Here is a 225,352-nt window from a genome sequence, read left to right on the forward strand (position 1 = left end):
GCGGCCCCAGTGGGCGGCGGCGAACTTGGCCGGTTCGACGCTGACGCAGCGCTGGAGCGCCCGCGTCGCGGCCGACGGGACCGCCGGGCGGCCGTGGCCGCCCGGCGGGTCGATGGTCGTCATGGGTGTCGGTCAGCGGGCGCTGCCGTCGGCGCCACCGTCGTGCTGACCCGGGGTCGCGCCACCGTCGGCCGGACCCTCCGCGCTGCCGTCCGCACCACCGTCATGCTGACCCGGGGTCGCGCCACCGTCGGCCGGACCCTCCGCGCTGCCGTCCGCACCACCGTCGTGCTGACCCGGGGTCGCCCCGCCGTCGGCCGGACCCTCCGCGCTGCCGTCCGCACCACCGTCGTGCTGACCCGGGGTCGCGCCACCGTCGGCCGGACCCTCCAGGCCGCCGCCGCTGGTGGTCTGCATGTCGTCGTCGTTCAGTGCCATGGGTGCTCCCTCGGGTGTGCCGCCCCGCCGCAGGGCGGGGTCTGTCGTACGCGGGTGGTACCCCCCACACGATCTTCTCTAACCACACCGTAGACGGCCCGTCCGACGCGCGGGACCGATCGCCGGCCCCGGGCCGCGCGGGCTCGCCGGTCCGGGGCCGGTCGGGTCAGGGAATCAACCGTTGCAGGTCACGGGGCATGCCGGCCTTCACGTCCTGCCACTCGCCCTGGGTGACGTGCCGGCGCAGGGCGTCCAGCACCACCCGGGCCACCCGCTCCGGGCCGCCCTCGACGTCGTAGGGGAAGCCCTGCCGGACCTCGTAGAGGAAGTCGTCCCGGTTGAGTTTCACCGGCACGTCCTCCGGCCGCCACCCGTCGAAGTAGATGCCCCGGACGAGCACCGGGAGCTGGGCGGAGAACTCCGCGCACTCCTGGACGGTCATCCGGTCGCGCAGCAGGTGCAGCACCGTGCGCAACGCCGCGTACGACTGGTTGCGTCGCGTCCGGGGCCACCCGTACGCGTCCTCGATGTCCTTGAGGATCAGGTTGGTCTTGTCCACCGAGGACTCGAACGCCGACATCAACTGCTCGGCCATCGGGTCACCCCCCGACCTTCGGTTCGCCGCCCCAACGCCGGTCGTCGGCGCGTCGGGGCGGCCCCGACGGGCCCCGCCCCTGCCGGGCCGGGCTGCCGAACCGTCCGGGCCGCTCCGGTCGACGGGTGTCGTCGCCACCCGTGCCGACGACGTGCAGCACCGCACCACGTCGGGGATCCGCCACCACCCGCACCGTCATCTCGGTCACCTCCGTACCCGTGCTCGGCTACCCGTGCCCGGTCATCCGGGCCGTCGGCCCGACCGGGTCCACTCCGGCCGCGGGTGCGGCCGGTACCGTCGAGGTTGCCCGTCGGTCGGGTGAGTCGTCCTCACCCGACCGGGGTGAAGCGCGGTGGCGGGTGACCGGGCGTCGCGGCCGATCTGGCGGCATCTCCCCGTGGGGATGCCGCTCCTCGGCTCCGCGAAACGATCAGCGGTGCGGGGCAGGGGGCGTCGACCGGTCGACGCGGCGGCGGGACCGGTGGGCGGCGTGGGCCGGTGCCCGGTGGTGGCGGTGGGCCGCAGGCTCAGGCGGCCCGCCGCTCCCGGGTCTGCTTGCAGCCGACACAGGAGGTGGCGGACGGGAAGATCTCCAGCCGCTCCACGGGGATCGGCGCGGTGCAGCCCTCGCAGAAGCCGTAGGTGCCCTCGTCCAGCCGGGTCAGGGCGTGCTCGAACTGGGCCCGCCGGTCGAGGATGGTGCGCAGCAGAGACTGTGCGGTGTCCCGCTCGGCGGTCTTGGTGCCGCTGTCGGCCTGGTCGTCGCCGGCGGTGTCACCGACCTCCACCAGCCGCAGCACCTGGCTCTGCGCGACCGCCTGCTCGTACTCCGCGGACAGCTCGTCGTAGCGGGCCCGCAGGGAGGCCCGGATCTGGTCGGCCTCCGCCGCGGTGCGGGCGGTACCGACGGTGTCGTGGACGAGCATCGCTGCCTGCCTTTCCTGGGACCGGCGCGACCCGAGGGCACGCTCCGGGCTCGGTGGGCACGGTGAGATCATCCGTACCGTGTGAGTCCCGCGATTACCCACCGCCCCGTCGCGCCAAACCACCGGTTTCGCCGTCGTCTCGACGGGCGGATCGGGCCGTCTCACCGTCCCGACCAGCTGGCTCCACCCGTCACGGCAGGGCCTCAGTCGGCCCGCTGCACCCAGGCCGGGTGCCGGGGGTCGTCGACGCGCAGGACCACGTCGGCGAAGGACTGCGGGGCTACCTCGTCGGCGTACCGGGCGAAGGCGGGCAGGGTCCACCGCTGCGCCGGGTCGGTACGCCGGGCCAACGCGGCCGGCGAGAGCACCAGGTGCACGGCGACGTCGAACGGCAGTCCCCCGCCGAGCAGCAGCGCCCCGCTGACCAGCAGTACCGTGCCGGGCGACAGCTCCTGGTAGGCCGCCCGGCTGGCCCGGTCGGTCCGGGCGTCCCAGAGTGAGGGCAGCACCCGCCCGGTGCCGCCGGGGCCGGCCGGGTCGAGCACCTCCCGGCGCAGGCCGGCCTCGTCGATCCAGCCCTCGTAGTAGGCGTCGGGGTTGGTCCGGCCGAACTCGAAGCGGACGGAGGCGGGCCGCAGGAAGTCCCCGGCGCGCAGGTGCAGCGCCGGGCGTCCCCGGGCACGCAGCGGGTCGATCAGCGCGTCGGCGAGCCGGTCCGGGGCGGCGGCGGGGGGACCGTCCACCGCGACCCGGAGGTGGGCCGGCGGCGCGGACCCGTCGGCGGTCGGCCCGGGGGCGACCGTGAGGAGCCGTTCGGTCAGCTCGGTGACGAGTCGGTCGGGTGAGATCGGACGGACACGCATCCGACCATCGTGCCCCGTGGGCCGGTGACCGACCCGGCGGCCCGCGCACCGGGCAGTGCTGCCCCCCGGAGACACGACCGGCTCACCACGCCGGGCCTGCCGTCGATCCGGCTGCGGGGCCCGGCGGCACCCGACCGCCGGTCCGGTTGACGGGACTCGGGGCGCCGAAAATTTTCGCCGACGGTGACCCCGGCAGTGGGCGATTCAGACCGTTCGCCGGATTCGGCCGGCGGCACGCACCGTGGGGCGGCCCGGCGGGGCTGCACGCGACGGTGGGCGGTGCGGGCGGGCGGTGGGGCGGTGCGGGCGGCGACAGCGGCCCGGCCGGGGCGGCTCAGCCGGTGCGGTCGACGGTGACCCGGGCGTCGTCGGCGAGCCGGTAGCCCACCCCGTAGACCGTGGTGACCAGCGGGACGTCCACGCCGACCTTGCCGCGCAGCCGACGCACGTGCACGTCCACCGTGCGCACCCCGGCGTGTTCGTAGCCCCAGACGGCGTTGAGAAGTTGCAGCCGGGTGAACACCCGGCGGGGGTGGGCCACCAGGTGCAGCAGCAGGTCGAACTCCAGCCGGGTCAGCGGCAGCGGCTCGCCGTCGCGCAGCACCGAGCGGGAGGAGGCCAGGATGTGCAGCATCGGAATGGTGGCGGCGAGGGGACGCCCCGCCGACCGGCCGGCCGGGACCTGCTCGGGTCGCCGTTCGGCGGGAACGCCGGTGGTGGCGATGGTGCACTCGCCGCGTTCCAGCATCTCCCGGGCCGCCTCGAGCAACCGGCGGGCCGGCGGGGTGAGCGACTCCTCGTTGGCCAGCGGGATGGAGAGGGTCACGGTGAGCACCGGGGTGGCGGCGTTGGCTGGGCGGCGCTGACCACCGGGAGGCCGACCCGGAACCGAGGGCTGGGACGTATGCCATCCGGCGCGCGACGATGCGGGGCTGACCGACATGGTCCTCCTTGGGCTGGTCCGGGTATCTCCCCACGGCCCGGGACGCCGCTGCATCGATGCTTCCCGGCCCCTGGACGAGGGTCAAGGGGCGACCGCGTTGCATGAATGTGACAATTGACGAACAGTTCGCAGCCGATCCCTCGCTCTGCGTACGAGCCAGATGATTACAGCAGAAGCGTCGACGTGCCCGGGTACGGGGGTGCCCGCCGGTCGGATCACGGCCGACACGCGGCGACGCACCCGGCTCGCAGGGAGCCGGGTGCGTCGGGGAATGGTCGACAGGGTCAGCGGAACCGGTCGACCCGCACCCTCGCCTCGTCGGCGAGCCGGTAGCCCACCCCGTACACGGTGGTCACCAGGGGGGTGTCCGCGCCGAGCTTGGCGCGCAGCCGCCGGATGTGCACGTCCACGGTACGGGCGACGGCGTGTTCGTACCCCCAGACGTTGGCGAGCAGTTGCAGCCGGGTGAAAACCTGGTGCGGGTGCTCGGCCAGGAACAGCAGCAGGTCGAACTCGATGCGGGTGAGCGGGATCTCCCGGTCGCCCTGACGCACCACCCGGGTGCCGGCGAAGATCCGTAGGGTCTCCGGGGGGTCGTCGGTCGGCGCGGGCTCCCCGACCACCGGCCGCGGGCGCGGGGCCGGCAGCGACGACAGCAGGCGCGGCGCGGTCGGCTCGCTCAGCCGGACCGCCCCCTCCCCCGCCTCGACCAGCTCGCCGAGCAGGTCGACCAGGCGGGCCAGCCGGGGCGTCAGCGGCCCGGCGGCCAGGTCGAGGGTGATGGTCAGCGAGGGCGTGGAGCGGGGCCGGCCCGGAATCACCCGGTCGGGACGGCCCGGCGGGTGCGGACGCGCGGTGAGGGTGACGAGGGACATGGGAGCCTCCTGTGTGGCGGTGCGTCCGTCACGCCCGGTGGGGCGCGGCGGTCAGTGCGGCGTCCGGCCGGCGGTCACCGGCGGCGCGAAGGACGGGGTGCGGTGGGTCGGCGTCGGCGTCGGGCCCAGGGTCGGCAGGCCGGCGATCCGCCAGGCGACGAAGCCGCCCACCACGTCGGTGGCCCGGTGCAGGCCGATGTCCTGCAACGCGGCGGCGGCCAGCGACGAGGTGTAGCCCTCCTGGCAGATCACCAGCACCGGCAGGTCGTAGTCGACCGCCTCGGGCAGCCGGGCCGGGCAGCGCGGATCGAGCCGCCATTCCAGGACGTTGCGCTCGATCACCAGTGCGCCCGGCACGGTGCCGTGGGCGGCCCGCTGGGCCGCCGGCCGGATGTCGACCATGATGGCCCCGCCCCGGCAGGCCAGATGGGCCTGTTCGGGGTCGAGCCGGCGCAGTCGGGCGCGGGCCTCGGCGAGGATCTCGTCGATGCCGCGCGACCCCGGTGGTGGGGCCGGACAGCTCTCGGTGAGGGTGGCGTGTTGCGGCATCGTCGCGGTCCTTCCATGGGCGGGCCGACGGGTGGGGGAAACGGCGGGCAGCGTCACCAGGAGACGCCGGCGCGGGCGATCTCGGCGACCCGGAGCCGCCCGTCGACGAGGTGGTAGCGGGTCATGTGACGCAGCGCGGGGAGGTAGACGTGCACGCTGACCGCCGGCTGGTCGCCCCGGTTGGTCACCACGTGCACGTGTCGGGGACCGAACCGGCGACCGGTGCCGGCGGCGAGGCGGTGCGGACGCAACCGCCCTCCGGAGACCGTCTGCTCGGTCAGCTCGCCGCCGACGACCAGGAAGGCCCCCGAGGAACCACCGTGGTCGTGCAGGTCGGTGCCCTGGCCGGGCAGCCAGCTCAACGCCCAGACCTCGTGGTCGTCGGCCGAGGCGAGCCGGGCGTACCACCGCTCGGCGCGATCGAACCGTAGCGGCACCGCCCAGGTGGTCGGGTCGGCGTACCGGGCGGCGACGGTGAGCAGGTCGGTGGCGTGGATGCTGGTCATGGCTTCTCCCGTGTGGTGCGTCCCCCGACACTCTAGACTGTAAAGCCTATAGGTTTAGTAGGTAATACCGAATACTGGGACACGTCGGGCGGGCAGGCTCCCGTCACCGGTGGTCACCGGGCACCGGGCACCGGGCACCGGGCACCGGGACCTAGGCTGAGCGGATGACCGAGGAGATCGACGCCGAGACGCTGGCCTTCGCCCACCGGATGTTCGACCTGGCCCGGGCGGGCGAGGCCACAGAACTCGGTGGCCACGTCGACGCCGGGCTACCGGTGAACCTGACCAACGACAAGGGTGACACGCTGCTCATCCTGGCCGCCTACCACGCCCGTCCGGAAACCGTCGCCGCCCTGTTGGCCCGGGGTGCCGACCACTCGCGGGTCAACGACCGGGGGCAGACCTCGCTCGCCGCGGCGGTGTTCCGGCGCAACGCCGAGGCGGTACGCGCCCTGCTCGACGCCGGAGCCGACCCCGACCACGGAACCCCGTCGGCGGTGGAGACGGCCCGCTTCTTCGACCTGCCGGAGATGCTCGCCCTGCTCACCACCCGCGCGGCATGACCCCTGCGGCGGGACCGGTGCCGCACCGGTGAGCCGCACCACCGCGCATCACGATAGGTCCGTCAGGCGGGCCCGGCGGTCGGCTTGACGGCCTCGATCAGGAAGCGTCGGGAGTGGGCCACGAAGGCACCCTCGGCACGGATGTGCGCGTGCAGCCGTTCGAGCTGCGGCCGGTACCGGTCGACGTCGAAGTCCGGCACCGTCCACACCACCTTGCGCAGGAACCAGACCACCGCGCCGACGTCGTGGAACACCGCCCGCAGGGTGGCCTGTTCCAGCCGTGTCACGTGCAGGCCGGCGGCCCGGGCAGCGGCCACCGCCTGTGCGGTGTGCCGGGTGGCCGGCGGCGGCAACGGGCCCAGCACCGCCTCGCTCAACTCCCGCATCGTGCCGGCACCGATCTGCTGGGACAGGTAGCGCCCACCGGGGCGCAGCACCCGGGCGATCTCCGCCCACGGGGTGTCCACCGGATGCCGGCTGGTCACCAGGTCGAAGGCGGCCACCCGGAACGGCAGCCGGGACCCGGGAGCGACCTGCACCACCCGGGCGCCGACCCGTCGCAGCGTACGCCGGGCGACCGCGACGTTGGGTGGCCACGCCTCGGTGGCGACCAGCAGCGGCGGCGGTTGGGGCAGCTCGGCGAGCACCTCGCCCCCGCCGGTGTCGATGTCCAGCGCGGCCGTGACCGTCGCCATCCGCGCGGCCACCTGGCGGGCGTAGCCCCACGGTGGACGCTCCTCGGTGGCCCGCCCGTCCAGCCAGCCGAAGCCCCAGCCGTCGACGGGGGCGGCGGCGGCCTCGGCGATCAACTCCGCACAGCTCGGCCTGTCCATCCGCCCACCCTGCGGCAGGAGCCGTACGGCCGGCAACTGGATTTGGCTCAGGCGGCGCGACCCGCACGAACCGGCCGGGCCGGGTCAGGGGGCGGGACGGAGGATCTCCACGGTGGAGCCGGAGGGGACCCCGTCGAGGGTGTCGAAGCCGGTGGGCTCGCGGCGGCCGGACTCGAACTGCCTCATCAGCCGGGTGCCCAACCCGACGCCGACCGCGCCGACGAGCAGCGCGACCAACTCGGTCACCAGCAGCACCCCGCTCGCACCGCGCTGCGGGGCGTCCGCCCGGACCAGGCAGGACAGCAGGAAGAGCGCGGCCATCCCGGCGTTGACCATGTTGAAGGTGACCATGGTGCGGCGGTGCGGTCCCGGCCGTACGTCCCACAGGTCGATCATGCCGGCGACGGCGGCGAGCCCGGCGGCCACCAGCGCGGCGATCGCCGTCCAGTAGCCGACCTCGCCGAGGAACGCCGGGCCGCCCGCCACGTCGGCGAGATCGAACACGGTGGCACTGACGAAGAGCCCGAACGGGAACGTCACCAGCATCGGTTGGATGGGATGCCCCTGCACCCTCAGGCGGCTCTCCATCGTTTCCTCCCCGGGATCGGCTCAGCTCACCGGTCCAGGGTGCTACCCGCAGGCAGCTACGACGAAACGATCGGGCCGTGATTCGCGGGTCCGGGGAGAAACGACACCGTGGGCCGAGGTCGTACCGGGACCCGACCCGCCGACGCAGTGGCGTCGCCACCGGTGCCGTCACGTCGGCGTCGGTGAGCGGGGCGGACGAACCGGACGGTCGTCAGGACTCGCGGGGGCGGGAGACGGTGGTGACCAGCCGTTCAGCCACCTCCCGTAGCGGGATGTCCAGTGAGGACGCCGCGCTGCGCAGCACGTCGAGGGCCTCGGGCGCCGGGCAGCCCCGCTGGGTCATGATCACCCCGACGGCCTGCCCGACGACGTTCTCCCCGAGCAGCGCGCCGTCACGTTCGCTGTCCCGCTCGGCCCGGCGGGCCCGGTCCCGGACGGCGGCCAGCAGCAGGCCCGCGTGCTCGGCGAGCAGCATCGCGGTCAGCTGGTGCCGGGTGCCCAGCGTGCCGGGCCGGCCGGCGTACAGGTTGATCGAGCCGATGGCCCGCTCGTCGACGTCCACCGGGGCGGAGATCACCCCGCGCACGCCGAGCCGGTGGGCGCGGTCGGTCCAGGCCGCCCACCGGTCCTCGACGGTCAGGTCCGCCGCGATGATCATCTCGCGACGGCGGATAGCGTCCATCGCGGGTGACTCCGCGCCACGACCCAGGTCGTCCAGCTCGGCCAGCCGGGGGTCCGACGCGGCCGCCCCGGCGGGCTCGCCGGCCCGCAGCGCGGTGAAACCGCACCAGAGCACCCCCGGCACGGCGTCCGCGGCGATCCGGACCAGCTCGGTCAGTGCCTCGTCGAAGTTGTCGACCGCGATCAGTCCCGCGGTCAGCTCCCGCAGCAGGGCGGCCGTCTCCAGTACCCCGAGCGTGTCGATGGTCAGCTCCCGCATGTCCAGGTTCACCGGCCCGCGGGCTCCGTCGTACACCTGCCGCCCGGCACCGGCGTCGTTGCCTGTGTCATCGTGATGATCTCTCTCCCGAGTCGTGGGCCCCGGGCTACTACCCTGGTAAAACCGGATCGAAACCGCGCAAAGGAACCCCTCCCGCGCATTTCGCGCCGGAGGGGTTCCCGGGCCGCTCAGCGGGCGGCGGCGAGCCGGCGGCCGACGGAGGCGATCAGCCGGTCCAGTTCCGAACCGAACGGGTTGTCGTGCACCAGGTACGTCCAGGTGGCGCTGGGCCGCACCAGCTTGGCGGCGTCCGGCTCCCAGTCCTCGGCGAACTCGGTCTCCTCGAAGGTCGCCAGGGTCCGCGTCTCGATCTCGGGGATGAGGTTGGTGAACGCCGGCACCGCCGCCCGGTGGAACTCGTCGAGCGGGTCGAGCCGACCCAGCGCCCGCAGGTGCACGCCCTCGCGGACCTCGGACAACTCGGCCAGGTGCTCCGCCCAGAGCCGGTCGGTGTGGTAGAGCGCGATGGAGCGGGCCACCCGGGCCAGCAGGTCCTCGTCCATCTCGCCGGCCTTCTCCGGCATCCGGTCGAGCAGCATCAGCGCGGCCACGTCCGAGGTGAGCAGCCGCTCCCGACGCTCGGCCAGGGCGATCCGCTGCTGCTCGATGACCACGCTGTAGCGCCAGGTGTTGCGGTGGATCTCGTGGTTGACGCCTTCGGCGACCCGCTGGGCGTGCTCCACCGCGTAGTCGACCTGCTCGTCGGTGACCAGGCCGTCGGCGTTCATCCGGGGCGAGGCCGGAACGGTGTCACCGGCGTGCCGCACGACCAGGTCGTCCTCCAGGCTGACGAAGAAGACCGAACCACCCGGGTCGCCCTGCCGGCCGGCCCGACCACGCAGCTGGTCGTCGACCCGGCGGCTGTCGTGCCGGCCGCTGCCGATCACGTACAGGCCGCCGAGTTCGGCCACCCGCTCCCGGTCGACCTGCTCGCTGCCGCCGAGCCGGATGTCCACGCCCCGGCCGGCCATCTGGGTGGAGACGGTCACCGCGCCGTACGCGCCGGCCTCGGCGATGATCGCCGCCTCCTCGTCGTCGTTCTTGGCGTTGAGCACCACGCACGGCACCCCGGCGGCGCGCAGGCCGTCGGCGAGCCCCTCGGACTCCCGCACGTCGAGGGTGCCGACCAGCACCGGACGGCCCGCCTCGTGGCAGCGCCGGATCTCGTCGATCAGCGCCTCCTCCTTCTCGGCCCGGGTCGCGTAGATCCGGTCCGGCTCGTCCTCCCGGACGCAGGGGGTGTTCGGCGGGATCACCGCCACCTCGAGGCCGAAGAACTCGCGGAGCTGGTCGCCGACCAGCACGGCGGTCGCCGTCATGCCGCACAGCTTGGGATAGAGGGCGATGTACGCCTGCACGGCGATGGTGCCCAGCACCTCACCCTCGGCGGTGGCGTCCAGCCCCTCCTTCGCCTCCACGGCGGCCTGCAGGCCGTCGGGCCAGCGACGGCGCTGGGCGACCCGGCCGCGCATCTCGTCGATCAGCTCCACCGAGCCGTCGCGGACGATGTAGTCGACGTCGCGGTGCAGCAGGGCGTGCGCGTGCAGCGCCACGTTCACCGCGGAGAGCTGGCCGACGTGTTCGGTGTCGTACAGGTCGATGCCGCCCAGCTTGGCCTCGACGGCGGCCAGCCCTTCGCTGGTGAAGGCGACGCTGCGGCCGTCCTCGGCGACCGTGTAGTGCCGGCCCTTGCGCAGGCCGCGCACCAGCGCGGCGGCGGCGTGCACCGGGTCCTGCTCGCCGGTGGTCGAGCCGGCCAGCACCATCGGCACCCGGGCCTCGTCGATCAGGATCGAGTCGGCCTCGTCGACGATGGCGGTGGCCAGCGGCGGCTGGACCCGGTCGGCGATGTCCGTGACGAGCTGGTCGCGCAGGAAGTCGAAGCCGGCCTCGCTGACCGAGACGTAGGTGACGTCGCAGCCGTACGCGGCCCGCCGCTCGGCCGGGGTGGACGCCTCGTTGACCCAGCCCACGGTCAGCCCGAGCAGCCGGTAGACCGGCGTCATCCACTCGGCGTCCCGGCGGGCCAGGTAGTCGTTGACGGTGAGCACGTGCACCGGCCCGTTGCCCAGCCGGACGTGCCCGTAGGCGGCGACGGTGGCGGTGAGCGTCTTGCCCTCACCGGTGGCCATCTCGGCGACCTTGCCGGACAGCAGCGCCATCGCGCCGAGCAGCTGCACGTCGTACGGACGCTGGTCGAGGCCCCGGCGGGCGGCCTCGCGGCCGACGGCGCAGATGTCCACGTACTCCGTGGCGGCACCGGCGGCCTCGGTCAGCGCGTCGTCGTCGAGCGCCGACAGCTCTTCCTCACGCGCGGCGACCCGCGGCAGCAGCTTCTCCAGCGGAGCCAGGTCGACCGTCGTCCCCGGGCGCTGGAGGAACCGGCGGAACCTGCTCTTCAACCGTTGCGACACACCCATGAGCGGCAACGGTACGCGAATTCGGCCGGGAACGGCTGCCCGGTCTGTCCGACGCGGCCCCGGCGTCCGGTTGTCGGCACGTCCGGGCAGGTCAGCGAGGTGCGCCGGCGGCCCACCGGAAGGTGGCGGGCAGCTGGTCGACCGGGACGCAGGCTGACGGTCGTCGATGATCAGCTAGGCCAGCCCCGCGGGCGCGGGGAGGCGGGCGATCGCGCCGCCGGTCGGGCCCGGCGGGCCATCACCGCCGCGTGCGCGGAGATGCAGAATTACCGAGCTGGGGCGCTATAGATCAACTTCCTGGATGCACGTCACCGTGCCGCACGAGCCGACTCCCACCGACTCGCGAAGTCGACGAAGCCACGCCACGCCGCCGGGGTGAACGCGAGCACCCCGCCGTCCCGGTCCTTGGTGTCCCGCACCAGGACGACACCGGGCAGGTTGCCCGCGACCTCGACACAGTCGCCGCCGTTGCCGCCGCTCTTCGTGCTCTTGTGCCACCGCGCAGCGGTCAGGTCCATGATGCAGCCGCTTCTCTCAGGAGATCCAGGGTCCGTCCACGAGGGAGCGCCTCCCCACGGATACGCTCCCACCGCCGCTCAAGGTTAACAAGGTCAGAGGGCTTGTCCAGAATCTGCGCCTGCGCCGGACCATCGACATGCGCCACTCTCGCCCCCTCCGGCAGGTCGGCGATCACGAACGGCCCGTCGAGCCCCGGATAGCTCGGCGCGTCGGCCGGGACGACGTGCAACTGCACGTTCGGCAGCTCGGCACAGGCGAGAAGGTGCCCGAGCTGGGCTGCCATCAGCGCCCGACTGCCACCGACCCGTCGACGCAGGACGCCCTCGTCCAGGACGGCGACCAGCAGGGGGCTGCGCTCACGGTGCAGGATCGCCTGTCGACCGAGCCGCGCGTCGGTCAGCTCGTCCATCGCCTCGGCCGTCAGCGTTCCGCCGGTCAGCGTCGCCCGCGCGTACGCCTCGGTCTGGAGCAGGCCGGGCACCCAGGCAAGTTGAAAGGCCCGTAAGGTGGTGGCTTCCCGCTCGATGTCGACCCAGGGCCGGAACCAGACCGGCTCGCGCCGCTTGACGATGTCCGGCCAGAGGGTATCGACATCGCGCTCCAGCAGTTCTGCGACGGTGGCCCGGTGGCGACTCTGCGGAATGTGCCCAGGATTTGCCCAACGGGCGACGGTCTTCGGATGCAGACCGAGCTTGCCGGCGAGACTCTCGGCCGTGTAGCCCGCCTCGGTGATCGCCTTGACAAATGCATGATTCATGCCCATTTCCTCCCCGAACAAAGCAACCGCCCGAAAGACGTAACACAACGCTGTGTGATTGTCTAGCAACCCTCGGCAAGGTGGGCGACAGGACGACGCCGCCGCTCCGGTCCCGCACCAGCGGTCGCGCCCGTCGGGTGGGGCCGTTCGAGAAGGGCGGGCGGCCCCACCCTCCACACCGCCGAGGGACAGGAAGCCACCGTGCCGAAAAACGACCGACCGAAACCCGCGCCGAAACCGAGCAACCCGACGCCGACGCCTCCCCCACCGCCCGCGCCGCCGATCGTGCCCGGTCCGATCGGCCCGTTCATCCCGCCCTACCGGGGACCGGGCCGAATGTTCAACGCCGCTCCGCCGGCACAGTGGAGCACCGGCCGGAACCGGGGGCCGGCGCGATGAGACATCGCCCGATCCGGCCGGGCGACCTGCTGCACCTGACCCGCGCCGCCTCACCCCAGTTCACCAGGCCCATCACCGTACGAGCCATCCGCGAGCTGGTCGACCAGCACACGTACGACGGATGGGTGTGGATCACCGCGTACCAGCTGAACGCCGCCGGGGACGCGGTCCGACACCGCGAGTTGTACCTCCGACGCGACGGCCTGAGCTGGTTGACCGCGATGCCGGCGACTCGCCGCGCCGGCACCCCGTCGTCCCCGACCCGATGCCGGCCAGCACCGCCAGCACCGGCAGGACCAGCAGCACCGGCAGCGCCTCGGCCGCGTCGGCAGGGCGCGGGGAGGGCGACGCCACCCCCGTGCCGACCACCTGCGGAGTTCTCGTGACCAGCCCGCTGCCGGGCCGGCACACCCCCTTGCGGCCGACCTGGCTCTGCCGGATCGACGCCCACCCCTGGCCCTGCGGCCCGGCCAAACTCGCCCTGCTCAGCGAGTACGCCCACCACCGAGCCGAACTGCTCGCCCTCCTGGCGACCATGAAGGACGAGGCGGAACAGCACCTGACCTCACTCGACGGTGGCCGCCCCACCGACCTGACCCGCCGTTTCCTGGCCTGGCCGCCCCCACCTGCCGCCCCTTCACCGCAGTGATCAAGAGGTTTACGTCAAGAATCCCGTTCCACCATGACGTAAACCTCTTGATCACCGGGGCGAGGCGGGCGGGGCGAGGTCCGGGCGGGGGCGGGATGGTCAGGCGGTGAGGACGACCTGGAGTTCGTGGCGGCGTCGGTCGGCCAGGTCGGTGAAGAGCGCCGGGGCGTCCGCGAACGGGACCACGGCCGAGATCAGGTGCGCGCGGACCAGGTCGCCGTACCGGCGCAGCAGGTCGATCGTCTCGGCGGAGAGCCGTTCCCGGTCCCAGGTCGGGGCGAGCCCGCGCGGCACCCGGCCGATCTGGGCACAGCGCAGCGTCAGCCCGTTGTGGTGGAACTCCTCGCCGAGCCGCACGGCGTCCGCACCTCCCGGGTAGAAGGCCAGGTCGACCACCGTGCCCTGGGGGCGCAGCAGGCGCAGCGCCAGGTGCAGCGCGTGGTCGCGGCCCCGGCACTGGAACACCACGTCGGCGCCCCGGTCCCCGGCGGCGTGGTTCCACCGGGTCTTGAGCACCACCGCCGGGTCGTCGGCGGTCGGGTCGAGGGTCTGCAGCCCGAGGGCCTCGGCGACCTGCCGGCGCTGCGGCGTCGGGTCGACCACCACCACCGAGGCGGCGTCGTGCCGGCGGGCGAACAGGGCGGTGAGCAGGGCGACCACCCCGCCGCCGACGACCGCCACCCGTCGGCCGTGCACCCCGTCGCCGAGGGTGCGTACGTCGGCGCCGTACAGGTCGGCGGCGGCGTGCAGCAGCCCGTTGGCGCAGATCGGGCCCATGTGTGCGACGTAGACGCCGAGCATCGGGTCGAGGTCGTCGGGCAGCGGCACGAACCGTTCGGCGAGCGGGTCGGCGACGTACCCGGTGCGGTGGCCGTACGTCATCGCACCGACGGTGCCGACGGCGATCGCCGGGGTGCGGCTCTGCACCACCTCGGCGACCTGCATGTAGCCGAGCCGGGTGACCGGGTACGGGGTGCCGGCGGTGCCCGGCCTGAACAGGCCGAGCGCGGGGTCGAAGGTGACGGTGAGGTGGGGGTTGGTGCCCTTGACGAAGCTCAGCTCCGTACCGGCGGAGACCCCGCTGTAGCGGGTCCGCACCCGGATCATGCCCTCGCGCAGCTCACCGGCGTCCTGCTCGGCCAGTGCGACACGCCCCGGGCCGTCGACCACCACCACCGTGTCACGCATCGACGCCCGCCCCCATGGGCGCGCCGGGCCGGCCGTCGGTGGTCGGGGCGAGCGCGGCCGGGCCGGTGGGCAGGCTGACACCACGCCCGGTCCGGGCGCTCTGGGCCAGCGCGACCGCGAGGCGTTGGGTGCGCAGCGCCTCGGCGTACGGCACCCGGATGTCGTCGCCGACCCCGGTGACGGCGTCGACGAAGGCCCGGTCGACGGCGACCCGGGCGGCGTCGGGGTCGGCCGGGAGGTGGCGTTCCCCGTCGGCGTCCCGGACGGTCAGGCCGTCCTCGGTCAGCGACAGGGCCAGCCCGTCGGCGAGGATCTCCAGTCCGGCGCGGTGCTTCCAGCCGAGCACGCAGGCGGCGGCGAGGGTGCCCACCGCCCCGGAGGCGAAGCGCAGCGTGGCGGCGGTCACCGAGTCGATGTCGGCGCCGTCGACCGGGGGTGGGTTGCCGTCGCCGTAGGCGGTGACCTCGACGGCCTCGCCGACCAGCACCCGGGCCAGGTCCAGGACGTGGGCGGCCTGCTCGACCACCGGGCCGCCGGAGCGGTCCCGCACCGCCCACCAGGCCACCGGGGGCACCTTGTCCAGCCAGGCCCCGTTGACCATCCGCACCGGACGGTCAACGAGCAGTTCCCGGGCCCGCGCCACCACGTGCAGGTAGCGCCAGTGGTGCCCGACGGCGGTGAGCAGTCGCCGCTGCTCGACCAGGGCGGCGATCCGTTCGGCGGTGTCCAGGTCGACTGCGACCGGCTTCTCCACGAACATCGGCACCCCGGCGGTGACGACGGCCTCCTCCACCGGCCCGTGGGCGAACGGCGGCACGCAGACGTAGACCGCGTCGGGGCCGGCGGCCAGCAGATCGTCGACGTCGGCGAAGGCCCGGGTCGAGTGCGTGTCGGCCAGCCGGGCGGCGGCCGACCGGGTCACGTCGGTGACCCCGACCAGTTCGACGTCGGCGAAACTCCCCAGCACGCGGGCGTGGCGTTGCGCCACCCCGCCGGCTCCGACCAGCCCCACCCGGCACGTACGCATACCCTCGGCCCTTCCCGACGCGGTCACCACCACCGCGCACAGCACTGCCCCGACGCGGCGGGGCGAAACCCCGGCGGTCCCCGCAACACAGCGTTCATCTGCCGGGAACCGGCCGGTGGAGCCGCTGTGATCAAGCTGTTAGGGAATATCTAGTTAACGAATGTGCAGAGACGGGAAAACCAAGTCTGCGTTTTCCGCCATGGATCTGGGGGTTTGCCAGTGCGGGACACAGAACCGATCGTCTCCCCTGTCGTGGAGGCATGGGCCACCTACCGGACGACGTCGGCGCAGGACTGGCCCACGCGACGGCTGATCAGAGCCAAGGGGGAGAACCGGGTCAGCGTGGTGCTGCCCGCCCGCAACGAGGAAGCCACCGTCGGGGCGATCGTCTCGACGATCCGGGAACACCTGATGGACCGCGTCCCCCTGGTCGACGAGTTGATCGTGGTCGACTCGCGGTCGACCGACCGCACCGCGCAGGTGGCCCGCGCCGCCGGCGCGGAGGTGGTCGGCCAGGACGAGATGACCCGGGGGCTGCCCCGGCTGACCGGCAAGGGCGACGCGCTCTGGGCCGGTCTGGCCGCCGCCGAGGGTGACGTCGTCGCGTTCGTCGACGCCGACCTGCGGGAATTCCGTCCGCACTTCGTGACCGGGCTGATCGGGCCGCTGCTGGTCGACCCGTCGGTGGAGTTCGTGAAGGGCTTCTACCACCGGCCGCTGGTCGGCGCGGCCAGCGTGGAGACCGACGGCGGCGGGCGGGTGACGGAGCTGATGGCCCGGCCGCTGTTGAACCTGTTCTGGCCGGAGCTGGCCGGTTTCGTGCAGCCCCTCGCGGGCGAGTACGCCGGCCGGCGCGAGGTGCTGGAGCGGGTGCCGTTCGTCACCGGTTACGGGGTCGAGACGGCCATGCTGATCGACCTGCTGGAACTGGTCGGCCTGGACGCGCTCGCCCAGGTCGACCTGGGCGAGCGCAAGCACCGGCACCAGGACACCGCGGCCCTGGGCCGGATGTCCGCGCAGATCATGCACACCGCCTGGGCGCGGTTGCAGCGGCGCGGTTGGGCCGCCCCGGGTACCAGCCCGGGTGCCGTGCTCACCCAGTTCCGTCGGGGCGGCTCGGAGGCGCTGCCGAATCTCGACCGGGAGGTCGTCGTCAACGACGTCTCGGTGCAGGAACGCCCGCCCCTGGCCGAGTTGCGGCCCCGGTTGCCGCGCCGGCGGGTCGCCGCGTGACGGCCCGCCGCGCCCGCGGCTGCGCCACCCGACGCGCGGGGGCTACGCCCGCCCGGGACCCGATCCGTCCCGAGAGGAACCCCCGCTCATGAGCCTCACCGTGCTGATGAACGCCGGCCCGTGGCTGTCCGTGCCGCCACCCGGCTACGGCGGTATCGAGAACGTCGTCGCCACCCTGGTGCCGGAGCTGCGCCGGCTCGGGGTGAAGGTGGTGCTCGCCTCGGTGGGGTCGAGCACCCTGCCGGTGGACGAGCAGTTCTCGGTCTTCGCCGACGGGCAGTTCGCGGCGTTGCAACGGCCGTACAACCAGGTGTGCGGGGTGTCCCAGGCGCACCTGGCCGGGGTGGTCCGGCAGCTGCACGGCCGCGACGACGTCGACCTGGTGCACGACCACGTGGAGGCCGTCGGGCTGGCCACCCTGGCGGCGATGGGGCCGGACGCCCCGCCGGTGCTGCACACCCTGCACTGGGACCTGGCCAAGCATCCCGAGTTGTACGGCACCCTCGACGGCGGGGCGCGGGTACGGGTCAACGGCGTCTCCGCCGCCCAGTTGGCCCGCGCGCCCCGGGCGCTGCGGGAGCACTCGGTCGGGCACGTGCACCTGGCGACCCCGCTGGCGGTGCACGCCGACCGGGCGCCCCGGCCGGAGAAGGGCGACCACACGGTCATCCTGGGCCGGATCAACCCGGGCAAGGGGCAGGACGTCGGGGCCCGGTTGGCCCGGCGCACCGGGGTGCCGCTGGTGCTCGCCGGCCCGGTCGGGCCGTACCACCGGCCGGCGGACCTGGCGGCGGCGGGCGACGGGGCCCGGCAGAACCCGGACGTGCGGTTCTTCTACGAGGAGGTCGCCCCGCACGTCGACGGGGATCTGGTCCGCTGGGTCGGCACGGTGGCCGGTCGGGAACGCGACGACCTGCTGGCCGGGGCACGGGCGGCGCTGTTCCCGCTGCGCTGGGAGGAGCCCGGCGGGACGGCCGTGGTCGAGTCGTTGGCGCTGGGCACACCGGTGGTGGCGACCGCCCGGGGCTGCCTGCCCGAGCTGGTCGCGCACGGGCGCACCGGCCTGCTCACCGAGGACGAGGACGAGCTGGGTGAGCTGCTGCTGGCGGCGCGGCGGCTCGACCCCGACGAGTGCCGCCGGGAGGCCGCCGCCCGGTTCACCCCGGCGGTGATGGCGCAGCGGTACGTCGCCCTCTACGAGACGGTGTGCGCCGCCGCCCGGGTGCCCGAGCTGCGGGCCGCCTGAGCCGGCCGGGCCCGGGACGGCCCGGCACCGGGACCGTGGGCGACGCCGCCCACGGTCCCGGTTTCGTCCCGCCGGGCCCCGGGTACCTGGCGGTTCTCCCCAGCACCACGAACGGAATCGAGGGGCCGATGGTCAGCCGGATCACCTGCGAGGTCAGCGACGAGTCACCGGTGACCGTCGTACGCCTCGCCGGCGCGCTCGACCTGGGCACCATGCGCGCCGTGCACACCGTGCTGGACCGCTGCCTGACCACGCTGCCGGACGCGCTGGTGGTCGACCTGGGCGGAGTGACCGTCGCCGACCGGCTGGCGCTGTCGGTGTTCGCCGCGACCGCCCGGCAGGCCGCCGACTGGCCGGCCGTGCCGGTGGTGCTCTGCTCTCCCCCGCCGGACGCCGCGGCCTGGCTGGCCACCTCCACCACCTGCCGGGTGGTGCCGGTGCGGCAGGACTGCGCGGAGGCCACCCGGTGGGCCGGGGCGAGCGCCGCGCCCCGGCTGCGGGCCCGGTTGGAGCCGGTGGCGGGGGCCTGCCGGCGGGCCCGCGAGCTGGTCGGCGACGCGTGTTCCCGGTGGAACGTGCCGCACCTGGTGGAGCCGGCGTCGCTGGTGCTCAGCGAGTTGGTCGGCAACGTGGTCCGGCACGCCCGCACCCCGATGCGGGTCACGTTGACCCTGCACCAGCCGTACCTGCGGGTGGCCGTGGCCGACGGCAGCCGGACGGCGGCCCTGGCGGCCAGCCCGGACCTGTCCGCCGAGGGTGGCCGGGGGCTGCTGCTGATCCGGGAGATGGCGCAGCGTTGGGGCAGTTCCCCGCTGGCCGACGGCAAGGTGGTGTGGGCACTCCTGCCGGCGAATTGACCGAAATTACCCCTGTCGCCTGGTTACATGGGCGGAGGGCGGGTAGTCGCGCCCGTCCTTTCTGTCGTCACGACGGGGTGAGAGAGCCATGCCCAGACGGGTAACCACGGAGCCCGCACGAGACCGGGGACCGGCGATCCTCGCCCCGGCCCGCTTCGGCGGCTTTCCCGGTCCGGTCCGCCCGGCACTGCCCGGCAACAAGCTGCTACGGCTGCTCGGCACCACCGACGCCAAGCAGATCGGGCTGCTCTACCTGGCCACGTCGTTCGTGTTCTTCCTGATCGGCGGGGTGCTGGCCCTGCTCATCCGGGCCGAACTGGCCCGGCCGGGGATGCAGTTCCTCTCCCCCGAGCAGTACAACCAGGCGTTCACCATGCACGGCACGATCATGCTGCTGCTCTTCGCCACCCCGCTGGTGTTCGCCTTCGGCAACTACATCGTCCCGTTGCAGATCGGTGCCCCGGACGTGGCGTTCCCCCGGCTCAACGCGTTCGCGTACTGGCTGTACCTGTTCGGCGGGACCATGGTCGTCGGCGGGTACCTCACACCCGGCGGCGCCGCCGACTTCGGCTGGACGGCGTACAACCCGCTCAGCGACGCGACGAACTCCCCCGGCATCGGGGCGAACCTGTGGGTGGTCGGCCTGGTCGTCTCCGGTCTGGGCACCATCCTCGGCGCGGTCAACCTGATCACCACCACGCTGACCCTGCGCGCGCCCGGGATGACCATGTTCCGGATGCCGATCTTCACGTGGAACATGCTGCTCACCGCCGTCCTGGTGATCCTGGTCTTCCCGCTGCTGGCCGCCGCGCTGCTGGCGCTGGGGGCGGACCGGCTGCTCGACGCGCACGTCTACGACGCGGGCACCGGCGGGCCGATGCTGTGGCAGCACCTGTTCTGGTTCTTCGGCCATCCCGAGGTCTACATCGTCGCGCTGCCGTTCTTCGGCATCATCACCGAGATCATCCCGGTGTTCAGCCGCAAGCCGATCTTCGGCTACACCGGGCTGGTACTGGCCACGGTCGCGATCACCGTGCTGTCGATGACCGTGTGGGCGCACCACATGTTCGCCACCGGCCAGGTGCTGCTGCCGTTCTTCAGCTTCCTCAGCTACCTGATCGCGGTGCCCACGGGGGTCAAGTTCTTCAACTGGATCGGCACCATGTGGAAGGGGCAGCTCACCTTCGAGACACCGATGCTGTTCGCCATCGGGTTCCTGGTGACCTTCCTGCTCGGCGGCCTGACCGGGGTGCTGCTGGCCAGCCCGCCGGTGGACTTCCACGTCACCGACTCGTACTTCGTGGTGGCGCACTTCCACTACGTGCTGTTCGGCACGATCGTGTTCGCCGCGTTCGGCGGGGTCTACTTCTGGTTCCCCAAGATGACCGGCCGGCTGCTCGACGAACGGCTCGGCAAGCTGCACTTCTGGACCATGTTCGTCGGCTTCCACGCCACCTTCCTCGTGCAGCACTGGCTGGGCGACGAGGGCATGCCCCGCCGGTACGCCGACTACCAGCCCGGCGACGGCTTCACCACGCTGAACATGATCTCCACGGTCGGGTCGTTCGTGCTCGGCGCGTCCACCCTGTTCTTCCTCTACAACGTCTGGAAATCCTGGCGGTACGGCGCACTGGTGACCGTCGACGACCCGTGGGGGTTCGGCAACTCCCTGGAGTGGGCCACCACCTGCCCGCCGCCGCTGCGCAACTTCGACCGGATGCCCCGGATCCGCTCCGAACGCCCCGCCTTCGACGCCAAGTACGGCCCGCTCGTCGCCGACCTCGGCCGGGACCTGCCGCAACGCACCACCCGCCCGCCGCAGGAGCTGCACGACGAGCTGCACCACGAGCGGCACGTCCCCGAGTCACCGGCGGCCGAGGGCGCGCACGGGGCCCGGGAGGCGGTGGAGTACCAGCCCGCCCCGCAGTCGGGCGCCCGCCCGGTGGTGGTGCCCGAACCGGAGGACGTCCGCCGCCCCGGCTTCGCGCACTCCGACGCCCCCGAGGACGACGGCCCCGGCGGCGCGAACCCCGACACCCCGCAGCGGTGGCGGCACCCGCACGGCACGGACGACGACGACCCCGGACGGCGCTGACCCGCGACGGCCGTCGGGCCGGCACCCCCGCGTGGGTGCCGGCCCGACGTTCGTCCACCCGCCGGTGGGAGGCGGGGTCAGGCGTCCACGGTGGCGGGCAGGCCGGCGGCGGCCAACGACCGGCGTACCGCCGGCTGGACCCGGGTCAGCCGCAGCGGCACCCCGGTGCGCACGGCGGCGTCCCGGCCGGCCACCAGCGCGGCGATGCCACCGGCGTCCACCCCGCCCGCGCCGTCCAGGTCCACCACCAGCTCGCGGGGCTGCCCGGCGACCGCCTCCAGCACCATCCGGCGCAACTGCTCCGCGCCGTCGCGGTCGATCTCGCCACCGACCTCGACCACCGTCCGCTCCGGCGTGCGTCTGACCGCGATCCGGTTCCGGCCGGTGTCCGCCTCGGCGGTGCCGTTGCTCCACGGCGGCGGGGTGTCGGCGAGCATCGCCTGACGCAGCCAGGTCAACGCCCGCGACAGCAGCCGGGACACGTGCATCTGGGAGATGCCGAACCGGGCGGCGATCTCCGCCTGGGTCTGGTTGCCGTAGAAACGCATCGCCAGGATGCGCCGCTCCCGCCAGGGCAGCCGGTGCAGCAGCCCGCTGACCGTCACCCGGTCGTCCACCGACTCCAACGCGTTGTCCGACTCGCCGACCAGGTCACCGAACTCGGCGGAGCTCTCCCCGCCGACCGGCGCGTTGAGCGACGCGGGGCTGTAGCCGGCCGCCGACTCCAGGGCGGCGAGGATCTCCTCCTCGGGCGTCTCCAGCCGGGCCGCCAGCTCGGCCACGCTCGGCGCGCGGGACAGTTCGCTGGTCAACGCCGACGTGGCCTGCCCGACCTCCAGGATCAGGTCCCGCAGCCGGCGGGGCACGTGCACCCCCCAGGTGCGGTCGCGGAAGTGCCGCTTGATCTCCCCGACGATGGTGATCGCCGCGTACGCGGTGAACGAACCCCGCTCGGGGTCGTACCGGTCGACGGCGTTGACCAGGCCGAGCCGCGCCACCTGTTCCAGGTCCTCCAACGGTTCACCCCGCCCCCGGTAGCGGCGGGCCAGCCGGCCGGCGAACGGCAGGGCGAACCGGACCAGGTCCTCACGGGCCTCCCCCCGGCGCTCCGGTGGCAGGCCGGCGATCCGCGCGGCGTACGCCAGCGCGGCGGCGTCCAGGTCCTCCAGGCCCCGCTCGGTCGGAGGTGGTGTGGTCGTGGTGGTCTGTCCGAACATCCGCGCCTCCCTCAGGAAGGTCCCCCGCCCGGATCGGGCCGGTCGGGCGCGTGGTGGCACCACGCACCGGGTCGGAAGTGGGGTTTCACGTGCCGCGCCGGGATCACCGGACGCGGGCGGGCGACGACCGGTCGCCACGCGGCGGACCGTCGCGGCGGGCGGTCTTCCCGCTCCCCAGGTACTCAATCACGCGTCCCCGGGTTCGCGAGGATGTTTCGGCCTGCCGGGTCCGGCCGGGCGGCGCGGACACCCCCGGCGTCCCCTTTCCGGGCGACCGGCCGGCCGTCACCGGCCCGGCCGCGCGCGGGACCGGGGCCGCTCAGGACACGGTGAGCCCCAGTGGCGCGCCCGCCTCGCCGAGCCCGGCCAGCGCGTCACCGACGCTCAGCGGCGGTGGCGTCGGCAGGTCGTACGGCTGGCCGCGTAGCACCTCGGTGGCCCGCCGGGTGGCCACCGACGCCACCGGGTAACCCCGGGCGGCGGTCCGGTCCAGGGCCCGGCGGCGACGACCGAACGCCGCCACCGCCAGCCACTGCGGCAGCCCCGCCACGGCCGGCGACCGCAGCCCCGGCGACTCGGGCAGCACGTCCACCGAACTGAACGGCTCGCTGCCGGCGAGCCACCACTCCACCTCCTCGACGCTGCGCCGGGTCGCGTTCTCGCACCAGTACGGCACCAGCCCCGCCCGCACCACCTGCCACGGATCGAACACCCGACCGCACTCCACCACCAGCCGGTCGCCCGTCTTACCGGCCCGGCGCAGCCACCGCCGGTACAGGTCGGCGGTGGCCGCGCTGAGCGCCCCCGGGTGCGGCACCCGCACCTGACGCAGCTCGTGGCCCCGGCCGCCGGCCCAGTGCCCCAGCGCCCGGACGAACCCGGGTTCCACCCCGTGTTCGGCGGACTCCCCGACGGCGGTGACCGGCGGCGGTTCCCACCCGTCCCCGGTCGCCCCGGCGGCCCGCAACACCTGACGCAGGGCGGGCGAGTCCGGGTGGAAGTCCACCGGCCGCAGGCCGCTGGCCGGGCAGCCGAGCTGGAAGCTGTGCCCCTGCCCGGAGTCGGACACCGGCCAGCGGCGTACGTCGTCGACCACCAGCAGCGCCGCCCGGTGGGCCAGCCGGTCGGCCAGGAACCGGGCGTACGCCACCGGCAGCGCCCGCCAGCGGCCCACCAGGGTGATCGCCGTACCGGCCAACGCGCCCCGGCTCGCCGGGCAGTGCACCTGACGCACGTGCAGCCCCGGGTTGCCGGCGAGGATCCGGGCGGCGAACGCGGCCCCCTGGTCGAGCGCGGCGGCGGGACGGTCCACCGCGCCGTGCGTCCAGTGGGCGGTCATCTCGAAGCCGGTGGGCAGCCAGGGCACCCCGAGCGCCACGGCCAGGTGCACGGCGGCGGCGTGCGGCGCGCCCAGCACCACCGCCGGGTACCGCTCCCGGGGGTACTGGTCGACGATCCACCCAGCCACCCGTTCCCCGTCCACCTCGGCGGCCTGGGCGGCGGTGAGCGCCACCCGGCCGGCGTTGCGCGCCACGGTGAACGGCGACGACGAGGGCGCTCGCCCCAGGTCGGCGCAGTCCACCCCGCGCAGCGCCCGGGCGGCCGCGGCCACCAGCACCCGCGCGGTGCTGCCGGCCGTGACGACCCGGTCGCCGGCCAGTCCGGCACCCTGGGCCGTCGGCCCGGCCGGTGCCGCCCGCACCGGCTCCACCCCGCCTCGTTCGCTCACCACGCGGCCCGGCTTCCCGCCCCTTCGGGGTCTAAACGGGGCATCGCGTCCCGATGGGGGCGATCCCCGTGCCTTCCGCCGCTACGCCGCAGGCTAAACGAGATCCTCGGCCTCGACGATCTGCCGCTCGGCCGCCATCATCCGGTCCCGGATGCGTCGGGTGGCGTCCCCGTCGGCGAAGAGACTCCGCAGGTCGGCCAGGGCCGGCTCCGGCGCGGTCGGGGCCACCGCCGGGTCCACCACCGCCTCCAGCACGCACGGCCGGTCGGCGGCCAGCGCCTCGTCCCAGGCGGCGCCGACCAGCTCCGGCCGGTCCACCCGGACGCCGTGCAGGCCGAGCAGCCGGGCCCAGCCGGCGTACGGCACGTCGGCCCGGCGACCGGGCACCCCCGGCATCCAGCGGCCGTCACCGAGCCCGGAGTGGTCCCGGTTGTTGAGCACCAGCACCACCAGCCGGGGATCGGCCCAGTCCTGCCAACGGTGGGCCACGGTGATCAGTTCGGCGAGCCCGTTGAGCTGCATCGCGGCGTCGCCGAGCAGGGCGAGCACCGGGACGTCCGGGCGGGCGAGCTTCGCGGCGAGCGCGTACGGCAGGGCGCAGCCGAGTGAGCCGAGGGCACCGCAGAGCTGCGCGTCGACCCCGGGCGGCAGTTGCAGGTGGCGGGCGTACCAGGAGAGCACCGAACCGACGTCGACGGCGACCGACGCGGCGTGCGGCAGCCGGGCGGACAGTTCCCGCAGGACCAGTTGCGGGTTGACCGGTTCGCCCGGTGCGGCGGCGTGCGCGGCGGCCTCCGTGCGCCACCTGTCGACGGCGCCCTCGACGGTGGCCCGCCACTGCCGGTCGGGGCGGTCGGCGACCTGGCCCAGCAGCGCGCGCAGGGTCTCGGTGGCGTCACCGACCAGCGGCACGTCCACCGGGTACCGGGTGCCGATGCGTCGCCCGTCGATGTCGATCTGGATGGTGCGGGCCTGGCCGGGCATCGGGAGGTAGTCGGTCCACGGGTCGTTCGTGCCCACCATCAGCAGGGTGTCCGCGCCGCCCATGAGCTGCGCGGCGGCCGTGGAGCCGACCTCACCGAGCACCCCGGTGTGGAACGGCAGCCGCTCGTCGAGCACCGGCTTGCCCAGCAGCGAGGCGGCCACCCCGGCACCCAGCCGGTCGGCCAGCGCCACGATCTGCTCCGCCGCGCCCCTACCGCCCTGCCCGACCAGGATCGCCACCCGCTGGCCGACGGTGAGCAGCGCCGCGGCGGCGTCCAGGTCCGCCTGGTGCGGCAGCACCCGGGCCAGCGGTTCGCCGGGCGTCGCGGTGAGCACCCCGGCCGCGTGCGGTTGCAGCTGCGGCACGACGGCCTCCTGCAACGCCCGGGGCAGCACCACGCAGGTCGGGCTGCGGGTGGCCGCGGCGGTCCGGAACGCCTGGTCGAGCAGGGCCGGCACCTGCTCCGGGGTACGCCCGTAGCGGACGAACTGATGGCACACGTCGCCGAAGAGCCGGGTCAGCCCGATCTCCTCGTGCACTTCGCCGAGCGGACCGGTGACGTCCTCGCCGACGATCGCCACCACCGGTTTGCTGTCCAGCTTCGCGTCGTACAGGCCGTTGAGCAGGTGCACCGCGCTGGGGCCCTGGGTGGCCAGGCAGACCCCGATGCCGCCGGTGAACTTGGCGTGCCCGGTGGCCATGAAGGCGGCGCTCTCCTCGTGCCGGGCGGGGACGAACTCCGGGTCCCCGCCCGCCGCGTCCAGCGCCCCGACCACGGGGGCGATCGCCTCCCCCGGGCAGCCGAAGGCGCGGGGCACCCGCCAGGCCCGCAGCCGGTCCACCACCAGGTGCGCGACCGTGCGGTCAGCCATGGTCGCGTCCCGGGGTGGCCGGGTCGACGTAGCGCAGCACCGCGCCGACGCCGTCGGCCAGCCCGGGGGCCTCGTCGGGGCCGAGGACGGTCAGGTCGGCGTCGGTGCCGACGAGCGCCCGGACCAGGGCCGCGTCGGCCCGGACCCGTTGCGGGTCGGACACGGCGGCGAGTTGGTCGGGTGCGGTGGCGATGTCGGTGGCCCGGGGTCCGATCCACAGCTCGCCGACGGCCGACGGGTCGTCGACCAGCAGCATGGTGTCGACCTGGTTGCGTTGCAGGGCGGCCACCACGGCGTCCAGCCCGGCGCCCACGTCCTCCTGGGTGCCGAACCGGTCCAGCGTGGCGGTGACGTGCTGGTCGGCGACCTCGGCGATGGTCTGCACGGTGACGTCGTCCATCGCCGCCGGGTCGGCGCCGCCGGCCCGGGAGCCGGCGTCGGTGCGGACCACCACGTCCTGCCAGCGGGCGGGTAGCTGGGCGGCGATCATCCCGGTGGCCCGGACGTCCCCGGCGACCACGACGACGTCCGCGCCGACCCGGTCGGCCAGTTCGGCGGTGGCCGCGGCGGCGTCCCCGGCGTTGTGGTGCCAGGCCTCCATCGCGGCCCGCTGGTAGCGGGACTGGGACCAGCCGCCGGGCTGCACCCGGCGCAGCGGGTAGCTCTGCCGGCCGGTGACGTGGGCCCGTCGGGGCACCCCGCCGGCGCTGACCGCGACCGCGTCCGCGCCGGTCCGGTCGGCGAGCACCCGGACCCAGGCGACCTGTTCCCCGCGCTGGGCGAGCAACGGCATGACGTGCGGCAGCGGGGCGTACGCGGCCAGGTCCCGCAGGGGTGGCGCGGCGAGGTACTCGGAGAGCACCACCCGGCCCCGGTTGGCGAACGCGGCGAGTCCGTAGTCGCCCGGCAGCGGGTCGTGGCCGCGCACCACCCGGTCCAGCGCCGCGATGGTCGGCTCGTCCGCGCCGTCGGCGGCGAGTTGCCCGGCCAGGGCCCGCCAGCGCAGGTCCAGCGCCGGGCGCGCGTCCTGGGTGTCCCGGGAGGCGTCCAGGTAGACCGAGCACCACGGCCCGGGACGGTCGTAGAGCTGGTGCAGGAAGGACAGCTGCATGCTCGACCCCTTTCCGGCTCGGCCGCCCGCTTACCCGCGCCGCCCGGGATGTCACCTCGACCGGGCCGGGTCACGTGACCGCCGGTTCATTCATGTCATTCGACCCGGAAGACGGATACCATCAGTGAACGGAACGGGACTCTCGGTGGTGAACATGGACAGCGATCTCCGCAATCGGGTGATACGCCCCACGCAGCGGATATTCACCGGGCGGGTGGTCCGGTTCATGGACGGCTACACCCGCGAGGTCAGGATCGGCCAGCCGGTGCTGGTGGCGGTGCTGACCGCGGCGAGTGTGGCGGGGCTGCTGGTGATGCTGGTGCGCGCGGCGCTCTCGCAGGCCGGCGGCGGCACCCGCCGCACGTGGAAGGACCTGAAGAAGGGGCCGGAGTTCCTGGTCACCCCGGTCCGGCTGCGCGACGACAACGGCCTGCTCTACGAGGTGGAGCTGCACGGGCACCTGCCGCAGAGTGCCGTGCACCCGTCGGACTGGGTGCAGCTCACCCTGCGCCCGCAGGACGTCGACCTGCCGCCGCGCATCGAGCGGATCGTCAACCTGACCACCGCGCAGGTGCTCACCCCGCGTACCGCCACGGTGTGGAGCCACCTGGGCCCGCCGCTGCTGATCCAGGCGGTGCTGGGCGCGGTGCTGGTGCTGCTGGTCGCCGCCGCCGTGGTCCTCACCTGACGCCACCCGACCGGCCGCCGCCCGACCCGACGGTCCGGGGCCGGGCCGGCGGCGGGCGGCCGTGGGCCACCCGGGGCGCTCAGCCGACCGGGGTGAGCGGGCGCTGCGGGGCGGTGGTGCGCAGCAGGCCCCGGCGGGCCGCCCAGCGCTCGAAGAGCAGGGTGGCGAACGGCGGGACCGCGCAGACCAGGGCCACGAAGGTGACCCCGGGCGACCACCGGTGCAGCCGGGCCACGGCGAGCACCAGCAGGCCGTACGCGACGAAGAGCGCACCGTGGACCGGCCCGAAGACCTGCACGCCGATCTCGTTGCCCGGCGGGCCGTACTTGACCGCCATGCCGACCAGCAGGGCCAGCCAGGAGCAGGCCTCGGCGATCGCCGCCGCCACGAACAGCCGGGTCGTCTTCTCGCGCATCGCGCCATGCTATCCAGCCGCCGTCGCCGCACGGCCCGCGACGGGTGGCGGGCGACGGGGATCACCCGGGGCGCCGGTGGGTACGTAAGGGGTCCTTCGGGTCTTCCCGGTTCGCCGGGGACGTGCGAGGTTTGTCGGGGACCAACGGTGACAGGGCGGTGGCCATGGGCGAGGAAGTCGGAGCGCACACGTTCAGTCGGGAGGACCGGGCCCGCTACCGGGAGAAGGTCCGCCGGTGTCTGGACGTCTTCGCCGAGATGCTGCGGGAGTCCCGGTTCGACGTGGAGCGGCCGATGACCGGCCTGGAGATCGAGCTGAACCTGGTCGACGACGACTCCCGGCCGACGATGCGCAACGCCGACGTGCTCGCCGCCGTCGCCGATCCCAGTTTCCAGACCGAGCTGGGCCAGTTCAACGTGGAGATCAACGTCGCGCCCCGGCGGCTCGTGGGCACCGGCACGGCCGAGTTCGAGTCCCACGTACGGGCCAGCCTGAACGCCGCGGAGGAGAAGGCCCGCACGGTCGACGCCCACATGGTGATGATCGGCATCCTGCCCACCCTGGAGCCGGGGCACCTGACCGCCGGGGCGTTGTCGGCGAACCCGCGCTACGCGCTGCTCAACGAGCAGATCTTCGCCGCCCGGGGCGAGGACCTGCGGATCGCGATCAGCGGGGTGGAGCGGCTGGCGACCACGGCCGACACCATCACCCCGGAGGCGGCCTGCACCAGCACCCAGTTCCACCTCCAGGTCAGCCCGGCCGACTTCGCCGGCTACTGGAACGCCGCCCAGGCGGTCGCCGGAATCCAGGTGGCGCTGGGCGCGAACTCGCCGTTGTTCTTCGGCCGGGAGCTGTGGCGCGAGACCCGGGTGCCGCTGTTCCAGCAGGCCACCGACACCCGATCGGAGGAGATCAAGGCCCAGGGGGTACGCCCGCGGGTCTGGTTCGGGGAGCGCTGGATCACCAGCGTGTTCGACCTGTTCGAGGAGAACGTGCGGTACTTCCCGGCGCTGCTGCCGGTGTGCGACCCGGAGGACCCGGCGCAGACGCTGGCCGCCGGTGGCGTGCCGAGGCTGGCCGAGCTGCGGTTGCACAACGGCACCATCTACCGCTGGAACCGGCCGGTGTACGACGTGTGGAAGGGCCGCCCGCACCTGCGGGTGGAGAACCGGGTGCTGCCGGCCGGGCCGACGGTGGTGGACACGATCGCCAACGGCGCGTTCTATTTCGGGCTGGTCCGGGCGCTGGCCGAGTCGGACCGGCCACTGTGGTCGCAGATGTCGTTCAGCGCGGCGGAGGAGAACTTCACCAGCGGAGCCCGGCACGGCATCGACGCGCAGGTGTACTGGCCGGGGCTGGGCTACCTGCCGGCGACCGAGCTGGTGCTGCGCCGCCTGCTGCCGTTGGCCCACCAGGGGTTGGACCGGTGGGGGGTGGACCCGGCCGAACGGGACCGGCTGCTGGGCATCATCGAGCAGCGCTGCCTGACCGGGCGCAACGGTGCGAGCTGGCAGGTGGCGACGTTGCACCGGCTGGAGTCAGCCGACCATCTCGACCGGCCGGAGGCGTTGCGGGAGGTGGTCCGCCAGTACGTCGAGCTGATGCACAGCAACCTGCCGGTCCACGAGTGGCCGGTAACCGATTGACTTTCGATAGGTTGTGAGCGATAGTCGATACATGACGACGGCACGTTGGGCGGTCACCGCCCTCAGAGTCTTTCTCGTGGTCCTGTTCGCGGTGCTGGTGCTGTTCCAGACCATGTCGCTGCCCGGCCAGTTCGCCCACCTGGCCCGGGAGTCGCCCGAGCAGGCGTACCTGCGCTGGCCGGCCACCGCCGTGACGGTGTTCTGGGTGCTCTGCGTCCAGGTGGTGATCGTCGCCACCTGGCGGCTGCTCACCCTGGTCCGCGACGACCGGATCTTCAGCGAACCCGCGCTGGTCTGGGTGGACGCCATCGTCTGGGCGATCGCCGCCGGTTGGCTGACGCTGGTGGGCGTGTTCGGCTACGTCGGGTTCCACGCCGACGACCCCGGCCTGCCGATGCTGCTGTTCCTGCTGTCCGTCGGGGCCACCGTGCTCGGACTGCTGATGGTGGTGATGCGGGCGCTGCTGCGCCAGGCCACCACGCTGCGCTCCGACATGGAAGCGGTGATCTGATGCCCATCGTCGTACGCATCGACGTCGAGCTGGCCAAACGCAAGATGAGCGTCGGTGAGTTCGCCGAGCGGGTCGGGCTGACCCCGGCGAACGTGGCCGTGCTGAAGAACGGCCGGGCCAAGGCGGTGCGGTTCAGCACCCTGGAGGCGATCTGCCGGGTGCTCGGGTGCCAGCCGGGCGACCTGCTCGAATTCGTCGACGACGGGGAGCCGACGCCGTGAGGTATCTGCTCGCCCTCCCCGCCGCCGTGCTCCTGGCCGCCGGGGTGGCCGGCATCGTGCTCGGCGAGTCCGACGACTCCCCCGGGCTCCAGTTCCTGGGCGGCCTGCTGGTCATCGCCGCGATCGCCATCGGCGTCCGGGTCGCCCGCCGCCCACGCTGACGCCACCATGCCCGACCCGGGCGGGCGTGGTGGCGACGGCGGTCAGGGCGTCGGCCAGTGGCGCAGCAGGGCGTCGAGGGCGTCGAGCACCTTGGTCCAGCTCTGCCCGGTATCGGGGGCGCTGTGGTCGAAGCTGCCGCCCAGTTCGAGGTTGACGTAGCCGTTGAAGACGCTGCCGAGCAGCCGTACCGCATGGGTCTGGTCGGGTTCGCCCAGGTCGTAGCCGCGCAGGATGGCCCGGGTCAGCTCGGCGTGCCGACCGCCGGCGCTGGCGGCGGCGGTGGCCGGGTCGAGCCTGAGCTGGGCGGCGGCCCACCGGCCCGGATGCTCGCGGGCGTAGTCGCGGTAGACGCCGCCGAGGGCGGCCAGCGCGTCCCGGCCGGCCCGACCGGCGAGCGCGTCGGCGGCCCGGACGGCCAGTTCGTCGAGGGCGAGCAGGGCGATCCGGGTCCGCAGGTCGGCGGAGTTGCGCACGTGCGCGTAGAGGCTCGCGACCTGCACGTCGAAGCGCCGGGCGAGCGCCGAGAGGGTCACCCGGTCGAAGCCGACCTCGTCGGCCAGCTCCGCGCCGGCCCGGGTGAGACGGTCGGTGGTCAAGCCCGCACGTGCCATAACTCATTATGCGTTTGCCTAAAGCTTTTAGGCAAATTACCGTTGCCGTCATGGAACCACTCACCGAGCAGGAGATCCGTTCCGCGTTCGTCAACTGCACCAAGGGCGAGAGCAGGCGGCTGTACGTCCCCCGCGACCTGGCCGACCGCCCCTGGCCCGAGCTGGACTACCTCGGCTGGCGGGACCCCCGCGCCCCCGACCGCGCCTACCTGGTCACCGAGGTGGACGGCCGGCGGACCGCGCTGGTGCTGCGCTGCCCCACCCCGACCACCCGGCAGCCACCGCGCGGCCTGTGCGCGATCTGCCTGACCTCCCCCGCCGGTGGCGTCAGCCTGATGGTCGCGCCGAGGGCCGGCAAGGCGGGACAGCAGGGCAACTCGGTGGGCACCTACCTGTGCACCGACCTCGCCTGCCCGCTCTACGTGCGCGGACGCAAGGACCCCGGCCCCGGCGCCCGGATGCAGGAGTCGCTCACCACGGCGGAGAAGGTCCAGCGGCTGACGACGAACGTCGCCGCGTTCGTCGCCCGGGTGACCGGCTGACCCGACCGTCATCCGACCTCCCACCCGAGCCCTCCGTCGGGGACGGCGCGGTCAGCCGCCCCGGGCGAACAGCGCCAGGCGTACCCGGTTCGGGCTGTCCGTCTTGGTCATCAGGCTGGTGATGTGGGTCTTGACCGTGGTCACGCCGATGTGCAGCCGGTCGGCGATCTCGGTGTTCGACAGCCCCTCGGCCACCAGGGTGAGCACGTCCTGTTCGCGGGCGGTCAGCCCGGCCACCGGCCGGGGCGGCTCGGCGCGGGCGTGCACCGCCCGCCGGACCAGCCGCTGCAGTACCTCCTCGCTGAACGGGCTGCCCCCGGCGGCGGCCCGGCGCACCCCGTCGACCAGGTCGCCGGGCGGGGCGTCCTTGAGCAGGAACCCGCAGGCCCCGGCGGTGAGCGCGGGATAGAGGTGGTCGTCGTCACCGAACGTGGTCAGCACCAGCACCCGCGTCGCCGGCCGGTCGGCGAGGATGCGGCCGGTCGCGGTGATCCCGTCCACACCGGGCATCCGCAGGTCCATCACCACCACGTCGGGGACGAGCCGGGCGGCCAGGGTGACCGCGTCGCGGCCGTTGTCGGCCTCCCCGATCACCTCGATGTCCGGCTGCGCGTCACAGAGCATGCGCAGGCCCGCGCGGATGAGGTGCTGGTCGTCGACCAGCAGCACCCGGATCACGACAGCCGCGCCGCATACGGGCCGCCCGAACCGGGCGGCGGGGTGGTCGTACCGCCCGGGGGTGGGCCGGTGGTCGGGGGCGGGCCGGCGTCGGTCGGTGCCACGGCGGGCAGCACCGTGCGGACCCGCCACCCGGTACCGGCGGGGCCGGCGTCCAGCCGCCCGCCGAGCACCTCGACCCGTTCCCGCATGCCGGTGAGGCCGTGTCCCCCGCCGGGTGGCACCGCCGCCGGTGCCCAGCCCCGCCCGTCGTCGGCCACCTCCCAGTGCACGGCATCGTCGACCACCGCCACGGTCAGCCGCGCCCGCGCGGACGTTCCGGCGTGCTTCACCACGTTGGTCAGCGCCTCCTGGGTCAACCGCAGCACCGCCAGTCCACGTACCGCGTCGAGGGCGCCCACCGCCGGGGCGACGTCCGCCTCCACCGTCACCCCGGCCTGCCGGGCCCGGTCGACCGCCGCCCCGAGCGCGGCCGGCAGCGCCGACGGCTCGATCGCGGTCAACGTCGCGTCGCCGTGCGCCACCTCGGGATCCCGCAGCACCGCGACCAGCCCGCGCAGGTCCGCCAGCGCCGCCGTCCCGGTGGCGTGCACGTCGTCGAAGACGGCACCGACCCGGGGGTCGAGGTCGGTGAGGACGTGCCGGGCGACGCCCACGCGCAGCACCATCGAGGCCACGTGGTGGGCCACCACGTCGTGCAACTCCCGGGCGATGGCGCTGCGTTCGTCGGCCCGCGCCGCCCGCTGCTCCGACTCGCGGTGCAGGTGCTCGGCCCGGGCCCGTTCCTCGGCCTGCCGGCCGAGTTCCCGGTTGGTCCGCACCACGGTGCCGATCAGCAGGGGCAGGCCCACGTCCACCAGCAGCCCGAACACCGTGCCGACGACCCCCCGGCCGGTGTGCCCGGACGGGTCGAACGCCGCGACCACGGTCAACCCCACGGCAGCCCACCAGCCGGTGCGGGGACGCCGGGACCGCATGGTCACCTCGAGCAGCAGCCAGCTCGCCCCGACCTGGTTGATCGTGGTGTCGTCGAGGACGACGATCGCCGCCACCAGCAGCGCGGTCTGCGCCGTCAGGTTGAGCAGCGGCCGGCGGTGGGCCAGCAGCGCGACGGCGAAGGCGGCCACCGCGAGCGCCCACTGCCGGCCCGTCGGCGGCTGACCGGTCTTGGTGCCGAAGAGCAGGTAGCACAGGCCGCTGGCGTCGAGCAGGACCATCCGCACCAGCGTGTCCCGCGTGTCGAACAGCCGCCCCAGCCAGCCCACGCCGATCAGCCTACGGACCCGGGTGCCGGCGCAGGACCCGCCGGACGGGTGGAGGTCACGCGGCCAGCGCCAGTTCCGGGCGACGCCGCCGGGACACCACCACCGTCACGGCGAGCACGGTCGCGGCCACCAGGGCGGCCAGCGCGGCCAGCGTGGTCAGGTCCGGCCTCAGCAGCGGCTGCCCGCGCAGCGCCTGCCAGGTCAACAACAGCGTGAGTACGCCGTACCCGGTGCCCGCGACGGCCAGCAGGCGGACCCGGTCCCGCTCGTCGAGCCGACCGCCCAGGTAGCGGCGCAGCAGGAAGGCCAGGATCGGCAGCGCCTGCAGGGCGTGCAGCCCGACGAAGTGCCCGATCCGCAGGTCGCCCCCGGTGGTGCTCCAGCCGAGGACCGGCAGCCCCGGCCCGCCGTCGGGCACCCCGACGCTGTGCGCGCCGGTGATCCCGGCGGCGGCCGGCGCCTGGCCGGGCTGGGTCATCGGCACCGCCACCAGCATGCCCAGCGCGGACAGGCCGAGCCCGAACCCCATCGCCCACCGGGTGGCCCGGTCCCCGGCCCGCCGTACCAGCAGGGTGACGGCGACGACGACGTGCGCGACGAACAGCACCATGACGGCCGCTCCCATCACCTGCCACAGCGCGGCGTTGAGCGGGCTGGTCTCGTTGTAGTGGCTGGTCGTGCCGCGCAGCACCTGCCCGACGATCACCACCATCTCGATCAGGGACGTCGCCACCACCACGCCGGCCGCCCACTCCCCGACCCGGCTGCGGCGGGGCAGTTGGGCCAGCATCCAGGCGAGGGTGGCCCCGTAGAGCACGAAGGACACCGAGAACTTGAACGGCTTGAGCCAGATCGGCACCCCGGTGAGCACCCTGGGGTCGGCGGCCACGCCGACGGCCGCGACCACGGCGAGCACCGCCATCGCGGCGGTGAGCAGAACCAGGGGGCGGTGCCGTCGGGCCGCCCGGGACATCACATCGGTCATGCCTGTAGACGTTCGTCGGCCGGCGGCCCGACCGCGTCCGACCGGGAGCCCCGGTCGCGGCCCCCGGTCGGAGGTCGCCTCCTCCCCAGGGTGGAGGCGGACCGTCGCCCGATTGACGGCATCGAGAACGGTCAGTACCGTGGGACGGAAAGCGCTTACCTCTTCGAATCGACTGGTCAGCGCCTTGGGACGGCCCCGGTCGTCCCGACGGAAACACCTCGCGTCCGACGATCCGGGCTGGTCCGGCGCGAGTGGTCCCTCCCGTGACGGGCCTGAAGGGCGGGCCCGCCCGCCCCGCCCCCGCCGGGCACCGGTGCCGCCGATCCTGCGCGCGGGCTCCCTCACCACATCCACAGGAGAGAACCATGATCCTTCGCCAGCGCCGTACGGCGTGGTGGATCTCCGCGGTCGCCGCGACGGCGCTCGCCACGGCCGGCGCGGTGGTCACCGCGAACGCGGCCCAGGCCGCCGCCGGCTGCCGGGTCGACTACACGGTGGCCAGCCAGTGGTCCGGCGGCTTCACCGCGAGCGTCACCCTCACCAACCTCGGCGACCCGATCAGCTCCTGGGCGGCCACCTGGTCGTTCACCGCCGGGCAGCGCGTCGACCAGGGTTGGAACGCCACGTTCAGCCAGAGTGGCAGCACCGTCAGCGCGGCGAACGCCGACTACAACGGCGCCGTCGGCACCAACGGTACGGTCACGTTCGGCTTCAATGGCACCTGGACCGGCAGCAACCCGACCCCGACGGGCTTCGCGGTCAACGGGGTGGCCTGCGGCGGCCCCACCGCGCCTCCGACCACCGCGCCCCCGACCACGGCACCGCCCACCACCCCACCCCCGACCACCCCACCACCGACCACCCCGCCGCCCACCACGCCCCCGCCGACCACCCCGCCACCCACGACCCCGCCGCCGGGCGGCAGCACCCTGTACGTGGCGACCAACGGCAGCGCCGGCGCGGCCGGCACCCAGGCGAACCCGACCACCCTCGCCTCCGCCGTCACCCGCATCCCCGCCGGCGGGACGATCTACGTGCGGGCCGGAACCTACCAGCTCGCGCAGACCGTCACCATCGAGCCGGGCAACAACGGCACCGCCAACGCCCGCAAGAAGCTGTTCGCCTACCCGGGTGAGAGGCCGGTGCTGAACTTCTCGGCGATGAGCGAGGACCCGGCCAACCGGGGGCTCGCCCTCAACGGGTCGTACTGGCACGTCCAGGGCCTGATCGTGGAGCGGGCCGGCGACAACGGCATCTTCGTCGGCGGCAGCAACAACATCATCGAGCGCACGGTGACCCGGTTCAACCGCGACAGCGGGCTACAGCTCTCCCGGATCGCCTCCAGCACCCCCCGCGACCAGTGGCCGGCGAACAACCTGGTGCTCAGCGCCGAGTCACACGACAACGCCGACTCCGACGGTGAGGACGCCGACGGCTTCGCCGCGAAGCTCACCGTCGGCACCGGCAACGTCTTCCGGTACGCGGTGTCCCACAACAACATCGACGACGGGTGGGACCTCTACACCAAAACCGACACCGGCCCGATCGGCCCGGTGACCATCGAGGACTCCCTGGCCTACAACAACGGCACGCTCAGCAACGGCACCCAGAACGGCAACGGTGACCGCAACGGCTACAAGCTCGGCGGCGAGGACATCGGGGTCAACCACATCGTCCGGCGCAACATCGCCTTCCGCAACGGCAAGCACGGTTTCACCTACAACCGCAACCTCGGCACCATGACCGTCTCGAACAACCTCGGCATCGACAACACCGAGCGCAACTTCTCGTTCGACGGCGGCAGCTCGGTGTTCCGGAACAACACCTCGTGCCGTAGCGGCAGCGGGTCCAACGACAAGATCGTCGGCAACAGCGACAGCTCCAACCAGTTCTGGAACGGCAGCAACGGCTCCCGCTGCGCGTCGTACACCGGGGCCATCGGGTGGTCCTTCGCCGCCGACGGACGGCTCGTGGTGACCCTCGGCGGCCGGCAGGTCACCCTGTAACCGCCGGTATCCGTCGGGTGGCCCGGCCGGTCGGACCGGCCGGGCCACCCACAGGCAGCCCGGTCACCGGGTGGTGAGGCCGACCAGCGTGGCCAGTCGCGCGACGCCGGCCGTCGTCGGCCGCCCCCGGGCCAGCTCGGCGATCACCGTACGGCCCACCGGCCGGCACCGCACCTCGGCCGGCGCGATGCCGTCCGCGTCGATCAGCACCCGACCGGCCCCGAACAGGTCGCCGACCTGGAGGTACGCCCGCGCGGCGTCGACCAGGTAGGCGGCGCGGTACTCGGCCGGCAGGCGCCGCCAACCCTCCCGACGGACCACCTGTTCATGCCGGTGGACCGCCTCGTCGGCGATCGTCGCCGGCCCCGACCCGGACGGCGATACCGGCAGCCAGGTCAATCAACTCGTCGGCCCGACGGGGGTCACCGTGCTCGGCGGCGGCCAGTGCGGCCTCGATCAGCAACGTTCCGCAGAGGGCCTGCCGCACCGGCGGGGCGTCGCGTACCGGCCTCGGGGCGACCCGGCGCGCAGCCGCCACCGTCACCGCGAGCGCCAGCCGCCCACGGCCCAGCGCGCGCAGCGCCTGCCCCACCGCCACCGCCGCCGTCCCCGCCAGTGCCGGATCGTCACCGGCCACGGCGACCGCCCGGTCGGCGGCCAACCACCCGAGGTCGGCCTCACCGAGTTTCACCAGCACCGACGAGGAGAGCCGGTACGTCCGCACCAGCAGTTCCGCCGCCCCCTCGGGCACTGTCGCGTGCCGGCTGCGGGCGGCGTCGAGCAACCCCGGCAGTGCCCGCACCACCTGTGCGTAGTGGGCGTGCTGGTAGGTCAACCAGGCGTGCGCGACGTGCCGTTCCAGTTCCGCCGACGACACCGCCGCCGCAGTGGGGTCGTAGCGGGCGAGGGCGGCGCGCAGCCCGTCCACCCCATCCAGCGCGCCGGTGCGATCTGACGACGGCAGCTGGGTGCCGAGCAGGAGCGCCGGATCGATCCGCAGCACCTCGGCGATCTCCTGGATCACCGAGTACCGGTCCAGCGTGCGGACCCCCCGTTCGACCTTGTCCACCCAACTCTTCGACTTGCCGAGCCGGTCGGCGAAGACCTGTTGGCTCATCCGACGGCGCACCCGCCAGCGCGCCACCCGTCGCCCGACCGGAAGGTCGTCACCGCCCACGCCGCCACCGCCGATCCGACACGGCACGCGTCGTGTCCGCCACGGGTATCCGCTCCGCCTCGGCCTGCGCGAGCAGTCGACGCCGGGCCGCATCCCGCTCAGCCGCATCGATCTGCTCGCCGCGATCCGCCCGGCTGGCGTCTTCCCCACTCGAACCCGCCGAACGCTGATACCACTTCCACCGGGGCATACCACTCCCTCGCGCAGGTTTACGGAGACTCACCCAGGGTAATCCATCCTGTCCTACCTGTACAGCCTGTTCTATACGGGTTGCCCGTACTTGACGCTCATGATCGGGCTGGCTATCCATAAGGTCCGCGCATGGTTGACGAGATGTCTCCGGTGGCGTTCTACGTTCAGCTCGCAGACCTCCTCACCAAGGAGATCGACGCGGGCAGACTCAAGCCCCGCCAGCCGCTTCCCAGCGAAAGTCACCTTCAACAGGAGTACGGCGTCAGCAGGGGGACCGTACGGGCCGCCATCAGGCTGTTGCGCGACCGAGGACTGGTGGTGACCTTTACCGGTCGTGGCACCTACGTCGTCGATCGCTCGTGAACGGCTACGTCCCGACCTTCCGGGTGGTCATCAACGACATCCGGAAGTCGATCGCCTCGGGGCAGCTGAAGGAGGGAGACAAGCTCCCCTCACTGCCTGAACTCGCCCAGCAGTACGACTGCTCCATCGGCACGGTGCGCCGGGCGATCGAGCATCTCCAGATCACCGGGGAGCTTCAGGGGCGACAAGGCAAGGGCACATACGTGACCGGCAAGCTGTTCGAAGGGTCCTGAGCGGACCGTCTAGGTTGCGGTGCTCGTCGCCCAGCGTGGGTCGGGCCCGGGGAGTACATGTTTGCACTCGGGCTTATGACACACAGGCATAAATATGCCTGACAGGAATACCCCTCCCACCCGTATTACGGTCCGCCGCGCCCGTCACCCAGCGTGACGACCGGTCGCCGGACAGGCCCCGGCGCTCCCCGCCGCCGCAGCGGCAGCGGCCCGTCGCGAGGCCGGCCCGGACACCAGGCCGAACACCACGCGCGCCCGACACGGGACCGGGCCGCAAAACCGCCACTGCCTCAGAGCGCCACGATCGCCGCCGTCTCCGCCGGCAACTCCACCCGGTCGCGCATCACGGTGACGCCCTCCCCGGTGGTGAGCAACACCCGACGGGCCACCCCGGGCAGGGTGACCCGCTGCGGCCGGCCGGCGAGGTTCGCCACCACCAGGCACCCGCCCCGGCGGACCACCAGGAACTGGTCGCCGTGGCGCACCTCCATCCGGTGCAGACGGGGGTCGGACAGGTCGGCCCGGCTCTTGCGCAGCGCGATCAGCCGCCGGTAGAACTCGTACATCTCGCGGTGTTCGGGTTTGTCCAGCTCGGCCCAGTCGAGCCGGGACCGCAGGAAGGTCTGCGGATCCTGCGGGTCGGGCACCTCACCGGGCGGCCAACCGTGCGCGGCGAACTCCCGCCGCCGGCCGGTGGCCACCGCCGCCGCCAGCTCCGGCTCGGGGTGGCTGGTGAAGAACTGCCACGGGGTGCTCGCCGCCCACTCCTCCCCCATGAACAGCATCGGGGTGAACGGCGCGGTCAGCAGCAGCATCGCCCCGACCCGCAGCAGCGCGGGCGACAACCCGGCGGAGATCCGGTCGCCGGTGGCACGGTTGCCGACCTGGTCATGATTTTGCAGGTAGGCCACGAACCGGTGGCCGGGGACGGTGTGCCGGTCCACCGGGCGGCCGTGGGTGCGGTTGCGGAAGCTGGACCAGGTGCCGGCGTGGAAGAACGCCCCGGTCAGCACGTCGGTCAGGCACTCCAGCGAGCCGAAGTCGCCGTAGTAGCCCTGCCGTTCCCCGGTGAGCAGGGTGTGCAGGGCGTGGTGGGCGTCGTCGTTCCACTGCGCGTGCAGGCCGTACCCGCCGGCCTCCCGGGCGGTGATCAGCCGGGGGTCGTTGAGGTCGGACTCGGCGATCAGCGACAGTGGCCGGCCCAGGTGGGTGGCGAGCGACTCCACCTCGACCGCCATCTGTTCCAGCAGGTGGGTGGCCCGGGAGTCGGGCATCGCGTGCACGGCGTCGAGCCGCAGGCCGTCGACGTGGTAGTCGCGCAGCCACATCAGCACCGAGTCGATGATGTAGCGGCGTACCCCGTCGGAGTGCGGGCCGTCCAGGTTGACCGTGCGACCCCACGGGTTGCTCTGCTCGCTCAGGTAGGGCGCGAAGCTCGGCGCGTAGGCCCCGGAGGGCCCGAAATGGTTGTAGACGACGTCGAGGATCACCCCCAGGCCCTTGGCGTGGGCGGCGTCGACGAGCCGTTTCAGCCCGTCCGGCCCGCCGTAGGGTTCGTGCGGGGCGAACCAGCACACCCCGTCGTAGCCCCAGTTGTGCTCGCCGTTGAAGGCGTTGACCGGGAGCAGCTCGATCAGGTCGACGCCGAGGTCGACCAGGTGGTCGAGGCGGTCGATCGCCGCGTCGAAGGTGCCCTGGGGGGTGAACGTGCCGATGTGCAGCTCGTAGAGGATGCTGCCGGGCAGTTGCCGGCCGGTCCAGCCCTGGTCGGTCCAGTCGAAGGCGGCGTGGTCGTAGCGTCGGCTCGGCCCGTGCACCCCGGCCGGCTGCCACGCCGAGCGCGGGTCGGGCAGCGGGGTGTCCTCGTCGTCCAGCAGGAACGCGTAGTCGGTGCCGGGGCCGGCATCGGGCACCTCGACCCGCCACCACCCGTCCGGCCCGGCCCGCATGTCGTGGTCGGCGACGCCGGGCAGGCGCAGCCGGAGCCGGGCGACGTCGGGCGCCCAGACGGTGAACTCGGTCATGCGGCAGCCTCCACGGGGTCGGTGGGAGCCAGCAGGGCGGTGGGCGCGAGCAGAGCCACCGGATAGATGTTCAGCAGATCATGAAGGAGCAGCTCAGACCCACTGTAGACCTGTCCGGTGAACACGTCCGTAACACTGTTGCCGGGCAGCGACAGGCGGGTGTCGCGCCAGCCGCCGTCGCGGGCCAACCCCACCGGCAGCCGGGTGGCCACCGCGACCGCCCCACCCCGGTCGAAGGCGACCACGTGCGCGGCGGCCGGGCCGTGCGCGGCCACCGGCCGGTAGCCGGCGAACAGCTCCGGGTGGTCGCGGCGCAGCCGCAGCGTGCGGGAGACCACCAGCAGCTTGGCCGCGCCGTCGGCGGCCACCGCCGGCTGCCAGCCGGCGTCGAGCCGGGCCAGCAGCTCCCGGCGTACGGCGAAGTCGACCGGGCGGCGGTTGTCCGGGTCGACCAGGGAGTTCTCCCACAACTCGGTGCCCTGGTAGGTGTCGGGCACCCCGGGCATGGCGAGCTGCACCAGCTTCTGTCCGAGCGCGTTGGACCAGCCGGCCGGGGTGATCCGGTCGGCGAAGGCGGTGATCTCGGCGTGCAGTTGCGGGTCGTCGTACATCCGGTCGACCAGGGCGTGCAGGTCGCGTTCGAAGGCCGGGTCGGGGTCGGCCCAGCTCGTCGAGACCGACGCCTCCCGGGCCGCCTTCTCCACGTACGCGTGCAGCCGCTCCCGCTCGATCGGCCAGGCACCCACGGCGGTCTGCCACACCAGGTGGGCGAAGGCCGGATCGGCCAGCGGCGTCCGGGCCGTCCAGTCGCCCACCTGCTCCGCCCAGCGGGCCGGCAGTTCGGCGAGTACGGCGAGCCGGGCCCGGACGTCCTCACCGCGCTTGGTGTCGTGGGTCGACAGCGTGGTCATGCTCGCCGGCCAACGGACCTGCCGGGCGGCGGCGAACCGGTGGAACTCCGCCGGGGGCACCCCGAAGTGGGCCGGTGAGCCGCCGACCTCGTTCAGCGCGACGAACCGGCTCCACCGGTAGTAGGCGGTGTCCTCCACCCCCTTGGCCATCACCGCGCCGGTGAGCTGCGGAAACCGGGCGGCCAGCTCGTGCTCGGGACGCCGCAGCAGGGCGGTCACCGCGTCGAGGGTGGCGGTGAGGTCGGGTCGGCGGCGACCCGCCTCGGCGCGGGCGGCGGCCAGGTGCCGGGCCCCGTGCGGCGGGTAGCCCCGGTAGACCGGGAAGCAGGCGGCCAGCTCCGCCACGGCCGCCCGGGTGGCGTCGGGGTCGAGGTCCGGGGCGAGGGCGGCGAGCCGGCCCAACTCGGCGGCGAGCAGCCGGGTGGCGGCTTCCAGCTTGGTGGCGTGGGTGAGGTCCTGCCAGGAGGTGTGCCGGCCGGTGAGCCGGGCGTCGAGGGCGGTGAAGTCGCCCTCGGCGCGCCCGTCGACGAACAGCCCGCAGACCGCGGCCAGCGCGTCGTAGCCGGTGGTGCCGTCGACCGGCCAGTCCGGCAGCTCCTCGCCGTACTCCAGGATCTTCTCCACCACCAGCCAGGCGTGCGGGGCGGCGGCGCGCAACCGGGCCAGGTAGCCGGCCGGGTCGCGCAGGCCGTCGGGGTGGTCGACCCGGATGCCGTCGACCTCGCCGGCGGCCACCCAGCGCAGCACCTCGGCGTGGGTGGCGTCGAAGACCGCCGGGTCCTCCACCCGCAGCCCGGCCAGGTCGGACACGGCGAAGAACCGGCGGTACGTCAGCTCGGTGTCGCCGCGCCGCCAGGAGACCAGCTCGTAGTGCTGCCGGTCGTGCACCTCGCGGGGGCTGCCCTCGCCGGTGCCGTCGGCGACCGGGAACCGGTGCTCGTGGTAGCGCAGCTCCCCGTCGACCAGCTTGAGGTCGTCGACGGCGTCGGGGCTGTCGGCGAGCACCGGCAGCAGCAGCCGGCCCCGATCCCAGTCGATGTCGAACCAGTCGGCGTACGCCGACGCCCGGCCCCGGCGCAGCACGTCCCACCAGGCCGGGTTCGCCGCCGGCTGGGCGACCCCGGCGTGGTTGGGCACGATGTCGACGACCAGGCCCAGCCCGACCGCCCGCAACGCCCGGACCAGCCGCTGCCGGCCGGCCTCCCCGCCCAGCTCCGGGTTGGCGGCGCGGTGGTCGACCACGTCGTAGCCGTGCGCGGAGCCGGGGGCGGCGGTGAGCAGTGGCGCGGTGTAGAGGTGGGTGACGCCCAGGTCGGCGAGCCAGTCGGCCAACGCGGCGGTGGTGTCGAGGTCGAACCCGGGTCGGACCTGGACGCGGTAGGTCGACCCGACCGTCGCCGTCGAGTCGGGTCGGGGCTGTGCGGGCATGTCAGACCGTCCTCTCCAGGACCACCAGGGAACGGTCCGGCACGCAGACCGCGCCGCCCGCCTCGACCACCGTCGGCTTCTCCGGTTGCGGTTCCGCGGTGCTGATGACCAGCTCCCAGCGCTGGCCGAACTCCGCGCCGGGCAGGGTGAAGTCCAGCGGCGCGTCGTGGGCGTTGAAACAGAGCACGAACGAGGAGTCACGGTGCCGCTGACCGTACTGGCCGCGTTCGGGGATGCCGTCGCCGTTGACGAACAGGGCCACCGAACGGCCGAAGTCGTTGCCCCAGTCCTCGCCGGTCATCTCCCGGCCGTCGGGGGTGTACCAGGCCAGATCCGGCAGCCCCGCCTCGGCGTTGCGGCCCCCCACCGGCAGGCCGGTGAAGAACCGGCGGCGGCGGAACACCTGGTGCCGGTTGCGGAAGTCGGTGAGCCGCCGGACGAAGTCGAGCAGCTCGTCGTCGGCGTGCTCCCAGTCCACCCAGGCCAGCTCGCTGTCCTGGCAGTAGGCGTTGTTGTTGCCGCGTTGGGTGCGGCCCAGCTCGTCGCCGTGGCCGAGCATCGGCACGCCCTGGGAGAGCATCAGGGTGGCCAGGAAGTTGCGCCGTTGCCGGGCCCGTAGCGCGGTGACGCCGGGGTCGTCGGTCTCCCCCTCGACGCCGCAGTTCCAGGACCGGTTGTGGCCCTCGCCGTCGCGGTTCTCCTCGCCGTTGGCCTCGTTGTGCTTGTCGTTGTACGACACCAGGTCGTTGAGGGTGAACCCGTCGTGGCAGGTGACGAAGTTGATGCTGTGGAAGGGGCGGCGGCCGTCGTCCTGGTATAGGTCCGCCGAGCCGGAGATACGGGAGGCGAACTCGGCCAGGGTGGCCGGCTCGCCGCGCCAGAAGTCCCGCACCGTGTCGCGGTACTTGCCGTTCCACTCCGTCCACAGGGGAGGGAAGTTGCCGACCTGGTAGCCGCCGGGGCCGACGTCCCACGGCTCGGCAATCAGCTTCACCTGGCTGACCACCGGGTCCTGCTGCACCACCTCGAAGAAGGTGGACAGCCGGTCGACCTCGTAGAACTCGCGGGCCAGGGTGGCGGCGAGGTCGAAGCGGAACCCGTCGACGTGCATCTCGGTGACCCAGTACCGCAGCGAATCCATGATCAGTTGAAGGGAGTGCGGGCTGCGCACGTTGAGGCTGTTGCCGGTGCCGGTGTAGTCGACGAAGTAGCGTCGGTCCTCTTCGGACAGCCGGTAGTAGCTGGGGGCGTCGACACCCTTGAAGCTCAGCGTCGGGCCCAGGTGGTTGCCCTCGGCGGTGTGGTTGTAGACCACGTCGAGGATGACCTCGATGCCGGCGGCGTGCAGCGCCTTGACCATGCCCCGGAACTCCTGCACCTGCTGGCCGAGGCGGCCCAGCGCCGAGTAGCCGTGGTGCGGGGCGAAGAAGCCGATGCTGTTGTAGCCCCAGTAGTTGCGCAGGCCCAGGTCGGCCAGCCGGTGGTCGTGCACGAACTCGTGCACCGGCATCAGCTCGATCGCGGTCACCCCGAGCTGCCGGAAGTAGTCGATCATCACCGGGGAGGCGATCGCCGCGTAGGTGCCGCGCAGTTCCTCCGGGATGTCGGGGTGGCGCATGGTCAGCCCGCGCACGTGCGCCTCATAGATCACCGAATGGTGGTACGGGGTGCGCGGCGGCCGGTCGTTGCCCCAGTCGAAGTACGGGTTCACCACCACCGACTTGGGCATGAACGGGGCCGAGTCGGTCTGCGACATCCGGTCCGGATCGCCGCCCAGTTCGTAGTCGTAGACCGCCGGGTCCCAGGTGACCTCCCCGTCGACCGCCTTGGCGTACGGGTCGAGCAGCAGCTTGTGCGGGTTGCAGCGTCGCCCCTCGGCCGGGTTCCACGGCCCGTGCACCCGGAAGCCGTAGCGCTGGCCGGGTTCGACGCCGGGGATGTAGGCGTGCCAGACGTAGGCGTCGACCTCGCGCAACTCCACCCGGCGCTCGGTGCCGATGTCCCACTCGTCGAACAGGCAGAGCTCGATCTTCTCCGCCACCTCGGAGAAGATCGCGAAGTTGGTGCCCATCCCGTCGTAGGTGGCGCCGAGGGGGTATCTCTCACCCGGCCAGACCTGCATGTCGCTCCTTAGGCCCATGATCATGAGCACACCGGCCGGGTCGGGAGACCGCCGGTGCGCACGCCGCTAATGCCCCGCGGCCGGTCCGGCCAACCCACCCGTTCGGACGACGCCCGACATCCGCCCGTCCGAGGGGTCACGCACCGTCGGGTGTCGTCCGTCACGATAGGCCCTTTCGAGATGCGCCGGGCCGCGTGATGCCCTTTGCTTGACGCGGACGCGCCCGCGCGGGTGGGTCCACCCTCGGCCACGGCCATCCCACCACCATCCCTTCCGCCGTCATCGTTGCCGGCGCGACCCTGTGTGCACGGACGGAGATCGATGTGACCACCCTGCGGGTCGACGACCAGTTCGCGACCGCTGTGGACCGGAACTGCCGGCCCACCCCCACCTCCCGGCCGACGGTCCCCCAGCAGGGCGGCGGCTCCGGCGTGCCCCCGCGCACCCGGCGCATCCTGATGCTGTCCTGGGAGTACCCGCCGGTGCTGGTGGGCGGGCTCGGCCGGCACGTGCACGCCCTGTCGGTGGCGCTGGCCGCCGCCGGGCACGAGGTCACCGTGGTCACCCGGCACACCGACGGCGCGCCGCTGGAGGAGTACGCCGACGGGGTGCGGATCATCCGGGCGGCCGAGGACCCGGTGACCTTCCCGCTGGCCACCGACTCGTTGCTGGCCTGGACGATGGCGTTCAACCACACCCTGACCCGGGCCGCGCTGCGGGCCACCGAGTCCGGCACGTACGACGTGATCCACGCCCACGACTGGCTCGTCGCGCACACCGCCATGACGCTGCGCGCCCACCTGGACGTGCCGTTGGTCAGCACCATCCACGCCACCGAGGCCGGCCGGCACCAGGGCTGGCTGCCGGGCGAGATGAACCGCACCATCCACGGGGTGGAGCAGTGGCTGGCCGCCGAGTCCGGCCGGGTGATCGTCTGCTCCGGGTACATGCGCGACGAGGTCAACGCGCTGTTCGACGTGTCGATCGGCCGGGTCGACGTGGTGCCCAACGGGGTCGAGCCGCACCGGTGGAAGGTGCCGGCCTCGGCGGTCACCTCGGCCCGCGCCCGGTTCGCCGGGGACGGGCCGCTGGTCACCTTCGCCGGCCGGCTGGTCTACGAGAAGGGCGTCCAGCACCTGCTCGCCGGCCTGCCCCGGCTGCGCGAGCGGCACCCCGGCCTGCGCGCCGTGATCGTCGGTGACGGGCCGTACCGGGCAGAGCTGGAGGCCGAGGTGCACCGGCTCGGGCTGGGCGGCACGGTCGCCATGCCGGGCTTCCTCGGCGGCACCGACCTGCCGGCCGTGATGGCCGCCTCGGACTGCTTCGCGGTGCCCAGCATCTACGAGCCGTTCGGGATGGTCGCCCTGGAGGGGGCCGCGGCCGGCGCGCCGCTCGCGGTCGCCGAGACCGGTGGGCTGGCCGAGATCGTCGAGCCGGGGGTGACCGGGGTGACCTTCGCCCCGGAGGACCCGGCCGACCTCACCGAGGCCGTGCACGACCTGCTGTCCGACCGGGAACGCGCCCGGGTGCTCGCCCGCCGGGCCCGCGCCATGGTCCACGAGCAGTACGGCTGGTCGGCGATCGCCGCGCGCACCGCGACGGCGTACGCGTCGGCGATCGCCGGGGATGCCGCGTTCACGGCGCAGCGTGCCGAGCAGCGGATGGCCACCGGCCGGGTCACCGCCCCGATCCCGGCGGGCAACCTGCTCGTCGCCGCCGGCCTGCGCTGAGCCCGCAACGGCCACGACGAAGGCCGCCGACCCCCGTGCGGGGTCGGCGGCCTTCGCGTGAACGGGTCGGTCAGCGCTGCGCGATCGCGGTGAACTCCCGCTCCGGGGCTCCGGTGTAGACCTGCCGGGGCCGGCCGATCTTCGTCTCCGGGTCGCTGATCATCTCGCGCCACTGGGCGATCCAGCCGGGCAGCCGGCCGAGCGCGAACAGCACCGTGAACATCTTGGTGGGGAAGCCCATGGCCTTGTAGATCAGGCCGGTGTAGAAGTCCACGTTCGGGTAGAGCCGGCGGGACACGAAGAAGTCGTCGGCGAGCGCGATCTCCTCCAGCTGCATGGCCAGGTCCAGCAGCGGGTCCGGCTTGGCCATCCGGTTGAGCACGTCCTGGGCGGCCTGCTTGACGATGGCGGCCCGCGGGTCGTAGTTCTTGTAGACCCGGTGGCCGAAGCCCATCAGCTTGACGCCGTCCTGCTTGTCCTTGACCTTGCGGACGAAGGACGCGACGTCGCCGCCGTCGGCGTCGATCTTCTCCAGCATCTCCAGCACGGCCTGGTTCGCCCCGCCGTGCAGCGGACCGAACAGGGCGTTCACCCCGGCCGAGACCGAGGCGAAGAGGTTGGCGTTGCTGGAGCCGACCAGCCGGACGGTGGAGGTCGAGCAGTTCTGCTCGTGGTCGGCGTGCAGGACGAACAGCATGTCCAGCACCCGGGCCACCACCGGGTCGACCTCGTACGGCTCGGCGGGCACGCCGAAGGTCATCCGCAGGAAGTTGTCCACGTAGCCCAGCGAGTTGTCCGGGTACAGCAACGGCTGACCGATGGACTTCTTGTAGGCGTACGAGGCGATGGTGGGGACCTTCGCCATCAGCCGGACCGTCGACATCTCCACGTGCTCGGAGTCGAACGGGTCCAGGCTGTCCTGGTAGAAGGTGGAGATGGCGCTGACCGCCGAGGACAGCACGGCCATCGGATGGGCGTCCCGGGGGAAGCCGTCGAAGAACCGGCGCATCTCCTCGTGCAGCAGGGAGTGCCGCCGGATCCGCTCGCTGAACTCGCCCAGCTGCTGCTGGGTCGGCAGCTCACCGTAGATGAGCAGGTACGAGACCTCCAGGAAGGAGGACTTCTCGGCCAGCTGGTCGATCGGGTAACCGCGGTACCTCAGGATGCCCGCGTCACCGTCGATGTAGGTGATCGCGGAAGAGCAGGAGGCGGTGTTCACGAAACCGGGGTCGTATGTTGTCATTCCGGTTTCCTTGAGCAACTTGCTGACCCCGATGCCCGCAGGGCCCTCGACCGCGCCCTGCACCGGCATCGAAAGCTGCCCACCGGGGTGGTCGAGCTTGACTTCCGTCATGTGGTTCCTCGCTTCGCCGGCGAATCTTCGTTGAATTGCCTTCGCTTTTACCGTAATCGCGGTCGCGGGGATACCGCCCGCCGTGGTTCTGCGGTGAGGTATGCGTCACCCGTTTCCCGACCCGGCGGCGCGGAAACCCGTACCGGCGCGGGCCGGTCACCCGCGAGCGGACGCCGGGAACGGCACGGTGTAAAGCGGCGAAAGCCGACGAAGGCTCAGGAAAGGGTCAACCGGCGCAGTGTGTCGCCGGGGTCCACCCGGTAGATGTCCAACCGGTTCGCGCCGGCCCGGAACAGATGGTCGTCGGGGAGGAACGCCGCGAACCGGCGACCCCCCTTGTCCGGGGGCACCACGGGGACGACCGCGCCGATCCGGCCGTTGACCGCGACGGCGAGCAGCGTGCCGTCCGGCACCTCCCGGGGCACGGTGCCCCAGACCAGGGCCGGCAACTCCCCCGCCGCCGGGTCGACGTGGTCGAACGCGCCCAGGTGCGCCACCGAGGCGGTGCCACCCGACGACGGCCTCTCCCCCACCGTCGTACCGACCAGCGGGTGGGGGGCGGGCGGCACGGGTCGGGCGGGCACCCCGCCGGGAAGGACCACCCGCTCACCGGGCCGGTCGTAGAAGTACTTCTCGGTCCGCTCCCGGGGCGGCTGCTGCGCCGAGCGCCCGTCGAGCCGCCACGGGACCCGCACGTTCACCTCGTCGGCGATGGTGGGCAACAGGTCGACGTGCTCCCAGTTGCGGTCGTCGACCCGGCCGGCGCGCTGGCCGGGCTCCTTGACGAACAGCGGCACCCAGGCCACCTCGCCGGGGGCGTGCTCGATGGCACCCATCCCCCGCCCCTGCCAGTCCGGGGTGAAACTCACCCCGTGGTCGGCGGTGAGCACGACCAGTGACCTGTCGTACAGGCCGGAGGCGCGCAGGGTGCGCAGCGTCTCGCCGACCAGCCGGTCGGTGTACCGCAACTGGGCCAGGTGCCGGGTCCGGGCCAGTTCCGCCCAACCCGCGCCGTCGTTGGGCAGGTCGTCCGGTGCGTCGTAACGCGCCCCGGACGGCAGGAACACCCACGGCGCGTGCGGCATCAGCAGGTGCAGGAAGTGCAGGGTCGGCCGGTCGGCCGGGCGCAGCCCGGCCAGGAACGCGGTGAACCGGGCCGGCTGGTTGTCGTTCAGGCTGTCCCAACGGAACTTCGGGTCGGCCGGGACCGGTTCGGCGGCGTCCAGACCCACCTCGGCGGCGGTCTGCTCCCGGTACGACTCCTGCGGGTCGATGCGGCTGTCCACCGGGGCGGCGATCCGGCCCAGCAGCGCTCCGCTCTCCCGCACCAGCACGCCGAGCCCCTGCTCGGGGGCGACCGGCTGGTCACAGCGGCTGGGTGGGCAGAGCCGGGTGATGCTCTCCTGCGCGCGGATGTCGTACAGGCCGCCGAGCGCGGTGAAGAGGTTGTCCGGGTACTGCGAGTAGTGCGGGGCGGACGGGGCGGACGGGTACCGTCCGGTCAACATCGCCGGCAGCGCGTACGGCGTCCACCCGCTGACCCCGGTGGCGTTGCGGTACCAGGTCGACCCGCCGGCCAGCTCGGCGAAGTTCGGGTAGCGGGTCGCGTCGATCCGCCCGTCCGGGCCGAGCAGCGACACCAGCGGCAACTCGTCGAGGACGATCATGACGACCGGCGGGTGGGAGCCCGGCCCGGCCACCCCGTCGACGCCCGCGTGCGCGCGGGGCAGCACCACCGCCGAGGCCGGCGAGGCGAACAGGAACAACCCGACGAAGACCAGCGGCCCGAGGGCCGCCACCCGCAACACCCGGCCGAGCACCGACCAGCGCCGGTACGCCACCGCCCCACCGGCCCCGACCAGCGCCGCCACCACCAGCAGCGGTACGCCCCGCAGCGGCGTCGCCTGCCGGCCCACCTGCACCGCCAACGCGGCCAGCAGCAGCCCGAGGGCCACCGTGTGGGCACCCGCCCGGACCCGGACGCCGGCCAGCCGGGTCGCCGTCCCGAGCAGCACCACCACCGCACCGGGCACCAGCGCGACCACCGCCACCAGCGCGAGCACGTCCCCGCTGGTGGCCCGGTGGAACAGGAAGAAGTCGGGGCTGCGCCCGAGCACGTCGAGCAGGGGCTGGGTGACCACCAGTCCGACCAGGGCCAGCACCTCGTACGCCCGGCGCAGCTCCACCCGCCAGCCGGCCGGGGCGGGCGTGCCGTCCGGCACCGGCGGCGCGGTGGACGCCGGCCGGACCGCGGTGCCGGTCGGAGCAGGCTCAGCCATCCACCACCGCCTGGTAGAGCGTCCGGGTGCCGCAGGGCAGTTCCTGCTGTCGTTCGACGCGGCAGCGGGCGGCGAGCAGCCGGGCGAACTCGTCGCGGTGGTAGTCGGGGAAGAGACCGGCCGGCTTGTTCGCCAACAGCCGCCGCGCCATCGGATCCTGCGGGTGGACGAACTCCACCACCAGCCGTCCGCCGGGCCGGACGTAACCGGCCAGTTGCCCGACCACCTCGGCCAGCGGCACGTTACGGCCGATCGCCAGGTGGTGCACCACGGCGAGGGCGAGCACCACGTCGGCGTGGGCCCGGTCGGCGAACCCGGCCCGTTCGACGCCCCGCCAGCCGCCGCCGGGCGACGGGTCGGCGAGGTCCATCACCAACGGCAGGATGCGCCGGTCGCCCTCGGCCCGCAGCGCCCGGTAGAGGGCGTCCACCACGGCCGGGTCCTGCTCGACGGCGACCACCTGGGCGGCGTGCCGGGCGGCGATCCGCGCGTACCGGCCGTCGTTGGCGCCGAGGTCGAGCACCAGACCGGCGGCGACGTCCGCCACCGCCGCCTCGACGAAGCTCTCCTTGGCCGCCCGGTCCGCCGTGGTGTAGCCGCAGGTGCGCTGGTAGTCGACCCAGTGGCCGCCGTCGACCCGGCGGTCCAGCCGGCGCACCAACCGCGCCAACCGGCGTACGGTGGCCAGCGCCAGGTCACGGGAGTAGCCGGCGTCGCGCAGTTGGGCGGCGACGGCGCTGCTGCTGGCCCCGGCGTGCCGGGCCTGCATCGCGCCGTGCAGGTGAACATGGGTCGGCACCCCGGGCAGCAGTCGGCGGACGCCCCGGAACAGCGGGCGCATCTGGTCGGCCTCGATGCCGTCGACCCGGGCCCGCAGCCAGGGTTGGAAGTTCACGCCGAGGTGGGCCTGCAGCAGCAGCGGGTAGAGCAGGGTCTGGCAGAACTGCCGGTAGCCGGCCCACGGCTCGCCCTCGGTCAGCGGCGCGAACGAGCCGACGTCGATGAAGACCGGGGTGGCCCCGCGCCACTGGAGGTTGTAGGCCGAGCCGTCCTTGGTGGTGAACCCCGCTTCGAGGGCCCGGCGCAGGATCTCCAGGTGCAGCAGGGCGGCGTCGCGCAGCATGCCGAACGACCACTCGTAGGGGTGCGACACGAACGGGATGCGCTCGTGTCGCAGCACCGTCGTCCACCCGGTGTCCGGCAGCGTCGCCGGGTCGACCGGGGCGGTGCCGCAGACCTTGCCCTCGGCGAGCAGAGCGGCGAAGAACCCGCTGCCGGCGAGCGCCTGCCAGTCGGCGGCACCCTGCGGGCCGAGGCCACGCAGCACCTGGTCGCCCAGGTGGAAGACCCGGTTGGCGGGGTCGCGGAAGGAGCCGGGTTCCGGCCGGATGCGCAGGTCGGCGGCGGTCATCGGTACGCCCCCGGTCAGTTGCCGGCCGGCTGGCGCGGCTGCCGGTCGACCCGGGCCGCCTCGGCGGGTGCCGTGGCGGGCTGGCCGGCCGCGGTGGTTTCGGGCTGGCCGGACACGGGAGCCTCGGCGGGCTCGGCGGACCCGCGCCGGAACCGGGCCGCCACCCGCCGCCAGTAGAGCTTCGCGGCGACCGCTGCGCCCGCTGTTCCGCCGACCACCGCCTGCACGATCAGGCTGCCGGATCCCGCGTCCAGGTAGGCCAGGTGCATCATCGGCCCGCTCCCTTCCTTCGCCGTCATGGACCGCCGACGGGTACGCCAGTTGAGGCATTTACACCTTAAGGGCGGTTTACTCCCCTGACACGGTACGTCGTCCGGTCCCGCCACGAGGGGGACATGGTCTCCTCGGCCCGGTCCGTTCCGTTCAAGACCCCGCGGTGGCGTCGGACCTACCCTGGCCACATGACGCCCCGCTTCGACCTCATCGGCACCGCGGTCAACGACATGGCCCGCACCCTGGACTTCTACCGCCGGCTCGGGCTGGACATCCCCGCCGCGGCGGACCACGAGGACCACGTCGAGGTCACCCTGCCCGGTGGGTTGCGACTGGCCTGGGACACCGTGACGATGCTGCGCGGCTTCCACCCCGACTGGACGCCGCCCAGCGGCAGCCCGCGCGCCAGCCTCGCCTTCCTGTGCGCCGACCCGGCCGAGGTGGACCGGTACTGGACAGCGCTCACCGAGGCGGGCTTCCACGGCGAGGTCGCCCCGTGGGACGCGTTCTGGGGTCAGCGGTACGCCATCCTGCACGACCCTGACGGCAACGGAGTGGACCTCTTCGCCCCCCTCGACGCGGGCTGACCCACCGGCCGCCCTTCCCGGGTGGAGACCTGGCCGGGTGTGCCGCGCAGTGGACGCGTCAGGCGCGGAGGGTGACGGCCGACCGGGCCCGGGACGGGTGCGTCAGGATCAGGAGCCGGTGGTGGGTGCGAGTCCTTTCGATCTGATGACGCCAGCGATTCACCGCGACGTGGACCGGCTGATGACGCCAGCGATTCACCGCGACGTGGACCGGGCCGGTCCGGGCAGGCTCCCGGCCGCCCGGGTCGGCGGGTGATGCGTTGACGCCATCAGGTCGAAAGGGCCCGCACCGCACAACCACACCCCCTCGCCGCGCCCATCGTGACGGGCACCGGGTGGGGTGGACCGCTGGGCGCAGCACGCGGGCCCCCGCGCTCCCGGCACCCGGCCGCAGGAACCCGGCCGGGGTGGGGTGACGTGGGTGCTCAGCGGGCGAGCAGGGTGGTCGGTGGGACGCCGGCCAGGTCCCGGACATCGCGGGTGAGGTGCGCCTGGTCGGCGTAACCCGCGAGGGCGGCCACCTCGGCCAGTCCGACGCCGCGACGGGCCAGCGCCAGGGCGCGGTGCAGCCGCAGGATCCGGGCGAGGGTCTTGGGACCGTACCCGAAGAGGGACCGGCTGCGCCGGTGCAGGGCACGCGGGCCCAGGCCGATCTCGGCGGCGGTCGCGGTGACCGTGGCGCCGGCGGCGAGCAGCGCGGCCACCCGGGGGCCGAGCGGGTCGACGCCGCCGGACCGGGCGAGCCGGTCGGCCGCGACCACGGCCAGGGCGGCGGCGGTGGGCGCGGTGCCGAGCTGCTCGGCGAGCCGGACGGCGGCACGCCCCCAGAGGGCGTCGAGGGGGACCCGGAGGTCCCGCAGTTCGTCGGCGGGAACGCCGAAGACGGCCGGGCCCACCCCGGGCGGCAGCCGGACGCCGCGCCACCGCTCCCCCGGCACCGACACGCTGAGCTGCGCCGTGCGGTCCGGGCCGGCGACCAGCAGGCCCGCCCGGCTGGACCAGAGCAGGTCGAGACAGCCGTCGGGCAGCACCCGGGTCGGTGGGGCGTCCGGGCGGCTCTCGCTCGCCCAGAGCACCGCGCCGTCGATCACCCCGGCGGGCCGTTCCCGGTACACGACCCCAGCCTGCCACGCCGTCGGCCTATCACCGCGACCCGACGCCGGCGTCCCGGGGAACCGGACGGCGACGGACACCGCAACAGGCACGACATCAGCGCGTCATCGCCCCGGCCACCAATCCATAACTTCTACGGGTTCACGTTCTCGCAGCTCTTGTGCAGGACGAACGTTTGTGCAACCGTCATCACCTCGACTGAGCAATCGTTTGCGCAAGGGGGTGTGGCTGGTGCGGATCGCGGTTCTGGCAACCGGTGGGACGATCGCGTCGCGGTGGGACCCCGACGAGGGCCTGGCCGTGACCGACTCCGTCACGGACCTGCTGAAGAACGTCCCCGGCACGACCGACGCGGAGATCCACGGCTTCGACCTGTCCTGCCGGCCGAGCTTCACGCTCTCCCTGGACGACATGCTGACCACCGTCCGGGCGGTACGGGCCAAACTCGACGACGGATTCTCCGGCGTGGTCGTCACCCACGGCACCGACACGCTGGAGGAGGCCGCCTACCTGACCGGGCAGTTCACCGGCCCCGACGCCCGGGTCGTGCTGACCGGGGCCCAGCGCGGCGCCGACGAGCCCGACTCCGACGCCGGGCGCAACCTCGCCGACGCGATCCGGGTGGTCACCGCGCCCCAGCCGCTCGGTGCGGCGACGGTCATGGGCGGTGTCGCGTACGCCGCGGTGGAGAGCCGCAAGGTGCACACCTCGGCGGTGTCGGCGTTCTCCGGCGGCACCGCCGGCGTGCTGGCCCTGGTCGACCCGGACGGCGTGCTGCGGGTCTCCACCGCCGCCCGGGGCGGGCACTACGCGCACCTGCCGGTCCCCGCCCGACTGCCCCGGGTGGACCTGGTCAAGCTCGTCGCGGGCGCGGACGGCACCCACCTGCGCGCGTCGCTGCACGCCGGGGCCGCCGGCATCGTGGTCGAGGCGTTCGGCGCGGGCAACGCCCCACCCGCGGTCGCCGAGGCCATCGCGGAGGCCCGCCGGCGCGGCGTACCCGTGGTCATCACGAGCCGGACCGGGGCGGGCCGGGTCCGCCCGCTCTACGCCGGTGGCGGGGCGACCCTCGCCCGCGCCGGCGTGCTCTTCGCCGGTGACCTCACCGGCACCCAGGCCCGGGTCGCGTTGGCCCTCGCCCTGGCCGTCGAAGAACCCGGCGCCGTGCCGGAAGCCCTACGCACCATGGTGGAAGGACGTCGCGCGTGAAGACCCAAGCAGTGACCATGAACGGGTACGGCGGCCCCGAGACGCTCACCCTCACCGAGGTCGACCTGCCCGAACCCGGCCCCGACGAGGTCCTGCTGCGGGTGCTCGCGGTCGCCGTCAACCACCTCGACGCCGACCTGCGCAGCGGGGTGTCCCGGATGCCGCTGCGGCTGCCGCACGTGCTCGGCCGCGAGGTCGTCGGGGTAGTGGAACGCCTCGGCTCCCGGGTCACCGGACGGACCCCGGGCGACCGCGTGCTGGTGCTGCCCAACACGCCCTGCGAGAGCTGCCCCCGCTGCCTGACCGGACGGGCCAACCTCTGCCCGAACGCCGACATGCCCGGCATCACCAGGTGGGGCGGGTACGCCCGGCACGCGGTGGCCCCGGCGCGCGGCCTGCTGGACATCGGCGACCTCGACCCGGTGGTCGCCGCCGCCGCCCCGATCTCCTTCGGCACCGCCTGGCGCACCCTGTACTCCATCGGCCGGCTCGCCCCCGGCGAGTGGGTCCTCGCCCCGGGGGCCGCCGGTGGGCTCGGGCACGCGGTGGTCCAGCTCGCCAAGCTCGGCGGCGCCCGGGTGGTCGGCCTCATCGGCGACCCGGCGAAGGCCGACTTCGTCGCCTCGCTCGGCGCGGACGCGGTGCTGAGCACCCGCGACCCCGACTGGGCGGCCGAGGCCCGGAAGGTCACCGGCGGCGCGGGTTTCGACGTGATCGTCGAACACATCGGCGGCGACGTCTTCGAGGCCGCGCTGGGCACCCTCGCCCCCACCGGCCGGCTGATCGTCGGCGGCGGCCACGCCGGGGAGCACCCGCACCTCGACCTCATCGAGACCTTCCGCAACGAGTACGAACTGCGCGGTTCGCGCAGCCAGCGTCCCGACGAGATCGCCCGGGTGCTGGGCCTGGTCGCGGCGGGACAGCTCACCCCCCGGGTCGACGCGGTCCTGTCGCTCGCCGACGCCGGCCGGGCCCACCAGGCGCTCGCCGACCGGCGGGTGCTCGGCAAGCAGGTGATCACGCCGTGACCGGACACCGGCGGGGGGATGCCTGCGGTGACGTGCTGGCCACGCTCGTCGCCGGTGCCGTCGAGGCCGCCGACACGCTGCTGGCCACCGGCACCGGACAGGTGCTGGTGCGGCAGGTGGCGGCCCGGCTGACCGCCAACGCCGTCGCGGCCCGCGGGCACCTGCCCGCCGGGCTGGACACCGTCGGTGACCCGGACGGCCCGTGCACCCTGCTGGCCGCGCCGGGCGGGACGGACCAGCCGGCGCGGGCCGCCGCGGTGACGGCGGCGGCGATCACCGTCAGCCAGTGCGACGAGGGGCTGCGCGAATCCCGGGGACACCCGGGGCTGCACGCGTACGCCGCCGCCCTGGCCGCCGCCGAGGTCGACGACCGCAGCCTGCGGGTGTTCCTGCGGGCGCTGGCGGTCGGCTGGGAGGTGGGCGCCCGGCTCGGGCTGCTGCTGGGCGCGCCCCGCCCCGGGGTGCACCCGCACGGCGGGTGGGGCACCGGTGCCGCCGCAGCCGCCGCCGGGGTCGTCGCCGGTCAGGACGCCGCCGCGTTGACCGACACGGTGAACCTGGCGCTGACCGTGGCGCTGGCCGGGCCGGAGGCCGACACCCGGCGGGGCAACGCCGCCCACTACCTGCTGCCCGCCCTCGGCACCGCCAACGGGCTGACCGTCGCCCGGCTCGCCGACGCCGGGTTCCCGGCCACCGGCCCGGCACTGCCCCACCTCGGCCGGACCGTCCACCAGGGCGGCACCGACCGGCCGGTGGACGCCGCGCTGCTGCCCCGACCGCTGCTGCCCGACGTCTACTTCAAGCCGGTCGGGGTGTGCGCGCACACCCTGACCGCCTGGACGGTGGCCCGCGCGATGGCCCGGGACCTACCGGCCGACGAGGTGGCGGCGGTGACCGTGCACACCTACGCGGGGGCGGCCCTGCTCGCCGGGCGGCGTCCGGTCGGCCGGCTGGCCCGCCAGTTCAGCATCCCGTGGGTGGTGGCCTGTGCATTGCTCGGCACCGACCCGGGCGCCCCGGACGGGCCGGCGGACGACCGACGGGCCCGCGCCGCCCGGCTCGCCGAGCGGGTGAGCGTACGCCACGACCCGGGGCTCGACCCGGGGTATCCGGCGGGCCGGCCGGCGGTGGTGGAGGTGACGACCCACGGCGGGTCCCGGCTGACCGGGCGGGCCCGGTTCCACCACGGCGACCGGGAGGACCCGATGACGGCCGACGACCTGGCCGCCGTCGACGCCGCGCTGCTGCGTACCCCGGGGGTGCCGGGCGGGGCGGCCGAGCTGCTGCACGGGCTGGCCCGCGCGCCCGGGGCGACCCGACTGCGAGACCTCACCGCGCTGGTGCGCGGCGGGGCACCGAATCCGAACGGCGGTCCGCCGCCGGTTCCCGCTGGGGCCGGCCCCTCCGGCAGAAAGGACACGACGACATGGTGATCAGAGTCGAACCCGGCACCGAGCGGGACTTCATCGGCTACGGCGGGGACCTGCCCCGCGTCGAGTGGCCCGGTGGCGCCCGGGTGGCGGTGAGCCTGTGCCTCAACTACGAGGAGGGCGCCGAACACAGCCTCCTCGACGGCGACAGCGTCAACGAGTGGGTCGGCGAGATCTCGTACACGCCGACCAGCGCCGAGCACCGGGACCTGTCCCAGGAGTCGGTCTACGAGTACGGCAGCCGGGCCGGGGCGTGGCGGCTGCTGCGGCTGTTCGACCGGACGCAGACCCCGGTGACCGTGTACGGCTGCGCCGAGGCGCTGGCCCGCAACCGGCCGCTGACCAGGGCGTTCGTCGACGCCGGGCACGAGATCTGCTCGCACGGCCTGCGCTGGCGGGAGCCGTCGGGGATGACCGAGGACGAGGAACGCGCCGAGATCCGGCAGGCGGTGGCGACGATCACCGAGCTGTGCGGGGAGCGCCCGGTCGGCTGGTACTCCCGGTACGCCCCGTCGGACCGCACCCGGCGGCTGCTGGTCGAGGAGGGCGGCTTCCGGTACGACTCCAACGCCTACAACGACGACCTGCCGTACTGGGTGCAGGTGGCGGGGCAGCGGCACCTGGTGGTGCCGTACACGCACACGTACAACGACGGCCGGTTCGCCTTCAGCCCCGGCTACGGCAACCCGACCGACTTCTTCGAGAACTGCCGGCGGGGCATCGAGTACCTGTGGGAGGAGGGCGAGACCTCCCCCAAGATGATCTCGATCGGGCTGCACGCCCGGCTGATCGGCCAGGCCGGGCGGGCCTCCGCGCTGCGTGACCTCATCGCCTGGGCGCAGGACCTGCCCGGCGTCTGGTTCGCCCGGCGGCGCGACATCGCCGACTGGTGGCACCACAACTACTCCGACCTGCCGGCCCACGGAGGGCAGTGACCATGCGCATCGAGATCGACAACGTGGCCAAGGGGTATCCCCGGGCCGACGGGAGCCGACTGTCCGTGGTCGGCAGCCTCAGCACCACGATCGAGGCGCAGGAGTTCATCTGCGTCATCGGGCCGAGCGGGTGCGGCAAGTCGACGCTGCTCGGCCTGCTCGGCGGGCTGCGCCGGCCGGACGACGGGGAGATCCGGTTCGTCGGGGAGCGCACCGCCGCCGGCCCGCTCACCTCGATCGTCTGGCAGGACTACGCGCTGATCCCGTGGCGCTCCATCGCCGACAACGTGGCGTTCGGCCTGGAACTGCGCGGGGTGCCCGCCGCCCGGCGGCGGGAGGTGGCCCGGGAGCACCTGACGATGATGGGCATCGAGGCGTTCGCCGACAACAAGCCGCACGAGTTGTCCGGCGGGATGCGCCAGCGGGCCGGGATCGCCCGTGCGCTGGCCAGCGACCCCGAGGTCCTGCTGATGGACGAGCCGTTCGCGGCGGTGGACGCCCAGACCCGGACCCTGTTGCAGGACGAACTGCTCCAGGTCTGGTCGAGGCACCGCAAGACGGTCCTGTTCATCACGCACAGCATCGAGGAGGCGCTGCTGCTGGCGGACCGGATCATCGTGCTCGGTCCCCGGCCGACCCGGGTGGTCGAGGAGATCCGGGTGCCGTTCCCCCGGCCGCGTACCCGCGACGTCGAGTTGGACCCGCGGTTCACCGAGTTGAAGCGCCACCTGTGGGCGCAGTTGCGGGACGCCACCCTGGCGGCCGAGTGGGCGGAAGCGAAGGGGGACCGATGAGCGAGCAGAGCGTGCCGACCCGGGAGCGGGCGACCGACGAACCCGTGGTCCGCTACGCGGTGGACCCCCGCGCGGAACGACCGCCGGGTCGCGGGTTCAAGCTGCTCAGCAGCGGGCTGGGCAGCATGGTGCCGGTGGTCGTGGTGCTGGCGCTGTGGCAGGTCGGCAGCATGGCCGGGCTGATCGACAAGACCTTCTTCCCGGCCCCGTCTGAGTGCGTGCAGGCGCTTGTCGACCTGTTCTCCTCCGGGGAGCTGCTGCCGAACATCGGGATCACCGCCCAGCGCATCCTGCTCGGTTTCCTGCTCGGGGTGATCCCGGCGACGCTGCTGGGCATCGCGATGGGACGGTCCCGGTGGGTGCGGGTGCTGATCGATCCGCTGATCGCCATCACGTACCCGATCCCGGTGGTGGCGATCCTGCCGCTGCTGCTGGTCATCTTCGGCACCGGCGGACGGCCGATCGTGGTGCTCGCCGGCATCATCTCGTTCTTCCCGGCGGTGGTGAACGCGATGTCCGGGGTGCTCCAGGTCGACGAGCGGCTGATCCTGATGGCCCGCAACCTGGGCGCCGGCCGGCAGCAGATCCTCTGGAAGATCGTCCTGCCGGGCGCCCTGCCGTCCATCTTCGCCGGTATCCGGCTGGCCGCGGGGCTTGCCCTGCTGGGCACGATCGCCGGCGAGTTCCTCGCCGCCAGTGACGGCGTCGGGTCGATGACCTGGCGGTACTGGCAGATCTATCAGATCGACAACATGTACGCCACGCTCGCGGTGATCGCGGCGATGGGCTTTTTCCTCACCACGGTGACGCTGCGGGTGCAGCGGCGCTTCTTCAGCTGGACGGAGGGCCAATCATGACAATCAAGCGGATCACGACGATCAAGCAAAAGGGTGTCATCGCCGCGTTGTTGGGGGCGAGCCTGCTGCTCGGCACCGCGGCCTGCGGTGACGACGCGGAGTCGACGGGTGCCGGCGGCACCGACAAGGTGACTGTCAACTCGCTGGAGATCCTCTCGCTGGCCCCGATGATGGTGGCTGACGCGAAGGGCTTCTTCGGCAAGCACCAGGTCGAGGTGGAGTTCAGCAACGCCGACATCTACTCCCGGCTCGCGGTGCAGGGTCAGGGCAAGCTGGACGTGAACATCCCGGGCACCGGTGGCGCGCTGTTCAACGCGGTCAACCAGGGGCTGCGGGTGCGGGCGGTGGCCGACCGGCAGCAGTACCGGTGCGCGTCGGACAACCTCCTGCTGGCCCGGACCCAGGCCTTCGACGGCGGCCTGAAGAGCGTGGCCGACCTCAAGGGCAAGAAGGTCGCCATCCTGGCCAAGGGTTCGACCACCGAGTACTGGCTGGACCGGGCGCTGGGTGAGGTCGGGCTCAAGCAGTCCGACCTGGGGCAGATCGTCACCCTGAGCTACCCGGACACGGCCAACGCGCTCAAGAGCGGTGCGGTGGACGCCGGCTTCGTGGTCCAGCCGCTGGCGTACCAGCTCATCACCGACGGGCAGGCCAAGCGGGTGCTGGCGATGAACGAGGTGGCCCCGAACCAGGAGCAGGGCCTGATCACCATGTCGCAGGACTTCATCAGCAAGCGGCCCGAGGTCGCGGCGCGGTGGATGGCCGGCTGGCTGGAGGGTGTGCGCTACTACCAGGACCCGGCCAACAAGGACGACGTGATCAAGATCGTGGCCGAGCGGACCAAGGTGCCGGCGGAGACGATCACCAAGCTGTACGGCACCGACCAGTGGCCGTACATGGACCCGAACGGTCGGGTGGACACCGCCACGGTGGTCGCCGAGGACGGCAAGTGGCTGCTCGACAACAAGATCATCGAGAAGCTGCCCGAGGTCGGTGAGTGGCACGACGGTTCCGTCGTCGACGCCGCCCTGAAGATCGTCGGCGAGGTGCCGGCCAACCGCGACTGCGGCAGCGTCCAGAAGCTGGAGTCCTGATGTTTCCCCGTCCGAGCCGGCTGGCCGAGGTGCTGCGCGACGGTGGCGTCGCCCTCGGCAGCCTGACCCTGCTCCAGGAACCGGCGATCGGCGAGATCCTCGGCGTCCTCGGCTACGACTTCCTGGTCGTCGACACCGAGCACGCCGCGGCCGACGAGCAGAGCGTGCTGGCGATGGTCCGGGCGGCCGGCTCGGCGGGGACCACCCCGCTGGTCCGGCTGCGCCGGATCGAGGAGAAGGACCTGCTCTGGTCCCTGGACAGCGGCGCCGGCGGGGTGGTGCTGCCGCTGGTGGAGACCGGTGCGCAGGCCGTCGAGGCGGCCCGGTTGACCCACTACCCGCCGGTCGGTGACCGGACGCTGTGCTCGGCGGCGCGGGCCGCCGGGCACGGCACCGCCCGGGGCGACTTCGACCGCTACCTGACCTGGGCCGGGCGGAACACCACCGTCGTCGCCCTGGTCGAGACCCCCACCGGACTGGCCAACCTCGACGACATCCTCGCCGCCGACCTCGACGTGCTGATGCTCGGCCGGGCCGACCTGTCGGTCAAGCTGGGCCTGGGCTACCAGCCCACCCACCCGGAGGTGGAGAAGCACGCGGTCGACTTCGTCGAGCGGGTCGTCGCCGCCGGCCGGGTCGCCGGCATGCTGGCCTACTCTGCCGAGGAGGCCCGCCGCTGGATCGACCGGGGGGTCCGCTTCGTCGTCTACTCCCAGCCGGAGATGCTGCTCTCCGACGCCTACCGGCGGGCCCGCGACGAGATCCTCGGCGGTACGTCGTGAGCCTGCTGGTGACCGGCGGAGCCAGCGGCATCGGCGCGGCGGTGGTCGCCACCGCCCGCGCCCGGGGCGAGACGGTGCACGTGCTGGACGTCTCCACCGGCGTGGACGCCGCCGACCCGGTCGCGGTGGGCGAGTTCGTCGACGCGATCGGCACCCCGCGCCGGGTGGCCCACCTGGCCGGGGTGGTCAGCGCCGGTGGCATCGAACAGACCAGCCTCGCCGAGTGGGAACGCACCCTGCGCAACAACCTCACCGCCGCGTTCGTCGTCAGCCAGGCCGTGGTGCCCCGGATGGCGGCGGCCGGCGGCGGGTCGCTGGTGCTGATGAGCAGCCTCAACGCCCGCGACGGCGGCACCCGGCTGTCGGGCACGGCGTACGCGGCGGCGAAGGCGGGGGTGCTGGGCCTGATGCGGCACCTGGCCGTCGACTTCGGACCGCAGGGGGTACGGGTCAACGCCGTCGCGCCCGGACCGGTGGCCACCCCGATGCACGACCGGCTCACCGCCGAGCAGAAGGCGGGGCTGCGGGCCCGGATGCCGCTGGGCCGGGTCTCCTCGGCGCAGGAGATCGCCGACATCGTGCTGTTCCTGCTCTCCGATTCCTGCGCCACGGTCACCGGCATGACCTTCGATGTGAACGGGGGCAGTCATCTCAGCTAGGTTGCCGGGTACGGGTACCGGTCCGGCACGGGAGGCACAGTGAACAAGCGGGTGACCCTGCGCGATGTCGCCAGCCACACCGGTGTGCACGTCTCCACGGTGTCCCGGGTGCTGCGCGGCGACGACGTCCGGGTCGCCCCGGCGACCGCGGACCGGATCGTCGCCGCCGCCCGGGAGCTGGGTTTCCACCGGGACCGTTGGGCGGCCAGCCTGCGCAGCGGCAAGACCGGGGTGATCGGCGTACTGGTCCCCCGGATCACCGACATCGTGCTGGCCACCGTCTTCGAGGGCATCGACGCCGCCGCTGCCGCCGCCGGTTACCAGGCGGTGGTCAGCAGCAGCTGGGACGACGACGAGGCGCGGGCGCTGCGCATCCAACGGTTGATCGGGGAACGGGTGGACGGCCTGATCATCGGTGACGCCCGCCGCAACGATCCGATGCTGGCCCGGCTGGCCGCCGACGGGGTGCCGTTCGTGCTGGTCAGCCGGGCCTCCCGGGGTTTCCCGTCGGTGACCGGCCGGGACCGCCTCGGTGGTCGGCTCGCCGCCGAGCACCTGATCGACGTGGGCTGCCGGCGGCTGGCGGTGATCGCCGGTCCCGGGCACGCCAGCACCTCCGCCGACCGGGTCGCCGGCTTCCTCGCCGCGGCGAAGGCCCGGGGCGTGCCGGTCGACCCCCGGTGGGTCGCACCGTCCACCTTCGACGTCGCCGGTGGGGCCTCGGCGATGGCCGGGCTGCTGGGCACCGGTCGTCCCGACGGGGTCTTCGCGGTCAACGACTTCGCCGCGATCGGGGCGATGGGCACCCTGCGCGACCACGGCCTGCGGGTCGGCCGGGAGGTGGCGGTGGTCGGCTACAACGACATCGACGTGGACGCCCAGCTTCTGGTGCCGCTCACCTCGATCCGTACCCCGCTGCGCGACATGGGCTCGCAGGCCCTGCACGCCCTGCTCGCCCTGCTCGGCTCGGGCAGCACCACGTCGGTGCGGCTGGACCCGGAACTGGTCGTCCGGGCGACCACCGCCGACTTCTCCCCTCAGGCCACGGAGGCGGTGGCGCGTACCGTCGCGTTGCCGGAGGTGTCCCGGGTGGTCACACCGGTGAACTGACGCCGGGCTCTCCCACCGGCATCAGCCCTGCGCCCTGCGGGCCCCGCGCCGCCCGGTGCCGGGTGGTGCGGGGCCCGCAGGGCGACAACGCGCCGGCCCGGCCGGTCAGGTCCGGCGGTGGTGCATCGCCAGGCGCAGCAGCAGGAACCGCAGCGCCGTCGCGGCCAGGTTCGCGACCACCAGCACGGCCAGTTCGACCGGCCGGGACGGGGTGCTGACCGCGTGCAGGGCGGCGAGCGCACCGCTGGTCAACGCCAGGCCGAGGGCGAAGGCGAGCAACCCCTGCAGGTGGTGCCGGCCGGCGGCCCGCCGGCCGGTGATGCCGAAGGTGAGCCGGCGGTTCGCCGCCGTGTTGCCCACCGCCGTCACCAACAGCGCCAGCAGGTTCGCCGGTTGCGCGCCGAGCATCCCCCGGGTCGCCACGAACAGCACCAGGTACGCCACCGTGCTGACCACGCCGACCAGGGCGAACCGGGCCAGCTGGCCGGGCAGCCCGGCCGGCACCCGCGCCGGTGCGGCGGCCAGCGGCGCCCGGCCCCACTGCGCGCGCAGCGCGGCCAGCGGCAACGCCCCGGTGACCAGCGCCCGCCCCAGCCGGCCGATGCCACGCAGGTCGGCCAGGGCGGTGGCCACGATGTCGACCCGGCTGTCGGGGTCGTCAACCCAGTCCACCGGCACCTCGTGGATGCGCAGTCCGGCGCGCTGGGCGAGCACCAGCAGCTCGGTGTCGAAGAACCAGCCCGTGTCCTGCACCAGCGGCAGCAGCTCCCGGGCCACGTCGGCGCGGATCGCCTTGAAGCCGCACTGCGCGTCGGAGAACCGGGCGGCGAGGGCGCCCCGCAGCAGCAGGTTGTAGGCCCGGGAGATCACCTCCCGCTTGGCGCCCCGCACCACCCGGGAGGTCCGGGCCAGCCGGGTGCCGATGGCGAGGTCCGAGTGGCCGGAGATGAGCGGGGCGACCAGCGGCAGCAACGCGGCCAGGTCGGTCGACAGGTCCACGTCCATGTACGCCAGCACCGGGGCGTCCGACGCCGACCAGGCGACCCGCAGCGCCCGACCGCGTCCCTTGGCGTCCAGGTGCCGTACCTCGACGTGCGGGAGTTCGGCGGCGAGCGCCTCGGCCACGGCGAGGGTGCCGTCGACGCTGGCGTTGTCCGCCACGGTGATCCGGAACGGGTACGGGAAGTGCGCGCTGAGGTGCTGGTGCAGCCGGCGTACGCAGGGACCGAGGTCGGCCTCCTCGTTGTATACCGGCACCACCACGTCGAGTACGGCGGTCGGGGCGCCGGTCCGGGTCTCGACGGCGGGCCGGGGGCTGCCGATCGCGGTCATCACTGTGCCTCCTGTCCGGCGCTGGTGAGGTCGTAGACGGTGACTCCGTCGACGGTCTGCGCGGTGAAGTTCTCGGTGACCCAGGTGGTGATCTCCTGGGAGGCGGAGCTGCCGCCGTTGGCCCGGAAGCCACTCCCGCCGATGAAGTAGTGGATCTTCCCGGCCGCCACGTACTCCTGGAACCGGGCCAGGGTGGGCGACGGGTCACTGCCGTTGAAGCCGCCGACGGCCATCACCGGCCGACCGGTGGCGAGCTGGTAGCCGGAAGCGTTGTTGGAGCCGACGGTCGCCGCCATCCAGGTGTAGTCGTCGGCGTCGGCCGTCAACAGCGCCTTCAGCGCGGCGCTCGGCTCCCGGGAGTCGAGCAGGCCGCCCATCCCGCCGGCCATGCGTCCCTGGCCACCCCCGGTACGCCCACCGTCCTGACCGGTACCACTGTTCGGCCCGGTGCCCCCGTCCTGACTGGTGCCGCCGTCCTGGCCGGTGCCGCCGGGGAGGCCGGGGAACTGGCCGGTGCCGCCGTTGGCGGTACCGCCGGGGAAGCTGGGGGGCTGACCGTTCTGACCGGTGCCGCCGTCCCGGTTGCCGCCCGGGAAGCCACCGCCACCGGGGAACTCCATGCCGTCGCTCATCCGGCCGCCGGGCCCACCACGACCCGGACCGAAGCCGCCCTGCACGTTCGGGCCGGCGCTCGGGATGGACCCGGTGTGCGGGGTGCCGGCGGTCTGCGCCGCGTACGCCGCCGGGCCGGCCAGCGCGGCCGATGCGCCGAGCACCAGCACCACCGGCACCAGTCGCCGGGGCAGCCGCCGGGTGAGCAGGATCAGCACCGCCACGGCGAGCCCGGCGACCAGCACGGCCGGCCGTAGCCAGGGCTGGAAGTCGGGGCTGCGGCCCAGCAGCCGCCACGACCACCAGGCGGTCACCGCCAGGGTGACGGCCAGGGTGCCGGTGGCGAACCACCCCCGCCACCGCAGGGACCGGCGACCACCGGTCACCGGCGCGGCCGCGGAGGCCGTCCCGGCGTCGACACCCGGGGCGGTCGACCCGGCGGGCACCGCGGAACCGGTGACCGGGGTGACGGGTCCGGCGGCGGCCCGGCGTTCCCGCCAGAGCAGGACGGTGCCGATGCCGACCAGCGCGCCGACCGCCGGTGCCAGGGCCACCGTGTAGTAGGCGTGGAAGATGCCGGACATGAAGCTGAAGATCAGCCCGGTGACCAGCAGCCAGCCGCCCCACAGCAGCAGCCCGGCACGACGGCGGTCGGTGCGCGCCGCCCGGCCCGCCAGCACCAGGCCGGCGACGAGCAGGATCAGCGCGGCCGGCAGCAGCCAGGAGATCTGGCCGCCGACCTCGGTGTCGAACATCCGCAGCCAGCCGGTCTGTCCGGAGAACGGCCCACCGCCGCCGCCCATCCGGGCGCCACCGCCGACGCTGCCCTCCTCGTCACCGGTGATCCGGCCGAGACCGTTGTAGCCGAGGGTCAGCTCCAGGATGCTGTTGTTCTGCGAACCGCCGATGTACGGCCGGGCGCTGGCCGGGACCAGCTCCACGGTGGCCACCCACCAGCCGGCGGCGACGACCAGCCCCAGGCCGGCCAGCAGCAACTGCCGGATCCGTCGCCACAAGCCGGTAGGGGCGGCCAGCAGGTAGACCCCGGCGAAGACCGGGACCACCAGGAACGCCTGGAGCATCTTGGTGAGGAAGCCGAAGCCGACCAGCACCCCGACCAGCACGATCCACCGGGTACTGGCCGTCTCCACCGCCCGCACCGTGGCGTACGCGCCGAGCACGAGCAGCAGGACCAGCAGCGCGTCCGGGTTGTTGAACCGGAACATCAGGGTGGCGACCGGGGTGAGCGCCAGGACCGTCCCGGCGATCAACCCGGCGGCCGGGCCGTACCAGCGGCGGACGGTGGCGTACAGGACGCCGACCGAGGCGACGCCGAGCAGCGCCTGCGGCACCAGGATCGCCCAGCTGTTCAGCCCGAAGATCCGTACCGACAGGGCCATCAGCCACAGCGCGGCCGGCGTCTTGTCGACGGTGATCGAGTTGGCCGCGTCGGAGGATCCGTAGAAGAACGCCTTCCAGCTCTCGGAGCCGGCCTGCACCGCCGCCGAGTAGAACGAGTTCGCCCAGCCGGACTCCCCCAGGCCCCACAGGTAGAGCAGGCCGGTGCCGAGCAGCAGCACCACCAGCGCGGGTCTCACCCAGCGCGGGTCACGTCGTGGTGGGGCGTCGTCCGCGCCCGGGTGGACCGACGCCGACCGGGCCGGCGGTACGGTCGCGGCGTCGGGCTGGCCCGACGGCGGTACGGTCGCGGCGTGCGGCGCGCTGGCCGGCGTCGTCAGCAGGCTCTCGGTTCTGTCCATGCGGCCAGCCTGGCCGGGCTGGTTGGGTCGCTCCCGTGCCCTGGCTATGCGTGGGCTGTGGAATCCGGCGGCCCCGCTGCGCCGGCCTCCGGCAACGCGGGGGCGACGGAATGACGCGACGGGGGCGCGGCGGAATACGGCGGCGTGGGCGGGTCGGCGTCGCGCGGTGCGGGCCCGGTGGAGTCCGGCAACCGCACGGTGAAGACGGTGCGGCCCGGTCGGCTCTCCAGGGCGACGGTGCCGTGGTGGGCCTCCACCACGGCGGCCACGATGGCCAGGCCCAGGCCGGTGCTGCCGTGTTCCCGGGACCGCGAGCTGTCGCCCCGGGCGAACCGTTCGAAGACCTCGTCGCGCAGCTCCGCCGGCACCCCCGGGCCGTCGTCGGTGACGCTGATCTCCACCGCGCCGGGTACCGGGGCGAGCCGGGTGGTGACGGTGGTGCCGGGCGGGGTGTGCACCCGCGCGTTGGCGAGCAGGTTCGCCACCACCTGGTGCAGCCGGACGGCGTCGCCCGGTACCTCCACCGCCTCGTCGGGCAGGTCGAGCTGCCAGCGGTGTCCGTCGCCGGCCACGTGCGCGTCGCTGACCGCGTCGACCACCAGTGCGGTCAGGTCGACCGGTCCGGTGGCCAGCGGCCGTCCGGAGTCCAGCCGGGCCAGCAGCAGCAGGTCGTCGACGAGGCTGGTCATCCGGGTGCTGGCGGATTCGACCCGGCGCAGCGCGTGGGCCACGTCCGGGGGCACCCGGTCCCGGCCCCGCCGGGCCACCTCGGCATAGCCCCGGATCGCGGCCAGCGGGGTGCGCAGCTCGTGCGAGGCGTCGGCGACGAACTGGCGTACCCGGGTCTCGCTGGCCTGGCGGGCGGCGAGCGCGGCGGCGACATGACCCAGCATCCGGTTCAGCGCCGCGCCCACCTGCCCCACCTCGGTACGCGGGTCGGTGTCGGCGGCGGGCACCCGCACCGACAGCGCCACCTCACCCCGGTCCAGCGGCAGTTCGGCGACCCGCCCGGCGGTGGCCGCCACCCGGTTCAACGGGCGCAGCGTGACCCGGACGATCAACGCGCCCAGACTGCCGGCGATGAGCAGGCCGGCGGCGGCGACGCCCGACTGGGCGACGACCATCCACCACACCGTCTCCTGCACCGCGTCGAGCGGGATGGCGAAGACCAGGATGTCGCCGTCGGGGAGCTGGCGGGCCACCGCCCGGTAGTCGCCGCGCTCGCCGAGGTCGACGGTGTGCGGCCTGCTGTCGGCGGGCAGCGCGGTCAGCGGGGCCACGTCGGCGGCGGTGAGCGCCTCGGTGGTGCCGGAGGCGCTGCGGATGCGGGCCGAGGGCTGCTCCTGCGGGATGATCCGCATCCCGATCGAGCCGACCGGGTAGGTCGGTGGCGGGTCGGGTTGCCCCTGTCGGCCGGTGGCCTGGTCGAGGGGGCGGGGCTGGCCCGGGGTCCGGTCCCAGGGCAGCCGGGTGTCGAAGCGACGGTTGTCCCCGGCGAGCTGGGTGTCGACCTGGGTGATCAGGAAGTGTCGCAGCGCGACCGTGGTCAGCCCGCCGATGCCGACGCTGACCAGCGCGAGCAGCGCCACCACGGCGAGCACCAGCCGACGACGCAGCGACCAGCCGGCCCACCAGCGACGCAGCCGATCGGGCCGGTCACGGCGCGGGCTTGAGGACATAACCGGCGCCGCGCAGGGTGTGGATCATCGGCGCGCGTCCCACGTCGATCTTCTTGCGCAGGTACGAGATGTACAGCTCGACCACGTTGGCCTGCCCGCCGAAGTCGTAGTTCCACACCCGGTCGAGGATCTGCGCCTTGCTGAGCACCCGGCGCGGATTGCGCATCAGGTAGCGCAGCAGTTCGAACTCGGTGGCGGTCAGGGTGATCAGGTCGTCGCCCCGGCGTACCTCGTGGCTGTCCTCGTCGAGGGTGAGGTCGCCGACGGTGAGCACGGCCTCCTCCCGGGCGGTCACCGCGAAGCCGGTACGCCGCAGCAGGGCGCGCAGCCGGGCGATGACCTCCTCCAGGCTGAACGGCTTGGTGACGTAGTCGTCGCCGCCGACGGTGAGCCCGGCGATCCGTTCCTCGACCGCGTCGCGGGCGGTCAGGAAGAGCACCGGCACGGTCGGGGTCTGCTCGCGCAGCCGGCGCAGCACCTGGAAGCCGTCGAGGTCGGGGAGCATCACGTCGAGCACCACCGCGTCGGGCTGGAACTGCCGGGCCGCGCTCAGCGCCGCCATCCCGTTGCCCGCGCTGCGCACCTGCCAGCCCTCGTAGCGCAGCGCCATCGACAGCAGGTCGGTCAGGGTGGGTTCGTCGTCGACCACCAGCACCCGGACGGGTTCGCCGTCGGGGCGGCGCAACTCGATCCGGTGCGGTGCGGTCTGCCCCTCGGTCACCATGCCCCCATCGTGGGACCGGTTACTGGCGCTGACCTATGCGCATCCTGTGCGCCCGCTGTGCGCGCGGCCCCGCTCGACCGTACCGGGCCGGGCGGCGGCGGGGGGCGGTTCCCCGGATCGCGCCCGGCCACCGACGGGCCGGTACGGCGTGCGGCTACTGGCTCACGCCGGTCGGGTAGGTGTGCACGAAGGACATCGTCCAGTGGTCGTCGCCGGCCGGCCGGTCCCGCTGGTAGAGGTGGTCGGGGCCGCCCCCGCCGGGGGCCGGCGGGGCGTCCGGGTGGCGCAGCACCCAGCGGGCGGGTGGCGTCCCCGCCGGGTCGGCCGGCAGGGCACGGACCAGGTCGTGGGCCGGCCCGCCGACGAAGCGTACGGTCACCTCGCCCATCGCGGGCCTCCCTCCGGTGGCCGGCGGTCGCGCGGGCCACTGACGGCAAGCTACCGCACCCGGGGCCGGGCCGGGGTGGCTCGACCGGGTCCACCCGGCGGGACCGGGTCCGGGGGCGGGGCGGGTACGGTTTGCCCAGCGCAGCGGCCGGGTACCGGCTCGACAGCGCCATCGCCACCCCGGCGACGCGGTCGGCATGGACGGGAGCGGGTCGATGAGGACGCTGGCCGGGCGGTACCAGCTCGAACAGCGCATCGGCATGGGTGGGATGTCGGAGGTCTGGCGGGCCCACGACATCGTCCTGGACCGGCCGGTCGCGGTGAAGCTGATGTCCCCCGCCCACCGGGGCGAGCAGACCTCGGTCGAGCGGATCAGGGCCGAGGCCCGCTCCGCCGCCCGGCTGGTGCATCCCAACGTCGCCAGCGTGCACGACTTCGGCACCTCGACGTCCCTGCCCGGCCGGGAGCTGCCGTACATCGTGATGGAGCTGGTGGAGGGCGAGACCCTCGCCGCACACCTGCGGGCCGGGCCGTTGGACTGGCGGATCGCGGTCCGGGTCTGCGCCGAGGTGGTGGCCGCGCTCGCCGCGGCCCACGCCCACGGGATCGTGCACCGCGACGTCAAACCGGCCAACGTGATGCTCACCCCGTCGGGGGCGAAGGTGCTCGACTTCGGTATCGCGACCCCGGCCGGCGCACCCGACCACCGCCCGGACGGCATGCTGGTGGGGACTCCGGCGTACCTGGCCCCGGAGCAGTTCGACAGGCAGCCGGCCACCCCCGCCGCCGACATGTACGCCGTCGGTGTCCTGCTCTACTACTGCCTCACCGGACGACTGCCGTACGCGGCGGGGACCACCGCCACCCAGTTGGTCGGGTCCCGCCGGAAGATCACGCCGGAGCCGTTGCCGCCGGTCGCGGGCCTGCCGCCCGAGGTGGCCGAGCTGTGCCGGCGCTGCCTCGCCGACGACCCGCGCGAGCGGCCCAGCAGTCTGGTGGCGGCGCTGGAGCTGGCGGAGGTGGTCGACGCCCGCGTCTACGTGCCGATGCTGGCCCCGGTGCCCCGGCCCCGCACCGCGTCGGTGTCGCCGTGGACCGAACGGGCGGCCGCCGAGGCGACCGAGGCGGTGGCGGTGCCCGACTGGTCCCGGACCGGACCGGTCTGATCCCGGCCGTCGGCGCGCCGCACCGGGCGTTTCACCCGTTCGTGGCCGGGAACCCGGCCGACGGATGAGGGGGGAACGCGATGCCGGATCCGAGTTCCTGGCTGCACGAGGCCAGCGCGACCGCCACGGGCGGGCACGTACGCACCGACGACGGTGGGCTGTCCACCGCGCTGGCGTCACCGCTCGCGCCGCACTGCACCGGGTTGACCCCGGAGCAACTGCTCGCCGCCGCCTTCGCCTCCTGCCTGCACCACGCGGCGGTCGAGGCGGCCGGGGAGATCACCGACGAGGCGCACACGGTGCAGGTGACCGCCGAGGCGAAGCTCGGGCGCGACGACGACGGTCGGTACCGGGCCGACGTGCACGCCAGCATCTCGTCGGCCGGGTTGAGCCGGGAGCAGTTGGCCGAACTGGTCGCGTACGCCGACCGGCTGTGGCCGTTCTCCAGCGACGACAGCACCCGGCACCGGCTGACGGTGAGCGCGGCCGACAACGGCCGGCACTGAGCCGTCGACGCCCCACCGCGTCCGGGTGAGGCGACCCCACCGTCCCGACGGGGTCGCCTCACCCGTTCGGTCGAGTCCCGGCCGACGTCCCGCGAGCACCGTCGGCAGTCCGCTTCATCACTGTAAGAGCGTCATGGCGGACAAAGGTACCGTGCGAGGTTCACGGCTTTGAGAAGCCGATACGGGGAATATCCGGGCGGATTCGGGCCGATTGTGGCGTAGGCCACCCATACCACCGCGGGTTCCTGGCCGAAACCTCTCTAACCTCGTCGGGTGCACCCCGACGAGACCGCCGCGCAGCAGCCGACCCGGAACCGCCCGGCCACCCCTTCGGCCCCGGTGGCCTCGGACGAACGGAGGATCGGCCGGCACCGCGCGCCGGAACCACCCCGACGGGGCATCGGTGCGGCGCTCGCCTCGACCCCTGCCCGGATCGCCCTCGCCGGTGGTGTGACCTGCTGCCTGGGGCTCGTCGCACTGGCCGGGACGCACCGGGTCGACAGGCAACCCCGACCGGTGCAGGAGGTGCTGGCCGACCGGGCCGCCGACGAGCAGCGGGCCTCCCGGGCCCGGGAGCGGACCGTCCTGCCGGCCAGCCCCCTGCCGGCCAGCCCCCGCCCGTCGGCCACCCACGGCGCCACGCCGAAGCCGACGAAGAAGCCGGCCCGGCCCCGCCCGGTCGCCGGGCTCTCCCGGGTGCAGATGGACAACGCCCAGGTGATCGTCGAGGTCGGCGTCGAGCTGGGGGTGCCACGCCGGGGGCTGGTGGTCGCCGTCGCCACCGCCATGCAGGAGAGCGACCTGCACAACCTCGCCAGCGACGTGCTACCCGAGTCGTACGACCACCCGCACCAGGGCAGCGGTTCGGACCACGACTCGGTGGGCCTGTTCCAGCAGCGGCCCAGCAGCGGATGGGGCACGGTGGCCCAGCTGATGCGCCCCGCCTACGCGGCGCGGGCGTTCTACTCCGCGCTGGCCGAGGTCCCCGGCTGGCGGCAGCTCAGCATCACCGCCGCCGCGCAGGCCGTGCAGATCTCCGCCTACCCCGGCGCGTACGCACGGCACGAGGACCGGGCCTCCACCGTGGTCGACGCGCTGATCTGAACCGGCCCTGCGGCCACCGCGCGTCGGGCGGCGGCGGATCGGAGTCGGTGCCGGCCCTGCGGCCACCGCGCACCGGACGGCGGCGGGACCGGGTCCGGCCCGGCAGGGGCGTCCGGTCAGGCGACCCGGGTGCCCGGCTCGGGCTGGTCGACAGCAACCTCGTCGGTGCCGGTGGCGACCCGGGTCGCCGGGACACCCCCGGCGGCGGCGGTCGGGGTGTCGACCGGCACGGTCCCGACGGTCAGCCCGGTCAGGAGCTGGTCGACCCGGGCCGCCCGGTGCCGCCGTTCGTGCAACGACGCCTCGAACTCGCGACGGGCCTGCACCGCCTCGGCGTACACCCGCTCGCGCAACTGCCGGGCCTCCTCCCGGGCGGCGTCCAGCTCGGCGCGGGCCCGGGCCAGCAGGTCGTCGGCCGCACCCGGGGTCGCCGGCCGGACAGCGCCCCGGGCGGCGTCGGACCGCCGCCGGTCGACCATCGCCAGGAGCAGGGTGGTCTCCTGGCGGATCTGGTCCCAGTCCCGCCCCGCGCCGGTGACCACCTCCGCCCGCGCGGCGAGCCGGGTCAACCGGACTCCGAGCTCGTCCAGGCAGGAATCGACCTCTTGCCGGTCGTAGCCGGACTCAACGACGGAGAACCTCATACGTGTCGCCCCCCAGGAAGCTGGTACGTCTGTCCCAGCTCGATCCTCGCGGCAGCCGACGACCCCCGGGGCGGTTCGAGAAAAATGTTCAGCAATTGCGGGGTGGGTCCCGGGGGCGACGACCGGGGCGGACCCGACGCGTCGGGGCGCGCCGGGACACCCCGGGCGGTCAGGAACGCTTGGGCAGCACCACGACCCGGCCGAAGAACTCGTCGATGCGGCGCACCACGTCGTTGAAGTCGTCCAGGTCGATCGGCTTGGTGACGTAGGCGTTGGCCTGGAGGCTGTAGCTGCCCACGATGTCGGTGTCCGCGTTGGAGGTGGTCAGCACCACGATCGGGATGGTGCGCAGGTCGTCGTCCTGCTTCACCTCGCCGAGCACCTGCCGGCCGTCCATCCGCGGCATGTTCAGGTCGAGCAGGATCACGTCGGGGCGACGGGCGTCGACGTGCCGGCCCTCCTGCCGCAGGAACTCCATCGCCTCCTGACCGTCACCGACCACGTCGATGACCTTGGCGATGCCGGAGTCCGCCAGGGCCTCCTCGATCATCAGCACGTCACCCGGGTCGTCGTCGACCACCAGGATGCGGACGGGGTTCGTGGCGCCTCGGTCCATGGGTCCAACCTGTCTGTCTCGGCGAGCGGGGGACGACGGTCTCGGTACCCCGTTGGCGGCCTGACCGAACGCGGTCACCCGTGGAGCGGGAACTGCGCGGTCACCCGCTGGCGGGGAAATTTAGCCCATCACCGGGCGGACGGCGACCGCGGGTCGGCGGTGTCGGGCTGATAGAACAGCACGTCGGCCAGGCCGGTGATCTGCAGGACCCGGTCGACCCGGCCGGTCGCCCCGTACAGCCGCAGCCAGCCTCCCCGCGCGGCGGCGAGGTTGTCCCCACGGACGAAGGCCGCGATGCCGGTGGAGTCGCAGAAGGTCAGCCCGGTGAGGTCGAGCAGCAGGTGCCGCTCGCCACCCGCGGCGAGCCGGTCGATCTCGGTGTTGAGTACCCCGGCCGAGCTGAGGTCCAGCTCGCCGGCGAGCCGCAGACACACGCCACCACCGTCCCGCTCGGCGTGCGTCACGGTGAAGGTCAACATCGTCCCTCTCGCTCCCACCACAGGCAGACCCTTGCAGTGCAGCAAGTATACGCAGCGCTCCCCCGGGGGCCCGCAAGGCGCGTCAGTGCCGCACCCCGCCGGACGCGACGGTCGCCGCCGCGCCGAGCGCCAGGAACCGCCCCGCCCGGGGGAAGTCCCGCAGGACGTGCCCGTAGTGACCCAGGGTGGCGGCGACCGACCCGGCCGGCACCCCCCGGCTGGTCAGGATCGCCACCAGCCACGTCACGAAGTCGGTGAACAGCTCCCCGTCGTCGACGTAGACGGCGGCGGCCAGGAAGTCCACGATGTAGCCCAGGTCACTCGTGGTGGCGTCCCACTGCGCCGGGGTGTACTCCGCCACCGACGGCTCCCGGGCCCGCAGGTCCGCCACCGCCGAGTCGATCAGCTCGCCGCGCCGCTTCACCAGGCTGGCGTACTCGTCGTCGGCGAGGTGGGACAGGTCCGCCGGGGGCACCCGGCGCAGGACCCGCTCGTCGGCGACCAGGTCGGCGGCACCCGGGGCGTCCGGGGCCCAGGCGACCCCGAGCCGCCGGGCCCACCGGCCGTCCACGCCGAACCCACGCCCACCGACCACCACGGGTACGTCCGAACGCCGGCACGCCTCGATCATCCGGTGCGCCTGCGGCAGGCGCATCGGCAGGGCGCAGGCCAGCGCGACCGCGTACGCGTCGTGCCGGTGCAGGTACGACACCAGGTGGGCGGCCGGCACGCTGGCGCCCAGGAACGTCACCTGCCAGCCGCGCAGCCGCAGCACCTCGGCGACCAGCCGGGGTGGCAGGGCGTGCCACTCACCGTCCATGCAGGCCACCACGATCCGCCCCCGGCTCGGCCGTGGGTCGGCGCACCCGGCGATCGCCGCCACGGCCCGTTCGCTGATGTGCGTCGCGGCGTGCTCCTGCGCCACGCTCCACTCGTTGCGGGCCCACCGCTCACCCACCTCGGTCTGGGCCGGGGCGACCAGGTCGAGCAGCACCCGCTCCGCCGGGACGCCGGCGTCGAGCAGCCCGGTGACCACCTCGATCGCGCCGTACTCGTCCGCCTCCTCCAGGCATGCGAGGAACTCACCGAGGGCCCGGTACGGATCGGTCGGGGCGGTCACGGTCGGGACGTCCTCTCCTCGACCGGGTCCGGCACGGCCGGCACGGAGTGCAGGTGCCGCCGGGGACGGCCACCCGGTCCGGTGGCCCGCAGGGCGAGCACCGCGATGTCGTCGTGGTCGCCGTGCGCCAGCCAGTCGCAGGTGACCTGCTCGACCCGCTCGGCGAGCGCCGGGGCCGGCATCCGGTGGCAGCCGGTGACAACGTGGACCAGCCGGTCCTGCCCGAACTGCTCGTCGCCGCGCCGGCCGCCCCGGGCCTCGGTCACCCCGTCGCTGTAGAGCAGGCAGGTCTCCCCGACGGCCAACCGGACGGTGACCTCGCCGATGCGCGGGTCGGGCACCACACCGATCAGCATCCCGCTCAGCGGCACCGTCTCCACCTCGCCGCCGTGGCGCAGCACCAGCGGCGGCAGGTGCCCGCCACCGGCCAGGGTCAGCGACAGCCCACCGTCGCGGTGCGGGCGCACCACCCCGATCACCATCGTGGCGAACCGGCCCTGCCCGTGCGCCTGGGTGGTCTCCAGCAGGGCGTCGTTGAGCAGCTTCAGCAGCCGGCCGGGCTGCGACTCGACCCGGTAGAGCGCCTGCAGGCACTGGCGGAGCTGGCCGGTGAAGACCGCCGCCTCCACCCCCTTGCCGGAGACGTCGCCGAGGAAGAACACCGCGCCACCGTCGGCCAGCCGGTGCGCGCCGTGGAAGTCGCCGCCGATGCGCAGGCTCGCCTGGGCGGGCCGGTAGGCCGTGCCCCACTGCACCCCGGCCACCTCGGCCGGTTCCACCGGCACCAGGCTGGCCTGGAGGGTGTCGGCCACCTCGGCCTGGTTGCGGTAGAGGACCGCGGTGGTGAGCGCCGCGCCGGCCCGGGCGGCGAAGGCCCGGACCAGGTCCACGTCGGCGTCGTCGTACCACCGGGTACGCCGGGCCACCAGCAGCACACCCGCCGGGGCGTCCCGGCCGGGCAGCGGGACCACCCGGGCGGTCACCTCGCGGGCGCTCAACCCCGGCAGCCATCCGGCCTCGACCGCCTGGTCGACCAGCCAGTCCACCGTGTGCGGCTCCACCCCGGACAGCCCCTCGACGATGGCCGGGGGCAGCGCGGCGGCGGGCAGCATGCCGCTGTCCACCGTGGGCGACTCGTCGTCGGCCCGGGTCGCCCGCCACCACCGGGCCCGCCCGGAGCGGGGGGCCAGCACCAGCACCGCCACCTCGGCCAGGGTGGGCACGGTGAGCCGGACCACGGCGGCGGCGGCCCGGTCCGGGTGCAGCGGGTTGCCCAGCTTCTCGCCGACCACGGCGAGAAAGGCCGACCGGGCCCGCTCGGCGAGCAGGGCGTCGGCGCGGGAGACGCTGTCGGTGACGTCCTCGACGTACAGGCAGCTCCGGGAGCCGGACAGCGGCACCCGGCGGATGCGCAGTCGCCGGCCGTGGTGACCGAACCCGTCCGGCTCGACGGCCCCGGTCAGCACGGCGAGCCCGGCGGCGGCCAGGGGACGGCCGGGCGACACCTCGGGCAGCAGCCGCTCGGCCACCGGGCTGACGTGCCGGACCACCCCGTCGGCGTCGCAGACGACCAGGCCCTCCCGGAAGTGTTCGAGGACCTCGGACCAGGCCGGGTCGACCCGGTCCGGGTCGGGCCGGGCGGGATCGGGGCCGGCCCGGTCGGGGGCCAACGGCGGCAGGCCGGCGGGCGCGCCGACGGACCGCGCCGCGGCCCGACCGGCACTCGGCGTGGAGATCCGTCCGTCGCCCGGGTCGAAGCCCCTGACGTCGGCAGCACCCACCAGCTGAGCCCCACTCCCCTTGTCGCCATCCGGCACATCCCGGATGTAGGTCGTATGTTCCAATCTGTTCCGCTCAGCCTACGCCGGAACGCGGGCACCGCCACCGCACGGCGTCCCCGGCGCGGATGCGCACCCCTGCGGGCACACCAGCGGGTTGTTACGATCCGGCGTAGTCCGGCCCGACCGTCGGCCCTGTCGGAAAGGCGTGCTGTGGTGTCCCCTGGAAGGAAAACCGAGGCTGCCCCCCTGACCATGTCGGTGGACCGCTCCGACCCCGGGGCGCCGGTCCTGTCGGTCGGCGGTGAGCTGGCCTACGCCACCTCCCGCCCGGTGCGGGTGGAGGTCGACCGGGTGCTGGTGGAGCGCCCGGCGGTGATCGTCTTCGACTTCTCCGGGCTGACCTTCATCGACAGCACCGGTTTGTCGGTCATCGTGCACGCCTGGCGGGAGGGGCAACGGGTCGGGACGCTGGTCCGGTTGCGGGCCGTCCCCCGCTTCCTGACCACCATCCTCGACATGACCGGGGTCACCGGCCTACTGGCCCGTCAGGTACCGCAGCGGTCCACCCCCACGCCGCAGCGTCCGGCCACGTCCGCCTGAACCCGACCGCCTGAACCCGGTCACCGTCGAGCGAACCCCGACGTTTCCCGATCACCCGGGGCTGGGAACATGGGGACATGCGCCCGCAGCTGTTGACCATCGAGGTGACCCGGCTCGACGCCGGCACCGCCCGGCTGCGACTCACCGGCGACCTCGACTTCGACACCGCCCCGGAGCTGATCGAAGCGGCGGCCGGGGTCCGCGCGCACGGCCACCGCGCGCTGATCGTCGACCTGGGCGGGGTCGGCCTGTGCGACTCGTCGGGGCTGAGCGCGTTCGTGGTGCTCAGCCAGGGCGGGGCCGGGCCGGTCCGGTTGACCGGGGTCAACGCCCGGCTGCAGCAGCTGCTCGACCGCACCGGCCTGACCGAGTTGCTGGCGGTGGAGGAGCAGCCGGCGTCCGACGCAGGCGACGACGTCCGCGAGGTGGGCTGAGCCGCCCGGCCGGGGTGACCCCCGACCCTGGGACCAGGGGCCGGGGGCCGGGAGGAGGGTCCGGGCGGTCCGCCGTCAGGCGCTGACGACGGTCTCCTGCGCCTCGACGGCGGGTTGCCGGCGCGGCCCGGTCGACCGGGGCGCGGCGGACGACGGGGGCTCGGCGTCATCCGGAGGACCGGAATCAGGCATCCGGAACAGATAGCGGACGAAACCCCCGCCCGACTCGTTGTCCTCCGCGCCGGGCCACTGCCCGGCACAGTCCATGCCCACCACTTCCCGGCCCGATCCGTCGGCCTCCTCCACCAGGGCCCAGAGGCTCACCGGGTAGCACCGGGTCAGCTCGGGGCCGACCTGCCAGCGGGAGTACCAGCCGGGACGGGCCGGGACAATCTCCACGATCCTCTTCATGACGACCTACCCTTCCGCGTGCCTCGGAAGACCTCCGGTCGTCCCGATGGTCCGTCCCGCGCGGGTGAGCGCCCCTCACCCCGCGGGAGTGAAGCCGGGACGCGGGTCGTCGCCGACCACCCACCCGCGTCCCGCGGCCGCACGGTCGCCGCCGCTCAGCGGGTGCGCACCGGCATCTCGGGCGAGGAACTCTCCAACGGCACGGCGTGGGCCGGAACCAGACCGAGCTGCGTCGCCGGGCGGGGCAGCGCGGCGTCGAGCATCCAGTCGGCGCTCACCCGCGCCCGGTTGCCCGGCATCGCCATCAGGTGGTAGCCCCGGGTGACCGCCTTGGCGGCCAGCCCCGACAGCGACAGCTTCAGCGGGTTCGCCGCCGCGTCCCTGCCCCCCAGGTCGACCACCCAGCCCAGGTCATGGTGCTTGTACGGGCGACGCCTGCCGTGCCCGTAGGAGGCGGCGATGTTGTGCGCGGCGAGCTTGCCCTGCCGTTGCGCGTGCTGGGCGGTCATCGTGCAGAGCTGCCCGGGGCGGGTGAGGTCCGGCACGGCGGCGGCGTCGCCGCAGGCGTACACCTCGGGGAAGCCGGGGACGTTGAGGTACTCGTCGACCACCAGCCGGCCCTTCTCGGTACGCAGGCCCAACTCGGCCACGAACGGGTCGGGGCGTACCCCGACGCACCAGGCCAGCGTGCAGGTCGGGACGTACTCGCCGTCGGTGAGGTGCACCCCGTCGGCGGTGGCCTCGGCGACCGAGGTGCCCATCCGCACGTCGACCCCCCGGCGGCGCAGCACCCGGTCGGCGGTGGCCGACATCCGCTCGTCCAGCTCCGGCAGCACCCGGGGGGCGACGTCCAGCAGCATCCACCGGGGGCGGACGGTCAACCGGGGGCGTTGGGCGTGCAGCGCGTCGGTGAACAGTTGCCCGTGCGCGGCGACCTCGGTGCCGGTGTAGCCCGCGCCCACCACGACGAAGGTGGCCCGGGCCTGCTGCTCGGCCGGGTCCTGCGCCTGCTCGGCCAGCTCGATCTGGCGGACCACGTGGTCGTGCAGGTAGACCGCCTCGGGCAGGCCCCGGAAACCGTGGGCGTACTCGGTCACGCCGGGGATGGGCAGCAGCTTGTTGACGCTGCCGACGCAGAGCACCAGCCGGTCGTAGGCGAGCTGGCCCCGCTCCCCCTCCGGGTTGGTGAAGCCGACCCAGCGGTGGCGCAGGTCGACCCGGTCGGCCTCGCCGACGACCACCCGCACGCCGGGCAGGGTGCCGGTCAGCGGGACCGAGATCCGGGTGGGTTCGACCACCCCGGCGGCCACCTCGGGCAACAGCGGCAGGTAGAGGAAGTAGTCGGTCGAGTTCAGCAGCACGATCTCGGCCCGTCCGCCGGCCAGCCGACGCAACGTCTTCGCCGCGTGGTAACCGGCGAAACCGGCGCCCACGATCACCACCCGAGGTTTCGTCATGTCCGCTCCCTTCCCGGCGGTCGGCACGACAAACGTGTCGGGTCGCCCCGGCACCGCCGGACCGCAGCGGGGCGGCGGACGAGGGCGCAGCGGGCCGTTTGATACATCAGTGACGGGCTCCCGACTGTAGTCACACCGGGTGGACGACACCGTTGCTTTGGGCGCGCCCTCCGCTCACGCTGAGTTTCTGTTCGACCACCACCAATCGGAGGGACAGATGAGAGTTCGTCGTGTCGTCGCCGTCGCACTGGCCGCCCTGCTGGCGGCCGTGGGGCTCGCGCCGACCGCACCCGCCGCGGCGGCCACCGCGGACCGTTGGGGCTTCGCCTACGTCGACAACCCCACCGTCACCAGCTGGACCGTGCTGGACACCACCCGGCAGTGGGGGACCTGGAAGACCGCCTTCCCGGCCGCCTGGGCCACCGGCGTCAAACTCGCCCCGGGCCGGTTCCAGGTGCGCTTCCCGCAGATCGGGGCCGGTGCACGCGGGGTGCCGCACGTGACCCCGGTCGACCGGGCCGGGCACTACTGCACCGTGGTGCGCTGGTTCCAGTCGGGCACCGACGAGATCGTCGACGTGCAGTGCTTCGCCCCCGGCGGCACCCGCGACGACAGCCGGTTCACCGTGCTGTGGACCGCAAGCTCCGGGGTACTGCCGGCCGGCACCGCACACGCCTACGTCCAGGGCGGGGTCAGCGGCCTGGTCCAGTCGTACGTGTCCACCGGGGCCCCCGCCGCGCTGGCCCCGCTGGGGGTCGGGCAGTGGTCGGTGAAGCTGCCCGGGGTCGGGCTGGCCGGGGTGCTGGCCGGCAACGTGCAGGCCACCGCGATCCAGCCGAACGCCGGTCCGCGCCGGTGCACCGTCGCCCGCTGGGGCGCCTCCGGCACCGACGTCCTGGTCTACGTGTTCTGCTTCGACCAGGCCGGCGCGCCGGTGAACACCGACTTCACCCTCTCCTACCACCGGGGACGGTCGGTGATCGGGTCGCTGGCCCCGCCGAAGTTCTTCGGTCACCTGGCCAGCGCGGCCGGCGGCCCCACCAACGACAACTCCCAGCTCGGGGTGGGCGTCAACACCATCGCGCCGCTCGCGCCGGCCGGCCGCTACCTGGTCACCTTCAAGCAGCTCGGGCAGAAGGAGACGCACGCCCAGGTCACCGCGCAGGGCACCGGGCCGAACTACTGCAACCTGACCCAGCCGTGGTCGTACGCGGTGGACGCCCCGGTGGATGTGATCTGCTTCGACAACACCGGCACTCCCGCGCCGTACCAGGTGCTGGTCGCCTTCACCTCCCGGATCTGAGCCGGGCGGCGCCGCCCGCCGGTCGGCCCGGCGGGCGGCGCCGGGTGGACGGTCCGGACCACCGTCCGGCGACCTGTCGGCACCGCCGGGCGACCATCCCGTGCGCGGGACCGTTGGTGATCTCCACCGGTGGGTGCGGTCGGCTAGCGTTGTCGGACCGTCGTGCCCGACGGCCGAGACACGAGCGACACGAAGGTGAACCGATGGCACCGAAGGCGAGCATCCGGGACGTCGCCGCCGCCGCGGGTGTCTCGGTGACCACCGTGTCCCACGTGTTGAACAACAAGTCCGGTACCCGGGTCAGCGCGCAGACCCGGGAACGGGTCGAGACGGTGGCCCGTCAGCTCGGCTACGCCGCGAACGGGCTGGCCCGGGGGCTGCGGCTGCAACGGTCGTACGCCCTGGGGTTGCTCGGTGACGTCGTCGCCGCCACCGGACAGGCCGGGCGGCTCGTCCTGGGCGCGCAGGAGACCGCGTCGGCGCGCGGATGGGTGCTGCTGCTCACCACCGGCCGTGACCCCGAGGTCGAACGGCGGGAGATCCGGGCCCTGGCGCGGCACCGGGTCGACGGCGTGCTCTACGCGACCATGGACCACCGGGTGGTACGGGTCCCCGACGAGCTGCGCCCGATGCCGGTGGTGCTGCTCAACGCCCGCAGTGCCGACGCCACGCTCCCCTCGGTGGTGCCGGACGAGCGCGACGGCGCCGCCACGGCGGTGCGGGAGCTGCTCGCCCACGGGCACCGGCGGATCGGTTTCGTCACCACCGTCGACGACGTCCCCGCCGCCCGGGGTCGGCTGCTCGGCTACCGGGAGGCGCTGTGGGCGGCCGGGGTGCCGTACCGGCCGGAACTGGTGCGCGCCGACGTCGGCGACCCCGCCGGGGGGCACCGCGCGGCCCGCGCCCTGCTCGACGGAGCCGACCGGCCGACGGCGCTGTTCTGTTTCACCGACGCGATGGCGATGGGGGTCTACCGGGCGGCGGCCGAACTGGGCCTGCGGATCCCGCAGGAGCTCTCGGTGGTCGGCTGCGCCAACCAGGAGGTCATCGCCGACGGGTTGTTCCCCGCCCTGACCAGTGTGGCGTTGCCGCACCACCGGATGGGCGCGTGGGCGGTAGAGACCATGGTGGAGCTGCTCGACCGACCGAAGGGCGCCCGGCGTCGGGTGGCCCGGCACGTCGCCCTGCCGTGCCCGCTGGTGCGCCGGGCGTCGGTCGCCGCCGCGCCGCACTGATCAGCGCGGAAACGGCGGCCCGGTCGGCGGCATCGGCACCTGGAGGTAGGTGGCGCCGCGCAGGTCCAGCCACGCCCGGTCGGGGGCCCGGACCAGCCGGAGCATCACCTCGGCGCAGGCCGGGCAGCGACCCACCAGCCCGGGGGCGTGGGCGTAGACGCGCAGGCCGGCCATCGGGCCGACCATGCCGCACCACGCGCACCGCCCGGTCGCCGCGCTCAGGTCCACGGCCAGCAGCTCGCGCAGCGGCCCGTCGAGCATGTTGCCGTCCAGGTAGGACATCTCGGTCATCGGTTCTCCTCGCCGGTCAGCCGGTGGGCCCGAACCGTTCGGTGCGGACCCGTCGGGTCGGGTGGCCCAGCCCCACCAGCAGATCCGCGACGGTCTCCACGAAGCCGGTCGGGCCGCAGACGTAGCAGAGCGGTTCCAGGTCCGCCGGCCAGCCGTGGGTGTTCACGTCGGCCAGGCCGATCCGGTGCGGCTCGCCCCGCCAGTCGTCGGGGGCCTCGCGGGTGTAGACGTAGGTGACGTCCAGGCCGGGGTCGTCGCGGGCGCGGGTGCGCAGCTCGTCGGCGTAGATCACGTCCGCCGGGGTGCGGACCGAGTAGATCAGCCGGAACGGCGCGCGGTTGCCGGCGGCCCGGCGGGCCCGCACCATCGCCATCAGCGGCACCACCCCGGAGCCCCCGGCGACCAGCAGCACCGGCGCGGTCTGCCCGGGTCGCCAGACGAACCAGCCGCCGACCGGGCCGCGCACCTCCACCGGGTCGCCCTCGGCCCAGGTGTCGGTCAGGTACGGCGACACCTCGCCGTCGGGCACCCGCTGCACGGTCAACGCGATCCGGTCGCCGTCGGCCGGGCCGGCGAGCGAGTACGAGCGGGCCGCCTGGTAGCCGTCGGGGGCGGTGAGCCGGACGTCGACGTGCTGCCCCGGCAGGTGCCCCGGCCAGCCGGGCACCGACAGCTCGAGGGTCTGCGCGGTGGGCGTCTCGACGCGGCGCTGCGCCAGCCGGGCCACCCGCCAGTCCACCGGCCGTGCCAGCCGACCACCGGCCGCGGTCACCTCAGTCGCCCTGGTAGCGCTGCTCGCGCCACGGGTCGCCGTAGTCGTGGTAGCCGGCGGTCTCCCAGAACCCGGGTTCGTCCTCGACGGTCAGCCGCAGGCCGCGTACCCACTTGGCGGACTTCCAGAAGTAGAGGTGCGGCACCAGCAGCCGGGCCGGGCCGCCGTGTTCGGCGGGCAGCGGTTCGCCGTCGTAGCCGTGCACCACCCAGGCCTGCCCGTCGCGCAGGTCGTCCAGCGGCAGGTTGGTGGTGTAGCCGCCGTACGAGTGGGCCTGGGCGTAGTCGGCGGCGGTGTCCACGCCGTCGAGCAGCACGTCCAGCGAGACGCCCTGCCAGCTGGTGCCGAACTTCGACCACCGGGTGACGCAGTGGATGTCTACCGTGGGGGTCTCCTGGGGTAGCTCCATCAGCTCCGCCCAGGACCAGCGGACCTCCTCGCCGGTCTCGGTGGTGAGGACGAACTCCCACCGGTCCAGCGGAACCCGGGGGGTCGGCCCGGCGGACAGCACCGGGAAGTCCTCGGTCAGGTACTGCCCCGGCGGCAGGGCCGGGTCGCTCGTCCGACGGCGGCCCTGGAAGCCCGGTGACACGATTCCCACCCGTCAGTCGTACCACCCGGCGGGCGTAAGCGGGAGGGTTCCGGCGCACCGGCCCGCCTTCGGCGGCGGCCCCGTCGCGGGCCGCCGCCTGTCGCGTACGGTCAGTGCTTGTCGACGACGACCTCGGCGTCGCCGGGCTCCCGGTCGCGGGTGGCCCGCAGGCTGGTGAGGGTGACCACGATCAGCACGCCGATGATGACCCCGAGCGAGGCCAGCGTGGGGATCTCCGGCACGCCCGACCAGATGCCGTGCGCCCAGTGCAGGCCGAGCTTGACGCCGATGAAGGCCAGGATGATCGCCAGGCCGTAGCTGAGGTGCACCAGGCGGCTCAGCGCGGCGTGCAGCACGAAGTAGAGCGCCCGCAGCCCGAGCAGGGCGAAGGCGTTGGTGGCGAAGACGAGGTAGGGGTCCTCGGTGATGCCGTAGACGGCGGGCACCGAGTCGACCGCGAAGACGATGTCGGTGGCGAGCACCGCGACCACCACCAGGGCGAACGGGGTGAGCGCCCGCCGGCCGTGCTGCCGGACCGTCATCCGGGTGCCGTGGTACTCGTCGACCACCGGCATGAACCGGCGCAGCAGGCGCACCGACCGCATCTTGTTGATGTCGACCTCCTGCTCGTGCCCGGAGAGGGCGTCGCGCAGCAGCTTGACGGCGGTGGCGATGAGGATGACGGCGAAGATCAGGAACGCGAAGTCGAGGGTCTGCAACGCCGCCGCGCCGAGGGCGATGAAGACCGCCCGCAGCACCAGCGCCCCGGCGATGCCGTAGAGCAGCACCCGCTGGGCGAGCACGGCGGGCACCGCGAAGGCGGCCAGCAGCAGCATGAACACGAAGAGGTTGTCGACCGACAGCGACTTCTCGACCAGGTAACCGGTCAGGTATTCGACGCCCTGCTGGGAGCCGAAGCGGTACCAGATCCAGCCGCCGAAGGCCAGCGGCAGCGCGATGTAGAACGCCGACCAGCCCAGCGCCTCCCGGATCGACACCTCGTGCGGTCGCCGGGTGACCAGGAAGTCGAGGACCAGCAGGGCGAGCACGCCGACGATGGTCACCGCCCACAGGGTGGGGGTGCCGACCGACGACAACCCACCGGCGGCAAAATACGACAGATCGGTCATGGAGCCTCCTCGAACACCGTGCCATGTTCGAGGTCTCCTTCACCCACGTTCGTCGTGGGCAACCACCCGAGGCGCACCCGGAGCGCGCCGTACTGACCGGAATGGTTCGTGGGAAGTACTCCCCTCGTGCGGACCAGGTTAGGCCAGGTCCGGACGACTCGCCAAGCCAGTCCCACCGTGGTTGCCCTGGTCAACCGCTGTGTGCCGCCCACCGACCCGGGCCCGACCGTGGGTCAGGCCCGGCGCGGGGCGGCCATGCCGGGGGCGAGGGCCGGCTCCACCAGGTCGCGGTAGTCGCGGGGCAGCCGGGTCACCAGCCCGTCGAACTCGCCGCCGCTGACCGCCTCGTGGACGGTGCCGAAGACCACCCGCACCACGTCCCGGGCGGCCGGCTCGTCCAGTTCGGCCCGCCGCGCCACCCGGGCCACGAACTCGGCCGCGCCGAACTGCTCGGCCGCCTCCGTGCCGGGGCCGGGCCGCAGCGCCAGCCGCAACGGCGCGGGCAGCTGTGTCGCCAGGTCGAGCACCTCACCCCCGGTCAACCGTTCGGCGAGGCTCGACAGCGTCGCGTGGACCAGCACCACCGCCCGCTCCGGGTCGGTACCGACCCGTCGGGCCACCTGGTCGACGAAGGTGTCGTAGTTCATGTGGGGCTCCCTTCGACATGAGGCGGCCCGGTTACCCGCCGGGCCGCCCCGGAAACGAGGCCGCCCGTCCCGCTTTTCGCGCCGCCTGCGCGTGACCTGCTGCCGGACGGGTAACCGCCGCCGATCGTGACCGGATCGAGGCGGCGAGGAGGCCCACCGATGGCCAGTCGGACCGAAGTCCTGCGGTACCTGTCCAGCCTGGACTACCCGGCGGCGAAGGACGCCGTGGTGCGCCAGGCCGAACGGGAGGGCGCGCCGCCCGACGTGCTGCGGGCGTTGCGGGCGCTGCCGCCGGTGGACTACGCCGACGACGCGCAGGTGGCCCGCTCGGCCCGGATCGACCCCGCACCGGAGGTCGACCCCGCCCGGCGGGCACAGCAGGCGAGGGAGAAGCGGCACCAGCGGGTCGCACGGCACCTGCGGAGCATCTGACCCCGGACAGGCGGGCGCCCCGGGTCACGAACCGCGACCTGGGGCGCACGCGTGCCTGTTCACCGGCGAACCGCCGGGTGGCCACCCGAACCGGGTGGGCATCGCTGCCACGATCATCGTAGGCCACGCCATCATCCGTACGGCTGATTTTGCCGAGACTGTGGGCGAGCACACCACGGGCGGGTCAACCGTGCAGGTCACCCTGCCGGTCCCGGGCCTTCAACCGGACGGTCGGCAGTTGCGGGGCGGGCAGCGGCGGGGCCGGGTCGTCGGCGACCCGGCCGAACCGCCGCCCGGCCATCCAGTCCGCCCGGGCGGTGGCCACCTCCTCGTGCGAGCGGCCGACGAAGTTCCACCACATGACCAGCGGCTCGTCGAACGGCTCGCCACCGAGCAGCATCAGGCGGCTGCCCGGCTCGGCGGTCAGTTCCACCCCGTCCCGCCCGGCGCCGAGGTAGAGCAGCGCGCCGGGCTCCAGCGACACGCCGTCCACCCGGGCCCGACCGGACATCGCCAGCAGGGCGTACTCGAAGCGGGGTCGCAGGCGCGGCGTCGCCGGGCCCGGGCCGTGCGCCGCCAGTTGCACGCCGAGCAGCGGGGTGTGCACCAACGCCGGGGACACCTCGCCCGCCAGCTCACCGAGGAGCAGGGTGTGCTCCCAGTCGCCGGACCGCCAGCGCGGCAGGTCGGCGTGGTGGGCGAAGCCGGCGGCACCGGCGCGCGCCGGGTCGGGCAGCGCCACCCACAGCTGCACGCCGTGCATCAGCGGCGGACGGGTGGCCGGGGACCGCTCGGAGTGGGCGATGCCGTGCCCGGAGGTCATCACGTTGAGCTGGCCGGGGCGGATCGGCTGGACGTTACCGAGGCTGTCCCGGTGCACGATCTCGCCGTCGAGCAGCCAGGTCACCGTCTGCAGGCCGGTGTGCGGGTGCGGGGGCACCTCCATGCCGGGGCGCTGCGCCACGTCGTCCGGGCCGAAGTGGTCGACGAAGCACCACGCCCCGACCATCCGGCGGGCCCGCTGCGGCAGCAGCCGGCGCACGGTGGTGTAACGGCCCAGCGGCACGTCGTGGCCGGGCAGCAGCACGCTGCCCGGGTCCTCGCCGGCGACGCCGGGTGGCCGGGTCTGCGCCGGCAACGATTCGGTGCGGTCCACCACCCGACTCTATGCCGGCCGGCCCGCGCCGGGTCCGGCCCCGCACGGTTCAGTCCTCGACGACGGTGACGGTGTTCGCCCCGGCGACCAGGTCGAGGTAGAGCCGGTCGGGTGACCGGTCCCAGTTCGGCGAGCCGACCGTCGCGCCCCGGGCCAACCCGTCGCGCCGGTCGCCGTACCAGACGACGCTGCCCGCGCCGGAGGCGGCGCGGACCCGGACCGGGGGGCCGTCGGGCGCGTGCACGACGAACTGGTTGACGCCACCGGTCATCCGGACGGTGCGGGTGCCGGTGGTCGGCGGCAGCCGTAGGTCGATGCGGGCCGCGCCGCCGATCAGCTCCACCCCGGACAGCCGCGCGCCGGTGAGGTCGAGAACGTGGTCGCTGACCCCGCCGACCAGCCGCAGCCGCCAGGTGACCCGCGCGTTGAGCGTCACGTCGACGACACCCCGGCCGGGCCCGTCCCGGCGGGTCACCCGCAGCTGCACCCGGTCGCCTGCGACCTCGGGCCGGGGGGTGAGTCCGGCGTCGGCCGGGCTGCTGATCCGGTACAGGTCGGCTCCGAGGTCGTCGGTGCGCAGCCGGAACGAGGTCACCCCGTCCAGCAGCTCGAAGGTGGCCCGGCGCAGCCCGTCGACCGGCGCGGTCACGGTCCGCCCGCCGGCCTCGGCGGCACCCGCGCCACCGGGGTCGGCGGTCGCCGGTGCCGGCGGCGCGGCGCGGTCACCGGAGGGGACGATCCCCAGCCGGTCGGGGTTCGCCATGGTCACCACCACCGCGATCGCACCGAGCGCGACCACGAGCACCGCGGCGGCGGCCAGCAGCCGCGCGCCGCGGGGCCAGGGTGAGCGGTACGCCGGTTCCCCCGTCGCCCCGACCGGTTCCCCGGTCACCTCGATCACCGGCTCGAAGACCGGTCGCTGTTCCTCCGTTGTCGGACGGTGCTCCTGCCCCGGCTCCACCATCGCGCCTCCCCTGTCCCGGTCCCCGCACAGCAGTACGGCCCGGCCGCCGCAACGGATCATTCGGCCTGCCCGGAACCCGGCCGCCGCGACGGGTCAGTCGGTGTCGCGTCCCCAGAGTCCGCCCCGGTAGACGGTCCCCCGGTAGGGCGTGCCGTCGGCGACGTCCGGCCGGCCCGCAACGTCACCCCCGGGCGCGGCGTCGGTGGCCGGCACGTCGGCGGACCAGGCGTCGGTGGTCGGGGCGGCGGCGCGGGCGGCCCGCGACCGACGGACCCGGCTCACCACGAACCAGCCGGCGACGGCGACGCAGACCACGATGACGACCTTCTGGAACGACCCGACGTACTCCTCGACGACGTGCCAGTTGTCGCCGAGCAGGAACCCGGCCATCACGAAGGTGGTGTTCCAGATCAGGCTGCCCAGCGTGGTGTAGAGCAGGAACGTCATGATCGGCATCCGCTCCACCCCCGCCGGGATGGAGATCAGGCTGCGGAAGATCGGGATCATCCGGCCGAAGAACACCGCCTTGACCCCGTGCTTGAGGAACCACGCCTCGGTGCGGTCCACGTCGCTCAGCTTCACCAGCGGCAGTCGGGCCGCGATGGCCCGCATCCGGTCCCGTCCCAGCGCCGCGCCGATGCCGTAGAGCACCCACGCGCCGACCACGGACCCGAGGGTCGTCCAGAGGATCGCCGAGACCAGGCTGATCCGCCCCTGGGCGGCGGCGAAGCCGGCCAGCGGCAGGATCACCTCGCTGGGGATCGGCGGGAAGAGGTTCTCCAGCGCCACCGCCAGCCCCGCGCCGGGCCCGCCGAGCCGCTCCACCAGACCGGTGACGAACCCCACCGGCCCGTCCGAGGGGGGCTCGGTGGAGACGACCGTACGGGGGCTGAGCGCCAGGGAGCGTGGGATCATCCGACAAAGTTACGAGCCGGACGACGAATCGACCACGCGGACCGGCGACCCTGCACCGGTACGCTGGCCCGGTGCCGGGACAATTGACCGAACTGTGGCGGTATCCGGTCAAGTCGATGCTGGGGGAGGCGTTGCGCGACGCCACGGTGGACGGTCGGGGGGTGGCCGGGGACCGCCGGCTCGCCGTGCTCGACCACGACACCGGGCGGGTGGGCAGCGCGAAGCGGCCCCGGCGGTGGTCGGCCCTGCTCGGCGTCCGCGCGACCGGTGCCGTCCCCGACCGGGTACGCCTCACCCTCCCCGACGGCACCGTCCTCGACCATCCCGACGCCGGCCTGGACACCGCGCTGTCCCGGCTGCTCGGCCGGGAGGTCACGCTGACCGACGCGGTGCCCGCCGACCCCCCGCTGCGCGGTGCCCACCCTGGCCCACGGCCCGCTCCCCCGTGCCCCGCAGGCGCTGCGCCGGCCGGCGGAACGCAACCGGGTGGTCCCGCTGCCGGGCCTGGGGCCGCAGCCCTGCGTCGGGGCGTACGCGGTGGTGGTACGGGGCGGCCGGGTGGCCGTCGGGGACCGGGTCGAGCCGGCCTGACCGCACGCCCGGGTGACCGGCCGCGTACGGGCCGCCAGGGCTCCGGTCAGGGCTTGCGGGCGACCGCGCCGTACACGCTGACCTCGTCGACGGTGGGCCGGGGTTGCGGTTCGGCCTCGGCCCGCCACTGCGCCACCGAGACGACGCCGGGGTCGACGAGATCGAGGCCGTCGAAGAAGCGGGCGAACTCGTCCCGGCTGCGCAGGTTGATCATGCCGGGTGGGGTGCCGGCACGGTTGCCCGCCCGGGCCTCCTCGGCCACGGCGGGTGGCAGGTAGTCGTAGGTGGCATGCGACGCGGCCAGGTAGCTACCCGGCGGCAGCGCCGCGAGCAACCGGCCGACCACCCCGTACGGGTCATCGGTCTCGGTCACGAAGTGCAGGATGGCCACCAGCATCAGGGCGACCGGCTGGTCCAGGTCGAGGGTGCGGCGCAGTTCGGGGTGGTGCAGGATCTTCTCGGGTTCCCGCAGGTCGGCGTCGATGTAGGCGGTGGCGCCCTCGGCCGAGCTGGTCAGCAGCGCCCGGGCGTGGGCCAGCACGATCGGGTCGTTGTCGACGTAGACCACCCGGGCCTGCGGGGTGATCGCCTGGGCCACCTCGTGGGTGTTGTTGGCCGTGGGGATGCCGGTGCCGATGTCCAGGAACTGCCGCACGCCGGCCTCGCGGGCCAGGTGGGCGACCGCGCGTTGCAGGAACCGGCGGTTCTCCAGCGCGGCGGTACGCACGGTCGGGAAGGCTGCCGCCATCGCGTCGCCGGAGTCCCGGTCGGCCTGGAAGTTGTCCTTGCCACCCAGCCAGTAGTTGTAGCGGCGGGCCGGGTGGGCGACCGAGGTGTCGATCCGGTCGCTGGGGTGCGGGGCGGCGCCCGTCGGGGCATCGGCGGTCACAGGGTCCTCCATGACTCCGCGCCATCCGGTCGTCGATGGCGTCCGTCCACTGTCTCCGGTCGATCATCGTAGTGGCCGCCCCGGTGCCGCCGACGACCCGGTACGGCCGTCACTGCGGGTACAGCTCGTCACGCAGTCGGGTGAGCACCTCGGGGGTCCGCTCCGGCGGGGTGGCCTCGACGCAGAGCCGCTCCATCGCGGCGGCGTAGTAGTCCAGGTCCTCCCGCTTGTCGAGGTAGAGGGCGCTGGTCAGCTGCTCGATGTAGACGATGTCGGGCAGGTCGTCGTCGCCGAAACGCAGGATGGTGAAGGCCCCACCGGCGGCGGCGTGGCCACCGGCGTCGAACGGGATGATCTGCAGCCGGACGTGCGACGAGCGGGTCGCCTCGATCAGCGCGGTCAACTGCCCGTGCATCACCTGCGGGCCGCCGATCGGCCGGCGCAGCGCGGCCTCGTCGATCACCGCCCACAGCTGCGGCGGGTCGGCCCGGTGCAGCACCTGCTGGCGCTGCATACGCAGCTCCACCCGCCGGTCGACCTCGTCGACGGCGGCACCCCGGTGGCCGAGCAGGACCACCGACCGGGCGTACTCCGGGGTCTGGAGCAGGCCGGGCACGAACTGCACCTCGTAGCTGCGGATCAGTGCGGCGGCGGCCTCCAGGCCCAGGTAGGACTGGAACCAGCCGGGCAGGACGTCGCCGTAGCGGTGCCACCAGCCGGGGCTGTTGGCGTCGCGGGCCAGCTTGAGCAGCGCCTCACGTTCCTGCACTGCGGTCACCCCGTAGAGGGTGAGCAGGTCGGCGACGTCGCGTTCCTTGAAGCCGACCCGGCCGAGCTCCATCCGGCTGATCTTCGACTCCGAGGAACGGATCTCCCAGCCTGCGCCCTCCCGCGTGACACCCTTGGCCTCCCGCAGCCGGCGCAACTGCGCGCCGAGCAGCATCCGCAACACCGTGGGGCCGGTGGCCGGTCCCCCCCTCGGCGGCAACCATCGTCACGTGCCCCGCCCCTCCGCGCATGCCCCTGTACCCGATCACGGTCCCTGGCCCCCGCCCGACCGACGAGTAAGCATGCCATGAACCGACGGTGAGGTGAACATCCTCCGGACGGATACGGTCCCGTGGGCGGGACCGTCGGGCGTCAGCCGATCAGATGGTCGAAGTCACCGTCACGGGCGCCGAGGACGAACGCCGCTATCTCGTCCACCGTGTAGATCAGGGCGGGTCCCTCGGGGTGGCGCGAGTTGCGCACGGCGATGCCGGCACCGCCGGGCAGTTCGGCCAACTCGACGCAGTTGCCGCTGGGATTGCTGCGGCGGCTCTTCTCCCACCTCAGCGGGGGCAACTGGGTGGCGGGGACGCCGTTCTCAGGCTGCTGCATGGATGTCTTTCTGTCGGGGTGCGGAACCACTGTCGCGAGAGGACGTTGCGGTGTCGAAGGAGCGGTGCGACATCAGATCCGGCCGTGCTGCACGTGCATCTGCTATTGCATCTGCTTCGGACAGCGAGCATGATAACGCACGTGGACGGTACTTATCCGTTCACTTTGGGTTACCAGGCTCAGGGCTTCACCTGGGCAAACGACGACCCGGCGGGGCACGACGGCGCCGCCGCACGGGTCGTACGCCGACACTGCGAGGGAGGACCCGTGCCGGATCCGTTGACCGTCGCGTCCGGCGTTTCCGCGGCCGGAGCCCTGGTCTCGGTGTGGCAGCTACGCCGCCGGGCCCTGCAGGCCGAGGCGGAGCTGGAGCAGTTGCAGGCCGAACTGGCCGCGGAACGGCACGCCGCCAGCCACGACCCGCTCACCGGGCTGCCCAACCGACGGGCCTTCTACCGGCTGGCCGCCACGCTGCTCACCGACGCCGGCGGGCAGCCCCTCATCGCGGTGGTCCTCGACCTCAACGACTTCAAACAGGTCAACGACCGCTACGGGCACGCCGCCGGCGACCAGGTGCTGATCAGCGTCGCCCAGCGGCTGGCCGCCTTCGCCGGCGACAACCTGGTCGCCCGGCTCGGCGGCGACGAGTTCGCCGGCCTGCTGGCCAGCCCCTCGGTCGACCGGCGCTGGATCGACCACGCCACCCGGCGGCTCTGTGAGGCGATGGCCGCCCCCATCCCGCTGGGCCCGTGCAGCGTCCGGGTCACCGCCTCGGTCGGGCTCGCCCCGGTCACCGGCCCCACCCAGCTCGCCGACGCGCTCTGCCGGGCCGACGCCGCGATGTACCGGGCGAAGGGCGTCACCAGCCGGCAGTCACCCCGGCAACTGCTCGACGCCGCCCGCCTCGCCGAGTGCTGAACCGCACACCCCCGCCGGGGCGGCGTCACCCGACACCGACGATCAGCGCCAGCCGTAACCGGACCGCAGCGCCTGCCCGACCCGGTCGAAGCGCCCCCGGTCCAGCACCGCGCCCTCCCGGCGGATGCCGTCCTCGCGCATGGTGAGCACCCGGTCCAACCGGACCCAGCTCGGACGGGCCTCACGGTCCCACTCCCCCGGGCCCAGCGCCAGCCAGTGCCGCTGGCCGTCCCGCTCGCTCTGACTGGACAGCATCAGCCCGAACAGGGTGCGGCTGGACCGGCCCACCACCAGCACCGGACGGTCCTTGCCCTGCTTCGGGTCGTCCTCGTAGGGCACCCAGGTCCAGACGATCTCGCCCGGGTCGGCCTGACCGTCCGGCTCCGGGGCGTACGACAGCTCCCGCCGTTGCAGGGCGCTGACCTGACGCCGCCGGGCCACCTGCGCCGGGATCGGACCGGGGGTGGCGCGCTGCGCGCCGGTCACCCGGCCGAGCCGGGACGCCACGTTCCTCAACAGACCTGCCACGGCGGGCAGCCTACCGCCAGCCGGGCCGGCTCACCCGTCGAGGTTCTCGGCCCGGCGCAGCAGCACCGCCCGTTCCCGCACGTTGCGGCACAGCCGGGCGGCGAACTCCAACTCGGCGCGCGCCTCGGCGGTCCGGCCGAGCCGGGCGAGCAGCTCACCACGGACGCTCGGCAGCAGGTGCGACCCGGCGAGGCGGCCGGTGGCGGCGACCTCGTCCACCACGGCCAGCGCCGGCTGCGGACCGTCTGCCATCGCCACGGCCACGGCCCGGTTCAGCTCGACGACCGGCGACGGCGCCACCCGGCCGAGCGCCTCGTAGAGCAGCACCACCCGGGACCAGTCCGTGCGCTCCGCCGAGGGGGCGACGGCGTGGCAGGCGGCGATCGACGCCTGCAACCCGTACGGCCCGAGGCCGCGCCCCGCCGCCACGGCCCGGCGCAGCGCCGCCATCCCCCGGCGGATCGCCGACCGGTCCCACCGCCGCCGGTCCTGGTCGGCCAGCAGCACCGCCTCGCCGTCGGCGTCGACCCGGGCCGGGAACCGCGCGGCGGTCAGCTCACACAGGGCGAGCAGGCCGTGCACCTCCGGCTCGGCGGGCAGCAGCGCGGCAAGCGTCCGGGCCAGCCGGATCGCCTCGTACGCCAGGTCGGGGCGGAGCAGGTCGTCGCCGGCCGTCGCCGTCGACCCCTCGGTGAAGATCACATAGAGCACGCCCAGGACCGCGCCGAGGCGTTCCCGCCGCTGCGGCGGCTCCGGCAGGGTGAACGGCACCCGCGCGGCGGCGATGGTCTTCTTCGCCCGGGTGATCCGTGCCTGCACGGTGGGCACCGGCACCAGCAGCGCCCGCGCGATCTCCTCGCTGGACAGGCCGCCGACCACCCGCAGCGTCAACGCCAGCCGGGCCGGCGGTGCGAGCACCGGGTGACACGCCACGAACATCAGCGCCAGCACGTCGTCGTCGACCCGGTCCGGATCCCACGGCAGGTCCCCGTCCCCGGGGCCGCCGGTCGGCCCGGCGAGCCGACCGGCGAGCACCGCGTACCGGTCGTCGAGCGCCGCCCGACGGCGGAACGCGTCGACCGCCCGCCGCCGGGCGGTGGTGAGCAGCCAGCCCACCGGGTTCGCCGGCACCCCGTCGCGCGCCCAACCGACCAGGGCCTGCGCCACCGCCTCCTGGGCGACGTCCTCGGCGAGCGCGAAGTCGCCGGTGTACCGGGCCAGCGCGCCGACGATCCGGGCCGACTCGATGCGCCAGAGCGCCTCGACGGCCCGCCGGGCCGACTCGACGCCCGGCGGGCCGTCGGTGGGGACCACGCTCAGAGCTGGCCGGTCCGCTCGCGCCACTCCCGCTCCCTGACGATGAACTCGTTGTCCTGCGGGAACTCGTCGATGCCGGGGACCCGGCGCACCTCGCACCTGCTGCCGGTGACCGCCGGCATCCGCCGGGCCCACTCGACGGCCTCCTCCTTCGACGCCACGTCGAGCAGGTAGAAGCCGCCGAACAGTTCCTTCGTCTCGCCGTACGGGCCGTCGGTGACGACCGGGGTATCCCCGCTGTAGTCGACCACCACGCCCTGCGCCGGGTCCTCCAGGCCCTCGGCGGCCACCAGCACGCCCGCGCGGATCAACTCGTCGTTGAACCGCCCCATCGTCTCCAGCATCTCCTCGTAGGGGATCTTCATCATCGTCGCCAGGGACTCGTCCGTGTTCCGCATGATCAGCATGTACTTGGCCATCGTCGCTCCTCGTCGTCGGGTCGCCTGTCGACCCGCTCATCCTCTGGTCGAACGGGGACCGGGCCGGATCGACACGACCGTCCGGTGGGTTTTCGCTCAGGCCGGCCGCCGGGCCAGCACCAGCGTGGTCCGCAGGTCAAGGGTGACGGTGCCGCCGAAGCCGTCGACGGCGGCCTCGACCGCCGCGAGGACCCGCTCCCGCTGCCGCGGTGGGCGGCGCAGCTGCGGCGAGAAGGTGCCGACCAGTCGCTGGTACTGCGCCGTGGTCAGCGGCACCGGCCGGCGCAACGCCGACGACCGGACGTCGGTGAACAGCCCGCTGCCGAGGATGTCGGCGTGGAACCAGTCCTCCGGTCGGTCGTGGTGCGGCACCGGGTCGACCGACTCGAACGCCGCCCGGATCGCCGCCGACTGGGCCGGGTCGACGTAGTCGTACCGGTGGGCGAAGACGGCCAGGGTGCCGCCGGGGGTCAGCGCGTCGTGGGCCCGCCGGTTGCGGGTGGCCGGGTCGAGCCAGTGCCAGGCCAACGCGCAGGCCAGCAGGGGCACCCCGGCCGGCGGCGGCGACCACTGCTCGAACCGGGCGACCACCACCTCGACGTCGGGAAACCGGGCGGCCAGCACCGCCGCCATCCGCGCGTCCGGCTCGACGCAGGTCACCCGCGCCGGGACGGTCCCGGCCGCCGCCGGGGACGACGGCCCGGCGGGGTGGACGAGGTCACGCAGCAGCGCGGTGGCCAGGCCGGTGCCCGCGCCGACCTCGACCAGCCGGGCGGGGGGTCCACCGTGATAGGCGAGGATGGTGTCGGCGAGGGCGGTCGGATAGCCCGGCCGGATCCCGTCGTAGTCGTCCGCCACCTCACCGAAGAGCTCCACCATGATCGCCATCGTCGCACCGTCGCCGCCCCGACGGTGCCCCGTCGAGGGAGGCCCATGACCGAACTGCCCCGGGACCTGCCGGTGATCGAACGCACCGCCGTGCGGCTGGTGGTCCGCGACCGGGACGGACTGATCCTGCTGTTCCACACCCGCGACCCGGAACACCCCCGGCTGGGCACCTGGTGGGAGCTGCCCGGCGGGGGCGTCGACCCCGGTGAGACGTACCCGCAGACCGCCCTGCGGGAACTGCGCGAGGAGACCGGCTTCGTGGTCACCGCCGCGCAGCTCGGCCCGCCGACCTGGCGACGGCGGGCCAGCTTCATCCACCGCCGGTTGCGCCATGTCCAGGACGAGGTGGTGCTGACCGTACGCCTCGACGCCGCCGCGCCGGACGTCGACGGCGCGGACCGCCTCGACTACGAGGTGGAGGACTACTTCGGGTTCCGCTGGTGGCCGGTCGAGGAGATCGTGACCAGCACCGCCCGGTTCTACCCGGGTCGACTGCCCGCGCTGCTCACCGCCTTCCTGGCCGGCGAGCGGATCGACGAGCCGTTCGAACTCTGGTCCTGACCGGGGTGCCACCGGCCCGCGCGGTGGGCACAGTGGAGGGCATGACGACGATCCCGTACGACCCGCTGGCCCGGTACGCCGCCCGGCTGCACGCCGACCTCGGCGACCGGCACCATGTCGCCTCCCCGCTCGGGGCCTGGCTGCTGCTGGCGCTCGCCGCACCGGCCGCCACCGGCGCGGTCCGGGACGAACTGGCCGGGGTGCTCGGTGTCGACTCCGAGAGCGCGGCGGCGGCCGCCGCCGCGCTGCTGGACCGGCCGCACCCGCTGGTGCCGTCGGCCACCGCTGTCTGGCACCGGCCCGGCACCGATCCCGACCGGCTGGCCGGCTGGTGGGACGGGCTGCCCCGGAGCACCACCACCGGCCCGATGCCCGACCGGACGGGCCTGGACGCCTGGGCCCGTGAGCACACCCTCGGGCTGATCGACAGGTTCCCGCTGACCGTCTCCCCCCGGGTGCTGCTGGCGCTGGCGAGTGCCCTGGCCACCCGGATCTCCTGGGCCACCCCGTTCGACCTGGTGCCCGGCGCGGCGCTCGGCCCGGACGCCCCCCGCGACACGGCCCGACCGGACGGCGGACCCGCCCACCGGCCGGGCACAGGGCACGGGCCGGGCCAGGAGCACGGGCACGGGGCGGGCCAGGAGCACGGGCACGGGGCGGGCGGCGGCTGGGCGGGGCGGCTGGCCCGGGTGCTACGCAGCCCGGAACACGGGCACCGGGCCTGGATCGCGGCGACCGGGCCGGCCGGCGACGTCGCCGTGCACGCCGCCGCGGCGGTGGAGCGCGACGGGGCCGGGCTGGTGGTGCTCTCGGTGCTCGCCGACCCGGCGGTTCCGGCGGCCGACGTACTCGCCGCCGGCTACGCGCTGGCCGGCGCGGCGGTGGACGGCGAACCGGCCCGCCGGTCGCTGTTCGACCTGCCGCTGGGCCCGGGTCCCCTCGGCACGCTGCGCGAGGAGCCGGTACGCACCGCCGCCCGCGACGGCCGGGAGGAACGCCACCGGGCGGTGCTGCCCTGCTGGTCGGCCCGCGACGAGCACGACCTGACCGCCCCCGGGCTGGGGTTCGCGGCGGTGGGGCGGGCGCTGGGTGGGCTGCTCGGCGTCGACGCGGGCGTCGAGGCCCGGCAGACGACGGTGGCGCACTACGGCCGGTACGGCTTCGAGGCCGCCGCCGTGACCGGGGCGTTCGCCCTGACCAGCCTCCCGCCGGAGGGCGTACGCCGCAGCGCCGAGTTGCGGTTCGGGCACCCGTACGCGGTGCTGGCGGTGGCCACCGACCGCCGGGACGGTGAACCCGGACCGTGGCACGGGCTGCCGGTCTTCTCCGCCTGGGTGGCCGAGCCCCGGGAACCGGTGGACAGCGACCTCGTCGACCCGGTCGAGTCCTGGTGACCGGGGTCGACCGGGCCTGATCCGGCCGGCACCCGGAACTGCGACGACCAGGCCCGACCGCGACGTTCGCCCCGAGGCGGCACCGTCCCCGGGGGACCCGCCGCGGTCGGGGGTCCCGCGCCCGCGCGGGCACGACGGGTGTCGCCGTGCCCGCGCGGGCGTTCAGCCGGCCACCGACGCCGGCTCCGGGCGGGCCTTCGCCCGCTCGGCGAGCCGCCGCTGCCGCTCCTGCGCCCCGATCAGGTCGTCGGGGAGCGAGTCGGGCACCTCGATGTCGAACCGGCGCAGCATCCGGATCGCGAACCCGCCGAGCGTGATCAGCACCAGGGCCAGCCCGAAGCAGACGTACGCGAAGCCGATGCCCCGGCCCGGACCGGTGCCGATCACCGCGCCCACCGAACCGGCGAGCGCCCCGCCGTCGGCGAGCATCGGCTCGAACAGCGCGGTCGCGCCCGGGGCGAGCAGCGCGAACCCGATCGGCAGGGTCGACCAGGAGATCGTCTGGTTCAGGCTGAACACCCGGCCGTGGAACCGCTGCGGCACCTTCACCTGGACGATCGTGGCGTAGATCGACTGGGCGGTGGTCATCGCCATGGCCAGCCAGAACGCGCCGAAGGCGATCATGATGACGGAGGCGTCCAGGCCGATCAGGACACAGCCGACGGCGGTGCCCAGGTTGCCGATCAGCACCCCGATCATGCGCCGCTGCCGGGGCCCTCCCCACAGCGACATCAGTACCCCGCCGGTCACCGCGCCGACCGCCTCGGCGAGCGCCACCTGCGCCACCTGGGTGGCGTTGCCGAACGACAGCACCAGCGGGGTGGTGAGCACCAGCGCCGGGGCGAGGAAGACGTTGCCCAGCGCGAAGTAGCCGAGCATCAGCCGGAAGCCCTTGTGCCGCCACGAGTAGCGCAGGCCGTTGGCGATCGCCACCAGCAGCCGTTCCCGGGGTCGCCAGCCGAGCAGGTCGGGGAAGCGGACCACGGCCAGCGTCAGCACCGCCACCAGGTAGCTCGCCACGTCGATCAGCAGGATGCCCTTGAGGCCGATCGCGGCGAGCAGACCGGCCGCGAAGACCGGCATCAGGAGCATCGCGAAACCGCTGGAGAGCTGGGTGATGCCCATCGCGTGCCCCAGGTAGCGCTTGGGCACCAGCTGCGGCACCGCCGACTGGAAGGCGATCCGCTGGAACGACCCGGCCACCTGGCTCAGCGCCACCAGCCCGTAGATGTGCCACAGGGCGAGGTTGTCGGTCCAGAGCAGGGCGGCGAGGACGAGCTGGATGGAGCCCGACACGCAGCTCGCGATCATCATGATCCGTCGCCGGCTGACCCGGTCGGTGAGCGCGCCGGCCACCGGGAGCATCAGCACCCCGCAGATCAGCGCCAACGCCCACAGCAGACCCAGGTCGGCCACCGACCCGGTCCGGGTGAACAGCCAGATCGGCAGGGCGAACGCGGTCAACGCCGAGCCGGTGGTGGAGACGAGCTGCCCGGCGGTGACCGCGACGAACCGGGCCATGCTCGGCTTCACCGCCGCCGGGGCCGGCCGGTCGGCGGCACCGACGCGCAGGTGGTCGGCGACCACCCAGCCGGCGTCCTCACCCCGGGCCGCCGGGCCCAACGCCGTCACGTCCCCGGCCCGCACGGCCGGGTGCACCTGGGTGACGATCTCGGCCAGCTCCTCGGCCCGGTACTTGAGGAAGAAGTGCCCGGCCTGGTCGAGCACCACCAGGCCGAGGGTGTCGCTGAGGAACTGCCACTCCGCGTACCGCTCGGAGTGGTAGTCGGTCACCGGGTCCTCGGAGCCGACCACCGAGACGATCGGCGCACGCAGCTTCGCCGCGCCCCGGTCGAGCAGCCCGGTGAAGTACTCCTCCGACGCGCGGGAGTCGGCCCGCATGTTGCTGATGATCCGGTCGGCCTGCTCCGGCTCCAGCTCGTCGGTGTCCACCCCCATGCTCTTGAGCCAGCTCGCGTAGTGCCGGTTGCTGCTCAACTGCTCCAGCCGGTTGCGCAACGCCGCGAAGGCGCCCTTCGGGCGGGCGAACGGGAACATCGCCCCGATGTAGACGACCTCCAGCTCCCGCCCGGCGGCCTCCACCTTGCGGGCCACCTCGGCGATGATCGCGCTGCCCACCCCGCAGTGGCCGTAGAGGGCCAGCGGGCCCTCGATCCGCTCCACGATCTCGGCGGCCACCCGGCTGGTCAGCTCGTCGAACGGCAGGGCGTCCTCGGTCAGCCCGACGTCGTGGCCGGGGATGGCCAGCGACCACAACGCGTGCCCGGCGGGCAGCGCGTCGGCCAGTGGCTGGTAGACGATGGCGCTGCCGCCGCCGTACGGGACGCAGACGTAGCTGAGCACCCGCCTGCCGGCCGGGATCGGTTTGGTCAGCTCGTAGAGCAGCCGACGCGGGCCGGCCGCCTCGGCGTCCCCGGTCATGAACGCGGCCAGCTCGCGGATGGTGCGCTGCTGGAACAGGTCCATCACGCCGACCGCCCGGCCGCCGTGCCCGGCCCGGCGGATCTTCGCCACCACCTGGGTGGCGAGCATCGAGTGCCCACCCAGGTCGAAGAAGTCGTCGTCGATGCCGAGCGTCGGCACGCCCAGCACCTCCGACCAGATCCCGGCGAGCAGCCGCTCGGTGTCGTCGCGCGGCTCCACCAGGGCCACCGACGCCTCGCGGGTGACCACCGGCGCGGGCAGCGCCTTGCGGTCGAGCTTGCCGTTCGGAGTCAACGGCAACGCGTCCAGGGTGACGAACGCGGCCGGCACCATGTACTCCGGCAGGGTCTCCTTCAGCGCCGCCTTCAACGCGGCGTGCTCGGCGGGGCCCACCAGGTAGGCGGTGAGCCGCTTGTCGCCGGGGCTGTCCTCGCGGACGATCACCGCCGCCTCGGCCACCCCGGGCTGCTCGCGCAGGGCGCTCTCGATCTCGCCCAGCTCGATGCGCAGGCCGCGCAGCTTGACCTGGTGGTCGATCCGGCCCAGGAACTCGATCACCCCGGCCGGGTCGGCCCCGGTCGTCGGCCCCGCCGGGTCCGGCACCCAGCGGGCCAGGTCACCGGTGCGGTACAACCGGGCGCCCGGCTCACCGGAGAACGGGTCCGGCACGAAGCGTTCGGCGGTCAGCGCCGGCCGCAGGTGGTAGCCACGGGCCAACCCCACCCCGCCGATGTGCAGCTCACCGGCCACCCCGACCGGGCACTCCCGACCGGCCGGGTCGAGCACGTGCAGCCTCAGGTTGGCGATCGGCCCACCGATCGGTACGCCGGTCAGCCCGGCCAGCAGCGCCGGGTCGCAGTGCCAGGCGCTGACGTCGATCGCCGCCTCGGTCGGGCCGTACAGGTTGTGCAGTTCGCAGTGCGGCAGCCGGGCGGTGAAGTCGACGGCCGAGGCCAGCGGCAGCTCCTCGCCGGAGCAGATCACCCGCCGCAGCGCGGTGGCCGCCTCCACCCCCTCCTCGGCCAGGAACACCGTCAGCATCGACGGGACGAAGTGGGCGGTGGTGACCCGCTCGGCCACCAGCACGTCGCGCAGGTAGCCGGCGTCCTTGTGGCCGCCCGGTTTGGCCAGCACCAGCCGGGCCCCGGTGCGCAGTGGCCAGAAGAACTCCCACACCGACACGTCGAAGCTGGCCGGGGTCTTCTGCAACACCGCGTCGTCGGCGCCGAGCCGGTAGGTCTTCTGCATCCAGTCGAGCCGGTTGACGATGCCCCGGTGGGTGTTCGGCACCCCCTTCGGGCGACCCGTCGACCCCGACGTGTAGATCACGTACGCCAGGTGTTCCGGGCCGGCCAGCGGGGTCGGGTCGGTGTCCGGCTGGTCGGCCCAGAGGGTCGGGTCGTCCAGGGCCAGCACCGTCGCGTCGACGGTGGGCAGCACGTCACGCAGCTGCTCCTGCACCAGCACCACCGGGGCCGCGGCGTCGGTCAGCATGAAGGCCAACCGGTCGGCCGGGTACTCCGGGTCCAGCGGCAGGTACGCCCCGCCGGCCTTGAGCACCCCGAGCAGGCCGGCGACCAGCTCCACGGAGCGTTCCGCGCAGACCCCGACCAGGGTCTCCGGGCCGACGCCGGCCGCCCGCAGCCGGTGCGCCACCCGGTTCGCCGCGGCGTTGAGCTGCGCGTACGTCGTCGAGACACCCTCGATGGTGACCGCCACCGCGTCCGGGGTGGCGGCCGCCGCCGCCTCGATCGGGCCGTGCAGCGTCTCGGCCGCCGGGAAGTCGGCGGTGGTGTCGTTCCAGGACGCCAGCAACGCCCGCTCCCCGGCGGGGAGCAGGTCCAGCGCGGAGACCGCCACGTCCGGGGTGGCCACGACCGCCCGCAGCAGGGCGCACCAGCGGTCGGCCATCCGGGTCACCGTGTCCCGGTCGAAGAGGTCGGTGTTGAAGACCAGCTTGCCCCAGAGCCCGTCGACGGTCTCCACGGCGTGCAGCTCGAAGTCGAACCGGGTGGCCCGCAGCTCCATCGGGGTCCAGTCGAACGTCACGTCGGTGGCGTCGGAGACCCCGGTGAAGCGGCCCATCTCGTAGTTCTGCAACACGAACATCGCCTGGAACACCGGCGAGCGGCTGACGTCGCGGGGCAGGCCCAGCTCGTGGACCACCTTCGCGAACGGCACCTCGGCGTGCTCGAAGCCGTCCAGCACGCTGCGTCGGGTGCGTTCCAACAGCTCGGTGAAGGTCGGGTCACCGGTCAGCTCGGCCCGCAACGGCAGCATGTTGATGAACATGCCGACGACGTTCTCCAGCTCCGGGGCGGACCGGCCGGCCACCGACGCGCCGACCGCGAAGTCCTCCTGGCCGGCGTGCCGGGCCAGGAAGACCTGGTAGGCGGCGAGCAGCGTCATGAACAGGGTGCCGCCGGACTCCCGGGTCAGCGCCGTCAGCCGTCCCGTCTCCGCCGGGTCGAGCCGGAACTCGACGAAGTCGCCCCGGTAGGTCTGGGTGGCCGGGCGGGGCCGGTCCAGCGGCAGCTCCAGCGGGGTGATCCCGGCCAGCCGGGACTTCCACCAGTCCAGGTGCGACCGGGCCGCCGGGCCGCCCAGCTCCCGGGCCTCCCAGACGGCGAAGTCGCCGTACTGCACCGGCAGGGTGGGCAACTCGCCGCCCCGGTACGCGGTGATCAGGTCGCGCAGCAGCACGTCGACCGACCAGCCGTCACCGACGATGTGGTGCTTGCTGAGGAACAGCACGTGGTCGTCGGCGGCCAACCGGATCAGCAACGCCCGCAGCAGCGGCCCGGCCGCCAGGTCGAACGGCGCGAGCGAGGCCGCCTCCACCAGCTCCTGCGCGGCCCGCTCGTCCGGAGCGTCGACCACGGTCAACGGCACCTCGACCGCGTCGGCGACCACCACGGTCGGCTTGCCGTCGGCGTCGGCGGGGAACCGGCTGCGCAGCGACTCGTGCCGGGCGGTCAGCGCGGCCAGGGCGGCGCGCAGCGCCGTGACGTCGAGCGGGCCACGCACCCGCAACGGCACCGCGATGTGGTACGCCGCCTCGCCCGGGGCGAGCTGGTCCATGAACCAGACCCGCTCCTGGGCGTACGACAGCGGCACCTCGGCGTCCTCGGGCCGCGGCGTGATGCGGGCGGCGGGGGTGGCCTGCCGTCGGCGCAACCGTTGGGCGATCAACGCCGCCCGGGCGGCCTCCCGGGAATCCTTCAGGTCCGTCATGCGGGAGTGTCCTTCTCCGCCGCCAGCAACGCGGCGACCTCGGTCTCGGAAAGGTCGTCCAGTTCGGCGGCGATCTGCGCCTCGATCTGGGCGGCCAGGTCGGCCACCACGGGGCTGCCGAACAGCGCCCGCATCGGCAGGTCGACGTCCACCTCGGCCCGGATCCGGGCCATCGCCCGCATGCCGCGCAACGAGTTGCCACCGAGGGCGAAGAAGTCGTCGAGCGCGCCGACCTTCTCCACCTGAAGGATGTCGGCGTACACCTCGGCGACCAGGGTCTCGGCGTCGGTGCGCGGCGGGACGTAGCCGTCGCCGGCCACGGACTCCGGCGGGGCGGGCAGCGCGGCCCGGTCCAGCTTGCCGTTCGGGGTCAACGGCAACGCGTCGAGCCGGACGAACGCGGCCGGCACCAGGTGCGCCGGCAGCTCCCGGGCCAGCTCGGCGGCGAGATGCGCCTCCTCGGCGGTGCCGACGTGGTAGCCGACCAGGGTCGGCTCCCCCGAGTCGGTGCGCACGGCCACCGCCGCCTGGTGCACCTCCGGGTGCTCCCGCATCGCCGCCTCGATCTCGCCCAGCTCGATCCGCATCCCCCGCACCTTCACCTGGTCGTCGCGGCGACCCAGGTAGTCGAGGGTGCCGTCGGCCCGCCACCGGGCCAGGTCACCGGTGCGGTACATCCGCCGCCCCGGCGGGCCGTACGGGCAGGGCAGGAACCGCTCGGCGGTCAGGCCGGGCCGGCCCAGGTAGCCCCGGGCGAGCTGGTCACCGGCGACGTACAGCTCGCCGACCACCCCCGGCGGGACCGGTTGGAACGCGGCGTCGAGCAGGTACACCCGGCTGGTGGCGGTGGGCCGGCCGATCGACACCGGGCCGGCGGGCACCGGCTGCCCGGGGGCGAGCCGGGCGGCGACACAGCCGACGGTCGCCTCGGTCGGGCCGTACTCGTTGACCACCGCCACGTCCGGGTGCGCGGCCCGCCAGTCGGCGAGCTGTTCCCCGGTGAGCGCCTCGCCGCCGATCACCAGGTCGGTGGTGGGCGACAGCGCCTCCTCCAGCAGCGGCAGGTGGCTCGGGGTGACCTTGAGGAACGTCGGCCGGCCACCCACCCGGGCCGCCGGGGAGTCGATCCCGGCCAGCCGGACGGCGCCCCCGGCGGTGAGCGGGCCGAGCAGCCCGGTCACCGTCAGGTCGAACGAGACCGGCGAGTGCAGCAGGGCGGTGCCGGCCAGCCCCGGGTAGGTGTCCCGGGCCCAGGCCAGGTACGCGACGATCGCCCGGTGCTCCACCACGACGCCCTTGGGGCGGCCGGTCGAGCCGGAGGTGTAGAGCACGTAGCCGGGGTGCTCCGGGCGCAGCGGGGCGACCCGGTCGGCGTCGGTGAGATCCGTCCCGGCCGCGTCGGCGTCGCCTGTGGGCCGGGCGGCACCGTCGATCAGCAGCGCGTCGGCCGGCACCAGGGTGGCGGTCTCCGCCACGGCCAGCACCAGTGCCGGCGCGGCGTCGGCGAGCAGGTAGCCGATCCGGCCCGCCGGGTAGCCGGTGTCCACCGGCACGTACGCGGCCCCCGCCTTGAGCACGGCGAGGATCGCCACCAGCAGCTCCGGGCCGCGCGGCAGGGCCAGCGCCACCCGGGTCTCCGGACCGACGCCCCGGCCCACCAGCGTCCGGGCCAGCCGGTTCGCGGCGGCGTTGAGCTGCGCGTACGTCAGCGTGACGTCCCCGCAGACCAGGGCGGTGGCGTCCGGGGTGGCCGCCACCTGCCGCTGCACCTCGTCGACGACGGTGGCCGACGGTCCGGCCGCGGCCGTCCCCGCCCACCCGCCGAGGACCAGCTCCCGTTCGGCGTCGGCGAGCAGCGGCAGCGCGGAGACCGGCTGCCGCGGGTCCGCCACGGCCGCGTCGAGCAGCCGGACGTAGCGGGCCACGACCGCCTCGGCGGTGGTGCGGTCGAACAGGTCGGTCCGGTAGACCAGCCGACTCTCGCCGGTGGTGATGTCGAACGCCAGGTCGTCCTTGGTCGTGCCCAGTTCCACCGGGTCCAGCCCGGAGTCGGGGATGAAGTTCAGCGCGGTCTGGAAGATCGGCTGCACCGACGGGTCCCGCTCCGGGGCGACCGCCTCGACGATCGCCTGGAACGGGGTCTGCCCGTGCTCCAGGGCGTCGACCAGCCCGTCACGGACCCGGCCGAGCAGGTCGGTGAAGCGCGGGTCGCCGGCCACGTCGCAGCGCAGCGCCACCGGGTTGACGAACATGCCGATCAGCGGGGTCAGCTCGGCGCTCTCCCGGCCGGCGGTGGAGACCCCGACCACCACGTCGGTGTCGCCGGAGATCCGCGACAGCAGCGCCGCGAAACCGGCCAGCAGCACCATGTACGGCGTCGCCGCCGACGCGGCCGCCAGCCTGGCGATCCGGTCGAGCAGCCCGGCGGGCAGGTCGAAGCGCACCTCGTCACCGGCGAAGCCGAGCTGCGCGGGGCGGGGCCGGTCCAGCGGCAGGCCGGTGGCCTTCGGGGCGCCGGCCAGGTGAGAGGTCCAGAAGGCGAGCTGCCGGTCCCGTTCCGCGCCGGTGAGCTGGTCGCGCTGCCACACCGCGAAGTCGGCGTACTGGATGGGCAGCTCCGGCACGGCGGCCGGCGCGCCGGTCGACGCGGCCCGCGCGAACGCGGCGACCTCGGCGCCGAACAGCACCGCCGAGTGGCTGTCGAAGACGGCGTGGTGCACCACCAGCAGCAGCGTCCACCCGTCGTCGAAGCGGATCAGCCGGGCCCGCCACAGCGGCGGCGCGTCCAGCGGGATCGGGGTCCGGGCCAGTTCGGCGCGCAGCGCGTCGGACCGCCGCAGGCGCTCCGGGTCGGGCAGCCCCCGCAGGTCGTCGACGGGCAGCCGGGGCGGCTCGTGCTCCCGGACCACCTGCACCAGGGTGCCGTCGTCGACCCGCAGGTGGGTGCGCAGCGCCTCGTGCCGGGCGACGACCTGGCCGAACACCTCGGTCGCCGCATCGGCGTCCAGGTCGGCGGGCAGCCGGCACGGCACCGACACGTTGTAGACCGGGGAGGCCGGGTCCAGCTGGTTGGCGATCCAGACCCGTTCCTGGGCGAACGAGGCGGGGAAGGTCCACTCGCGGGTCATGCCGTCTGCTCCCGTACCGAACGCGGGCGCATGTCGGTCCAGACCTCGTCGACGTGGGCCAGGCACTCCTCGCGGCTGCCGGTGAAGCCCGCGTCGTGCCAGCCGGCGGGCAGGTCGCGGTCGGCCGCCCAGATCGAGTACTGCTCCTCGTCGTTGCGCACGACCAGGAATCGGGTGTCGGCCATCAGTTCGCTCCAGCGGTGTCGGGGGTGTGCGGTTCGGCCATCGCGACGGCGATCTTGCGGGGTCCGGTGAACGGCTCCCGCCCGTGCGCGGCGGTCATGTTGTCGACCACCAGCACGTCGTCGCGCCGGTAGTCGAAGCGGACGCTGGCGGCCCGGTACGCGGCCCGCAGGTGGTCCATCACGTCGGCGGGGATCTCCCCGCCGTCGCCGTAGTAGGTGTTCGCCGGCAGCCCCTCGGGGCCGAACATCGCCAGCAGCCCCTCCTGGTAGTCCTTCGGCAGGGTGCTCAGGTGGAAGAAGGTGGCGTGGTTGAACCACCGCGGGGTGTCCGAGCCGGGCCGGTGGTGCACCACGTCACGCACCGCCCGGGTCCGCAGCCCGTCCCTGCCCACCCACTCCAGCTCGATCCGGTTCGCCGCCGCGTACGCCTGCACCTGCGCCCGGTCGTCGGTGCCGAAGACGTCCTGCCAGCGGGTGCCGAAGTCGGCGTGGAAGTTGCGCACCAGCAGCCAGCGCCGCCTGACGAACTCCTCGCGCACCGCCGGGTCGATCTCGGCGTACACCCGGCGCACGTCGGCCAGCGGGGTCGCGCCGAGGGTCTGCGGCGCGGTCAGGCAGTAGAAGAACAGCGTCAGCGGCCAGCGCGCCTGGTACGAGTTCTCGTTGTGCAGGAAGATCTCCTCGTCCGGCGGGTAGTCGGTCGAGGTGTAGACCTTCCCCTTGATGGCGTGCCGGGGCGAGGACCGCTCGGTGTAGGTCAGCGGCTCGCCGGAGAACGCCCGCACCACCGCGTCGAAGCCGTCCACCCCGCCCACGTCGAAGCCGCGGAACAGCAGCCCGCCGTTCTCGACGAGGGTGGCGCGCAGTTCGGCCCGGCGTCGGTCGATCAGCTCGGTCAGGGCGGTGCCGTCACTCTCGACGACGACCGGCAGCGTGGCGATCGTGTCGCTCATTGCGTGGTCTCCTGTTTTCTCGACGTCAGGCGCGGGGTAGCCGCGGGATGGCGGGGATGGTGGCCGGCGCGGCCGGTTCGTCGTCGGTGGCCGCGGCGGCCCGCAGTTGGGTGATGCGCTCGGCCAGACCGGCCACGGTCGGGGTCTCGAAGAGGCTGCGCATCGGCAGCCGGACCCCGGTCGCCTTGCGCATCGCGGCGATCAACTGGACCGCAACCAGCGAGTTGCCGCCGAGGGCGAAGAAGTCGTCGTCCACCCCGACCTCGGCCACCCCCAGCCCTTCGCGCCACACCCCGGCGATGGTGATCTCCAGCTCGGTACGCGGGGGCGCCGAGCCGCCGCCGGTCGCCGCCGCGGCGGCGGTCGACGGCTCCGGGTCCTGCTCCAGGGCGTCGGTGGTGACCCGGGAGGCCCGCCGCCGGATGTCCGCCACCGTCCGGGTGGCGATCACCACCTGCGGGCCGAGGCCGGCGGTGAGGCTGCGCCGGAACGCCTCCGCGCCGTCGACCGGGCGGATGTCCTCGGTGACCGTCCCGGCCGCCGGTTCGGCCGGCGCCACGTCGGCGACGCCGGTCAACCCGCCGGTGACCGCGCCCTGGTCGACCCGGCGCAGCACGAAGTCGCCGATCGCGACGAGTTCCCGGCCCTCGGTGTCGGTCAGCGACAGGTCGGCGGCGACCACCTCGTCGGTGGCGCTGGCCCGGTGCCGCAGGTGGCTGTGGAACACCGCCGGCAGCGGCCCGCGCACCACGATCCGCCCGTACGACAGCGGCAGGTAGGTGCCGTCGCCCTGGCCCCGGCCGAACGCGGTGGCCACGTCCAGCAGCGCCGGGTGCAGCCCCCACGCGGGCAGGTCGGCCCGGACCGGTTCCGGGGCCTCGATCCGGGCCAGTTCCTCGCCGTCGCCGAGCCGGTGCTCGGCCAGCGACGCCCAGCGCGGGCCGAAGGTCAGCATGCTGGTGCGGCCCCGACCGAACGAGGCGTCGTCGTCGACCCGCCGGCCGTCGACCACCGGCACCCGGGCCGGCGGGGCGGCCTCCACGGTCCAGCCGGCCGAGCCGCGCACGTGGGTGCGGAGCTGGCCGGCGGCCAGGCTCCGGACGGCGAAGTCGACACCGTCCTCGGCGGCGGTCAGCTCGACCCGGTACTGGGCGGCGGTGCCCTGCGGCACCGCGAACGGCTCAAGGAACACCACGTCGCGCAGCTCCACCGCGGCCTGCGGCGCGGGGCACGGCAGGGCGGCGACCACCGCGGCCCGCACCGACTCCAGGTGGGCGGTGCCGGGCACCACCGGCACCCCACCGATGCGGTGCTCGTCGAGCAGCCAGTGGGTGTCGGCGGACACCAGGCCGTGCAGCACCGTCGACTCCGGGCCGACCACCTTCGTGGTGAGCACCGGGTGGTCCACCGGCGTGGTGACGGTGTCGCGGCCGGCGGCCCGGAACGCGGCCGGCGCGGCGGTCTCCACCGCCATGCCGACCTCCGCCCAGCCACCCCAGTTCTGCGACAGCACCGGGGCCCGGAAACCCGCGCCGGAACGGGCGAACGCGTCGAGGAAGGCGTTCGCCGCGCAGTAGTCGACCTGACCGAAGCCGCCGATCACCGACGTGATCGACGAGCACAGCGCCACGAAGTCCAACGGCAGGTCACCGAAGACCTCGGCCAGGGCGAGGGTGCCGGTGAGCTTCGGGGCGAGCACCCGCTCGGCCTCGGCCCGCTCCTTCACCTCGGCCATCCCGCCACCGGGCAGGCCGGCGGCGTGCACGATGCCGTCCAGCCCGCCGAACTCGGCCTCCACGGTGGCCCGGACCCGACGCAGGTCGGCCGGGTCGGTGACGTCGGCGGCGAGCACCAGCACCGTCGCACCGGCGGCCTCCATCCGACGGATCGCCGCGATGGCCCGACCGGCCCGGTCCGCGCCGCCGTGCACCGCCAGGTGGTCGTCCCACCGCTCACGCGGCGGCAACCCGGAGCGGGCCAGCAGCACCAGCTTCGCCCCCGCCCGCCGGGCGAAGTCCTCGGCGAGGGTGACGCCGATGCCGCCCAGGCCACCGGTGACCAGGTACCGGCCGCCGTCGCGCAGCGCCCCCGACCCGGTCTCGGCGGCGACGGTGACCTGCTCGTAGCCGGTCACCCAGCGGCGGGTGCCGCGCAGCGTCACCTCCGCCCGCTCCGGGTCGACCGGGCGGCGCAGTTCGGCGGCGAGCGCGTCGACCCCGTCGCCGGCCGGATCGGCGTCGACCAGCCGTACGGCCAGGCCGGGCAGTTCGGCCGGCAGCACCCGGGCCAGGCCGGCGAGGGTGGCATGCTCGGGGCGGACCAGGTCGACGCCGGTAACGTCGCCGACGCCCGCGGTGACCAGGTCGAGGGTGAGCGGCCGCTCCTCGGCGGTCGCCCCCGCCCCGGCGAGCGCCTGCACCAGGTGCAGGGCGTCGAAGAAACCGCGCTGCTGGGCGTCCCAGGCGGCAGCCGCGTCGAGGCCGGCCGGCGAGCCGTCCAGGGCGAAGGCGTGCACCAGCCGGGACGGCACGCCGCCTGCGGTCAACGCCGCGACCAGCGCGTCGTGGTCCTCCCGGTGCCCGGGGCGCAGCCGGTACCCGTCGTCGGTCGCCGCGAACGCCGTGCCGGGGCGTACCACGACCGGATCGTCACCGGCGGCCCGCAGCGCGTCGACAAGCGCGTCGGCGCGCGGGCCGGCGGCGAGGACCAGGCAGCGGCCGCCGGGCACCGTCGCCGGGTCGGCGGCGGCCTGCCGCCACACCGGCACCGCGAACCACCGTTGCAGCGGCTGCGGGCCGGCGTCGGCCGGGGCGTCGGGCACCGCCGCCACCGGGTCCGGGTCGGCCCAGTAACGCAGCCGCTCGAACGGGTACGTGGGCAGCGGCACCCGCCGGGCGGCCGGGTCGGCGTCGAACCGCACCCCGATCCCGGCACACCACAGGGCGGCGGCGCTGGTGAGCAGGGTGGCCAGGTCTCCGGTGGGCTCACCCGGCCCGGGCAGGCTGCCCAGCGGGGTCAGCGCCCGCTGCGCCGGGGAGCCCTTGGCGACCTGCATCCGGGCCAGGTTGGCCAGTTGCCGGCCCGGACCGCACTCCAGCAGCGCCCAGGTGCCCGCCCCGAGCAGGGTCGCCACGCAGTCTCCGAAACGCACCGGCCGGCGCAGGTGCGCCGCCCAGTACGCCGGGTCGGTGGCCTGTTCGGCGGTGATCCAGGTGCCGGTCACGTTGGACAGGAACGGGATGGCCGGCGCGTGCAGCGGCACCGTCGCCATCAGCGCGGTGAACTCGGCCAGGATCGGGTCCATCATCGGCGAGTGGAACGCGTGCGAGGTGCGCAGCGGCTTGCTCTTCTTGCCGCCGAGGCCGTCGGCGAACGCGGCGACTGCGGCGCTCTCCCCGGCCACCACGCAGGTGCCGGGCCCGTTGACGGTGGCGATGGACAGCCCTTCGGGCAGCCGGGCGGCGACCTGCGTCTCGTCGAGCGACACGGCCAGCATCGCCCCCGCCGGCAGCGACTGCATCAGCCGGCCCCGGGCGGCGACCACCCGCAGCGCGTCGGGCAGGGTCAGCACCCCGGCGACGGTGGCGGCGACGTACTCGCCGATCGAATGGCCGATCATCGCCGCCGGGCGGACCCCGGCCCGCTGCCAGTGCAGCGCCAGGGCGTACTCGACGACGAACAGGGCCGGCTGGGTGTAACGGGTCTCGGTGAGCTTCTCCGCCGCCTGCGGGTCGCGGCCGAGGATCAGGTCCCGCAGGTCCAGACCCAGCTCGGGGCGGAGCAGCGCGGCGCACTCGTCGACGGTGGCGGCGAAGGCCGGCTCCTCGGCGTAGAGCTGCGCGCCCATCCCGGCGTACTGGGCGCCCTGGCCGGAGAAGAGGAACGCGGTGCGCGGCGCGGTGCCGTCGACCACCCCGGCCTGGCGGCGGCGCGGGGTACGCAGCGCCGTCACCGCCTCGGCCAGGTCGGTGGCGACCACGGCCACCCGGTGCGGGTACTCCCGGCGTCCCACCCGCAGCGTGTGCGCCACGTCGGCGAGCAGTCCCGGCCCCCCGTCGCTGGTGGCCGCCAGGTGGTCGGCGAGCCGGGTGACGGCGCTGTCCAGCGCCGACGCGGTCTTCGCCGACACCGTCAGCAGGTGCGCCGGGCGGACCCGCCGGTCCGCCCGGTGGGCGGCCGGGGCCTCCTCCAGGACCACGTGGGCGTTGGTGCCGCCGATGCCGAACGAGCTGACCCCGGCCCGGCGCGGCCCGCCGTCGGTGTCCCACTTGGTCAGGGTGTTCGTCACGTAGAACGGGGTGTCGGCGAAGTCGATGCCCGGGTTGGGGGTCTCGTAGTTGATCGTCGGGGGGATCAGCCCGTGCTCCATCGCCAGCACCGTCTTGATCACGCTGACGATGCCGGACGGCTGGCTCAGGTGCCCGATGTTGGACTTCACCGAGCCGATGCCGCACCAGCCCCGATCGTCGGTGTCCCGGCCGAACACCGCCGACAGGGCGGCCACCTCGATCGGGTCGCCCAGCGCGGTGCCGGTGCCGTGCGCCTCGACGTAGCTGATGCTGCGCGGGTCGATCCCGGCCATCCCGACCGCCTGGGCGATCGCCTCGACCTGCCCGTCGACGCTGGGGGCGGTGAAGCCGACCTTCCCCGCGCCGTCGTTGTTGATCGCGTTGCCCAGCACCACCGCGCGGATCGTGTCGCCGTCGGCGACCGCATCGGAGAGCCGCTTGAGCAGGGTCACCCCGACGCCGCTGCCCCAGACCGTGCCGTTGGCCCCGGCGTCGAACGGCCGGCACCGGCCGTCGGGCGAGGTGAAACCGTCCATGCCCAGGTAGCCGACGTGCGGCAGCTCCACGTTGACCCCGCCGGCCAGCGCCATGTCGCACTCGTGGTTGCGCAGCGCCTCGCAGGCCAGGTGGAAGGCGACGAGCGAGGTGGAGCAGGCGGTGTGCACGGTCAGGCTCGGCCCACGCAGGTCCAGCCGGTACGACACGTTCGTCGCCACGTAGTTGGGCGAGTTGCCGGTGGCCAGCGAGACCGCGCCGTGCGGGTTGCCGCCGATCCGCTTGTTGCGCAGCACGTACCGGTGCAGGTAGGTGTTGCCGCCGGTGCCGGCGTACACGCCGACCGCCCCGGGGTAGCGGGCCGGGTCGTAGCCGGCGTCCTGCAACGCGGTGTAGCAGCTCTCCAGGAACAGCCGGTGCTGCGGGTCGGTCATCTCCGCCTCGCGGCTGGTCATCCCGAACAGCCCGGCGTCGAAGGTGTCGTACCCGTCGATCAGCGGGGCCCGGTTCACCCAGCCCGGGTCGTCGACCTCGTCGGCGGTCGCACCCCGGGCGAGCTGCTCGTCGCGGCTCAGCTCGGTGACCGACTCGACGCCGTCGACCAGGTTGCGCCAGAACTCGCCGACGTCGGCGGCACCGGGCAGCCGGGCGGCGAGCCCGACGATGGCGATGGGTTCGATGCCGGCATCGGTGGGCGGCGCGGTGTCGATCTCGTTCTGCATCGGGGTCGTCCTTTGTCGCAAGGTGCCGCCCGTAGGCGGTGGGGAGGGAGGCGGCGTCATTGTTGGTGCGGTCGGCGGGGTGGCGGGGTACGACGGGTCCGGCCGCGCCGGGCGGCGGCGCGCAACGCGGCGCGGGCCAGCTCGGGTCGGTCGGCGGCCCCGTCGAGGCTGGCGGCGAGCGCCCGGACGGTGGGGTGCCGGAACAGGTCGAGCATGGTGATCGACCGGCCGGTGGCGGCGGTGAGCCGGGCGTGCACCGCCGCCAGGGCCAGCGAGTGCCCGCCGATGTCGAAGAAGTTGTCGGCGACCCCGACCCGGTCGCGTTCCAGCACCTGCCGCCAGATGCCGGCGATCAGCTCCTCGGTCTCGGTCAGCTCGTCCGGCCCGGTCGGCACCGGCGCGACCGGCGCCGGTGCGGTGGCGGCCACGGTCATCGCGCCCAGCGCCGCCACCCGGACGGTCGGCCGGGGCAGCGCCACCGCGACCGCGTCGGCCGGGGTGTCCGGGTCGGCGGCGAGCGCGCCGACCAGGTCGGCGAGGTCGGCCAGGAGCGCGTCGATCCGGTCGGCGTCGAACAGGTCCGGGTTGTAGACCACGTCCACCCCGCACCGGCCGTCGCGCTGCACCACGTAGACGGTGATGTCGAACGGGGAGCCGGGCTTGGGCACCGGCAGCGCCTCGACGGTCAACCCGGTCAACGTCAGCCGGGGCGCGGTGAAGTTGAGCACGTTGAACAGCACCTGCACCAGGGGCGCCCGGGAGGTGTCCCGGCCGACGCCGAGGGTCTCCACGAGCTTCTCCAGCGGCGCGCCCGGGTGGGCGGTCGCCTCGTGCAGCTCGGTGGCGCACCGGTCGACCAGTTCGGCGAACCCGACCCCGCCGCTGCCGCCGGCCGTGTCGCCGCCGCCGGTGCGCAGCCGCACCGGGACGGTGTCGATGAAGAAGCCGACCACGTCGTCGAAGGCGGCCAGCCGGCGGTCGGCCACGATCGCCCCGACCACGTGGTCGTCACCGCCGGTGAGCCGGCGCAGCAGCTCGGCGAACCCGGCCAGCAGCACCGCCGCGACGGTGCTGCCGCGCCGCTCGGCCAGGTCCCGCACCGCCCGGTCGGCGGCGGCGGTCAGGGTCACCGCCGCTTCCGCGCCCGCGTACGTCTGCACGGCCGGGCGGGGCCGGTCGCGGGGCAGGTCCAGCACGGTCGGCACGCCCCGCAGGTGCTCCGCCCACCAGGTGAGGTCGGCGGGGCCCTGCCGGCGGTCCCGCTCGTCGCGCCACACCGCGTAGTCGGCGTACGAGGCGGCAAGCGGCGGCAGGGTCGGCGACGTGCCGGCGACGGCGTGCGCGTACCCGGTGGCGAGGTCGGCGTAGAGGACCGCCTCGGACCAGCCGTCGAAGACCGCGTGGTGCATGGTCATCGCCAGCACGTGCTCGTCGGGGCCGAGCCGGTAGACGGTCACCTGCCAGGGTGGGCCGGTGGCCAGGTCGAAGGCGTGTGCGGCACCGGCGGCGAGCATCCCGGCCAGTTCGGCCTCGGCGTCGGCGCGGCCGGTCAGGTCGACCACCGGCACCGCCACGTCGGTCGGTTCCTCGCACACCGCGTAGGGCACCCCGGCGGTCTGTGGGATGCGCCAGCGCAGCACGTCGTGCCGGGTGGCCACGGCCCGCAGCGCCGCGCCGAGCGCGCCGGTGTGAAGCGGGCCGCGCAGCCGGTGCGCGACCGCGATGTTGTAGGGGGCGCTGGAGGGGGCGAGCTGGTCGACGAACCACAGCCGGCGCTGCGGCGGGGACAGCGTCGGCGGGTTGCCGGTGGTCAGCCCGTCGGCGTCGGCGGGCGCGGCGGCCCGCAGCCGGGCGGCGAGCGCGGCCGGGGTGCGCCCGGCCAGCACGTCCCGGGTGTCGACGTGCCGGCCCAGCTCGGCGCGGAGCGCCGCGACCAGCCGCATCGCGGCGATGGAGTTGCCACCGGCGGCGAGGAAGTCGGTGTCCGGGGCGGGTGCCGCGCCGAGCAGCCGGGTCCAGACCCGCCGCACGACCCGCTCGACCGGGTCGGTCGGCTCGTCGGTCGGCCCGTCGGCGGGGGCGGCGGTCAGGGCGGCGTCGGCCAGCGCGCGCAGCGCCGGCCGGTCCAGCTTGCCGGTGGTGGCGCTGACCGGCAGGTCGTCGCGGCGCAGCAGCCGCGCCGGCAGCATCGCGGCGGTCAACCGCCCCCCGGCGTACGCCCGGACGGCGTCGTCGTCGGGCGCGGTGGCCGGGGTGAGGAAGGCGACCAGTTCGGTCCCGGCCGGGCCGGGCACCGCCTCCACGGCCACCCGGTCGACGCCGGGTACGGCGGCCAGCACGGCCTCCACCTCGCCCAGCTCGATCCGCTGGCCCCGGATCTTGACCTGCCGGTCGGCCCGGCCGAGGTAGACGATCCGCCCGTCGTCGGCCTGCCGGACGAGGTCGCCGGTGCGGTAGAGCCGCTCGCCGGGCAGCCCGGAGAACGGGTCGGGGACGAACCGGTCGGCGGTCAGGCCGGGCCGGTTGAGGTAGCCGTCGGCCAGCCCCGGCCCGCCGATCAGCAGCTCACCGGTCTGCCCCGGCGGCACCGCCCGCAGCGCGTCGTCCACCACGTACGCCCGGTGGTTGGGCAGGGGCAGCCCGATCGGCACCGGGTCGGTGTCGGCGGCGGTCAGGTCGCCGCTGACCGCCAGCACGGTGGTCTCGGTGGGGCCGTAGCCGTTGAGCAGCCGTCGTCCCGGTGCCCAGCGGGCGACCAGGTCGGCGGGGACGGCCTCGCCGCCGCAGAGCACCGTCCGCCAGCCGGGCACCCGGGCCGGGTCCAGCATGGACAGCACGGTCGGGGTGATGAAACCCCAGTTCACGTCGTGGGCGACGACGAACCGGGCCAGCCGGTCCGCATCGGCGCGGTCGTCGGCGCCGAGCAGTTGCACGCTGCCGCCGAGCAGCAGCGGGACGAACAGGTCGATACTGGCCGCGTCGAAGCCGAGCGAGGCGATGCCGAGGCTGCGGACCCCGGCGTCGGCGTCGCTGAGCGCGGCGCAGCCGGTGACGAACTCCACCACGTTGCGGTGGGTGGTCAGCACCCCCTTGGGTCGGCCGGTGGAACCCGAGGTGAACAGCACGTACGCCGGGTCGCCGGCCCGCGCCGGGCAGGGCGTCAGCGGGGCCGGGCCGGTGGCGGTGACCACCTCGACGCCGGGGGTGTCGGCGAACTCGACCGCCGCCGCGTCGCCGACGACCAGCGTCACCCCGGCGTCGGCGGCGATCTCCCGCAGCCGCTGCCGGGGGCCACCGGGCTCCAGCGGCACGTAGCAGCCCCCGGCGAGCAGCACGCCGAGGACGTCGACCACGAGGTCGGGGCGGCGGTGGGCGCAGATCCCCACCCGGGTCTGCCGGCCGACCCCCCGGGCCCGCAGCGCGGCGGCCAGGCCGGCCGCCCGGCCGACCAGCTCCCGGTAGGTGAGCCGGTCGTCCCACTGGCGCACCGCCACCGCGTCCGGGCAGCGGGCCGCCCGCTCGACGATCAGGTCGGCCAGCGTGCCGTCCGGCCAGGGCAGGGCCGGCCCGGCGACGGCGATGACGGTCAGGATGTCGGTCACTGCACTCCCCGTACGGTGGCGGGGTCGGTTCCCCGGTGGCTGGCGGGTTCGACGCCCGGGTAGGTGGCCGGATCGGTGATCAGCAGGCGCAGTTCGCTGACGTAACCCCGGCCCGCCGCGTCGGGCACCCAGGTGTCGGCCGGGGTGGGCAGCAGCTCGGTGACGACCAGCGGGACGTCCGGGCCGGTCCGGGCGGCGGCGTCGACCATGGCGCACAGCGACTGGGCGTACAGCGGGCCGGTCAGGTCGACGTAGCAGGGCTTGACCTCGGTGCCGACCTTGACGAACACCCGCTCGGGCAGGTCGGCGTCGGCCCGGAAGCGGCGTACCGCGAGGTAGCGGGCGGTCTCGTCGGGCTGCCCGGCCAGGCCGCTGGCCCCCACCGTGGTCCGCCAGGTACGTCGGGCCACCACCAGCCGGTCGATGACGATCCGGGGTGTGTGCGGGGCCGGGTCGAGCAGCTTGAACACGTCCAGCATCAGCGCGCCGAGGACCTGGGCGAAGACCTCCACCAGCGGCCAGCGGGCGCCGTCGGGGAAGACCGCGACCAGTTCGTCGCCGTGGTAGGAGACGGTGACGGCGGTGGCCGGCACCAGGCGGTCGACGTCGGCCCCCTGCGCGGTGTCGATACCCAGCTCACGGTCGGTGGGCCCGGGCAGGCCGTAGGTGGTGCGGGTGGCCCGCCGGGGGAAGCTCTCCGGCCACAGCACCCGCAGCCGGATCGGGCCGAGGTCGGTGTCGAAGTCCGCACGCAGCGCCGCCGGATCGGGGTGGAACATGCTGAGCACCGCGCTGTCGAACGCGATCGCGGCCGGGTGTAGCTCGCCAAGGACCAGCAGGAACTCCCCCCGAGCGAGCGCCTGCGGAGAGGCGGCGGCGATCTGCACGTCGGGGTTGTGCAGCCGGGCCGACGGCCAGCCGGGCCGGTCGGCGGGGAAGACGGTGTGCACCTGCCCGGCCAGCTCGGCGGCGGACAGCCGCAGCTCGACACGGTCGGCCGGCAGGTCCCGCAGGCCGAACAGCCGGGCCCACCGCTCGGTGAGTTCGGCCCCCGCGGTGGCGACCGGCCCGTGCGGGGCGACCAGTGTGCCCTGGGCCAGCGACCAGATGTCGGCCAGCCGGACCGGCCCGTCGGCGGCCAGTTCGTCGTGCAGTTCGGCCAGCAGCGTGGTCACCCGGACGCCGATCTCGGCGGTCAGCCAGCGGGCGGCCTGCAACACCACCGCCAGCGGGGCGGCCAGGGCGTCGAGGACCGGCGCACCGAGGCGGAACTCCAGGTCCCGGGCGGAGTCCTCGTAGCAGACGGTGCGGCCGGCGTACATCTGGCCACGGTGGCGGGTGGCGGGCCGGCCGGTGACGGCGGTGAACTCGGCGTTGAGGCCGGCCAGCGCGGTGGCGAGCCGGTCCGGGTCACCGGCGGCGGTGGCGACCTCGTCGCGGGCCGCCCGCAGCCGGTCGAACCCGGCGGCGGCCCCGGCGCGGGCCGTGTCGTCACCGATCGCGGCGATCCGGTCGGCGAGCACCCGTTCGGCGTCCGGGCTGACCGGCAGGTTCGCCCCCCAGGAGAGGTGTCCCCGCTCGACCCAGCGGTCCAGCAGCAGGTAGCCGTCGTCGACGCGGTGCACGAGCCCGTCAGCGTGCAACCGCGCGACCAGTTCGACGGCGGGGGTACGGCCGTCGCAGTCGGCCAGCAGCCGGGCCTCGGTGGCGGTCAACGCGACCGGCGGGTGCAGCGGCCGGCGCAGCCGACGCCCCTCGACGGTCAGATGCGGTTGCCGCATCGGTGCCCACCACCGGCGTACCGCGAGGTCGTCGGCGAGCCGGTCGGCGTACTCGGTCAGCGCCCACGCCTCGAAGAACACCTGCCGGCGGGTGACCAGGGCCGGCCCGGGGCGCAGCTCGGCACCCGGGTGGGCGGGGTCGAACACGCCCCAGCAGACCGGGCCGAAGAAGCCGATCGTCTCGGCCTTGCCGCAGTACCGCTGCCAGTAGCGCAGCAGGCGGGCCTCGCGTTTGCGGCGGGGCGAGTTACGCACCGTCGGGTCGGTGCGCAGCAGCCCGTCCAACGCCGACAGCATGTCCGGGTTCTGCCAGGTGACCGCCTCCCGCAACAGCGGGTCGGCGGCGATCTCCCCGACGGCCGTCGACGACTCCAGCAGGGCCGCGCCGAGGACCTTGCCGAAGACCTCCGGCGGGACCTCCCCGGCGAGCACACCGTCGGCGGCGGCGGCCGCGCCGGGGGCGGCGAACCGGTCCAGCCCGGCGGCCGGGAAGCCGGCGCTGCGCAGCACCACGTCCCGCCACACCGACCAGCCGGTGCCGCCCAGGGGTATCAGGTGGCTCATCGGGTGGCCTCCCCGGCGGGGGCGTCGACGATCTGCAACCGCAGCTCGCTGAAGTAGCGCCGGCCGGCGGCGTCGGGCACCCACGCCTGGTCGGGGGTGGGCAGCATCTCGCTGACCACCAGGGACACCGCGTCGCCGCCGTCGACCCGGGCGGCCCGGACCATGGCGCAGAGCATGTTGGCGAAGGCGGGGCTGCTCAGGTCGACGAAGCAGGGCTTGGTCTCGGTGCCGAGCTTGACGTACACCTGCTCCGGCAGGCCCAGGTGCCGCCGCCAGGCCCGGACGGCGAGGTAACGGTCGCGTTCCCCGCGCGCGTCGGCGAACCCGCACTCACCGACCGTGGTACGCCACGTCTCACGGGCCACCACCAGGTTGTCCAGCACGATCCGGGGCGTACGGGGCGCGGCGGCGACCAGCTTGAACCCGTCGACGGCGTGCGCGCTGAGCAGCTCGGCGAAGATCTCCACCAGCGGCCACCGCTGACCGTCGGTGGCGGTCGCGACCAGGTCGCCCCGCTCGTCGGTGACGGTGAGGTCCACCGTGGGCAGCAGCCGGGCCGGGTCGCCGCCGGGCGCGGGCAGGAACGCCAGGTGCCGGTCGGTCGGGCCGGTCAGCGCCTCGGCGGTACGACTGGTCCGGCGCGGCCAGTCGGTCGGGAACAGCAGCCGGACCCGCCGGGCGCCGAGGTCCTCGGCGAGCGCGGCACGCAGCCGCTCGACGTCCGGGTGCGCGGGGGTGAACACCGAGCAGTCGAACGACGACCAGCCGGCGTGCAGTTCACCCAGCACGACGGTGTACTCCCCGCGCCGCAGGGCCTCCACGTCGGTGGCGCAGATCTGCAGGTCGGGGCTGTGCAGCAGGGCGTTGGACCAGGTCGGTCGGGTGGCGGGGAAGGTCGCGTCGACCCGGTCGGCGAGGTCGGCGACCCGCAGCCGGACCGGCCCGGCGTCGGCGGGTCGGGTGTCCAACCCGAACAGTCCGGCCCAGCGGGCGGCGAACTCGGCGGCCACCGCGTCGACCGGCCGCTCCCCCTCGCCCCAGAACAGGCCCTGGACCAGGAACCACAGGTCGGACAGGGCGACCGGGCCGTCGCCGGCCTCGGCGCGCAACTCCTCGTAGAGCGAGCGGAACACCGCGTCGTACGCCTGCGCCAGCGCCTGTACCAGCCAGCGCGCGGCGCGCAGCAGCACGTCGAGCGGCGCGGCGAGGTCGGCGAGCAGGGGCGCGCCGAAGACCGCGTCGAGGTCCCGGCTGGTGTCCTCGTAACAGATGGTCCGGCCGGCGTACATCTGGCCCTCCCGGCGGCGGGGGGCGGCCCCGGTCAGCGCGGTGAAGGTGTCGTCCAGCTCGTCGAGGGCGACCCGCAGCCGGTCGGGGTCGCCGGCCGCCGCGGCGACGGCGTCGCGGGCGGCACGCAGCCGGTCCCAGCCGGCCTGTGCGGCCAGCCGGGCCGGTTCGTCGCCGATCGCGGCGATCCGGGCGGAGAGCACCTGCTCGGCGTCGGGGCTCACCGGCAGGGCGGCGTCCCAGGTGAGCAGTTCCCGGGCCACCAGGCGGTCCAGCAGGGCGTAGCCGTCCTCGGGCCGGCGCATCCCGACGGCCGGGTCGGCCACCAGGTCGTACGCCGGCCGGTGGCCGTCGACGGCGGCGAGCAGCGCGGCCTCCACCGGGGACAGCGGGACCGGTGGCCGGCCGGGCCGCCACACCTCGCGTCCCCGGACGCTGAGCTGGGCGCAGAGCCGGGGCGGCCACCAGCGGCGGACCGCCGGGTCGGTGCCGATCCGGTCGGCGTAGGCCGACAGCGCCCACGACTCGAACCAGACCCACCGGCGGCGGGTCAGCGCCGCGCCGTGGTCGACCCGGGCCACCTCCGGCTGCTGCGGGTCGACGGTGACCCAGCAGCTCGGCCCGAAGAAGCCGACCGTCTCGTTCTTGCCGGCGTAGCGCTGCCAGTACTTGAGCAGCGCCCGCTCGCGGTCGCGGCGGCGCACGTTGCGGGCCGCGTCGCCGCCGCTGCGGGCCAGCCCGTCCAGGGCGACCAGCGCGCCCCGGTTCTGCCAGGTGACCGCCTCCCGCAGCAGCGGGTCGGCGGCCAGGTCGCTGCACCGGTGCGCGGCGGCCCGGACGGCCTCGGTGAACTCCTTGTCGAACCGGTCCGGTGGGGTGTCGCCGTCGAGCAGGTCGTCGGCGGCCGCGGCTGCCTGCGGTGCGGCGAAGCGGGTCAGCCCGTCGGCGGGGAAGCCGGTGCCGCGCAGGATCGCGTCGCGCCACACCGACCAGCCGGTGTCGCCCAGCGGCACCCGGTGGCCGCCGATCCCGGCCGGGACCGGGTCGGCGGCCGGGGCCGGGTCGGCGGGGGCACGGGTGTCGACGGCGGTGGTCAGGTCGGCGCGGATCAGGCCCAGCAGCTCGGGCAGGCGGTCGTGCAGGAAGAAGTGTCCGCCGTCGAGTTCGTGCAGGGTGAAGCCGGCGGCGGTGTGCCCGGCCCAGGCGGCGCTCTGCTCCCGGCTGACCGCCCGGTCGTGCCGCCCGGCGAACACCACCACCGGCACCGGCAGCGGCGCCCCGGGGACGTACCGGTAGCTGTCGACCCGGCCGAAGTCGGCGCGCAGCAACGGCAGCAGCAGCTCCACCAGCTCCGGGTGGTCCAGCAGGCCGTCGGGCAGGCCCCCACCGGCGGCGAGCCGGCGCAGCAGTTCGTCGTCGTCCACCCGGGACAGCCCGTCGAAGGAGCTCGCGGCGGTGACGTGCGGGGCGCGGGCGCCGCCGACGTACAGCCGCACCGGCAGCTCGCGGCCGGTGCGGTGCAGCTCCCGCACCACCTCGAAGCCGAGCCGCCCGCCCATCGAGTGCCCGTAGATCGCGTACGGGCGGTCGGCCCGGTCGGCGATGACGGCGGCCAGCTCCGCGACGGTGAAGTCCGGGTCATCGCCGATCCGGTTCTCCCGGCCGGGCAGTTGCACCGGCAGCACCTCCACGTCCGGGCCGGCCTCCGGCTGCCAGCGGCGGAACGCGCTGGCTCCGCCCCCGGCGTACGGCAGGCAGAACAGCTGCGCCGGTGCCTGGGGTCGGCTTCCGGGCGAGACGAACCAGTTCACCGTGCGCCTCTCTGCGGTGGGTCGATCCAGTGCCGCCGGCGCTGGAAGGGGTAGCCGGGCAGCCCGGTGCGCCGGACGGTGCCCTCGGGGTGCAGCGCGGCCCAGTCGACGTCGCGGCCGGCCACCCAGCCGGCGGCCAGGTCACGCAACGCCCCCGGCGCACCGGCCACGGTGGCGTCGGTGGCGAGCAGTTTGTCCAGTCCGGCGACCGCCTCGGCCAGGTCGGCGGCGACGACGGCGGCCCGCCGGGCGAAGGACCGCCGGCCCAGCGCCAGGGTGGCGGCGACCTCGGGCAGCGCCGGTCCGACGCCGGCCAGGTGGTGCCGCAGCCGGGTCAGCGCCGCCCGCAACGCCTGCGGGGTACGCGCCGACACCGGCAGCAGCCAGGCCCGCGGCGGCGACGGCTCGGCCGGTACGGCAGGTGGCGGCTGCTCCACGACCACGTGCGCGTTGGTGCCGCCGAGCCCGAACGCGCTGACCCCGGCCACCCGGCGCGGCGCGTCCGGCCAGTCCCGTGCCTTGGTGGGCACGTAGAACGGGCCGCCGGCCAGGTCGATCTCCGGGTGCGGGCGGGTGAAGTGCAGGTTCGGCGGGATCACCCCGTGCTGGACGGCGAGCACCGTCTTGATCAGCCCGGCGATGCCGGCACCGGCGTCGAGGTGACCGATGTTGGTCTTGACCGAGCCCAGCGCGCAGGACTCGGCGGGGGCGGCCCCGCCGTACACCTCGTGCAGGGCGGCGACCTCGATGGCGTCACCCAGCGGCGTACCGCTGCCGTGGGCCTCGATGAAGCGGACCTCGCCGGGGGCGACCTCGGCGGCGGCCAGGGCGTTGGCGACGGCGGCGGCCTGGCCGGCGGGGCCGGGCACCGCGAAGCCGGCCCGGTCGGGCCCGTCGTTGGTGACCGCCCATCCGGGCAGGACGGCGTATATCCGGTCCCCGTCGGCCTGGGCGTCGGCGAGCCGGCGCAGCGCGACCACGCCGACCCCGGAGCCGAAGCCGGAGCCCTCGGCGGCCTCGTCGAAGGCGCGGCAGCGGCCGTCGGGGGAGGCCAGCCCGCCGGGGGTGGCCCGGTAGCGGGGCCAGGTGACGTTGACCCCGCCGGCGAGGGCGATGTCGCACTGGTAGTCGGCGAGGCTCTGGGCGGCGGTGCAGACCGCGACCAGGGAACTGGAGCAGGCGCTCTGCACGGCCACCGCCGGCCCGGTCAGCCCGAGCCGGTACGCCACCTGGCCGGGCAGGTGGTCGGTGGACTGCCGGCCGATCAGCCGGGCCTCCCAGTCGTCCGGGTCGACGTCGCCGACCACGGCCGGGTTGTCCATCAGCTGGAACAGGAAGTAGCGGTTGGCGGAGGTGGCCGCGTAGACGCCGACCAGGCCGGGGAAGCGGGTCGGGTCGTGCCCGGCGTCCTCCAGGGCCTCCCACGCGGTCTCCAGGAAGAGCCGGTGCTGGGGGTCGGTCCGGGCGGCCTCCTCGTCGCCCATGGCGAAGAACTCGGCGTCGAAGTCGGTGACCCCGTCGAGCCGGCCGGTGGCCCGCACGTGCCGGGGGTCGGCGCGCAGTCGGGGCCCGATGCCGAGGGCGGTCAGCTCGGCGTCGGAGTGGTCGTGCACCGAGTCGACGCCGGCGCAGACGTTCCACCAGAAGGTGGCGGCGTCGGGTGCGCCGGGGAACCGGCCGGCGAGCCCCACCACCACGATCTCGTCGCCGGTGTACTCGCGGGCGGCGACCGGTGGCGCGGTCGGGGTGGGCAGGATCGGCGCGGGGAGCGGGCGGGTGCGCGCCGCCCCGGCCGCCGGTACGTCGACGTCCGGGTCGAGCAGCCGGGCCTGGGCGGCGATCGTCGGGTGGGCGAACAGCCGCACCATGGGCAGCGTCGTACCGAACCGGTCGGCGATGCGCTGCTGCACCTGGCCGAGCAGCAGGGACTGGCCACCGGCGTCGAAGAAGCTCTCCTGCCGGCCGACGGCGTCGCGGCCGAGCACCGCGCACCAGATGTCGTGCACGGCCCGCTCGGTGTCGGTGGCCGGCTCCTGTCCGGCGGGGACCGTCCGGGGCGGGTCGGGCAGCGCCCGCTCGTCGATCTTGCCGGTGACGGTGAGCGGGAACGCGTCGAGGACCAGCACGGCGCGGGGCAGCGCGTAGTCGGGCAACCGCCGGGCGAGGGCGGCGCGCAGCGCCGCCGGGTCGGGGTCGCCGCCGGCCGGCACCGCGTACGCGAGCAGTGCCCCGTCGCGGGCGATGGCGCGCACGGCGGCGACGCCGGGCTGCGCGGCGAGGACGGCCTCGACCTCGGTCAGCTCGACCCGGAACCCACGGACCTTGACCTGGCGGTCGAGCCGGCCGAGGCAGACCAGTTCCCCGCCGGGCAGCCACGCGCCCAGGTCCCCGGTGGCGTAGGTGGGCGTCCCGTCGGGGTCGACACCGAACCGGTCGCTGTGCTGGCCGAGGTAGCCGGGGGCGAGGTGCGGGCTGCGCACCACGATCTCGCCGGAGTCGGCCAACCGCAGCGTGTAGCCGGGTAGCGCCGTACCGATCGGCAGCGGGCCGGTGCCGGTCGGGTCGGCGTCGGCCAGCGGCAGCGCGTACCGGGCGGCGAACGTCATCTCGGTGGCGCCGTAGCCGTTGACCAGCACGCATCCCGGGGCGAACCGGTCGCGACCCCGGGCGGCGTCGGCGTGGGTGGCCTGCTCGCCGCCGAGCAGCACCACGCGGATGCTGTCCAGCCGCCGACCGCCGAGGGTGTCCAGCAGGAACCGGTAGACCGTCGGGGTGGAGTGGTAGACGGTGACCCGGTGCCGGGCGAGCTGTCCGACGGCGTACGCCAGGCCGTGCCGCCGCAGGTCGACCGGTACGACGGCGGCCCCGGTGAGCAGCGCCGGATAGAGGTCGGGGATGGCCGCGTCGAAGCTGAACGAGGCGAGCAGGCTGAGCCGGTCGGTCGGGCCGATCCCCAGGGTGCGGATCTGATTGTCGACGACGTGCCGCAGATTGCGGTGGGTCTGCGCGACGGCCTTCGGGGTGCCGGTGGAGCCGGAGGTGAACAGCACGTAGGCCGGGCTGTCGGGGTCCACCGGGAGGGGGTGCAGCGCGGCGGTGGCGGCCGGGTCGAGGACCAGCACGCGGGTGCCGGGTCGGATGGCGCACAGGGCGTCGGCGAGGTCGCGGTGGTCCGGGGCGCAGGCGACGACGCGTACGTCGGCGGCGGCGAGCATGTGCCGGAGCCGGTCGACCGGGAACCCGGGGTCCAGCGGCACGTACACGCCACCGGCGGCGAGGGTGCCGAGGACGGCGGCGATGGTGCCGGTGCCGTGCCCGGTGAGCAGGCCGACCCGGTCGCCGGGGCGGACGCCGGCCGCGGTGAGCGCGACGGCGTGCCCGCCGACCGTGGCGGCCAGGGCGGCGTAGCTGACCTCGTGGGTCTCGCCGAGGATCGCCGGGTGGTCGGTACGGGTGGCCGAGACCTCGGCGAACTGTTGGATGATCGTCGATTGCGCCATGTCAGCGGATCGGCTCGACTCCACTGTGGGCAGCCGTGCGGGAACAGCCAATTGTGATCATGATCCCCCCCAGGACTTCACAATGGAAGCAGAATAGGACGACATCCGGCCGAGGAAAGATCATCGATCGGAGTCGGACCGAAGGGCCCACCGCCCCCTGAAGATCGGACGGCGAAAATCGGCCGATCATCCCCCTAGCGCGAAAAGGAGTTTCAGCCTAAGTGTCTACCGACAAGTAATTTTGCGGTGGAAGGGCTTGCAAACCGGCTATTTTCCACCATGGACGGCACCTTAACGCCAGGTCAGGTGGGTTGCCGCAGCCGTGGGCCCCCGCCATCCTAGGGACGCCCGACCACCCGGGACCTCCGGCCCACCCCGATCCGGTCCTGCGCCCCTGCCCCGGACCCCGCCCGCCACCTAGCGTCGGAGGCGGGACCGAGGAGGACGCCATGCGGACGTGGCAGGTGCAGGACGTGATGACGGTCGACGTGCTCACGGTGGACGAGGACACCGGGTACCGGGCGGTGGTGGACCTGCTCACCGCCCGGCACGTCACGGCGGTGCCGGTGGTCGACGGCACCCGGCGGGTGCTCGGCGTGGTCTCCCAGGCCGACCTGCTGCACAAGGTGGAACGGCTCGGGCAGCCGCACGAGCGGCGGATTTTCCCCGGTCGCCGGACCCGCACCGCCTGGGCCAAGGCCACCGCGACCCTGGCCGGGGACCTGATGACCACACCGGCGGTCACCGTCTCCCCCGGCGCGACCCTCGCGCAGGCCGCCCGGATCATGGACCGGCGGGGCGTCAAGCGGCTGCCCGTCGTCGACGACCTGGACCGTCTCGTCGGCATCGTCACCCGGGGCGACCTGCTGCGGGTCCACCTCCGGCCGGACGCCGACATCCGTCGCGACGTCGTCACCGACGTGCTGCACCGGGTGCTCGGGGTGCCCGACGGCACGGTCGAGGTGACCGTGCACGGCGGGGTGGTCGCCCTCACCGGGCAACTGGACCGGTGGTCCACCGTGCACCTGGCGCTGCGGCTCAGCGCGCAGGTCAGCGGCGTGGTCGAGGTGGTCGACGCGCTCGGCTACGCGGTCGACGACGCCCCGCTGGCCGCACTGCGGGCCGGCGGCGTCACCCCGGCCGGCGTCGCCTGACCCGGAGGTCACACCGACGCCACCGAACGGGCCACCCCGACCCCCGGCGGACACCCAGGGTCGAAGCCCGCACCACCCTGCGTCACCAGGGCCGACCCGCCGCCCGTGGGGGCTGACGATGGCCGCCCGGGTCCGTAGCATCTGTCGGGTGTCCGCGTCGGCGCGGGCACCCGACGGCCGGCGGCGTGCCTCCGCACGCGCGCCGGGTGGCGACGTTTCCGCGACGGGCAGGAAGGCCGGCGATGAGTCGAGCAGAGCAGGACACCGCGGCGGGCACCGAGGGCGAGGACTACACCCAGCGGTTGCAACGCCTCGGTGGCGCGCGCTGGAAGCAGGTGCTCGACGTGCAGGCGCCCTACCGGTGGAACCTCCAGCGACTCGAACTGGGGCGCACCCTCGACGTCGGCTGCGGCCTCGGCCGCAACCTGGCCAACCTGGGCGAGGGCGCGGTCGGGGTGGACCACAACCCCACCTCCGTGGCGCACGCGCGGGCCGCCGGGCTGGAGGCGTACACGATCGAGGAGTTCCACCAGTCCCCGCACGCCCGGCCCGGCGCCTTCGACGCGCTGCTCGCCGCCCACCTGCTGGAGCACCTGCCCGCCGAGGCGGCTCTGGAGGTCATCTCCAGCTACCTGCCGTTCCTTCGCTCGGGCGGCACGGCGGTCTTCATCACCCCGCAGGAGCGGGGATACGCCAGCGACGCGACCCATGTCCGGTTCGTCGGGTTCGACGAGGCCGCGCAGGCCGCCCGGGATCTCGGCATGACGGTGGTCAAGCAGTACTCCTTCCCGTTCCCCCGGTCGATGGGCAAGGTCTTCACCTACAACGAGTTCGTCACGGTGGCGCGGCTGCCCTGATCCCCGCCGCGACCGGCCCGGCTCCCGGGCCGGGTGGGCGCTGCCCTGGACGCCGCGGCACGCCGGCCGGACGGTTACCGTGGCGGCATGACCAACCCGACCCGGTGGGCGACCGAGACCGGCCCCGAACACTCCCAGTGGTACATCGACCGGTTCCGGCGGCTCGCCGCCGAGGGGGCCGACCTGGCCGGTGAGGCCCGCCTGGTCGACGCGGTCGTGGCCCCCGGCTCGCGCATCCTGGACGCCGGCTGCGGCACCGGTCGGGTCGGCGCCGCGCTCGCCGCGCGGGGGCACCGGGTGGTCGGGGTCGATGCCGACCCCGCCCTGGTCGAGGCGGCCCGCACCGACCATCCCGGGCCCCGCTGGCTGGTCGCCGACCTCGCCACGCTGGACCTCGCCGCCGACGGTGAGGCGGAGCCGTTCGACGCCGCCGTGGTGGCCGGCAACGTGATGGCCTTCGTCGCCGCCGGCACCGAACCGGCCGTGCTGACCCGGATCGCCGCCCACCTGCGCCCGGACGGGGTGGTGCTCGTCGGTTTCGGCCTCGACCGAGGCTACCGGCTCGACCACTTCGACAGCGACCTGGCCGCCGCCGGCCTGCGGCTCGAACAGCGCTTCGCCACCTGGGACCTGCGCCCCTGGCGGGACGAGGCGGACTTCGCCGTCAGCCTGCTGCGCCGCCCCACCTCCTGACCCGCCGCCTCGGGGAGCGGCCCGGACGGCGTCGGTCAGGACGGGGCGGCGACCGCCCGGGCGGCGGCCGGGTCGAGGGTGCTGCCGGCCGGAACGAGGCTGACCAGGCCGGCGGGCAGCCGGACCGGGGTGACCTCCCGGTAGCCGAGCATGCCGAGTACCCCCTCGTCGGCGAGCACGTAGCGCCGGCCCAGGTCGGTGACCACCGACACGGCCCCACCGTCGGCGCCCGGCGCGGCCACCGACTCGACCACCGCACCGCGCCCCGGCTCGACCAGCACCTGGTCGGCGCGCACCCCACCCGGGGCGTCGGTGCCACGGGCGGCGGTGAGATCCGGCACGACCGGGTCGACCCGTACCTCGCCGACCGTGCCGTCGTGGCCGATGCGGGCGCAGAGCGTGCCGCCGTCGACGCCGGCCAGGCGGGGTGGGACCGGTGGCGGCGCGGTCGGCCCGGTCGGCACCAGGTCGGGCAGTTTGGGCGACGCGGCGAACCGACCCAGGCTGATCGGGGCCGGCTCGTCCTGGCCGGTGCGGGCCATCAGCAGGGCCGCCTGGAGTTCGGTGATGCCGGCCAGGCCGTCGCGCCCGGCGACCGCGTATTGCCGGCCACCGCCGGAGTTGCGGACCAGGTAGACGTCCCCGACCGTGGCGTCGGTGACCCCGGACGAGGGCTCACCGAGCCCGGCCAGCGGCGGCGGGGCCAGGTCGACGCCCGCCGGCAGGGCGTTCAGCAGGGCCGGGGCGGCGGGAACCGCGCGTTCCCGGGTGGTCGCCAGCGCGGCGAGCACCCGGGCGGTGTCGCGCAGCAGGTGCCGACGCTGGTGCCAGATCAGATGCAGCCCGCCGTCGGGGTGCCGGACCAGCACCGCCTCCTCGGTGAGCCGCCGCCCGCCGGTCGCCTCCCGGCCGATCAGCAACGCCGAACGGGGTACGGCCCGCGTCGCGTCGGCCGGCTGCCGCGAACAGACCGTCCACGGCGCGGTGGACAGCCGCCCGGCGGCCGGCAGCGAGTCCGGGGCGTCGGCGATGCCCAGCGGCAGCCCGCGCGGCACCCCCTCGATGGAGCGGCGGGACACCAGCACCGTCCGGGACCGGTCCGCGCCGACGATCAGCAGCGCGGAGGCGTAGTTGAGCACCGGGTGCAGCCGACCGTCGCGGTAGACGAACCGCGCCCCGGACTCCTTCTCGACGATCACCGCGCCGGTGTCGCGCCACGTCGACCCGCCCCCGGCGAACAGGCCGTAGAGGGCGAATCCACCCAGCCCGATCGCCGCCACCAGGACGCTGGCCAGCCCGGCGCCGGCCAGCCGGCGAAACGGCGACCGCGCCGGGTCGGTCTCCCGCATCACCAGGGCGGCGACGGCCCGCTGCACGGTGAACTGGTAGGAGTGGAGCTGGTCCTGCCGCGACGGCATGGCGTCCCTTCCGCGAGTCCTCGGCGGACAGGATATGCGCTGCGTCGATGTCCCGTGAACCCTGCGTGGTGGCGCGACGGGACCGCCGCCGGCCGGCGACGCCTGCCCGCCGCGCGCCGCTACCCTCTGCGAACCGGCCGTACCGGTAGCATCCCGGCACGACGACGGTGGAGGGACGGCCCGGTGGGCGTGCGATTCGAGGAACTGGCCTGGCGGGATACCCCGATCGGCGCGATCAGCCTGCGCCGGCGGCGGGAACCCACGCTCGACGTCGACGTCTACGAGGTGAAGCTCGACGACGAGTACCTGATGTCCAGCCTCTTCCCGGTCGCCGAGATCGAACTGGCCCGGTTGGGGCTGGCCCCGTTGGGCGACGGGCCGCTCGACGTGGTGGTCGGTGGTCTCGGTCTGGGCTACACCGCCCGTACCGCGCTGGAGGACGCGCGGGTGCGCTCGGTGCTGGTGGTGGAGACGATCGAGGACGTCATCGACTGGCACCGCCGGCAGCTGCTCCCCTTCGCCGCCGGTCTCGCCCCCGATCCCCGGACCCGGTTCGTCCGGGCGGACTTCTTCGCCGCGGTCGCCGACAGCAGCGGTTTCGACCCGGAGCAGCCGGGCCGCCGGTTCCACGCGGTGCTGCTCGACGTCGACCACTCCCCGCGTAACGTGCTGCACCCCAGCCACGCCGCCTTCTACACCCCCGAGGGGCTGCGCCGGCTGGCCGACCTGCTGCTGCCCGACGGGGTGTTCGCGCTCTGGTCGGACGATCCGCCGGACGACGCGTTCGTCCGGGTCCTGGCCGAGGTGTTCACCACCTGGCAGGCGCACGTCGTCCCGTTCGCCAACCCGCTGACCGGCGGGGAGTCCGCCAACACCGTCTACGTCGCCCACCGGCGGCCCGACCCGCACTGACCCCGCTCCCGGGGACGTGCGGGGCATACGGCGGCCCGGAACGGGAAGGCTGCCCGGTCAGTGAGTTCACGGGAGGTGGACATGCGGGCCATGCTCTGGGTCGTCGGTGTCGTCGGCGGCGCGCTCATCCTGCTCGGGCTGCTGCTGGAGGCGGTCCGTTGGCTGGCCATCATCGGCCTCGTCGCGCTGCTGGCGGTGATCGTGCTGGCGTTCGTGCGGGGGCGGCAGGTGGTGCACCGGCATTCCGCCGGCCGCCGCTAGCGGTCACGCCGCAGCCGGCCGCCCCCCTACCCGGGGGCGGCCGGCTCAGTGTGTCCCGCCGAGGTTGAGCACGACCACTCCCCCGATGATCAGGCCCACTCCGACCACCTTCGTCAGGCTCAGCGGCTCGCCGAGGAAGGCCGCGCCGACGGCGACGATCGCGGCGGTGCCGAGCCCGGACCACATGGCGTACGCCACCCCGACCGGGATGTCCCGGACCGCCAGCGCGAGCATCCCGAAGGCCGTCAGGTAGGCCACGGCCAGCCCGAGCGTGGGCCAGAGCCGGGTGAACCCCTGTGTCGCCTTGAGCAGGCTGGTGCCGGCCACCTCGGCACCGATCGCGATCAGCAGGAACAGGTAGGCCATCGCATTCCCTCCGCCGGGTCCCCCCATGATCCCGCACGCGGGAGCGGTCGCGTTCCGGACAGCGCGTAACCCGGTGCCCGGCTCGACCGTCATACAGGCGTCACCGACGCCCGGTCCACCGGGTCGACCACACCGCACGACCTACCCGCGCCCACCCCGACGGCGGGCCGGACGCGGCGGGCCGGGGCGCGGTCCCCCACCACCACGTCCGATGGGAGCCACCATGATCCGTCACCGCCTGCTCGCCGCAGCCGCCGTCGGCCTGCTGACCGCCGTACCGGCCCTGCCCGGCACCGCACCCGCCGGACCACGCCGGGACAGCCTGCGCCTGTGCGCGCTGCACCCACTGCCCCTGCCCACCGGGGTGACCCACGGCCGGGCCACGGCCGTCGACCCGACCGGGCGGTACGTCGCCGGCATCGGCACCCGGATCACCGACGGGGTGTGGGAGCCGGTGCTGCTGCTCTGGCAGGGTGCCCGGGTCACCGCCGTGGACACCGCGCTGGCCGAGGACGTCGTGGACGTCAACAGCGCCGGCGTGGTGATCGGCAACGCCTACGTCACCGCCGTGCAGCGGCCGTGGCGCTACCAGGACGGCCGGCTGACCGACCTGCCCGTCCCGGGCAACGTCTCGGGCGCCTGGGTCGCCGGTATCAACGGGCGTGGGGACATCGTGGGGCACGGCGCGGTGGAGGCGACCGGGAGCGCGATCGCGTTGCGCTGGCCGGCGGACCGGCCAGGCACGGTCGAGACGATCGACACCCCGCCCGACGGGGCCGCCCTCGCGGTGCTGGACGACGGCACCGTGGTCGGCAACGCCCGGGTGTCGGCGGGTTCGTCCTCCTACGCCGGCTGGGTGCGCCGCCCCGGCGGGCCGTTCGTCCGGCTCACCGTGCCCGGCAGGCCGAACGCCTGGGTGCTCGCGGCCCGGGGCGGGTGGGCGGCCGGCACCACGGGCGACGACCCGGACGGGGACCGGAGCCCGGTGCGGTGGGATCTGGACACCGGCAAGGCCACCGTCGTCGACCCGGAGGTGGAACCGGTGCAGGACGTCACCGCCGGTGGAGCGCTGCTGGGCCTGCGGGCGGTGTGGCACGCCGACCTGGTGACGCCGCTGCCGGGGGCGGTCGCCGGGTTCCCCGACGTGCAGGCGCGGGCGGTCACCGACACCGGCACGGCGGTCGGCTGGACCACCACCGACCGGCTCACCCCGGTGCGCTGGACCGGCTGCTGACGGGCCACCGGCCCGACCGGTCGGGTCGTCCGGCCCTGGTCGCGCCCGGCCGGGTGGGCGCAGGGTGGGGGCAGAGCGACCAGGAGGTGTCCACGATGACCTCGCCGTCCACCCGTCCGGACCCGGTGCCGACCGTACGCGAACTGACCGCCGCCGCCGAGCTGTCCCGGTACGCCCCGTCGGTGTTCAACACCCAACCGTGGCGCTGGCGGGTCGCCCGGGGCCTGTTGGAGCTGCACGCCGACCCGACGCGGCAGCTGACCGGCACCGACCCGGACGGGCGGCTGCTCGTGCTGAGCTGCGGCGCGGTGCTGCACCACGCCCGGGTGGCGCTGGCCGCCGCGGGCTGGCGGGTCGACGTCGACCGGCTGCCCGACCCGGCCGATCCGGGGCTGCTGGCCCGGCTGCGGGCCACCGGGCCGGGCGGGCTGGACCTGACCGCCGCCCGGTTGACCGAGGCGATCCCCCGCCGGCGTACCGACCGGCGGGCCTTCGGCGACCGGCCGGTGCCCGACGAGGTGCTGACCGGGTTGCGGACGGCGGTCGAGGCCGAGGGCGCGCACCTGCACGTGGTCCGGGCCGACCAGATGCCGATGCTGGCGGTGTCGACCGGGCGGGCCGCCGACGCCGAGCTGGCCGACCCCGGCTACCGGGCGGAGCTGCACCGGTGGACCCACCGGCCGGCCGGCAGCGGTGACGGGGTGCCGACGGCCACGGCGGTGCGGCCGGCGCCGCGCCGGGTGCCGCTGCGCGACTACGCGCCGGGCGGTGCCGCCGGGTTGGCCGCCGGCACGGACTTCGACCGGGGTGCGGCGTACGTGATCCTGTTCGGTGACCGGGACGACCCGGCGGGGTGGCTGCGCGGCGGTGAGGCGCTGTCGGCGCTGCTGCTCACGGCGACCGCGGCGGGGCTGTCCACCGCCCCGATCAGCGACACCATTGAGCTGGCCTGGCCGCGCCGGATCATGCGGGAGCTGCTCGCCGACGTGGGTGAGCCGTACCTGGTGGTCCGGGTGGGTTGGGGGCCGCCGGTGTCGGAGCTGCCGGCGGTGCCGCGCCGGCCGGTGGCCGAGGTGGTCGAGGTCGACCCGGACGGCTGACCGCCCGACGCCGGCCGGAGGGCCGGCGTCGGGACCGGTGCGGTGCTCAGACGCCGGAGGTGGCGAGCACCCGGGCCGGGGGTTCGTCGGCGGCCGGCCGGGTGGTCTCCCGGTTGGGCAGGGAGAGCCGGATGACCTTCCACCAGGCGGAGGCGACCTGCTTGGGCAGCGGACCCGTGGTGTAGGTCAGCCCGTACCTGTCGAACAGCGCCCGCACCTGCGGCGCGATCTCCTGGTAGCGCTTGCTGGGCAGGTCGGGGAAGAGGTGGTGCTCGATCTGGAAGGACAGGTTGCCGGTCATGATGTGCAGCAGCCGGCTGCCGCTGATGTTGGCCGAGCCGAGCATCTGCCGCAGGTACCACTCGCCCCGGGTCTCGCCCTCGATCGAGGTCTTGGAGAACGTCTCCACCCCGCTGGGGAAGTGGCCGCACATGATCACCGAGTGGCTCCACAGGTTGCGGATCAGGTTCGCGGTGAAGGTGGCGGCCAGGGTGGTGAGGAAGGACGGGCCGGACAGCAGCGGGTGGATGACGTAGTCCTTGAGCACCTGGCGACGGATCTTGCGACCGACCGCACGCAGCCGGGCCCGGAACTCGGGGGTCCTGTGCCGGCCCTTGCGCAGGTTGCGGCCCAGCTCCAGGTCGTACGCGGCGATGCCGTACTCGAAGAAGCAGGCGTTGACGAAGTTCCACAGCGGCTGGCCGAGGTGCATCGGGTGCCACTTCTGGTCCTCGTCGACGCGCATGATGCCGTACCCGAGGTCGTTGTCCTTGCCCAGCACGTTGGTGTACGTGTGGTGCAGCTGGTTGTGCGAGTGCTTCCACTGGTCGGCCGGGGAGACGTGGTCCCACTCCCAGGTGGTGGAGTGGATCTTCGGGTCGCGCATGAAGTCGTACTGGCCGTGCAGGATGTTGTGGCCGATCTCCATGTTCTCCAGGATCTTGGCCACCGTCAGGCCGGCGGTGCCGACCACCCAGGCCGGCGGGAAGAGCGAGAAGAGCAGCACCGCGCGGCTGCCCATCTCCAGGGTGCGCTGCGTTTTGATCACCTTGCGGATGTAGGCCGCGTCGCTCGCGCCGCGCTCGGCGAGCACCCGGTCCCGGATGGCGTCGAGTTCCTTGCCGAGCGACTCGATGTCCTCGGCGCTCAGGTGGGCGATCGGGTTCACGGGCTTGTGCTGGATGACGGTCACGTCCGGCCTCCGGTCAGAGATCGATGTCGCAGGAGCCGGCCGCCGCCGACACGCAGGTCTGGATGAGCACGCCGTCACCGGGGACGGCGGTGGTGAGTTCCCCGGTGCGCAGGTCCCGCACCGCGCCCTGGCGCAGCGGCAGGACGCAGCCGTAGCAGATGCCCATCCGGCAGCCGGACGGCATCAGCGCCCCGGCCGCCTCACCGGCGTCGAGGATCGGGGTGCCGCCGCCTGCGGCGAGGGTGAGGCCGGTGCGGGTGAAGGTGACGGTGCCGCCCTCGCCGGGGGCGATCACCGTCGGCCGGAACCGTTCGGTGTGCAGCCGGTCGGCGACGCCGGCCGCCGTCCAGTGCTCCTGCACCGCGTCGAGCATCCCGACCGGGCCGCACGCCCAGGTCTGCCGGTCGAGGTGGTCGGGGACCAGGGTGGCCAGTTCGTCGACGCCGAGCAGGCCGTCGCGGTCGGTGTGCCGCTCGACCAGGCGGATGCCGCCCTGCGCGGCCAACGCACGCAGGTGCGCGCCGAACACGACGTCGTCGGGCCTCGGCGCGGAGTGCACCACGACCACGTCGGCGCGGGTGTGCACGCCGGCACGGAGCATGCCCATCACCGGGGTGATGCCGCTGCCGGCGGTGAGGAACAGCACCCGGGCGGGGACCGGGTCGGGCAGGACGAAGTCACCGAGCGCCTGGTCGAGCTGGACGACGGTGCCGACCCGGGTCCGCCGGACCAGGTGGTTGCTGACCCTGCCGTCGGGGATGGCCTTGACGGTGACGCTGATCAGGCGGTCGGGGCGGTCGGGGGCGGAGGTCAGCGAGTAGGCCCGCCACTGGCGTACCCCGTCGACGTCGACGCCGAGGCGGACGTACTGGCCGGGGGTGTGGCCGCGCCAGTCGCGGCCGGGCCGGATGGTGAGGGTCGCCGCGTCGGGGGTCTCGGGCTCGACGGCGACGATCCGCCCGCGCAGGGCGGCCCCGGCGCGCAGCGGCGCGACCAGGTCGAGGTAGTCCTCCGGCAGCAGCGGGGTGGTGACCGTCTCGGCCAACCGCAGGAGCCGGTCCCGGACGGTGGTCTTCGCCGGGCGGTGCGGGACGGTGGTGGTCATGAACCCAGGGTCCTCGCACTTTCGCATAACATCTTGACCGGGGAAGGTGAATCGGACGCGATAACTTGTTCGAAGGGAACAACATGTCGGAAACGGGGGCGACCAGCCACCTGGGTGGCCGGCTGGAACTCGACCCGCCGGTGGCCGCCCGGTTACGCGGTCGGCTGCCGATGGTCGCCGCGCACACCGTCACCACCATCACCGCCGAGGTCCCCGCCTACTCCGGCACGCTCACCGGCCAGATGCGCGAGAAGATCGAGAACGCGGTTCGGATCGCGCTGGGCACGTTCCTCCAGCTCATCGAACGGGCCGGCGCGGCGGCCGACCCGAGCACCCCGCTGAACCGGGCGCTGGAGGCCGCGTACGCGCTGGGCGCCGGGGAGGCGCGGGCGGGGCGGAGCATGGACGCACTGCTGGCCGCGTACCGGGTGGGGGCCCGGGTGGCCTGGCGGGAGGTCTCCACCACCACCGTACGCAGCGGGCTGTCCGCCGAGACGGTCGCCGAGTTCGCCGAACTGATGTTCGCCTACATCGACGAACTCTCCGCCGCCAGCGTCGCCGGCCACTCCGACGAGCTGGCCAACGTCGGCCGGGCCCGCCGGCGCGACCTGGACCGGCTCACCCACCAACTGCTCGCCGGGGAACCGGAGGAGGTGCTGCGGCGCAGCGCCGAACGGGCCGAGTGGCCCCCGCCGCAGACCCTGACCGTGGTGGTGCTACCCCGCAGTAGCCTGCGCGGGGTGCTCGCCGTGCTCCCGGCGCACACCCTGGAGAGCGGCGAGGAACTGCCCGGGGCGCAGTGGGCCGAGGAGGGGGCGCTGCTGCTCGTACCGGACATGCACGGTGGGCGACGGCGGCAGCTCGCCACGGCGCTGCACGGGCACCACGCGGTGCTCGGGCCGGCCCGGCCCTGGGTGGCGGTGGCCCGGTCGTACGAGCGGGTACTGAAGGCGCTCGCCCTCGGCCTGCCGTCACCGGCGGACGCCGCCGCGTGGGACACCGAGCGGCACCTGGCCCGGCTGGTGCTGCACACCGACCCGGAGGCGCTGGCCGACCTGCGCGCCCAGGTGCTCGCGCCGCTGGCCACGCTTCCGGCGGCGACCGCCGCGCGACTGGCCGAGACGATGCGTTCCTGGCTGCTGCACCAGGGCCGCCGCGACGACGTCGCCGCCGACCTGTTCGTGCACCCGCAGACGGTCCGGTACCGGATGGGCCGGCTGCGGGAGCTGTACGGCGACCGGCTGAACGAGCCCGGCACCGTGCTCGACCTGACCGTGGCGCTGGCGTTCCCGCCCGCCGACGACACCGGGCCCGCCGACTCCTGAGCCGCCACTGCGCCACCGCTGACCCCGTCCCCCACATCGGACGGTCCACCCGGCACGGCGCAATTCCCACCGGACTCGGTCGGGGCGGTGGTCCCACATGGACGGTCGGCGGGACTGTGTCGACAGGACGACAGGAGAGCGTCCGGCGGCTGACATCGCGTGACGGCATGGGCCATGATGACGGCATGCGTCTGATCTTCTCGGTCTCGGACTCCGACGAGTCGCCGGTGCACGACCTTCGCGACGAACTGGTGGCCGACCCGGAGCTGCGTGACGCCCGGGTCCGGCTGATCCACCGCGCGCCCGAACCGGGCACCCTCGGTGCCGCCGAGGTGCTGGAGTTCATCGGCCAGGACGTGCTGCTGCCCGTGGTGATCCAGGCGGTGTACGACTGGTTCCAGGCCCGGCGCGGCGCCCGCCGGGGTGGCGACACCACCGTCACGGTCACCCTCACCGACAGCCCGGACGGCACCCGGGAGGTGAAGATCGAGGCCAGCGGCTCGGCCGAGGACGTCATCGCGGTGCTCCAGCAGGGCCTGCGGTGACTGCTGCGCACCAACCACGGTTCGACCCGACCAAGTCCCGCGCCGTCCTGCTGGGGGTCAGCCGGTACGACCATCTCGCCCTGACCGTCCCCGCCGCCGGGGACAACATCGAGGCACTGGCGACGGCGTTCGCCGATCCCGCCGTCTGGGGTCTGCCGAAGCGGCGGATCGCCGTGGTGCACGACCCGTCGGCCGACGAGCTGGCCGGCTACGTCGAGGACGCGGCCCAACTGGTCGGCGAGGACGGCCTGCTGGTGGTCTACTACGCCGGCCACGCCGTCCGGGTGGGCCGGTCGATGCGGCTGCTGCCCCGGGAGGCCACCGACAACCCCGGCAGCGGGTTCCCGGTGGAGGGTTTCGTGACCGCCGCGCAGGGGGCCGGCGCGCGGCACCGGCTGCTGATCCTCGACTGCTGTCACGCGGGCAACGCCAGCACCGCCCTGCCGGCGGAGCAGTTCCGGGTGGACGAGGAGCTCAGCGGCTGGCAGCTGATGGCGGCCGTCCGCAGCGGGCCGGCCCTCGACGCCGGCCCGGACGAGTTGCACACCCCGTTCACCCGGGCCCTGCTGGAGGTCCTCAAGCACGGCCGGGCGGACGCGCCCGAGTGGCTGAGCCCGACGGACGTGCTGCGGGAGGCCGGGGAACTCCTGGTCGACGCGGGCTATCCCGCGCCGGCCCGCAGCCCGGTCGAGTTCGACCGGGGCTGGGTGCGCAACCCGGCGTGGCGTCCGCCGGAGAAGCGCCCGGTGCCGTTCCCCCGCCGGCCGACCGGCTCCCCCACCGACCAGGGCGAACGGGCCGGGTTCGACAGCGCCTGGCCGGCCCGGCAGGTGCCGTTCGCCGGCCGGGTCCCGGAGCTGGCCCGGGGCGCGGCCAGCCTGGGCGTGCCGCAGGGGGCGGTGCTGCCGGTCGTCGGGCCCCGGCATGCCGGCAAGCGGTACTTCGTCGACGAGGTGCTGGCCCGCTTCGCCGAGGAGGCCGGGCGGCTCGACGAGGTGGCGCTGCTGCGGCTGTGCATCCCCAACAGCAGCGCACCCGAGCCGGTGCTCGGGGTGCTCGCCCGGGAACTCGACGTCACCATCGACGACGTCACCGACTACGGCATGGACTACGCCGAGGCGGTCCGGACGACCCTGGTCGAGGAGCTGCAACGGCAGCTGCACCGCCGGCGGCTGATCCTGTTCGTCGAGGGTTCCCGGCTGGGCACCCGACCGGAGGCGGTCCGGGCGCAGCTGGACCGGCTGCTGGAGCTGTCCGCGTTCGACCGGGCGCTGGTCATCGTCGCCAGCCGGGCGGAGATCCACCTCAGCGGCGACGGCCGGTTGCGCTATCTGCCGGTGATCCAACTGAGGGAACTCAACGAGGACGAGGCCACCGCGCTGGTCGACCAACTGCTCTCCCATCCGCTGTACGGCGGGGGCCTGACCATCAGCGGCCTCGCCGAGGGCCGGCTCTGGACGGAGCTGGACGACAAGCTGGTCCGGCTGCCCGGGGTACTGCACAACGGGGTCGACGAACTCGCCAACGACGTGCTCAACAAGCGGATCGAGCAGCCGGGCGTCGAACATCTCGTCGACGCGCTGCTGCGCCGCTCCGCCGCCACGGTCGGCGCCGGGCTGCGGGATGTGGACTGCTTCGCGCTGTGGACCGGCACCGACGGCAAGCGGGGCCGGCCCGGCGCGCTGGCCGTGCTGACCGCCTGGGCCATCACCGACGGGCTGTGGCTGTCCACCGAGTTGCTCGAATCGATGGGCTGCGGGCTCACCCCGCAGGCCACCCACCATCTGGTCGAGGCGCGCATCCTCACCCAGCAGGAGCACGAGGGCACCCTCTGGCACGACCTGGGCCGGTCGACGCGGCACGCGCTGAGCAACGCGTTGACCGCCACCCTGCGTGGCAGCGGCGGCGACAACGTCTACGGGCGGGCGCTCGTCGACGGTGCCGAACTCACCCCCGACCAGCTCGACGAGCCGGTGGCCGAGGCGATGTTCGCCCTGGTCATGGCCATGTTGAGGCAGCGGCAACGGCACCCGGCCAACTCCGACCGGCACGTCATGCTGGGCGTCGACCGGGCGATCGGCTGCCTCGACGAGGCGGTGGTGGCCGGATACCCCCGGCTGCGGGAGACGTTGACCAAACTCGCCGCCGCGCACTCCGGCGACGCGGCGTTCAGCCCGGTGTTGCTGGAGGCCGCGGCCATTGCGGCGGACGCCGACCCGGTCACGACGCCGGGCGGGGTCGCCCCACAGGTCGTCGACGTCCCCGCCGACCGGCCGGTCCGGGCCACCGGCTACCCGGTGGTCGCGGGTGCCGCCCGGCTCAACCAGGCGATGCGGGCCAGCGGGCAGAGCCAGCAGGTGCGCGAGGCGTTCGTGGCCGCCGCCGACACCGTGGCGGCGGCGATCGAACAGGCCGACCGGGACGCGCTGTCGCACCGGCTGCTGAAGTCGATCGACACCGCACTGTTCATCGGTGGCCGCCGGCTGCGGGCCGGGACGAGCCTGCTGGCAGCCCGGGAGCGGGCCGCGCCGGTGCTGGCCGACTGCGCCCGGGTGGCCGGCGGCAGCCGACCGGATCTGATCACCGTGGGGATCTCCTGGCTGCTGAACACCGTCGACCTCCAGCTCACCTCGGGTCGGGTGCCGGCCGCGCGGGATGCGCTCGGTACCGCGTTCGAGCTGTTCGAGCTGATGCCCGAGCCGGTCACCCTGCGGGACCGGTTCGCGGTGCTGCAGATGCGCCACCGGCTGCTGTGCGGTCGCGCCAGGGGGCAGCGCACCCTGGCGGAGCGGGTGGCGACGCTGACCGAGGCGACAGCGGCGGTCAGCGAGGGGTTGGCCCTGTCCGGGTCGGACAGCGACCGGGGACTGTGGAGCATGCGGCTGTGCGGGGTGGCGACACTGCTCGTCGCCGAGCAGCCCACCTTCGCCGACCAGGCGGCGACGGGCCGGCGGGTGGTCGATGAGCTGACGGCGGCGTGGGGTTCGCCGGCCCGCTGGCCCAGCGACACCCGGATGTACGTGTGGCGGCTGTTGCACGCCGTGCACCGGGGCGACCCGGACGTGGTCAGCCAACTGCACGCCGCCCGGCGGACGATGGCCCTGGTGCTGACCGACGGCGAGTTCCCGCTGTTCCCGGGGATCGAGGCGGAGGTGCACCTGTTCGTCGCGCACTGCCTGCGCCGCAACAACAGGTTCGCCGAGGCGACGACCGAGGCCGAGGTCGCGCTGGACTGCGCGAGGCGGGCGCACGAGGACCGGCCGGGCGCCCAGTCACTGCTGCGGGAGCTGCGTATCCAGCGGGAGCTGGGCATCTGGCGGGCCGAGGTCGACGCGCACCCCGGCGGCGGCGACGCGCCCCGCACCCGTCCACGGGACCAGAAACTGCTGCGCCGGATCAGGGAGGTGCAGAACTGGCTGGCCGAGCAGGAGCACACCACCTGGCACCACGCGGTACTCGACCTGTGGTGCCACCGGGCCCGGTGGAGCAGCGAGGGCAACCTGCTGGCCGCGTCCACCCCCGAGGGGCGGGAGAGCAGCAGCGTGCCGGCGCCGGAGCGGCTGGTCAACATCCGTCGGCTCTACCGGGTGCGCCGGGACAAGCTCGACGGGCACCTGCGCCGGTTCAGCCACTCGATCGAGCTGCTCCAGATGGAGGTGGGGCTGGAGCGGCAGTACCGGCGCTGGCTGGGGGTGCTGGAGACGTACCGGGACGAGCAGGGGGTGAACCGTCGTCATGACGTCGACAACAGTGCCGTCTGGGAGCTGATCCGGGCCGCCGAGCGGCGTTGGCCGGAGCATCCGGGGGTGTTGGAGGTCCGGGCGGAATTCCACCGCTACATCTGGGAGTACGGGCAGGCGATCGAGACGTACCGGCGGCTGATCGTGACCGCGTCGGACGGTCGGGGGCGGCTGCGGCACGGACTGGCCATGGTCGAGGCCGTCGTCGGGTACGCCCAGTTCGGCTGGCCGCGCAACGACCCCGATCCGCGTCCGCTGCTGCTGGAGGCGGGCGAGTTGCTCGCCGCCGAGGAGCGGGAGGGTCCGCTGCTGGAGCAGTCGGTGATCCTGCGGACCCGGGTCGATCTGGAGCTGAGCCGGGAGATCGCCTGGAGCGACGTCGAGAACGTCGCCACCGAGATCATGAGCAACGGCGGCTACACCGAGGGTGTCGCGAGGATGCTCAACCGACGGTGGAGCGGCGACTCGGTGGTGACCAGCCTGGCCGACCCGGGGGTGTGGCGGATCACCGAGGGCAGCGCGTTCGCCGACCAGCTCCACCGGCTCCTCCACGTCCCGTCCCGGGTGCGTCCGCCGGCCGACCGGGACGTGGCCGACGAGTCCCACTCGACGATCGCGGACTTCCTCCGGGAGAACTTCACCGAGGTGCAACTCCTACGTGGCCTCGGTGCGGTCTACCTGCGGATGGCGGAGCTGCGCCGGGACCCCGAGAAGGCGGTGAAGGCGTTCCACTTCTTCGACGGGTGCCGGGTGTTCCAGCAGGTCCACCTGGCCGGTCGGGTCACCCCGGTCACCAGGTTCCTGATGGCCCGGGCGATCCTGCTGGCCGCCGAGCTGACCGGCTCGGCCGATCCGATCCCCGAGCCCTGCCCGCGGGAGGGCTGCAGCTGGCTGGAGCACGCCGAACGTCTCCTCCAGTCGAGCAAGGACGAGTCGGTGGGCGAGTTCGGCAAGCAGTGCAGCCACTTCCGCAAGGAGACCAGCAAGCTACTGCTCAGGTTCCGTACCCGGCAGGGCATGGAGAACATGCGTAAACGGCGTCGCCCCGGGTGACCGCGCGGGCCGACGCGGCCGGCTCCGCCGCCACGCGGCGGCCAAGCCGACCGGGCGGTCAGTCGGCGGGCCGGGTCGACCCGCGAGCGACGGCAGCCGGGGCACGTCGCGCACAGGTCAGCGCGGCGAGCGCCGCGCCGGCCGCGAGGCCGGCCAGCCCCGTCCACAGTGCCGGGTCGGACCGTACCCCGACGGGTAGTTGCCCCAGCAGCACGAAACCGCCCATGACCAGGACGAACCAGCCGAACGACCGACGCAGGACCTCGGCCGGCACCCGGCCGGTGAGCCGCCCGCCGAGCAGGCTGCCGAGCACGGCGGCGGCGGTGACGGCGAGCGCCAGCGGCCAGTGGATGTCGACGGTCCCGAGGTGGCCGGCGAGACCCGCGAACGACTTCATCGCGATCACCACCAGCGAGGTGCCGATGGCGACCGGCACGGGCAGGCCGCCCAGCAGCGCCAGCGCGGGCACCACCAGGAATCCGCCGCCGGCCCCGACGAGGCCGGTGACCAGCCCGACCACCGCCCCGTCGGCGAGCACCCTGGCCAGGGGCAGTTCGGACGGTGCGGTGCCGGCGGCGACCCGTCGACCACGGATCATGGCGGTGGCGGTGGCCAGCATCATCACCGCGAACCCGGTGAGCAGGAGCGTCGGCGGAAGGTGGCCGGCCAGCCGCCCGCCGACGTACGCGCCGGCCATGCCGGCGAGCCCGAACACCAGCCCGGTACGCCAGCGGACCCGGTGCGCACGCGCGTGCGGCAGCACCCCGACGAGGCTGGTGACACCGACGACGAGCAGCGAGGTGGCGATGGCCTCCCGGGCCGGCAGGTCGGCGACGTAGACCAGCAGCGGCACGGCCAGGATGGAACCGCCGCCGCCGAGCAGGCCGAGGCTGACCCCGATCAGCACGGCCAGCCCGACGGTCAGCGGCAGGGTGGCGTTCACCCCTGCCGTCCGGTGTCACCGCGCAGTTGGGCGACGACACCGTCCAGGTCGCATCCGGCACCCCGGTTGTAGGGCAGCCGGCCCAGCAGCATGCCCATGGCGCAGGTGTCGGTGAGGGCGGCGACGGTGAGCCCGCCGCCGATCAGCGCGGCGACCCACTTCAGCCCCGGCACCAGTACCGAGCCGAGGACGCTGGCCAGCACGATCGATCCGGCGACGAGGCGTACCTGGCGTTCCAGGTCCCAGCGGGGGGTGCCCCGCCGTACGGGTGCCGACGTCTTCTCCCAGGCGAGCATGCCACCGTCGAGGACCCGCAGGTGGGGCAGGCCGGCGGCGGCGAGCGCCCGGCCGGCCTGGTTGGCCCGCGCGCCGGAGCGGCAGATCAGCACCACCTCCTCGTCGAGGTGTCGCCGCAGTTCGTCGCGGTGTTCGCGGAGCAGGTCGAGCGGGACGTTGTAGGCGCCGGGGATGTGCGCGGTCGCGAACTCGGCCGGGGTTCGGACGTCCAGCAGGCGGGGCGCCCGGCCGGAGTCGACCAGGGCACGCAGGGTGCCGGCGTCGACGGTGGCCGCGCGGGTGGGGTCGGTACGGTCCATCTCTCCTCGTTTCGGGTCCGCCGCGGCGGGTGGGGTCAGGCAGGGGTGGTGAGGGTGAGGCCGGCGGGCGCGGCCCGGTCGAACCGGTCGTCGACGACCACCACCGTCCGGCCGGCGTTGGCCAGCAGGGACGCGGCGGCGCTGGCCCGGTACCCGGAGCCGCAGTGCACCCAGATCACCCCGGCGGGGATCTCGGCGAGCCGGGCCCGCAGGTCGGGCAGGGGGACGTGGACCGCGTCGGTGAGGTGCCCGGCCGTCCACTCGTTGGTCATCCGCACGTCGAGGACGACCTGAGGGGCGGGCAGTCCGGCGGGCGGGTTCCCGGCGTGGGCGGCGGCCAGGGCGGCGAAGTCGGCGGTGGGTTGCTCGCGGAGCTGGCCGGGGTCGGCGGCCCAGCGTTCGGGGCCGCCGGTGGCCTGGGCGGCGGGGCGGTCGATGCCGATGCGGGCCAGTTCCCGCTGGGCCTCGGCGATCTGTTCCGGGGTCTCGGCGAGCAGGGTGAGCGGGGTGCCCCAGTCGATCAGCCAGCCGAGCCAGGTGGACATCGGCCCGTCGAGGCCGAGGCTGACCGTGCCGGCGAGGTGCGCGGCGGCGTACGCCTTGCGGTGGCGCAGGTCGACCACCCACTGCCCGGCGGCGATCCGTTCGCGCAGTTGCCCGGCGTCGGCGCGGGTGGCCGGGGTGAGGTCGATCGGCGCAGGGCCGGCGGCGTTGGTGGACCCCATGTGCGCGTAGTACGCGGGGTGGGCGTCCAGGCCGGCGAGGATGTCGGTGACGAAGTCGGCGGCGGCGAGCCGGAGCACCGGGTTGACCTGCCGCTCCCGGCCGATGGTGGAGTCGGGGGCGTCGGCCTGGGTGGCGGAGCAGAAGCTGCCGAAGCCGTGGGTGGGCCAGACCTGGGTGCCGTCGGGCAGCAGGTCGGCCAGCCGCCGGGCGGAGGCGTGCTGGTGGTGGGCGAGTTCGTGGGCGTGCTGCTGGCCGAGCAGGTCGGTGCGGCCGGTCGTGCCGAAGAGCAGCGACCCGCCGGTGAAGACCCCGACCGGCTGCCAGCCGTCGTCGGTGGCGGTGTCCAGGACGTAGGACAGGTGGTGGAAGGTGTGGCCGGGGGTGGCGACCACCCGTAGCCGCATGGTGTCCGACACGGGCACCTCGTCGCCGTCGTCGACCGGGGTGCGGGGGAAGTCGACCTGGTCGGCGGCGGCCACCAGGTATTCGGCGCCGGTGAGCCGGGTGAGTTCCCGGCCGCCGGAGACGTAGTCGTTGTGCAGGTGGGTCTCCACCACATGGGTGATCCGGACGTCGTGCCGGCCGGCCAGGCGCAGGATGCGGTCGACGTCGCGCTGCGGGTCGACCACGACCGCCATCCGGCCGTCGGAGGCCAGGTAGCTGCGGTCGCCGAGCGAGGACGTGCTGAGCACCGATACCTCGACAGTCATGACAAACCTCTCTTCTAAGTCATACCCCTGGGGGTATGTAACGGACAGACGGGGGCGCATGTCCCGGGGTGCGGAGTACCCGCCCGGGACGCGCTCAGGCGGGCCGGGCGGTAGGCCGTTCGCGGGTCAGGCCAGCGCCAGGAAGAGCTTCTCCAGCTCGGCCTCGGTCATCTCGGGAGTCTCACCGCGCCCACGCGCCGCGTCGCAGTGCCGCATCCCGGAGGCGATGATCTTGAAACCGGCCCGGTCGATGGCCTTGGAGACCGCCGCGAGCTGGGTCAGCGCCTCCCGGCAGTCCTCACCGTTCTCCATCATCTCGATCACGGCGTTGAGCTGACCCCGGGCCCGCTTGAGCCGGGTCAACGCGTCGCCGGTCATCTCCGGTCGCAGCTTCACGGTGCACCTCCTGCCCCCAACATACCCCTGGGGGTACCCGAACCGCCACCCGCCCCGCAACGGCCGCGTCGGCCCGCCCCGGGCAGGGGGCGGGCCGACGCGAAGGGGGTGCGGGTCAGTGCCGACGTCGGCCGTACGTGCCGGCGAGCAGGGCGACGCCGACGGCCGCGAAGCCCACCTGGAGGAACAACTCGATCCAGTCGATGCCCGGGGTGTCGTCCACTCCGAGCGCGCCGGCGAGCAGGGTGCCGAGGATCGCCGCCACCACGCCGATGGCCAGGGTGAGCAGGATCGAGATCTTCTGCTTCCCGGGCACCACGAGGCGACCCAGGGCACCGATGATCAGACCGATGATGATGGCGGTGAAGAAGCCCTGTACTTCCACGTGTGTCGTCCCTCCACGAGTCGCTGTCGACCTGGCTTCTGCCCCGGGTGGGCGGGCGGTGAAACCACGGCGGGACGCTGCGGGCCGAATGTCACGCGACTGTCATGACCTCGCGTGGAAACGGTCATCCGGCTGCCGCGTGGCTCAGCGCAGGGTCCGTTCCAACAGGTCGAACAGCGCCGTCCAGTGCCGCTCGGTGGCCTTCTCGTCGTACATGGCGGTGTCGGCCATCGTGAAGCCGTGCGGGGCCCCGGCGTACACCTCGGAGCGGTAGGTGACCCCGGCGGCGTCGAGCGCTCCCTCCAACGCCGCGATGTGCTCGGTGGTCATCGACTCGTCCCGGTCGGCGTGGGCGAAGTACAGCTCGCCGGTGACCGCGCCGACACCCCGGTGCGGGCTGTCCGGCTCGTCGGTGACGACCCGCCCGGCGTGGAAGCTGGCCAGCGCCGCGATCCGGTCCGGATGCGCCTCGATCGCGCGCAGCGCGTTGGTGCCGCCCATGCAGTACCCCACGATCGCCACCGGCCCGTCCGCGACGTCCTCGCGGGCGGCGAGGAAGTCCAGGTAGGCCCCGGAATCCCGGGCCACCAGCTCCGGGGTGAGCGCGGTGATCAGCGGCACGATCCGGCCGAACAGCTCGCCGCGCCGCTGCGGGTCGGCCAGGTCGGCGAGGTCGACGCGCGGCATCGGGCCGGTGCGGTGGAACAGGTTGGGCACCAGCACCAGGTAACCCTGCGCGGCGATCCGCTCGGCCATCTCGGCGAGCCGGGGACGCAGCCCGAAGGCGTCCATGAAGAACAGCACCGCCGGGAACGGCCCGTCCCCGTCCGGCCGGGCCAGGTACGCATCCGCCGCGCCGTCGCTGGTCGGAACCTCCACCGTCGTCGTGCCCGCCATGGTGTCTCCTCACCCGGGTGCCGGCGCACCCACCGCGGGAACGCTACCCGCTGCCGCAGCCGCCGGTGGAGCGTGGCCGGACGCCCCGGCCGCCGACGGCGACGGGCCGGGACGAGGCCTGTCACGGATCGCGGGTCCCGTCGGTCGTCAGGGTGCAGGGCGGTACGACCCGCCAGGGACGGACAGGGAGTGGATCGACCATGAAGATCGTCGTCATCGGGGGCAGCGGACTGATCGGCAGCAGGCTGGTGACCCTGCTGGGGCGGCAGGGCCACGACGCGGTGGCCGCCTCGCCGCGGACCGGGGTCGACGCGCTCACCGGCGCGGGGGTGGCCGGGGCGCTCGACGGCGCGGACGTGGTGGTGGACGTGTCGAACTCGCCGTCGTTCGAGGCGGACGCGGTGCTGGCGTTCTTCGAGACGTCCACCCGTACCCTGCTGGCCGCGGAGGCGAAGGCCGGCGTACGGCACCACGTGGCGCTGTCGATCGTCGGCGCCGACCGCATTCCCGACAGCGGGTACATGCGCGCCAAGGTGGCCCAGGAGGCGCTGATCGCCGCCGCGGACGTGCCGTGGACGGTGCTGCGCGCCACCCAGTTCTTCGAGTTCGTGCCGGCCATCGTCGAGTCCTCCGTGGTGGGCGACGAGGTACGGCTGCCGTCGGCGCTGATCCAGCCGGTCGCCGCCGACGACGTGGTGACGGTGCTGGCCGGGATCGCCGTCGGTGCACCGGCCGACGGGATCGTGGAGCTGGCCGGGCCCGAGCGGTTCCGCCTGGACGAGCTGGGTCGCACCACGCTGGCCGCCGCCGGTGACCCCCGACCGGTGGTCAGCGACCCGCAGGGACGCTACTTCGGGGCGCTGCTGGCCGAGCAGGCGCTGGTCCCGCTCGGCGACGCCCGTACCGGTGGGATCCGGCTGGCGCAGTGGCGCGGACGCTGACCCGGCGCGCGGGCCCGGCGGGTGACGTCGGGCCCGCGCGGCGCACCGCCTACGGTGGGCGCATGACGACCGGGTCCGGGGCCACCGCCGACGCGCCGGCGGACGTCGCGCCGGCCGACCTGGCCGCGTTCCTCGACGTGCGGCCACGGCTGTTCGGGCTCGCCTACCGGATGCTGGGCAGCGTCGTCGAGGCCGAGGACGTGGTGCAGGAGGCGTGGCTGCGCTGGCAGGGCACCGACCGTAGCGTGGTGCGCAACCCGGCGGCCTTCCTCACCACCACGACCACCCGGCTGGCGGTGAACGCGGCCACCTCGGCGCGGGCCACCCGGGAGACGTACGTGGGGCCGTGGCTGCCCGAGCCGGTCGACACCGGCGCCGATCCGACCCTCGGCGCGGAACGGGCGGCGGCGCTGGACGTCGCGGTCCTGCTGCTGCTGGAACGGCTGACCCCCGCCGAGCGGGCCGCGTACGTGCTGCGGGAGGCGTTCGACTACCCGTACCGGGAGATCGCCGGGGTGCTCGGCACGTCGGAGCCGAACGCGCGGCAGTTGGCCGGCCGGGCCCGGCGGCACCTCGCCGTCGCCGGTGGCGCGCCGGTCGCGCCGCAGCAGCGCCGGCGGCTGGCGCGGGCGTTCCTCGACGCGGCCCGCGACGGCGACCTGGCGACGCTGGAGCGGCTGCTCACCGCCGACGTGGTGGCCCGTTCCGACGGCGGCGGCCGGGTACACGCGGCCCGCCGGGACGTGTGCGGGCCGGCCCGGGTGACGAACTTCCTGGACAACGTGCGGCGCAAGTACTGGCGGGCGACGACCGTCGGGCTGGTGGAGGTCAACGGCGGTCCGGGGGTGCTGGTCGCCGCCGACCGGCCGGTCACGCTGATCACGCTGGACACCTCGGCCCGGGGCATCGAGCGGCTGCTGCTGGTGGTCAACCCGGACAAGCTGGGTCGGTTGCCGGTCCACCGCTGACCGGCGAGTTATCCCACCGTTCACGCGTCGCCCACTGGACCACTCATTCGACCTCCGTCTATACATGGGGCAACGGAGCCCGCATCTGACCGGACGGAGCACCCATGAACCGACGCCTGCGTGCCGCCGCGACCATCCCCGCCGCGGCCCTCGCCGCCACGCTCGGCCTCGCCCACTCCGCCGAGGCCGCCGGCTACTCCGCCCCGCTGACCACCGCCGTCGCCAACCTGACCGTCGCCGCCGAGAACCGCACCGGCTACAGCCGCGACCTGTTCCCACACTGGATCGACGCCGACGGCGACGGCTGCACCACCCGCAACGAGGTGCTGCTCGCCGAGGCGGTCAACACGCCCACCGTCACCGGCACCTGCACGCTGACCGGCGGACGCTGGTACTCCTACTACGACAACGCCTACTGGACCGCCACCGGTGACCTCGACATCGACCACATGGTGCCGCTGGCCGAGGCGTGGGACTCCGGCGCACGTACCTGGACCACCAGCCGCCGCCAGGCGTACGCCAACGATCTCGGCGACAGCCGCCCGCTGGCCGCCGTCACCGACAACGTCAACCAGGCCAAGGGCGACCAGGACCCGGCCACCTGGCTACCGCCGTACGCCGCCGCCCGGTGCCGGTACGTCACCGAGTGGGTCGCCACCAAGACCCGCTGGCGGCTCACCGTCGACAGCGTCGAGAAGAGCGCCCTGACCAGTCTGGCCGGCGGCTGCCCGAACGTCACCGTCACGGTCACCTACGCGTACTGAACGGCCGTCCTCAGCGGGGTGCCATGCGCAGTGCCCCGTCGAGGCGGATCACCTCGCCGTTGAGATAGTCGTTGCCGACGACGGCGAGCACCAGGGCGGCGTACTCGCCGGGGTCGCCGAGGCGGGCCGGGAACGGCACCCCGGCGGCGAGCCCGGCCCGGTACTCCGCCGACACGGTCTGCATCATCGGGGTCAGCATGATGCCGGGGGCGATCGTCATCACCCGGATACCGTGCGGGGCGAGGTCGCGGGCGGCGGGCAGGGTGAGTCCGACGACGCCGCCCTTGGACGACGCGTACGCCGCCTGACCGATCTGCCCCTCGAACGCGGCGACCGAGGCGGTGTTGACGATCACGCCCCGCTGGCCGTGCCCGTCCGGGGTGGTCTGTGCGATCCGTTCGGCGGCCAGGGTCAGCACGGTGAAGGTGCCGACCAGGTTGACGTGGACCACGCGGGCGTACAGGTCGAGGTCGTGGATGCCGCGCCGGCCGAGGACGCGCTGTGACGGGGCGATCCCGGCGCAGTTCACCACCGTCCGCAGGGGCGCGTCGCCGTCGGCCGCCCGGTCGACCGCCGCCCGCACCGACTCCGGATCGCACACGTCGACGTCGACGAGCCGTACCCCGGACGGTGGGTCGCCGGCCGCGGCGACGGCCGGCCCGAGGTCGAAGCCGTGCACGGTGGCACCGGCGGCGGCCAGTGCGGCGGCGGTCGCCGCGCCCAGCCCGGACGCGGCGCCGGTGACGATGGCGGTGGTGTCGGCGAGATCCATGCGGGTGCTCCTCGTGCCGGGGTGGGGTCGGACCTCTCCTGCCGGGGCGGGGTCAGACGTCGGTGACGCGCAGGCCGGCGTGGGCCCGGTAGCGCCGGTTGACCGAGATCAGGTTGGCGGTGAACGCCTCGACCTGGTGGGCGTTGCGCAGCCGGCCGCCGTAGACGCCCCGTACGCCGGGGATGGCGGCGGCGAGTTCCCGGATGAGGTCGGTGGCCTCGCGGTCGTCGCCGAGCACCAGCACGTCGGTGTCCACCCGGTCGAGGTCCGGGTCCTCCAGGTGTACGGCCGAGACGTGGTGGAACGCGGCGACGACCCGCGACCCGGTGAGGATCGCGGCGGCCTGCTGGGCGGCGGAGCCCTCCGCGACGGGCAGGGCGTAGGCACCCTGCTTGTCGAAGCCCAGCGGGTTCACGCAATCCACGACGATCTTCCCGGCCAGTGCCGGGGCGAGCGTGGTGAGCAGCTCGGCGTGCCCGTCCCAGGGCACCGCGACCACCACGATGTCTGCCTGCGCGGCGGCATCGGCGTTCGACCCGCCCCGGACCCGGCCGGGCAGCGCGGCGGCCGTCCGGGCGGCCCGCCCGGCGTCCCGCGACCCGAGTACGACGTCCAGCCCGGCCGCCCCGAACCGCCGGGCCAGTCCCCGTCCCTGCGGCCCCGTCCCGCCGAGCACCCCGACGGTACGGCCCCGCAGCTCGTCACTCACACTCACGTGGATCTCCTTTTCTTCTCCCACCGCCCGCCCCGTGCGGTCCCGATCTCCGTCCCCGCCGGCCCTCCCGTCCCCTGCCCTCCCGCCCCCTGCTCCGCCGGCCCGCCTGCTCCGGTGATCAAGAGGTTTGCGTCAGTTGATCAAGAGGTTCGCGTCATCGTGGAGATCACTCCTGACGCTTTTCTCTTGATCACCGGGGCAGGAGGGCGGGGGTGGGTGGGACGGAGGGTGGGAGGGGGGTGGGGGTGGGTCAGGGGTGGGGTTGGTAGAGGGTCAGGGGGTTGCCGGTGGGGTCGGTGACCAGGGCCCGGCGTTCGTGGGGGCCGGTGATCGGGGTGGCGACGGTGGCACCTGCGGCGGCCAGCTGGGCGAGGCAGGCGTCGAGGTCGTCGACCTGGATGCTGAGCACGGTGCGGCCGGCGACGGGTTGCTGGCCGGCGTCGGCCAGGCCGAGGGTCACCGTGCCGTCGGTGACGGCGGCGTACCGGTCGCCGTCGCGGAAACGCACCTTCAACCCGAGGGAGGTGTAGAAGGCGAGCTGGGCGTCCAGGTCGTCGGCGGGGACGATCACGTGACCGATCCTCATGGCCGGAACCTCGGCATCACCTCGCGGGCGAACCGCTCGACGATCTCCATGGACCGTTCGATCGGCAGGCCGAGCCACTGGGCGCGGAAGACGAAGTGGTTGTAGCCGGCATCGGCGAAATCCTGGATCTTGGCGGTGATGTCGTCGGGCGAGCCGAAGAACAACGCCTTCTCCTTGATCGCGTCCCACTGGGACTCGAAGAAGTCCATGCCGTACTGGACGTACTCGCCGTAGGAGCGTTTCACCTGTTCACCGGCGACGGCGAAGGCGGCCTCGGCGGAGTCGGCCACGCACAGGTCCCGGTGGATCGGGAAGACCGCGTCGGACTCGTCGAAACCGGCGGCCCGCCGCTGCTCGCGGTAGTCGGCCAGGTTGCCGACGGCCCAGTTGCGGCGCACGTTGGACGGGGCCAGCCAGGGCAGCCCCTGCCGGGCGATCCGGGCGATCCCGGTCGGGCCGTTGGCGCCCACCCAGACCGGCGGGTGCGGACGCTGCACCGGCAGTACGCTGCACCGCACCCCGTCCAGGGTGAAGTGCTTCCCCTCGTGGTGCACCGGCTCCCCGGTCCACAGCTGCTGCATCACCGAAAGCGCCTCGTTCATCCGGGACACCCGGGTGCGCCGTTCGATGCCGAACGCGGCGAACTCGACGTCGCGGTAGCCCGAGCCGATGCCGAGGACGAACCGGCCGCCGGACATCTGGTCGATGGTGGCGATCTCCTCGGCCCAGTGCACCGGGTGACCCAGCGGCAGGATGAGGATGCCGGTGCCGAGCTGCATCGTCCCGGAGTGGTCGACGAGCCGGCTGAGCAGCGGCAGCGGCTGCGGGGTGCGCAGCGACGACAGGTAGTGGTGGATGCCGAAGACCGAGTCGTAGCCCAGGTCCCGGACGTGCTGGACGTACTCGACGGTCTCCCCGATGCGCCGGCCCAGGTCGTCCTCGGGGGCGTACTGGTGGTCGAGCAGGATGCCGAACTTCACGCCGTCGCCTACTCTTCCCGCGACCGGCTGTCGCTGAGCCGGAAGTACGGGGCGACCAGCCGGTCCCGGTCGGCCAGTGCCTGCGCGATGCCCTTCTCCCGTCGTTCCTTGAGGAAGTTCCAGTCCCCCTCGGCGAAGCTGACGTTGGTGGCCCAGCCGTGCCCGACCCAGCCGGTCATCGCCCCGAGGCCCTTGCCCCGCGCCTCCATCACCACCTGCATCATCGACTTGCCCATCATCAGCGAGTCCAGCGGCATCACCGCGATCGCGTCGGCGTAGTCGTCGACCCACCTCTGGAGTTCGTCGCGCGGGACGACCTTGGTGACCAGGCCCTTGCGTTCACCCTCCTCGGCACCGATCGCCCGCATGGTGAGCATGACGTCCTTCATCGTGGTCAGGCCGACCTTCTCGATCCAGTGGTACATGTCCTGCGGCGCGGGCCCCAGGTAGCGGAACGCCGGGTGGGTGAACCGGGCGTCCGGGGAGGCGATGACGATGTCGGCCGACAGTGCGATCTGGAAGTGCCCGCCGTAGCAGTAGCCCTGCACCTGGCAGATGGTCGCCTTGAGCGACTCGATGATCGGCCGGGTGAAGCCGGAACTGAGCACGTTACGGTCGGGCAGGATGCGCTGGCGCTGCGCCGGGCGACGCCGGGACGCCTTGTCGGTGCCGGTCCGGTAGCCGATGTAGTGACCGAGTTCGGCGGCGTCGGCACCGGTGCCGAAGTGCTCCCCCTCCCCGGTGAACACGATGACCTTGACCCGGTCGTCGGTCTCCGCCTCACGGACCAGGTCACCCACCCGTTCGAAGGCGGCCACCGGGATGGCGTTGAGCCGCTCCGGACGGTCGAAGGTGATGGTGGCGACGGCCCGGTCCTCGTCGACGTGGTAGCGGACGTACTTCGCGAGGACCTCGGGGTCGACCTCCATGTTCTCGACGTCCCACTGGTTCTCCAGCAGTTCGGCTTCGGTCTTCTTCACGGCGTATTCCTTAGGTCAGGTGGTGGTACGGAAGGCGGGGATCACTTCGGTGGCGAACAGCCGCAGCGAGGCACGCAGCTTCTCGGTCGGCATGCCCAGCCACCCGGGCCGGAAGATGAGATGGTCGAACCCCAGGTCCCGCAGGGCGGAGATCCGCTCCACGAGGAACTCGGGCGAGCCCAGCAGCAGCGTGTTGCGGACCAGCTCGTCGAACCGGTCCCGCTGCCAGCGCAGCGCCGGGTACTCAGCGTACGTCGAGTACTCGCGCCGGGCGTGCGGCAACGCCTCCGCGACGGCCTGTTCGGTGCTCGGCGCGCAGTACAGCTCGACGCCGACGGGCCGTGCCACCGTCGCCGGGTCCCGCCCGTACTCGGCCAGCGCCTCGTTGTAGACGGCCAGGTGTTCGGGCAGGAACCGGCGGCTCGGGGAGTTGCCCGGCGCGTACCAGGCGTCGCCGAGCCGGGCCGCCCGGCGGACGGCCTTCTTCCCGCCGGCGCCGATCCAGATCGGCGGGCCGCCCGGGGTCAGTGGCGGGATGCCGATGGTGGCGTCGACCTGCGGGTAGTACTCGCCGTCGTGGGTGACCGGCGCGCCGCTCCACAGCGCCCGGATCAGCCGCAGGCTCTCGTCGAAGCGGCGGAACCGGGTCTCCGGGTCGACGCCGAAGGCGGCGAACTCGTTCTCCCGGTAGCCCGCCCCGACGCCGAGGATCACCCGCCCGCCGGAGAGGTGGTCCAGGGTGGCGAACTCCTCGGCGACGTGCACCGGGTGGAACATCGGCAGCAGCAGGATGCCGGTGCCGAGCAGCATGTCCCCCGAACGCGGGATGAGGCTCGCCAGCATCGAGATGGGCTGCGGGGTGGCCAGGTTGGACTGGAAGTGGTTGATCGTCCACACCGAGTCGTAGCCCAGTTCGGCGGCCAGCTCGACGGTGCCGAACAGGTCGTCGAGGTGCCTGCGGAGGTCGTCGCCGGGCGGGTACTGGTGCGACGCCATGATGCCGAACCTCATCGGCTGCCCCCATCTGTCGATCGGCTGGTCCCGCCCGCCTGCGGCACGGGAGCCGCTGCGCGGCTGATCTTGCCGGTGGCGCTGCGTTCCAGCGCGGGCACGAACTCGATCCGCCGGGGGGCCTTGAAGTGGGCCAACCGCTCCCGGGCGTGCGCGACGAGCCGGGCGGCCAGGTCGGTGTCGTCGACCGTGTCGTCGGCGGCCCGGACCACCAGCGCCACCGGGATCTCGCCCAGCCGGTCGTCCGGCCGGCCGAGCACCCGGACGTCGCGCACGAGCGGGTGCCCACGCAGTTCGTCCTCGATCTCCTCGGGCCAGACCTGGAAACCGCCGCACTTGATCATGTCCCGCTTGCGGCCGACCAGGAAGAGCACCCCGTCGGAGTCGACGTAGCCCATGTCGCCGGTGTGCACCCAGCCGTCGCGGACCAGCTCGGCCGAGGCGGCGGCGTCGTCGACGTACCCCCGGGTCAGCGCGGAGCGGACCACCACCTCGCCCTGGGCGCCGGTCGGCAGCGCGGCCCCGGCGTCGTCGCGGATCTCCAGCTCGACGCCGGGGTACACCCGGCCGGCCGAGCCGGGCTTCCACCGGCCGGCCTTCATGTCCCGGCCGGTCCAGCCGGCGATGTGCCCGGCCTCGGTCGAGCCGTAGTTGACCAGGATGGGCACCCGGTAGCGCTCCTCGAAGGCGCGCCGCACCGGCCAGGAGATCGCCTGCCCGGCCACCAGCACCGACCTGACCCCGGCGAACGGCAGGTCCCGCTCGGCGTGCACGATGTCGAAGACCATGGTGGGCAGCAGGAACAGGTTGTCGAACCCGAACCGGGGCATCAGGTCGGCGAGCCGGTCGACGCCGAAGCGTTCCCAGACCACCGCCGGCCGCCCCACGAAGTACGCGAACAGCAGCGCGTGCTGGCCGCCGCTGTGGAACAGCGGCAGCGCGATCAGGTTGGGGCGGGCGTCGCGGGTGGCGCTGCCCTCGGCCTCGGTGCCGGTGGTGACCCGGGCGAGCCGCATCAGCGACTCCCGCGTCCCGCCGTGGGTGACGCTGACCGCCTTGGGCCGTCCGGTGGTGCCGCCGGTGAACAGGATGCACGCCTCGGCCTGCGGCCCCACGTCGACGCCGGTGACCCGGGTCTCCCGCCGCCACGGCAGTTCGGGCACGCCGGTCAACGCCGCCGTGACCGAGCGGACCGGGACCCGGCTGGCGTCGGCGGCGAGGAAGGTGGCGACCACGTCGGGCCGGCGGTCGTCGACCAGCAGCAGCCGGGGCGCGGTCTTCGCCACCGACTCGGCCAGCTCGGCGGCGTTGTAGAGGCTGCTGACGGTGACCGGCACCGCGCCGATCTTCCAGGCCCCGAAGAGCAGGAAGACGATCTCGGGGCCGTTGGTCAGGTAGCAGGCGACCCGGTCGCCGGGGCCGACGCCCTCGGCGCGCAGCGCGGCGGCGACGCCCCCGGCGAGCAGGTCGATCTGGTCGAAGGTCCACGACCGGCCGTCCTCGCCGTACAGGCCGGGCAGGTCGCCCCGGTCGGCACAGCGGCGCTCCAGGACGCCGACCAGGTTGCCGGCGCTCACCGGGCCACCTCCGGCGCGGTCGCCGGGGCGGCGACCCGGGGGATGACCTCCGCGCCGAAGCGGGCGAGCTGTTCCATCGCCTCGTCCTGGCTCGCGCCGACGAACTGGTGGCGCAGCGAGACCTCGGTGATGCCCAGCTGGGTCTCCCAGCGGCGCAGCTTGGCCACGATCTCGTCGGCCGAGCCGACCAGGCAGTCCTCGGCCAGGTACCGGTCGAGGTCGAGGGACTGCGCGTCGTCCCAGGACTTGTAGCCGGCGTACTGGCGTTGCAGGTGCGGGCGGACGGCCGCGACCGCCGCCGGGTAGCTGTCGCCGAGGTACGCCTCACGGCTCATCGGGTACTCCCGGTCCAGGGAGAAGCCGCGTTCGCCCAGGTCGGCCCGGTAGATCCCGAGCAGCCGGGCCAGTTCGGCGTCGTTGCCCTTGGGGCCGATCAGCCACGGGGCGTCGAGGCGGGCGGCGCGGCGGACGGCGGGTTCGGCGAACGCGCCGATCCACAGCGGCGGGCCGCCGGGCTGGGCCGGGCGCAGCGCCAGCGACGCGCCGGGGACCTCGCCCCAGCTTCCGGCGGCGTCGATCGTCTCGCCGTTCCACAGAGCGCGCAGGATCGGTACGTACTCCCGCAGCCGGCGCAGCCGGTCCTCCCAGGCGACGCCGAACGCGGTGGTCTCACGCTTGCGGTAGCCGGCGCCGATGCCGACGGTCAGCCGGCCGCCGCACAGCACGTCGAGCGAGGCCAGGTCCTCGGCGAGGGCGACCGGGTTCAGCAGCGGGGCGAGCAGCACGCCGAACCCGATGCGGACCCGGGAGGTGGCGTGGGCGAGGTAACCGGCGAGCGGGACGGGTTGGACGAACGCCGACCGGGCCAGGTAGTGGTGGCCGAGGTAGACGGCGTGGAAGCCGGCCGCCTCGGCGGCGGCCGCCTGGGCCAGCACGCCGTCGATGCCCTCGGCGGCGGACGCCGACGGATCGAACTGGGCACTCAGGAAGCAGCTGATCTTCACCCGAGGACCGCCTCGGCGGTGGGCACCCGCTCGGCGGCGCGGTCCTGGGCCCGGAAGTGCGGGATGACCTTGTCGGCGAACTCCTCCATGGAGCGCAGCGCGGCGGCGCGGTCCAGGGACGGGATCCGCAGCCAGCCGATGTAGTGGTTGATGCCGAGCTGGTCGCGCAGCATCTCGATGGTCTCGATGACCCGCTGCGCCGAGCCGAAGTTCCCGCCGTGGGTCAGCGTCTGCTCCAGGGTGAGCAGCTCGATGTTCTTGGCGACCGCCGCGTAGTAGGCGCGCTCCTGGGCGATGGCGTCCTCCGAGCCGGGGATGACCTTGCCGACGGACTTGTAGTAGTTCATCGCCGCCTGGGCCGCCGCACGCAGGCCCTCGTCGCCGTCGCCGCACCAGACCTGCTGCATGAACGGCAGGTCGTAGGTGGACAGGTCGAAGCCGTTGTCCCGCATGCTCTGCCGGTAGAGGTCGAAGTTCTTCTGCATGATGCCCAACGGCGTGAAGTTCGGTGAGGTGATGATCGACTCGCCGAGCGCGCCGCGTTGCCGGAAGCTCTCCGGGGAGACCGTGCCCTGCAGGATGGGCGGCCCGCCCAGGGTGAACGGCCGGGGGTAGGTGGTGACGTTGTCGTAGTGGAAGATCTCGCCGTGGTAGGAGAAGTTCTCCTGTGACAGCGCCAGCCGCAGGATCTCCAGGGTCTCCTGGTAGCGCTGCTTGGACTCCGCCAGCGGTACGCCGAAGCCGGTGAACTCGGCCGGCTGGTAGCCCCGGCCGACGCCGATGGAGACCCGGCCGCCGCTGAGCACGTCGAGGGCGGCGATGTCCTCGGCGAGGCGCAGCGGGTGGTGCAGCGGGAGGACCAGGACGGCGGTGCCGATGGTGATCCGGCGGGTCCGCTCGGCGACGGCCATGCCGAAGTTCAGTGGGCTGCCGAGGATGCCGTACTTCGAGAAGTGGTGCTCGGCGAGCCAGACCGAGTCGAAGCCCAGTTCGTCGGCCAGCTGGATCTCCTCGAGGGTTTCTCGGAGCACCTGATGGTCCGATGCGCCGTCGGCCACCGGGAACAGGTTCATGATTCCGAACTTCACGGCCTTCTCCTCATTTATTCCGACCAGCCGGTATGTTACTGCTCCGGGTCGGTGCCCGGCAAGACTTCGCAGGTCAGCCCCGCGCGGCCCGACGTGCCCGGATACGCAACTCCCCGGCCCGCCGCCGGTGCCACGACCCCCGCCCGCAGCGGGCGTCGAGCACGAACGCACGGCGCAGGAACAGGTGCGGGTCCGCCTCCATCGTGATGCCCATCCCCCCGTGCACCTGGATGCACCGCTCGGCGGCGAACACCGCCGCCTGCCCCGCCGCCGCCTTCGCCGCGTGCACCTGGACTCCCGCGTCCGGGCGTCCGGTGTCGACCGCCCACGCCGCGTACAGGGTCAGGTCCCACGCCGCCTTGCGCGCCGTGGCCGCCTCGGCCAGCGGGAACGCGACCCCCTGGAACGACCCGATCACCCGGCCGAACTGGCGACGGGTGCGGGCCTGCTCGGCGGCCAGGTCGATCGCCCCCTGCGCCACCCCGCACAACTCGGCCGCCACCACCAGCGCCGCCCGCAGCGGCCCGGTGCCGGCCGGGCGGGGCCGCTCGGGCGCGGCCACCGTCACGTCCGCCAGCGGCACCGACGGGTCCAGCGACTGCCGCTCGGTGATCCGGACCGGGTCGGCGAACCAGACCCCGGCCGGGCCGAGCGCGACCACGCCGTCGACCTGTGCCGCGTACGGCACCAGGGTGCGCACCAGCGGGTCCACCGGTACCCGGTCGGCCCAGCCGGAACTGCCCGGCACGTCGACCGCCGCGGTGAGCACCCGGCGACCGTCGAGCACCTCCTCGGGCAGCGGCCCCCGCTGCCCGTCGCCGCAGAGCAGCTGCACGGCCGCCGCGTGCGCCGGGAACCGGCTGGGCAGCAACCGCCCGCCGAGCGCCTCGACGGCGACCAGCAGGTCGATCAGGCCCGACCCGATGCCACCGGCCGGCTCGGGAACCCCGAGCAGCCCGAAGTCACGCAGCAGTGGTCCGTCCCCCGCCGGGGCCCGCCAGCCGCCCGACCACGCCGCGCGGGCCGCGCCCCGGTCGGCGTCCGCGAGCGCCCCCACGGTACGGCCGATGTCCTGCTGTTCCTGGGTGAATGTCGCGCGCACCGGACCACCTCGCTCAGCGGGAGCGGGGCAGGCGCAGGACCCGCTCCGCGAGAATCGACTTCTGGACTTCCTCCGTGCCGCCCTCGATGGTGTGGGCGCGGGCGCGTAGATAGCGACGCATCCGGGCGGCGGCGCCGTCGCCGTCGACCAGCACCCCGCCGGCCTCGTCGAGCTGCACGGCGAGCCGGTTGGCGTTCTGCACCACCCGGGCCCACAGGCTCTTGAGCGCCGAGGTCTCCGGCCCCGGCACCCCGCCGGCCCGGCTCTCGCCGAGCATCCGCATCGACCCGATCCGGACCGCCTCGGCGTCGCACTGCAACGCGCCCACCGCGTCGACGAAGGCGCTGTCGTCGGCGACGCCCCGCTCGACGGCGACGTCGATGAGCCGGTCGACCGCCTGCCGGGCCCAGACCCACAGGTTGAGCGCCATGCTGCCGCGCTCGAACGCGAGCGTGGTGAGCGCGACGGTCCAGCCGTTGCCGACCCCGCCGAGCACGTCGTCGTCGGCGACGAACACGTCGTCGAGGAACATCTCGTTGAACTCGGTGTCCCCGTTGATCATCACCAGCGACCGGACGGTGAACCCGTCCATCGGGGCGAGGAAGTAGGTGATCCCCGCGTGCTTCGGCGCGGCGGCGTCGGTGCGGGCCAGCAGCAGGCAGCGCGAGGCGTTGTGCGCATTCGACGTCCAGATCTTGGCCCCGTTGATCCGCCAGCCCCCGTCGACCCGGGTCGCCGCCGTGGTCAGGCTCGCCAGGTCCGACCCGGAGCCGGGCTCGCTGAAGCCCTGGCACCAGTACTCGTCGCCGCGCAGGATGCCGGGCAGGTGCCGGGCCTGCTGGGCGTCGGTGCCGTGCGCGATGATCGTCGGCCCGGCCAGCATCATGCCCACCCCGTTGAGCGGGTACGGCGCGCCGCGTACCGCGGCCTCCTCGTTGAAGACGGCCTGGGCCAGCGCGTCCATCCCCCGGCCGCCGTGCGCCGCCGGCCAGGACAGTCCGGCCCAGTTGCCGGCGCAGAGCCGGTCCTGCCACACCCGGGACCAGTGCTCCCGCTCGTCCTGGGTCAGCTCCTCCTGGTCGGGCACGTCGGCCAGCGCCCCGTCGAGCCACCTGCCGACCTCGTGCCGGAACGCCAGGTCGGTGTCGCTGTCAGCGAAGTCCATGCCCACCCCCCTGTGGGTCGTCGGTGTCGCCGGTCACGCGCCGGCCTCCCCGGCGGGTACGAGCCGGGCCTTGTAGAGCTTGCCGTTCGGGTCGCGGGGCAGCGCGTCGCGCACGACGTAGGACTGCGGGCGCTTCGGCTTGGCCAGCCGCTCGGTGAGGTACCGGCGCAGCTGCGCGACGGCCGTTTCCGGGTCCGGCGCGATGTCGGTGAGCACCACGTGCGCCTGGGGCACCTCGCCGAACTCCGGTTCGGGCACCCCGACGACCGCGGCGTCGGCGACCCAGTCGTGGCCGATCAGCGCCGCCTCGATCTCGGCCGGGTAGACGTTCACCCCGCCGACCAGGATCAGCTCGGCCGCGCGGCCGGTGATGTAGAGGAACCCGTCGGCGTCGACGTGGCCGACGTCCCAGACGGTCATCAGGCCGTCGCGGCGCGCGCCGTCGGTCTTGCCGGGGTCGTTGTGGTATTCGACCCGGTCGTCACCCTGACGCATGTAGACGATGCCGGTGTGCCCGACCGGCACCTCGTTGCCCAGCTCGTCGAGGATCTTCAGGGTGGAGATCGAGGCCGGGCGGCCGACCGTGCCGGGGTGGGCGAGCCACTCGTGCGGGCGGGCGACGGTGGTGCCGACCTCGGTCGAGCCGTAGTACTCGTAGACCACCGGGCCGAACCAGTCGAGGATGCGCTGCTTGACCTCGCGCGGGCAGGGTGCCGCGCCGTGCAGCACGTAGCGCAGCGAGGACAGGTCGTAGCGGTCACGGACCGCCTCGGGCAGTTGCAGCAGCCGGTAGAAGTGGGTCGGCACCATGCTGGTGCCGGTGACCCGGCGCTCCTGGACCCGGTGCAGGAAGCCCTCCGGCGTCCAGCCGTCCATCAGCACCATCGTGCCGCCGGCGTGCAGCGCGCCCATCGCCGGGGTGATGTTGGCCGAGTGGTACATCGGGGCCGAGACCAGCCAGGACGCGAACGCCTCCCGCTCCATCCCGAACTCACGGAACAGCCAGACGTAGGTCAGCGCGCCGGTGTCGGCGTCGACGCCGCTGAGCGGGCGCTTGACCCCCTTGGGCCGGCCGGTGGTGCCGGAGGTGTACATCATCAGCGAGCCGGCCGGGGTGTCCGCCGGGCTGGTGGCGGGCATGTCGGCGGTGAGCGCCGACAGCGGTCGGGCCCGGTCGGTGCGGGGCGTGCCGTCGACGAAGACCTGGATGCCGGGTACCGCCGCGGCGGCGTCCAGCACGACGTCCTCGACCCGTTCGGAGCCCACCACCACCCGGGCGTCGCTGTCGGCGAGGATGTAGCCGACCTCGGGCGCGGTCAGGTGGTAGTTGAGGGTGACCAGGTAGAGCCCGGACTGCATGGCCGCGAGATAGAGCGCGACCAGGCCGGGGCTGTTGGTCATCACCGCCGCGACGGTGTCGCCGGGCCGCAGGCCCGCGTGCGTACGCAGCCCGTGCGAGATCCGGTTCACCTCGGCGAACAGGTCACCGTAGGAGATCCGCCGGTCGTCGGCGGTCACGATCGCGCACAGCTCCGGTTCCGCGGCTGCCCACAGCCGGAACCCGGTCCGCTCCTGGCTCATCGGACTCCTTGAGCTAGATTCCGACCATCCGGTATGTTGGTGTCCCACAGTAAGGGAGCCTCCCGACGATGTCCATACCCGTGAGCGACGCCCACGCCGCCAGTTGGCGGGCCCGTCAGGTGCCGGTCCCCACGCAGGTCGTCGACGGTGTCTGGGCGATCCCGGTCCCCCTGCACGGCAGCGCCCTGCGGTCCATCACCGTCTTCCTGATCACCACCGACCACGGCCCGGTCCTCGTCGACGCCGGCTACGACCACCCGAGCTGCTGGACGTCGTTCCAACAGTCGGTGGCGTCCATCGGGCAGCGGGTCGACACCATCGCGGCGGTCCTGCTCACCCACAACCACCCCGACCACGTCGGCTTCGCCGACCGGGTACGCGCCGCCTCCGGCGCGCGGGTGGTGCTGGGCGCGCCCGACGACTTCGCCACCATGCACCGCCGACGCGGCACCTTCCTCCAGCAGGTACGCACCGCACTCGAGCTGACCGGCGCTCCGCCCGACGTCGTCACCGCCATGTACGCCGACGCGGTCGCCGTCGCCGTGCACCGGGAGGACCTGCGGCTCGACGTGGCCGTGGAGCACGACACCGAGTTCCGCTTCGGCGACGTGACCGTCCGCGCCCTGCCCGCGCCCGGGCACACCTACGGCCACACCGTCTACGTCGACACCCGGGGGCTGGTCTTCACCGGTGACACGATGATGGCCGAGGGGCCCACCCAGCTCGCCATCGTCAGCCGCCCCGACGACGACCCGGCCGCCGACCTGTTCGGCACGCTGGCCCGCATCGGCGACCTCGGGGCCGCCATCGCCTGCCCCGCCCACCAGTTCCCCTACCGGGACGTCGCCGCCCGCGCGCAGTCGCTCGCCGCGTTCCACCGCGACGAGGTCGAGACGGTCCGGGGGCTGGCCCGCGACGGCGACACCGCGTGGGACGTCGCCCGGCGGATGCCCTGGAAGAAGCCGTGGGACGAGCTGGGCCGGGGCACCCGACGGTTCGCCCTGGTGCACACTCTCGCCCTGCTCCGGCACGCCGCCGCCACCGGCCGGTGAGGCCGGGGTGGTCCCGCCCGGCGTGGGCTCAGTCGCGCCGGGCGTCGTCGTACGTCCAGTCCGGGCGTAGGGTGGCGCGCAACTCGCGCAGGGTCCGCTTGAGCACCTTGCCCGACGGGTTGGTGGGGAACTCCGGCACCAGGTAGACCTCCTTCGGCACCTTGAACCGGCCCAGCCGCTGCCGGGCGTGCGCGATCAGCGCCTCGGGCGTCAACCCGGGTCGGGCGACCACGAACGCGGCCGGCACCTCCTGCCACGTCGGGTGCGGGGCGGCCACCACCGACGCGGCCAGCACCAGCGGATGGTCGGCCAGCACGTTCTCGATCTCGGCGCTGGACATGTTCTCGCCGCCGCTGCGGATCATGTCCTTGAGCCGGTCGCGGATGTAGAGGTAGCCGTCGGCGTCGAAACAGCCGATGTCGCCGGTGTGGAACCAGCCGTCCCGGAACGCGGCGGCGGTCGCCGCCGGGTCGTCGAGGTAGCCGGGGCTCACCTTCGGCCCGCGTGCGACCACCTCGCCGTGCGCGCCGACCGGCACGTCGGCACCGTCGGGGTCGACCACCCGGACCTGGACCCACGGCACCGGCAGCCCCACCGACCCCTGCTTGGACTCCTGGTGGGCGGCGTCGAGGTAGGTCAGCCCGCTGCACGTCTCGGTGAGGCCGTACCCCTCGATCAGCCGGGCGTTCGGGAACAGCCCCCGGGCCACCCCGAACAGCGCCGAGGTGACCTGCGAGAAGATCAGCCAGCGGACCGACGACAGGTCGGCGTCGGCGGCGGTGGGCTCGCGGCGGACCATGTCCAGCATGGTCGCCGCGACCACCATGCCGGTGATCCGTTCCGTCTCGATCGCCCGCAGCACGGCCGCCGGCACGAACCGGCGGTGCAGCACCATGGCGCCCCCGACGTGCCAGATGCCGAAGCCGGGCAGGTCGGTGCCGCCGACGTGGTAGAGCGGCGCGACGTTGAGGATCCGGTCGGTCGGCCGCAGGCCCAGCTCGACGATCTGGGCGTGCATGTTCCGGTTCACGTTGCCGTGGGTGAGCAGCACCCCCTTGGGCAGGCTGGTGGTGCCGGAGGTGTACACGATCCGTTGCAGGGCCGCGTCGTCGAGATCGGCGTCGGCGACCCGCGCCCCCCGGTGCGCCGCGACCAGCGCCCGCACGTCGGTCCAGCCGTCGCCGACCGGCTCCAGCGCGAATCGGCGTACCTGTGGCAGGTCGGCCAGGGCGGCGGTGGTGAGCGCGGCGAACTCCGGCACGGTGGCGACCGCCCCGACCCGCGCGTGCGTCAGCAACCGGGCCAGCTCCCCCGCCGTCAACCGGTAGTTCAGCGGGACGACGACCGCGCCGAGTTTCGCCAGCGCCAGGCAGAGCAGCAGGAACTCGGGGACGTTGTCCGCGACGACCGCCACCCGGGTGTCCCGGCGTATCCCCTCGGCGGTCAGGCCGGCGGCCAGCGCGTTGACGTCGTCGTCGAGCTGCCGGTGGGTCCACCGGCGCGACTCGAAGACCAGCGCGTCGGCGTCGGCGAACCGGCGGGCGTTGCCGGCCAGCATCGCGGCGAGGTTCGCGGTGCTCACCCCGCCGCCCCGCGCAGCGCCTTCTTCAGCACCTTGCCGGAGTCGTTGCGCGGCAACGACGTCACCAGCTGCACGTACCGGGGAACCTTGAAGCGGGCCAGTTCGGCCCGGCAGTGCGCGCGCAGGTCCTCGGCGGTGCCGGTCGCGCCGTCGCGGAGGATGACGAACGCCTTCGGCACCTCGTCCCACTGCGGGTCCGGCACGCCGATCACGGCGACCTCGGCGACGTCGGGGTGCTGGGCCAGCACCCGCTCGATCTCGGCGCTGGCGATGTTCTCCCCACCGGACTTGATCAGGTCGGCCCGGCGGTCGACGAACCACAGGTAGCCGTCGGCGTCGATGCGACCCACGTCGCCGGTGCGGAACCAGCCGTCGCGCCGGCTGCGCCGGTTGGCCTCGTCGTCGTTCCAGTAGCCGGGTGACACCTTCTCCCCCCGGACGACGATCTCCCCCTCGACGTCCGGACCGACCGGCCGGAAGTGCTCGTCGACGATGCGGATCTGCACCCCGGGGAACGGCGCGCCGAGCGCGCCGAGCTTGCTCTGCTCGTGGGCGGCGTCGAGGTAGCACACGCCGTTGCACAGCTCGGTCATGCCGAACGTGTCGATCAGGCGGACGTGCGGCAGCCGCCGCTTCACCTCCTGCCGCACGCTCGGCGCGACCCCGGCGAACAGCAGGTAGCGCAGCGCTCCGAGATCCGGCGGGTCGTCCAGGTCGAGCAGGCCGAACAGGATCTGGGCGGCCAGCACCATGCCGGTGATCCGCTCCTGCGCGGCGATCCGGGCGATGTCGGCCGGCTTGAACGTCGGGGTGAGCACCATCGTCGCGCCGGCCACGAACGTCGCCAGGCCCGGCGCCTCCAGCCCGCTGACGTGGAACAGCGGCGCGGAGACGAGGATGCGGTCGGCGGCGGTCAACTCCAGTTCGAGGACCTGCGCGAAGTGGTTCGCGGTGAGGTTCCCGCAGGTGTGCACCACCCCCTTGGGGCGGGCCGTGGTGCCCGAGGTGTAGAGCAGCCGGTGCACGTCGGCGGGGCCCTTGTCGGCGTCGGCGACCCGTACCCCCGGCGGCTGCCCGGCGAGCAGGTCGGCCAGCCGGCGGGCGTCGCCGACGACCGTGTCGCCGTTGGCGACCAGCGTGCGCAGCCCGGTCGTGGCCGCCAGCCGGGCGACGTCGGCGGCGAAGTCGTCGTCATAGAGCAGGCCGGTGACGCCGGCCTGGTCGATGACGTACGCCTGCTCGTTGGTGTGCAGCCGCCAGTTCAGCGGCACCGAGACCGCGCCGAGCCGGCTCAGCGCCAGCAGCTCGACGACGTAGGTGGCGGTGTTGCGCCCGAGCAACCCGACCAGGTCGCCGTCGCCGATGCCGGCGTCGCGCAGGGCCGCGGCGTGCCGGTCCACGTCGGCGTCCAGTTCCGCGTACGTCCAGCGGTCCGCCCCGTCGACCAGGGCCTCGGCGTCAGCGCGGCGCAGGGCCTGCCGGCGCAGCGTCTCGGTGAAGTTGCTGCCGCCCATCAGTCGCCGCTCCCCCGCCGCCGGGCCAGGATCTCCTCCCGGGACGGCAACGACACGAACTCCAGCAGGTTACCGTCGAGGTCCCGGGCGGCGAACGCGGTGATGTACCCGTAGTTGTCCAGCAGCACCCGGTTCGGCGCGGACAGGCACTGCGCGCCCAGCTCGGTCAGCCGCCGGTGCAGGTCGTCCAACTCGTCGCGCGGCACCTCGAAGCTGAGCAGGAAGGTGCCCAGCTCCAGGTGGCCGGCGGTGGCGGTGCGGGTCTTCACGCCGTTCCACTCGATGAGTTCGAGCTGGCCGACCCGGCTGGGGCCCTGGAGGTACTGGACCCGGCCGGTGGTGCCGGCGGGCAACCCCAGCGACACCTCGATCCCCGGCCCACCGACCTCGGTACGCAGCGTCCGGCGGTAGCCCAGGGCGCGCTCGTAGAAGTCCGCGGCGCGGTCGACGTCCGAGACGGTCATCGCCACGTGGTGCACTTCGCTGACCGGCATGATGCCTGCCTTCCTGTGGAGTGTCGCGGCGGAATCAGGCCGACGGGCCGGACGGCCCGCCGAGGACCCGCTGGATGAGGGTGACCTCGTCCGCGCCGCTGTCCGGCACGATGAAGTCGTCGAGCCGGCAGATCTCGTCCACCGCGCCGAGGATGTCGTCGGGCGAGGCCGGCGCGGTCCCGCCGTACCAGCCGGGGGTGACGCCCAGGAAGATCCGCCCGACCCGGCCGCCGCCGACGGTGAGGATGTGCCGGTTGAGCTGGCACTGCTCGGAGGCGAGGAACGTCGCCACCGCCGCCACGTGCTGCGGGTCGAAGCGGTCGGTCAGCTCGCCGAGCAGGTTCTCGGTCATCCGGGTCGCCGCCGTCGGCGCGATCGCGTTCACCAGGATGCCCCGGCGGGCCCCCTCCAGGGCGAGCACGTTCATCAGCCCGATCAGGCCGGCCTTGGCCGCGCCGTAGTTGGCCTGGCCGAAGTTGCCGAACAGGCCGGACGACGAGCTGGTCAGCACGATCCGGCCGTAGCCCTGGGCGACCAGGTGCGGCCAGGCGGGCCGCAGCACGTGGAATGCCCCGGCCAGGTGCACGTCGAGCACCGCGCGGACGTCCTCGTCGGACATCTTGGCCAGCGTCCGGTCCCGCAGGATGCCGGCGTTGTGGATGACCGCGTCGAGCCGGCCGTACGTGTCGATCGCCCGGCCGACCAGGTCCGCGCCCCCGGCGGCGGTGGCCACCGAGTCGGTGGAGGCGACGGCGGTGCCGCCGGCCGCGCGGATCTCGGCGACGACCTGCCCGGCCGCGCCGGAGGAACCGGAGCCGTCGACCGTCCCGCCGAGGTCGTTGACGACCACCGACGCACCGCGTGCGGCGAGGGTCAGCGCGTGCGCCCGGCCGATACCGTTGCCGGCGCCGGTGACGACGACGACCCGGCCGTCGAGGGTGACCCGGGCGCTCATCGCTCGTTCCCCAGGACCGCCACGAACGCGACGCAGGAACCGGGCTGCCCGCCGAGGTTCTGGGCCACCGCCAGCCGGGCGTCGGGCACCTGCCGGGGTCCGGCCTCCCCGCGCAGCTGGGTGAAGCACTCGAACATCATCCGCAGCCCGGTCGCGCCGATCGGATGGCCGAACGACTTGAGCCCACCGTCGGTGTTGACCGGCAACGCCCCGTCGAGGTCGTAGCGGCCGTCGAGGATGTCCCGCCACGCCTTGCCGCGGGCGGAGAAACCCAGGTCCTCCATCAGCACCACCTCCGTCGGGGTGAAACAGTCGTGCACCTCGGCCAGCGAGATCTGCGAGGCCGGGTCGGTCACGCCGGCCTGCTCGTACGCCTCGCGGGCGGCGGTGACCACCTCGGGAAAGGTGGTGAAGTCGTAGCCGTCGGCGGCCAGCCCGGCCCCGGAGCCGGCGACGAAGCTCATCCCGCGCAGGTAGACCGGTCTGTCGGTGTACCGGTGGGCGTCCTCGGCGCGGACCAGGATCGCCGCCGCTGCGCCGTCGGAGACACCTGAGCAGTCCATGACACCGAGCTGCCCGGCGATACGCGGGGACCGCTCCACCGTCTCGGCGGTGACCGCCCGACGGAACTGGGCGCGGTCGTTGCGGGCCCCGTTGGCGTGGTTCTTCACCGCGACTCGGGTCATCGCGGCGCGCATCTCCCGCTCGTCGATCCCGTACGCCGCCTGGTAGGCGGGGGCGAGCAGGGAGAACCCGGCCGGCGCGGTCCAGTCGACGTCGGTGCCGTCGGCGGGTGGGAAGACCGCCGACAGCCCGGAGTACGAGGAGTCCTTGAGCTTCTCCACCCCGGTCGCCATGACCATGTCGTACGCGCCGGAGGCGACGGCGAAGGCGGCGTTGCGGAACGCCTCCGAGCCGGTGGCGCAGTAGTTCTCCACCCGGGTCACCGGCTTGCCGGTCAGCCGCAGCGGGCGGGCGAGGGTCTGCCCGGACATGCCCGAGCCCTGGGTGCCGACCCAGAACGCGTCGACGTCGTCGAGGGTGACGTCGGGCAGCGACCCGACGCACTCCTGCACGGCGTCGACGAGCAGGTCGTCGGCGGAGGAGTTCCAGTGGTCCCGGAACGGGGTGCAGCCCATCGCGACGATCGCGACGTCGTGGGTGGTGCGCCTACTGGCCATCGGCGGTGTCCTTCCCTGGCGCGGCGTCCGCGGGTGCCGGGCGGAGCTTCCAGAAGTAGTTGTGGATCGAGTCGGTGGTCCAGAGCCGGCGGAACACCGGGGTCATCGCCATCCCCACCGCCACCTCACCGGGTGCCACGTCGGTGACGTACGCGTTGAGCCGGCCGCCGCCGTCGACGTCGGCGACGACGATCGCGACCTCCGTTTCCAGCATGGTGGTCAGGTGGTCGCGGGTCACCGAGACCACCCGCGCGGTGCGGTCGCGCAGCGACACCGGGGCCGCGCCGGCCCCGGCGGTGCCGCAGGAGGCGCAGACCCGGCCGGGGGGTGTGGTGACCCGGCCGCAGGCGGCGCACCGGCTGCCCTCCAGCCGGTACTTCCAGCCGGCCCGGCGGTGCATGGGCGGGGCGGCCGGGGCGGGGGCGGCCGGTCGGGCCGGACCCTGCACGTCGAGCAGGCCCCGCCAACGCAGGTAGCGGCCGTAGCCGAGGCGCTGTCGGGCGGCGAGCTGGGCGCGGACCGACGGCCCGCCCCGGGCGGCGCGGACGCCGTCGCCGACCCGCAGCACGAACGCGTCGGCACCCTCGGTGGCCGACAGCAGCAGGACGGTCTGCCCGGGTTCGGCCTCGTCGAGGGCTGCGGCGAGCAGCAGGCCGGGGTGGGCGACGCCGGTGAAGCCGGTGGCCCGTTCGACGGTCGCGTCCCCTCCGGTGCCGCCGAGCGCCTTGCGCAGCGCCGCCGCCGCACGGGGGTTCGACGACGACACGACGACCTCGTCGACGGTGTCGAGGGACGCCAGCGCCAAGGCCCGGCGGGCGGTGTCGAGGCCGGTGGCGACGAGGATCTCGGCGGTGAACCGTTCGTCCCAGACCCGGTCGTGCCGTTCCCCGGGCAGCCGCCAGCGGTCGAGCACCTCGCTGGTGTGGCCGGCGCGGGCGAGGAGCACGGCGGCCCGCCCACCGCCGACGAATGCCGCGGCGGCGTCGCCCTGGGCCAGCTCGTCGGGGGCCCCGGGCCGGGTGGTGCGCACGTCGGCCAGGGCCGCGGTGGCCACGCCCCGCAGGACCAGGTCGAGGGCGGACGCGCCGGACCGGTGGCCGCGCAGGTCGAGGGCGGTGACCCCGGGGTCGAGGCCGAGCGCCTCGTGGACCACCCCGGCGGAGGTCTTCGTCTCGTACGGTGCGCTGGTGGTGGCCAGCAGCAGGTGCCGTCCGGCCGGGGTGTCGGCGGCGACGTGCCGCAGCGCCTCGACGGCCATGGTGACGGCGTCCTCGTCGTAGCCGGCGACGCTCCGGGTGGGGCCGCCGGTACGGGCCGGCGCGGTCGGGTCGAGCCGGTTGTCGTCGAGCACGTACGCCGGGAGGTGGACCGCGTAGGCGTCGATGCCTGGTTGTTCGGGCATGGGTCGCGGGTTCTCCTTCAGCTCCACGAGGGGATGGCGGCGAGCAGGCGTCGGGTGTACTCCTGCTGCGGTCGGTCCAGCACGGTCAGGGCGTCGCCCTGTTCCACGACCCGCCCGCCGCTCATCACCGCGATCCGGTCGCACAGGTCGCTGGCGAGCATCAGGTCATGGGTGACGAAGAGCAGGCCGATGCCGAGTTCGTCGACGAGGGTGCGGAACAGGTCGACGACCTTGGTCTGGGTGGTGACGTCCAGGGCGGTGGTGCACTCGTCGGCGATCACCAGCGCGGGGCGGGTGACGACGGCGAGGCCGATGGCGACCCGTTGCCGCAGGCCGCCGGAGAGCTGGTGCGGGTAGCTGGCCAGCACCCGGCCGGGGTCGTCGATGCGCATCTGGGCCAGCACCTCCACCGAGCGGCGTTCCACCTCGGCGCGGCTGATGTCCCGCACGTGCCGGCGGAGCACCTCGGCGAGCTGGGTGCGGACCTTCAGCAGCGGGTTCAGCGACCGGGACGCGTCCTGGAAGACCATGCCGACGGCGCTGCCCCGGACCCGCGCGGTGCGGTCGACGCCGGGGGCCACCACCTGCTCGTCGCCGACGGTGACGGTGCCCCGGTCGACCCGGACGTTGCGGTCGAGCAGCCCGACGACGGCGCGGGCGAGGGTGGTCTTGCCGCTGCCGGACTCGCCGACGACGCCGACGATCTGGCCCCGACGGATCTCCAGGTCGACGTCGTCGAGCAGGGTCAGTTCACCGTCGGCCAGCCGGGCGGTGATGGACAGCCCGGAGAGTTTCAGCAGTACGCTCATCGCCGCCTCTTCCGTGGGTCGTGGTGGGTGAGCAGCGCGTCGCCGAGCAGGTTCACCAGCAGCACCAGCACGGTGATGGCGAGCCCGGGGAAGAACGCGATCCACCAGGCCTGGCTCAGTTCGTCCTGGCCGGAGGCGAGCATCGAGCCCCAGCTGTTCATCGGCGGCACCACGCCCAGGCCGAGGAAGCTCAGCGCGCTCTCCACCAGGATCGCGGTGCCGACCTGGAGGGTGCCGAGCGCGACGATGGTGCCGGCGAGGTTGGGCAGGATGTGCCGGAAGACGATCCGGGGTTCGGACGCGCCGGCGGCGCGCAGGCCGACGACGAACTGGCGTTCCCGGATGGCCAGGGTCGCCGCCCGGGTGACCCGGGCGCACACCGCCCAGCCGGTGAGCGCCAGCACCAGGAACAGCACCGGCAGGGAGCTGCCCCGGTTGGCGATGATGGCGAGGGCGACCAGGATGAACGGCAGCGCGAGCTGGGCGTCGATGAGGATCGAGATGACCCGGTCGACCCAGCCCCGGAAGTAGCCGGCGAGCAGGCCGAGCAGGGTGCCGGGGCCGATCGCGACGAGCGCGCCGACCAGGCCGATCACGATGGTGAGCCGGCCGGCGGAGACGAACTGGGTGAGCAGGTCCTGGCCGAGCTTGTCGGTGCCGAGGGGGTGCGCCCAGCTGCCGCCGGACAGGAACGCGGGTGGCCGGCGGGTCGCGTCGAGGTTCTGGCCGCCGTCGGGCAGCAGCCCGGTCAGCGGCAGCACGAACACCGCGACGGCGGCCACCGCCAGCGGCAGGGCCAGCCAGAACACCGACGTACGCGCCCGGCGGCCGGCCCGGCGCGGTGGCGACACCGGGGCGGTGACCGGGTCGAGTTCGAGTTGGCTCATGCTCACCGCACCCTCGGGTCGACGATCGAATGCAGGACGTCGACGAGCAGGTTCAGCACGACGAACACCAGCGCGCCGAACACCACGATCGCCTGCACCAGCGGGAAGTCGCGGAACTGGATGGCCTGCAACGCGAGCTGGCCGAGACCGGGCCAGGAGTAGACGTACTCGACGGCGACCGCGCCGGAGAGCAGGATGCCGGTCTGCAGCACGACGATGGTGAGGATCGGCATCATCGCGTTGGTGAAGGCGTGCCGCCACACCACCCGGCGGGTGCTGATGCCCCGGGCGCGGGCGGAGTCGATGTAGGGCTCGGCCAGCGCGTCGCTCATCGAGGCGCGGGTGAGCCGGGCGATGTGCGCCATCGGGTAGACCGACATGGTCAGCGCCGGCAGGATCAGGTGTCTCGGGCTGCCGGACTGGCCGGCGGGCAGCCAGCCGAGTTTGACGGCGAACAGCACCACCAGCATCATGCCGAACCAGAAGACCGGCACGGACTGGCCGAGCAGGGCGAGGGTGGAGGCCCCCCGGTCCCACCAGGTGCCCTCCCGGGTGGCCGCGAGCACCCCGAGCGGCACGCCGACCAGCAGGGCGAGGGCCATGCCCGCGCCGACCAGTTGCAGGGTGTACGGCAGCCGGTCGGCGATCATCGAGGTGTTCGACTGGTAGAACTGCAACGACTGGCCGAGGTCGCCGGTGAACACGCCCTTGAGGTAGTCGAGGTACTGCACGACGACGGGCAGGTCCAGGCCGAGCTGGTGGCGCAGCGCCTCGCGTTGCTCGGGCGGGGCCATCGGGCCGAGGATGGTGGCGGTCGGGTCGCCGGAGAGCCGGCCGAGCAGGAACGCCAGGCTGAGCGCGATGAGCAGCGAGGCGAACAGCGACGCGAGCCGGCCGCCGACGCGGCGTACGGTGCTGGCCTTCATCGGCGGGACCTCCAGCGCGCGCCGGGCATCGCGGCGAGCAGTTCGCGGGTGTAGTCGTTCTCGGGGGTGCCGAAGACCCGGTCGCAGGGTCCCGCCTCGACGACCCGGCCCCGGTACATCACGTGCACGACGTCGCAGAGCGAACGGACCACGGCCAGGTCGTGACTGATCATCAGCAGCGCCGCGCCGGTGGTGGCCCGGATCTGGCGCAGCAGGGCCAGCACGTCGGCCTGGACGGAGACGTCGAGGCCGGAGGTCGGTTCGTCGGCGACGATGAGGCGGGGACGCATCAGCAGCGCGCGGGCGATGCAGACCCGCTGCGCCTGGCCCCCGGAGAGCTGGTGGGGGTAGCGGTCGAGCAGGTCCGGGGCGAGCCGGACCCGGCCGAGCAGGTCGGCGTCGTCGATCCAGGAGGTCCGTTCGGGTTGCAGCGCCCGCAGTTCCCGCAACCCGGAGCGGACCGACTGGCGGGGGTCGAGCGAGCCGTGCGGGTCCTGGAAGACCACCTGCACCTCGGGGCGCAGCCGGCGCAGCTGGGTGCGGCTGACCGCCGCGAGCGAGTGGCCGAGCAGCCGGATGTCGCCCCGGCCGCGCGGGCCGAGCCCGGTGGCGGCCATCGCGAGGGTGGTCTTGCCGGAGCCGGACTCGCCGACGACGGCGACGCTCTCACCGGCCGCGATGCGCAGTGACACCTGGTCGACCGCGCGGAAGAGCGTGCCGGTGCCGCCGTCGCGGTGCTCGACGACGAGGTCGTCGACCTCCAGCACGGGGGTGTCCGACTCCGGGGTGCGGGGGTGCCGGGCGAGGTCGCCCGGCACCCCCGTCTCCGCTACCTCGGACATCGTCAGCGGGTCGCCTTCGTGAAGTCCACGGTGTTCAGCGGGCCGAACACCACGCCGGAGACGCCGGGGCCGGTCGCGTAGTTGAACACCTGCCGGTAGAGCGGCACGTAGCAGTGCTTCTGCACCACGCCGATCGTGTTGAGCTGCTCGTAGATCGGGGCGGCCTGCTGGGCGTCGTTCTGTTCCAGCGCCTGCTGGGCCAGGGTGTCGATCTGCGGGTCGGGGCAGTTGCCGGTGATCGACTTGGTCTTCATGAAGCCGCTGACGAAGTAGTCGGGTACGGCGACGTTCGGCACCCCGGCGAAGATCGACAGGCCGGGCACCTGGCGGCCGACGATCCGCTTGACCAGCGTGCCGTAGTCCAGCGGCACGTAGCTGACCTTGAAGCCGGCCTTCTCCAGGCTGCCCCCGACGGCCTGGGACACCTCTTCGATGTTGGTGTACTGGGCCGCCGGATAGGTGATCTGCACGGTCGGGGTCGCCCCGCCGAGCAGTTCCTTGGCCTTGGCGGGGTCGGCGGTCACGCTCTGCGTCGGCTGCTGACCGGGCTTGACGTTGAGCAGGCCGGCGTCGGCGACCGCCTGGCCGTCGAAGATGCCCTTGACGATGGCGTCGCGGTCGATGGCCAGGGCCGCCGCCTCGCGCAGCTTGGGGTCGTCGAACGGCGCCTTCGTGGAGTCGAGGAAGGCGATGATCTTCATGGCGGTCTCGGTGCTGACCACCTCGACCCCGGCGGCCTTGGCGGCGCTGGCCTGGGCCGGCGGCAGGTCGAAGGAGACGTCCACGCTCTTGCTCTGGATCAGCGCGAGCCGCTGGGCGGCCTCGTTGGCCCAGGTGAAGGTGACGCCCTCGTTGGTCGCCTTGGTGCCCCAGTAGTCGGGGTTGCGCTTGACCGAGATGTCGCGGCCGGCGTTCGCGCCCGACCAGACGTACGGGCCGGTGCCGACGGGTGCGGCGGCGAAGCCCTCCGAGCCCTTCTCCTGGTAGTACTTCGGCGGCACCAGGTAGACGGTGGTGAGCAGGTCGGGGATGTCGTACTGCGGGGTCTTGGTCTTGACCACGACCGTGGTGGCGTCGGGCGCCTCGATCGCGGTGACGTTGCCGAAGTACGACTTGAGCTGCGAGGCCGCGCTGTCGCGGGTGAGCGTGATGGTGTTCGCGACGGCTGCCGCGTCGGCCTTCTCGCCGTTGCTGAAGCTGATGTCGGGCCGGACCTTGAACGTCCAGGTCGTGGCGTCGGTACGGGTCCAGCTGGTGACCAGGCCGGTGTCGGTCGGCGCGAGGTCGCTACCGGTGTTGATCAGGGGTTCGAGCATCGTCGCCCAGACGATCTGGGCGGAGCGCGCGCCGACGATCGGGTCGAGGGTCGCCGGTTGGGCTGCGAGCAGCGCCCGGATGGGCGCGGTGCGGGACGAGCCGGAGTCGTCGGAATCGGAGCCGCCGCACCCGGTGAGGCCGGCGCCCACGACGGCCAGGGCCGCAGCCAGTGCCAGGGAGCGCCGGGAGCGCAGGGATTTCATGATCATCATGGGTGTCCTTCACTGCGATGGACCCGTTCTGTCTCCGCGTGAGGCGGCGGTGACGTTCGCCACAAAGTACCGACCAGCCGGTATCAAGTCAACGGGTCGACCGGGTATCTCGCTCGTGACATTCGCGTGACAAAGGGCCGCCGGCCAGCACCGTTGTGTTCATACCGACCGGTTTGTATGATGCCGCGGTGACCATCACCCTCACCCATGGGCACGACGGCCGCCTCGCCCGGGTCCGCTACGACAACGCGGCGCGCGGCAACTGTTTCGACACCACGACGCTGCACCGGCTCGTCGACACCCTGGAGACCGCCGCCGACGACGGGAACTGCGCGGTCATCCGCCTGGACATGGCCGGGCGGCACTTCTGCGCCGGCTGGGACACCTCCTCCTTCGCCGCGCTGGCCGGGGCCACCCGGGAGGAGGTCGCCGCCGACCTGCGCGCCAGCGACACCACGGTGCAGCGCATCCGCCGGCTCCCGGTGCCCGTCGTCGCGGCCGTCCGGGGACGGGTCATCGGATTCGGCGTCGGCCTGCTCAGCGCCGTACACCTGCCGGTCGCCGCCGAAAACGCCCGGCTGTCCCTGCCGGAGGCGCGCTACGGCTTCGCCCCCGCCGGGGTCGGCCACACCATCGCCCGGTCGGTGCCCCGGCCGCACGCCTACCACCTGCTCACCGGGGTGGCGGAGGCGACCGCCGGGCAACTGCGCGACTGGGGCCTGGTGGCCCGGGTGGTCCCCGACGACGAGCTGGACGCGGCGGTCGACGACCTCGTCGACGCCCTGCTGGCCGTGCCGGGGGCGACCCTGCGGGCAGTGGTCGGCGTCGTCGAGTCGAGCCTGACCACCGGGACCGCCGACCAGGCGTACGACATCTCGGCCCGCACGATCGTCGCGGGCCCGGCGACCAGGGGGGCAACCGGATGAGAACACGATTCCAGCCCGGCGAGGCGGTCTGGGTGGAGCTGTGCACACCCGACCCGGCGCAGGCCGAGACCTTCTACGCCGCACTGCTCGGCTGGACGGTCCGCGCCGAACGCCTCGGCGGCACCACCTACCGGATGTGCAGCATCGACGGGCGGGACGTCGCCGGAATCTCCGACGCCGCCGCCCTGCACGGCGACCGCCCCCGGGGCTGGCTCACCTACTTCGCCGTCGACGACATCACCGCGTCCGCCCGGCAGGCGGTGGCGCTCGGCGGCGAACTGGTCGCGCCGCCACGGTACCTGCCGGCGGCGGGCACCGGCGCGGCGGTGATCGACCCGTTCGGCGCGGCCTTCGGCCTCTACCAGGGTGAGTCGCGCGTCGGCGTCCAGGCGGTCAACTCGGTCGGGGCGCTGTGCTGGAACGAGTTGGACACCGGTGAGCCGGCCGAGGCGGTGGCCTACTACCGCACCCTGTTCGGCTACACCACCCAGCAGCGCGACGACTCGCCGACGGCCCGGCCCTACACCGTGCTGATGCTCGCCGACGTGCCGGTCGCCGGGGTCCTCGAACTCGACAACGCCTGGCCGAACCCCATCCCGTCGACGTGGGTCACCTACTTCGCCGTCGCCTCGCTCGACGACGCGCTGGCCCGGGTGACCGCCCTGGGCGGCAAGCCGACCGTCGGGCCGGTCGACACCCCGCACGGACGGCTGCACCTGGTGAAGGACCCGGGTGGGCACACCCTGTGCCTGATCCAGCTCGACACCGGGCTGCGTCCCGACCACGACTCCTGCGACCCGGCGGTGACCCGATGATGGCCGAGCCCCTGTTCGACTCCGCCGAGTTCCGCCAGGTGTGCGGGCACTTCCCCACCGGCGTGACGGCGGTGACCGCGGTGACCGCCGGGGGCGCTGTCGCCGCGCTGACCGTGAACTCGTTCACCTCGGTCTCGTTGCACCCGGCGAAGGTGCTGTTCTGCGTCACCAGTTTCTCGTCGAGCTTCCCGGTGCTGATGGACGCCGACCGGATCGCCGTGCACATCCTCAGCCAGGACCAGGAGGACGTGGCCCGGCGGTTCGCCACCTCCGGGTTGTCCGGGGAGCAACGGCTCGACGGGGTGTCCTGGGTGCCCGGCCCCGACGGCGTCCCGCTGCTGCCCGACACCCCGGCGATCCTGGCCGGACGACGCGACGAGGTGATCACCAGCGGCGACCACGTGATCGTCCTGATCGACGTCGACCGGGTCCACCTGAAGCCCACCGACGTGCCGGCGCTGTCGTTCTACCGGGGCCGGTTCGTCACGCCGTCGCGGACGACCGAGTGACCACCGCCGCCGGGCCGGGTGACCGCCGGCCCGGCGGCGGCCTAGACCCGGCCGACGCCTGGCGGCGGCTCCCCGCTCAGGCGTAGTAGCGGAACAGGATCTCCGCCACGCAGCAGGGCTGCGACGTGTCGGCGAACTCCACCGCCACCGACGCCTTGGCCTGCACCCCGGGGGTGGCCTGCGGGCCGGGCGCGGTGATCGCGGTGGCCGCGACGAGCGTCGCGGTGCCCTGGATCTCGACCCCGGGCGGCAGCGGCCGGACGAACCGGACCCGGTCGAGGCCGTAGTTGACCCCCATCGAGAAGGTCCGCACCTCCAGGATGTCGGCGAGCAGGCACGGGACGAGGGCCAGGGTGAGGAACCCGTGCACGACGGTGCCACCGAACGGCCCGGACCGGGCCCGTTCGACGTCGACGTGGATCCACTGGTGGTCCCCGGTGACGTCGGCGAACTGGTCGACCTGCCGCTGGGTCACCACCTGCGGCGCACTGACGCCCAACTCCGTGCCGACCAGCCCCAGCAGGTCGGACGGGGTGTCGACGGTGGTCCGTCTCATGGTGCGCATCGGGGGTGCTCCGTTCCGGGTGGTCGGTCCAGGGTGTCGGGTCGGGTCGGTGACCCGGGGGTGCGGCGGTCGGGCGGGGAGGTCGATCCGGCCCGGGTCGCGGCCTGGGCCGTGACGTGCGCGGTGAGGGTCGCCCACTCCCGGTCCCAGTCCGCCTCGGCCACCGACGGGCGGGCGACGGCGAGCATCCGGCGGACCGCCGCCTCGTCGAGGGCCGCGACCGCCCCGGCCAGCGCGTCGACGTGCCCGACGAGCCGGTCGTCGGCGACGGCGGCGCTGACCAGTCCCCGGTGTGCGGACTCCTCGGCCGACCAGGTCTCCCCGGTGAGCAGCAGGCGTCGGGCGAGCGCCGGGCCGACAGCGAGGGGCAGCAGCACGCTGGACCCCCACCCGGGGACCTGACCGGCGGCGAGGTGCCGGTCGCCGATCCGGGCGGTGTCGGCGGCGACCGCGATGTCGCAGCCGAGCAGCAGTTCGAGGCCGCCGCCGAAGGCCGCCCCGTTGACCGCGGCGACGGTGGGCACCGGGGCGGCCCGGAGGGAGCGGACGAGGCGGCGGCCCCGGTCGAGGTGGGCCAGCAGCGCGGGCAGGTCGCCGAGCAGGCCGGTGGCCTCGGCGAGGTCGGCTCCGGCGCAGAAGCTGCGGCCGGTGCCGGTGAGCACCAGCACCCGTACCGCCGGGTCGGCCGCGCCGGCCAGCCACCGTTCGAGACCGGTCAGCACGGTGCTGTCGCAGGCGTTGCCGGACCCGGGCCGGTCGATGCGCGCCCAGAGGGCGGCCCCGCGCCGGGTCAGCACCACGGAGGTCACGTCAGGCTCACGCAGAGCTTGCCGAACGCGGTGCCGGCCAGCATCCGGCCCGCCTGGGTCCGGATGTCGGCGAGGTCGACGACGCTGTCGACGACCGGCCGAATACGGTGGGTGTCGACGAACCCCACCAGCGCCTCGAACTCGTCGAGGGTGCCCATGGTCGCGCCGTGCACGCTGATCTCCCGGGCAAAGAGCCGCGGCAGGTCCAGCTCGGCGGTGAAGCCGCTGGTGCCGCCGCACACCACGATGGTGCCGCCGGCCCGGGTGCAGCGGGTCGAGTGGTCGAAGGTGACCGCGCCGACGGTCTCCACCACGATGTCGGCGAGTTCCGGGGTCCGCGCGCCGACGTCCAGGGCGACGGCCGCGCCGAGGGCGAGGGCCCGTTCCCGTTTGGCCGCCGACCGGGAGGTGACCATGACAGTGGCGCCGGCGGCCACGGCGAGGCTGATCGCGGCGGTCGCCACCCCGCCGCCCGCGCCCTGCACCAGCACGGTCCGCCCGGGACCGACCGCCGCCCGGGTGAACAGCATCCGGTACGCGGTGAGCCAGGCGGTCGGGAGGCTGGCGGCCTCGGCCCAGCTCAGTCCGGCGGGCTTGGCGACGAGGTGGGCCGCCGGGACGACGATCCGTTCGGCGAGCACGCCGTGGCCGGCGTCGGGCAGCAGGGTGGCGTGCGGGACGGTCCGGCCGTCCGGCGCGGTGGGCAGCACCGGGTAGACGATCACCTCGCGGCCTGCGGCGACGCCGGCCGCGTCGCTGCCGATGACCCGGGGCCCGTCGTGCCCGGTGGTGCCGATGCCGCGCAGCGTCCACAGGTCGTGCATGTTCAGCGCACCGGCCCGGACGTCGACCTCCACCCAGCCCGGTGGCGTCTGCGGGACGGCGAGGTCGCCGACGAGCAGCGCGCCCACCGGGTCGGCGGCGCTCGGGGTGCGGACGTGGGCGGCTCTCACCGGGTCGCCGATCCGGCCGGCTCGGTGGGCCCGTTCCAGAACGCCACGTCGGCGAGGTCGGCGCGGGCGGCGGGGCGGAAGTCCAGGCCCCGGGTGTAGGCGACCGGGACGAGGGTGACCGGTCGCCAGTCGTCGGGCAGGCCGAGCACCTCGCGTACCCGGGTGGCCCGGTGGGCCAGGGCGGTGGCCAGCACCGAGCCGAGGCCCCGGGAGCGCAGGGCGAGCTGGAACGACCAGGCGAACGGGAAGATCGACCCGTAGTAGCCGGAGGCGGTGCCGCCGACGGGCCGTTGCGGAACCGGTTTGGTGCTGCACAGCACGACCAGGACGGGCACCTGCGCCAGGTGGTCGACGAGGTGCTTGACGGCGGCGAGGACCCGCTGCTGGCGGGCCTGGGCCTGCGGGTCGGCCCGGACGCCGGGTGACAACCGGGTGGTGGTGGCCGCCTCGCCGTCGGCCAGCGGGCGGGCGACGGTGGCGTGCCAGATCTCGGTGTACAGGGTGGATAGCTTCCGCTTGAGTGCCGGGTCGTCGACCGCGACGATCCGCCAGTCCTCCAGGTTGGAGCCCATCGGTGCCTGCTGGGCGAGGCGCAGGCACTCCTCGACGACGGCGCGGCCGACGGGCCGGTCGAAGTCCAGCCGGTGGCGCACCGCGCGGGTGGTGGTCAGCACCTCGTCGATGTCGGTGATCACTGCGCCGGTCATCGGTGGTCCTCTCCGGGGCGGTCGACGGGTGCGCCGCCCATCAGGTCGGTGACGTGCAGGGTGTCGCAGTACTCGCGGACCTCGGTGATGCCGCCGGGTCGGACGTCGACGATCCAGAGGTAGCGGTTCTGGTAGCGGGCGTCGTCGCCGAGGACGGCGTGTCCGTGGGCCTCGACGGCGACCAGGGTGTCGTCGACGATCCACCGGTCGGCGGTGACCGCGATCCCGGCCGACCGGTAGGTCCCGCCGGCCAGCCGGGCCCGCATAGCGGCGAGTTTCCCGCTCATCGCGACCCGGCCGTGCAGTGGGCCGTTGGCGTCGAGGTCGCCCCGGCCGTGGTGCCGGCCGAGGTCGCGGCGGCGGCCGGAGTCGGTCCACCAGGTGGCGTCGGCGGTGAAGAGCGCGCCGAACGTGTCGAGGTCGCCCCGGGCGAGGGCCGGCCACATCGCCAGCGCGGTCGCCAGCGCCGGGGGCGCATCGGCCGGGTCGGGCGGGTCGCGGTGCGGGGGGTCGTCGAGGCTGCTGCGGGGTACGGGGGCGTCGTCGCCCACCACGTGCTGCGCGTGGGCGGTGTCGAGGTACTCCCGCACGGCGACGATCGCACCCGCCCGGTCCACGTCGACGACGAAGCCGTAGCGGTTGGCGTACTCGCGTCCGCTGGCGTGGACGCCGTACCCCTCGACCTCGATGACGCAGGTGTCGTCCCCGGCGACGATCCGGCGGGGGATCTGCCGGCAGCCGGTGGGGAACGCGTGCGGGCCGAGGGACCGCATCAGCGCCAGCTTGTCGTCCATCCGCATGAGGCCGTGCAGGGGGAAGCGGCCACTGCCGTGCGGCGCGAGGGCCGGGTCGCCGCCGCGACGGTCCGGACCGGTGTCCACCCACCAGGTCGCGTCGGCGGCGCACAACCGGGCGAGGCCACCGAGGCTGCCCCGGTCGAGCGCGGAGACGAAGTCCATGCCTGCCCGGACCGCGCGGGTCATCCGGCCTCCCACATTCCGACTGGTGGGTATCTAACACCTCCGGCCCGGACAACTCAAGGGGTGCCCGACATTCCGACCGAATGGTATTTTGCTGGCCGGCGGTTCTGACGAGGGGGTCTGTGGTGTTCGAGGCGTACCGGTTGCCCGAGGAGCACGACGCGGTCCGCGAGGCGGTCCGTGAGGTCTGTGCCGCCAAGGTGGCCCCGCACGCGGCCGAGGCCGACGAGACGGGGGAGTTCCCCACGTTCTCGTACGACGCCCTGCGGGCCGCCGACTTCCACGCCCCGCACATCCCCGTCGAGTACGGCGGCGCGGGCGCGGACGCCCTGGCCACTGCGATCGTCATCGAGGAGGTGGCGCGGGCGTGTGCCTCGTCGTCGCTGATCCCGGCGGTGAACAAACTGGGCACGATGCCCCTGCTGTTGGCGGGGTCGGAGGAGTTGAAGCGGCGTTATCTGACGCCGGTGGCGGCGGGTGAGGCGATGTTCTCGTACTGCCTGTCCGAGCCCGAGGCCGGCAGCGACGCGGCCTCCATGACCACCCGGGCCGTCCGTGACGGTGATCACTGGATCCTCAACGGCGTGAAGCGGTGGATCACCAACGCCGGCGTCTCGGAGTACTACACGGTCTTCGCGGTGACCGACCCGGCCGCCCGGTCCCGGGGCATCTCCGCGTTCGTGGTCGAGAAGTCCGACCCCGGGGTCAGCTTCGGCGCACCCGAGAAGAAACTCGGCATCAAGGGCTCCCCCACCCGCGAGGTCTACCTCGACAACGTCCGCATCCCCGCCGACCGCATCATCGGCGCCGAGGGCACCGGCTTCGCCACCGCGATGAAGACCCTCGACCACACCCGGGTCACCATCGCCGCCCAGGCCGTCGGCATCGCCCAGGGCGCCCTGGACTACGCCAGGGGCTACGTGCAGGAACGCCGGCAGTTCGGCAAACCGGTCGCCGAGTTCCAAGGCATCCAGTTCATGCTCGCCGACATGGGCATGAAACTCGAAGCCGCCCGCCAACTCACCTACACCGCCGCCGCAAAGTCCGAACGCGGCGACACCGACCTCACCTACTTCGGTGCGGCGGCCAAGTGTTTCGCCTCCGACGCCGCCATGGAGATCACCACCGACGCCGTGCAGTTGCTCGGCGGCTATGGCTACACCCGCGACTACCCCGTCGAACGGATGATGCGCGACGCCAAGATCACCCAGATCTACGAAGGCACCAACCAGGTCCAACGCATCGTCATGGCCCGCCAACTCCTCAAGGACTGACGGGCGGGTCGAGGGCCCCGGCGGGATTCAGGCGGTCAGGCCCTCCAGCACCATCGCGCTGAACTGGCGGGCCACCTCGTCGACGCTGAGCGGTCCGCCGACGTTGAGCCACTGGTAGGCCCAGGCGCACATGCCGACCAGCCCGAAGGTGGCGATGCGCGGGTCGACGTCCGCGCGGAACGCCCCCCGGGCGACCCCGTCGGCGATCATCCCGGCGAACGCCGCCTCCACCAGACCCCGCTTGCGGGTCACCTCGGCGAACAGGTCACCGGAGAGGTACCGCCGCTCCTGGTAGAAGATCGTCACGTGGGCCCGGTACTCGGCCACGCTGGTGAGGCTGAACCGGATCAGCTCGCGTACCCGTACGGTCGGGTCGTCGCTGTCGGTCTCGATCTTCTGGATGGCGGCGAGTTGCGCCTCCAGGTACTCCTCCTGGATGTGCCGCAGCAGGTCGTCCTTGCTGGCGAAATGGTGGTAGAAGGCACCCTTGGTGAGCTGCGCCTGGTCGGCGATCTCCTGCACCGAGGTGCGGTCGAAGCCCCGTTGCTCGATCAGCCCCAACGCACTCGTGATCAACGAGTTGCGGGTGTTCTCCGGGTCGTACCCGTCGGGCCAGCGTTGCCGGCGTCGGGTCGACTCCGGGCGGGACGTCGCACGCGCCATCAATGGCCTCCCTGTCCGCGATACAGCCAGACAATGCTACCGTCCGGTCGGAAGGAAACGAAGGGAGCCACCCCGATCGATCCGCCCGAGAAGTGTCGCGCACCCTCCATCTGGGGGTAAGCCCTCACCGCGACACCTGTCGTACGCGGCTACGGGCTCAGCGCCGGGTGTCGCCCGACCGACCCGGCCCGGCGGTGCGGTGGCCGACGCGCGGCGCGCGTACCACCGGGGAGGTCGCCGCTCCGGGGCGGAACTGCCGGGCCGCGCCCGCGACCAGCTCGTCCGGGTCGTCGGTGAGCGCCTGCCGCAGGTGCGCCGGGACGAGTTCCGACGTCGCCACCGCCATCCGCACCTGCGCCGACCGGTCCTCCACCAGCGGACGCAGGTCGGCCTCGTCGAGCGCGACGGCGGACACCAGCGCGGCGCGGACGTCCGGCACCGGGTCCCCGGCGAGCGCGCGACGGTGCTCGGCGGTGGTCCGCGGATTGCGGGCCAACCCCTTGCGTACCCGGGCCGTGCGGTCGGCCAGCAGCGTGGTCATCACGTCCGGGTCGTGGGTGTGGGCGGCGAGGCGTTCCCGTACCTCGGGTGAGACGTCGTCGACCAGCCGCACGGCCAGCTCCGGCTCCAGGTCACGCGACTCGGCGAGCAGGCCCCGCAGTTCCTTGTCGGCGGTCTGCGCCATCGCCCGGCGGACCGACGCGTCGCAGGCCGGGTTGCCGGCCACCGCCCAGCGGACCCACCGGTCGACGTCCCTGACCAGGCGCAGCAGGTTGGCGATCGAGGTGGCGGGATTGCGCGCCACGGCCTCCCGTACGTCGCGGTCACGGTCGCGGGTGAGCGGGCGCAACGCCTGGGCGGGCGCGTCGGCCCGGCTGGCGACCGCCCGGCGGACCACCGGCGACGGGTCGGCGGCCAGGTCGATCAGGGTCAGGTGGGTGGTGCCCGGGTCCTGCGCGAGACGGAGCCGGGCGTCGACGTCGCCGTCCATCGTCGCGGGCGGGCGGGCACCCGCCCCGGCGTCGCGGTCCGGCCGGTCGACGTCCTGCTGCTTCCCCATGGGCGTCATCATGTCACGGGCCGCCCGGGCCGCCGCAGGGCCGACCGACGGTGCGAACCGTACGGATCGCCGGGCGCTCACCCGCCGCCGGGAGTGACCAGGCCGGACTCGTAGGCGACGATCACGAGCTGGGCGCGGTCACGGGCATGGAGCTTGACCATCGCCCGGTTGATGTGGGTCTTCGCGGTCGACGGACTGATCACCAGCCGGGCGGCGATCTGGGTGGTGGACAGGCCCTGCGCGACCAGGGCGACCGTCTCGCGCTCCCGACCGGTCAGCCCCGCCAGGGCGACGTCGGCGGCGACCCGGGGGCGCGCGGAGACGTACCTGTCGATGAGCCGGCGGGTGATCGACGGCGCGAGCAGGGCGTCACCACGGGCGGCCACCCGCACGGCGTGCAGGAGGTCCTCCGGCACGATGTCCTTGACCAGGAACCCGGCCGCCCCGGCACGCAGCGCGTCGACGACGTACTCGTCCAGGCCGTAGTTGGTCAGGATGACGACGCGCACCCCGGCCAGGGTCGGGTCCCCTGCGATACGCCGGGTGGTCTCGATGCCGTCCATGACCGGCATCTGGATGTCGAGCAGCGCGATGTCCGGCCGGTGCCGTCTGGCCAGCGCCAGCGCCGCGACGCCGTCGGCGGCCTCCCCCACCACCTCGATGTCGTCCTCGATGTCGAGCAACGCACGGAAGCCGCTGCGCAGCAGCGGCTGGTCGTCGACGAGGAGCACCCGGATCACGGGGTGCCGTCGGTGGGGAGTTCGGCGTGGACGGTGAAACCGCCGTCACGGCGCGGGCCGACGTGTAGCCGACCACCGAGGGCGGCCACCCGTTCGCGCATGCCGAGCAGTCCGACGCCGGGGGTGGGCACGCCGGCCGGGAGGGCACTGCCGTCGTCGTCGACCCGGATGGCGAGCGCGTCGCGCCGGTAGTCGATCCGGATCGACGCGGTGGTGGCGGCGGCGTGCCGGGTGACGTTGGTGAGCGACTCCTGGACGATCCGGTACGCCGTCGCACCGACCGCCGCCGGAACGTCGTGCCGGTCACCCGCGATGGTCAGGGTCGTGTCCAGACCCGCCGCGCGGGCCCGACGCACCAGCTCCGGAACGTGGTCGAGGCCGGGCGGGGTGCTCTCCCCGTCGTCCCGGAGCGCCTCCAGGGTCGCCCGCAGCTCCCGGGTCGCCTCCCGGCCGGCCGCCCGGATCGCCAGCAGCGCCTCCGGCACGTCCTCACCGCGCCGGTGGGCCAGATGCACGGCCACCTCGGCCTGCACGGTGATGACCGAGATCTGGTGGGTGAGCGAGTCGTGCAGCTCGCGGGCGATGTGCAGCCGTTCCTCGTCGGCCCGCCGCCGCGCCGTCTCCTCCCGGGTCCGCTCGGCCTCGTCCGCCCGCCGCTCGGCCTGCCGCAGCGCCTCACCCGCCGCGCCGGCGGCGACCAGCCAGGCCAGTTCGAGCACACCCCGGGCCCGGGTGAGCGCCGCACCCAGGGCCAGTTCCTGCGGCGGGCCGAGGGCCACCAGGGGCAGTGCCACCAGCACCGTCACCGCCGCCACCACCGTGGCCGTGCGGTGTCCCGCCCGGACGGCGGCGTACACCGCGAACAGGAAGGCGACGGCGGGCACGTCGAGGCCGACCGCCCGGCAGCCCACCGCGCACCCGCCGGTGCCGACGAGCACGGCGACCGGGGCGTGCCGGCGGGCGGCGAGCGCCAGACCGCCGGCCGCCAGCAGGGCGTAGCCGACCGGACCGGGCCCCGGATCCCCGGCCGCCCCGGCGACCAGCAGCACCACCGCCACCCCGCCGGCGATCGCCCCGTCGCGGACACCGCAGCGTGCTGTGCTCATGGGCGCACCCTAACCGGCTGCCACCGGACGGCGACTCCTGCCGACGGACGACCGGCGGCTACCACGGACGCGGTAGGCGTACCGCGTCGGCGGTGCCCGGGTACGCCAGCGCGGCAGTGCGCACTGTCCACGTTCGCCGGACGACCGCCGCCGCGCCCGCCGCCATGATCGGGGAGACCGGCGCGTGGGGGCACGCGCCGCGGACAGGAGGAGCATCATGCGTCCAGCAGGCATTTCCCGGTCGTCCCGACTGGGGTCGACGGTGGTCGCCGCCGTCGTTCTCGGCGCGACGGGGTTCGCCGCCCCGGCCTCGGCGCACCTGTCGGCGCAGCGGGACGCGGTCGGTGTCACCACCATGAGCGTCGGGCGGCTCGGGGCGACGGCCGCCGTACTGCTGGGGCTGGCCGGGCTGGTCGTCGGAGGGTTGGCGCTGCGCCGGCCGACCGGTCGGATCGGTGTCGGGCGGCGCGGCGGCGTGCTGGCCCTGACGGCGGGGGTGGTCGGGACGGCCGTGGGTGCTCTGGTGGTGGCGAATGCGGACGGTGGCGTCGGCACCGGCAACGGGCGCGGCGGCGGCTACGTCGCCCTGGTGGTGGGGCTGCTCGCCGCCGGGCTGGGTGCGCTGGCGCTGGCCCGTCGACGCCGGGTCGGGTGAGCCGGCCGGGCCGGTGGTCGCGCGCGGGGATGGACGGGGTGGTCGACATCGACCGACCGACCCTCGGCAGCGCCTGTGCGGGCGGGTCGGTCAGCGGCACCGGCCGTACGGTGGTGCGACAATCTGACGGGGTGACCGCCGAACAGCCCGTGCACGATGTCCGCACCCCCCGGGCCCCGCTCGGGTCGAGCCCGCAGCACCTGCTGGCCACCCTGCTCGGCGAGTACCTCGACTCGACGGACGCCGACCTGCCGTCGGCGGCGGTCGTCGCGATGCTGCGGGAGTTCGGGGTCACCGAGCCCAGCGCCCGCGCCGCGCTGTCCCGGCTGGTCAAGCGGGGGCTCATCGCCACCCGGGGCGACACCCGGCCGCCGGTCTACCACCTCACGCCCGCGGCGATCGCCAGGCACCGCTCCCGGATGCGGCACTTCCTGACCTTCGGCGCGCAGCCGCCGCACTGGACCGGCGACTGGGTGCTGGTCTCCTTCTCGGTCCCCGGCTCCGGTCGGGCGTCCCGGCACGCGGTACGCCGGGCGTTGACCGCCCACGGCTTCGTGGGCCTCTACGACAGCGTGTGGATCAGGCCGGGTGTCGACGCCGCGCCGGTCCGGGCGGACCTTTCGGCGCTGCTGCACCCCGTCGCGGGGGCCCGCTGGTCGGTTCTGCACGTCCGGTTCGACGAGGAGGCCGGACCGCACGGCCCGGCCGCCGCGTACGACCTGAGCGGGCTGGCCGCCGGCTACGCGGCGTTCGTCGCGCGGTTCGCGCCGGTGCGGGCGGCGGCCCGTCGGGGCACTGTCGATCCGGCCACCGCGCTGGTGGCTCGGACCTCCGCGATGGACTCCTGGCGTCGGTTCGCCGACACCGACCCGGATCTGCCCGCGCACCTGCTGCCGCAGCCCTGGCCCCGTGGTCGGGCCCGGGAGACCTTCCTCGACGTCCACTCCCGGCTCGGCGTGCTCGCCCGGACCCGGCTGGTCGAGGTGACCGCCCCGCACTGGCCGGACGCCGCCCGGTGGATCACCCACTTCGACGCCCCGGACGACCCCGCCCGGCCGGAACCGGAACGCGGCCCGCGTGGCACCGGCTGACCGTTGCCGCTCGGGCCACGCACCCGGCCCGCCAGGCGGGCAACACATTGACACTTTTCGTTACCCCGGTGATAGTAACTGCATACCGCGACCGCCTGTGGGGACTGCGGCCGGGCGGCCGACGCGTCCACGTCGGCCCGCCCCGTCGCCGGTGCTGGCCACCCTGGTCGGGCCCGGCGGCAGACCCGCCACCGCAGGGGTGCCACCGCCGACACCCGCAGGAGGGTGCATGCCAAGGAGATCGAAGCTCTACGCGGGCCTGACCGCCGCGCTCGTGCCGGCAGCCGCCGTGCTGATGGCCCTCGGCGCGACGCCGGCCGACGCCGCAGTGGGCGGATCGGGGCCCTACCCCGCCGACTACGAAACCTCGTCCAGCCTGCCCAACCACACCATCTTCCGGCCCCAGACGCTGCCGACCGAGCGCCTGCCGATCCTCGTGTGGGGCAACGGCGGCTGCTCGGCCAACGGCCTCTCCCAGGGCAACTTCCTGCGCGAGATCGCCTCGCACGGCTTCCTGGCCATCGCCAACGGCGGGCCGAACGCCTCCGGCTCCACCAACTCGCAGATGCTCACCCAGTCCATCGACTGGGCGGTGGCCGAGAACTCCCGCCAGGGCAGCAAGTACTACAACCGGATCGACACCGGCAAGGTCGCCGTCGCCGGCTTCTCCTGCGGTGGCCTGGAGGCGTACGCCGTCTCCAACGACCCCCGGGTGACCACCACCGGCATCTTCAGCAGCGGCCTGCTCAACGACGCCGACGACTACCAGCTCCGGCGGCTCACCAAGCCGATCGCCTACTTCGTCGGCGGGCCCAGCGACATCGCGTACCCCAACGCCATGGACGACTGGGGCAAGCTGCCCGCCGGGCTGCCCGCCTTCATGGGCAACCTGAACGTCGGGCACGGCGGCACCTACGACCAGCCCAACGGCGGCGAGTTCGGCCGGGTGGCGGTGCTCTACCTCAAGTGGCGGCTCAAGGGCGACACCACCGCCGGCACCAACTTCGTCGGCGCGAACTGCGGGCTGTGCCGCACCCAGTGGACCGTCCAGCAGAAGAACCTGACGCTCGACGGCCCGCCACCCACCACCCCACCGCCGACCACTCCCCCGCCCACGACCCCACCGCCGACCACCCCGCCGCCGACGACTCCCCCGCCCACCACTCCCCCGCCCGGTGGGGCCGGCTGCACCGCCGTCTACGCCGTGCAGGACCAGTGGAACGGCGGGTTCGTCGCCAACGTCAGCGTCACCGCCGGATCCGCCGCGCTCACCGGCTGGCGGGTCACCCTGACCCTGCCGGGCGGGGCGGCGGTCAGTTCGGTGTGGAACGGCGTCGCCACCGGCACCAGCGGCACCATCACCGTCACCAACCAGAGCTACAACGGACGGCTCGGTGCCGGGCAGAGCACCAGCTTCGGGTTCCAGGGCACCGGAAACGGCACCGGAGCCACCGCCACCTGCACGGGAAGCTGACCGCCGCGCGGGCGGGTCACGCAGTGCGGCGGGTCGGTACCGGGTACCGGCCCGCCACACCGTGTTCTAGGGTGCCGGCATGACCAGCGCACCCCGGGAGGCGGAGAACCGCATCGGGCCGCTCGGCGCGCTGCTCTGCCGGCTGATCTTCGTGGCCATCTGCCTGCCCGGCCCGGTCCTGCTCGCCGCCGACGTGACCGGCGACCTGCCGGTGTCGTCCGGGGAGCGCTGGGGTCTGGTCGCCGGCGGGGTGTTCACCACGATCGTCGGGGTCGGCTTCGGTGTCTTCGGCTGGCGGGTGGTCGACCGGTCCCGTGCCGATGCACGCCGGCTCGACGCCACCGGGGTCGCCGCCACCGCCGAGATCCTCACCGTGGCGCACCACCTCGGTGGGGAGAGCCCGGAACTCGACCTGCACCTGCGGATCAGCGGGCCCGGCTTCGCCCCCTTCGAGGCGGACACGGTCCGGCCCGACGACCCGGGACTCGTGCCCGGCCGGCTGCTGACCGCCGTCGTGGACCCGGCGAGCCGGCTCTACCGGGTCCAGTGAGGACGCCGGGCCCTCACGCGCCGCGCAGATCCTCCTCGATCCGCCTGGCGGTGGCCAGCAGCGGCGGCAGCAACTCGCGCCGGATCAGCTCGAACGACCCCCGCGAGGCGTGCGCGGACAGGTTCACCGCCGCCACCACCGACCCGTGCGGGCCGTGGATCGGCGCGGCCAGCGACCGTAACCCCTCCTCCAGTTCCTGGTCGACGATCGCGTACCCCTGGGCGGCGATCTTCGTCAGGACAGCGCGCAGCTTCGCCGGATCGGTGACGGTGCGCCGGGTCAACGGTTGCAGCCGCGCGGTGGCGAGGTAGTCGTCCAACCGGTCCGCCGGTTGCGCGGCGAGCAGCACCCGCCCCATCGACGTGGCGTACGCGGGGAACCGGGTGCCGACGCTGATCCCCACCGTCATGATCCGTCGGGTGGGCACCCGGGCGACGTAGACCACCTCGTCGCCGTCGAGCACCGACACCGAGCACGACTCGTGGACCTGCGCGACCAGCGCCTCCATGTGCGGTTGGGCGATCTCGGGCAGGCCCAGGCCGGACAGGTAGGCGTAGCCGAGGGCGAGGATCCGCGCCCGCAGCGAGAACAGCCGGCCGTCGGTGTGCACGTAGCCCAGCTCGACCAGGGTGAGCAGGAACCGGCGGGCCGCGGCCCGGGTCAGCCCGGTGCGGCGGGCCACGTCGCTCAGGGTGAGCTGCGGGTGCTCGGCGTCGAACGCCCGGATCACCGCGAGCCCGCGCTCCAGCGACTGCACGAACTCCGGTGACCGTGCCGCCTGGCCGCCCACCCTCACCCCGCCTCCCGCCGCAGTGCCTCCCGGGCCACCGTGAACGCCCGGTTCGCCGCCGGTACGCCAGCGTAGACGCCGACCTGGAGCAGGACCTCCGCCACCTCCTGTTCGGTCAGCCCGTTGCCCAGCGCGGCCCGCACGTGCATCGCCAGTTCCTCCTCGTGGCGCAGGGCGGCGAGCACCGCGAGGGTGACGCAGCTGCGGGTACGCCGGTCGAGGCCGGGCCGGGTCCACACCTCGCCCCAGGCGTAGCGGGTGATGAAGTCCTGGAAGTCGGCGGTGAACGCGTCGGTGCCGGCGACCGCGCGGTCGACGTGCGCGTCGCCGAGCACCTGCCGGCGTACCGTCATGCCGGCCTCGTGCCGTTCCCGGTCGTCCATCAGCCACCCGCCTGGTCGAAGTGTTCCCGCAGGAGCCGGCCCACCGGCCCGGGTCGCTCGACGTTGGCCAGGTGGGCCGCCGCGTCGAGGACGACCAGCCGGGCCCCGGGGACCAGGTCGGCGATCTCCCGGGCGTGCCCGACGGGGATCGCCGGGTCGTCCGCACCGGCGACGACAAGCGTCGGCACACCGACCCGGCCCAGTTCGGGGCGCAGGTCCAGGGCGGCGATCGCCTCGCAGCAGGCCGCGTAGCCGGCCGGGGAGGTCGCGGTCAGCATCGCCCGGTAACCGGCCACCAGATCCGGGTTGGCGGCGGCGAAGGCCGGGGTGAACCAGCGGGCCACCACCGTGTCGGCGATCGCCGGCAGGCCGGCGGCGCGGACCGTGGCCGCCCGGTCCCGCCACGGGCCGGGCGGGTCGAGCCGGGCCGAGGTGCACAGCAGGGCGAGCCGGCGCACCCGGTCGGGCGCGTGGGCGGCGAGCCACATGCCGACCATGCCGCCCAGGGACAGCCCCGCGTAGTGGACCCACGGCACGTCGAGGTGGTCCAGCGTCCGCAGCACCTCCCGGCCCAGCAGATCCACCGTGTACGGCCCGGCCGGCGTCGCCGAGCGGCCGTGGCCCAGGTGGTCGTAGCGGATCACCCGGAACCGTTCGGCGAGCGCCGCGACCTGGGGTTCCCACATCGCACCGGTGGTGCCGAGGGAACCGCCGAGCAGCAGCACCGGCGCGGTGGGTGGGCCGTCGACGGTGAGGTGCAGCCGGAGGGTCACGACGCCGCCCTCCGGGCGGCGGACAGGCCGGAGAGCAGGCCGTCAGACGGCGAAGAAGACGGTCTCACGGTCGCCCTGCAGGTGGATGTCGAAGCGGAACCCGTCCGGCGCGGCGCCGGCCAGCAGCGTGCCCCGGCGGTCGGCCTCCACGCTGTTCAGCACCGGGTCGACGGCGTTGGCCGCCGGTTCGTCGGGGAAGTAGAGCCGGGTCACCAGGCGGTGCAGCAGTCCCCGGCCGAGCACCGACAGGGTCAGGTGCGGGGCCTCGGTGCCGCCGTCCGGGTCGGGCAGTGGCCCCGGTCGGACCGTCAGCAGCCGGTAGCACCCCTGGTCGTCGGTCTCGCTGCGCCCGAACCCCCGGAACCCCGCGAGCCGGGGCGGCCGGGCCCCGCGCGGGTCGTCGGGGTGGTCGAACCGGCCGTCCGGGTCGGCCTGCCAGCTTTCCACCAGCGCGTCGACCACGGGTTCGCCGGTGCCGTCGACGATCCGGCCCCGGATCCAGAATGCGCCGGGGGTGCCCTCGGGGACGACGTACGGGCCGTCGGGCCAGTGCAGGCCGATGCTCAGGTACGGCCCGACGGTCTGCGCCGGGGTGACGCCCAGCCGGTCACCCATCGTCGTCCCCGTCCTCGAAGGGGGTGCCCTCGCGGCCCCGCAGCACGATGTCGAAGGCGTAGGCCAGCGCCCACTCGGGCTGCGTGGCGGTGTGGTCGTAGCGGGCGACCAGGCGTTGCCGGGCCATCGGGTCGCGCACCGAGTGCAGCACCGGGTCCTGGAAGAACAGCGGGTCGCCGGGGAAGTACATCTGGGTCACCAGCCGCTGGGTGAACGCCCGGCCGAACAGGGAGAAGTGGATGTGCGCCGGCCGCCAGGCGTTGTCGTGGTTGCGCCAGGGGTAGGCACCCGGTTGCACGGTGACGAACCGGTACCGCCCCTGGTCGTCGGTGAGCGTGCGGCCCACCCCGTCGAAGTGCGGGTCGATCGGGGCCGGCCAGGTGTCGCGGGCGTGACGGTAGCGCCCGGCGGCGTTGGCCTGCCAGATCTCGACGAGCGTACGCGGCACCGGCCGGCCGTCGCCGTCGCGGATGCGGCCGTGCACGATGATCCGCTGCCCCTGTGGTGGCCCGTCGTGCTGGCGGGTCAGGTCGTGGTCGAGGTCGCCGAGGCGTCCCTCACCCAGCAGCGGCCCGGTGATCTCGGTCAGCCGCTGCGGCAGGTGGGTCAGCGGTTGCCGGGGGGCCCGCGTCACGGTCGACCGGTAGCCGGGGCTGAACAGCGGCGGGTGGGCGTCGACGTCGTCACGCCGGTACGCCGGCAGCACCAGCCGGCGTCCGGTGGTGTCCTCGGTCATGGTCGGCTCCCCTCGGCCGTCGCCCGTAGCGCGCGCAGCACCGCCAACTCGTCTGCCGTGGGCGGGTCGTTCGTGGTCAGCGGCTCGGCGACGGCGAGGTCCCAGCCGGTGGCGGCCCGCGCCTGCTCCCGGGTCACGCCGGGGTGCAGCCGGGTCAGGGTCAGCTCGCAGCTGACCGGGTCGGGTTCCAGGACGCCGAGGTCGGTGATCACCAGTCGGGGGCCGCCGCCGCGCAGGCCGAGCCGTTCCCGGTCACCCGGGCCCGTGCCGTAGCCGACCGAGGTGACGAAGTCGACCCGCGCGGTGAAGGTGCGCGGGTTCTGCCGGACGATCACCACGACCTCGCGGCAGGAGGCGGCGATCTCCGGTGCCCCGCCCGCGCCGGGCAGCCGGACGGCCGGGGTCGCGTAGTCGTCGCCGACGACCGTGGTGTTGAGGTTGCCGTAGCGGTCGAGCTGGGCCGCGCCGAGGAAGCCGACGTCGATCCGGCCGGGCTGGAGCCAGTAGTTGAACACCTCGGGCACCGACACGACCGCGTCGGCCGTGTCGGCGAGGACGCCGTCGCCGATGGACAACGGCAACCGGTCGGGTTTCGCGCCGAGGCAGCCGGACTCGTAGACGAGCACCAGGTTCGGGGCGTGGGTGGCGCGGGCGAGGTTCGCCGCGGTGCTGGGCAGCCCGATCCCGACGAAGCAGGCGACGCCGTCGCGGAGCTGCCGGGCGGCGGCGACGGTCATCATCTCGTCGGCGGTCCATCCGGCCGGGGCGGTCACGTCGGGCCCCCCGGGGCGGGGGCGGGCCGCGCGGTCACGCCGCCGCCCCGGCCCGGTGCACGTGCCGGTCGAGCCAGTCGCGGAAGGTGTCGCGGTCCCGGCTGACGGCGTCCCAGGCCCGGTAGAAGTCGTTGTCCCGGACCGAGTAGCCCTGGGCGTAGGAGGGGTGGGCGCCGCCGGGCACCTCGGCCACGGCGGTGACCGCCCAGCCGGGCAGCACGACCTGCCCGGGGACGGGGGTCAGCTCGGGCACGACCTCCTCGACGGTGACCAGCGACCGGTGGGCGGCGAGCACCGCCTCCTTCTGCACGCCGGTGATGCCCCACAGCTGCACGTTGCCGGCCCGGTCGGCGCGTTGGGCGTGCACCACGGTCACGTCGGGGCGAAGGGCCGCCACGGCGGTGAGGGTCTCGCCGGTGAAGGGGCAGTCGACCGAGCTGACGTTGGCGGTGTGCCGGGGCAGGTCGGTGCCGGTGTAGCCGCGCAGCACGGCGAACGGCAGGCCGGACGCGCCTGCCACGTAGCGGTTGGCCATCCCGGCGTGGCTGTGTTCCTCCAGCTCCAGCGGGCGCGGCCAGGAGTGCTGCACGGCGTCGCGGAACCGGTGCAGCGATCCGACGCCGGGGTTGCCGCCCCAGGAGAAGACCAGCCGGCGGGCGCACCCGGCACCGATGAGCTGGTCGTAGATGACGTCGGGGGTCATCCTGACCAGGGTCAGTTCCTGCCGTCGCTGGCGGATGATCTCGTGACCGGCGGCGAACGGGATGAGGTGGGTGAAGCCCTCCAGGGCCACCACGTCGCCGTCGCGGACCAGTTCCGCCACGGCCTGCGCCAGCGGGACGAGCGTTGCCACGGGCCTCCCGCCTCACCTCGGACCGGTGTTCGCCATGCGGACCATCGTGCTCATGTCGAACGTACGACCGGCGGCGACATCCGTCAATGTCCGCATCGGGCTCCGGCGTCGGGACGACCACCGTCCGGGCAGGACGTTGACGGGAGCCGGGTCACGTGCCAACGTTCAATGGGAGAACACCCGTTCGCCCAGCGAACACCTTCGGTGGCCCGCCGCCGGGCCCCGGTGTCGGGCCGGCGTCCAGGAAGGACGGACCGGGATGCGTACCCAGGTCGGCATCGTCGGCGCCGGGCCGGCGGGGCTCATGCTGTCGCACCTGCTGCACCGGCAGGGCATCTCCTCGGTGGTGCTGGAGAGCCGCAGCCGCGAGCACGTCGAGCACCGGCTGCGCGCCGGGGTGCTCGAACAGGGCTCGGTCGACCTGCTCTGCCGCACCGGCCTCGGTGAGCGGCTGCTGCGCGAGGGACTGCGGCACGAGGGCATCGAACTGCGCTTCGCCGGGGAGTCGCACCGGGTGCCGATGACCGAGCTGACCGGCCGGGCGATCACCGTCTACGGGCAGCAGGAGGTGGTCAAGGACCTGATCGCCGCGCGCCTCGCGGCCGGCGGCACGATCCTGTTCGACGCCGGGGTGACCCGGCTGGACGGGCTCGACTCCCCCGGCCCGGTGGTCCACTACCGACGCGACGGCCGCGACGAGGAACTGCGCTGCGACTTCGTGGCCGGCTGCGACGGGTTCCACGGGGTGAGCCGGGGCGCGGTGCCCGACGGGGTGCTGACCAGCTACGAGCGGGCCTACCCGTTCGCCTGGCTGGGGGTGCTCGCCGCCGCCGCGCCGGCCGTGGAGGAACTCGTCTACGCCCACCACGAGCGGGGTTTCGCCCTCTACAGCATGCGCTCACCGCAGGTTTCCCGGCTCTACCTCCAGGTCGCCCCCGACGAGGACCTCGCCGCGTGGCCGGACGAGCGGATCTGGGCGGAACTGCGGGTCCGGCTGGAGACGGTGCCGGGCTGGTCGCTCACCGAGGGCCCGGTGCTGGAGAAGTCGATCACCCCGATGCGCAGTTTCGTGGTGGAGCCGATGCAGTGGGAGCGGTTGTACCTGGCCGGGGACGCCGTGCACATCGTCCCGCCCACCGGGGCCAAGGGCATGAACCTGGCGCTGGCCGACGTGGCGCTGCTCGGCGAGGCGTTCGCCGCCTGGTACTCCCACGGCCGCACCGACCTGCTGGCGGGCTATTCCACCACCGCGCTACGCCGGGTCTGGCGGGCCCAGCACTTCTCCTGGTGGATGACCTCGATGCTGCACCGGCTGGCGCACGACGACCCGTACGAGGCGAAGTTGCAGACCGCGACGCTGCGGTACGCCGCCACCTCACGGGCGTACGCGACGAGTCTGGCCGAGAACTACGTGGGCCTGCCCGAGGTCTGAGCGACGTCACCACGACGCAGCGTCGTTCAACTTATTCATGACGGGCGTCAGAAATTCTTGACTTTCGATGTCGGGGTGGCTGACCATGGCCACCACAGCGGCGTGCGCCCCCACGCAGCGGTTGGTTCCCCCCGCAGGTCCGAGGCATCCCGCCGACTTCCGACGCACCCCACCACCCCCGCCCAGGAAGGGCCTCGTCAATGAAGAAGGTCATGGCTCTCGGGTTGATCGCCGCCGCGGTCGCCCTCACCGGATGTACCGACTCCGACGCGTCCACCCCGTCCGCGCCGACCTCCGGCGACCTGCGCAAGGTCCGGGTCGCGGCGCTGCCGATCACCGAGACCGCCGCGCTGTGGGGCGGCATCAAGGCGGGCCTGTTCGCCGAGCGCGGGCTCCAGGTCGAGGTGCTGCCCGCCCAGGGCGGCGCGCAGGCCATCCCGGCGCTGATGAACGGCGACATCGACTTCGCCATCGGCCAGCCGTTCGGCCCGTTCCGCGCCGACCTGCAGAACCTCGGCGTCGTCATCATCGGCAACTACGCCTCCTCGTACGCCCAGGGCGACGACATCAACGCCGTGGTGGCCTCGGCGAAGTCGGGTGTCACCCGGCCGGCCGACCTCGCCGGCAAACGGGTCGCGGTCAACAGCCTGGGCGCGGCCGGCGACGTCACGATCATGGCGGCGGTGGAGAAGGACGGCGGCGACCCCAGGAAGGTCAAGTTCGTCGAGGTGGCCTTCCCGGACGCCCCGGCCCAGCTCGCGGCGGGCAACATCGACGCCGCCTGGGTGCCGGAACCCTTCGTCACCCAACTGAAGGGCCGGGGCGACAGGTTTGTCGTGGCGCCCTACCAGGCGGTGGTGCCGGGCCTTGCCACCCTGACCACCATCACCACCACCGCCCGCCTCGACAAGGACGCCGAGCTGGTCGGGGACTTCTCCGCGGCGATGAAGAAGACCCTCCAGTGGGCGCAGGACCCGGCCAACGCGCCGGCCCTTCGGCAGGCCATCAAGGACAACCTCCAACTGCCGCCGCCGGTGGCGGAGTCGGTCAGGCTGCCGGCGTTCGGCTGGGACGTCGACCGGGCCAGCCTGCAGACCCTCGCCGAACTCGCCGGCAGGTACCGGGTGCTCGACCGGCAGCCCGACCTCGACCGGCTCATCCGTCAGCAGTAGCCCACCCGGCGTCGCCCCGGCGGCCCGGCCGCCGGGGCGACGCCACCCTCGGAGGTGACCCGCCCGTGCCCACCACCCGACGGCCACCCGCGCTGCGCAGGACGCTGCTGGGCGTCACCGGCCTGGCCGCCTTCCTCGTCGGCTGGCAGGCGATCCCGACGCTGGGCCTGATCGACCCGCAGTACCTGCCGTACGTGACGGACGTGCTGGCCCGGCTCGCCGAACAGCTCGTCGACCTGGCGTTCTGGCGGCGGCTCGGCAGCACCATGACCTCCTGGGCGATCGGGCTGACCGTGGCGACCCTCGCCGCCGTCGCCCTCGGCACCCTCGTCGGCCTGGTGCCGTTCCTGCGCCGTACGACCCACACGATGGTCGAGTTCCTGCGCCCCATCCCGTCGGTCGCGCTCATCCCGCTCGCCGTGCTGATGTTCGGCATCCAGCGGCAGGCCGCCCTGGTCATCATCGTCTACGCGTCGTTCTGGCAGGTGTTCGTGCAGGTGATCTACGGGGTCGCCGACGTCGACGCGGTCGCCCGGGACACCGCGCGCAGCTTCGGCCTGCGCCGCCGCGAGCAGTGGACGCACCTCGTCCTGCCGACCACCCTGCCGTACCTGATGACGGGCCTGCGGCTGGCGGCGGCGGTGGCGCTCATCCTGGCCGTCACCGCCGAGATGGTGATCGGCAACCCCGGCCTCGGCCGCATGATCGAGCTGTCCCGCTCCGGCGGCGACGCGGTCGGCCTGTACGCCCTCGTCGTGGTCACCGGCCTGCTCGGGTTGGCGGTGAACCTCGTCTTCCGGTTCGTCGAACGGCGGACGCTGTCCTGGCACGAGTCCGTCCGTGGGGAGCGGGCGCTGTGACCGCGCACCCGGGCCGGGTCGTCGCCGCGCCACGCCGCCGCCGGGCCGGTACGCGGGCCGCGGCGGGCCTGCTGCACGCGCTCGGGCTGCCGATGCTGCTGCTGGTGCTCTGGGGCCTGGTGGCGACCAGGGCGACGAACCGGTTCTTCCCCGACCCGGCGACGATCGCCGACGCCTTCGTCGACACCTGGATCGGGCCGGCGTTCGTGCAGGACGTGCTGCCCAGCCTCTACCGCCTCGGCCTCGGGGTCGCCGCGTCGATCGTGCTCGGCGTCGCCGCCGGCACCGTCATCGGCCTGACCCCGTGGCTGCGCGAACTGCTCGAACCGCTGCTGGAGTTCCTCCGGGCCGTCCCGCCGCCGGTGCTGATCCCGGTAGCGATGCTCCTGCTCGGCATCACCGACACCATGAAGGTCGTGGTGATCGTCTCCGGCGCGGTCTGGCCGATCCTGCTCAACACCGTCGAGGGGGTGCGGGGCACCGACAGCGTGCTGACGCAGACCGCGCGGTCCTTCCGGATCACCCGGTGGGAGCGGCTGTGGTTCCTGGTGCTCCCCGCCGCCAGCCCCCGGATCATGGCCGGGGTCCGGCAGGCCCTCTCGGTCGCGCTCATCCTGATGGTCATCTCCGAGATGTTCGCCTCGTCGGCCGGTCTGGGCTACCGGATCGCCTACTTCCAACGCAACTACCTCGTCGCCGAGATGTGGAGCGGCATCCTGCTGCTCGGCGGGGTCGGCGTGCTGCTCGCCGTCGTCTTCGGGGTCGTCGAACGGCGCGTGCTGCGCTGGTACCACGGAATCAGGGAGGTCAACCGTGTCTGACCGGGGCACCCTGCTGCGGGTGACGCAGCTGAACAAGGTCTTCCGGGCCCGCACCGGCGACGTCGAGGCGATCGGGGACCTCAGCTTCACGATGGACGCCGGCGAGCTCGTCTGTATCGTCGGACCGTCCGGGTGCGGCAAGACCACCCTGCTGAAGTGCCTCGCCGGGCTGCTGCGCCCGACCGGCGGCACCGTCGAGATGCACGGCGCGCCGGTGACCGGTCCGAGCCCCGCGATGGCCGTGGTGTTCCAGGAGTACGGCCGCAGCCTCTACCCGTGGCTGACCGTACGCGGCAACGTCGAACTGCCGCTGCGGCACAAGCGGCTGTCCCGCGCGCAGCGGCACACCCTGGTCGACGACGCGCTCGACGCGGTGGGCCTGGCGCACGCCGCCCGCAGCCACCCGTGGCAGCTCTCCGGCGGGATGCAGCAGCGGGTGGCGATCGCGCGGGCCGTCGCGTACCAGCCGGAGGTCCTGATCATGGACGAGCCGTTCGCGGCGGTGGACGCGCAGACCCGGGCCGACCTGGAGGACCTGGTGCGGGAGCTGCACGCCCGACGCGGAATCTCGGTGCTGTTCGTCACCCACGACATCGACGAGTCGGTCTACCTGGGGCAGCGGGTGCTGGTGCTGTCCCACGCGCCGACCCGGGTACGCGAGGACCTGGTGATCGACCTGCCGGCCGAACGCGACCAGATCACCACCCGCGCCCTGCCCCGGTTCACCGAACTGCGCACGCACGTCTACGGCGAGATCCAGCGGGCCAGACGCGGGCAGCATGTGGCGCCGCGACCCGCGCCGTGAGCGCGCCGGGCGTCGGAGGGGATGACCGTGGCTAGGCGGCAGCCGAAGCAACTGGTGCTCGCCTTCTTCGGCGAACACGTCGTCGACGGCGACACCGGTCCGATCCGGGCCAGTGTCCTGATCACCGTCCTGGAGGGGGCGGGGGTCGCCGCGCCGGCGACCCGGGCCACCCTCGACCGGCTGGTGCGCAGCGGCGTCCTCGCCCGGGGCCGCAGCGGTCGGGAGACGCTGTTCTCGCTGACCGAGCACGGGACGGCGGTGCTGCGCGAGGCGACCTACCGGGTGCGCGGGCCCCGGCCGTTCGACCCGCAGGGCAGCGGCTGGACGCTCGTCACCTTCTCGATCCCGGAGGAGCAGCGGACGCTGCGGCACCGGCTGCGCTCCACCCTCACCTGGGAGGGCTTCGCGCCGATCCGCGACGGGCTGTGGCTGGCCCCGGGCGAGGTCGACCTCGCCGGGTCGTTGGAGCCGCTGCGCCGGGATCTCGCCCCGCACCCCGTGGTCGCCTTCCACGCCCGTGAACTCGCCGGCTTCCCGATCGGCGACAGCGTCCGCGCCGCCTGGGACATCGAGGCGATCCGGCGCGAGCACCTGGCGTTCATCGACAGGTGGGCCGACCCGGCCGCGACCACGGCGACGACGGCGGGCGCGTTGACCCTGCGCACGATGCTGGTGGCGGACTGGCTGGCGCTGCTGCGGGCCGACCCGAGGCTGCCCGCCGAGTTCATGGACGCCCAGTGGCCGGCCGCCCGGTCGGCGCAGACCTACCGCCGGGCACACCGGGCGCTGGCCGAGGCGTCCACGGCGGAGTTCGCCGCCCTGGTCACCCACCGGCCCACGGTCAGCGGGCGAACCGCGCCCGCAGCTCGGCCTTCCTGACCTTCCCCGACGCGGTGCGCGGCAACTCGTCCACGATGACCACGTTCTTCGGCAGCTTGTAGCGGGCGACCCGGCCGTCGAGGTGGGCCCGGACGGTGCCGGTGTCCACCGACGCCCCCGGCCGGACGGTCAGCACGGCCCACGGCACCTCGCCCCAGCGGTCGTCCGGCACCCCGATCACGGCCGCCGAGACCACCCCGTCGATCTCGCCGAGCAGCAGTTCGACCTCGGCCGGATAGATGTTCTCGCCACCCGAGATGATCATGTCCTTGAGTCGGCCGGAGACGTAGAGGTAACCGTCGTCGTCCAGGCGGCCCAGGTCGCCGGAGCGGAACCAGCCGTCGGCGGTGAACGCCTCGGCGGTCGCCTCCGGCAGGCCGTGGTAGCCGGGGAAGACGTTGGGCCCGGCCACCTCGATCTGACCGACCGCACCGGCGGGCAGCACCGCACCGGTCGGGTCGGTGACCCGCACGTCGGTGAAGAAGTGCGGCAGGCCGACGCTGCCCTGCTTGGCCCGGGTCATCGCCGGCGGCAGCGCGGTCGCGCCCGGCGACGCCTCGGTCATCCCGTACCCCTGGGAGAACGACAGGCCGCGCGCCTCGTACGCGTCGAGGATGCGGGTGGGCACGGCGGACCCGCCGCAGGTGAGCTTCGTCAGGGTGGACAGGTCGGTCGAGGCCCAGTCGGGATGGTCGGCCAGCAGCTGGTAGGTGGTCGGCACGCCGCTGAGCATGGTGACCCGGTGCCGGGCGATCTGCGCGAGCGCCCGGCCCGGTTCGAAGCCCCGCTCGATGACCATGGTGGCCCCCTTGAGGATGACGGGCAGGGCGCCCATCCCCAGCGAGGCGACGTGGAACAGCGGCGAGATCATCAGCGCCACGTCGGTGGAGACGACGTCGTAGTCGACCACGCAGTTGAGCGCCACCCAGGTCAGGTTGCCGTGGGTGAGCACCGCGCCCTTGGCCCGGCCGGTGGTGCCCGAGGTGTAGACGATCGCCGCCGGGTCGGTGGGGCCGGGGTCGGCGTGCCCGGCCGGTGCCGGGTCGGCGTCGCGGGTCAGCGTCGCCAGTCCCGGCCGGTCCGGGATGCCCTCGCCGGTGACCAGCACCCGTGGCGGCCGGGCGGTCGGCAGCGCGGCGGCCACCGGCACCGCGAAGTCCGGGTCGTGGATGAGCACCCGGGCCGCGCAGTCGGTCAGCACGTGGCCGATCTCGGGGGGTGCGAGCCGGGTGTTGACCGGCACGAACACGGCACCGAGCCGCACCGCCCCGAACATCACCTGGAGGAACTCCGGGCTGTTCTCGCCCAGGTAGGCGACGGTGTCGCCGGTGCCGACGCCGTGCTCCCGCAGCACCGCCGCGACCCGGTCCACGGCGTCGGCGAACTGCGCGTAGGTGACGGTCGCGCCCGCGCCGTGCACGAGGGCGACCTTGTCCGGGGACCTGAGCCGACGCCGGGTGACCCAGGCGTCGATTCCGTGCTGGTGCATCAGCGGTCTCCTGGTGGTGGAGGTGGGATGATGACCTGGCCGGACGCCCGGGGTCTCAGGCGTGGAAGCGGTACAACCCCCGGGCGACCACCGCCGGCTTGGTGCCGCCCTCGATCTCGATGGTCTGGTCGACGGTGAGCTGGTAGCCGCCCCGCACCTCGGTCACCTCGACGACGGTGGCCCGCATCCGCACCCGCGCGCCGACCACGACCGGCGCGGGGAAGCGCACCCGGTCGAGGCCGTAGTTCACCTTGGTGGTCACGCCCTTGACCTCCAGCAGCTCGGTCCAGAACGGCACGGCCAGCGACAGGGTGAGGAAACCGTGGGCGATCGGTGCGCCGAACGGGCCGGCCGTGGCCCGCTGCGGGTCGACGTGGATCCACTGGTGGTCGTCGGTGGCGTCGGCGAACAGGTTCACCTGGTCCTGGGTGACCGTCCGGTAGCCGGTGTGCCCCAGGTCGGTGCCGGCGAGGTCGGCGAGCTGGTCGTAGGTGATGGTCGTCGTCATGGCGACTCCTCTCGTCGGTGCGGGGCGAGGCCCAGCAGCCGGGCCGCGTTGTCCTTGAGGATGCCCGGGAGCACCTCCGGCCTCAGGTCGGTGGCCGCCACGTCACGCAGCCACCGGTCGGGGGTCAGCAGCGGGTAGTCGGTGCCGAACAGCACCCGGTGCCTCAGCACCGTGTTGGCGTGGCGCACCAGCGCGGCCGGGAAGTACTTCGGGCTCCAGCCGGACAGGTCGATCCAGGTGTTGGGTTTGTGGGTGGCCACCGACAGCGCCTCGTCCTGCCAGGGCACCGACGGGTGGGCCATGACGATCTGCAGGTCGGGGAAGTCGGCGGCGACCGGGTCGAGCAGCATCGGGTTGGACAGTCCGAGCCGCAGGCCGAACCCGCCGGGCAGGCCCGCGCCGATGCCGGTCTGTCCGGTGTGGAAGATCGCCGGAAGGCCGGCGCGCTCGATCAGGGCCCACAGCGGGGCGTACGTCCCGTCGCCGGGGTCGAAGCCCTGCACGGTGGGGTGGAACTTGAACCCGCGTACCCCCTCCTGCTCGATCAGCCGGGCGGCGAGGTCGAGGGCCGCCGGGCCGGTGCGCGGGTCGACCGACCCGAAGGGGATGAGCACGTCGGCGTGTTCGGCGGCGGCTCGGGCGATCCCGGCGCTGGACAGCGGCGGGTGCCGCAGTTGGGTGCCCGCGTCGACGGTGAAGACGACGGCGGCCATCCGCCGTTCGCGGTAGTACCGGGCCACCGCGTCGACGGCGGGTCGGGGCCCGTCGGTGCGGAAGTACTTCGACACGGCGGCCACCAGCGGTTCGGGCAGCGAGGCGTGGCCGTGGTCGTCGACCTCGATGTGCACGTGCATGTCGATCGCGGTGACGGCGTCGAGGTCGATCGCGGGCTGGTACACGGGGGCGGCCTCCGTCGGTCCGGTCCGGCGGGTCGGTCTCGGGGGTCGGTTGGCGCGGGCCGGGTCAGGGGGTCGCCGGCTGGAACGGGGCGGGCAGCTCGGGGAAGCGTTCGCCGACGGTCTGCGTGGCCCCGTCGAACGTCGTCGGCCAGGCCTCGACCAGCGCGTCGTAGGTCCAGCCGCCCTCGCGGTAGGCGGTCAACGCCGCCTCCGGGTGGGTCCAGATCTGCAGGCGGTCGCCGCCGACCCCGATCACCTGCCCGGTGACCTGGGCAGCCGCGTCGGAGGCGAGGAAGGCGACCAGGCCGGCCACGTCGTCGACGGTGCCGAAGCCGAGGTCGTGCCGGAAGAACGCGGGCATCGGCTCACCGTCGGCCTCGGCGCGTACGGCGGCGGCGAAGTAGGGGACGGTGGCGGTCATCGCGGTCGCGGCGACCGGGACGACGGTGTTGGCGGTGATGCCGGCCCGCTTCAGTTCCAGCGCCCAGGTGCGGACCATGCCGACGATGCCCGCCTTGGCCGCCGCGTAGTTGGTCTGGCCGAAGGTGCCCCGCTGCCCGGTGGGCGAGCCGATGCAGATGATCCGGCCGCCCCCGCCGGCCTGCCGCATGTGCCGCACCGCCGCGCGGACGGTGGTGAAGGTGCCGCGCAGGTGCACGGTGACGACGGTGTCGAAGTCGTCGTCGCTCATCTTCCACAGCACGGTGTCGCGCAGGACGCCGGCGTTGGTGACCAGGGCGTCGAGCCGGCCGAACGCGGCGAGTGCGGTGTCGACCAGTTCCTCGGCGGTCGCGGTCGGGCCCACCGGCGCGGTCACCCCGACGGCCCGCCCGCCGGACGCCTCGATCGTGGCCACCGCCTCGGCCGTGGCGTCGGCGTCGACGTCGTTGACCACGACGCGGGCACCCCGCCGCGCCAACTCCCGGACATAGGCCAGGCCGAGGCCGCGCCCGGAGCCGGTGACGATGGCGACTTTGCCGTCCAGTGACATGGGCATTCCCTTCCGTCGATGCGATCTGAGCACGAACCATTGAGAATGTCAATTATTCAAGAAGCTTGCTACCATCGTCGCCATGCCCGCCGAACGGACCCGGTCGACCGGCAGCGACCGGCTGCGGGACAGCGCGCTCGCCGGTGACCTGAGCTTCCTGCTGGCCCGCGCCAACGCGCTCGCCCTCGCCGCGGCGAACGCCGCCCTGGCCACCCACGGCCTGAAGGCCCGCTCCTACTCGGTGCTCGCGCTGGCCGCCGACGACGTCCGCCCGACCCAACGGGAACTCGCCGAGTTCCTGCGGCTCGACCCGAGCCAGGTCGTCGCCCTCGTCGACGGGCTGGAACAGCGGCACCTCGTCGAACGGCACGCCGACCCCGCCGACCGGCGGGCCAACGTCCTCGTCGCCACCGACGCCGGCCGGGACCTGTTCGCCCGCGCCCGCGACGCCGTCCGCGCCGTGGGGATCGACTCGCTGTCCGTCGTGCCGGCACAGGACCAGGCCCGACTGGCCCGGCTGCTGCGGCTGCTGGCCTTCCCCGACTGAACCCCCTCACCGGGGCGTGCTGCCCAGGGCCCGGGACAGCACCCGGCCCGCCGCCTGCACCAGCGGGGCCAGCGCCACCGGGTCCGCCCGGTCGTGGGCGACCACCAGCGACAGCGCCGCCACCACCCCCTCCGGGGCCCGGATCGGTGCGGCCACCGACAGGGCGTCCATGGTGACCTGCCGGTCGCTGACCGCGTACCCGACCCGGCGCACCTCGGCCAGGCAGCGACGTAGCCGCGCCGGATCGGTGACGGTCAACGCGGTGTACCGCTCCAGCGGCGCGGCCAGCACCCGTTCCTGCACCTCGGCCGGGGCGTGGGCGAGCAGCACCAGCCCGACCCCGGTGGCGTGCAACGCGAACCGGCCGCCCACCCGGGTACGCACCGGCACCGCCTGCCGGCCGGCGATCCGTTCGATGAAGACCAGTTCGAGACCCTGCCGGACGGCGAGCTGCACGTTCTCGTGCGTCACCTCGTACAGGTCCTCCATCACCGGCAGGGCGACCTCGCGCAACCCCAGGCCCCGGGGCGCGAGCGAACCCACCTCCCACAGCCGCAGGCCGATCCGGTACCGCCCGTCCGCGCCGCGCTCCAACGCACCCCAGGCCAGCAGTTCGGCCACCCGGCGGTGCACGGTGGACAGCGGCAACCCGGCCCGGCGGGCCAGCTCACTGAGCGTCAGGGCCGGACTGGCCGGGCTGAACGCGTCGAGCAGCGCCAGCACCCGGCTGGTCACCGTCCGACCCGGCTGCCCGCGCATCCCACCATCCTCCCCGCCCGCGCCGGCCGGTCACAGCTCCAGGACGAGCCGGGGGGTACGGGCCCGCGAGACACAGATCAGCATGGTGTCCCCGGCGGCGCGGTCCTGCGCGGACAGCAGGCTGTCGCGGTGCTCCGGCACCCCGGCCAGCACCGGGGTCTCGCAGGTGCCGCAGGTGCCCTCCCGGCAGGACGACAGGACCGGCACCCCGGCCTCCTGCACCGCCCGCAGGATCGGCACCCCCGGCGGCACGGTCACCGTCCGGCCGGACAGCGCGAGTTCCACCTCGATCGCCGTGTCCGGGCCGGCGGTGTCGTCCCGGGGGGCGAACCGCTCGACGTGCAGCCGGCCGGGTGGCCAGTCCCGGCAGTGTTCCTCCACCGCCCGCACCAGCGACTCCGGGCCGCAGCAGTAGACGGGGCCGTCGCCGGGCCCGGCCAGCAGCCCCGCCAGGTCGAGCAGCCCGGTCTCGTCCTGCGGATACAGGTCGACCCGGTCGCCGTAGCGGTCGCGCAGCCCGGTGGCGTACGCCATCGCGGCGCGGGTCCGTCCGCCGTACGCCAGGTGCCAGTCCGCGCCCGCGGCGTCGGCGGCGGCGACCATCGCCACGATCGGGGTGATCCCGATGCCTCCGGCGACGAAGCGGTACCGCCGGGCCGCGACCAGCGGGAACGTGTTGCGGGGACCGTGCACCCGGACGGTGCCGCCGACGGTGAGCCGCTCGTGCGCCGCCCGGGAGCCGCCGCGCCCCGCCGCCTCCCGCTGCACCGCGATCCGCAGGACGGACCGGTCGGCCGGGTCACCGCACAGGGAGTACTGCCGCAGCAGCCCCGGGCCCAGTTCCAGGTCGACGTGCGCGCCCGGCTCCCAGCCGGGCAGCGCCGCGCCGTCGGCGCGGGCCAGGCCGAACTCGACGACCCCGGCGGCCACCGGCTGCCGGGCGACCACCACCATTTCCGTCGCGGTCACGCCGGCACCGCCTGTCGACCGGTCGAGTCGGCCGCCGGCACGGTCGGGAGGTGGTGGCCCCGCGGATGGTCGAGCAGCCACTGCCACAACGCGACAGGTTCCTCGGCGAGCCGCTGCGCTCCGCAGTGGCAGGTGCCCCGCAGGGTGTCGGTGCCCGGCACCCAGTGCACCCGGTAGACCCGTCCCCCGTCGGCCCCGGGCGTCACCGGGGCGCTCCCACCGTCCCCGACCCGACGAGCCGGGCCAGCAGCCGCCGGGCGGCCAGCCCACCGGTGTCGATGTTGATGCTCAGCTCCTGGTACCGCTCCGGTTCGGCCGCGATCACCCGCTCCAGCACGTTCAACGCCGCGACGTCCTGCATCACCACCGTGTGATTGCTCCGGTGCAGGTACTCGCTGACCGATTCGTCGTCGACCGCGAAGTCCCGCGCCACCGCCCAGAAGTCGTACGTGCTGTGCGCGGTCGACGGGGTGATGGCGTAGACGATCTCGGCGTGGAAGGCGGCGCTGTCCTCCCCCTGCGCGGGCGGGTAGACGCCCTGCGGGGCGATCCGGCTGTGCAGCAGGTAGAGGCACGGCGGGTGGTACTCGATGTCCTGCCAGCGGGTGATCCGGCCCTGGATGCCGGTCGAGCGGGCGTAGAACGGCGGGCACTCCGCGTCGTCCATGTGCCGGCTGACGTGCACCACGCCCCGGTCCTCGTCCACCTCGGTGGTGATCGGGGTGTCCGCCACCTCCGGCGTGCCGATGTAGCCGCCGTGCAGGTAGGTCTCATGGGACAGGTCCATCAGGTTGTCCACCAGCAGGCCGTAGCGGGCGTCCAGCGGGGCCATGCCACGGACCACCGCATACCGGGGGTCGGCCAGCCACGGCGCGCGGGGGATCGTGGCCGGGTCGGCCCGCTCCCGGTCGCCGATCCACACCCAGACGAAGGAGTCCTGCTCGACCACCGGGTACGCCGCGACCCGCGCGGTACGCGGAATCCGCCGCTGTCCTGGGACGAAGACGCAGGTGCCGGTCGGGTCGTAGGTGAAGCCGTGGTAGCCGCAGACGACGGTGTCCCCGTCGAGCCGGCTCTGCGACAGCGGGTAACGCCGGTGCACGCACCGGTCGGCGAGCGCCACCGCCTCCCCTTCCCCGGTGCGGTACAGCACCAGCGGTTCACCGAGCACGGTACGGGCGAGCAGGTCCCGGCCCACCTCGACGCCGTGGGCCGCCACGTACCACTGGTCCCGGGCGAACTCCATCCGCACGACCTCCCACCGGACAGAACATCGATGAACACAGATCATTCCGCTCGGGGTCGGCACCGGGGAGCACGGCTTGCACTGAATGGAAGGCGGGTCACGCGGAGTGCCCGCCGGTCACCGGTATGCCTGTGACTGGAGGTGGTAGAGGTCGGCATAGTGGCCGCCGGCCCGGACCAGGGTGGCGTGATCGCCGAACTCGGCGACCCGTCCACCGGCCACCACGACGATGAGATCGGCCATCCGGACGGTGGAGAACCGGTGCGACACGAACACGGTCACCGCGCCACTCTGCGCGGCCACCCGGCTCGCCTGCTGCGCGTACCGGGAGAACAACGCGTGTTCGGCCGCCGGGTCCAGCGCCGAGGTGGGCTCGTCGAGGACCAGCAACAGCGGTCGTGCCCGCATCAGGGCCCGACCCAGGGCCAGCTTCTGCCACTGGCCGCCGGACAGGTCGGTCCCGTCCGGGTGGGAACCGCCCAGCGGGGTGTCCAGACCGTCGGGCAGCCGGGCCAGCACGTCGGCCGCCCGGGCCCGGTCGAGGGCGGCGAGGACGGCCGGCGTCGATTCGATCCGGGGAAGGTCACCGACGCCCACCGTCTCCCGGGCCAGCAGCTCGAAGCGGACGAAGTCCTGGAAGCCGGCGGCGATCCGTTCCCGCCAGACGGTCAACGGCACATCCCGCAGGTCCACTCCGTCGAGCAGCACCTGCCCGGCGGACGGCGGGTAGAAACCGCACAGCAGTTTGACCAGCGTGCTCTTGCCGGCGCCGTTCTCCCCCACGACGGCCACGGTGGCGCCGGCCGGCAGGTGCAGGGTGACGTCCCGCAGCACCGGGGCATCGGTGCCCGGATACCGGAACGCCACGTCGACCAGGTCGATCCCGGTGGTGAACCGCTCCGGCGGGTCGGCGACCGGCGCGGTGAGGGTCGGTGGGGTGGGTGCGACGGAGGCGGCCAGCTCGCGTAGCCGCCGCAGGGTGCCCGTCATCCGCTGCAGCTCGCGCAGCTCGGCCACCGCGCCCGACACCAGTTGGCTGATCTGCGCGGTCAGGATGACAGTGAGCACGACGTCGCCGACCGACCGGCGACCACCGACCGCCTCGCGGAGCACGAAGAGCACCGCGGCCAGGTAGGCGGCGGCGAAGACGAGCTGCCCGCCGGCCTGCACCGCCACCGCCCTGCGGTGCGCCCGGCGCATCGACCGGGTGGTCCGCTGCCAGGCGTCGGCGTGCCGGCGACGGACCTCGCCGGCCAACCGGTAAACCCGCAGTTCCTTGGCGGCTGCCGCGTCGGTGGCCAGGTGGAACAGGTTCAGGGCGATCCGGGTGTCCTGCGCGCCGGCGGTCTTCGCCCGGTCCACGATCCCCTCGGCCCGCCGCCCGGCCAGCAGCGGTGGGATCGCGGCCAGCGGCAGGAGCAGCATCAGCGGGTCGAGCGTGACCAGCAGCACTCCGGCCACGACCATGGCGGTGAACAGCCCGATCGTGTTGAGCAGGGTCTGTAGCGAGGTCCGCAACCGTTGGATCTCCGGTTGCAGGACGGTGATCCGGTCGGCGTGGGCCGGGTCCTCGTGGTGGGCGATGCCGGGCGAACCGTTGGATAGGGTGATCAGCCGCCGGTCGTAGTCGAGCACGCACAGCTCGGAGAGTTCGAAGTGGGCGATGTGCGCGAAGTGCCCGAAGGTCAGCGCGGCGAGCGCCACCGCCGCAGTGGCCAGGCCGGCCAGCGCCGCCCGCCCGGGCCGGCCGGCCACCGCCTCGTCGGTCAGCCACTTCACGCCGAGACCGAGCAGCGGCGTACACATCGTGCCGACGATCACCAGGACGGTGGCGGTCACGATCCGCCAACGGCTCAACCGCCAGCCGGTGGCGAACAGCTCGACCATGGCCCGTGCCAGGGAGATCATCCGTGCACCTCGTGGTCCCGGCCGGCCACCACCGGCCCGCCGGGCCGGACCGGGCCGGCCACCGGTTCCTCAGCCGCCGGACCGTCGACTGCCGGTGGCCGCTCCGGCGGTGGCCCGTCGTCGACGAACCGCTGCGCCTGAAGGCGGAACAGGGTGGCGTACCGGTCACCGGCGGCGAGCAGTTCCTCGTGTGAGCCCTCTTCGACGACCACGCCGTCGGCGAGGACCACGATCCGGTCGGCGTGCCGGACGGTGGAGAAGCGGTGCGAGATGAGCAGGCTCGTCACGCCCCGGGTGAGGCCGACGAACTCGTCGAAGAAGCGGGCCTCCGCCCGGACGTCGAGACTGGCCGTCGGCTCGTCCAGGACCAGGATGGCGGCCCCCTTGTCCAGGGCGAACAGCGCTCGGGCGATGGCGATGCGCTGCCACTGCCCGCCCGACAGGTCCACCCCGTCGGTCAGCTGACGGGCCAGCGGCGTGTCGAGGCCCCGGGGCAGGTTCTCCAGCAGCGGCAGGATGCCGGCCCGGGCGGCGGCCCGGCGGATGCCCGGCCGGTCGTCGAGGTGCCCGACCGCGCCCAGCGCGATGTTGTCGGCGGCTGTCGCCTCGTACCGGTTGAAGTCCTGGAAGACCATGCCGAAGCGGGACCGCCAGGTGTCCAGGTCGAGGTCGCGGATGTCGCGGCCGTCGACCGTGATCCGCCCCTCGTCCGGTGTGTACAGCCGGGCCAGCAACTTGACCAGGGTGGTCTTTCCGGCGCCGTTGACACCCACCAGCGCGGTGCACCGGCCACCGCCGAGGGTGAGGTTCAGCCGCTCGAAGACCGGTCGCGGTTGACCCGGGTACCGGAAGCTGACGTTCTCGAAACGTACGGTCGGCGGGGCGGTGGCGGATGGTGGTGCGGCAGCGGGTCGTGGTGGTGCCGCGGCGGGCTGCGGCGGTGGTCCGAACCGGGCGACGGCCCGCTCGAAACGCCGGACGGCGTCGTAGGCGTTCATGCCGAACTGGGTCTGCACGTCGGATTCCGGATAGAAGTCGCCGAGCCGCAGCGCCGCCAACGCGGCCTGCACCACCAGAGCCAACTCGGTCAGGGGCAGGGTCCGGCCCGCGGCGTGACCGACGGCGGCCAGGACCGCGGCCATGCCGGCCAGCGCGAAGCCGGCGTACCACCAGAACGGGCGCAGGTAGATGCGCCGGCGCTCGGCCCAGACCCGCCGCAGCACGGCGAGGTACGTCGTGCGGTAACGCTCGCTGAGCCAGTCGAGCAGGCCGAAGATCCGGATCTCCTTCGCGGCCGGGCCCGACACGGCCAGGTTCCGGTAGTAGTCGGCGCGGCGGCGGGTGGCGGCGACGTACGACCAGATCTGCGAGTACCTGCGAAGGCCACCCCGTTGGCCGTGGCGCAGCAACAGCATCGCGGCCAGCGCGGCGACGGCGGCGGGCCAGGCGAACGCGACGCCGATGGCGGCCGCGCAGCCGATCAGTTGGACGTACCGCGCGATCAGGTTGAGCAGCCCGGCGCAGGCCCACCCGGGGCTGTGCACGCCGGCCTCCAGTTCACGGACGGCCGTGCTGAGCTGGTCGAGCAGCTCGGGGTCCTCCAGCGGGGTGAGTTCCGGGGTGCGCAGCGAGGCGACGATCAGCCGGTCGAAGACCTGGCCGTCGATCCGCCGGGCGACCTCCTCGGCGATCAGGTTCTGTAGTCCCGCGACGACCTGCTGGGCGGCCAGCGCCGCGCAGGCCACCAGGAAGTGCTCGACGACCCGGGGCCAGGCCGGGGAGCCGCTGCCGTCGGCGACGGCCTGTGGCAGCGCGCCGAGCATCCGGCTGGAGGCGACGATGAAGACCACCGGCAGGACGCCCAGCACGGTGTTGACCAGTACGGCGGCACCCACCACGGCGGGGCCGGCCCGTACCGCCAGCCGGGCGATCCGCAGCCGGGCGCGGACGGCGAGGATAAGAGCCTCGGAAGAAACACCGACCGCCACAAACACTCCTGAATTCGCGCATGAGAACGATCGATGACTATACAGGTGGCTGGACTCGAATTGTTTCCCCGCTCAACAACAGCGACGGCCCCGACCGACGGAGAGTGTTCGGATTTGCCCGGATAGACGGGAATCATGTCCGCTTCGTACCTAAAAAGTGGCCTGATGTTCACCCCTTGCTACTGGAACACCACCTCCGGTATCGTCTCCGCAGCGACGTAAGTCAATGTTGACATTCGCCTTTCGGTGCCACGTGAGCCTCTCCACAGGCATGGAAGTTTTTCTCGATCCTGGCTGACAGTTTGGGGGGTGCTGTGCCTAGGGGACGCCTGGACCGCATTGAGTCGCAGCAGCGCTACGAAAAATGGAAGCGTTCTCCGTACGCTATCGACCCGACGACGTGCATCAATTGCGATGCCTGCGTACGGCACTGCCCACCGGCGCTGGGGGCGGTGTTCAACCGCGGGTTCACCGAGTTGTACATCGTCCCGGAGCTCTGTTCCGGCTGCCAGCTCTGCGTCCGGGCCTGCCCGGTCGACTCGATCCACCCGCGTCCGGAGTGGTCGGCGTCGACGGACGAGGACTGGGCGCTGCCCGGCAGCCACGACGACCCGTACCGGTAGCCATGCTGCGGACCCTTCTCACGCAGGCGCTCACCAGCAACGGCGAGGTCGAGCCGGAGGTCGCCGAGGCGAGCCTCGCACCGCTGGACCGTTCCTGGTACGAGACGCTGACGGCGTACGCCGGCACGGTGGACGTCGTGGACCCAGGCGACGGCGGCACCACCCATCTGGTCGCCGTCGACCGGCACTCCGCCCGCCCACACGTCCTGGCCGGCGCGACCGCCCCGACCGGCTGCGCGCCGGTCCTGTGCCTGCGGGCCGGGCCGGCCCTGGCACCGGCACAGGCCCGCCGGTACGCCGCACTGCTCGCCCGGGAGGCCGACGGGCTCGCCCGGGCCCGCGCCGGGCTGGCCGCCCTGGACCCGGCCGAGATCGACGCGCGCCTCACCGCCCTGCGGCGGGTGCTGGCGCACGCCGGCCCGGTGATCGTCTTCGTCGCCGGGCAGACCTTCACCAACATCTACGACCCGCCCAACCTCAGCGGTGGCGCGGTCCGGCCGGGCAGCCCCCGGTGCACGTTGAGCGGCCTGACCGGCGACACGGTCGCCGAGTGGCCCGACGCGTCCGTCCAGCTCTTCTACGCCCTGACCACGGTGGCGTCGGTCGGGCCCAGCCGGCTGCTCAAGGAACTCAACTTCCTCCAGGTCGGCTACTGGCAGGTCCGGGCGCACCTGGTCGCCCGGCACGCCTACTGGGCCGGCTTCGGGGCAGGCCCGGCGGTCGACTGTCCGGCGGGGGACGACGTCCCCACCGACGACCTGGTCGCGGCGCTGCGGACGACCCGTCAGCGGGCGATCGAGGCAGCCGGCGGGTTGATCTACCGGTCGGTCAACGGGCGGACGTTCCGCAAGGTGGAGCAGCGCCTCGGGCTGGACGTCGCCCGGCCCCGCAGCCGGGAACACCACCAGCAGGTCGCCGACGCCGCGCCGGAGCAGCGGGCCGCCGTCGCCGTCGCCCTGCTGCGGAAACTGCTGGCCAGGGCCCTGGTCAACACCGGTGCCGACTACGCCATGTCGCGCGGGGTCCGCGACTACGCCGCGTTCACCGACCTGTGTGCCGCGGGCGACTACGACAGCCTGCAACGCTGGGAGCCGGAGAAGTTCTTCTGCTTCGTGGTGGAACGGGCCCGCAGCGCCGAGGGACCGGCGGTGCTGCGCAGCATCTCGGAGCGGATGAAGTACAACACCTGGCACTTCCTGCCCGACACCCTGCGCACGGTCGGGGCCGACCCGCTGGCGGCCCGCGACTACTTCTTCGCCCCCGGCCTGCCCGACGTGTCGGTGCACGAGGACCGGGTGCACGCCGGCCACGTACGGGCGCGGATCAGGTTCGCGTTGCGGACCCCCCGCCCGGTGACGGTGCGGGGCGTGCCGCTCAACGGGCTGGCTGACCTGCGTTTCGCGCGGACGGCGGAGCCCCGGTTCCAGCCGGCCGACCTGGCGGCCATCCAGCCGATAGCCGACGACATCCTCCAGGTGCACCAGGCGCTCGCGGATTTCCGGATCACCATCCCGCTCACCGAGAGCGACTACGACAGGTATGTTGACTGACCATGGCCTGCGCGAAGACTGCCGTCCACATCGGACTACGACGACCGCCGCTGGAGTGGCGAGCCGAGCTGGCTGCCGGCACCGACCTGGGCTACGCCACCCACCTCGTATCGGACCTCGACCCGGCCTACACCGGCCTGGCCGTGGGCGGGACGAGCCGGTTCGACCCCACCGTCGCGCCGGCCGCGCTGGCCGGGTCGCTGGCCGCCCGACTGCGCGGCCTGGATCCGCCGCCGGGCGTGGTCGTCTGCTGGGGTGACCGCCACGTCGAGACCACCGCCCGGCTGGCCGCCGCGCTCGACCTCGCCGGCGTCGGTGTCGCGGGCGCGTTGACCTGCGGCGACAAGACCGCCCAGCGCAAGGTGCTGGAGCCGTACGGGGTGAACCCGCGCTGGCGGGCCGGCGCCACCCTGGCAGACCTGCGGGCAGCCGTCGCCGACCTGGGCACCGCCGCGCCGCTGCTGTTCAAGTTGGCGCACTCGTCGGGGGGCCGGGGCACGACCGCGGTGCACGCCGACACCGACCTGGCCGCACTGTTCGCCACCACCGCCAAGAACTACCTGCCGTCCACCGCGTTCGTGGTGGAGGAGTTCGTCTCCGGCACCGAACACTCGGTCGCCGGGCTGGTCCGCGACGGCGACCCGGTGCCCTACGCCATCGCCGACAAGACCGTCGATGACGACCGGAGGACCCACGTCACCGTCGTGCCGTCCGCGCTCGACCCCACCGCGGCCGAACAGATCCGGACCGCCGCCTGCGAAGCCGTCCGGGCGGTGGGTCTGGAGTCGGGTGGCTTCCACGTCGACCTGCGGCTGACTCCCGGTGGACCGGTGGTGCTCGAGGTGGGTGCCCGGCTCGGCGGGGATCTGATCAACTCACATCTCGTGCCGTTCGCCACCGGGGGGCGGCTGCTGCCGTACCGGTCGCTGGTCGACCTGCTCGCCACCGGCGCGACGACCGCGCCCGCTCCGTACACCTGCGGGGCGGTGATGACCGTGCTGCCGGCCGCCGGCCGCTCGGTCGGTGACCTGCTCGACCGGGTGGCGACCCACCCGGCGGTACGCGCCGCCGCCGACTGGTCCACGCCGCAGGAACCCGCCGTGGCAGCGGTGCTCACCACCGACGACCCGCACGGTGCCCCGGCCGTCGTGGCCGATCTGCGCCGCTGGGCCGGCGCGGGATGACCAGCCCGGTCGACCTGCCGGTGGTCGGGGTGCTGGCCTGCCAGAAGCGGCGGGCCAACGGCAGCACCTACTCCCGGGTCAACGACGTCCTCGTGACGCAGCTGGCGCGGCTCGGACCGGTCTGCCCCGTGCTCGTCCCCACCGTCCGGCCGGACCTGCTCGGCGGCACGCTACGCGCCCTCGACGGGCTGGTCCTGCCCGGTAGCGGCTCCTACCTGCACCCGAGCCGCTACCCGACGGCTGACCGGCCGGTGCCGGACCGGGAGTACGACGAGGCCCGGGACGAGGCGGCGCTGACCCTGCTCAGCGCCGCCGACGAGCTGCCCGACCTGCCGGTACTCGGCAGTTGCCGGGGCATGCAGGAGATTGTCGTGCACTGTGGCGGCCGGCTGCGCGAGGTCACCGACACGGGCGTCCCGCATCGGCTCGCCGACGACGGCGGGGACGGCAGGTGGGCACCGGCCCACGAGCTGCGCATCCGCGAGGGCGGCCTACTGGCCCAGCTACCCGGGCCGGCCCGGGTAGCTGGACCGGTGCGGGTCAACTCCGCGCACTCGCAGGTGGTGACCGACCTGCCCGACAGCGTACGGGTCGAGGCCGAGGCACCCGACGGTCTGGTCGAGGCGGTCAGCGTCGACTGGCCGCGCCGCTTCGTGCTGGGTTTCCAGTGGCACTTCGAACGTCGCCCCGAGGACACCCCGCTCAACGAGGGGATCTTCGCGGAGTTCGCCGCCCGCTGCCGATCGCGTCGAAGGGGGAGGTCATGACCGTAACGCTCGCCGACCAGCACGGGGAGATGATCGTCGCGGCCGTCCGGGCGGCGGTCCCCGACCTCGACGACCCGGTGCTCTTCCTCGCCGGCTCCATGGTCGACGGGCTGGCCAACGACGGCTCCGACCTGGACGTCTACCTGGTGGCCGCCGCCGGCGTGACCGGTACCGCCACCACCAGCCGACGCCGGGAGAAGAACGGCACCATCGGTCTCCTGGAGTCCCGCGAGATCAACCTGTCGATCCTCGACCCGGCCGCCCTGACCGAGTTGGCCACCTCCTTCGCCGGCTGCCTCGCCTCGATCACCGGCGACGGGGGCATCGCGCAACTCGACAGCGAGAACGACCTCAAGGTGCTGCACCGGATACGCACCGGGCAGCCGCTGCTGGGGGCGACAGGGCTGCGCCGGTGGGGCGTCGACCTCGGCTGCGACCGGCTCGACGCGTACCTGGCCAACCTGCACGGGGTGACCGCGCTCAACCGGGCGCGCGACGTGCAGGGTGAGCTGTCCGCCGGGCGGATGGAGTCCGCGGGCTGGATGCTCCGGGAGGCGCTGGTGCACACCGGCCAGCTGGCCCTCGCCCTCGGCGGGGAGACCAACCCGAGTCGCAAGTGGCTGGTACGGCTGCTGCGCCGCCCGGGGGCACACCAGGAATCCCGCGACTGGGTGGCCGACCGGCTGGTCGCCGCCGCACCCGACCTGCCGACCGACCTGACCCTGCTGACCGCCCGGCTCCGTACCCTCGTCGAGGCGGCACCCGACGGCGTCGTCGGCCCCTACCTGCGGCGGCTCGCCCGGGGACCGGCATGACGGCGACGGTCACCGGCGGAGTCGACCTGCACGACGTCCCGGACCGGCTGGTTCCCCGGGAGCCCCGCCTCGGCGGTGCCTGCGTCCCGGTACCCGAGCGGCGGTTGGCCGCGCTGACCAGTTCCGGGCCGGTGCTGCTGGGCCGGCACGGCGGCCGGTCGATCACCGAGTTCACCGCCTCGGTCCTCGCCGAGCTCCGCGACCTGCTGCGGGTGCCGGCGGGATACCACTGCACGGTGCTGCCGACGCCACCTGACGTGGTAGGGCGGGCGGTGGCCCTGGAGGACTGGGCGGCCCACCTCACCATCCGGGGCGACGGGGACACGGCCGACCGGTGGCGGGCGGCGGTCGTGGCGCGGCAGGGCTGGCCGGCAGTCGCCGCCCCCACCGACGAGCCGGGGCCGGAGGCCGTCGGGGTGGTGCTCCGCGAGCTGCCCGGCCCGCACGGGGACGGTCGGGCGGCGGACCGCTGGCTGGCGGTGGACCTGTCGCGTACCGGTGCCCCGCTGACGGGCTCCGTGATGGAGCGGCTCGACGTCGGGTTCCTCTGCCCGAGCTGGCTGTTCGGCGTACCGCCCGGCGGCACCGTGCTGGTCCTGTCCGAGCGCGCCGTGACCGCCGCCCGGCTGCGCCACGAGCGTCTCGGCGACGCCGGGCACTTCCTGCCGACGCTGCACCGGCTCGCCGGGGTCGACGGCGTCGCCGGGATGACCGACCTCGTTCTGCTGGCGCATGCCGTCCGGGCCCGGGCGGAGTCCGAGCCGGGCAGCGTCGAGGCGGCGGTGCGGCAGCGGTACGCCCTGGTGGCGCAGTGGGCGGCCACCCGGGCGTGGGCCGAGTGCGCCCCCCGGCAGCCGGGCGGGGACCTGACCGTCCGGGTCCGGACCACCCTCGACGCGGGGGTGCTGACCCGGATCGACGCCTTCCTGACCGGGCACCACCTCGGCTACGACGTGGTCGAGGACCCGGTGACGGGCTGTCTACGGTTGGGGCTGGGCGACACCGTGCCGGTCGCCGAGCTCGAGCGCCTGCTGGGGCTGCTGGACCTGCTGGTGCGCCGGTTCACCGCCGGGGAGCCGTCGTGAGCCCGTCGTCGGACGCCCTGATGCTGCTCAAGCCGGATATCCTCGCCGGGCCGTACGCCACCTGCGACCGGCGGCTGGCCCGCGACGCGGTACGTGGGGTGCACGCCGCCTACGACCGGCGGGCCACCCGCTACGAGGTCGACACCTCGGCGGCGGGGGTGCGCTGGGGGCTGCGCAACGTGGACCGCAAGGTCGCCGCACGGTCCTGGTACACATTGGGGCTGACCGACCGACCCGGCACCCTGGCCCGGCTGCGGGAGCTGTACGACGGTCCCTTCCTGGCCGGGGACGGCCGGGTGGACACCGGCGCGGTGACGGTGGCGGTGGCCGGGGCGCTCGGCTTCCGGGTCCGGTCGCGGCGTCGCCGCGTCTGCACCCACCGGGACTTCCTCGGGCTGTACGCGCACAACACGCACTTCACCCGGCTCGCCGGTGACCTGCATGACTATCTGGTCGGTCAGCCGGTGGAGGTGCTGCTGCTCGTCGGCGACCAGGAACTCTCCGCGCTGCACGTGGCCAAGGAACTGCTGCGGCGGGTGGTCCGCTATCCGATGACGCACTACGACGCGCTGGAGAACATGCTGCACGTGGCCGATCCGGGTGCCCCGGACTGGGTCTACTTCGACCGTTCCGACGGCGACTGAGCGGCGACCGGCTACGGCACCTCGGCTGACTGGGCGGCGATCAGGTCGGGGATCTCGGCCGTCGGCAGGGGCCGCAGCAGCGTCTCGCAGAGCAACGCCTCGACGCCGCGCAGGGCGCGTACCCCGGTCTGTTCCGGCACGTGACGCAGGTCGGCCAGGAGCGTGACGCCGGCGTGGGTGGGGGCGTGTGACACCGCCACGAGCAGTTTCATGTCACTCGCGGGGAGTCGGTCGGCCGCGACGATCCGGCCCTCGGCGCGCAGGGCGTGCACCGCCGGGCGGGACACCTCGGGCAGCAGCGTGTCCGGCCATTCCCGGCCCATCCGTGCGTCGTTGAAGAACAGCGACAGGTCCGGTGCGCCGCCCCGTTCCCGGGCCACCTGCGCCATCATCTCGACCAGAATGAACGGATCGGCGCTGGCGTAGTAGTAGGCCTCCGTAGCGTCCCGGTAGACCCGGCGGGCGGTCTCGGCCACGTCGGCGGCGGGTGGGCTCAACACGAAGATGCCGTCCTGCGCGGCACCGGCCACCAGGCAACGCTGCCGGGTCGTCGTCCGGTTTCCGGCGATCACCTTCAGCACCACCGGTTCCGTCCGGGTCAGGGCCCGGACGATCAGCGCGCTCGCGGTCAGCAGCACGGTGGAGGTGGACACGCCGAGGCGCTGGGCGAGCACCGGGACGACGGCGGCGACCGCCGGTGAGTCCAGTCGCCAGCGGCACACCGGCAGGGGCAGGTCCGGGCCGGGTGGCTCGGCGAACGCCGACGGCGGGGCGGCTGCCAGGCCGCGCCGCCAGAACCGCAGGGTCTTGCGTTGCAGCCGCTGGCCGCGCTCGGAGCGTTCCTCCCGGGCCTGGTCGAGTGGCTGCCACTGCACCTCGTCCGGTTCCGCGCCGACCAGTAGGGCCCGTAACTCGTCAGCGAGCAGGTGCATCGCCCACCCGTCGAGCACGATGTGCGAGCCGACCATGCCCACTGCGGCGACCTGGTCCCCGACGCAGACGAGCACCAACCGCACCGGGCATTCGCGGTCCAGGCTGAAGGCGCTGCCGGCGAGCCGGTCGACGGCCGCGTCCAGCGCCCCCTTCAGCTCCGGTGGCGGCACCGTCTCGACGTCGACGGTGATCGTCCCCTCGGCCTCGACCAGTTGGCTCGGCCCGGTACCGGCGGACCGGACCCGGGTCCGTAGCGCCTGGTGCCGTTCGACCAGCCGGCGGATCGCCGCCACCGCCGTCGCGACGTCGACGGTGGGATCGGTCAGGAAGGACCGTCGGATGTTGAGTGCCGCGTCGAGGTGCGGGAACTCGTCGACGGCCCGCCAGATGTGGGCCTGGCCCCAGGTCAGCGGCGCCTCCCCGGCATCGGGGGCACGGAACCCGACGGTCAGCGTCGCGGGCCGGGTGCCGGTTCCGGCGCTCACCGCTGGCCGCTGTCGGACCGGCCGGCGAGGTGCCCGGCGAGGGCACGCACCGTGGGGTGGTCGAACAGGTCACCGATGGCCAGGTCGACGTCGAGCGCCTCCTCGATGCGGGTCGTCGCCTCCACCACGCGCAGCGAGTCGCCGCCCAGCTCGAAGAAGTCGTCGAGGACGCCGACCGTGTCGAGGTCGAGCACCTCGGCGAGGATCCGCGCCAGCGTCCGCTCCACCGGTGAGGCGGGTTCGACGAACTCGACGCCGACCGGTGGGCGCAGGGGTTCGGCGTCGGCGAGCCGTTGCTGGTCGACCTTCCCGTTGGGGGTCATCGGATAGGTGGCCAGGTAGACGATCCGGGCCGGCACGGCCGCCTCGGGCAGCAGCCGGGCGACCTGCCGCCGTAGTTCGGCCACGGGTGCGGGTGCGCCGGTCGGCCGCACGTACGCGACGAGTTGGGTGCCGATGCCGTCGCCCGCGCCGACCACGACCGCCTCGCTGACTCCGGGGCAGCGGCGTAGCGCGTCCTCGACGGTCGGTAGTTCCACCCGGTGCCCACGGACCTTCACCTGCCGGTCGGCGCGGCCGACGATCTCCACGGTCCCGTCCGGCGTCATCCGGGCGAGGTCGCCGGTGCGCAGCAGGCGCTCGCCGGGCGTCCCCCAGGGGTGCGGGACCCACCGTTCGGCGGTGAGCGCCGGCTGGCCGTGGTAGCCGTCGCTGGTCACCGCGCCGGCCAGGTGCAGTTCGCCGATCTCGCCGAACGGCACCGGCTGGCCGTCGGAGCCGAGGACGTACGTCTGCGAGTTGTGGATCGGGCGGCCCACCGGAACGCGTTGCCCGGGTGGGCTGTCGGCCGGGATCCACCACCAGGTGCCGCCGCAGGTCTCGCTCATGCCGTACTGGTTGGCGAACCGCGCGCCCGGGCTGTTGGCCATCCAGCGGCGCAGTTCCGGGGTCAGGTAGAGGGTCTCGCTGGTGATCATCACCTGTCGGGCGATGCCGTCGACGCCGCCGAGCGCCGTCATCGCCCGCACGTGCGAAGGGGTGATCTTGAAGAATCCGCACGGTCCGGCGGCGGTGGCCTTGATCAGGTCACCGAACTCGGTGGGCTCCGGCACGACGGTCAGTTCCCAGCCGGCGGTCAGCGGAGTGAAGACCGACATCACCGAGCCGACGAAGTGCAGGGGCGCGTGCAGGATGGCGCGTTCGCCCGGGGCCACGGCGAACTCCCCGGCGCACCACGACACGTAGTTGACCAGTTGACGGTGCAGGCCCCGGACGCCCTTGGGCCGGCCGGTGGTGCCCGAGGTGTACATCACGAACGCCAGGTCGCCGCTCTCGCCGCGGACCGCCGCGGCCGACCCGTCGGCACCGTCCGGTGGCGACGGGTCGGGGTCGGTGGTGTCGAGCTGGTCCACGGTGACGACCGGGCCGGGGTAGCCGCGCAGGCGCTCGTCGGTGGCGTCGACGGTGAGCAACGGCGGGTCACCGGCGTCGGCGAGGACCTGCCGGATCCGGTCGGCGGGGTCGGTCCAGGGCAGGGGAAGATATCCGGCCCCGCTGTCGAGGATGGCCACGATGGCGACCACCGCCTCGATCGAGCGGGGCAGCAGCATGGCCAGCGGTCGGTTTCGACGGGCACCGTTGCGTACCAGCCCGGCCGACCAGTGGCGGGACCGGGCGTCCAGTTCCCCGCGTGTCACCACCCGCTCCCCGGTGCGCAGCGCCACCGCCTGCGGATCGGACAGGTTGCGGGCCCGGATCAGCGCGTGCACCGGCAGGTCCGGCAGCGGTACCCACGGGCCGCGGGCCGCCGACCGGTGCGGATCGACCCAGGCCTGCACGCCGTGCGGTGGTGGCGGGGGCGGCGGCGACGGGCGGATCTCGGTCCACTCCCGGGCCACCTGGTCCAGACATGCCTGCCGGTCACCGGTGAATCCGGTGTCCCGCCATCCGGCGGGGGGCACCGCGTCGGCCGGCCAGAGCGAGAAGTGACCGTCGGCGTTCACCACGACGCGGTGCTGGTCGGCGGTCATGCGCCGACACCCGGAGCCTCGGCACTTCGCGGAGAGTTCATCGGACTCCAATCCGGCGGACACGTCGCTGGCGTACCGGCACCAGCCACAGTGGTCGGAGCTGACAATGCCCAACCCGGCAGCACATGTCAACGACGGACATCGATCTATATGCCCGGTGCGGTCGGGGGCGACGCAGGCCCCGGACGTCGGGCACGATGGTCGGGTGGACACGCAGGGCTACTCCTTCGACAACGCCAGCGACCAGGCCACCGCCCACCACGACGCGCTGGCGGACCTGCTGGACGGACCGACCCGGGCCGCCCTCACCGAACTCGGCGAGCTGACCGGCCGGCGCTGCCTGGAGGTGGCCGCCGGGGCCGGCAGCATCGCGCTCTGGCTGGCCGGACGGGCCGCCGAGGTGGTCGCCACGGACATCGCCCCGCAGCACATCCCGGCCCGGCCCGGCCTCCTCGTGCGTCGCGAGGACATCGTCACCGACCAGCCACCCGGCACCTTCGACCTGGTGCACGCCCGACTGGTCCTCGGCCACCTGCCCCGCCGGGAGGAGGCCCTGCGGCGGATGGTCGCCGCGCTGCGGCCCGGTGGCGCGCTGCTCATCGGCGAGTTCGCCCACCCGTCCGCCGACTTCGTCGTCGACGCGCCCGACCCGGCAACCGCCGATCTGCTGATCCGTTACCTGGCCGCCCACGTGGCGACGCTGACCGCCCGGGGCCTCGACACGGGGTGGGCGCAGCGGGCCCCCGTCGTCTTCGCCGACGCGGGGCTGACCGACGTGCGGTCGGGCACCACGGCAGGGCGCTGGCGGGGCGGCGGCCCGGGCTGCCGGTTGCTGCGGGCCGGCATTCCCCAGCTACGACCCCTCCTGCTGCTCCACGGGGTGACCGACGCCGACCTCACCGCGACGATGGCCGTCCTCGACGACCCCCGGGTGGTCGTCAACGGCTTCCCCTTCGTGCAGATCAGCGGCCGTGCCCCGGACCGCCCGGCCTGACCACGTCGGTCCGCCGCCGACCCGGGCCGGTCAGGCCCGGACCCGGCGGGCCGAGCGGGGTGCGGGGCGGGTGGCTCGGCCCACCCGGGTGACGTGCAGCAGGCGCTGCGGTGCGACGTCGAGCAGCGCACCGAGCGCCGCCCGGGTGTCGGGGACGTCGATGAGCTGGCTCAGCGGGTGGGCGGCCAGGCCCGCCGTGTGCAGGGTCAGCCAGGC

The 225,352-nt window shown here is 73.9% G+C and carries 210 protein-coding genes and 2 pseudogenes (2 of these 212 running past the window's edge); 77 read left to right on the forward strand and 135 right to left on the reverse strand.

The window, feature by feature from the left end; genetic code table 11:
• From ACN260_RS15870 to ACN260_RS15915, 10 genes are all read right to left on the reverse strand, one after another.
• Positions 1-123 carry the start of a cupin domain-containing protein gene (locus ACN260_RS15870; RefSeq protein ID WP_422751851.1) on the reverse strand. 1,149 nt of this gene lie to the left of the window's left edge, so the window shows 123 of its 1,272 coding nt (coding positions 1-123); the start codon lies at positions 121-123; the stop codon falls past the left edge of the window.
• 9 nt (positions 124-132) lie between these two features.
• On the reverse strand, positions 133-438 hold the full coding sequence (locus ACN260_RS15875; protein WP_145920322.1) for a hypothetical protein: 306 nt from the start codon (positions 436-438) through the stop codon (positions 133-135).
• A 166-nt stretch (positions 439-604) separates the two neighbouring features.
• The gene (locus ACN260_RS15880; protein ID WP_088647440.1) at positions 605-1,033 is read right to left on the reverse strand and encodes a DUF2267 domain-containing protein; all 429 of its coding nucleotides are present in this window, start codon (positions 1,031-1,033) and stop codon (positions 605-607) included.
• A 4-nt stretch (positions 1,034-1,037) separates the two neighbouring features.
• Positions 1,038-1,232, reverse strand: coding sequence for a hypothetical protein (locus ACN260_RS15885; protein WP_422756731.1), 195 nt, complete (start codon positions 1,230-1,232; stop codon positions 1,038-1,040).
• Positions 1,233-1,560: 328 nt separating this feature from the next.
• Positions 1,561-1,959 carry a TraR/DksA family transcriptional regulator gene (locus ACN260_RS15890; protein WP_422751852.1) on the reverse strand — a complete coding sequence of 133 codons (399 nt, stop codon included), beginning with the start codon at positions 1,957-1,959 and terminating at the stop codon, positions 1,561-1,563.
• A 203-nt stretch (positions 1,960-2,162) separates the two neighbouring features.
• On the reverse strand, positions 2,163-2,822 hold the full coding sequence (locus ACN260_RS15895; RefSeq protein WP_422751853.1) for a uridine kinase: 660 nt from the start codon (positions 2,820-2,822) through the stop codon (positions 2,163-2,165).
• A gap of 334 nt (positions 2,823-3,156) precedes the next feature.
• A complete protein-coding gene (locus ACN260_RS15900) occupies positions 3,157-3,765 on the reverse strand; it encodes a winged helix-turn-helix domain-containing protein (protein WP_422751854.1) in 609 nt (202 codons plus the stop codon).
• Positions 3,766-4,049: 284 nt separating this feature from the next.
• Positions 4,050-4,640: a winged helix-turn-helix domain-containing protein gene (locus ACN260_RS15905; RefSeq protein WP_422751855.1), complete on the reverse strand. Its 591-nt coding sequence runs from the start codon at positions 4,638-4,640 to the stop codon at positions 4,050-4,052.
• A gap of 51 nt (positions 4,641-4,691) precedes the next feature.
• The gene (locus ACN260_RS15910; protein WP_422751856.1) at positions 4,692-5,189 is read right to left on the reverse strand and encodes a rhodanese-like domain-containing protein; all 498 of its coding nucleotides are present in this window, start codon (positions 5,187-5,189) and stop codon (positions 4,692-4,694) included.
• Between the two features lie 53 nt (positions 5,190-5,242).
• The gene (locus ACN260_RS15915; RefSeq protein WP_422751857.1) at positions 5,243-5,695 is read right to left on the reverse strand and encodes a cysteine dioxygenase; all 453 of its coding nucleotides are present in this window, start codon (positions 5,693-5,695) and stop codon (positions 5,243-5,245) included.
• Positions 5,696-5,859: 164 nt separating this feature from the next.
• On the opposite strand from ACN260_RS15915, the gene ACN260_RS15920 reads away from it, so the two are divergent.
• The gene (locus tag ACN260_RS15920; RefSeq protein ID WP_422751858.1) at positions 5,860-6,258 is read left to right on the forward strand and encodes an ankyrin repeat domain-containing protein; all 399 of its coding nucleotides are present in this window, start codon (positions 5,860-5,862) and stop codon (positions 6,256-6,258) included.
• Between the two features lie 62 nt (positions 6,259-6,320).
• Here the strand turns inward: ACN260_RS15920 and ACN260_RS15925 are convergent, their stop codons facing one another.
• The 6 genes from ACN260_RS15925 to ACN260_RS15950 form a co-directional block, all read right to left on the reverse strand.
• Positions 6,321-7,091, reverse strand: a complete 771-nt coding sequence (locus tag ACN260_RS15925; protein WP_422751859.1) for a class I SAM-dependent methyltransferase — start codon at positions 7,089-7,091, stop codon at positions 6,321-6,323.
• 84 nt (positions 7,092-7,175) lie between these two features.
• Positions 7,176-7,679 carry a DUF2231 domain-containing protein gene (locus ACN260_RS15930; protein WP_422751860.1) on the reverse strand — a complete coding sequence of 168 codons (504 nt, stop codon included), beginning with the start codon at positions 7,677-7,679 and terminating at the stop codon, positions 7,176-7,178.
• Positions 7,680-7,890: 211 nt separating this feature from the next.
• On the reverse strand, positions 7,891-8,631 hold the full coding sequence (locus ACN260_RS15935) for a GAF and ANTAR domain-containing protein (protein WP_422751861.1): 741 nt from the start codon (positions 8,629-8,631) through the stop codon (positions 7,891-7,893).
• A gap of 176 nt (positions 8,632-8,807) precedes the next feature.
• Positions 8,808-11,099 carry an accessory Sec system translocase SecA2 gene (gene secA2 / locus ACN260_RS15940; RefSeq protein ID WP_422751862.1) on the reverse strand — a complete coding sequence of 764 codons (2,292 nt, stop codon included), beginning with the start codon at positions 11,097-11,099 and terminating at the stop codon, positions 8,808-8,810.
• A 308-nt stretch (positions 11,100-11,407) separates the two neighbouring features.
• Entirely contained in the window at positions 11,408-11,611 is a 204-nt protein-coding gene (locus ACN260_RS15945) for a DUF397 domain-containing protein (RefSeq protein ID WP_422756732.1), read from the reverse strand.
• Positions 11,608-12,375, reverse strand: coding sequence for a DUF5753 domain-containing protein (locus ACN260_RS15950; RefSeq protein ID WP_422751863.1), 768 nt, complete (start codon positions 12,373-12,375; stop codon positions 11,608-11,610). Before ACN260_RS15950 ends, ACN260_RS15945 begins: the two co-directional genes overlap by 4 nt.
• A 781-nt stretch (positions 12,376-13,156) precedes the next feature.
• Between ACN260_RS15950 and ACN260_RS15955 the strand changes: the two genes are divergently transcribed.
• Positions 13,157-13,423 carry a hypothetical protein gene (locus ACN260_RS15955; protein WP_422751864.1) on the forward strand — a complete coding sequence of 89 codons (267 nt, stop codon included), beginning with the start codon at positions 13,157-13,159 and terminating at the stop codon, positions 13,421-13,423.
• A 99-nt stretch (positions 13,424-13,522) separates the two neighbouring features.
• Here the strand turns inward: ACN260_RS15955 and ACN260_RS15960 are convergent, their stop codons facing one another.
• Positions 13,523-14,611: a zinc-dependent alcohol dehydrogenase gene (locus ACN260_RS15960; RefSeq protein ID WP_422751865.1), complete on the reverse strand. Its 1,089-nt coding sequence runs from the start codon at positions 14,609-14,611 to the stop codon at positions 13,523-13,525.
• A complete protein-coding gene (locus tag ACN260_RS15965; RefSeq protein WP_422751866.1) occupies positions 14,604-15,638 on the reverse strand; it encodes a Gfo/Idh/MocA family protein in 1,035 nt (344 codons plus the stop codon). The genes ACN260_RS15960 and ACN260_RS15965 overlap by 8 nt, the downstream gene beginning before the upstream one ends.
• A 252-nt stretch (positions 15,639-15,890) precedes the next feature.
• On the opposite strand from ACN260_RS15965, the gene ACN260_RS15970 reads away from it, so the two are divergent.
• The 4 genes from ACN260_RS15970 (at position 15,891) to ctaD (ending at position 21,069) form a co-directional block, all read left to right on the forward strand.
• Entirely contained in the window at positions 15,891-16,871 is a 981-nt protein-coding gene (locus tag ACN260_RS15970; protein WP_422756733.1) for a glucosyl-3-phosphoglycerate synthase, read from the forward strand.
• A gap of 88 nt (positions 16,872-16,959) precedes the next feature.
• Positions 16,960-18,117 (forward strand): glycosyltransferase, encoded by a 1,158-nt coding sequence (locus ACN260_RS15975; RefSeq protein WP_422751867.1) that lies wholly within the window; start codon positions 16,960-16,962, stop codon positions 18,115-18,117.
• Positions 18,118-18,245: 128 nt separating this feature from the next.
• Positions 18,246-18,974, forward strand: a complete 729-nt coding sequence (locus ACN260_RS15980) for an ATP-binding protein (RefSeq protein WP_422751868.1) — start codon at positions 18,246-18,248, stop codon at positions 18,972-18,974.
• Positions 18,975-19,062: 88 nt separating this feature from the next.
• Positions 19,063-21,069 (forward strand): cytochrome c oxidase subunit I, encoded by a 2,007-nt coding sequence (ctaD, locus tag ACN260_RS15985; RefSeq protein ID WP_422751869.1) that lies wholly within the window; start codon positions 19,063-19,065, stop codon positions 21,067-21,069.
• A gap of 77 nt (positions 21,070-21,146) precedes the next feature.
• On the opposite strand, the gene ACN260_RS15990 is transcribed toward ctaD, so the two are convergent.
• The 4 genes from ACN260_RS15990 to ACN260_RS16005 all read right to left on the reverse strand — a co-directional run bounded on the left by ACN260_RS15990 (position 21,147) and on the right by ACN260_RS16005 (position 26,983).
• Positions 21,147-22,286, reverse strand: coding sequence for a SigB/SigF/SigG family RNA polymerase sigma factor (locus ACN260_RS15990; RefSeq protein WP_422751870.1), 1,140 nt, complete (start codon positions 22,284-22,286; stop codon positions 21,147-21,149).
• Between the two features lie 319 nt (positions 22,287-22,605).
• Positions 22,606-23,988, reverse strand: a complete 1,383-nt coding sequence (locus ACN260_RS15995) for a hypothetical protein (protein ID WP_422756734.1) — start codon at positions 23,986-23,988, stop codon at positions 22,606-22,608.
• 120 nt (positions 23,989-24,108) lie between these two features.
• Positions 24,109-25,872, reverse strand: a complete 1,764-nt coding sequence (locus tag ACN260_RS16000; protein ID WP_422751871.1) for a thiamine pyrophosphate-binding protein — start codon at positions 25,870-25,872, stop codon at positions 24,109-24,111.
• The gene (locus ACN260_RS16005; RefSeq protein WP_422751872.1) at positions 25,865-26,983 is read right to left on the reverse strand and encodes a Vms1/Ankzf1 family peptidyl-tRNA hydrolase; all 1,119 of its coding nucleotides are present in this window, start codon (positions 26,981-26,983) and stop codon (positions 25,865-25,867) included. Before ACN260_RS16005 ends, ACN260_RS16000 begins: the two co-directional genes overlap by 8 nt.
• A gap of 145 nt (positions 26,984-27,128) precedes the next feature.
• Here ACN260_RS16005 and ACN260_RS16010 point away from each other — a divergent pair, with 145 nt between their 5' ends.
• Positions 27,129-27,671 (forward strand): hypothetical protein, encoded by a 543-nt coding sequence (locus ACN260_RS16010; protein ID WP_422756735.1) that lies wholly within the window; start codon positions 27,129-27,131, stop codon positions 27,669-27,671.
• Positions 27,672-27,750: 79 nt separating this feature from the next.
• Here the strand turns inward: ACN260_RS16010 and ACN260_RS16015 are convergent, their stop codons facing one another.
• On the reverse strand, positions 27,751-28,086 hold the full coding sequence (locus ACN260_RS16015) for a DUF3817 domain-containing protein (RefSeq protein WP_422751873.1): 336 nt from the start codon (positions 28,084-28,086) through the stop codon (positions 27,751-27,753).
• A gap of 164 nt (positions 28,087-28,250) precedes the next feature.
• Here ACN260_RS16015 and ACN260_RS16020 point away from each other — a divergent pair, with 164 nt between their 5' ends.
• Genes ACN260_RS16020 through ACN260_RS16035 form a run of 4 tightly spaced genes read left to right on the forward strand, consistent with a single transcriptional unit; the run spans position 28,251 to position 30,625 of the window.
• Entirely contained in the window at positions 28,251-29,732 is a 1,482-nt protein-coding gene (locus tag ACN260_RS16020) for a glutamate--cysteine ligase (protein ID WP_422751874.1), read from the forward strand.
• 31 nt (positions 29,733-29,763) lie between these two features.
• The gene (locus ACN260_RS16025) at positions 29,764-30,243 is read left to right on the forward strand and encodes a DUF2975 domain-containing protein (RefSeq protein ID WP_357760160.1); all 480 of its coding nucleotides are present in this window, start codon (positions 29,764-29,766) and stop codon (positions 30,241-30,243) included.
• Positions 30,243-30,464: a helix-turn-helix domain-containing protein gene (locus ACN260_RS16030; RefSeq protein WP_422751875.1), complete on the forward strand. Its 222-nt coding sequence runs from the start codon at positions 30,243-30,245 to the stop codon at positions 30,462-30,464. The genes ACN260_RS16025 and ACN260_RS16030 overlap by 1 nt, the downstream gene beginning before the upstream one ends.
• Positions 30,461-30,625 (forward strand): hypothetical protein, encoded by a 165-nt coding sequence (locus tag ACN260_RS16035; RefSeq protein WP_422751876.1) that lies wholly within the window; start codon positions 30,461-30,463, stop codon positions 30,623-30,625. Before ACN260_RS16030 ends, ACN260_RS16035 begins: the two co-directional genes overlap by 4 nt.
• 42 nt (positions 30,626-30,667) lie before the next feature.
• On the opposite strand, the gene ACN260_RS16040 is transcribed toward ACN260_RS16035, so the two are convergent.
• On the reverse strand, positions 30,668-31,222 hold the full coding sequence (locus ACN260_RS16040) for a TetR/AcrR family transcriptional regulator (protein WP_422751877.1): 555 nt from the start codon (positions 31,220-31,222) through the stop codon (positions 30,668-30,670).
• A 65-nt stretch (positions 31,223-31,287) separates the two neighbouring features.
• On the opposite strand from ACN260_RS16040, the gene ACN260_RS16045 reads away from it, so the two are divergent.
• A complete protein-coding gene (locus ACN260_RS16045) occupies positions 31,288-31,779 on the forward strand; it encodes an FBP domain-containing protein (RefSeq protein WP_204924549.1) in 492 nt (163 codons plus the stop codon).
• Positions 31,780-31,830: 51 nt separating this feature from the next.
• On the opposite strand, the gene ACN260_RS16050 is transcribed toward ACN260_RS16045, so the two are convergent.
• Genes ACN260_RS16050 through ACN260_RS16060 form a run of 3 tightly spaced genes read right to left on the reverse strand, consistent with a single transcriptional unit; the run spans position 31,831 to position 34,707 of the window.
• Positions 31,831-32,457, reverse strand: coding sequence for a response regulator (locus tag ACN260_RS16050; protein ID WP_422751878.1), 627 nt, complete (start codon positions 32,455-32,457; stop codon positions 31,831-31,833).
• The gene (locus ACN260_RS16055) at positions 32,454-33,722 is read right to left on the reverse strand and encodes a sensor histidine kinase (protein WP_422751879.1); all 1,269 of its coding nucleotides are present in this window, start codon (positions 33,720-33,722) and stop codon (positions 32,454-32,456) included. Before ACN260_RS16055 ends, ACN260_RS16050 begins: the two co-directional genes overlap by 4 nt.
• Before the next feature lie 55 nt (positions 33,723-33,777).
• On the reverse strand, positions 33,778-34,707 hold the full coding sequence (locus tag ACN260_RS16060; protein WP_422751880.1) for a hypothetical protein: 930 nt from the start codon (positions 34,705-34,707) through the stop codon (positions 33,778-33,780).
• A gap of 365 nt (positions 34,708-35,072) precedes the next feature.
• Here ACN260_RS16060 and ACN260_RS16065 point away from each other — a divergent pair, with 365 nt between their 5' ends.
• Positions 35,073-36,713, forward strand: a complete 1,641-nt coding sequence (locus tag ACN260_RS16065) for a cellulose-binding domain-containing protein (RefSeq protein ID WP_422751881.1) — start codon at positions 35,073-35,075, stop codon at positions 36,711-36,713.
• Between the two features lie 63 nt (positions 36,714-36,776).
• Here ACN260_RS16065 and ACN260_RS16070 read toward each other — a convergent pair whose 3' ends face one another.
• Entirely contained in the window at positions 36,777-37,034 is a 258-nt protein-coding gene (locus ACN260_RS16070) for a hypothetical protein (RefSeq protein WP_422751882.1), read from the reverse strand.
• A gap of 4 nt (positions 37,035-37,038) precedes the next feature.
• The gene (locus ACN260_RS16075) at positions 37,039-37,890 is read right to left on the reverse strand and encodes a helix-turn-helix domain-containing protein (protein WP_422751883.1); all 852 of its coding nucleotides are present in this window, start codon (positions 37,888-37,890) and stop codon (positions 37,039-37,041) included.
• A 321-nt stretch (positions 37,891-38,211) separates the two neighbouring features.
• Between ACN260_RS16075 and ACN260_RS16080 the strand changes: the two genes are divergently transcribed.
• On the forward strand, positions 38,212-38,445 hold the full coding sequence (locus ACN260_RS16080; RefSeq protein WP_204924555.1) for a winged helix-turn-helix domain-containing protein: 234 nt from the start codon (positions 38,212-38,214) through the stop codon (positions 38,443-38,445).
• Positions 38,442-38,678 (forward strand): GntR family transcriptional regulator, encoded by a 237-nt coding sequence (locus tag ACN260_RS16085; protein WP_204924556.1) that lies wholly within the window; start codon positions 38,442-38,444, stop codon positions 38,676-38,678. The genes ACN260_RS16080 and ACN260_RS16085 overlap by 4 nt, the downstream gene beginning before the upstream one ends.
• Before the next feature lie 290 nt (positions 38,679-38,968).
• Here ACN260_RS16085 and treZ read toward each other — a convergent pair whose 3' ends face one another.
• The 3 genes from treZ to glgX are packed head-to-tail and all read right to left on the reverse strand — an operon-like array spanning position 38,969 to position 45,163.
• Complete coding sequence (gene treZ / locus ACN260_RS16090) at positions 38,969-40,702, reverse strand: malto-oligosyltrehalose trehalohydrolase (RefSeq protein ID WP_422751884.1); 1,734 nt, start codon at positions 40,700-40,702, stop codon at positions 38,969-38,971.
• The gene (gene treY, locus ACN260_RS16095; RefSeq protein ID WP_422751885.1) at positions 40,699-43,041 is read right to left on the reverse strand and encodes a malto-oligosyltrehalose synthase; all 2,343 of its coding nucleotides are present in this window, start codon (positions 43,039-43,041) and stop codon (positions 40,699-40,701) included. The genes treZ and treY overlap by 4 nt, the downstream gene beginning before the upstream one ends.
• Position 43,042: 1 nt before the next feature.
• Positions 43,043-45,163, reverse strand: a complete 2,121-nt coding sequence (glgX, locus tag ACN260_RS16100) for a glycogen debranching protein GlgX (protein ID WP_422751886.1) — start codon at positions 45,161-45,163, stop codon at positions 43,043-43,045.
• Between the two features lie 323 nt (positions 45,164-45,486).
• Between glgX and ACN260_RS16105 the strand changes: the two genes are divergently transcribed.
• Positions 45,487-46,893 carry a glycosyltransferase family 4 protein gene (locus ACN260_RS16105; protein WP_422751887.1) on the forward strand — a complete coding sequence of 469 codons (1,407 nt, stop codon included), beginning with the start codon at positions 45,487-45,489 and terminating at the stop codon, positions 46,891-46,893.
• 70 nt (positions 46,894-46,963) lie between these two features.
• Here ACN260_RS16105 and ACN260_RS16110 read toward each other — a convergent pair whose 3' ends face one another.
• From ACN260_RS16110 to ACN260_RS16125, 4 genes are all read right to left on the reverse strand, one after another.
• Entirely contained in the window at positions 46,964-48,247 is a 1,284-nt protein-coding gene (locus ACN260_RS16110) for a citrate synthase (RefSeq protein ID WP_422751888.1), read from the reverse strand.
• A 215-nt stretch (positions 48,248-48,462) separates the two neighbouring features.
• Positions 48,463-50,526, reverse strand: coding sequence for a sulfatase-like hydrolase/transferase (locus ACN260_RS16115; protein WP_422751889.1), 2,064 nt, complete (start codon positions 50,524-50,526; stop codon positions 48,463-48,465).
• Positions 50,519-51,937 (reverse strand): class I SAM-dependent methyltransferase, encoded by a 1,419-nt coding sequence (locus tag ACN260_RS16120; protein ID WP_422751890.1) that lies wholly within the window; start codon positions 51,935-51,937, stop codon positions 50,519-50,521. Before ACN260_RS16120 ends, ACN260_RS16115 begins: the two co-directional genes overlap by 8 nt.
• A gap of 14 nt (positions 51,938-51,951) precedes the next feature.
• The gene (locus tag ACN260_RS16125) at positions 51,952-52,209 is read right to left on the reverse strand and encodes a hypothetical protein (RefSeq protein ID WP_422756883.1); all 258 of its coding nucleotides are present in this window, start codon (positions 52,207-52,209) and stop codon (positions 51,952-51,954) included.
• Between the two features lie 189 nt (positions 52,210-52,398).
• On the opposite strand from ACN260_RS16125, the gene ACN260_RS16130 reads away from it, so the two are divergent.
• Positions 52,399-52,797 carry a VOC family protein gene (locus tag ACN260_RS16130; RefSeq protein ID WP_422751891.1) on the forward strand — a complete coding sequence of 133 codons (399 nt, stop codon included), beginning with the start codon at positions 52,399-52,401 and terminating at the stop codon, positions 52,795-52,797.
• A gap of 425 nt (positions 52,798-53,222) precedes the next feature.
• On the opposite strand, the gene ACN260_RS16135 is transcribed toward ACN260_RS16130, so the two are convergent.
• Entirely contained in the window at positions 53,223-53,912 is a 690-nt protein-coding gene (locus ACN260_RS16135; protein ID WP_422751892.1) for a helix-turn-helix domain-containing protein, read from the reverse strand.
• Between the two features lie 229 nt (positions 53,913-54,141).
• Between ACN260_RS16135 and ACN260_RS16140 the strand changes: the two genes are divergently transcribed.
• The 10 genes from ACN260_RS16140 to ACN260_RS16185 are packed head-to-tail and all read left to right on the forward strand — an operon-like array spanning position 54,142 to position 63,808.
• The gene (locus ACN260_RS16140; protein ID WP_422751893.1) at positions 54,142-55,119 is read left to right on the forward strand and encodes an asparaginase; all 978 of its coding nucleotides are present in this window, start codon (positions 54,142-54,144) and stop codon (positions 55,117-55,119) included.
• Positions 55,116-56,147 (forward strand): quinone oxidoreductase family protein, encoded by a 1,032-nt coding sequence (locus ACN260_RS16145; protein WP_422751894.1) that lies wholly within the window; start codon positions 55,116-55,118, stop codon positions 56,145-56,147. Before ACN260_RS16140 ends, ACN260_RS16145 begins: the two co-directional genes overlap by 4 nt.
• Complete coding sequence (locus ACN260_RS16150; RefSeq protein ID WP_422751895.1) at positions 56,144-57,580, forward strand: MmgE/PrpD family protein; 1,437 nt, start codon at positions 56,144-56,146, stop codon at positions 57,578-57,580. The genes ACN260_RS16145 and ACN260_RS16150 overlap by 4 nt, the downstream gene beginning before the upstream one ends.
• Positions 57,574-58,512 (forward strand): polysaccharide deacetylase family protein, encoded by a 939-nt coding sequence (locus ACN260_RS16155; protein ID WP_088645263.1) that lies wholly within the window; start codon positions 57,574-57,576, stop codon positions 58,510-58,512. Before ACN260_RS16150 ends, ACN260_RS16155 begins: the two co-directional genes overlap by 7 nt.
• A 2-nt stretch (positions 58,513-58,514) precedes the next feature.
• A complete protein-coding gene (locus tag ACN260_RS16160; protein WP_228544614.1) occupies positions 58,515-59,306 on the forward strand; it encodes an ABC transporter ATP-binding protein in 792 nt (263 codons plus the stop codon).
• Positions 59,303-60,163 carry an ABC transporter permease gene (locus ACN260_RS16165; protein WP_421481699.1) on the forward strand — a complete coding sequence of 287 codons (861 nt, stop codon included), beginning with the start codon at positions 59,303-59,305 and terminating at the stop codon, positions 60,161-60,163. Before ACN260_RS16160 ends, ACN260_RS16165 begins: the two co-directional genes overlap by 4 nt.
• Positions 60,160-61,257, forward strand: a complete 1,098-nt coding sequence (locus tag ACN260_RS16170; RefSeq protein ID WP_422751896.1) for an ABC transporter substrate-binding protein — start codon at positions 60,160-60,162, stop codon at positions 61,255-61,257. The genes ACN260_RS16165 and ACN260_RS16170 overlap by 4 nt, the downstream gene beginning before the upstream one ends.
• On the forward strand, positions 61,257-62,039 hold the full coding sequence (locus ACN260_RS16175; RefSeq protein WP_364314607.1) for an HpcH/HpaI aldolase family protein: 783 nt from the start codon (positions 61,257-61,259) through the stop codon (positions 62,037-62,039). The genes ACN260_RS16170 and ACN260_RS16175 overlap by 1 nt, the downstream gene beginning before the upstream one ends.
• Positions 62,036-62,698 (forward strand): SDR family NAD(P)-dependent oxidoreductase, encoded by a 663-nt coding sequence (locus tag ACN260_RS16180; RefSeq protein WP_422751897.1) that lies wholly within the window; start codon positions 62,036-62,038, stop codon positions 62,696-62,698. The genes ACN260_RS16175 and ACN260_RS16180 overlap by 4 nt, the downstream gene beginning before the upstream one ends.
• A gap of 39 nt (positions 62,699-62,737) precedes the next feature.
• Positions 62,738-63,808 carry a LacI family DNA-binding transcriptional regulator gene (locus ACN260_RS16185; RefSeq protein ID WP_422751898.1) on the forward strand — a complete coding sequence of 357 codons (1,071 nt, stop codon included), beginning with the start codon at positions 62,738-62,740 and terminating at the stop codon, positions 63,806-63,808.
• Between the two features lie 105 nt (positions 63,809-63,913).
• Here ACN260_RS16185 and ACN260_RS16190 read toward each other — a convergent pair whose 3' ends face one another.
• The 5 genes and pseudogenes from ACN260_RS16190 to ACN260_RS16210 all read right to left on the reverse strand — a co-directional run bounded on the left by ACN260_RS16190 (position 63,914) and on the right by ACN260_RS16210 (position 70,303).
• Positions 63,914-65,140 (reverse strand): glycosyltransferase, encoded by a 1,227-nt coding sequence (locus tag ACN260_RS16190; protein ID WP_422751899.1) that lies wholly within the window; start codon positions 65,138-65,140, stop codon positions 63,914-63,916.
• Entirely contained in the window at positions 65,140-67,512 is a 2,373-nt protein-coding gene (locus ACN260_RS16195; RefSeq protein ID WP_422751900.1) for a glycosyltransferase family 39 protein, read from the reverse strand. The genes ACN260_RS16190 and ACN260_RS16195 overlap by 1 nt, the downstream gene beginning before the upstream one ends.
• A gap of 167 nt (positions 67,513-67,679) precedes the next feature.
• Positions 67,680-69,191 (reverse strand): annotated as a pseudogene (locus tag ACN260_RS16200) (HAMP domain-containing sensor histidine kinase); the annotation flags it as partial.
• Positions 69,169-69,915 carry a response regulator transcription factor gene (locus tag ACN260_RS16205; protein WP_204924579.1) on the reverse strand — a complete coding sequence of 249 codons (747 nt, stop codon included), beginning with the start codon at positions 69,913-69,915 and terminating at the stop codon, positions 69,169-69,171. The gene ACN260_RS16205 and the pseudogene ACN260_RS16200, both read right to left, overlap by 23 nt.
• 154 nt (positions 69,916-70,069) lie before the next feature.
• Complete coding sequence (locus ACN260_RS16210; RefSeq protein WP_422751901.1) at positions 70,070-70,303, reverse strand: hypothetical protein; 234 nt, start codon at positions 70,301-70,303, stop codon at positions 70,070-70,072.
• A gap of 214 nt (positions 70,304-70,517) precedes the next feature.
• Here ACN260_RS16210 and ACN260_RS16215 point away from each other — a divergent pair, with 214 nt between their 5' ends.
• The 3 genes from ACN260_RS16215 (at position 70,518) to ACN260_RS16225 (ending at position 73,078) form a co-directional block, all read left to right on the forward strand.
• Entirely contained in the window at positions 70,518-71,468 is a 951-nt protein-coding gene (locus tag ACN260_RS16215) for a serine/threonine-protein kinase (RefSeq protein WP_422751902.1), read from the forward strand.
• An 80-nt stretch (positions 71,469-71,548) separates the two neighbouring features.
• The gene (locus tag ACN260_RS16220) at positions 71,549-71,974 is read left to right on the forward strand and encodes an OsmC family protein (protein ID WP_422751903.1); all 426 of its coding nucleotides are present in this window, start codon (positions 71,549-71,551) and stop codon (positions 71,972-71,974) included.
• Between the two features lie 273 nt (positions 71,975-72,247).
• Positions 72,248-73,078 carry a hypothetical protein gene (locus ACN260_RS16225; RefSeq protein ID WP_422751904.1) on the forward strand — a complete coding sequence of 277 codons (831 nt, stop codon included), beginning with the start codon at positions 72,248-72,250 and terminating at the stop codon, positions 73,076-73,078.
• 116 nt (positions 73,079-73,194) lie between these two features.
• On the opposite strand, the gene ACN260_RS16230 is transcribed toward ACN260_RS16225, so the two are convergent.
• The 5 genes from ACN260_RS16230 to ACN260_RS16250 all read right to left on the reverse strand — a co-directional run bounded on the left by ACN260_RS16230 (position 73,195) and on the right by ACN260_RS16250 (position 77,718).
• A complete protein-coding gene (locus ACN260_RS16230) occupies positions 73,195-73,722 on the reverse strand; it encodes an ATPase (RefSeq protein ID WP_422751905.1) in 528 nt (175 codons plus the stop codon).
• Positions 73,723-73,891: 169 nt separating this feature from the next.
• Positions 73,892-74,338, reverse strand: a complete 447-nt coding sequence (locus ACN260_RS16235) for a response regulator (protein ID WP_088645276.1) — start codon at positions 74,336-74,338, stop codon at positions 73,892-73,894.
• Between the two features lie 128 nt (positions 74,339-74,466).
• The gene (locus ACN260_RS16240) at positions 74,467-74,817 is read right to left on the reverse strand and encodes an STAS domain-containing protein (protein ID WP_422751906.1); all 351 of its coding nucleotides are present in this window, start codon (positions 74,815-74,817) and stop codon (positions 74,467-74,469) included.
• Positions 74,818-74,899: 82 nt separating this feature from the next.
• Positions 74,900-75,937 (reverse strand): cobalamin B12-binding domain-containing protein, encoded by a 1,038-nt coding sequence (locus ACN260_RS16245; RefSeq protein WP_422751907.1) that lies wholly within the window; start codon positions 75,935-75,937, stop codon positions 74,900-74,902.
• Entirely contained in the window at positions 75,934-77,718 is a 1,785-nt protein-coding gene (locus ACN260_RS16250) for a SpoIIE family protein phosphatase (protein ID WP_422751908.1), read from the reverse strand. The genes ACN260_RS16245 and ACN260_RS16250 overlap by 4 nt, the downstream gene beginning before the upstream one ends.
• Positions 77,719-77,970: 252 nt before the next feature.
• Between ACN260_RS16250 and ACN260_RS16255 the strand changes: the two genes are divergently transcribed.
• Positions 77,971-78,318 (forward strand): STAS domain-containing protein, encoded by a 348-nt coding sequence (locus ACN260_RS16255; RefSeq protein WP_422751909.1) that lies wholly within the window; start codon positions 77,971-77,973, stop codon positions 78,316-78,318.
• Between the two features lie 77 nt (positions 78,319-78,395).
• On the forward strand, positions 78,396-78,752 hold the full coding sequence (locus ACN260_RS16260) for an STAS domain-containing protein (protein WP_422751910.1): 357 nt from the start codon (positions 78,396-78,398) through the stop codon (positions 78,750-78,752).
• 75 nt (positions 78,753-78,827) lie between these two features.
• Here ACN260_RS16260 and ACN260_RS16265 read toward each other — a convergent pair whose 3' ends face one another.
• Both ACN260_RS16265 and ACN260_RS16270 read right to left on the reverse strand, forming a co-directional pair.
• The gene (locus ACN260_RS16265; protein WP_422751911.1) at positions 78,828-79,163 is read right to left on the reverse strand and encodes a hypothetical protein; all 336 of its coding nucleotides are present in this window, start codon (positions 79,161-79,163) and stop codon (positions 78,828-78,830) included.
• Positions 79,164-79,318: 155 nt separating this feature from the next.
• The gene (locus tag ACN260_RS16270; protein ID WP_422751912.1) at positions 79,319-80,620 is read right to left on the reverse strand and encodes an NAD(P)/FAD-dependent oxidoreductase; all 1,302 of its coding nucleotides are present in this window, start codon (positions 80,618-80,620) and stop codon (positions 79,319-79,321) included.
• 217 nt (positions 80,621-80,837) lie between these two features.
• Between ACN260_RS16270 and ACN260_RS16275 the strand changes: the two genes are divergently transcribed.
• Together ACN260_RS16275 and ACN260_RS16280 are read left to right on the forward strand one after the other, a co-directional pair.
• Positions 80,838-81,923: a hypothetical protein gene (locus tag ACN260_RS16275; protein ID WP_422751913.1), complete on the forward strand. Its 1,086-nt coding sequence runs from the start codon at positions 80,838-80,840 to the stop codon at positions 81,921-81,923.
• A gap of 203 nt (positions 81,924-82,126) precedes the next feature.
• Complete coding sequence (locus tag ACN260_RS16280) at positions 82,127-83,158, forward strand: LacI family DNA-binding transcriptional regulator (protein WP_422751914.1); 1,032 nt, start codon at positions 82,127-82,129, stop codon at positions 83,156-83,158.
• Here the strand turns inward: ACN260_RS16280 and ACN260_RS16285 are convergent, their stop codons facing one another.
• From ACN260_RS16285 to ACN260_RS16305, 5 genes are all read right to left on the reverse strand, one after another.
• On the reverse strand, positions 83,159-83,449 hold the full coding sequence (locus tag ACN260_RS16285; RefSeq protein ID WP_422751915.1) for a DUF6510 family protein: 291 nt from the start codon (positions 83,447-83,449) through the stop codon (positions 83,159-83,161).
• 16 nt (positions 83,450-83,465) lie between these two features.
• Positions 83,466-84,221: a ferredoxin reductase gene (locus tag ACN260_RS16290; protein WP_422751916.1), complete on the reverse strand. Its 756-nt coding sequence runs from the start codon at positions 84,219-84,221 to the stop codon at positions 83,466-83,468.
• 1 nt (position 84,222) lies between these two features.
• Complete coding sequence (locus tag ACN260_RS16295; protein ID WP_422751917.1) at positions 84,223-84,822, reverse strand: sulfite oxidase-like oxidoreductase; 600 nt, start codon at positions 84,820-84,822, stop codon at positions 84,223-84,225.
• A gap of 101 nt (positions 84,823-84,923) precedes the next feature.
• Complete coding sequence (locus ACN260_RS16300) at positions 84,924-85,943, reverse strand: TerC family protein (protein WP_422751918.1); 1,020 nt, start codon at positions 85,941-85,943, stop codon at positions 84,924-84,926.
• Positions 85,944-86,176: 233 nt separating this feature from the next.
• A complete protein-coding gene (locus tag ACN260_RS16305; protein WP_422751919.1) occupies positions 86,177-86,590 on the reverse strand; it encodes a DUF2267 domain-containing protein in 414 nt (137 codons plus the stop codon).
• Between the two features lie 159 nt (positions 86,591-86,749).
• Here ACN260_RS16305 and ACN260_RS16310 point away from each other — a divergent pair, with 159 nt between their 5' ends.
• Positions 86,750-87,022: a DUF2795 domain-containing protein gene (locus ACN260_RS16310; protein ID WP_422751920.1), complete on the forward strand. Its 273-nt coding sequence runs from the start codon at positions 86,750-86,752 to the stop codon at positions 87,020-87,022.
• 184 nt (positions 87,023-87,206) lie between these two features.
• On the opposite strand, the gene ACN260_RS16315 is transcribed toward ACN260_RS16310, so the two are convergent.
• From ACN260_RS16315 to ACN260_RS16325, 3 genes are all read right to left on the reverse strand, one after another.
• Positions 87,207-88,178, reverse strand: a complete 972-nt coding sequence (locus tag ACN260_RS16315; RefSeq protein ID WP_422751921.1) for a pirin family protein — start codon at positions 88,176-88,178, stop codon at positions 87,207-87,209.
• A 49-nt stretch (positions 88,179-88,227) separates the two neighbouring features.
• Entirely contained in the window at positions 88,228-89,142 is a 915-nt protein-coding gene (locus tag ACN260_RS16320; RefSeq protein WP_422751922.1) for a hypothetical protein, read from the reverse strand.
• A gap of 93 nt (positions 89,143-89,235) precedes the next feature.
• Positions 89,236-90,057, reverse strand: coding sequence for a DedA family protein (locus tag ACN260_RS16325; RefSeq protein WP_422751923.1), 822 nt, complete (start codon positions 90,055-90,057; stop codon positions 89,236-89,238).
• Positions 90,058-90,173: 116 nt separating this feature from the next.
• Here ACN260_RS16325 and ACN260_RS16330 point away from each other — a divergent pair.
• Both ACN260_RS16330 and ACN260_RS16335 read left to right on the forward strand, forming a co-directional pair.
• A pseudogene (locus tag ACN260_RS16330) lies at positions 90,174-90,308 on the forward strand (MOSC domain-containing protein); the annotation flags it as partial.
• 163 nt (positions 90,309-90,471) lie between these two features.
• Complete coding sequence (locus ACN260_RS16335) at positions 90,472-90,648, forward strand: hypothetical protein (RefSeq protein ID WP_422756884.1); 177 nt, start codon at positions 90,472-90,474, stop codon at positions 90,646-90,648.
• A 46-nt stretch (positions 90,649-90,694) separates the two neighbouring features.
• Here ACN260_RS16335 and ACN260_RS16340 read toward each other — a convergent pair whose 3' ends face one another.
• From ACN260_RS16340 to ACN260_RS16350, 3 genes are all read right to left on the reverse strand, one after another.
• Entirely contained in the window at positions 90,695-91,549 is an 855-nt protein-coding gene (locus ACN260_RS16340; protein ID WP_422751924.1) for an SAM-dependent methyltransferase, read from the reverse strand.
• 97 nt (positions 91,550-91,646) lie between these two features.
• On the reverse strand, positions 91,647-92,480 hold the full coding sequence (locus tag ACN260_RS16345; RefSeq protein WP_422751925.1) for a helix-turn-helix domain-containing protein: 834 nt from the start codon (positions 92,478-92,480) through the stop codon (positions 91,647-91,649).
• A gap of 197 nt (positions 92,481-92,677) precedes the next feature.
• A complete protein-coding gene (locus ACN260_RS16350; RefSeq protein ID WP_422751926.1) occupies positions 92,678-92,917 on the reverse strand; it encodes a DUF397 domain-containing protein in 240 nt (79 codons plus the stop codon).
• Positions 92,918-93,184: 267 nt separating this feature from the next.
• Between ACN260_RS16350 and ACN260_RS16355 the strand changes: the two genes are divergently transcribed.
• Entirely contained in the window at positions 93,185-93,835 is a 651-nt protein-coding gene (locus ACN260_RS16355) for a GGDEF domain-containing protein (RefSeq protein WP_422751927.1), read from the forward strand.
• A gap of 42 nt (positions 93,836-93,877) precedes the next feature.
• Here ACN260_RS16355 and ACN260_RS16360 read toward each other — a convergent pair whose 3' ends face one another.
• The 4 genes from ACN260_RS16360 to ACN260_RS16375 all read right to left on the reverse strand — a co-directional run bounded on the left by ACN260_RS16360 (position 93,878) and on the right by ACN260_RS16375 (position 96,987).
• Positions 93,878-94,363, reverse strand: a complete 486-nt coding sequence (locus tag ACN260_RS16360; protein WP_422751928.1) for a type II toxin-antitoxin system PemK/MazF family toxin — start codon at positions 94,361-94,363, stop codon at positions 93,878-93,880.
• A 30-nt stretch (positions 94,364-94,393) separates the two neighbouring features.
• Positions 94,394-95,677 carry an RNA polymerase sigma factor gene (locus tag ACN260_RS16365; RefSeq protein WP_422756736.1) on the reverse strand — a complete coding sequence of 428 codons (1,284 nt, stop codon included), beginning with the start codon at positions 95,675-95,677 and terminating at the stop codon, positions 94,394-94,396.
• 2 nt (positions 95,678-95,679) lie between these two features.
• Entirely contained in the window at positions 95,680-96,099 is a 420-nt protein-coding gene (locus tag ACN260_RS16370) for a YciI family protein (RefSeq protein ID WP_422751929.1), read from the reverse strand.
• A 96-nt stretch (positions 96,100-96,195) separates the two neighbouring features.
• A complete protein-coding gene (locus ACN260_RS16375) occupies positions 96,196-96,987 on the reverse strand; it encodes a class I SAM-dependent methyltransferase (protein ID WP_422751930.1) in 792 nt (263 codons plus the stop codon).
• Between the two features lie 45 nt (positions 96,988-97,032).
• On the opposite strand from ACN260_RS16375, the gene ACN260_RS16380 reads away from it, so the two are divergent.
• Together ACN260_RS16380 and ACN260_RS16385 are read left to right on the forward strand one after the other, a co-directional pair.
• A complete protein-coding gene (locus tag ACN260_RS16380; RefSeq protein ID WP_377684634.1) occupies positions 97,033-97,548 on the forward strand; it encodes an NUDIX hydrolase in 516 nt (171 codons plus the stop codon).
• 41 nt (positions 97,549-97,589) lie between these two features.
• Complete coding sequence (locus ACN260_RS16385) at positions 97,590-98,942, forward strand: hypothetical protein (protein WP_422751931.1); 1,353 nt, start codon at positions 97,590-97,592, stop codon at positions 98,940-98,942.
• A gap of 162 nt (positions 98,943-99,104) precedes the next feature.
• Here ACN260_RS16385 and ACN260_RS16390 read toward each other — a convergent pair whose 3' ends face one another.
• Genes ACN260_RS16390 through ACN260_RS16430 form a run of 9 tightly spaced genes read right to left on the reverse strand, consistent with a single transcriptional unit; the run spans position 99,105 to position 126,938 of the window.
• Positions 99,105-104,621, reverse strand: coding sequence for a non-ribosomal peptide synthetase/MFS transporter (locus ACN260_RS16390; protein ID WP_422751932.1), 5,517 nt, complete (start codon positions 104,619-104,621; stop codon positions 99,105-99,107).
• The gene (locus ACN260_RS16395; protein WP_422751933.1) at positions 104,618-107,749 is read right to left on the reverse strand and encodes a non-ribosomal peptide synthetase; all 3,132 of its coding nucleotides are present in this window, start codon (positions 107,747-107,749) and stop codon (positions 104,618-104,620) included. Before ACN260_RS16395 ends, ACN260_RS16390 begins: the two co-directional genes overlap by 4 nt.
• Complete coding sequence (locus ACN260_RS16400) at positions 107,746-107,934, reverse strand: MbtH family protein (RefSeq protein ID WP_088646413.1); 189 nt, start codon at positions 107,932-107,934, stop codon at positions 107,746-107,748. The genes ACN260_RS16395 and ACN260_RS16400 overlap by 4 nt, the downstream gene beginning before the upstream one ends.
• Positions 107,934-108,887 (reverse strand): TauD/TfdA family dioxygenase, encoded by a 954-nt coding sequence (locus ACN260_RS16405; protein ID WP_422751934.1) that lies wholly within the window; start codon positions 108,885-108,887, stop codon positions 107,934-107,936. Before ACN260_RS16405 ends, ACN260_RS16400 begins: the two co-directional genes overlap by 1 nt.
• Before the next feature lie 25 nt (positions 108,888-108,912).
• Positions 108,913-114,393 (reverse strand): SDR family NAD(P)-dependent oxidoreductase, encoded by a 5,481-nt coding sequence (locus ACN260_RS16410; protein ID WP_422751935.1) that lies wholly within the window; start codon positions 114,391-114,393, stop codon positions 108,913-108,915.
• A gap of 56 nt (positions 114,394-114,449) precedes the next feature.
• Complete coding sequence (locus ACN260_RS16415; protein ID WP_422751936.1) at positions 114,450-117,995, reverse strand: amino acid adenylation domain-containing protein; 3,546 nt, start codon at positions 117,993-117,995, stop codon at positions 114,450-114,452.
• On the reverse strand, positions 117,992-120,340 hold the full coding sequence (locus ACN260_RS16420) for a lantibiotic dehydratase (RefSeq protein ID WP_422751937.1): 2,349 nt from the start codon (positions 120,338-120,340) through the stop codon (positions 117,992-117,994). Before ACN260_RS16420 ends, ACN260_RS16415 begins: the two co-directional genes overlap by 4 nt.
• Positions 120,337-123,438: a thioesterase domain-containing protein gene (locus ACN260_RS16425; RefSeq protein ID WP_422751938.1), complete on the reverse strand. Its 3,102-nt coding sequence runs from the start codon at positions 123,436-123,438 to the stop codon at positions 120,337-120,339. The genes ACN260_RS16420 and ACN260_RS16425 overlap by 4 nt, the downstream gene beginning before the upstream one ends.
• Positions 123,435-126,938: an AMP-binding protein gene (locus tag ACN260_RS16430; RefSeq protein ID WP_422751939.1), complete on the reverse strand. Its 3,504-nt coding sequence runs from the start codon at positions 126,936-126,938 to the stop codon at positions 123,435-123,437. Before ACN260_RS16430 ends, ACN260_RS16425 begins: the two co-directional genes overlap by 4 nt.
• A 449-nt stretch (positions 126,939-127,387) precedes the next feature.
• Between ACN260_RS16430 and ACN260_RS16435 the strand changes: the two genes are divergently transcribed.
• The 3 genes from ACN260_RS16435 to ACN260_RS16445 all read left to right on the forward strand — a co-directional run bounded on the left by ACN260_RS16435 (position 127,388) and on the right by ACN260_RS16445 (position 129,642).
• Positions 127,388-128,092, forward strand: coding sequence for a CBS domain-containing protein (locus ACN260_RS16435; protein WP_422751940.1), 705 nt, complete (start codon positions 127,388-127,390; stop codon positions 128,090-128,092).
• Positions 128,093-128,334: 242 nt separating this feature from the next.
• A complete protein-coding gene (locus tag ACN260_RS16440) occupies positions 128,335-128,949 on the forward strand; it encodes a methyltransferase domain-containing protein (protein ID WP_422751941.1) in 615 nt (204 codons plus the stop codon).
• 87 nt (positions 128,950-129,036) lie between these two features.
• A complete protein-coding gene (locus tag ACN260_RS16445) occupies positions 129,037-129,642 on the forward strand; it encodes a class I SAM-dependent methyltransferase (RefSeq protein WP_422751942.1) in 606 nt (201 codons plus the stop codon).
• A gap of 35 nt (positions 129,643-129,677) precedes the next feature.
• Here the strand turns inward: ACN260_RS16445 and eccB are convergent, their stop codons facing one another.
• Entirely contained in the window at positions 129,678-131,060 is a 1,383-nt protein-coding gene (eccB, locus tag ACN260_RS16450; RefSeq protein ID WP_422751943.1) for a type VII secretion protein EccB, read from the reverse strand.
• 183 nt (positions 131,061-131,243) lie between these two features.
• Between eccB and ACN260_RS16455 the strand changes: the two genes are divergently transcribed.
• A complete protein-coding gene (locus tag ACN260_RS16455) occupies positions 131,244-131,972 on the forward strand; it encodes a spermidine synthase (RefSeq protein WP_422751944.1) in 729 nt (242 codons plus the stop codon).
• A gap of 81 nt (positions 131,973-132,053) precedes the next feature.
• Positions 132,054-132,233: a hypothetical protein gene (locus ACN260_RS16460; RefSeq protein WP_422756737.1), complete on the forward strand. Its 180-nt coding sequence runs from the start codon at positions 132,054-132,056 to the stop codon at positions 132,231-132,233.
• 45 nt (positions 132,234-132,278) lie between these two features.
• Here ACN260_RS16460 and ACN260_RS16465 read toward each other — a convergent pair whose 3' ends face one another.
• Entirely contained in the window at positions 132,279-132,599 is a 321-nt protein-coding gene (locus tag ACN260_RS16465) for a DMT family transporter (protein WP_422751945.1), read from the reverse strand.
• Between the two features lie 223 nt (positions 132,600-132,822).
• On the opposite strand from ACN260_RS16465, the gene ACN260_RS16470 reads away from it, so the two are divergent.
• Both ACN260_RS16470 and ACN260_RS16475 read left to right on the forward strand, forming a co-directional pair.
• Positions 132,823-133,833 carry a hypothetical protein gene (locus ACN260_RS16470; protein WP_422751946.1) on the forward strand — a complete coding sequence of 337 codons (1,011 nt, stop codon included), beginning with the start codon at positions 132,823-132,825 and terminating at the stop codon, positions 133,831-133,833.
• A gap of 95 nt (positions 133,834-133,928) precedes the next feature.
• Complete coding sequence (locus ACN260_RS16475) at positions 133,929-134,933, forward strand: Acg family FMN-binding oxidoreductase (protein ID WP_422751947.1); 1,005 nt, start codon at positions 133,929-133,931, stop codon at positions 134,931-134,933.
• Positions 134,934-134,979: 46 nt separating this feature from the next.
• Here ACN260_RS16475 and ACN260_RS16480 read toward each other — a convergent pair whose 3' ends face one another.
• Positions 134,980-136,125, reverse strand: a complete 1,146-nt coding sequence (locus ACN260_RS16480; RefSeq protein ID WP_422751948.1) for a fatty acid desaturase family protein — start codon at positions 136,123-136,125, stop codon at positions 134,980-134,982.
• Between the two features lie 13 nt (positions 136,126-136,138).
• Positions 136,139-137,230: a ferredoxin reductase gene (locus tag ACN260_RS16485; protein ID WP_422751949.1), complete on the reverse strand. Its 1,092-nt coding sequence runs from the start codon at positions 137,228-137,230 to the stop codon at positions 136,139-136,141.
• 83 nt (positions 137,231-137,313) lie between these two features.
• On the opposite strand from ACN260_RS16485, the gene ACN260_RS16490 reads away from it, so the two are divergent.
• The 3 genes from ACN260_RS16490 to ACN260_RS16500 all read left to right on the forward strand — a co-directional run bounded on the left by ACN260_RS16490 (position 137,314) and on the right by ACN260_RS16500 (position 143,893).
• Positions 137,314-138,555, forward strand: coding sequence for a PucR family transcriptional regulator (locus ACN260_RS16490; protein WP_422751950.1), 1,242 nt, complete (start codon positions 137,314-137,316; stop codon positions 138,553-138,555).
• A 185-nt stretch (positions 138,556-138,740) separates the two neighbouring features.
• Positions 138,741-139,100: an effector-associated constant component EACC1 gene (locus ACN260_RS16495; protein ID WP_422751951.1), complete on the forward strand. Its 360-nt coding sequence runs from the start codon at positions 138,741-138,743 to the stop codon at positions 139,098-139,100.
• Entirely contained in the window at positions 139,097-143,893 is a 4,797-nt protein-coding gene (locus ACN260_RS16500; protein WP_422751952.1) for a caspase family protein, read from the forward strand. Before ACN260_RS16495 ends, ACN260_RS16500 begins: the two co-directional genes overlap by 4 nt.
• Before the next feature lie 58 nt (positions 143,894-143,951).
• Here the strand turns inward: ACN260_RS16500 and ACN260_RS16505 are convergent, their stop codons facing one another.
• The 6 genes from ACN260_RS16505 to ACN260_RS16530 form a co-directional block, all read right to left on the reverse strand.
• Positions 143,952-144,836 carry a sulfite exporter TauE/SafE family protein gene (locus ACN260_RS16505; RefSeq protein WP_422751953.1) on the reverse strand — a complete coding sequence of 295 codons (885 nt, stop codon included), beginning with the start codon at positions 144,834-144,836 and terminating at the stop codon, positions 143,952-143,954.
• Positions 144,833-145,432: a rhodanese-like domain-containing protein gene (locus ACN260_RS16510; protein WP_422751954.1), complete on the reverse strand. Its 600-nt coding sequence runs from the start codon at positions 145,430-145,432 to the stop codon at positions 144,833-144,835. Before ACN260_RS16510 ends, ACN260_RS16505 begins: the two co-directional genes overlap by 4 nt.
• A 35-nt stretch (positions 145,433-145,467) precedes the next feature.
• The gene (locus tag ACN260_RS16515; protein WP_422751955.1) at positions 145,468-146,868 is read right to left on the reverse strand and encodes a rhodanese-like domain-containing protein; all 1,401 of its coding nucleotides are present in this window, start codon (positions 146,866-146,868) and stop codon (positions 145,468-145,470) included.
• A gap of 126 nt (positions 146,869-146,994) precedes the next feature.
• Positions 146,995-147,264, reverse strand: coding sequence for a metal-sensitive transcriptional regulator (locus ACN260_RS16520; protein ID WP_204926517.1), 270 nt, complete (start codon positions 147,262-147,264; stop codon positions 146,995-146,997).
• Positions 147,265-147,379: 115 nt separating this feature from the next.
• A complete protein-coding gene (locus ACN260_RS16525) occupies positions 147,380-147,649 on the reverse strand; it encodes a GlsB/YeaQ/YmgE family stress response membrane protein (RefSeq protein WP_422751956.1) in 270 nt (89 codons plus the stop codon).
• Positions 147,650-147,793: 144 nt separating this feature from the next.
• Positions 147,794-148,546 (reverse strand): dienelactone hydrolase family protein, encoded by a 753-nt coding sequence (locus ACN260_RS16530; RefSeq protein WP_422751957.1) that lies wholly within the window; start codon positions 148,544-148,546, stop codon positions 147,794-147,796.
• Positions 148,547-148,746: 200 nt separating this feature from the next.
• Here ACN260_RS16530 and ACN260_RS16535 point away from each other — a divergent pair, with 200 nt between their 5' ends.
• The 3 genes from ACN260_RS16535 to ACN260_RS16545 all read left to right on the forward strand — a co-directional run bounded on the left by ACN260_RS16535 (position 148,747) and on the right by ACN260_RS16545 (position 151,219).
• Complete coding sequence (locus ACN260_RS16535; RefSeq protein WP_422751958.1) at positions 148,747-149,487, forward strand: SDR family oxidoreductase; 741 nt, start codon at positions 148,747-148,749, stop codon at positions 149,485-149,487.
• Positions 149,488-149,549: 62 nt separating this feature from the next.
• On the forward strand, positions 149,550-150,455 hold the full coding sequence (gene sigJ, locus ACN260_RS16540; RefSeq protein ID WP_422751959.1) for an RNA polymerase sigma factor SigJ: 906 nt from the start codon (positions 149,550-149,552) through the stop codon (positions 150,453-150,455).
• 104 nt (positions 150,456-150,559) lie between these two features.
• Positions 150,560-151,219, forward strand: coding sequence for an HNH endonuclease family protein (locus ACN260_RS16545; protein ID WP_422751960.1), 660 nt, complete (start codon positions 150,560-150,562; stop codon positions 151,217-151,219).
• A gap of 10 nt (positions 151,220-151,229) precedes the next feature.
• On the opposite strand, the gene ACN260_RS16550 is transcribed toward ACN260_RS16545, so the two are convergent.
• The 12 genes from ACN260_RS16550 to ACN260_RS16605 all read right to left on the reverse strand — a co-directional run bounded on the left by ACN260_RS16550 (position 151,230) and on the right by ACN260_RS16605 (position 163,780).
• Complete coding sequence (locus ACN260_RS16550) at positions 151,230-151,991, reverse strand: SDR family NAD(P)-dependent oxidoreductase (protein WP_422751961.1); 762 nt, start codon at positions 151,989-151,991, stop codon at positions 151,230-151,232.
• Between the two features lie 52 nt (positions 151,992-152,043).
• Positions 152,044-152,706 carry an NADPH-dependent F420 reductase gene (npdG, locus tag ACN260_RS16555; RefSeq protein WP_422751962.1) on the reverse strand — a complete coding sequence of 221 codons (663 nt, stop codon included), beginning with the start codon at positions 152,704-152,706 and terminating at the stop codon, positions 152,044-152,046.
• Positions 152,707-152,956: 250 nt separating this feature from the next.
• Entirely contained in the window at positions 152,957-153,292 is a 336-nt protein-coding gene (locus ACN260_RS16560) for a VOC family protein (protein ID WP_422751963.1), read from the reverse strand.
• A complete protein-coding gene (locus ACN260_RS16565) occupies positions 153,289-154,272 on the reverse strand; it encodes an LLM class flavin-dependent oxidoreductase (RefSeq protein ID WP_422751964.1) in 984 nt (327 codons plus the stop codon). Before ACN260_RS16565 ends, ACN260_RS16560 begins: the two co-directional genes overlap by 4 nt.
• Before the next feature lie 8 nt (positions 154,273-154,280).
• A complete protein-coding gene (locus tag ACN260_RS16570; protein ID WP_422751965.1) occupies positions 154,281-155,252 on the reverse strand; it encodes an enoyl-CoA hydratase/isomerase family protein in 972 nt (323 codons plus the stop codon).
• A 15-nt stretch (positions 155,253-155,267) separates the two neighbouring features.
• Positions 155,268-156,248, reverse strand: a complete 981-nt coding sequence (locus ACN260_RS16575) for an LLM class flavin-dependent oxidoreductase (RefSeq protein WP_422751966.1) — start codon at positions 156,246-156,248, stop codon at positions 155,268-155,270.
• An 11-nt stretch (positions 156,249-156,259) separates the two neighbouring features.
• Positions 156,260-157,840, reverse strand: a complete 1,581-nt coding sequence (locus ACN260_RS16580) for a class I adenylate-forming enzyme family protein (protein WP_422751967.1) — start codon at positions 157,838-157,840, stop codon at positions 156,260-156,262.
• Complete coding sequence (locus ACN260_RS16585) at positions 157,837-158,844, reverse strand: LLM class flavin-dependent oxidoreductase (RefSeq protein WP_422751968.1); 1,008 nt, start codon at positions 158,842-158,844, stop codon at positions 157,837-157,839. The genes ACN260_RS16580 and ACN260_RS16585 overlap by 4 nt, the downstream gene beginning before the upstream one ends.
• Positions 158,841-159,932 carry an LLM class flavin-dependent oxidoreductase gene (locus ACN260_RS16590; protein ID WP_422751969.1) on the reverse strand — a complete coding sequence of 364 codons (1,092 nt, stop codon included), beginning with the start codon at positions 159,930-159,932 and terminating at the stop codon, positions 158,841-158,843. Before ACN260_RS16590 ends, ACN260_RS16585 begins: the two co-directional genes overlap by 4 nt.
• 73 nt (positions 159,933-160,005) lie before the next feature.
• A complete protein-coding gene (locus ACN260_RS16595; RefSeq protein ID WP_422751970.1) occupies positions 160,006-161,034 on the reverse strand; it encodes an acyl-CoA dehydrogenase family protein in 1,029 nt (342 codons plus the stop codon).
• A gap of 13 nt (positions 161,035-161,047) precedes the next feature.
• Positions 161,048-162,199 (reverse strand): acyl-CoA dehydrogenase family protein, encoded by a 1,152-nt coding sequence (locus ACN260_RS16600; RefSeq protein ID WP_422751971.1) that lies wholly within the window; start codon positions 162,197-162,199, stop codon positions 161,048-161,050.
• A 33-nt stretch (positions 162,200-162,232) separates the two neighbouring features.
• Positions 162,233-163,780, reverse strand: coding sequence for an AMP-binding protein (locus tag ACN260_RS16605; RefSeq protein ID WP_422751972.1), 1,548 nt, complete (start codon positions 163,778-163,780; stop codon positions 162,233-162,235).
• A 68-nt stretch (positions 163,781-163,848) separates the two neighbouring features.
• On the opposite strand from ACN260_RS16605, the gene ACN260_RS16610 reads away from it, so the two are divergent.
• Complete coding sequence (locus tag ACN260_RS16610) at positions 163,849-164,832, forward strand: MBL fold metallo-hydrolase (RefSeq protein WP_422751973.1); 984 nt, start codon at positions 163,849-163,851, stop codon at positions 164,830-164,832.
• A gap of 28 nt (positions 164,833-164,860) precedes the next feature.
• Here ACN260_RS16610 and ACN260_RS16615 read toward each other — a convergent pair whose 3' ends face one another.
• Genes ACN260_RS16615 through ACN260_RS16665 form a run of 11 tightly spaced genes read right to left on the reverse strand, consistent with a single transcriptional unit; the run spans position 164,861 to position 176,950 of the window.
• Positions 164,861-166,414 carry a class I adenylate-forming enzyme family protein gene (locus ACN260_RS16615; RefSeq protein ID WP_422751974.1) on the reverse strand — a complete coding sequence of 518 codons (1,554 nt, stop codon included), beginning with the start codon at positions 166,412-166,414 and terminating at the stop codon, positions 164,861-164,863.
• Positions 166,411-167,928 carry a class I adenylate-forming enzyme family protein gene (locus tag ACN260_RS16620; RefSeq protein ID WP_422751975.1) on the reverse strand — a complete coding sequence of 506 codons (1,518 nt, stop codon included), beginning with the start codon at positions 167,926-167,928 and terminating at the stop codon, positions 166,411-166,413. Before ACN260_RS16620 ends, ACN260_RS16615 begins: the two co-directional genes overlap by 4 nt.
• Positions 167,928-168,422 carry a VOC family protein gene (locus tag ACN260_RS16625; protein WP_422751976.1) on the reverse strand — a complete coding sequence of 165 codons (495 nt, stop codon included), beginning with the start codon at positions 168,420-168,422 and terminating at the stop codon, positions 167,928-167,930. The genes ACN260_RS16620 and ACN260_RS16625 overlap by 1 nt, the downstream gene beginning before the upstream one ends.
• A 34-nt stretch (positions 168,423-168,456) precedes the next feature.
• A complete protein-coding gene (locus tag ACN260_RS16630; RefSeq protein WP_422751977.1) occupies positions 168,457-169,377 on the reverse strand; it encodes an SDR family NAD(P)-dependent oxidoreductase in 921 nt (306 codons plus the stop codon).
• Positions 169,374-170,558, reverse strand: coding sequence for an acetyl-CoA acetyltransferase (locus tag ACN260_RS16635; protein ID WP_422751978.1), 1,185 nt, complete (start codon positions 170,556-170,558; stop codon positions 169,374-169,376). The genes ACN260_RS16630 and ACN260_RS16635 overlap by 4 nt, the downstream gene beginning before the upstream one ends.
• A complete protein-coding gene (locus ACN260_RS16640; protein WP_422751979.1) occupies positions 170,548-171,960 on the reverse strand; it encodes a zinc ribbon domain-containing protein in 1,413 nt (470 codons plus the stop codon). The genes ACN260_RS16635 and ACN260_RS16640 overlap by 11 nt, the downstream gene beginning before the upstream one ends.
• A gap of 17 nt (positions 171,961-171,977) precedes the next feature.
• Positions 171,978-172,769: an ABC transporter ATP-binding protein gene (locus tag ACN260_RS16645; protein WP_422751980.1), complete on the reverse strand. Its 792-nt coding sequence runs from the start codon at positions 172,767-172,769 to the stop codon at positions 171,978-171,980.
• Positions 172,766-173,656, reverse strand: coding sequence for an ABC transporter permease (locus ACN260_RS16650; protein ID WP_422751981.1), 891 nt, complete (start codon positions 173,654-173,656; stop codon positions 172,766-172,768). The genes ACN260_RS16645 and ACN260_RS16650 overlap by 4 nt, the downstream gene beginning before the upstream one ends.
• Positions 173,657-173,658: 2 nt before the next feature.
• On the reverse strand, positions 173,659-174,582 hold the full coding sequence (locus ACN260_RS16655) for an ABC transporter permease (protein ID WP_421481613.1): 924 nt from the start codon (positions 174,580-174,582) through the stop codon (positions 173,659-173,661).
• Positions 174,579-175,424, reverse strand: coding sequence for an ABC transporter ATP-binding protein (locus ACN260_RS16660; RefSeq protein ID WP_421481612.1), 846 nt, complete (start codon positions 175,422-175,424; stop codon positions 174,579-174,581). Before ACN260_RS16660 ends, ACN260_RS16655 begins: the two co-directional genes overlap by 4 nt.
• A gap of 2 nt (positions 175,425-175,426) precedes the next feature.
• The gene (locus ACN260_RS16665; RefSeq protein WP_422751982.1) at positions 175,427-176,950 is read right to left on the reverse strand and encodes an ABC transporter substrate-binding protein; all 1,524 of its coding nucleotides are present in this window, start codon (positions 176,948-176,950) and stop codon (positions 175,427-175,429) included.
• A gap of 191 nt (positions 176,951-177,141) precedes the next feature.
• On the opposite strand from ACN260_RS16665, the gene ACN260_RS16670 reads away from it, so the two are divergent.
• The 3 genes from ACN260_RS16670 to ACN260_RS16680 are packed head-to-tail and all read left to right on the forward strand — an operon-like array spanning position 177,142 to position 179,203.
• Positions 177,142-177,879: an enoyl-CoA hydratase/isomerase family protein gene (locus tag ACN260_RS16670; protein WP_422751983.1), complete on the forward strand. Its 738-nt coding sequence runs from the start codon at positions 177,142-177,144 to the stop codon at positions 177,877-177,879.
• Positions 177,876-178,694: a VOC family protein gene (locus tag ACN260_RS16675; protein ID WP_422751984.1), complete on the forward strand. Its 819-nt coding sequence runs from the start codon at positions 177,876-177,878 to the stop codon at positions 178,692-178,694. The genes ACN260_RS16670 and ACN260_RS16675 overlap by 4 nt, the downstream gene beginning before the upstream one ends.
• Complete coding sequence (locus ACN260_RS16680; RefSeq protein ID WP_088642651.1) at positions 178,691-179,203, forward strand: flavin reductase family protein; 513 nt, start codon at positions 178,691-178,693, stop codon at positions 179,201-179,203. The genes ACN260_RS16675 and ACN260_RS16680 overlap by 4 nt, the downstream gene beginning before the upstream one ends.
• A gap of 76 nt (positions 179,204-179,279) precedes the next feature.
• On the opposite strand, the gene ACN260_RS16685 is transcribed toward ACN260_RS16680, so the two are convergent.
• From ACN260_RS16685 to ACN260_RS16705, 5 genes are read right to left on the reverse strand one after another with little or no spacing between them, the layout of a single operon-like run.
• Positions 179,280-179,768: a MaoC family dehydratase gene (locus ACN260_RS16685; protein WP_422751985.1), complete on the reverse strand. Its 489-nt coding sequence runs from the start codon at positions 179,766-179,768 to the stop codon at positions 179,280-179,282.
• Positions 179,756-180,577 carry an enoyl-CoA hydratase/isomerase family protein gene (locus ACN260_RS16690; RefSeq protein ID WP_422751986.1) on the reverse strand — a complete coding sequence of 274 codons (822 nt, stop codon included), beginning with the start codon at positions 180,575-180,577 and terminating at the stop codon, positions 179,756-179,758. The genes ACN260_RS16685 and ACN260_RS16690 overlap by 13 nt, the downstream gene beginning before the upstream one ends.
• Positions 180,574-181,530, reverse strand: a complete 957-nt coding sequence (locus ACN260_RS16695; protein WP_204961032.1) for a zinc-binding dehydrogenase — start codon at positions 181,528-181,530, stop codon at positions 180,574-180,576. The genes ACN260_RS16690 and ACN260_RS16695 overlap by 4 nt, the downstream gene beginning before the upstream one ends.
• A complete protein-coding gene (locus ACN260_RS16700; protein ID WP_281898312.1) occupies positions 181,527-182,237 on the reverse strand; it encodes a nitroreductase family protein in 711 nt (236 codons plus the stop codon). Before ACN260_RS16700 ends, ACN260_RS16695 begins: the two co-directional genes overlap by 4 nt.
• Entirely contained in the window at positions 182,234-183,220 is a 987-nt protein-coding gene (locus ACN260_RS16705) for a nuclear transport factor 2 family protein (protein WP_422751987.1), read from the reverse strand. The genes ACN260_RS16700 and ACN260_RS16705 overlap by 4 nt, the downstream gene beginning before the upstream one ends.
• 122 nt (positions 183,221-183,342) lie before the next feature.
• Between ACN260_RS16705 and ACN260_RS16710 the strand changes: the two genes are divergently transcribed.
• The gene (locus ACN260_RS16710) at positions 183,343-184,491 is read left to right on the forward strand and encodes an acyl-CoA dehydrogenase family protein (protein WP_422751988.1); all 1,149 of its coding nucleotides are present in this window, start codon (positions 183,343-183,345) and stop codon (positions 184,489-184,491) included.
• A gap of 27 nt (positions 184,492-184,518) precedes the next feature.
• Here ACN260_RS16710 and ACN260_RS16715 read toward each other — a convergent pair whose 3' ends face one another.
• From ACN260_RS16715 to ACN260_RS16730, 4 genes are all read right to left on the reverse strand, one after another.
• Positions 184,519-185,154, reverse strand: a complete 636-nt coding sequence (locus tag ACN260_RS16715; protein ID WP_088642644.1) for a TetR/AcrR family transcriptional regulator — start codon at positions 185,152-185,154, stop codon at positions 184,519-184,521.
• Between the two features lie 157 nt (positions 185,155-185,311).
• Positions 185,312-186,214, reverse strand: coding sequence for a hypothetical protein (locus ACN260_RS16720; RefSeq protein ID WP_422751989.1), 903 nt, complete (start codon positions 186,212-186,214; stop codon positions 185,312-185,314).
• 77 nt (positions 186,215-186,291) lie between these two features.
• Positions 186,292-186,954 carry a response regulator gene (locus tag ACN260_RS16725; RefSeq protein ID WP_422751990.1) on the reverse strand — a complete coding sequence of 221 codons (663 nt, stop codon included), beginning with the start codon at positions 186,952-186,954 and terminating at the stop codon, positions 186,292-186,294.
• The gene (locus ACN260_RS16730) at positions 186,951-188,060 is read right to left on the reverse strand and encodes a sensor histidine kinase (protein WP_422751991.1); all 1,110 of its coding nucleotides are present in this window, start codon (positions 188,058-188,060) and stop codon (positions 186,951-186,953) included. The genes ACN260_RS16725 and ACN260_RS16730 overlap by 4 nt, the downstream gene beginning before the upstream one ends.
• Before the next feature lie 217 nt (positions 188,061-188,277).
• Between ACN260_RS16730 and ACN260_RS16735 the strand changes: the two genes are divergently transcribed.
• From ACN260_RS16735 to ACN260_RS16750, 4 genes are all read left to right on the forward strand, one after another.
• A complete protein-coding gene (locus ACN260_RS16735; RefSeq protein ID WP_422751992.1) occupies positions 188,278-188,715 on the forward strand; it encodes a DUF6223 family protein in 438 nt (145 codons plus the stop codon).
• 38 nt (positions 188,716-188,753) lie between these two features.
• Positions 188,754-189,806, forward strand: coding sequence for a PaaX family transcriptional regulator C-terminal domain-containing protein (locus tag ACN260_RS16740; RefSeq protein ID WP_422751993.1), 1,053 nt, complete (start codon positions 188,754-188,756; stop codon positions 189,804-189,806).
• A 229-nt stretch (positions 189,807-190,035) separates the two neighbouring features.
• Positions 190,036-191,280, forward strand: a complete 1,245-nt coding sequence (locus ACN260_RS16745; protein ID WP_422751994.1) for a cellulose binding domain-containing protein — start codon at positions 190,036-190,038, stop codon at positions 191,278-191,280.
• A gap of 79 nt (positions 191,281-191,359) precedes the next feature.
• On the forward strand, positions 191,360-191,830 hold the full coding sequence (locus tag ACN260_RS16750) for a hypothetical protein (protein WP_422751995.1): 471 nt from the start codon (positions 191,360-191,362) through the stop codon (positions 191,828-191,830).
• A 13-nt stretch (positions 191,831-191,843) separates the two neighbouring features.
• Here ACN260_RS16750 and ACN260_RS16755 read toward each other — a convergent pair whose 3' ends face one another.
• The 7 genes from ACN260_RS16755 to ACN260_RS16785 all read right to left on the reverse strand — a co-directional run bounded on the left by ACN260_RS16755 (position 191,844) and on the right by ACN260_RS16785 (position 196,753).
• Entirely contained in the window at positions 191,844-192,626 is a 783-nt protein-coding gene (locus tag ACN260_RS16755) for an IclR family transcriptional regulator (RefSeq protein ID WP_422751996.1), read from the reverse strand.
• Positions 192,623-193,003 carry a 4-carboxymuconolactone decarboxylase gene (gene pcaC, locus ACN260_RS16760; RefSeq protein WP_357762353.1) on the reverse strand — a complete coding sequence of 127 codons (381 nt, stop codon included), beginning with the start codon at positions 193,001-193,003 and terminating at the stop codon, positions 192,623-192,625. The genes ACN260_RS16755 and pcaC overlap by 4 nt, the downstream gene beginning before the upstream one ends.
• A complete protein-coding gene (pcaD, locus tag ACN260_RS16765) occupies positions 193,003-193,776 on the reverse strand; it encodes a 3-oxoadipate enol-lactonase (protein WP_422751997.1) in 774 nt (257 codons plus the stop codon). Before pcaD ends, pcaC begins: the two co-directional genes overlap by 1 nt.
• A 42-nt stretch (positions 193,777-193,818) precedes the next feature.
• The gene (gene pcaG, locus ACN260_RS16770) at positions 193,819-194,391 is read right to left on the reverse strand and encodes a protocatechuate 3,4-dioxygenase subunit alpha (RefSeq protein WP_422751998.1); all 573 of its coding nucleotides are present in this window, start codon (positions 194,389-194,391) and stop codon (positions 193,819-193,821) included.
• On the reverse strand, positions 194,384-195,127 hold the full coding sequence (gene pcaH / locus ACN260_RS16775; RefSeq protein WP_422751999.1) for a protocatechuate 3,4-dioxygenase subunit beta: 744 nt from the start codon (positions 195,125-195,127) through the stop codon (positions 194,384-194,386). Before pcaH ends, pcaG begins: the two co-directional genes overlap by 8 nt.
• A complete protein-coding gene (locus ACN260_RS16780) occupies positions 195,124-195,867 on the reverse strand; it encodes a CoA-transferase subunit beta (protein ID WP_422756738.1) in 744 nt (247 codons plus the stop codon). The genes pcaH and ACN260_RS16780 overlap by 4 nt, the downstream gene beginning before the upstream one ends.
• Positions 195,868-195,934: 67 nt before the next feature.
• The gene (locus ACN260_RS16785) at positions 195,935-196,753 is read right to left on the reverse strand and encodes a CoA transferase subunit A (protein ID WP_422752000.1); all 819 of its coding nucleotides are present in this window, start codon (positions 196,751-196,753) and stop codon (positions 195,935-195,937) included.
• A gap of 259 nt (positions 196,754-197,012) precedes the next feature.
• Between ACN260_RS16785 and ACN260_RS16790 the strand changes: the two genes are divergently transcribed.
• From ACN260_RS16790 to ACN260_RS16815, 6 genes are all read left to right on the forward strand, one after another.
• On the forward strand, positions 197,013-198,185 hold the full coding sequence (locus ACN260_RS16790) for a 4-hydroxybenzoate 3-monooxygenase (RefSeq protein ID WP_422752001.1): 1,173 nt from the start codon (positions 197,013-197,015) through the stop codon (positions 198,183-198,185).
• A gap of 212 nt (positions 198,186-198,397) precedes the next feature.
• Positions 198,398-199,357 (forward strand): ABC transporter substrate-binding protein, encoded by a 960-nt coding sequence (locus tag ACN260_RS16795; protein WP_422752002.1) that lies wholly within the window; start codon positions 198,398-198,400, stop codon positions 199,355-199,357.
• A 65-nt stretch (positions 199,358-199,422) separates the two neighbouring features.
• Positions 199,423-200,217: an ABC transporter permease gene (locus ACN260_RS16800; protein ID WP_422752003.1), complete on the forward strand. Its 795-nt coding sequence runs from the start codon at positions 199,423-199,425 to the stop codon at positions 200,215-200,217.
• Positions 200,214-201,038 (forward strand): ABC transporter permease, encoded by an 825-nt coding sequence (locus tag ACN260_RS16805; protein WP_422752004.1) that lies wholly within the window; start codon positions 200,214-200,216, stop codon positions 201,036-201,038. Before ACN260_RS16800 ends, ACN260_RS16805 begins: the two co-directional genes overlap by 4 nt.
• Positions 201,031-201,843, forward strand: coding sequence for an ABC transporter ATP-binding protein (locus ACN260_RS16810; protein ID WP_422752005.1), 813 nt, complete (start codon positions 201,031-201,033; stop codon positions 201,841-201,843). The genes ACN260_RS16805 and ACN260_RS16810 overlap by 8 nt, the downstream gene beginning before the upstream one ends.
• 21 nt (positions 201,844-201,864) lie before the next feature.
• Positions 201,865-202,722, forward strand: a complete 858-nt coding sequence (locus ACN260_RS16815; RefSeq protein WP_422752006.1) for a PaaX family transcriptional regulator C-terminal domain-containing protein — start codon at positions 201,865-201,867, stop codon at positions 202,720-202,722.
• Here ACN260_RS16815 and ACN260_RS16820 read toward each other — a convergent pair.
• The 4 genes from ACN260_RS16820 to ACN260_RS16835 form a co-directional block, all read right to left on the reverse strand.
• Positions 202,685-204,211: an acyl-CoA synthetase gene (locus ACN260_RS16820; RefSeq protein WP_422752007.1), complete on the reverse strand. Its 1,527-nt coding sequence runs from the start codon at positions 204,209-204,211 to the stop codon at positions 202,685-202,687. The genes ACN260_RS16815 and ACN260_RS16820 overlap by 38 nt on opposite strands.
• 55 nt (positions 204,212-204,266) lie before the next feature.
• Entirely contained in the window at positions 204,267-204,719 is a 453-nt protein-coding gene (locus ACN260_RS16825) for a MaoC family dehydratase (RefSeq protein WP_422752008.1), read from the reverse strand.
• Entirely contained in the window at positions 204,716-205,618 is a 903-nt protein-coding gene (locus ACN260_RS16830; protein WP_422752009.1) for an amidohydrolase family protein, read from the reverse strand. The genes ACN260_RS16825 and ACN260_RS16830 overlap by 4 nt, the downstream gene beginning before the upstream one ends.
• Positions 205,619-205,682: 64 nt before the next feature.
• The gene (locus ACN260_RS16835) at positions 205,683-206,609 is read right to left on the reverse strand and encodes an SDR family oxidoreductase (RefSeq protein ID WP_422752010.1); all 927 of its coding nucleotides are present in this window, start codon (positions 206,607-206,609) and stop codon (positions 205,683-205,685) included.
• Between the two features lie 82 nt (positions 206,610-206,691).
• On the opposite strand from ACN260_RS16835, the gene ACN260_RS16840 reads away from it, so the two are divergent.
• Positions 206,692-207,156: a MarR family winged helix-turn-helix transcriptional regulator gene (locus ACN260_RS16840; RefSeq protein WP_145920501.1), complete on the forward strand. Its 465-nt coding sequence runs from the start codon at positions 206,692-206,694 to the stop codon at positions 207,154-207,156.
• Between the two features lie 6 nt (positions 207,157-207,162).
• Here ACN260_RS16840 and ACN260_RS16845 read toward each other — a convergent pair whose 3' ends face one another.
• From ACN260_RS16845 to ACN260_RS16870, 6 genes are all read right to left on the reverse strand, one after another.
• Positions 207,163-207,915 carry an IclR family transcriptional regulator gene (locus ACN260_RS16845; RefSeq protein WP_422752011.1) on the reverse strand — a complete coding sequence of 251 codons (753 nt, stop codon included), beginning with the start codon at positions 207,913-207,915 and terminating at the stop codon, positions 207,163-207,165.
• Between the two features lie 30 nt (positions 207,916-207,945).
• Positions 207,946-208,884, reverse strand: coding sequence for a PDR/VanB family oxidoreductase (locus ACN260_RS16850; protein WP_422752012.1), 939 nt, complete (start codon positions 208,882-208,884; stop codon positions 207,946-207,948).
• Entirely contained in the window at positions 208,881-209,090 is a 210-nt protein-coding gene (locus ACN260_RS16855; RefSeq protein WP_422752013.1) for a hypothetical protein, read from the reverse strand. The genes ACN260_RS16850 and ACN260_RS16855 overlap by 4 nt, the downstream gene beginning before the upstream one ends.
• Complete coding sequence (locus ACN260_RS16860) at positions 209,087-210,130, reverse strand: Rieske 2Fe-2S domain-containing protein (RefSeq protein WP_422752014.1); 1,044 nt, start codon at positions 210,128-210,130, stop codon at positions 209,087-209,089. Before ACN260_RS16860 ends, ACN260_RS16855 begins: the two co-directional genes overlap by 4 nt.
• Positions 210,131-210,247: 117 nt before the next feature.
• Entirely contained in the window at positions 210,248-212,038 is a 1,791-nt protein-coding gene (locus tag ACN260_RS16865; protein WP_422752015.1) for an ABC transporter ATP-binding protein, read from the reverse strand.
• Complete coding sequence (locus tag ACN260_RS16870) at positions 212,035-214,026, reverse strand: ABC transporter ATP-binding protein (RefSeq protein ID WP_422752016.1); 1,992 nt, start codon at positions 214,024-214,026, stop codon at positions 212,035-212,037. Before ACN260_RS16870 ends, ACN260_RS16865 begins: the two co-directional genes overlap by 4 nt.
• A gap of 314 nt (positions 214,027-214,340) precedes the next feature.
• On the opposite strand from ACN260_RS16870, the gene ACN260_RS16875 reads away from it, so the two are divergent.
• From ACN260_RS16875 to ACN260_RS16905, 7 genes are read left to right on the forward strand one after another with little or no spacing between them, the layout of a single operon-like run.
• Positions 214,341-214,649: a 4Fe-4S dicluster domain-containing protein gene (locus ACN260_RS16875; RefSeq protein ID WP_422752017.1), complete on the forward strand. Its 309-nt coding sequence runs from the start codon at positions 214,341-214,343 to the stop codon at positions 214,647-214,649.
• Between the two features lie 2 nt (positions 214,650-214,651).
• On the forward strand, positions 214,652-216,199 hold the full coding sequence (locus ACN260_RS16880) for a hypothetical protein (protein ID WP_422752018.1): 1,548 nt from the start codon (positions 214,652-214,654) through the stop codon (positions 216,197-216,199).
• Positions 216,200-216,201: 2 nt separating this feature from the next.
• Positions 216,202-217,383, forward strand: a complete 1,182-nt coding sequence (locus tag ACN260_RS16885) for an ATP-grasp domain-containing protein (RefSeq protein WP_422752019.1) — start codon at positions 216,202-216,204, stop codon at positions 217,381-217,383.
• Positions 217,380-218,150 carry a gamma-glutamyl-gamma-aminobutyrate hydrolase family protein gene (locus ACN260_RS16890; protein ID WP_422752020.1) on the forward strand — a complete coding sequence of 257 codons (771 nt, stop codon included), beginning with the start codon at positions 217,380-217,382 and terminating at the stop codon, positions 218,148-218,150. Before ACN260_RS16885 ends, ACN260_RS16890 begins: the two co-directional genes overlap by 4 nt.
• The gene (locus ACN260_RS16895) at positions 218,147-218,965 is read left to right on the forward strand and encodes a hypothetical protein (protein WP_422752021.1); all 819 of its coding nucleotides are present in this window, start codon (positions 218,147-218,149) and stop codon (positions 218,963-218,965) included. The genes ACN260_RS16890 and ACN260_RS16895 overlap by 4 nt, the downstream gene beginning before the upstream one ends.
• Positions 218,962-220,050 carry a hypothetical protein gene (locus ACN260_RS16900; RefSeq protein WP_422752022.1) on the forward strand — a complete coding sequence of 363 codons (1,089 nt, stop codon included), beginning with the start codon at positions 218,962-218,964 and terminating at the stop codon, positions 220,048-220,050. The genes ACN260_RS16895 and ACN260_RS16900 overlap by 4 nt, the downstream gene beginning before the upstream one ends.
• The gene (locus tag ACN260_RS16905; protein WP_422752023.1) at positions 220,047-220,694 is read left to right on the forward strand and encodes a hypothetical protein; all 648 of its coding nucleotides are present in this window, start codon (positions 220,047-220,049) and stop codon (positions 220,692-220,694) included. The genes ACN260_RS16900 and ACN260_RS16905 overlap by 4 nt, the downstream gene beginning before the upstream one ends.
• 11 nt (positions 220,695-220,705) lie before the next feature.
• On the opposite strand, the gene ACN260_RS16910 is transcribed toward ACN260_RS16905, so the two are convergent.
• Both ACN260_RS16910 and ACN260_RS16915 read right to left on the reverse strand, forming a co-directional pair.
• On the reverse strand, positions 220,706-222,112 hold the full coding sequence (locus ACN260_RS16910; protein ID WP_422752024.1) for a condensation domain-containing protein: 1,407 nt from the start codon (positions 222,110-222,112) through the stop codon (positions 220,706-220,708).
• Positions 222,109-224,142, reverse strand: a complete 2,034-nt coding sequence (locus ACN260_RS16915) for an amino acid adenylation domain-containing protein (RefSeq protein WP_422752025.1) — start codon at positions 224,140-224,142, stop codon at positions 222,109-222,111. The genes ACN260_RS16910 and ACN260_RS16915 overlap by 4 nt, the downstream gene beginning before the upstream one ends.
• 205 nt (positions 224,143-224,347) lie before the next feature.
• On the opposite strand from ACN260_RS16915, the gene ACN260_RS16920 reads away from it, so the two are divergent.
• Positions 224,348-225,136 (forward strand): class I SAM-dependent methyltransferase, encoded by a 789-nt coding sequence (locus tag ACN260_RS16920; RefSeq protein WP_422752026.1) that lies wholly within the window; start codon positions 224,348-224,350, stop codon positions 225,134-225,136.
• 30 nt (positions 225,137-225,166) lie between these two features.
• On the opposite strand, the gene ACN260_RS16925 is transcribed toward ACN260_RS16920, so the two are convergent.
• Positions 225,167-225,352, reverse strand: the end of a protein-coding gene (locus ACN260_RS16925; protein ID WP_422752027.1) for a nitroreductase. 777 nt of this gene lie beyond the right edge of the window; 186 of the gene's 963 nt are visible here — the last part of the coding sequence; the start codon falls outside the window, past its right edge; the stop codon is at positions 225,167-225,169.

The organism is Micromonospora sp. WMMD708 (genome assembly GCF_049315245.1).
GTDB lineage: Bacteria > Actinomycetota > Actinomycetes > Mycobacteriales > Micromonosporaceae > Micromonospora > Micromonospora wenchangensis.

Coding starts and splice junctions, on each gene's coding strand:
- ACN260_RS15950 (WP_422751863.1), bottom strand. CDS start 12,375: ATGAATCATGCATTTGTCAAGGCGATCACCGAGGCGGGCTACACGGCC.
- ACN260_RS16825 (WP_422752008.1), bottom strand. CDS start 204,719: ATGACGACGACCATCACCTACGACCAGCTCGCCGACCTCGCCGGCACC.
- ACN260_RS16325 (WP_422751923.1), bottom strand. CDS start 90,057: ATGATCCCACGCTCCCTGGCGCTCAGCCCCCGTACGGTCGTCTCCACC.
- ACN260_RS16835 (WP_422752010.1), bottom strand. CDS start 206,609: ATGTCACTGGACGGCAAAGTCGCCATCGTCACCGGCTCCGGGCGCGGC.
- sigJ (WP_422751959.1), top strand. CDS start 149,550: ATGACGACCGGGTCCGGGGCCACCGCCGACGCGCCGGCGGACGTCGCG.
- ACN260_RS16840 (WP_145920501.1), top strand. CDS start 206,692: ATGCCCGCCGAACGGACCCGGTCGACCGGCAGCGACCGGCTGCGGGAC.
- ACN260_RS16370 (WP_422751929.1), bottom strand. CDS start 96,099: ATGGCCAAGTACATGCTGATCATGCGGAACACGGACGAGTCCCTGGCG.
- ACN260_RS16700 (WP_281898312.1), bottom strand. CDS start 182,237: ATGACCGGCGCAGTGATCACCGACATCGACGAGGTGCTGACCACCACC.
- ACN260_RS16535 (WP_422751958.1), top strand. CDS start 148,747: ATGAAGATCGTCGTCATCGGGGGCAGCGGACTGATCGGCAGCAGGCTG.
- pcaC (WP_357762353.1), bottom strand. CDS start 193,003: ATGGACGACCGGGAACGGCACGAGGCCGGCATGACGGTACGCCGGCAG.
- ACN260_RS16790 (WP_422752001.1), top strand. CDS start 197,013: ATGCGTACCCAGGTCGGCATCGTCGGCGCCGGGCCGGCGGGGCTCATG.
- ACN260_RS16130 (WP_422751891.1), top strand. CDS start 52,399: ATGACGCCCCGCTTCGACCTCATCGGCACCGCGGTCAACGACATGGCC.
- ACN260_RS16280 (WP_422751914.1), top strand. CDS start 82,127: ATGGCACCGAAGGCGAGCATCCGGGACGTCGCCGCCGCCGCGGGTGTC.
- ACN260_RS16745 (WP_422751994.1), top strand. CDS start 190,036: ATGCCAAGGAGATCGAAGCTCTACGCGGGCCTGACCGCCGCGCTCGTG.
- ACN260_RS16385 (WP_422751931.1), top strand. CDS start 97,590: ATGACGACGATCCCGTACGACCCGCTGGCCCGGTACGCCGCCCGGCTG.
- ACN260_RS16190 (WP_422751899.1), bottom strand. CDS start 65,140: ATGACCGCGATCGGCAGCCCCCGGCCCGCCGTCGAGACCCGGACCGGC.
- ACN260_RS16065 (WP_422751881.1), top strand. CDS start 35,073: ATGATCCTTCGCCAGCGCCGTACGGCGTGGTGGATCTCCGCGGTCGCC.
- ACN260_RS16410 (WP_422751935.1), bottom strand. CDS start 114,393: ATGCAGAACGAGATCGACACCGCGCCGCCCACCGATGCCGGCATCGAA.
- pcaH (WP_422751999.1), bottom strand. CDS start 195,127: ATGACCGAGGACACCACCGGACGCCGGCTGGTGCTGCCGGCGTACCGG.
- ACN260_RS16400 (WP_088646413.1), bottom strand. CDS start 107,934: ATGGCCGACACCCGATTCCTGGTCGTGCGCAACGACGAGGAGCAGTAC.
- ACN260_RS16080 (WP_204924555.1), top strand. CDS start 38,212: ATGGTTGACGAGATGTCTCCGGTGGCGTTCTACGTTCAGCTCGCAGAC.
- ACN260_RS16300 (WP_422751918.1), bottom strand. CDS start 85,943: ATGACCGATCTGTCGTATTTTGCCGCCGGTGGGTTGTCGTCGGTCGGC.
- ACN260_RS15930 (WP_422751860.1), bottom strand. CDS start 7,679: ATGGAGAGCCGCCTGAGGGTGCAGGGGCATCCCATCCAACCGATGCTG.
- ACN260_RS16175 (WP_364314607.1), top strand. CDS start 61,257: ATGTTTCCCCGTCCGAGCCGGCTGGCCGAGGTGCTGCGCGACGGTGGC.
- ACN260_RS15900 (WP_422751854.1), bottom strand. CDS start 3,765: ATGTCGGTCAGCCCCGCATCGTCGCGCGCCGGATGGCATACGTCCCAG.
- ACN260_RS16435 (WP_422751940.1), top strand. CDS start 127,388: ATGCGGACGTGGCAGGTGCAGGACGTGATGACGGTCGACGTGCTCACG.
- ACN260_RS16470 (WP_422751946.1), top strand. CDS start 132,823: ATGATCCGTCACCGCCTGCTCGCCGCAGCCGCCGTCGGCCTGCTGACC.
- ACN260_RS16510 (WP_422751954.1), bottom strand. CDS start 145,432: ATGGACCGTACCGACCCCACCCGCGCGGCCACCGTCGACGCCGGCACC.
- ACN260_RS16750 (WP_422751995.1), top strand. CDS start 191,360: ATGACCAGCGCACCCCGGGAGGCGGAGAACCGCATCGGGCCGCTCGGC.
- ACN260_RS16915 (WP_422752025.1), bottom strand. CDS start 224,142: ATGACCGCCGACCAGCACCGCGTCGTGGTGAACGCCGACGGTCACTTC.
- ACN260_RS16640 (WP_422751979.1), bottom strand. CDS start 171,960: ATGCCCGAACAACCAGGCATCGACGCCTACGCGGTCCACCTCCCGGCG.
- ACN260_RS16350 (WP_422751926.1), bottom strand. CDS start 92,917: ATGCAGCAGCCTGAGAACGGCGTCCCCGCCACCCAGTTGCCCCCGCTG.
- ACN260_RS16255 (WP_422751909.1), top strand. CDS start 77,971: ATGTCGGTGGACCGCTCCGACCCCGGGGCGCCGGTCCTGTCGGTCGGC.
- ACN260_RS16440 (WP_422751941.1), top strand. CDS start 128,335: ATGAGTCGAGCAGAGCAGGACACCGCGGCGGGCACCGAGGGCGAGGAC.
- ACN260_RS16460 (WP_422756737.1), top strand. CDS start 132,054: ATGCGGGCCATGCTCTGGGTCGTCGGTGTCGTCGGCGGCGCGCTCATC.
- ACN260_RS16220 (WP_422751903.1), top strand. CDS start 71,549: ATGCCGGATCCGAGTTCCTGGCTGCACGAGGCCAGCGCGACCGCCACG.
- ACN260_RS16560 (WP_422751963.1), bottom strand. CDS start 153,292: ATGAGGATCGGTCACGTGATCGTCCCCGCCGACGACCTGGACGCCCAG.
- ACN260_RS16215 (WP_422751902.1), top strand. CDS start 70,518: ATGAGGACGCTGGCCGGGCGGTACCAGCTCGAACAGCGCATCGGCATG.
- ACN260_RS15890 (WP_422751852.1), bottom strand. CDS start 1,959: ATGCTCGTCCACGACACCGTCGGTACCGCCCGCACCGCGGCGGAGGCC.
- ACN260_RS16320 (WP_422751922.1), bottom strand. CDS start 89,142: ATGGTGGAGCCGGGGCAGGAGCACCGTCCGACAACGGAGGAACAGCGA.
- ACN260_RS16895 (WP_422752021.1), top strand. CDS start 218,147: ATGACCGTAACGCTCGCCGACCAGCACGGGGAGATGATCGTCGCGGCC.
- ACN260_RS15875 (WP_145920322.1), bottom strand. CDS start 438: ATGGCACTGAACGACGACGACATGCAGACCACCAGCGGCGGCGGCCTG.
- ACN260_RS16205 (WP_204924579.1), bottom strand. CDS start 69,915: ATGGTGACCGAGGGGCAGACCGCACCGCACCGGATCGAGTTGCGCCGC.
- ACN260_RS16515 (WP_422751955.1), bottom strand. CDS start 146,868: ATGACTGTCGAGGTATCGGTGCTCAGCACGTCCTCGCTCGGCGACCGC.
- secA2 (WP_422751862.1), bottom strand. CDS start 11,099: ATGGGTGTGTCGCAACGGTTGAAGAGCAGGTTCCGCCGGTTCCTCCAG.
- ACN260_RS16715 (WP_088642644.1), bottom strand. CDS start 185,154: ATGGCGCGTGCGACGTCCCGCCCGGAGTCGACCCGACGCCGGCAACGC.
- ACN260_RS16270 (WP_422751912.1), bottom strand. CDS start 80,620: ATGACGAAACCTCGGGTGGTGATCGTGGGCGCCGGTTTCGCCGGTTAC.
- ACN260_RS16675 (WP_422751984.1), top strand. CDS start 177,876: ATGAGAACACGATTCCAGCCCGGCGAGGCGGTCTGGGTGGAGCTGTGC.
- ACN260_RS16240 (WP_422751906.1), bottom strand. CDS start 74,817: ATGTTGACCTTCACCGTGACGCACGCCGAGCGGGACGGTGGTGGCGTG.
- ACN260_RS16530 (WP_422751957.1), bottom strand. CDS start 148,546: ATGGCGGGCACGACGACGGTGGAGGTTCCGACCAGCGACGGCGCGGCG.
- ACN260_RS16720 (WP_422751989.1), bottom strand. CDS start 186,214: ATGGGGAAGCAGCAGGACGTCGACCGGCCGGACCGCGACGCCGGGGCG.
- ACN260_RS16045 (WP_204924549.1), top strand. CDS start 31,288: ATGGAACCACTCACCGAGCAGGAGATCCGTTCCGCGTTCGTCAACTGC.
- ACN260_RS15920 (WP_422751858.1), top strand. CDS start 5,860: ATGACCGAGGAGATCGACGCCGAGACGCTGGCCTTCGCCCACCGGATG.
- ACN260_RS16860 (WP_422752014.1), bottom strand. CDS start 210,130: ATGGAGTTCGCCCGGGACCAGTGGTACGTGGCGGCCCACGGCGTCGAG.
- ACN260_RS16155 (WP_088645263.1), top strand. CDS start 57,574: ATGGTGATCAGAGTCGAACCCGGCACCGAGCGGGACTTCATCGGCTAC.
- ACN260_RS16305 (WP_422751919.1), bottom strand. CDS start 86,590: ATGAACTACGACACCTTCGTCGACCAGGTGGCCCGACGGGTCGGTACC.
- ACN260_RS16820 (WP_422752007.1), bottom strand. CDS start 204,211: ATGCACCAGCACGGAATCGACGCCTGGGTCACCCGGCGTCGGCTCAGG.
- ACN260_RS16605 (WP_422751972.1), bottom strand. CDS start 163,780: ATGAGCCAGGAGCGGACCGGGTTCCGGCTGTGGGCAGCCGCGGAACCG.
- ACN260_RS16705 (WP_422751987.1), bottom strand. CDS start 183,220: ATGACCCGCGCGGTCCGGGCAGGCATGGACTTCGTCTCCGCGCTCGAC.
- ACN260_RS16665 (WP_422751982.1), bottom strand. CDS start 176,950: ATGATCATGAAATCCCTGCGCTCCCGGCGCTCCCTGGCACTGGCTGCG.
- ACN260_RS15880 (WP_088647440.1), bottom strand. CDS start 1,033: ATGGCCGAGCAGTTGATGTCGGCGTTCGAGTCCTCGGTGGACAAGACC.
- ACN260_RS16730 (WP_422751991.1), bottom strand. CDS start 188,060: ATGAGCACAGCACGCTGCGGTGTCCGCGACGGGGCGATCGCCGGCGGG.
- ACN260_RS16625 (WP_422751976.1), bottom strand. CDS start 168,422: ATGCCGGTCAGCGAAGTGCACCACGTGGCGATGACCGTCTCGGACGTC.
- ACN260_RS15925 (WP_422751859.1), bottom strand. CDS start 7,091: ATGGACAGGCCGAGCTGTGCGGAGTTGATCGCCGAGGCCGCCGCCGCC.
- ACN260_RS16160 (WP_228544614.1), top strand. CDS start 58,515: ATGCGCATCGAGATCGACAACGTGGCCAAGGGGTATCCCCGGGCCGAC.
- ACN260_RS16125 (WP_422756883.1), bottom strand. CDS start 52,209: ATGATGCACCTGGCCTACCTGGACGCGGGATCCGGCAGCCTGATCGTG.
- ACN260_RS16260 (WP_422751910.1), top strand. CDS start 78,396: ATGCGCCCGCAGCTGTTGACCATCGAGGTGACCCGGCTCGACGCCGGC.
- ACN260_RS16885 (WP_422752019.1), top strand. CDS start 216,202: ATGGCCTGCGCGAAGACTGCCGTCCACATCGGACTACGACGACCGCCG.
- ACN260_RS16815 (WP_422752006.1), top strand. CDS start 201,865: ATGACCGTGGCTAGGCGGCAGCCGAAGCAACTGGTGCTCGCCTTCTTC.
- ACN260_RS15905 (WP_422751855.1), bottom strand. CDS start 4,640: ATGTCCCTCGTCACCCTCACCGCGCGTCCGCACCCGCCGGGCCGTCCC.
- ACN260_RS16020 (WP_422751874.1), top strand. CDS start 28,251: ATGGGCGAGGAAGTCGGAGCGCACACGTTCAGTCGGGAGGACCGGGCC.
- ACN260_RS16265 (WP_422751911.1), bottom strand. CDS start 79,163: ATGAAGAGGATCGTGGAGATTGTCCCGGCCCGTCCCGGCTGGTACTCC.
- ACN260_RS16275 (WP_422751913.1), top strand. CDS start 80,838: ATGAGAGTTCGTCGTGTCGTCGCCGTCGCACTGGCCGCCCTGCTGGCG.
- ACN260_RS16395 (WP_422751933.1), bottom strand. CDS start 107,749: ATGACCCGCGAGTGGACCTTCCCCGCCTCGTTCGCCCAGGAACGGGTC.
- ACN260_RS16845 (WP_422752011.1), bottom strand. CDS start 207,915: ATGCGCGGGCAGCCGGGTCGGACGGTGACCAGCCGGGTGCTGGCGCTG.
- ACN260_RS15885 (WP_422756731.1), bottom strand. CDS start 1,232: ATGACGGTGCGGGTGGTGGCGGATCCCCGACGTGGTGCGGTGCTGCAC.
- ACN260_RS16375 (WP_422751930.1), bottom strand. CDS start 96,987: ATGGCGATCATGGTGGAGCTCTTCGGTGAGGTGGCGGACGACTACGAC.
- ACN260_RS16630 (WP_422751977.1), bottom strand. CDS start 169,377: ATGAGCGCCCGGGTCACCCTCGACGGCCGGGTCGTCGTCGTCACCGGC.
- ACN260_RS16635 (WP_422751978.1), bottom strand. CDS start 170,558: ATGGCCAGTAGGCGCACCACCCACGACGTCGCGATCGTCGCGATGGGC.
- ACN260_RS16170 (WP_422751896.1), top strand. CDS start 60,160: ATGACAATCAAGCGGATCACGACGATCAAGCAAAAGGGTGTCATCGCC.
- ACN260_RS16210 (WP_422751901.1), bottom strand. CDS start 70,303: ATGGGCGAGGTGACCGTACGCTTCGTCGGCGGGCCGGCCCACGACCTG.
- ACN260_RS16060 (WP_422751880.1), bottom strand. CDS start 34,707: ATGACCGATGTGATGTCCCGGGCGGCCCGACGGCACCGCCCCCTGGTT.
- ACN260_RS16110 (WP_422751888.1), bottom strand. CDS start 48,247: ATGACGGAAGTCAAGCTCGACCACCCCGGTGGGCAGCTTTCGATGCCG.
- ACN260_RS16165 (WP_421481699.1), top strand. CDS start 59,303: ATGAGCGAGCAGAGCGTGCCGACCCGGGAGCGGGCGACCGACGAACCC.
- ACN260_RS16380 (WP_377684634.1), top strand. CDS start 97,033: ATGACCGAACTGCCCCGGGACCTGCCGGTGATCGAACGCACCGCCGTG.
- ACN260_RS15915 (WP_422751857.1), bottom strand. CDS start 5,695: ATGACCAGCATCCACGCCACCGACCTGCTCACCGTCGCCGCCCGGTAC.
- ACN260_RS16230 (WP_422751905.1), bottom strand. CDS start 73,722: ATGAGGTTCTCCGTCGTTGAGTCCGGCTACGACCGGCAAGAGGTCGAT.
- ACN260_RS15990 (WP_422751870.1), bottom strand. CDS start 22,286: ATGTTCGGACAGACCACCACGACCACACCACCTCCGACCGAGCGGGGC.
- ACN260_RS15975 (WP_422751867.1), top strand. CDS start 16,960: ATGAGCCTCACCGTGCTGATGAACGCCGGCCCGTGGCTGTCCGTGCCG.
- ACN260_RS16660 (WP_421481612.1), bottom strand. CDS start 175,424: ATGTCCGAGGTAGCGGAGACGGGGGTGCCGGGCGACCTCGCCCGGCAC.
- ACN260_RS16490 (WP_422751950.1), top strand. CDS start 137,314: ATGTCGGAAACGGGGGCGACCAGCCACCTGGGTGGCCGGCTGGAACTC.
- ACN260_RS16285 (WP_422751915.1), bottom strand. CDS start 83,449: ATGACCGAGATGTCCTACCTGGACGGCAACATGCTCGACGGGCCGCTG.
- ACN260_RS16030 (WP_422751875.1), top strand. CDS start 30,243: ATGCCCATCGTCGTACGCATCGACGTCGAGCTGGCCAAACGCAAGATG.
- ACN260_RS16545 (WP_422751960.1), top strand. CDS start 150,560: ATGAACCGACGCCTGCGTGCCGCCGCGACCATCCCCGCCGCGGCCCTC.
- ACN260_RS15980 (WP_422751868.1), top strand. CDS start 18,246: ATGGTCAGCCGGATCACCTGCGAGGTCAGCGACGAGTCACCGGTGACC.
- ctaD (WP_422751869.1), top strand. CDS start 19,063: ATGCCCAGACGGGTAACCACGGAGCCCGCACGAGACCGGGGACCGGCG.
- ACN260_RS16405 (WP_422751934.1), bottom strand. CDS start 108,887: ATGAGCGACACGATCGCCACGCTGCCGGTCGTCGTCGAGAGTGACGGC.
- ACN260_RS16005 (WP_422751872.1), bottom strand. CDS start 26,983: ATGCAGCTGTCCTTCCTGCACCAGCTCTACGACCGTCCCGGGCCGTGG.
- ACN260_RS16015 (WP_422751873.1), bottom strand. CDS start 28,086: ATGCGCGAGAAGACGACCCGGCTGTTCGTGGCGGCGGCGATCGCCGAG.
- ACN260_RS16620 (WP_422751975.1), bottom strand. CDS start 167,928: ATGGGCGGCAGCAACTTCACCGAGACGCTGCGCCGGCAGGCCCTGCGC.
- ACN260_RS16485 (WP_422751949.1), bottom strand. CDS start 137,230: ATGACCACCACCGTCCCGCACCGCCCGGCGAAGACCACCGTCCGGGAC.
- ACN260_RS16780 (WP_422756738.1), bottom strand. CDS start 195,867: ATGATGACCGTCGCCGCCGCCCGGCAGCTCCGCGACGGCGTCGCCTGC.
- glgX (WP_422751886.1), bottom strand. CDS start 45,163: ATGCAGGTCTGGCCGGGTGAGAGATACCCCCTCGGCGCCACCTACGAC.
- ACN260_RS15895 (WP_422751853.1), bottom strand. CDS start 2,822: ATGCGTGTCCGTCCGATCTCACCCGACCGACTCGTCACCGAGCTGACC.
- ACN260_RS16390 (WP_422751932.1), bottom strand. CDS start 104,621: ATGACGGACCTGAAGGATTCCCGGGAGGCCGCCCGGGCGGCGTTGATC.
- ACN260_RS16865 (WP_422752015.1), bottom strand. CDS start 212,038: ATGATCTCCCTGGCACGGGCCATGGTCGAGCTGTTCGCCACCGGCTGG.
- ACN260_RS16115 (WP_422751889.1), bottom strand. CDS start 50,526: ATGGCTGAGCCTGCTCCGACCGGCACCGCGGTCCGGCCGGCGTCCACC.
- ACN260_RS16340 (WP_422751924.1), bottom strand. CDS start 91,549: ATGGAGGACCCTGTGACCGCCGATGCCCCGACGGGCGCCGCCCCGCAC.
- ACN260_RS16550 (WP_422751961.1), bottom strand. CDS start 151,991: ATGGATCTCGCCGACACCACCGCCATCGTCACCGGCGCCGCGTCCGGG.
- ACN260_RS16890 (WP_422752020.1), top strand. CDS start 217,380: ATGACCAGCCCGGTCGACCTGCCGGTGGTCGGGGTGCTGGCCTGCCAG.
- ACN260_RS16195 (WP_422751900.1), bottom strand. CDS start 67,512: ATGGACAGAACCGAGAGCCTGCTGACGACGCCGGCCAGCGCGCCGCAC.
- treZ (WP_422751884.1), bottom strand. CDS start 40,702: ATGACCGAGTTCACCGTCTGGGCGCCCGACGTCGCCCGGCTCCGGCTG.
- ACN260_RS16575 (WP_422751966.1), bottom strand. CDS start 156,248: ATGGCGTCGCACCAGTACCCGCCCGGCGACGACCTCCGCAGGCACCTC.
- ACN260_RS16120 (WP_422751890.1), bottom strand. CDS start 51,937: ATGACCGCCGCCGACCTGCGCATCCGGCCGGAACCCGGCTCCTTCCGC.
- ACN260_RS16000 (WP_422751871.1), bottom strand. CDS start 25,872: ATGGCTGACCGCACGGTCGCGCACCTGGTGGTGGACCGGCTGCGGGCC.
- ACN260_RS16650 (WP_422751981.1), bottom strand. CDS start 173,656: ATGAGCCAACTCGAACTCGACCCGGTCACCGCCCCGGTGTCGCCACCG.
- ACN260_RS16795 (WP_422752002.1), top strand. CDS start 198,398: ATGGCTCTCGGGTTGATCGCCGCCGCGGTCGCCCTCACCGGATGTACC.
- ACN260_RS16880 (WP_422752018.1), top strand. CDS start 214,652: ATGCTGCGGACCCTTCTCACGCAGGCGCTCACCAGCAACGGCGAGGTC.
- ACN260_RS15910 (WP_422751856.1), bottom strand. CDS start 5,189: ATGCCGCAACACGCCACCCTCACCGAGAGCTGTCCGGCCCCACCACCG.
- ACN260_RS16445 (WP_422751942.1), top strand. CDS start 129,037: ATGACCAACCCGACCCGGTGGGCGACCGAGACCGGCCCCGAACACTCC.
- pcaG (WP_422751998.1), bottom strand. CDS start 194,391: ATGGGTGACCGGCTGGGCGTCACCCCGGCGCAGACCGTCGGGCCGTAC.
- eccB (WP_422751943.1), bottom strand. CDS start 131,060: ATGCCGTCGCGGCAGGACCAGCTCCACTCCTACCAGTTCACCGTGCAG.
- ACN260_RS16655 (WP_421481613.1), bottom strand. CDS start 174,582: ATGAAGGCCAGCACCGTACGCCGCGTCGGCGGCCGGCTCGCGTCGCTG.
- ACN260_RS16495 (WP_422751951.1), top strand. CDS start 138,741: ATGCGTCTGATCTTCTCGGTCTCGGACTCCGACGAGTCGCCGGTGCAC.
- ACN260_RS16600 (WP_422751971.1), bottom strand. CDS start 162,199: ATGGACTTCGCTGACAGCGACACCGACCTGGCGTTCCGGCACGAGGTC.
- ACN260_RS16235 (WP_088645276.1), bottom strand. CDS start 74,338: ATGGACCGAGGCGCCACGAACCCCGTCCGCATCCTGGTGGTCGACGAC.
- treY (WP_422751885.1), bottom strand. CDS start 43,041: ATGCCCGCACAGCCCCGACCCGACTCGACGGCGACGGTCGGGTCGACC.
- ACN260_RS16680 (WP_088642651.1), top strand. CDS start 178,691: ATGATGGCCGAGCCCCTGTTCGACTCCGCCGAGTTCCGCCAGGTGTGC.
- ACN260_RS16475 (WP_422751947.1), top strand. CDS start 133,929: ATGACCTCGCCGTCCACCCGTCCGGACCCGGTGCCGACCGTACGCGAA.
- ACN260_RS16420 (WP_422751937.1), bottom strand. CDS start 120,340: ATGAGCCACCTGATACCCCTGGGCGGCACCGGCTGGTCGGTGTGGCGG.
- ACN260_RS16645 (WP_422751980.1), bottom strand. CDS start 172,769: ATGAGCGTACTGCTGAAACTCTCCGGGCTGTCCATCACCGCCCGGCTG.
- ACN260_RS16900 (WP_422752022.1), top strand. CDS start 218,962: ATGACGGCGACGGTCACCGGCGGAGTCGACCTGCACGACGTCCCGGAC.
- ACN260_RS16465 (WP_422751945.1), bottom strand. CDS start 132,599: ATGGCCTACCTGTTCCTGCTGATCGCGATCGGTGCCGAGGTGGCCGGC.
- ACN260_RS15960 (WP_422751865.1), bottom strand. CDS start 14,611: ATGCGTGACACGGTGGTGGTGGTCGACGGCCCGGGGCGTGTCGCACTG.
- ACN260_RS16685 (WP_422751985.1), bottom strand. CDS start 179,768: ATGCGCACCATGAGACGGACCACCGTCGACACCCCGTCCGACCTGCTG.
- ACN260_RS16735 (WP_422751992.1), top strand. CDS start 188,278: ATGCGTCCAGCAGGCATTTCCCGGTCGTCCCGACTGGGGTCGACGGTG.
- ACN260_RS16430 (WP_422751939.1), bottom strand. CDS start 126,938: ATGGCGCAATCGACGATCATCCAACAGTTCGCCGAGGTCTCGGCCACC.
- ACN260_RS16025 (WP_357760160.1), top strand. CDS start 29,764: ATGACGACGGCACGTTGGGCGGTCACCGCCCTCAGAGTCTTTCTCGTG.
- ACN260_RS16345 (WP_422751925.1), bottom strand. CDS start 92,480: ATGCTGCTCGGCGCGCAGTTGCGCCGGCTGCGGGAGGCCAAGGGTGTC.
- ACN260_RS16310 (WP_422751920.1), top strand. CDS start 86,750: ATGGCCAGTCGGACCGAAGTCCTGCGGTACCTGTCCAGCCTGGACTAC.
- ACN260_RS15965 (WP_422751866.1), bottom strand. CDS start 15,638: ATGCGTACGTGCCGGGTGGGGCTGGTCGGAGCCGGCGGGGTGGCGCAA.
- ACN260_RS16610 (WP_422751973.1), top strand. CDS start 163,849: ATGTCCATACCCGTGAGCGACGCCCACGCCGCCAGTTGGCGGGCCCGT.